The 224,619-nt window shown below is 68.7% G+C and carries 217 protein-coding genes, 2 tRNA genes and 1 pseudogene (1 of these 220 only partly in view); 141 read left to right on the forward strand and 79 right to left on the reverse strand.

Going from position 1 to position 224,619, the window contains the following annotated elements:
• From LZ199_RS29525 to LZ199_RS29555, 7 genes are all read right to left on the reverse strand, one after another.
• Positions 1-190 (reverse strand): DUF6444 domain-containing protein (locus tag LZ199_RS29525; protein WP_253997126.1); only part of this gene is annotated, 190 nt, incomplete at its 3' end.
• A 6-nt stretch (positions 191-196) separates the two neighbouring features.
• A complete protein-coding gene (locus LZ199_RS29530) occupies positions 197-601 on the reverse strand; it encodes a DUF3800 domain-containing protein (RefSeq protein ID WP_253997127.1) in 405 nt (134 codons plus the stop codon).
• A gap of 146 nt (positions 602-747) precedes the next feature.
• Positions 748-1,896: a hypothetical protein gene (locus tag LZ199_RS29535; protein WP_253997128.1), complete on the reverse strand. Its 1,149-nt coding sequence runs from the start codon at positions 1,894-1,896 to the stop codon at positions 748-750.
• Positions 1,893-2,387 (reverse strand): DUF4365 domain-containing protein, encoded by a 495-nt coding sequence (locus LZ199_RS29540; RefSeq protein ID WP_253997129.1) that lies wholly within the window; start codon positions 2,385-2,387, stop codon positions 1,893-1,895. The genes LZ199_RS29535 and LZ199_RS29540 overlap by 4 nt, the downstream gene beginning before the upstream one ends.
• A 627-nt stretch (positions 2,388-3,014) precedes the next feature.
• On the reverse strand, positions 3,015-3,371 hold the full coding sequence (locus LZ199_RS29545; protein ID WP_253997130.1) for a hypothetical protein: 357 nt from the start codon (positions 3,369-3,371) through the stop codon (positions 3,015-3,017).
• A 160-nt stretch (positions 3,372-3,531) separates the two neighbouring features.
• A tRNA-Glu gene (locus tag LZ199_RS29550) sits at positions 3,532-3,604 on the reverse strand.
• Positions 3,605-3,617: 13 nt separating this feature from the next.
• Positions 3,618-3,690, reverse strand: a tRNA-Lys gene (locus LZ199_RS29555).
• A gap of 192 nt (positions 3,691-3,882) precedes the next feature.
• Between LZ199_RS29555 and greB the strand changes: the two genes are divergently transcribed.
• The 5 genes from greB (at position 3,883) to LZ199_RS29580 (ending at position 8,045) form a co-directional block, all read left to right on the forward strand.
• The gene (gene greB, locus LZ199_RS29560; RefSeq protein ID WP_253997131.1) at positions 3,883-4,425 is read left to right on the forward strand and encodes a transcription elongation factor GreB; all 543 of its coding nucleotides are present in this window, start codon (positions 3,883-3,885) and stop codon (positions 4,423-4,425) included.
• A gap of 8 nt (positions 4,426-4,433) precedes the next feature.
• A complete protein-coding gene (locus LZ199_RS29565; protein WP_253997132.1) occupies positions 4,434-5,381 on the forward strand; it encodes a deacetylase in 948 nt (315 codons plus the stop codon).
• A gap of 157 nt (positions 5,382-5,538) precedes the next feature.
• Entirely contained in the window at positions 5,539-6,858 is a 1,320-nt protein-coding gene (locus LZ199_RS29570) for a PhoH family protein (RefSeq protein ID WP_253997133.1), read from the forward strand.
• Between the two features lie 33 nt (positions 6,859-6,891).
• Complete coding sequence (locus LZ199_RS29575) at positions 6,892-7,197, forward strand: HP0495 family protein (protein WP_253997134.1); 306 nt, start codon at positions 6,892-6,894, stop codon at positions 7,195-7,197.
• An 86-nt stretch (positions 7,198-7,283) separates the two neighbouring features.
• Entirely contained in the window at positions 7,284-8,045 is a 762-nt protein-coding gene (locus tag LZ199_RS29580) for an SAM-dependent methyltransferase (protein WP_253997135.1), read from the forward strand.
• 45 nt (positions 8,046-8,090) lie between these two features.
• Here LZ199_RS29580 and LZ199_RS29585 read toward each other — a convergent pair whose 3' ends face one another.
• Positions 8,091-9,185, reverse strand: a complete 1,095-nt coding sequence (locus LZ199_RS29585; protein WP_253997136.1) for a diacylglycerol/lipid kinase family protein — start codon at positions 9,183-9,185, stop codon at positions 8,091-8,093.
• Between the two features lie 397 nt (positions 9,186-9,582).
• Between LZ199_RS29585 and dnaK the strand changes: the two genes are divergently transcribed.
• From dnaK to LZ199_RS29615, 6 genes are all read left to right on the forward strand, one after another.
• On the forward strand, positions 9,583-11,484 hold the full coding sequence (gene dnaK, locus LZ199_RS29590) for a molecular chaperone DnaK (RefSeq protein WP_253997137.1): 1,902 nt from the start codon (positions 9,583-9,585) through the stop codon (positions 11,482-11,484).
• 337 nt (positions 11,485-11,821) lie between these two features.
• The gene (locus LZ199_RS29595) at positions 11,822-12,583 is read left to right on the forward strand and encodes an SRPBCC family protein (protein WP_253997138.1); all 762 of its coding nucleotides are present in this window, start codon (positions 11,822-11,824) and stop codon (positions 12,581-12,583) included.
• A gap of 28 nt (positions 12,584-12,611) precedes the next feature.
• Positions 12,612-13,016, forward strand: coding sequence for a thiol-disulfide oxidoreductase DCC family protein (locus LZ199_RS29600; protein ID WP_253997139.1), 405 nt, complete (start codon positions 12,612-12,614; stop codon positions 13,014-13,016).
• A 27-nt stretch (positions 13,017-13,043) separates the two neighbouring features.
• A complete protein-coding gene (locus LZ199_RS29605) occupies positions 13,044-15,575 on the forward strand; it encodes an AAA family ATPase (RefSeq protein ID WP_253997140.1) in 2,532 nt (843 codons plus the stop codon).
• A 40-nt stretch (positions 15,576-15,615) separates the two neighbouring features.
• Positions 15,616-17,895 (forward strand): vWA domain-containing protein, encoded by a 2,280-nt coding sequence (locus tag LZ199_RS29610; protein ID WP_253997141.1) that lies wholly within the window; start codon positions 15,616-15,618, stop codon positions 17,893-17,895.
• 16 nt (positions 17,896-17,911) lie between these two features.
• Entirely contained in the window at positions 17,912-18,478 is a 567-nt protein-coding gene (locus tag LZ199_RS29615) for a hypothetical protein (RefSeq protein WP_253997142.1), read from the forward strand.
• A 10-nt stretch (positions 18,479-18,488) separates the two neighbouring features.
• On the opposite strand, the gene LZ199_RS29620 is transcribed toward LZ199_RS29615, so the two are convergent.
• On the reverse strand, positions 18,489-19,370 hold the full coding sequence (locus LZ199_RS29620; protein WP_163869244.1) for a DNA integrity scanning protein DisA nucleotide-binding domain protein: 882 nt from the start codon (positions 19,368-19,370) through the stop codon (positions 18,489-18,491).
• Positions 19,371-19,496: 126 nt separating this feature from the next.
• On the opposite strand from LZ199_RS29620, the gene LZ199_RS29625 reads away from it, so the two are divergent.
• Positions 19,497-19,859, forward strand: coding sequence for a TraR/DksA family transcriptional regulator (locus tag LZ199_RS29625; RefSeq protein ID WP_163869243.1), 363 nt, complete (start codon positions 19,497-19,499; stop codon positions 19,857-19,859).
• Between the two features lie 72 nt (positions 19,860-19,931).
• Here LZ199_RS29625 and LZ199_RS29630 read toward each other — a convergent pair whose 3' ends face one another.
• Positions 19,932-20,699 carry an FHA domain-containing protein gene (locus tag LZ199_RS29630; RefSeq protein WP_253997143.1) on the reverse strand — a complete coding sequence of 256 codons (768 nt, stop codon included), beginning with the start codon at positions 20,697-20,699 and terminating at the stop codon, positions 19,932-19,934.
• A 113-nt stretch (positions 20,700-20,812) separates the two neighbouring features.
• On the opposite strand from LZ199_RS29630, the gene LZ199_RS29635 reads away from it, so the two are divergent.
• Positions 20,813-22,501, forward strand: coding sequence for a serine/threonine-protein kinase (locus LZ199_RS29635; protein ID WP_253997144.1), 1,689 nt, complete (start codon positions 20,813-20,815; stop codon positions 22,499-22,501).
• A gap of 42 nt (positions 22,502-22,543) precedes the next feature.
• Here the strand turns inward: LZ199_RS29635 and LZ199_RS29640 are convergent, their stop codons facing one another.
• The gene (locus LZ199_RS29640) at positions 22,544-23,710 is read right to left on the reverse strand and encodes an FHA domain-containing protein (protein ID WP_323389942.1); all 1,167 of its coding nucleotides are present in this window, start codon (positions 23,708-23,710) and stop codon (positions 22,544-22,546) included.
• Between the two features lie 148 nt (positions 23,711-23,858).
• On the opposite strand from LZ199_RS29640, the gene LZ199_RS29645 reads away from it, so the two are divergent.
• Together LZ199_RS29645 and LZ199_RS29650 are read left to right on the forward strand one after the other, a co-directional pair.
• Positions 23,859-26,072, forward strand: coding sequence for a RelA/SpoT family protein (locus tag LZ199_RS29645; protein WP_253997145.1), 2,214 nt, complete (start codon positions 23,859-23,861; stop codon positions 26,070-26,072).
• Positions 26,073-26,145: 73 nt separating this feature from the next.
• Complete coding sequence (locus LZ199_RS29650; RefSeq protein ID WP_253997321.1) at positions 26,146-26,541, forward strand: RidA family protein; 396 nt, start codon at positions 26,146-26,148, stop codon at positions 26,539-26,541.
• A gap of 99 nt (positions 26,542-26,640) precedes the next feature.
• Here LZ199_RS29650 and LZ199_RS29655 read toward each other — a convergent pair whose 3' ends face one another.
• The gene (locus tag LZ199_RS29655) at positions 26,641-28,605 is read right to left on the reverse strand and encodes a DsbA family protein (RefSeq protein WP_253997146.1); all 1,965 of its coding nucleotides are present in this window, start codon (positions 28,603-28,605) and stop codon (positions 26,641-26,643) included.
• A 225-nt stretch (positions 28,606-28,830) separates the two neighbouring features.
• Here LZ199_RS29655 and LZ199_RS29660 point away from each other — a divergent pair, with 225 nt between their 5' ends.
• Complete coding sequence (locus LZ199_RS29660) at positions 28,831-29,061, forward strand: sulfurtransferase TusA family protein (RefSeq protein ID WP_163870606.1); 231 nt, start codon at positions 28,831-28,833, stop codon at positions 29,059-29,061.
• Positions 29,062-29,071: 10 nt separating this feature from the next.
• On the opposite strand, the gene LZ199_RS29665 is transcribed toward LZ199_RS29660, so the two are convergent.
• On the reverse strand, positions 29,072-29,980 hold the full coding sequence (locus LZ199_RS29665; RefSeq protein ID WP_253997147.1) for an ABC transporter ATP-binding protein: 909 nt from the start codon (positions 29,978-29,980) through the stop codon (positions 29,072-29,074).
• Entirely contained in the window at positions 29,977-30,864 is an 888-nt protein-coding gene (locus tag LZ199_RS29670; RefSeq protein WP_253997148.1) for an ABC transporter permease, read from the reverse strand. The genes LZ199_RS29665 and LZ199_RS29670 overlap by 4 nt, the downstream gene beginning before the upstream one ends.
• A gap of 154 nt (positions 30,865-31,018) precedes the next feature.
• Between LZ199_RS29670 and LZ199_RS29675 the strand changes: the two genes are divergently transcribed.
• Positions 31,019-32,539, forward strand: coding sequence for a penicillin-binding transpeptidase domain-containing protein (locus LZ199_RS29675; protein WP_253997149.1), 1,521 nt, complete (start codon positions 31,019-31,021; stop codon positions 32,537-32,539).
• Positions 32,540-32,560: 21 nt separating this feature from the next.
• Here the strand turns inward: LZ199_RS29675 and LZ199_RS29680 are convergent, their stop codons facing one another.
• On the reverse strand, positions 32,561-33,721 hold the full coding sequence (locus tag LZ199_RS29680; protein ID WP_253997150.1) for a DUF4388 domain-containing protein: 1,161 nt from the start codon (positions 33,719-33,721) through the stop codon (positions 32,561-32,563).
• 21 nt (positions 33,722-33,742) lie between these two features.
• Between LZ199_RS29680 and LZ199_RS29685 the strand changes: the two genes are divergently transcribed.
• From LZ199_RS29685 to LZ199_RS29720, 8 genes are all read left to right on the forward strand, one after another.
• Complete coding sequence (locus LZ199_RS29685) at positions 33,743-34,021, forward strand: glutaredoxin family protein (protein WP_163870602.1); 279 nt, start codon at positions 33,743-33,745, stop codon at positions 34,019-34,021.
• A gap of 120 nt (positions 34,022-34,141) precedes the next feature.
• Positions 34,142-35,095 carry a GGDEF domain-containing protein gene (locus LZ199_RS29690; protein WP_253997322.1) on the forward strand — a complete coding sequence of 318 codons (954 nt, stop codon included), beginning with the start codon at positions 34,142-34,144 and terminating at the stop codon, positions 35,093-35,095.
• Positions 35,096-35,139: 44 nt separating this feature from the next.
• Positions 35,140-36,786 carry a sigma-54-dependent transcriptional regulator gene (locus tag LZ199_RS29695; RefSeq protein WP_253997151.1) on the forward strand — a complete coding sequence of 549 codons (1,647 nt, stop codon included), beginning with the start codon at positions 35,140-35,142 and terminating at the stop codon, positions 36,784-36,786.
• Positions 36,787-36,837: 51 nt separating this feature from the next.
• Entirely contained in the window at positions 36,838-38,151 is a 1,314-nt protein-coding gene (locus LZ199_RS29700; protein WP_253997152.1) for a GNAT family N-acetyltransferase, read from the forward strand.
• A gap of 186 nt (positions 38,152-38,337) precedes the next feature.
• Positions 38,338-39,153 carry an ActD protein gene (locus LZ199_RS29705; RefSeq protein ID WP_253997323.1) on the forward strand — a complete coding sequence of 272 codons (816 nt, stop codon included), beginning with the start codon at positions 38,338-38,340 and terminating at the stop codon, positions 39,151-39,153.
• Positions 39,153-41,390, forward strand: coding sequence for a caspase family protein (locus LZ199_RS29710; RefSeq protein WP_253997153.1), 2,238 nt, complete (start codon positions 39,153-39,155; stop codon positions 41,388-41,390). The genes LZ199_RS29705 and LZ199_RS29710 overlap by 1 nt, the downstream gene beginning before the upstream one ends.
• Positions 41,391-41,535: 145 nt before the next feature.
• Entirely contained in the window at positions 41,536-42,102 is a 567-nt protein-coding gene (locus tag LZ199_RS29715) for a tetratricopeptide repeat protein (protein WP_253997154.1), read from the forward strand.
• A gap of 171 nt (positions 42,103-42,273) precedes the next feature.
• The gene (locus LZ199_RS29720; RefSeq protein WP_253997155.1) at positions 42,274-43,392 is read left to right on the forward strand and encodes a 3-deoxy-7-phosphoheptulonate synthase; all 1,119 of its coding nucleotides are present in this window, start codon (positions 42,274-42,276) and stop codon (positions 43,390-43,392) included.
• 5 nt (positions 43,393-43,397) lie between these two features.
• Here LZ199_RS29720 and pheA read toward each other — a convergent pair whose 3' ends face one another.
• The 3 genes from pheA to LZ199_RS29735 are packed head-to-tail and all read right to left on the reverse strand — an operon-like array spanning position 43,398 to position 45,818.
• On the reverse strand, positions 43,398-44,228 hold the full coding sequence (pheA, locus tag LZ199_RS29725; RefSeq protein ID WP_253997156.1) for a prephenate dehydratase: 831 nt from the start codon (positions 44,226-44,228) through the stop codon (positions 43,398-43,400).
• The gene (locus LZ199_RS29730) at positions 44,221-45,360 is read right to left on the reverse strand and encodes a bifunctional chorismate mutase/prephenate dehydratase (RefSeq protein WP_253997157.1); all 1,140 of its coding nucleotides are present in this window, start codon (positions 45,358-45,360) and stop codon (positions 44,221-44,223) included. Before LZ199_RS29730 ends, pheA begins: the two co-directional genes overlap by 8 nt.
• Entirely contained in the window at positions 45,357-45,818 is a 462-nt protein-coding gene (locus tag LZ199_RS29735) for a GNAT family N-acetyltransferase (RefSeq protein WP_253997158.1), read from the reverse strand. Before LZ199_RS29735 ends, LZ199_RS29730 begins: the two co-directional genes overlap by 4 nt.
• Positions 45,819-45,890: 72 nt before the next feature.
• Between LZ199_RS29735 and LZ199_RS29740 the strand changes: the two genes are divergently transcribed.
• From LZ199_RS29740 to LZ199_RS29755, 4 genes are read left to right on the forward strand one after another with little or no spacing between them, the layout of a single operon-like run.
• Positions 45,891-46,445, forward strand: a complete 555-nt coding sequence (locus tag LZ199_RS29740; protein ID WP_253997159.1) for an RNA polymerase sigma factor — start codon at positions 45,891-45,893, stop codon at positions 46,443-46,445.
• A complete protein-coding gene (locus tag LZ199_RS29745) occupies positions 46,442-47,062 on the forward strand; it encodes a hypothetical protein (protein ID WP_253997160.1) in 621 nt (206 codons plus the stop codon). Before LZ199_RS29740 ends, LZ199_RS29745 begins: the two co-directional genes overlap by 4 nt.
• Positions 47,059-47,649 (forward strand): periplasmic heavy metal sensor, encoded by a 591-nt coding sequence (locus LZ199_RS29750; protein ID WP_253997161.1) that lies wholly within the window; start codon positions 47,059-47,061, stop codon positions 47,647-47,649. The genes LZ199_RS29745 and LZ199_RS29750 overlap by 4 nt, the downstream gene beginning before the upstream one ends.
• Before the next feature lie 51 nt (positions 47,650-47,700).
• Complete coding sequence (locus LZ199_RS29755; protein ID WP_253997162.1) at positions 47,701-49,206, forward strand: amino acid permease; 1,506 nt, start codon at positions 47,701-47,703, stop codon at positions 49,204-49,206.
• Here LZ199_RS29755 and LZ199_RS29760 read toward each other — a convergent pair.
• A complete protein-coding gene (locus tag LZ199_RS29760) occupies positions 49,169-49,597 on the reverse strand; it encodes an EVE domain-containing protein (RefSeq protein ID WP_253997163.1) in 429 nt (142 codons plus the stop codon). The two genes, LZ199_RS29755 and LZ199_RS29760, sit on opposite strands and share 38 nt — an antisense overlap.
• A 104-nt stretch (positions 49,598-49,701) precedes the next feature.
• Here LZ199_RS29760 and LZ199_RS29765 point away from each other — a divergent pair, with 104 nt between their 5' ends.
• Complete coding sequence (locus tag LZ199_RS29765; RefSeq protein ID WP_253997164.1) at positions 49,702-50,496, forward strand: SDR family NAD(P)-dependent oxidoreductase; 795 nt, start codon at positions 49,702-49,704, stop codon at positions 50,494-50,496.
• Between the two features lie 93 nt (positions 50,497-50,589).
• Here the strand turns inward: LZ199_RS29765 and LZ199_RS29770 are convergent, their stop codons facing one another.
• Entirely contained in the window at positions 50,590-50,787 is a 198-nt protein-coding gene (locus LZ199_RS29770) for a hypothetical protein (protein WP_253997165.1), read from the reverse strand.
• Positions 50,788-51,165: 378 nt separating this feature from the next.
• Between LZ199_RS29770 and LZ199_RS29775 the strand changes: the two genes are divergently transcribed.
• The 9 genes from LZ199_RS29775 (at position 51,166) to LZ199_RS29815 (ending at position 61,402) form a co-directional block, all read left to right on the forward strand.
• The gene (locus tag LZ199_RS29775; RefSeq protein ID WP_253997166.1) at positions 51,166-51,738 is read left to right on the forward strand and encodes a polysaccharide biosynthesis/export family protein; all 573 of its coding nucleotides are present in this window, start codon (positions 51,166-51,168) and stop codon (positions 51,736-51,738) included.
• Between the two features lie 65 nt (positions 51,739-51,803).
• Positions 51,804-52,955 (forward strand): hypothetical protein, encoded by a 1,152-nt coding sequence (locus tag LZ199_RS29780; RefSeq protein WP_253997167.1) that lies wholly within the window; start codon positions 51,804-51,806, stop codon positions 52,953-52,955.
• A gap of 33 nt (positions 52,956-52,988) precedes the next feature.
• Positions 52,989-54,398, forward strand: a complete 1,410-nt coding sequence (locus LZ199_RS29785) for a GumC family protein (protein WP_253997168.1) — start codon at positions 52,989-52,991, stop codon at positions 54,396-54,398.
• 28 nt (positions 54,399-54,426) lie between these two features.
• Positions 54,427-55,167 carry a CpsD/CapB family tyrosine-protein kinase gene (locus LZ199_RS29790; protein ID WP_163870585.1) on the forward strand — a complete coding sequence of 247 codons (741 nt, stop codon included), beginning with the start codon at positions 54,427-54,429 and terminating at the stop codon, positions 55,165-55,167.
• Positions 55,168-55,272: 105 nt separating this feature from the next.
• Positions 55,273-56,640 carry a polyisoprenyl-phosphate hexose-1-phosphate transferase ExoE gene (gene exoE, locus LZ199_RS29795; RefSeq protein WP_253997169.1) on the forward strand — a complete coding sequence of 456 codons (1,368 nt, stop codon included), beginning with the start codon at positions 55,273-55,275 and terminating at the stop codon, positions 56,638-56,640.
• Between the two features lie 95 nt (positions 56,641-56,735).
• Positions 56,736-57,827, forward strand: coding sequence for a gluconeogenesis factor YvcK family protein (locus LZ199_RS29800; RefSeq protein ID WP_163870584.1), 1,092 nt, complete (start codon positions 56,736-56,738; stop codon positions 57,825-57,827).
• A gap of 35 nt (positions 57,828-57,862) precedes the next feature.
• Positions 57,863-58,981 carry a GNAT family N-acetyltransferase gene (locus tag LZ199_RS29805; RefSeq protein ID WP_253997170.1) on the forward strand — a complete coding sequence of 373 codons (1,119 nt, stop codon included), beginning with the start codon at positions 57,863-57,865 and terminating at the stop codon, positions 58,979-58,981.
• Positions 58,969-60,147: a DegT/DnrJ/EryC1/StrS family aminotransferase gene (locus LZ199_RS29810; protein ID WP_407667256.1), complete on the forward strand. Its 1,179-nt coding sequence runs from the start codon at positions 58,969-58,971 to the stop codon at positions 60,145-60,147. The genes LZ199_RS29805 and LZ199_RS29810 overlap by 13 nt, the downstream gene beginning before the upstream one ends.
• A gap of 52 nt (positions 60,148-60,199) precedes the next feature.
• Positions 60,200-61,402 (forward strand): GNAT family N-acetyltransferase, encoded by a 1,203-nt coding sequence (locus LZ199_RS29815; protein ID WP_253997171.1) that lies wholly within the window; start codon positions 60,200-60,202, stop codon positions 61,400-61,402.
• An 84-nt stretch (positions 61,403-61,486) separates the two neighbouring features.
• Here LZ199_RS29815 and LZ199_RS29820 read toward each other — a convergent pair whose 3' ends face one another.
• Positions 61,487-63,190: a hypothetical protein gene (locus tag LZ199_RS29820; RefSeq protein WP_253997172.1), complete on the reverse strand. Its 1,704-nt coding sequence runs from the start codon at positions 63,188-63,190 to the stop codon at positions 61,487-61,489.
• Between the two features lie 187 nt (positions 63,191-63,377).
• On the opposite strand from LZ199_RS29820, the gene LZ199_RS29825 reads away from it, so the two are divergent.
• From LZ199_RS29825 to LZ199_RS29840, 4 genes are all read left to right on the forward strand, one after another.
• A complete protein-coding gene (locus LZ199_RS29825; RefSeq protein ID WP_253997173.1) occupies positions 63,378-64,826 on the forward strand; it encodes a hypothetical protein in 1,449 nt (482 codons plus the stop codon).
• Between the two features lie 283 nt (positions 64,827-65,109).
• Positions 65,110-67,014, forward strand: coding sequence for a hypothetical protein (locus LZ199_RS29830; RefSeq protein ID WP_323389948.1), 1,905 nt, complete (start codon positions 65,110-65,112; stop codon positions 67,012-67,014).
• A complete protein-coding gene (locus LZ199_RS29835) occupies positions 67,011-68,345 on the forward strand; it encodes a hypothetical protein (protein WP_253997175.1) in 1,335 nt (444 codons plus the stop codon). The genes LZ199_RS29830 and LZ199_RS29835 overlap by 4 nt, the downstream gene beginning before the upstream one ends.
• Positions 68,346-68,390: 45 nt before the next feature.
• Positions 68,391-68,963 carry a tRNA-uridine aminocarboxypropyltransferase gene (locus tag LZ199_RS29840; protein WP_253997176.1) on the forward strand — a complete coding sequence of 191 codons (573 nt, stop codon included), beginning with the start codon at positions 68,391-68,393 and terminating at the stop codon, positions 68,961-68,963.
• Positions 68,964-69,051: 88 nt separating this feature from the next.
• On the opposite strand, the gene LZ199_RS29845 is transcribed toward LZ199_RS29840, so the two are convergent.
• The 10 genes from LZ199_RS29845 to LZ199_RS29890 form a co-directional block, all read right to left on the reverse strand.
• A complete protein-coding gene (locus tag LZ199_RS29845) occupies positions 69,052-70,020 on the reverse strand; it encodes a tetratricopeptide repeat protein (protein ID WP_253997177.1) in 969 nt (322 codons plus the stop codon).
• Positions 70,021-70,023: 3 nt separating this feature from the next.
• Positions 70,024-70,539 carry a cytochrome c-type biogenesis protein gene (locus tag LZ199_RS29850; RefSeq protein ID WP_253997178.1) on the reverse strand — a complete coding sequence of 172 codons (516 nt, stop codon included), beginning with the start codon at positions 70,537-70,539 and terminating at the stop codon, positions 70,024-70,026.
• A gap of 116 nt (positions 70,540-70,655) precedes the next feature.
• Positions 70,656-72,242, reverse strand: a complete 1,587-nt coding sequence (locus tag LZ199_RS29855) for a hypothetical protein (RefSeq protein WP_253997179.1) — start codon at positions 72,240-72,242, stop codon at positions 70,656-70,658.
• Complete coding sequence (locus tag LZ199_RS29860) at positions 72,239-74,338, reverse strand: hypothetical protein (RefSeq protein ID WP_253997180.1); 2,100 nt, start codon at positions 74,336-74,338, stop codon at positions 72,239-72,241. The genes LZ199_RS29855 and LZ199_RS29860 overlap by 4 nt, the downstream gene beginning before the upstream one ends.
• A 9-nt stretch (positions 74,339-74,347) precedes the next feature.
• Positions 74,348-74,941 (reverse strand): peptidoglycan-binding domain-containing protein, encoded by a 594-nt coding sequence (locus LZ199_RS29865; protein WP_253997181.1) that lies wholly within the window; start codon positions 74,939-74,941, stop codon positions 74,348-74,350.
• Positions 74,942-75,187: 246 nt separating this feature from the next.
• Entirely contained in the window at positions 75,188-78,328 is a 3,141-nt protein-coding gene (locus tag LZ199_RS29870; RefSeq protein ID WP_253997182.1) for an efflux RND transporter permease subunit, read from the reverse strand.
• 5 nt (positions 78,329-78,333) lie between these two features.
• A complete protein-coding gene (locus tag LZ199_RS29875) occupies positions 78,334-79,896 on the reverse strand; it encodes an efflux RND transporter periplasmic adaptor subunit (protein ID WP_253997183.1) in 1,563 nt (520 codons plus the stop codon).
• On the reverse strand, positions 79,897-80,172 hold the full coding sequence (locus LZ199_RS29880) for a hypothetical protein (protein WP_253997184.1): 276 nt from the start codon (positions 80,170-80,172) through the stop codon (positions 79,897-79,899).
• Positions 80,173-80,329: 157 nt separating this feature from the next.
• Positions 80,330-80,632, reverse strand: coding sequence for a hypothetical protein (locus LZ199_RS29885; protein ID WP_253997185.1), 303 nt, complete (start codon positions 80,630-80,632; stop codon positions 80,330-80,332).
• A gap of 35 nt (positions 80,633-80,667) precedes the next feature.
• Positions 80,668-81,180, reverse strand: coding sequence for a TlpA family protein disulfide reductase (locus tag LZ199_RS29890; protein ID WP_253997186.1), 513 nt, complete (start codon positions 81,178-81,180; stop codon positions 80,668-80,670).
• Between the two features lie 145 nt (positions 81,181-81,325).
• On the opposite strand from LZ199_RS29890, the gene LZ199_RS29895 reads away from it, so the two are divergent.
• Positions 81,326-82,792, forward strand: a complete 1,467-nt coding sequence (locus LZ199_RS29895; protein ID WP_253997187.1) for a serine hydrolase — start codon at positions 81,326-81,328, stop codon at positions 82,790-82,792.
• Positions 82,793-82,851: 59 nt separating this feature from the next.
• Positions 82,852-83,133, forward strand: coding sequence for a hypothetical protein (locus LZ199_RS29900; protein ID WP_253997188.1), 282 nt, complete (start codon positions 82,852-82,854; stop codon positions 83,131-83,133).
• 117 nt (positions 83,134-83,250) lie between these two features.
• Here the strand turns inward: LZ199_RS29900 and LZ199_RS29905 are convergent, their stop codons facing one another.
• From LZ199_RS29905 to ccmA, 8 genes are all read right to left on the reverse strand, one after another.
• Positions 83,251-84,546: a zinc ribbon domain-containing protein gene (locus LZ199_RS29905; RefSeq protein WP_253997189.1), complete on the reverse strand. Its 1,296-nt coding sequence runs from the start codon at positions 84,544-84,546 to the stop codon at positions 83,251-83,253.
• A 175-nt stretch (positions 84,547-84,721) separates the two neighbouring features.
• Complete coding sequence (locus tag LZ199_RS29910; protein WP_253997190.1) at positions 84,722-85,282, reverse strand: TlpA family protein disulfide reductase; 561 nt, start codon at positions 85,280-85,282, stop codon at positions 84,722-84,724.
• Positions 85,282-87,300: a heme lyase CcmF/NrfE family subunit gene (locus LZ199_RS29915; RefSeq protein ID WP_253997191.1), complete on the reverse strand. Its 2,019-nt coding sequence runs from the start codon at positions 87,298-87,300 to the stop codon at positions 85,282-85,284. Before LZ199_RS29915 ends, LZ199_RS29910 begins: the two co-directional genes overlap by 1 nt.
• Positions 87,297-87,794 carry a cytochrome c maturation protein CcmE gene (locus LZ199_RS29920; protein WP_253997192.1) on the reverse strand — a complete coding sequence of 166 codons (498 nt, stop codon included), beginning with the start codon at positions 87,792-87,794 and terminating at the stop codon, positions 87,297-87,299. The genes LZ199_RS29915 and LZ199_RS29920 overlap by 4 nt, the downstream gene beginning before the upstream one ends.
• Positions 87,795-87,801: 7 nt before the next feature.
• Complete coding sequence (locus tag LZ199_RS29925; RefSeq protein WP_253997193.1) at positions 87,802-87,975, reverse strand: hypothetical protein; 174 nt, start codon at positions 87,973-87,975, stop codon at positions 87,802-87,804.
• 2 nt (positions 87,976-87,977) lie between these two features.
• The gene (gene ccsA / locus LZ199_RS29930) at positions 87,978-88,697 is read right to left on the reverse strand and encodes a cytochrome c biogenesis protein CcsA (RefSeq protein ID WP_253997194.1); all 720 of its coding nucleotides are present in this window, start codon (positions 88,695-88,697) and stop codon (positions 87,978-87,980) included.
• A 3-nt stretch (positions 88,698-88,700) separates the two neighbouring features.
• Positions 88,701-89,402 carry a heme exporter protein CcmB gene (locus LZ199_RS29935; RefSeq protein ID WP_253997195.1) on the reverse strand — a complete coding sequence of 234 codons (702 nt, stop codon included), beginning with the start codon at positions 89,400-89,402 and terminating at the stop codon, positions 88,701-88,703.
• Positions 89,399-90,049 (reverse strand): heme ABC exporter ATP-binding protein CcmA, encoded by a 651-nt coding sequence (ccmA, locus tag LZ199_RS29940; RefSeq protein WP_253997196.1) that lies wholly within the window; start codon positions 90,047-90,049, stop codon positions 89,399-89,401. Before ccmA ends, LZ199_RS29935 begins: the two co-directional genes overlap by 4 nt.
• 402 nt (positions 90,050-90,451) lie before the next feature.
• Here ccmA and exoL point away from each other — a divergent pair, with 402 nt between their 5' ends.
• The 5 genes from exoL to exoP all read left to right on the forward strand — a co-directional run bounded on the left by exoL (position 90,452) and on the right by exoP (position 96,017).
• Entirely contained in the window at positions 90,452-91,552 is a 1,101-nt protein-coding gene (exoL, locus tag LZ199_RS29945; protein ID WP_253997325.1) for a spore coat polysaccharide deacetylase ExoL, read from the forward strand.
• Complete coding sequence (exoM, locus tag LZ199_RS29950; protein WP_253997197.1) at positions 91,549-93,069, forward strand: spore coat polysaccharide flippase ExoM; 1,521 nt, start codon at positions 91,549-91,551, stop codon at positions 93,067-93,069. Before exoL ends, exoM begins: the two co-directional genes overlap by 4 nt.
• 93 nt (positions 93,070-93,162) lie before the next feature.
• Complete coding sequence (locus LZ199_RS29955) at positions 93,163-93,681, forward strand: serine O-acetyltransferase (protein WP_163870554.1); 519 nt, start codon at positions 93,163-93,165, stop codon at positions 93,679-93,681.
• Between the two features lie 8 nt (positions 93,682-93,689).
• Complete coding sequence (locus tag LZ199_RS29960; protein ID WP_253997198.1) at positions 93,690-94,751, forward strand: glycosyltransferase family 4 protein; 1,062 nt, start codon at positions 93,690-93,692, stop codon at positions 94,749-94,751.
• A gap of 63 nt (positions 94,752-94,814) precedes the next feature.
• Entirely contained in the window at positions 94,815-96,017 is a 1,203-nt protein-coding gene (exoP, locus tag LZ199_RS29965) for a spore coat polysaccharide biosynthesis glycosyltransferase ExoP (RefSeq protein ID WP_253997199.1), read from the forward strand.
• A 73-nt stretch (positions 96,018-96,090) separates the two neighbouring features.
• On the opposite strand, the gene LZ199_RS29970 is transcribed toward exoP, so the two are convergent.
• From LZ199_RS29970 to thiS, 6 genes are all read right to left on the reverse strand, one after another.
• Positions 96,091-97,275, reverse strand: a complete 1,185-nt coding sequence (locus tag LZ199_RS29970) for a DUF4350 domain-containing protein (RefSeq protein WP_253997200.1) — start codon at positions 97,273-97,275, stop codon at positions 96,091-96,093.
• 142 nt (positions 97,276-97,417) lie between these two features.
• Positions 97,418-98,314 carry a DUF4129 domain-containing protein gene (locus LZ199_RS29975; protein ID WP_253997201.1) on the reverse strand — a complete coding sequence of 299 codons (897 nt, stop codon included), beginning with the start codon at positions 98,312-98,314 and terminating at the stop codon, positions 97,418-97,420.
• A gap of 14 nt (positions 98,315-98,328) precedes the next feature.
• Entirely contained in the window at positions 98,329-99,357 is a 1,029-nt protein-coding gene (locus LZ199_RS29980) for a hypothetical protein (protein ID WP_253997202.1), read from the reverse strand.
• Positions 99,354-100,001 (reverse strand): thiamine phosphate synthase, encoded by a 648-nt coding sequence (locus LZ199_RS29985; RefSeq protein ID WP_253997203.1) that lies wholly within the window; start codon positions 99,999-100,001, stop codon positions 99,354-99,356. Before LZ199_RS29985 ends, LZ199_RS29980 begins: the two co-directional genes overlap by 4 nt.
• 4 nt (positions 100,002-100,005) lie before the next feature.
• The gene (locus tag LZ199_RS29990) at positions 100,006-100,788 is read right to left on the reverse strand and encodes a thiazole synthase (RefSeq protein ID WP_253997204.1); all 783 of its coding nucleotides are present in this window, start codon (positions 100,786-100,788) and stop codon (positions 100,006-100,008) included.
• Between the two features lie 13 nt (positions 100,789-100,801).
• Positions 100,802-101,002, reverse strand: coding sequence for a sulfur carrier protein ThiS (gene thiS / locus LZ199_RS29995; protein WP_163870546.1), 201 nt, complete (start codon positions 101,000-101,002; stop codon positions 100,802-100,804).
• 121 nt (positions 101,003-101,123) lie between these two features.
• Between thiS and LZ199_RS30000 the strand changes: the two genes are divergently transcribed.
• From LZ199_RS30000 to LZ199_RS30040, 9 genes are all read left to right on the forward strand, one after another.
• On the forward strand, positions 101,124-101,513 hold the full coding sequence (locus LZ199_RS30000) for a hypothetical protein (RefSeq protein WP_253997205.1): 390 nt from the start codon (positions 101,124-101,126) through the stop codon (positions 101,511-101,513).
• Between the two features lie 11 nt (positions 101,514-101,524).
• Positions 101,525-102,055 carry a hypothetical protein gene (locus LZ199_RS30005; RefSeq protein WP_253997206.1) on the forward strand — a complete coding sequence of 177 codons (531 nt, stop codon included), beginning with the start codon at positions 101,525-101,527 and terminating at the stop codon, positions 102,053-102,055.
• A gap of 56 nt (positions 102,056-102,111) precedes the next feature.
• Positions 102,112-102,702: a hypothetical protein gene (locus LZ199_RS30010; protein WP_253997207.1), complete on the forward strand. Its 591-nt coding sequence runs from the start codon at positions 102,112-102,114 to the stop codon at positions 102,700-102,702.
• 286 nt (positions 102,703-102,988) lie between these two features.
• Positions 102,989-103,537, forward strand: a complete 549-nt coding sequence (locus LZ199_RS30015) for a hypothetical protein (protein ID WP_253997208.1) — start codon at positions 102,989-102,991, stop codon at positions 103,535-103,537.
• 207 nt (positions 103,538-103,744) lie between these two features.
• On the forward strand, positions 103,745-104,878 hold the full coding sequence (locus LZ199_RS30020) for a serine/threonine-protein kinase (RefSeq protein ID WP_253997209.1): 1,134 nt from the start codon (positions 103,745-103,747) through the stop codon (positions 104,876-104,878).
• A 75-nt stretch (positions 104,879-104,953) separates the two neighbouring features.
• The gene (locus LZ199_RS30025; protein WP_253997210.1) at positions 104,954-105,958 is read left to right on the forward strand and encodes a dipeptidase; all 1,005 of its coding nucleotides are present in this window, start codon (positions 104,954-104,956) and stop codon (positions 105,956-105,958) included.
• A gap of 37 nt (positions 105,959-105,995) precedes the next feature.
• The gene (locus tag LZ199_RS30030) at positions 105,996-106,379 is read left to right on the forward strand and encodes a hypothetical protein (RefSeq protein WP_253997211.1); all 384 of its coding nucleotides are present in this window, start codon (positions 105,996-105,998) and stop codon (positions 106,377-106,379) included.
• A 174-nt stretch (positions 106,380-106,553) separates the two neighbouring features.
• Positions 106,554-108,059: a hypothetical protein gene (locus tag LZ199_RS30035; RefSeq protein WP_253997212.1), complete on the forward strand. Its 1,506-nt coding sequence runs from the start codon at positions 106,554-106,556 to the stop codon at positions 108,057-108,059.
• Positions 108,056-109,234 carry an ARPP-2 domain-containing protein gene (locus tag LZ199_RS30040; RefSeq protein ID WP_253997213.1) on the forward strand — a complete coding sequence of 393 codons (1,179 nt, stop codon included), beginning with the start codon at positions 108,056-108,058 and terminating at the stop codon, positions 109,232-109,234. Before LZ199_RS30035 ends, LZ199_RS30040 begins: the two co-directional genes overlap by 4 nt.
• A 3-nt stretch (positions 109,235-109,237) precedes the next feature.
• Here LZ199_RS30040 and LZ199_RS30045 read toward each other — a convergent pair whose 3' ends face one another.
• Together LZ199_RS30045 and corA are read right to left on the reverse strand one after the other, a co-directional pair.
• Positions 109,238-110,023: an alpha/beta fold hydrolase gene (locus LZ199_RS30045; protein ID WP_253997214.1), complete on the reverse strand. Its 786-nt coding sequence runs from the start codon at positions 110,021-110,023 to the stop codon at positions 109,238-109,240.
• A 19-nt stretch (positions 110,024-110,042) separates the two neighbouring features.
• Positions 110,043-110,984 (reverse strand): magnesium/cobalt transporter CorA, encoded by a 942-nt coding sequence (gene corA / locus LZ199_RS30050; protein ID WP_253997215.1) that lies wholly within the window; start codon positions 110,982-110,984, stop codon positions 110,043-110,045.
• Between the two features lie 80 nt (positions 110,985-111,064).
• On the opposite strand from corA, the gene LZ199_RS30055 reads away from it, so the two are divergent.
• From LZ199_RS30055 to LZ199_RS30065, 3 genes are read left to right on the forward strand one after another with little or no spacing between them, the layout of a single operon-like run.
• Positions 111,065-112,234, forward strand: a complete 1,170-nt coding sequence (locus tag LZ199_RS30055) for a hypothetical protein (protein WP_253997216.1) — start codon at positions 111,065-111,067, stop codon at positions 112,232-112,234.
• Entirely contained in the window at positions 112,234-113,055 is an 822-nt protein-coding gene (locus LZ199_RS30060) for an HAD-IIB family hydrolase (protein WP_253997217.1), read from the forward strand. Before LZ199_RS30055 ends, LZ199_RS30060 begins: the two co-directional genes overlap by 1 nt.
• 4 nt (positions 113,056-113,059) lie before the next feature.
• Complete coding sequence (locus LZ199_RS30065; protein ID WP_253997218.1) at positions 113,060-114,256, forward strand: class I SAM-dependent rRNA methyltransferase; 1,197 nt, start codon at positions 113,060-113,062, stop codon at positions 114,254-114,256.
• A 73-nt stretch (positions 114,257-114,329) separates the two neighbouring features.
• Here the strand turns inward: LZ199_RS30065 and LZ199_RS30070 are convergent, their stop codons facing one another.
• Genes LZ199_RS30070 through LZ199_RS30080 form a run of 3 tightly spaced genes read right to left on the reverse strand, consistent with a single transcriptional unit; the run spans position 114,330 to position 116,241 of the window.
• Complete coding sequence (locus LZ199_RS30070) at positions 114,330-114,836, reverse strand: hypothetical protein (protein WP_407667259.1); 507 nt, start codon at positions 114,834-114,836, stop codon at positions 114,330-114,332.
• 1 nt (position 114,837) lies between these two features.
• The gene (locus tag LZ199_RS30075) at positions 114,838-115,269 is read right to left on the reverse strand and encodes a hypothetical protein (RefSeq protein ID WP_253997219.1); all 432 of its coding nucleotides are present in this window, start codon (positions 115,267-115,269) and stop codon (positions 114,838-114,840) included.
• A 33-nt stretch (positions 115,270-115,302) separates the two neighbouring features.
• Positions 115,303-116,241 carry a hypothetical protein gene (locus LZ199_RS30080; RefSeq protein ID WP_253997220.1) on the reverse strand — a complete coding sequence of 313 codons (939 nt, stop codon included), beginning with the start codon at positions 116,239-116,241 and terminating at the stop codon, positions 115,303-115,305.
• Between the two features lie 187 nt (positions 116,242-116,428).
• Here LZ199_RS30080 and LZ199_RS30085 point away from each other — a divergent pair, with 187 nt between their 5' ends.
• The 3 genes from LZ199_RS30085 (at position 116,429) to LZ199_RS30095 (ending at position 119,244) form a co-directional block, all read left to right on the forward strand.
• Positions 116,429-117,061 carry a serine aminopeptidase domain-containing protein gene (locus tag LZ199_RS30085; protein ID WP_253997221.1) on the forward strand — a complete coding sequence of 211 codons (633 nt, stop codon included), beginning with the start codon at positions 116,429-116,431 and terminating at the stop codon, positions 117,059-117,061.
• 162 nt (positions 117,062-117,223) lie between these two features.
• Entirely contained in the window at positions 117,224-119,032 is a 1,809-nt protein-coding gene (locus tag LZ199_RS30090) for a S8 family serine peptidase (protein WP_253997222.1), read from the forward strand.
• Entirely contained in the window at positions 119,029-119,244 is a 216-nt protein-coding gene (locus tag LZ199_RS30095; RefSeq protein WP_253997223.1) for a DUF5818 domain-containing protein, read from the forward strand. The genes LZ199_RS30090 and LZ199_RS30095 overlap by 4 nt, the downstream gene beginning before the upstream one ends.
• Positions 119,245-119,274: 30 nt before the next feature.
• On the opposite strand, the gene LZ199_RS30100 is transcribed toward LZ199_RS30095, so the two are convergent.
• Complete coding sequence (locus tag LZ199_RS30100; protein WP_253997224.1) at positions 119,275-120,471, reverse strand: type II CAAX endopeptidase family protein; 1,197 nt, start codon at positions 120,469-120,471, stop codon at positions 119,275-119,277.
• A gap of 66 nt (positions 120,472-120,537) precedes the next feature.
• On the opposite strand from LZ199_RS30100, the gene LZ199_RS30105 reads away from it, so the two are divergent.
• Genes LZ199_RS30105 through LZ199_RS30115 form a run of 3 tightly spaced genes read left to right on the forward strand, consistent with a single transcriptional unit; the run spans position 120,538 to position 123,635 of the window.
• The gene (locus tag LZ199_RS30105; protein ID WP_253997225.1) at positions 120,538-121,983 is read left to right on the forward strand and encodes a hypothetical protein; all 1,446 of its coding nucleotides are present in this window, start codon (positions 120,538-120,540) and stop codon (positions 121,981-121,983) included.
• A complete protein-coding gene (locus tag LZ199_RS30110; protein ID WP_253997226.1) occupies positions 121,984-123,171 on the forward strand; it encodes a cytochrome c3 family protein in 1,188 nt (395 codons plus the stop codon).
• Positions 123,171-123,635, forward strand: a complete 465-nt coding sequence (locus LZ199_RS30115) for an Ig-like domain-containing protein (protein ID WP_253997227.1) — start codon at positions 123,171-123,173, stop codon at positions 123,633-123,635. The genes LZ199_RS30110 and LZ199_RS30115 overlap by 1 nt, the downstream gene beginning before the upstream one ends.
• A 15-nt stretch (positions 123,636-123,650) precedes the next feature.
• Here LZ199_RS30115 and LZ199_RS30120 read toward each other — a convergent pair whose 3' ends face one another.
• From LZ199_RS30120 to LZ199_RS30145, 6 genes are all read right to left on the reverse strand, one after another.
• Complete coding sequence (locus LZ199_RS30120) at positions 123,651-124,154, reverse strand: DUF6265 family protein (RefSeq protein WP_253997228.1); 504 nt, start codon at positions 124,152-124,154, stop codon at positions 123,651-123,653.
• 77 nt (positions 124,155-124,231) lie between these two features.
• The gene (locus tag LZ199_RS30125; protein WP_253997229.1) at positions 124,232-126,784 is read right to left on the reverse strand and encodes a 1-acyl-sn-glycerol-3-phosphate acyltransferase; all 2,553 of its coding nucleotides are present in this window, start codon (positions 126,782-126,784) and stop codon (positions 124,232-124,234) included.
• A gap of 14 nt (positions 126,785-126,798) precedes the next feature.
• Positions 126,799-128,520, reverse strand: a complete 1,722-nt coding sequence (gene argS, locus LZ199_RS30130; protein ID WP_253997230.1) for an arginine--tRNA ligase — start codon at positions 128,518-128,520, stop codon at positions 126,799-126,801.
• Positions 128,521-128,595: 75 nt separating this feature from the next.
• A complete protein-coding gene (locus tag LZ199_RS30135) occupies positions 128,596-130,287 on the reverse strand; it encodes an ATP-binding response regulator (RefSeq protein ID WP_253997231.1) in 1,692 nt (563 codons plus the stop codon).
• Between the two features lie 104 nt (positions 130,288-130,391).
• On the reverse strand, positions 130,392-131,123 hold the full coding sequence (locus LZ199_RS30140; RefSeq protein ID WP_253997232.1) for a HEAT repeat domain-containing protein: 732 nt from the start codon (positions 131,121-131,123) through the stop codon (positions 130,392-130,394).
• Between the two features lie 92 nt (positions 131,124-131,215).
• A complete protein-coding gene (locus LZ199_RS30145) occupies positions 131,216-132,238 on the reverse strand; it encodes a DnaJ C-terminal domain-containing protein (protein ID WP_253997233.1) in 1,023 nt (340 codons plus the stop codon).
• A 112-nt stretch (positions 132,239-132,350) separates the two neighbouring features.
• Between LZ199_RS30145 and LZ199_RS30150 the strand changes: the two genes are divergently transcribed.
• From LZ199_RS30150 to rplQ, 36 genes are all read left to right on the forward strand, one after another.
• Positions 132,351-133,046, forward strand: coding sequence for a hypothetical protein (locus tag LZ199_RS30150; RefSeq protein WP_253997234.1), 696 nt, complete (start codon positions 132,351-132,353; stop codon positions 133,044-133,046).
• Entirely contained in the window at positions 133,043-133,537 is a 495-nt protein-coding gene (rimI, locus tag LZ199_RS30155) for a ribosomal protein S18-alanine N-acetyltransferase (protein ID WP_253997235.1), read from the forward strand. The genes LZ199_RS30150 and rimI overlap by 4 nt, the downstream gene beginning before the upstream one ends.
• Before the next feature lie 212 nt (positions 133,538-133,749).
• On the forward strand, positions 133,750-134,121 hold the full coding sequence (rpsL, locus tag LZ199_RS30160) for a 30S ribosomal protein S12 (RefSeq protein WP_043408969.1): 372 nt from the start codon (positions 133,750-133,752) through the stop codon (positions 134,119-134,121).
• 145 nt (positions 134,122-134,266) lie between these two features.
• Positions 134,267-134,737 carry a 30S ribosomal protein S7 gene (gene rpsG / locus LZ199_RS30165; RefSeq protein ID WP_011553340.1) on the forward strand — a complete coding sequence of 157 codons (471 nt, stop codon included), beginning with the start codon at positions 134,267-134,269 and terminating at the stop codon, positions 134,735-134,737.
• Positions 134,738-134,884: 147 nt separating this feature from the next.
• Positions 134,885-136,963: an elongation factor G gene (gene fusA, locus LZ199_RS30170; protein ID WP_253997236.1), complete on the forward strand. Its 2,079-nt coding sequence runs from the start codon at positions 134,885-134,887 to the stop codon at positions 136,961-136,963.
• Between the two features lie 142 nt (positions 136,964-137,105).
• Positions 137,106-138,296 (forward strand): elongation factor Tu, encoded by a 1,191-nt coding sequence (gene tuf / locus LZ199_RS30175; RefSeq protein ID WP_253991999.1) that lies wholly within the window; start codon positions 137,106-137,108, stop codon positions 138,294-138,296.
• Positions 138,297-138,497: 201 nt separating this feature from the next.
• Positions 138,498-138,806: a 30S ribosomal protein S10 gene (rpsJ, locus tag LZ199_RS30180; RefSeq protein ID WP_002633608.1), complete on the forward strand. Its 309-nt coding sequence runs from the start codon at positions 138,498-138,500 to the stop codon at positions 138,804-138,806.
• Between the two features lie 53 nt (positions 138,807-138,859).
• Entirely contained in the window at positions 138,860-139,483 is a 624-nt protein-coding gene (rplD, locus tag LZ199_RS30185) for a 50S ribosomal protein L4 (RefSeq protein WP_141643991.1), read from the forward strand.
• Complete coding sequence (locus tag LZ199_RS30190; RefSeq protein WP_141643992.1) at positions 139,480-139,773, forward strand: 50S ribosomal protein L23; 294 nt, start codon at positions 139,480-139,482, stop codon at positions 139,771-139,773. Before rplD ends, LZ199_RS30190 begins: the two co-directional genes overlap by 4 nt.
• A gap of 35 nt (positions 139,774-139,808) precedes the next feature.
• Complete coding sequence (gene rplB / locus LZ199_RS30195; protein WP_253997237.1) at positions 139,809-140,654, forward strand: 50S ribosomal protein L2; 846 nt, start codon at positions 139,809-139,811, stop codon at positions 140,652-140,654.
• A 15-nt stretch (positions 140,655-140,669) separates the two neighbouring features.
• Positions 140,670-140,957 (forward strand): 30S ribosomal protein S19, encoded by a 288-nt coding sequence (gene rpsS, locus LZ199_RS30200; protein ID WP_046714300.1) that lies wholly within the window; start codon positions 140,670-140,672, stop codon positions 140,955-140,957.
• Between the two features lie 35 nt (positions 140,958-140,992).
• Entirely contained in the window at positions 140,993-141,337 is a 345-nt protein-coding gene (gene rplV, locus LZ199_RS30205; protein ID WP_141643994.1) for a 50S ribosomal protein L22, read from the forward strand.
• Positions 141,338-141,377: 40 nt separating this feature from the next.
• Positions 141,378-142,040 carry a 30S ribosomal protein S3 gene (gene rpsC, locus LZ199_RS30210; RefSeq protein WP_163870399.1) on the forward strand — a complete coding sequence of 221 codons (663 nt, stop codon included), beginning with the start codon at positions 141,378-141,380 and terminating at the stop codon, positions 142,038-142,040.
• Positions 142,041-142,106: 66 nt separating this feature from the next.
• Entirely contained in the window at positions 142,107-142,526 is a 420-nt protein-coding gene (gene rplP / locus LZ199_RS30215; RefSeq protein WP_141643995.1) for a 50S ribosomal protein L16, read from the forward strand.
• A 43-nt stretch (positions 142,527-142,569) separates the two neighbouring features.
• Positions 142,570-142,785, forward strand: a complete 216-nt coding sequence (gene rpmC / locus LZ199_RS30220) for a 50S ribosomal protein L29 (RefSeq protein WP_174459337.1) — start codon at positions 142,570-142,572, stop codon at positions 142,783-142,785.
• A 92-nt stretch (positions 142,786-142,877) separates the two neighbouring features.
• On the forward strand, positions 142,878-143,204 hold the full coding sequence (rpsQ, locus tag LZ199_RS30225; protein ID WP_253997238.1) for a 30S ribosomal protein S17: 327 nt from the start codon (positions 142,878-142,880) through the stop codon (positions 143,202-143,204).
• Between the two features lie 66 nt (positions 143,205-143,270).
• Positions 143,271-143,639 carry a 50S ribosomal protein L14 gene (rplN, locus tag LZ199_RS30230; protein WP_163870400.1) on the forward strand — a complete coding sequence of 123 codons (369 nt, stop codon included), beginning with the start codon at positions 143,271-143,273 and terminating at the stop codon, positions 143,637-143,639.
• Between the two features lie 46 nt (positions 143,640-143,685).
• On the forward strand, positions 143,686-144,015 hold the full coding sequence (rplX, locus tag LZ199_RS30235; RefSeq protein WP_163870401.1) for a 50S ribosomal protein L24: 330 nt from the start codon (positions 143,686-143,688) through the stop codon (positions 144,013-144,015).
• A gap of 303 nt (positions 144,016-144,318) precedes the next feature.
• The gene (rplE, locus tag LZ199_RS30240) at positions 144,319-144,849 is read left to right on the forward strand and encodes a 50S ribosomal protein L5 (protein ID WP_253997327.1); all 531 of its coding nucleotides are present in this window, start codon (positions 144,319-144,321) and stop codon (positions 144,847-144,849) included.
• A gap of 26 nt (positions 144,850-144,875) precedes the next feature.
• Positions 144,876-145,061, forward strand: a complete 186-nt coding sequence (locus LZ199_RS30245; protein WP_015350175.1) for a type Z 30S ribosomal protein S14 — start codon at positions 144,876-144,878, stop codon at positions 145,059-145,061.
• 191 nt (positions 145,062-145,252) lie between these two features.
• The gene (gene rpsH / locus LZ199_RS30250; RefSeq protein ID WP_141644000.1) at positions 145,253-145,657 is read left to right on the forward strand and encodes a 30S ribosomal protein S8; all 405 of its coding nucleotides are present in this window, start codon (positions 145,253-145,255) and stop codon (positions 145,655-145,657) included.
• A 64-nt stretch (positions 145,658-145,721) separates the two neighbouring features.
• Positions 145,722-146,288, forward strand: coding sequence for a 50S ribosomal protein L6 (gene rplF / locus LZ199_RS30255; protein WP_253997239.1), 567 nt, complete (start codon positions 145,722-145,724; stop codon positions 146,286-146,288).
• A 108-nt stretch (positions 146,289-146,396) separates the two neighbouring features.
• Positions 146,397-146,753 carry a 50S ribosomal protein L18 gene (gene rplR, locus LZ199_RS30260; protein ID WP_141644002.1) on the forward strand — a complete coding sequence of 119 codons (357 nt, stop codon included), beginning with the start codon at positions 146,397-146,399 and terminating at the stop codon, positions 146,751-146,753.
• 19 nt (positions 146,754-146,772) lie between these two features.
• Complete coding sequence (rpsE, locus tag LZ199_RS30265) at positions 146,773-147,294, forward strand: 30S ribosomal protein S5 (RefSeq protein WP_046714290.1); 522 nt, start codon at positions 146,773-146,775, stop codon at positions 147,292-147,294.
• A 2-nt stretch (positions 147,295-147,296) separates the two neighbouring features.
• On the forward strand, positions 147,297-147,566 hold the full coding sequence (rpmD, locus tag LZ199_RS30270; RefSeq protein WP_253997240.1) for a 50S ribosomal protein L30: 270 nt from the start codon (positions 147,297-147,299) through the stop codon (positions 147,564-147,566).
• A 19-nt stretch (positions 147,567-147,585) separates the two neighbouring features.
• Positions 147,586-148,113, forward strand: a complete 528-nt coding sequence (gene rplO / locus LZ199_RS30275) for a 50S ribosomal protein L15 (protein ID WP_253997241.1) — start codon at positions 147,586-147,588, stop codon at positions 148,111-148,113.
• 134 nt (positions 148,114-148,247) lie between these two features.
• Positions 148,248-149,594 (forward strand): preprotein translocase subunit SecY, encoded by a 1,347-nt coding sequence (secY, locus tag LZ199_RS30280; protein WP_253997242.1) that lies wholly within the window; start codon positions 148,248-148,250, stop codon positions 149,592-149,594.
• A 162-nt stretch (positions 149,595-149,756) separates the two neighbouring features.
• Positions 149,757-150,410, forward strand: a complete 654-nt coding sequence (locus tag LZ199_RS30285) for an adenylate kinase (protein WP_253997243.1) — start codon at positions 149,757-149,759, stop codon at positions 150,408-150,410.
• 97 nt (positions 150,411-150,507) lie between these two features.
• Positions 150,508-151,266 carry a type I methionyl aminopeptidase gene (gene map / locus LZ199_RS30290; protein WP_253997244.1) on the forward strand — a complete coding sequence of 253 codons (759 nt, stop codon included), beginning with the start codon at positions 150,508-150,510 and terminating at the stop codon, positions 151,264-151,266.
• A gap of 152 nt (positions 151,267-151,418) precedes the next feature.
• Complete coding sequence (gene infA, locus LZ199_RS30295; RefSeq protein ID WP_002614803.1) at positions 151,419-151,637, forward strand: translation initiation factor IF-1; 219 nt, start codon at positions 151,419-151,421, stop codon at positions 151,635-151,637.
• Positions 151,638-151,712: 75 nt separating this feature from the next.
• Complete coding sequence (rpmJ, locus tag LZ199_RS30300) at positions 151,713-151,829, forward strand: 50S ribosomal protein L36 (protein WP_002633586.1); 117 nt, start codon at positions 151,713-151,715, stop codon at positions 151,827-151,829.
• A gap of 54 nt (positions 151,830-151,883) precedes the next feature.
• Positions 151,884-152,267 carry a 30S ribosomal protein S13 gene (gene rpsM, locus LZ199_RS30305; RefSeq protein WP_141644008.1) on the forward strand — a complete coding sequence of 128 codons (384 nt, stop codon included), beginning with the start codon at positions 151,884-151,886 and terminating at the stop codon, positions 152,265-152,267.
• 62 nt (positions 152,268-152,329) lie between these two features.
• Positions 152,330-152,770, forward strand: coding sequence for a 30S ribosomal protein S11 (gene rpsK, locus LZ199_RS30310; protein WP_163870410.1), 441 nt, complete (start codon positions 152,330-152,332; stop codon positions 152,768-152,770).
• A 72-nt stretch (positions 152,771-152,842) separates the two neighbouring features.
• The gene (gene rpsD, locus LZ199_RS30315) at positions 152,843-153,469 is read left to right on the forward strand and encodes a 30S ribosomal protein S4 (RefSeq protein WP_253997245.1); all 627 of its coding nucleotides are present in this window, start codon (positions 152,843-152,845) and stop codon (positions 153,467-153,469) included.
• A gap of 160 nt (positions 153,470-153,629) precedes the next feature.
• Positions 153,630-154,652 carry a DNA-directed RNA polymerase subunit alpha gene (locus tag LZ199_RS30320; RefSeq protein ID WP_163870411.1) on the forward strand — a complete coding sequence of 341 codons (1,023 nt, stop codon included), beginning with the start codon at positions 153,630-153,632 and terminating at the stop codon, positions 154,650-154,652.
• Between the two features lie 181 nt (positions 154,653-154,833).
• On the forward strand, positions 154,834-155,247 hold the full coding sequence (gene rplQ, locus LZ199_RS30325; RefSeq protein WP_163870412.1) for a 50S ribosomal protein L17: 414 nt from the start codon (positions 154,834-154,836) through the stop codon (positions 155,245-155,247).
• A gap of 108 nt (positions 155,248-155,355) precedes the next feature.
• Here rplQ and LZ199_RS30330 read toward each other — a convergent pair whose 3' ends face one another.
• The 3 genes from LZ199_RS30330 to LZ199_RS30340 form a co-directional block, all read right to left on the reverse strand.
• Complete coding sequence (locus LZ199_RS30330) at positions 155,356-155,940, reverse strand: hypothetical protein (RefSeq protein WP_253997246.1); 585 nt, start codon at positions 155,938-155,940, stop codon at positions 155,356-155,358.
• 111 nt (positions 155,941-156,051) lie between these two features.
• Entirely contained in the window at positions 156,052-157,440 is a 1,389-nt protein-coding gene (locus LZ199_RS30335; RefSeq protein WP_253997247.1) for a tetratricopeptide repeat protein, read from the reverse strand.
• 11 nt (positions 157,441-157,451) lie between these two features.
• Positions 157,452-158,240, reverse strand: a complete 789-nt coding sequence (locus LZ199_RS30340; protein WP_253997328.1) for a lysophospholipid acyltransferase family protein — start codon at positions 158,238-158,240, stop codon at positions 157,452-157,454.
• Between the two features lie 243 nt (positions 158,241-158,483).
• Between LZ199_RS30340 and LZ199_RS30345 the strand changes: the two genes are divergently transcribed.
• Genes LZ199_RS30345 through LZ199_RS30355 form a run of 3 tightly spaced genes read left to right on the forward strand, consistent with a single transcriptional unit; the run spans position 158,484 to position 162,038 of the window.
• Positions 158,484-159,098, forward strand: a complete 615-nt coding sequence (locus tag LZ199_RS30345; protein ID WP_174459327.1) for a deoxynucleoside kinase — start codon at positions 158,484-158,486, stop codon at positions 159,096-159,098.
• Positions 159,098-160,270: a DUF2314 domain-containing protein gene (locus LZ199_RS30350; protein WP_253997248.1), complete on the forward strand. Its 1,173-nt coding sequence runs from the start codon at positions 159,098-159,100 to the stop codon at positions 160,268-160,270. The genes LZ199_RS30345 and LZ199_RS30350 overlap by 1 nt, the downstream gene beginning before the upstream one ends.
• A gap of 52 nt (positions 160,271-160,322) precedes the next feature.
• The gene (locus LZ199_RS30355) at positions 160,323-162,038 is read left to right on the forward strand and encodes an FHA domain-containing protein (protein WP_253997249.1); all 1,716 of its coding nucleotides are present in this window, start codon (positions 160,323-160,325) and stop codon (positions 162,036-162,038) included.
• A 207-nt stretch (positions 162,039-162,245) separates the two neighbouring features.
• Here LZ199_RS30355 and LZ199_RS30360 read toward each other — a convergent pair whose 3' ends face one another.
• Positions 162,246-163,088: a DMT family transporter gene (locus LZ199_RS30360; RefSeq protein WP_253997329.1), complete on the reverse strand. Its 843-nt coding sequence runs from the start codon at positions 163,086-163,088 to the stop codon at positions 162,246-162,248.
• 165 nt (positions 163,089-163,253) lie between these two features.
• Here LZ199_RS30360 and LZ199_RS30365 point away from each other — a divergent pair, with 165 nt between their 5' ends.
• Positions 163,254-164,165: a pseudouridine-5'-phosphate glycosidase gene (locus LZ199_RS30365; protein ID WP_253997250.1), complete on the forward strand. Its 912-nt coding sequence runs from the start codon at positions 163,254-163,256 to the stop codon at positions 164,163-164,165.
• A 65-nt stretch (positions 164,166-164,230) separates the two neighbouring features.
• Here LZ199_RS30365 and LZ199_RS30370 read toward each other — a convergent pair whose 3' ends face one another.
• On the reverse strand, positions 164,231-164,716 hold the full coding sequence (locus LZ199_RS30370; RefSeq protein WP_253997251.1) for a GAF domain-containing protein: 486 nt from the start codon (positions 164,714-164,716) through the stop codon (positions 164,231-164,233).
• A 105-nt stretch (positions 164,717-164,821) separates the two neighbouring features.
• Between LZ199_RS30370 and LZ199_RS30375 the strand changes: the two genes are divergently transcribed.
• Entirely contained in the window at positions 164,822-165,565 is a 744-nt protein-coding gene (locus tag LZ199_RS30375; protein ID WP_253997252.1) for an SIR2 family NAD-dependent protein deacylase, read from the forward strand.
• A 45-nt stretch (positions 165,566-165,610) separates the two neighbouring features.
• Here LZ199_RS30375 and LZ199_RS30380 read toward each other — a convergent pair whose 3' ends face one another.
• Positions 165,611-167,314: a serine/threonine protein kinase gene (locus LZ199_RS30380; RefSeq protein WP_256569528.1), complete on the reverse strand. Its 1,704-nt coding sequence runs from the start codon at positions 167,312-167,314 to the stop codon at positions 165,611-165,613.
• 123 nt (positions 167,315-167,437) lie between these two features.
• Between LZ199_RS30380 and abc-f the strand changes: the two genes are divergently transcribed.
• Positions 167,438-169,402 (forward strand): ribosomal protection-like ABC-F family protein, encoded by a 1,965-nt coding sequence (gene abc-f / locus LZ199_RS30385; RefSeq protein WP_253997253.1) that lies wholly within the window; start codon positions 167,438-167,440, stop codon positions 169,400-169,402.
• Positions 169,403-169,478: 76 nt separating this feature from the next.
• Here the strand turns inward: abc-f and LZ199_RS30390 are convergent, their stop codons facing one another.
• Both LZ199_RS30390 and LZ199_RS30395 read right to left on the reverse strand, forming a co-directional pair.
• Positions 169,479-170,159: a zf-TFIIB domain-containing protein gene (locus tag LZ199_RS30390; protein WP_253997254.1), complete on the reverse strand. Its 681-nt coding sequence runs from the start codon at positions 170,157-170,159 to the stop codon at positions 169,479-169,481.
• A 27-nt stretch (positions 170,160-170,186) separates the two neighbouring features.
• Positions 170,187-172,430, reverse strand: a complete 2,244-nt coding sequence (locus LZ199_RS30395) for an ATP-binding protein (protein ID WP_253997255.1) — start codon at positions 172,428-172,430, stop codon at positions 170,187-170,189.
• Positions 172,431-172,537: 107 nt separating this feature from the next.
• On the opposite strand from LZ199_RS30395, the gene LZ199_RS30400 reads away from it, so the two are divergent.
• Positions 172,538-174,964 (forward strand): lytic transglycosylase domain-containing protein, encoded by a 2,427-nt coding sequence (locus LZ199_RS30400; protein WP_253997256.1) that lies wholly within the window; start codon positions 172,538-172,540, stop codon positions 174,962-174,964.
• Positions 174,965-175,032: 68 nt separating this feature from the next.
• Here the strand turns inward: LZ199_RS30400 and LZ199_RS30405 are convergent, their stop codons facing one another.
• The 3 genes and pseudogenes from LZ199_RS30405 to LZ199_RS30415 all read right to left on the reverse strand — a co-directional run bounded on the left by LZ199_RS30405 (position 175,033) and on the right by LZ199_RS30415 (position 177,095).
• A complete protein-coding gene (locus LZ199_RS30405; RefSeq protein ID WP_253997331.1) occupies positions 175,033-175,239 on the reverse strand; it encodes a cold-shock protein in 207 nt (68 codons plus the stop codon).
• Between the two features lie 279 nt (positions 175,240-175,518).
• Positions 175,519-176,634, reverse strand: a pseudogene (locus LZ199_RS30410) (Ig-like domain-containing protein); the annotation flags it as partial.
• Positions 176,635-176,891: 257 nt separating this feature from the next.
• Positions 176,892-177,095: a cold-shock protein gene (locus LZ199_RS30415; RefSeq protein ID WP_253997257.1), complete on the reverse strand. Its 204-nt coding sequence runs from the start codon at positions 177,093-177,095 to the stop codon at positions 176,892-176,894.
• Positions 177,096-177,364: 269 nt separating this feature from the next.
• Here LZ199_RS30415 and LZ199_RS30420 point away from each other — a divergent pair, with 269 nt between their 5' ends.
• Genes LZ199_RS30420 through LZ199_RS30435 form a run of 4 tightly spaced genes read left to right on the forward strand, consistent with a single transcriptional unit; the run spans position 177,365 to position 180,605 of the window.
• Entirely contained in the window at positions 177,365-177,844 is a 480-nt protein-coding gene (locus tag LZ199_RS30420) for a VOC family protein (RefSeq protein WP_253997258.1), read from the forward strand.
• Between the two features lie 55 nt (positions 177,845-177,899).
• Entirely contained in the window at positions 177,900-178,550 is a 651-nt protein-coding gene (locus tag LZ199_RS30425; protein WP_253997259.1) for a response regulator transcription factor, read from the forward strand.
• Between the two features lie 9 nt (positions 178,551-178,559).
• Entirely contained in the window at positions 178,560-178,925 is a 366-nt protein-coding gene (locus tag LZ199_RS30430; protein ID WP_253997260.1) for a response regulator transcription factor, read from the forward strand.
• 57 nt (positions 178,926-178,982) lie between these two features.
• Entirely contained in the window at positions 178,983-180,605 is a 1,623-nt protein-coding gene (locus LZ199_RS30435) for a PAS domain-containing sensor histidine kinase (protein ID WP_253997261.1), read from the forward strand.
• Here the strand turns inward: LZ199_RS30435 and LZ199_RS30440 are convergent.
• The gene (locus LZ199_RS30440; RefSeq protein ID WP_253997262.1) at positions 180,595-181,449 is read right to left on the reverse strand and encodes an alpha/beta fold hydrolase; all 855 of its coding nucleotides are present in this window, start codon (positions 181,447-181,449) and stop codon (positions 180,595-180,597) included. The genes LZ199_RS30435 and LZ199_RS30440 overlap by 11 nt on opposite strands.
• Before the next feature lie 158 nt (positions 181,450-181,607).
• Between LZ199_RS30440 and mltG the strand changes: the two genes are divergently transcribed.
• The 4 genes from mltG to LZ199_RS30460 all read left to right on the forward strand — a co-directional run bounded on the left by mltG (position 181,608) and on the right by LZ199_RS30460 (position 189,543).
• Positions 181,608-182,624, forward strand: coding sequence for an endolytic transglycosylase MltG (mltG, locus tag LZ199_RS30445; protein WP_253997263.1), 1,017 nt, complete (start codon positions 181,608-181,610; stop codon positions 182,622-182,624).
• 199 nt (positions 182,625-182,823) lie between these two features.
• A complete protein-coding gene (locus LZ199_RS30450; protein WP_253997264.1) occupies positions 182,824-185,739 on the forward strand; it encodes a CBM96 family carbohydrate-binding protein in 2,916 nt (971 codons plus the stop codon).
• 172 nt (positions 185,740-185,911) lie between these two features.
• Positions 185,912-188,899, forward strand: a complete 2,988-nt coding sequence (locus LZ199_RS30455; protein ID WP_253997265.1) for a CBM96 family carbohydrate-binding protein — start codon at positions 185,912-185,914, stop codon at positions 188,897-188,899.
• Between the two features lie 104 nt (positions 188,900-189,003).
• Positions 189,004-189,543, forward strand: coding sequence for a hypothetical protein (locus LZ199_RS30460; protein ID WP_253997266.1), 540 nt, complete (start codon positions 189,004-189,006; stop codon positions 189,541-189,543).
• Positions 189,544-189,598: 55 nt separating this feature from the next.
• On the opposite strand, the gene LZ199_RS30465 is transcribed toward LZ199_RS30460, so the two are convergent.
• Positions 189,599-189,937 carry a tellurite resistance TerB family protein gene (locus LZ199_RS30465; RefSeq protein WP_253997267.1) on the reverse strand — a complete coding sequence of 113 codons (339 nt, stop codon included), beginning with the start codon at positions 189,935-189,937 and terminating at the stop codon, positions 189,599-189,601.
• A gap of 93 nt (positions 189,938-190,030) precedes the next feature.
• Between LZ199_RS30465 and LZ199_RS30470 the strand changes: the two genes are divergently transcribed.
• The 7 genes from LZ199_RS30470 (at position 190,031) to LZ199_RS30500 (ending at position 196,851) form a co-directional block, all read left to right on the forward strand.
• Positions 190,031-190,540, forward strand: a complete 510-nt coding sequence (locus LZ199_RS30470; protein WP_253997268.1) for a GNAT family N-acetyltransferase — start codon at positions 190,031-190,033, stop codon at positions 190,538-190,540.
• A 107-nt stretch (positions 190,541-190,647) separates the two neighbouring features.
• Positions 190,648-192,045, forward strand: a complete 1,398-nt coding sequence (gene selA, locus LZ199_RS30475) for an L-seryl-tRNA(Sec) selenium transferase (protein ID WP_253997269.1) — start codon at positions 190,648-190,650, stop codon at positions 192,043-192,045.
• Positions 192,042-192,635, forward strand: a complete 594-nt coding sequence (locus tag LZ199_RS30480; RefSeq protein ID WP_163870439.1) for an HNH endonuclease — start codon at positions 192,042-192,044, stop codon at positions 192,633-192,635. The genes selA and LZ199_RS30480 overlap by 4 nt, the downstream gene beginning before the upstream one ends.
• Positions 192,636-192,858: 223 nt before the next feature.
• Positions 192,859-193,812: a P-loop NTPase gene (locus LZ199_RS30485; protein WP_323389968.1), complete on the forward strand. Its 954-nt coding sequence runs from the start codon at positions 192,859-192,861 to the stop codon at positions 193,810-193,812.
• Positions 193,809-195,398 carry a helix-turn-helix domain-containing protein gene (locus LZ199_RS30490; RefSeq protein ID WP_253997271.1) on the forward strand — a complete coding sequence of 530 codons (1,590 nt, stop codon included), beginning with the start codon at positions 193,809-193,811 and terminating at the stop codon, positions 195,396-195,398. The genes LZ199_RS30485 and LZ199_RS30490 overlap by 4 nt, the downstream gene beginning before the upstream one ends.
• An 84-nt stretch (positions 195,399-195,482) precedes the next feature.
• Complete coding sequence (locus LZ199_RS30495; RefSeq protein WP_141647231.1) at positions 195,483-195,746, forward strand: hypothetical protein; 264 nt, start codon at positions 195,483-195,485, stop codon at positions 195,744-195,746.
• 10 nt (positions 195,747-195,756) lie between these two features.
• On the forward strand, positions 195,757-196,851 hold the full coding sequence (locus LZ199_RS30500; protein WP_253997272.1) for an RluA family pseudouridine synthase: 1,095 nt from the start codon (positions 195,757-195,759) through the stop codon (positions 196,849-196,851).
• Here LZ199_RS30500 and LZ199_RS30505 read toward each other — a convergent pair.
• Positions 196,832-198,142: an HD-GYP domain-containing protein gene (locus tag LZ199_RS30505; protein WP_253997273.1), complete on the reverse strand. Its 1,311-nt coding sequence runs from the start codon at positions 198,140-198,142 to the stop codon at positions 196,832-196,834. The genes LZ199_RS30500 and LZ199_RS30505 overlap by 20 nt on opposite strands.
• 4 nt (positions 198,143-198,146) lie before the next feature.
• Positions 198,147-199,910, reverse strand: a complete 1,764-nt coding sequence (locus LZ199_RS30510) for a HEAT repeat domain-containing protein (RefSeq protein ID WP_253997274.1) — start codon at positions 199,908-199,910, stop codon at positions 198,147-198,149.
• A gap of 178 nt (positions 199,911-200,088) precedes the next feature.
• Here LZ199_RS30510 and LZ199_RS30515 point away from each other — a divergent pair, with 178 nt between their 5' ends.
• From LZ199_RS30515 to LZ199_RS30530, 4 genes are all read left to right on the forward strand, one after another.
• The gene (locus tag LZ199_RS30515) at positions 200,089-200,427 is read left to right on the forward strand and encodes a hypothetical protein (protein ID WP_253997275.1); all 339 of its coding nucleotides are present in this window, start codon (positions 200,089-200,091) and stop codon (positions 200,425-200,427) included.
• Positions 200,428-200,505: 78 nt separating this feature from the next.
• Positions 200,506-200,904 (forward strand): hypothetical protein, encoded by a 399-nt coding sequence (locus LZ199_RS30520; protein ID WP_253997276.1) that lies wholly within the window; start codon positions 200,506-200,508, stop codon positions 200,902-200,904.
• A 68-nt stretch (positions 200,905-200,972) separates the two neighbouring features.
• Entirely contained in the window at positions 200,973-201,476 is a 504-nt protein-coding gene (locus LZ199_RS30525; protein ID WP_253997277.1) for a hypothetical protein, read from the forward strand.
• A gap of 51 nt (positions 201,477-201,527) precedes the next feature.
• Positions 201,528-201,953, forward strand: a complete 426-nt coding sequence (locus tag LZ199_RS30530) for a hypothetical protein (RefSeq protein WP_253997278.1) — start codon at positions 201,528-201,530, stop codon at positions 201,951-201,953.
• 78 nt (positions 201,954-202,031) lie between these two features.
• Here the strand turns inward: LZ199_RS30530 and LZ199_RS30535 are convergent, their stop codons facing one another.
• The 7 genes from LZ199_RS30535 to LZ199_RS30565 all read right to left on the reverse strand — a co-directional run bounded on the left by LZ199_RS30535 (position 202,032) and on the right by LZ199_RS30565 (position 211,379).
• A complete protein-coding gene (locus LZ199_RS30535) occupies positions 202,032-204,494 on the reverse strand; it encodes an OPT family oligopeptide transporter (RefSeq protein ID WP_253997279.1) in 2,463 nt (820 codons plus the stop codon).
• 164 nt (positions 204,495-204,658) lie between these two features.
• A complete protein-coding gene (locus tag LZ199_RS30540; protein WP_163870450.1) occupies positions 204,659-205,546 on the reverse strand; it encodes an RNA polymerase factor sigma-32 in 888 nt (295 codons plus the stop codon).
• A gap of 456 nt (positions 205,547-206,002) precedes the next feature.
• A complete protein-coding gene (locus tag LZ199_RS30545; protein ID WP_253997280.1) occupies positions 206,003-208,063 on the reverse strand; it encodes a transglutaminase TgpA family protein in 2,061 nt (686 codons plus the stop codon).
• Complete coding sequence (locus LZ199_RS30550; protein ID WP_253997281.1) at positions 208,060-209,031, reverse strand: DUF58 domain-containing protein; 972 nt, start codon at positions 209,029-209,031, stop codon at positions 208,060-208,062. The genes LZ199_RS30545 and LZ199_RS30550 overlap by 4 nt, the downstream gene beginning before the upstream one ends.
• A complete protein-coding gene (locus LZ199_RS30555; RefSeq protein ID WP_253997282.1) occupies positions 209,028-210,011 on the reverse strand; it encodes an AAA family ATPase in 984 nt (327 codons plus the stop codon). The genes LZ199_RS30550 and LZ199_RS30555 overlap by 4 nt, the downstream gene beginning before the upstream one ends.
• Before the next feature lie 85 nt (positions 210,012-210,096).
• Complete coding sequence (locus tag LZ199_RS30560) at positions 210,097-210,417, reverse strand: STAS domain-containing protein (RefSeq protein WP_253997283.1); 321 nt, start codon at positions 210,415-210,417, stop codon at positions 210,097-210,099.
• Between the two features lie 224 nt (positions 210,418-210,641).
• Positions 210,642-211,379 (reverse strand): lytic transglycosylase domain-containing protein, encoded by a 738-nt coding sequence (locus LZ199_RS30565; protein ID WP_253997284.1) that lies wholly within the window; start codon positions 211,377-211,379, stop codon positions 210,642-210,644.
• A gap of 263 nt (positions 211,380-211,642) precedes the next feature.
• Between LZ199_RS30565 and LZ199_RS30570 the strand changes: the two genes are divergently transcribed.
• The 11 genes from LZ199_RS30570 to LZ199_RS30620 form a co-directional block, all read left to right on the forward strand.
• Positions 211,643-211,801, forward strand: coding sequence for a lmo0937 family membrane protein (locus LZ199_RS30570; RefSeq protein WP_253997285.1), 159 nt, complete (start codon positions 211,643-211,645; stop codon positions 211,799-211,801).
• On the forward strand, positions 211,798-212,364 hold the full coding sequence (locus LZ199_RS30575; RefSeq protein WP_253997286.1) for a hypothetical protein: 567 nt from the start codon (positions 211,798-211,800) through the stop codon (positions 212,362-212,364). The genes LZ199_RS30570 and LZ199_RS30575 overlap by 4 nt, the downstream gene beginning before the upstream one ends.
• A 49-nt stretch (positions 212,365-212,413) precedes the next feature.
• Entirely contained in the window at positions 212,414-213,490 is a 1,077-nt protein-coding gene (locus LZ199_RS30580) for a HupE/UreJ family protein (RefSeq protein ID WP_253997287.1), read from the forward strand.
• 58 nt (positions 213,491-213,548) lie between these two features.
• Complete coding sequence (locus tag LZ199_RS30585; RefSeq protein ID WP_163870459.1) at positions 213,549-214,022, forward strand: hypothetical protein; 474 nt, start codon at positions 213,549-213,551, stop codon at positions 214,020-214,022.
• Positions 214,023-214,087: 65 nt separating this feature from the next.
• The gene (locus LZ199_RS30590) at positions 214,088-214,858 is read left to right on the forward strand and encodes a hypothetical protein (protein ID WP_253997288.1); all 771 of its coding nucleotides are present in this window, start codon (positions 214,088-214,090) and stop codon (positions 214,856-214,858) included.
• Between the two features lie 147 nt (positions 214,859-215,005).
• Complete coding sequence (gene rplC, locus LZ199_RS30595) at positions 215,006-215,680, forward strand: 50S ribosomal protein L3 (RefSeq protein ID WP_253997289.1); 675 nt, start codon at positions 215,006-215,008, stop codon at positions 215,678-215,680.
• 386 nt (positions 215,681-216,066) lie between these two features.
• Positions 216,067-216,888: an outer membrane beta-barrel domain-containing protein gene (locus tag LZ199_RS30600; protein WP_253997290.1), complete on the forward strand. Its 822-nt coding sequence runs from the start codon at positions 216,067-216,069 to the stop codon at positions 216,886-216,888.
• A gap of 15 nt (positions 216,889-216,903) precedes the next feature.
• The gene (locus LZ199_RS30605; protein ID WP_253997291.1) at positions 216,904-218,166 is read left to right on the forward strand and encodes an outer membrane beta-barrel domain-containing protein; all 1,263 of its coding nucleotides are present in this window, start codon (positions 216,904-216,906) and stop codon (positions 218,164-218,166) included.
• Between the two features lie 26 nt (positions 218,167-218,192).
• Positions 218,193-219,734, forward strand: a complete 1,542-nt coding sequence (locus tag LZ199_RS30610; RefSeq protein ID WP_253997292.1) for a tetratricopeptide repeat protein — start codon at positions 218,193-218,195, stop codon at positions 219,732-219,734.
• 225 nt (positions 219,735-219,959) lie between these two features.
• Positions 219,960-223,628, forward strand: a complete 3,669-nt coding sequence (locus tag LZ199_RS30615; RefSeq protein WP_253997293.1) for a tetratricopeptide repeat protein — start codon at positions 219,960-219,962, stop codon at positions 223,626-223,628.
• Positions 223,625-224,619 carry the 5' portion of a tetratricopeptide repeat protein gene (locus LZ199_RS30620; protein ID WP_253997294.1) on the forward strand. It continues 550 nt past the right edge of the window, so only the first 995 of its 1,545 coding nucleotides appear in the window; it begins with the start codon at positions 223,625-223,627; the stop codon falls past the right edge of the window. Before LZ199_RS30615 ends, LZ199_RS30620 begins: the two co-directional genes overlap by 4 nt.

Raw genomic sequence — 224,619 nt, forward strand, 5'->3', positions numbered from 1 at the left:
TGCGCCGCTCGGCCTTCTGCCCCGGTGTATCGCTCGACGGCGGCCGGTTCGAGTTGCCCGAGTTGCGCCGCAACTGCTCCCGCAACTCCCGCACCAGTCGAGTCAGCTCCTCGACCTGTCGCTCGAGCTCCGCGATGCGCGCATCCTTGGGGTCGACCTCTGCCACGACGTGTCGTGTCCCATGTCCCACGCCCCATCAGCGAGCGACAAGCCTCCCGCCGGCTGCTGGCCTGCTCCTTCTGCAGCCGCCCATCCCCCCCTGAACGCTTACGTGCTTCGGATCAAGGAACGTCTCGACCACCCTGAGCGCGGCACAGAACCGCTTCTCCCAGATGCTGAAAATGGGCAACGCGAACGAGCGAGCCTCTTTCAGCAGATGCAACATCTGCCGGCGGCCCTTGGTTGTCGTCAGCATTCGCCCGCCCTTGAGTTCGGGCATCTCCATAGCTTCGCGGACCTTCTCGACTACCCTCGCGAAGCCGACCATGTTCGGCTCGCGTACTAGCCACCCCGCAAGGACGTGAACAGGCTGTTGCGGGTCAAGGTAGTTGGCTCCAGTGTTCCCAGACTCATCGAGGAACGCGGTGAGGGAGTGAGTCATTATCAGGTGGCGTCCTAGATACGAGTTCCGCGATGCAAGGAACGAAAGGCAGGCGAGGAAAAGCGAAGGGCCGGGAATAGTTAATGGGAGCGGACACCCCACGTATCTTCAAGACGCACCATGCCCTGCGGGTGACAGATCACACTTCAACGCCGGTTGGCGAAGCGGAATTCCTTCACGGCGAGGAGCCGGTGCGTCGCGACCCCGACGTATAGCGACCCTATGCACGTGACCTCTTCCCCGGTTCGGTAGGCCTCGACTGCGACCTCGTGTGCAGGGCCCCGAAGATCCATGCTTACGCGTCGAATCGACGTTGCATCGATGAAGCCCTCGACAACGACCGTCCCTTCGTTGGCGATGTCGCTGCGGCGCCGCAGCTCTACGACGATACCCCGGAGTGGGAAGTTCTCCATGGGCCGAATCTCCTTCAGCCGAGCTGCGCCCTCTCGAACGGCCCCCATCATCTTCGAGTAGAAGACGATGCGGTCCGGGACCTCTGCTGGCCGGGGCAGTTCAGGCGCCCACCGAGGTATAAAGGTGACCTGCCGAAAGTGGCGGCTACTTCCCAGCTTCGCGACCGCACGGCATAGGTTCCAACTCACCCCGAGGCCGATCCGCGAGGCGAAGGCTTCCTCAGTGTCCTCCATAGCCGCTTGCCTCACTGCCTCTAGCGCCAGAGCTACACGTCGGAAGACGCGCCGCTGCATTGGCTCGTGGTTCGCTTCTTGCGAAGCGAAGGCGAGCAGTTCCTGCTGTGGCGGCATCTTTGAGACCACGTTGATGACATAGCTGCCCTCTCTCGTCTGAGAGAAGAAGGTGTGGCGGAGGGCTTCGCTTGCAGCCATCGACAGGGTCTTCGGCAGTACGGCGTGCGCTTCGTGCTCGGCAGCAGCAGCCGACCAGAAAATGTCCTTGGTGCCCTGGAATGCCTTCGACCCGGCTGTAATCGGGATGAGGCCCCGAATGATGTCATCCCGCTCAATGGATGCTTCAAACTCATCACTAAGATAAAGCGCAGCGTTGAGGGCGTTGAATATCTCGGAGGCTGGCCGCTGCTCTAAGTTTTCCACCACGCGCAGAACGTCCGCAACTCTCGCCGCGTAGTCGCCCAGTTCCTGGTCGAGAGGGACAACGACCCGGAGTCGCCTGCCGGTCCTGTCGTCATGCCGTTCCCAAAGTGCGGCGAAGTTGGGCTGGCGCCTGACTTCCATCCATCCAGTACGGCGCAGGTAGTCTTCGACCTTCGACGGGGCAACAGAAGTGAGCGAATCCTTGTCCGAGAGCACCGGCTTCATGAGAACAACCCTTGCGCACGGGCTTCCTGCATTAGCTTGTGCAGGGCTTCGATCGTGAACGGCTGCTTGCGGAGAACCTTTACCGAGGTGGTGTTCTCGTTGTTCGTGACCGGATACCCCTTCAAGCTCAAATAATAGGCACAGCGGAAGAGGATGAGCTTTTCGGGCCCTTGCTCCAGCCAAGGCTCTCCAACAGGAGGCATGGTGACAACGACCAGATATCGCGGGTTAATTACGCGACGCCTCAAGTCGAGGTAGTTCTTCTGCTTGAGAGGGTAGGAAAACTCCTCCCCGTCCTTGAAGTCAAAGGAGTACCCCTTGACCTGCAGTTCTATCCTCGGTGCCCCCTCGATTTCGTCGGCCTCGGAGGCAATCCCCAGGTCAACGCTGTCGAGATCTGGGGTGGGCCTGTACGTCATGTACCCTGCCGCAGCCGCGATTGCGGAGACGTAGGCGACCCCGAACTCTCCTTTTCGGTTGTGGTCGTCCATCCAGTGCGCAGCCTCTTGCCCGCCCAATGAGCGCGCCGTACCACTTGGTGCTGACAGCGCCGGACGACGAGCATAGGTGGAGAATTCGAGGCCTTTCAAGGAGGACGGAGTCCGTTAGCAGCTTGGCATCCCGCCGGGGCGCACCTTCTGCACGCGTACGCAGCATTGACCGGATAGGGCCGCGTGGATGTTGTGGGCGGCGGAATCGCAATTCAGGGAGAAGACCTCGGGTATAGCCAGGCGAGGGGATAGAGCCGCAGCCGTACGAGGCGAACCCGACACCTTGACAGCGGGAGTTCGGTGACGAAGAAGGATCCGAGACCACGACTGAATGGGCTCTGCACGCCTGCAGCGCAATCGGCTCTGGCGGAGTACCGTCCTGAAATCATCGGACGGGGCGGCGGATCCCGGTGATTCAGTGGTCTCGGAGGCCGGTGGTCACAGTAGTTCATCGCGAATGCACGAGGGCGGGAGCAGGGGGGCGCCGGAAAGCGCTGGTTGGCAAAGACTTCCTTGAAAGTCGGCGCCGGCTGTCCGGTAGTAGCCTTTGGCCCTGTTCAGTACGACTTCAGCTGCATGCTGACGGCGAACCGTGATGTCCGGGAAACAACGCAAGGCCGAACAGCTTCAGCCCCAGATCTTGAATCTCAGGAAGAGAAGCAGCGTTACAGAGACAGCTTCCCCTGCAATCTGCACCACATTCGCGGCGATTAGCCACCCTTCACCGGGCCGCCGTGGTCCGATGACGTTCACCACAACGGTCGAAGCAGTCACGAGCAGCACCTGAATGCCTTCGAGCGCAGTGAAAACGACCGCGATCCAGAAACCGACCTTCGCTCCAAAGGACCAGATCCCTGAAAGCCACAACAGACCGAGTGTGCCGACGCTAGCCACGATCGCGTTGCGGACGGTGTTGCTGGCGACGGCGTAGTAGGCTTGGTAGGGCGTGAGTTCGGCACGCCCCGTGGCTGAATCCGCGCTCATGGGGCCCAAGCATACCAACCCTGAACGTGTGCTGGTGCTGACGTCGCTTGGCGAGGTCCTGTACTTCCATGACAGGCGCTTACGCACTTCTAACGCGGACTGGGTGGGCGAAAACGAACGGGGCTGGACGGTTTGCACCGTCCAGCCCCGCGTTCCTGCTTGTCCCCGACGGGATTCGAACCCGTGTTACCGGCTTGAAAGGCCAGCGTCCTGGGCCTCTAGACGACGGGGACGTCGCCACCTACATGAGTCGCGGGGGGATCGAACCCCCGACCCTCGGCTTAAAAGGCCGGTGCTCTACCATCTGAGCTAGCGACTCGCACTATTCTTTTGTCCAAAATCCACGTGCGGCCCTCCCGGCCCTCGGAGGCAGGCGCTTCCTACCCGAACTCCTTCGCGCTTTCCACTGGCGAGCGCACGTCCCCCATCCTGACGACGACTCCACGACTCCCGGTGAACGCCTGGGCCCCGTCCCCACGCCGTCGTCAGGCATCGGCGGTATACAGAGGACATGGCCCACCAGGACCTCCCCCCTGAAGAACACGAAGACCTGGAGGCCGAGGACGGCGAAGAGAAGGCCCCGTTCCGCCGCTACCTCACCCGCTCGGGCGCCGAGCGGATGCACCGGGAGCTCATCCGCCTGCTCAACGTGGAGCGCCCCAAGGTGACCGCCGAGGTCTCCGCCGCCGCCGCCCAGGGAGACCGCTCCGAGAACGCCGAGTACATCTACGGAAAGAAGCGCCTGCGCGAAATCGACCGCCGCATCCGCTTCCTACAAAAGCGCCTGGACACCGCCACCATCGTCACGCCTTCTGAACAGAGTGACCGTGCACACGTTTACTTCGGCGCCACGGTCACCCTGGAGGACGAGGACGGAGCACGCACGACGTACCAGATTGTCGGGTCCGATGAGATTGATGCCGCCGGAGGTCGTATCAGCGTGGAGTCCCCCATCGGGCGCGCCCTCTTGCGCAAGGGCGTGGGCGACTCCGTCGAGGTGCACCGCCCCCGGGGCGAAATCGAGCTGACCGTCATCGACATCCGCTACGACTAGGAGGCCCCATGCCTCGGACGCTGCCCATCAACACCCGCTACCGCCGCATCTATCAGCACCTGAGCGGGGCGGACCTGGCCACGCCCGAGCCCGAGGAGCTCTCCCTCGAGGACCTGGGCCTGGGCGACTCCCAGAAGACCCGCGTGGGCCTCCTCTTCGGAACCTACAGCCACCAGGGCCTGGAGCGGGTGCTCCGCACCTACGGCCTGCTCCAGCGCGCCGAGGAGCGCGTGGGTCCCATCGAGCTGCGCATCCAGGGCGAGGATCCGTTCCGCCCCCGCGTCATCCTGTGGAGCCGCCGCTTCTACGCCCCCGTCGCCGACTTGTCCCTGCGCATGGCCACCGGCGCCGAGGTCGGCCTCGGTGACACGCTCGCCACCGCGCCCCTGCTCTATGTGGACGCGCTGCTGCTCCAGAACCCGGGCCGCTCCTTCGACTGGCACCGCCCGCCGCTGCCAGGGCAGAGCCACCCCGGGCTCGCGCTCTCCGCGCCCCTGCTGGAGCTCCTGATGCTCATGGCCCGGCGCATCGGCGCGGAGGCGCTGGCCCTCACGCCTTCGACCTTCGCCGCCGCGAGCGTCTATGACCGGCGCTTCCTCTTCGTGGACGGCGCGGCCCAGGGGAGATTCCTCGCGCTGCGCGGCGCCGGCGGAAAGATGCCCCGCTGGCTGCTCGCCTGGGCCGTGGAGCTGGGCTGCATGCGCGACGCCGACGGGCAGCACCTCCCCTTCACCCCCATGCCCATGTTGTCGCCGCTCAGCCGCCGGTTGATCCGCTCATTCGACGCCAAGGCCTGGGCCGAGGCCCGCGAGCAGACCGGCCGGCGGGTGCTGACGCTCGACGAGGAGGCGCTCCAGCAGCGCTTCCCCTGGGAACGCATGCCCCCGGGGCCGCCGCCCGAGCGACTGGCGGAGCTGCTGGGGTACGACCCGCTCGCCCCCGTGCTCGCGCACTGAGCGCCAAGGCGTGGGGTTTCGAACAGCCCGCACCTCCGACGCAGAGCAGGCTGCTTCCGTCGGAGCCGCTGTCTATATTGGAGGAGGCGTCAGACTCAGCCACGTCGCACGGTCCCCAGCGGTCGCACCCGAACCAATCAGGTCGCGCGAACCCACGATGCGAAAGAACTTCATCCTCGATACCAACGTCCTCCTTCATGATCCGCGCAGCATCTACGCGTTCGAGGACAACAACGTCATCATCCCCATCTACGTCATCGAGGAGATTGATCAGTTCAAGAGAGATCTCTCCGAGCTGGGGCGCAACGCCCGCATGGTGGCGCGCTACCTGGACACGTTCCGCGCGGAGGGCTCGCTGAAGGAAGGGGTGCCCATGCCCCGGGGCGGCCTCCTGCGGGTGTGCTTCACGGAGCGCGACCTGCCCCTGTCCATGGCGGACAGCAACCTGATGGACAACCGCATCCTCGCGGTGGCCATCGACCTGATGGAGCAGGAGCCGGACACCCAGGCCGTCTTCATCACCAAGGACACCAACCTGCGCATCCGCGCGGACGCCCTGGGCCTCATCGCCGAGGACTACGACACCGAGCGGGTGGAGATCACCGAGCTGTACACGGGCTTCACGGAGCGGCTGGTCCCCAAGGAGCTGGTGGACCAGATGTACAAGCCCGGCGCGGAGGTGGAGCTGCCGGACGTGGACACGCTCTTCCCCAACCAGTTGGTGCTGCTCAAGGACGAGACGAACCCGTCGCACACCGCCATGGGGCGACTGCACGGGCTCAAGAACCGGCTGGTGCCGCTGCTCCGCCAGAGCAAGGAGGGCACCTGGGGCATCCGCCCGCGCAACATGGAGCAGGCCTTCTGCCTGGACCTGCTGCTCAACGACGACATCAAGCTCGTCACCATCGTCGGCAAGGCGGGCACGGGCAAGACACTGCTGGCCATCGCCGCGGGACTCCAGAAGGTGACGGAGGAGAACCTCTACCAGAAGCTCCTGGTGAGCCGTCCCATCTTCCCCCTGGGGCGGGACATCGGGTATCTGCCCGGCAGCGTCGAGGAGAAGCTCAACCCCTGGATGCAGCCCATCTTCGACAACGTGGAGTTCCTGATGAACCTCAGCCGCGCGGACAAGAAGGCCGGCCGCGGCTATCACGAGCTCCTGGACCTGGGGCTGATGGAAATCGAGCCGCTCACGTACATCCGCGGCCGGAGCATCCCCAACCAGTTCATCATCGTGGACGAAGCGCAGAACCTCACGCCCCACGAGGTGAAGACCATCATCACCCGCGTGGGAGACAACACGAAGATCATCCTCACGGGGGACCCGTTCCAGATTGACAACCCCTACGTGGATTCGACCAACAACGGCCTGGTGCACGTGGTCAATCGCTTCAAGAGCGAGAAGATCGCCGCGCACATCACCATGGCCAAGGGCGAGCGCAGTGCCCTGGCCGAGCTCGCCGCCAACCTGCTCTAGGCACCCGCGGGTGCCTGCTCGAAGAGACGCGTCATGACGACCGACGGCCCTGGAGACACCCCTCCGGAAGACGGAGAGAAGAAGCCCCTCATCGAGTACCCCTCGGTCTACACCTTCAAGGTGATGGGCCTGCAGGGCCCCGGCTTCGCGGAGCACGTGAGGGACTTGTTCCGGAAGATGATGGGCACCGAAATCTCGCCGGACTCCATCCGCGAGCAGCCCAGCAGCAAGGGCAAGTACCTGTCCCTCAGCGTGTCGGTGTACCTGCTGTCCGAGGAGCAGCGGCGCTCCATCTATGAGCAGCTGAAAAAGGACCCACGCGTCGTCTACTACCTGTGACGCCGGACGCGCGCGGCCTCCTCCCCCGGGTGGGGGGCCCGCGCCGTCTCTGGAAGTCCGGGCGGGGTTGGGTATATGAGGAGCCCATGAGCCCGGCAGATTCCTTTCCGCTGTACCACCCCGCGGACGCCCGGCGCGCGTTCAGCTCGGACGACGTGACTCGGCGGTTCGCCAAGGTGGCCCAACTGGAGCCGGGCGCTCGGGTGCTGGTGCTCGGGTGTGGCGCGGATGGCGCCGCGGCGCTGCTGCTGGCCCGGGAGATGGGCTGCTCCGTCGTCGCCGCCGACATGGACGAGGCCCTGGTCTCCTCCTTCCGCGAGCGCGTGCGCAACCTGGGCCTCACGGACCGCATCGACGTGCGCGGCGTGGCCCTGGATTCGCTCGGCCTGCCGGATGGCGCCTTCGACGCCATCCTCGTCCAGGGCCGGGTGCTGTACACCCTGCGCGGGACGCTGTCGGCCCTGAGGCCGCTCCTGGCCAGGCGTGGACGGCTGGGGATGACCTTCCCCGCGAGGGTGGGGCGCTTCCTCCCCAAGGCCGCCGCCGAGCTGTGGGAGCGCCGCCTGGGCGCGCCCCTGTTGCTGCCGCGCGAGCTGCTCCAGTCGCTGGAGCTGGGCGGCTTCGAGCCGGAGTCGGCGGAGTCGCTGCACGACGTGGAGCTCGACGACTACTACCGCGAGGTGGAGGCCAGTCTGAGGCCCACGTCCGGCCCCCAGGCGTCCCCGCTGCGCGAGGAGCTGGCGCTGCACCGCGAGAGCAACGGCAAGGCCAGCGTCAGCTATGCCTTCCTGATTGGCCGCCGCAAGGAGCCGGGCGAGAAGCCTCCGGCGTCACGCGACAGGGGCTAGGCGGAAGCAGGGGAGGGCGGAGGGCCCATCCCCTCGTGGCGCGGGCTAGTTCAGCGCGCCGTTGAAGTCGACCAGCTCGATGGACTCGGGCGCCACCGACAGCGACACCTGATCCCGATACCCGGCCGCGTCGCCGCCCACCTGGAAGGGCATGGGGCGCGCGAAGCGGATGGTGGCCTCGCGGACGTGGAAGTCGTGCAGGCCCTGCGGGAACCAGCGGCCGTTCCACAGCCGGGGGAGGTTCGCCAGCACCTGCGTGGGCGTCACCTGGCCCAGCCGCAGCTGCATGAAGCCGCGCCGGCCACACGCGAAGGGGAACATCCGGAAGCCGTAGCCGTAGAAGGGCATGGTGCCCGCGGCGGCCATCATCAGCTTGCCCCGGAAGAGCAGCTCGCCAGGGGCCACCGGCTCACCCACGGGCTGGCCGTCCGCGCCCAGGCGGTACGCCTCGCCGGCCTGCCCGTTGACGACCTCGCACTCCACCCAGGTGGAGTTCGTCAGGTAGTGCGGCACCGTCTTGCAGGCCACCGCTGAGAAGTAGCCGCCGCTGCCGGACAGCACGCTCTTGAGGAGCCCCTTGCCCAGGTTCTCCTTCACCCAGATGTAGTCGTTGAGCACCTTGCCATCCACGCCCAGCCCCGCGAAGGGCGCGCGCTGGCCGTCCACCATCAGCAGGTCCATGGGGCGGAAGCCCGGGACTTCACCCGTGCGGGCGCGCAGCACGTCGTTGAGGATGCCGTCGCCCCGGGTTCCGGAGGCGTTGACGTGGGCGGCGATGCCGTTGCCCGTGCCCAGCTTGAGGATGCCGAAGCGCGGCGCCTGCTGACCGGCGAAGCGGCCTCGGGGGCCGACCTGCTGGAGGACCTCGTTGACGAAGCCCATGAAGGTCCCGTCGCCGCCGCCCGTGAAGACCATGGGATAGCCGCGCTCCAGCACCGTCTGGGCGATGCGCCGGCCGTCCAACTGCGAGCGGGAGAGGAACAGGTCCTGCTCCGGCACCACGTGCGACAGGGACTTCACCACCCGGGCATCCACCTTCCGGGCATTGGCGTTGAGGAGCACCGCGACCTTGGGTTCGACGGACACGTCCGCCGACGGGGAGCGGCGGAGGTCCGGAGAGCGCAGGGGCTGAACCAGCATGGGGACAGGCTCCAGGGTAGGTGCGGGTGGGGGAACCCGACATCGACGCGCTGCCGCAATGTGCACTTTCATTGCCAACGGGTGACGCGGGGCGTCAGCAGGCGGGCAGGCATGTCATTCCAAGGGGTTGCAGCGTTGGTTGCAGTGCGGAAGGTCGCCCGGTTGCTACCTGAGGGTGGCGGGGGTGTAGAGCGCGTTACGCACCCGTGTCGTGAAGGTGGCGATGACGTGACGCGGCAGCCAGCCTCGTGCGCACTGCGCTACGCACCCGGGAGCATCACCTTGTGTCAGAGGGCCCGACGTCGCCTCCGGTTTGACACAGGGGGGTGGGTGGTTACGTTGGGCGTACATCAGGAGCTTTCGCAGAAAACGCAGTTATTTCCGGAGGATACGAACCGTGGGCAAGATTATTGGGATCGACCTGGGCACCACGAACAGCGTGGTGGCGATCATGGAGGGTCGCGAGCCCAAGGTCATCGTCAACGAGGAAGGCAGCCGCATCACGCCCTCGGTCGTCGCGTTCACCAAGGACGGCGAGCGGCTGGTTGGTCAGGTGGCGAAGCGCCAGGCCATCACCAACCCGGAGCGCACCATCTACTCCAGCAAGCGCTTCATGGGCCGGCGGCATGACGAGGTGACCGAGGAGGCCAAGCTGGTCCCCTACAAGGTTGCTCGGGGGCCCAACGGCGACGCGCGCATCGAACTGGATGGCAAGCAGTACAGCGCCCCGGAGATCAGCGCGCAGATCCTGCTGAAGCTCAAGCGCGCGGCGGAGAACTACCTGGGTGAGAAGGTGACGGAGGCGGTCATCACCGTCCCGGCGTACTTCAACGACGCCCAGCGCCAGGCCACGAAGGACGCGGGGGAGATCGCGGGCCTCACGGTGCGGCGCATCGTGAACGAGCCGACCGCGGCGGCGCTCGCGTACGGCCTGGACAAGAAGAAGGACGAGAAGATCGCCGTCTACGACTTCGGCGGCGGCACGTTCGACATCTCCATCCTGGAGGTGGGCGAGAGCGTGGTCGACGTGCTCGCGACCAACGGCGACACGCACCTGGGCGGTGACAACATCGACCAGCGGATCATGGACTGGCTGATCTCTGAGTTCAAGAAGGACACGGGGCTGGACGTCAGCAAGGACAAGATGGTCCTCCAGCGCCTGAAGGAGGCGGCGGAGAAGGCGAAGATCGAGCTGTCGAGCGCGACGGAGACGGACATCAACCTGCCGTTCCTCACGGCGGACGCGTCCGGTCCGAAGCACCTCAACCTGAAGCTCACGCGCGCCAAGTTCGAGGCGATGATCGATGACCTCATCGAGCGTTCGCTGGAGCCGTGCCGCAAGTGCCTGAAGGACTCGGGCGTGGACCTCAAGGACCTCAACGAGGTCGTGCTCGTGGGTGGTACCACGCGCATCCCGAAGGTGCAGGAAGCGGTGAAGCGGCTGTTCGGCAAGGAGCCCAACCGCTCGGTGAATCCGGACGAGGTCGTCGCCGTGGGCGCGGCGGTGCAGGCCGGCGTGCTCTCCGGCGAGGTGAAGGACATCCTCCTGCTGGACGTGACGCCGCTGAGCCTGGGCGTGGAGACGCTGGGTGGGGTGATGACCAAGCTCATCGAGCGCAACACCACCATCCCCACGCGCAAGTCGGAGACGTTCTCCACTGCGGCGGATGGCCAGTCGCAGGTGGAGATCCACGTGCTCCAGGGTGAGCGCGAGATGGCGAACGACAACCGGAGCCTGGGTCGCTTCCACCTGACGGGTCTGCCGCCCGCGCCGCGTGGCGTGCCGCAGATCGAGGTGACGTTCGACCTGGACGCCAACGGCATCCTCAACGTCAACGCCAAGGACAAGGCGACGGGCAAGGAGCAGAAGGTCACCATCACCCACTCGTCCGGTCTCGCGAAGGACGAGGTGGAGAAGATGGTCGCCGACGCCCGCTCGAACGAGGCGGCCGACAAGGAGCGCCGCGAGCTGGTGGAGCTGAAGAACCAGGCGGAGGCCCAGTCCTACGCCGCGGAGAAGCTCGTCAAGGAGAACAAGGAGAAGCTCACTCCGGACGTGGCGAAGGCGCTCGAGGACAGCGTGGCGGAGCTGAACAAGGTCCGCGAGGGCCAGGACAAGGACGCCATCAAGTCCGCGCTCGAGAAGCTCCAGGCCGCCAGCTACAAGGCCGCCGAGGAGATGTACAAGGCCACGGGTGGGGCGCCGGGTGGCGAGCCTCCTCCGGGTGGCGCTGCTCCCGGGGCTCAGCCGGGCGCGAAGAAGGACGACGTGGTGGACGCCGAATTCCGCCAGTCATAGCCCCCAGGGCCCCTTGAGGCCTGGGTGGTGAAGCAGAGGGCCGGTGCTCCCGCCACACGCGGGGGGCCGGCCCTTCTGCGTTTCCAGGGCCCGAGGCTTCCGAGCCGCTGGATGGCCGTATGCGAGGCGGGACGCGGGGTGGGCGGCAAGGGGTTGAGGGGACTGGGATGCGCGTTGGTGATGGGGATGCAACGGGGCGGGGCTCCACGTCTTCGTGTGAGGTGCCCGCATGACTCGCGTCGCGTCCCCGCTGTCCTCCGCCTCGTCCCTGCCTGTCGAAGGCGAGGTCGGGGCGGCTTCCCTCGACTCCGCTCCCGCTCGTGGTGCTCCGCCTTCGATGAAGGACGCTTCGGCCAGCACGCTGGAGGTGTTCCAGGGCCTGTGGCCTGGAAGCGCGGGAGGCTTCCTGGGGCCAGGGCCTCGCTGCGGCCCGAGGACGGGCGGGTCGAATGGCTTCGACTTCGCGGTGGGCGGCTCGTTTCCTCCTCGGCCCATGGGGAGCGTGCGGGAGCAGCTGAAGCAGGGCGCCTTCACGCTGGCGCAATCGGAGGCGGCCACCGCGAGCCTGGTGATGAGGGGCGGGAGCGTGATGGATGCCTATGCGCGGGGGCACCTGCGGCTCCTGGAGCCCAGCCCTCCCATCCAGGGGGCGCCCACGTCCCTGACGGACTACACCAGCGCGCTTCCAGGTGTCCCGCCCGAGGTGGCCTGGGCCTACTTCGTGCGCAACCCCGGGCCCGTGTTCGAGTCCTCAGGCATCCGCCTCCAGCCGGCCACCGGAGCGCTGGCGGACGGGGCGAAGGTGTTCCTGGAGGAGAAGGGGCCTCCTCCGGTCTGGGCCCCCGTGGTGTTCCAGCTGGAGGCCAGGACGCATACCGTCCACATCACCACCCTGGACGGGCACCCGCTGCGGGGGACGAACCGCTTCGTGTTCGAGGAGGACGGGGCGGGTGGAACGCGACTGCGCCAGTACTCGGCCTTCCAGGGCAGCTCACCCGCGACGACGGTGGGCCTCAAGCTGATGGACCCGATTGAGCGGCAGCATGACATCTGGCGCGGCGTGCATGCGCATCTGCATGACACGCTCGTTTCCCGCTGACATAGAACCCAGGGTGGAGGTGACGCGGATGGTGCTGAAGACGACGCCGCCGGGGAACGATGTGATCCTCTACGACGGGCATTGCCGCATCTGCAGCGGCGCGGCCCGCGAGTTCCAGAGGATGCTGGGGGGCCGGGGGACGCAGCTTCGCTCGTTCCGGGATGAGGGCGTGCTGGAGGCCTTCCCGGGCATCAGCGCGGAGCGGTGCGAGAACGCCATGCAGCTCGTCCAGGCGGATGGGCGGGTGCTGGAAGGGGCGGAGGCCATCGTCAGGGCGCTGGGCAGGCACCCCTTGGGGCGGCTGCTGTACGTCTACTACGTCCCCGGGCTTCGCCAGCTCTCGGACGTGCTCTACCGGGTCCTCGCCCGCTACCGGTTCAAGATCGCCGGAAGGGCCTGTTCGGACGCGGGTTGCGCGGTCCACTTCAAATAGACAGAGGGCGGCGGGTAGCATGGGTTCGTGCAAGCCCATCCGCCGCCCTATCTCCAGGCCGCTCGCGCCTTTCGCCACTTCTTCAGCGAGCTGCGGGACGTCTACCTGGAGCGAGAGACGCTCTTCACGCAGCTCGAGCTGGCCCTCCTGAGTCGGGAGCACGTGCTGGTGATAGGGCCTCCCGGGACGGCGAAGAGCGCCATCGCCAGCGCGGTGCTGGGGCGCATCATCGACGAGCACACCGGCCAGCCCTCGCTGTTCTCCAAGCAGCTCGCCGAGTCCACCGTGCAGACGGACCTGCTGGGCCCCGTGGACTTCAAGGTCCTGACGGAGACGGGGCGCACCGAGTACCTCACCGACGAGGGCATGCTGGGCTCGCAGCACGCGTTCCTGGACGAGATCTTCGACGGCCGGGACATGCTGCTGCGCTCCATCCTCAACGTACTGTTCGAGCGCGAGCTGAAGCACGGCCGGCGGGTGACGGCGGGGCGCACCGAGTGCGTCATCATGACGAGCAACCGGTATCTCTCCGAGGTGCTGGCGCGCTCACCGGAGCTGCTGCTCGCCTTCGCCGACCGGCTGAGCTTCATCAGCTTCGTGCCCAAGTCCTTCGCCCGGAAGGAGAGCCGCGCGGCCATGCTGCAGCGCTTCGCGCAGGGTGCTCGGGCGGACCTGCGGGCCCCGCTCTCGTTGCAGCAGGTGGACCTGCTGCAGGACGCCGTGTCGAGGGTGAAGGTCCCCAGTGAGGTGCTGGAGGGCGTGGAGTTGCTGGCGGAGGCCCTGGAGCGGGCGCTGACGGCTCAGGTCTCCAAGCTGCCCGACTACGTGCCCACGAAGTACTTCTCCCAGCGCTCCGCCGTGAAGGCGCTGTGGGCGCTGAAGGCCGCGGTGGTGAGAGATCAGATCTACCGGCGGCCGGAGCGACCGCTGGAGGCCAGCGTGGAGGACCTGGACGCGCTGCGCTGGTTCTTCCTGCTCGGAGGGCCCCCGTCCGCCGAGACGGAGGCGCTGCTCAAGTCGGTGGTGGACCCCCGGGAGCGGGCGCAGCTCGAAATCGTCAGGCTGGAGCAGCGCACCTTCGATGAGGTCATCGCGAAGGTCCGACAGGAGCTGGGCGGGGGACAGGAGCGCGAGGCCCAGTCGCTGGGCGCGTCCGATGAGGCGTCGGCGGTGGAGGCCCTCTCACGCAACTGGCAGCCGTCCATGGCGTCCACCTCGGCGCGAGGCCTGCTGACGAAGCTGGTGCCCGGGCCCCGTCATCCGCAGAACCGCGCCCCGCTGCTGGTGTCCGCCCGGGCGCTGGTCGCGGCGATGGACCAGCGGCTCGCGCGAGGCATGGCGGGACAGGGCGAGGGGCGGGGAGGGCTGGCCCTGCTGACCTCGTTCCAGGACGTGCTGGAGCTGTGCCGCGTCATCCCCGAGCTGAAAGTCGGTCTGGCTCCGTTGAGCGAGTCCACGGCGCGCTTCCTGGAGGGGGCCCTGGAGATGATTGCCCTGACCGCGGAGAGCGCGGACTTCGAGGAGGGCCTCAAGCTGGAGGGGCTGGTGGGGCTGGCGGACAACCTGGAGGAGGAGCTGTCCAGGACCGCCGACCTGGTGGGCATCCTCGGTGAAGGTGCCCCCGTGGCGGTGGAGCGGCTGCGCCTGGCGGAGGCCGCCGCGCGCAAGCGGGTGGTGGGCGCGTTGCGGCGCCGGGCGACCGTCGCATTCCAGGGGACGTCCGTGCGGAGCCGCAAGGAGCCGCTGGAGACGCTGGCCGCGGACTCGCGACGCCTGTCCCAGTTGGAGCAGTCGCTGGTCGCGTTGGACCCGACGCAACGGAGCTTCAAGGAGGAGCTGCTGCTGCCCCTGGGCCTCGCGTATGCGCGCGAGGTGCTGGCCTCCACTCCGTTTGATCGCATCGAGCAGTATGGGCGCGCGGTGCAGGCCGTGGCGGAGAACCTCCGGCGCGAGGGCCTGCCTGTCGACGTGGTGATGGGGGAGTGCCAGGGCATCCTTGACGGGCGGCTCCGCGAGCACGCCCGCCACCTCACGCGCGAGGGGGCGGCCCCGGCTCCTGCGGCCGCCGCCGTCCTCAACGGCGATGCCTACGTCTTCTACCGGGGAGAGTTCTCCGCCAAGGCTCCGGATGGCGAGCTGGCGGCGTTGCTGGGCCTGGATGGACAGCTCGCGTTCACCCGGGGAGGCTCGGCTTCGGCCTTCTTCTCCGAGAGCGCCCGCGCGGCGGTGGCCCAGGCGGAGCTCACCTTCATCCACACTCGCGTGAAGTACCTGCGAAGCTGGCTCACCCAGCTCCTCACCGCGCTGCCGACACCTGAGTCCTTGACGGAGCGGCCCGAGGTGGAGCGCACGGTGGACCGGCTGGTGCGCAGTCGCTTCCCGTTGCTGGCCCTGAAGGAAGGGGAGCTGGTGCGCCTCAAGGGCGTGCTGTCGCTGCTCGCAGCCATTCCAGGCGAGGTGGGGGAGGGCGCTCAGCGGCTGGATGTCCAACTGCGAGGTATCGACGAGGACTTCGGACGCTACAGCCGCCAGGTGCTGGAGCGGCGGTCCGCCGCGTGAGCACGTCCCCGTCGGATAGGGCGCGGAGAGGCGGCTGAGCATGCTCTCCCGGCGGCTCACGGACCTGCGACGGCGCCTGGACGCGCTCCGCCACCCGGCGCCCCCCGGGGGTGGGCCGCGCTGGTGGACGTTCGGGCGCAAAGTCACCGGGCCCGGCGACCTGGCCCTTCCCGTGCTCGCGTTGCTGGACCGGGAGCTGGACAAGGTGGGCGTCCACACCTCCGCGGATGCGCAGCTGCTGCGCGAGCTGGGGGCTCGTCGAGGGCTGGCGGGGGCCTTGTCCCAGGGGCTCCAGTCACGCGCCGGCCAGGCCCTGCAGGAAATGGAGGCGTGCGTGGAGGGCGTGGAGCGCGCCTGGCGTGCGGGAGTGATGCCGCCAGGAACCGTCACGGTGCTCGAGCGAGCTTTCGTCCAGCTCGCGCGGGCCGTGAAGGTGGCCGACCTCTTCGCCCGTCCGCCGTCGGCGCCCGTCGATGACGACGAGGACTTCGTCGCCTTCGAGCGCCCGGCTTCCGCGAGGAAGCAGCGGCCGCCCAGCAGCTCCCGGATGGCCGTGGCCGAGTACTTCGCGCTGCGCGCCCAGGAGAACGTCGTCGACGTCGTGCAGAAGCGCAGGGACCTGGACCTGGCCCACGAGATGTTGCTGCGTCTGGGCGCGGACCATGACCGCGAGCGCGGCCTGCCGTTGCGCCGCGAGGTGGCCGAGGCCCGCGAGCGCACGCGCGCCGTTCCGGCCGTGCGCTCGCTGGAGGAGTTCCTGCGCCACGTGCGTCACGCGGCCCGACATGACCCGCAGGCCGCATATCGCTCGCTGCGGGGCCTCTACGAGCGCGCGCTGGAGGCGGGGGACCTGGAGCTGGCGGCGTCCGCCCGCTCGGCACTGGAGCCCCTGTTGCCCTCTCGCGCCCACCTGACGGACCTGGTGGAGCGCGCAGAGCGAGATGCGCTGGCCCACTGGTTCGGTGAGTCCGCGCCCAAGGAAGCGCGGCCGGAGACAGCCGCGCCGCGCCCGGACGAGCTGCTGGCGGACCTGGCCTTCTCGCTGCGGCCCGAGCAGCTCGCGACCTTCGAGCTGGCGGCGGGGTGTGCCCGCTACTTCGACGTGGAGGATGCGCTCTCGGAGGAGATCGTCCTGGCGGAGACCCAGGTGTCGCGGCCCGTGCCTCGGCGCGTTCCCTATCCCACCCAGACGATGACCTTCGAGGTGACGGGCGGCCTGCACGAGGTGCACAACTTCGTGCTGACCGACCCCCGGATGCTGCTCAGGGACCTCGCGGCCAACCGGCAGCTGGTGCGCGCCTATCTGGAAGACGCGCCGCCTCCCCAGTCGAAGAAGGTGAAGCGCACCGCCGTGCGCGTCTATGTCTGCGACGCCTCCGGCTCCATGCACGGCGCCAGGGCCCGCTTCCGGGACGCCCTCATCATCGCCGAGCTGAACAACCTGCGCGTCAAGGCTCGCCGGGGGGAGACGTTCGACCCGCTCTACTTCAGCTTCTTCAACGACGTGCCCACCGAGCTGGCCCGCGTGGACACCGCCACCGAGGCCACCCGCCAGATTGAGCGACTCTTCCGGGACTCACCGGCGGAGGGCCAGACGGATATCTCCCTCGCGCTGATGTCGGCCTTCGACTCCATCCGCGCCGCGCAGGGACGAGACCCGTACCTCGCCCGCGCCACCGTGGTTCTCGTCACGGACGGCGAGGACCGCGTGGACCTGGACCTCATCCGCCGCACTCGCGCGCCCATGGGCTCGCTGGACATCGCCCTGAGCTTCATCTCCCTGGGCGAGGAGAACCCGGACCTCCGCTCGCTCGTCCGCGAGCAGCGTGCCTCCGGCATCCGCGCCTTCTACCACCACCTCTCCGACGAGGAGATTCAGTGGGCTCGCACCGAGTTCGACACGCCCTGGCGCACGCTGCTGCCTCGGGACGTGCCCGCGACGCCGGATGCGCTGGACAAGCTCGCGCCCCATCTGGAGGCGCTGGAGCGCGTCGCCACCGGGCGCAACACCGTGGCCCCCGTCGCCGTGGAGGCCTCGTTCGAGGCCCTCTTCCCCGAAGCTCCGCCGCGCCCCGAGGGCGGACAGGTGCCCGGCCCCGACGTCGTGGGGCGCGTGGTGGACATCCTCGGCGCGCTCGTCGAGGCCGCCTCGCTGGCTCCCGCCGACAAGCGCGCCACGGAGAGCGTGGTTCTCCTCCAGCACCTGCTCGCGGTGTATGGGCTGACCCCGGCGCGCTACCTCGCCGCGCTGTCCGTGGGAGGACCGTCGGTGACGGACGCGCTCACGCGGGTGCGGCTGTTGTGCCGGCCCTTCGGCTAGGCTTGCGTCCAACGCCATGTTCTTCGGCCTCTGGAAACGGAAGAAGGAGCGCGCCCGCCCGGCCGACCCGCTCGTCGCCTTCGACGAGCTGCTGGAGAACCTTGACCGACAGGCCGCCGAGCTGCGCAAGTCCGCCGCCACGTTGCTCGCCCTGAAAGGGGACCTGGCTCGCGCGGTGGAGCGCTACTCGCGCCGCCTGGACGAGCTGGCCTCGCGCCAGGCCACCGCCGCGTCGCGAGGGGACTCGAAGGCCGTGGCGGTGCTCACGAAGGACCGCACGCAGGCGGAGGCCCTGCTGGCCACCACCCGCGAGTCGCTGGAGCGCGCGGACTCGGACGGCAAGCTGCTGCTGGAGGCCGCCGCGGAGCTGGGAGACAGGGTGGAGGAGCTGCGCCGCGAGCGGGAGAGCGCCTCCGCGCGCCTCACCCTGGGCGGCATCGTCACCGACGCGCTGAAGGAGCAGGTGGCCCGCTTCGAACATGCGCTGGTGGTGGACGCCGCCCGCGACGAGGTGGAGCGCGCGCACGCGCTGGCGGAGGTCTACCGCGAGGAGCGCCAGGACAAGGTGGACACCGCGGACTGAGCTTCGTGCTTCAGGTTCGGCGCGCCGTCTGGTGCAGCTCCAGGACGATGTTGCCGCCCTTGAAGAGGCGCACCGCGCCGGACGTCTGGCTCACCACCAGCGCGATGCAGGCCGTGGAGGAGGTGATTCCCGCAGCGGCCGCGTGCCGGGCACCCAGGCCGAGCGGAATCTTCACCAGCTCGTCCTGCGCGGACAGGTAGCGCCCGGCTGCCAGCACCACGCCGTCCTCGCGGATGATGAAGGCGCCGTCCAGCACCGAGAAATTCTTGATGGCCTCCCGAATCTTCGGGTCCAACACGTTCCGCTCGGCCTCGGACAGGCCCTGGAACGGGTTGATGGTCATCTGCCGGCTCTTCTCCAGCACCGTCGTGTGGTCGCCGATGGTGATGATGGTGCCGATGGGATGGCCCTCGAAGCCCTCCTGGCCAATCTGGAGCGCCAACTGGATGAGCGCGTCGACCACCTGGGAGTTAAACTCCTCGCCCAGTTTCACCCCTTCAATCGCGAGCCGATCATCCAGCGAGCCACCAATCCGCATCTGCATCAGCGTGTCAGGCGCGCGACCCACACGGCCCGTCATGCAGAGCACCAGGTCGCCTTCCTTGAACGCCCCCTGCGAGAGCGCGGAGACGAGCGCCACCTTCACCCGCTCGGTGCGCGAGTAGTCGTAGGCGGGGATGACGAGCGCACGGACCTTCCGAAGCAGGTGCTCCTGTGCCAGCTTGTCCAGCGTCACCGCATACACGAGCTTCTTGCGAGCAGGCCGGCCCCGAAGTTCCTCGGGAGGGATGGGCGTGTCACAGATGTAGAGGAAATGATCCACATCGCTCTTGGCGGCCAGCGAGAGGGCCGAGCGCAGGAACTCCCGATCAAACTTCGTGTTCTCGCTCAACCGCCCTCCCGTTCACCCGCAGTCGTGACTGGGTCAGCTTGACACCGACAGCTCCCTGAATAAAGCTTTCGGGCCCTTTTTTTGGGGGACAGGGCCCAAAAACCCTCGCGCACTGGAGCGAAGGCTGTGAACCAGAAAGATCTCAAGCGTTACAAGAAGATGCTCGAGGACAGCAAGACGAGCCTGCTCGAGAACGCCAAGAAGACCCTGCTGGAGGAGGCGAGTTTCGACACGGACGACCTCCCCGATGAGATTGACCTGGCCTCTTCGGAGTACGCCCAGTCGATGCAGTTCCGACTGCGGGACCGGGAGAAGTTCTTGCTCACGAAGATAGATCGGGCGCTGGCTCGCATCGAGGACGGCACGTTCGGCATCTGCGAGCGATGCGAGGAGGACATCTCCCCCAAGCGGTTGGAGGCGCGTCCGGTGACGACGCTCTGCATCCGCTGCAAGGAGGAGCAGGAGAAGAAAGAGAAGTCCTACGGCTGAGCGCCGTGGGGGCCCTGGGCCGCGCGGGAGTTCCCCGTGCGGCCCGGGCGCGAGTGCCGGGAGGGTGCCGCTTCAGGCCAGCGGCGCCTGGATTTCGACCCGGAGCAGCTGCCGGCCGATGAGGTAGTGGTCCCCGTTGTCCACGAAGGTGGGGCCGGCCAGCCGCATGAACGTGCCGTTGGACGAGCCGACGTCCCGCACCGTCAAGCGGTCCTGGCGGACCTGCAGCACCGCGTGTCGCCCGGAGACGAAGCCGTCGGTGGGGAAGATGAGGTCGCCCTGTTCGCGTCCGAGCAGGTTGTCGCCCTCGCGCAGCGGATAGGCCCCGCCCCGCAGCCCGCCCTCCAACAGCTGGATGAGCCGCAGGCGGTAGCCGGGATCCGGCGAGCCCCAGATCTGCGTTCCCCCAGGGCCTTGCGTCGCGGTGGGGATGGGCTCCAGCACCAGCCGCTGCCGGCCGAGGCGCAGCTCACCGCCCGGGGACAGCTCCCGCTCCTGGCGCAGCCGCACGAAGACGCCGTTGGCGCCGCCCACGTCCTCGACCGCCAGCCGGGAGCCGGAGAAGAAGAAGCGCATCTGGACGGGCATGATGAAGGGGTCGTCCGGGAGGGAGATCTCCCCCTGCTGGCCGCAGGTGAGGGTGTCTCGCTGCATGCGGACGACGGACTCGGGGCCGCCGTCGGCCCGCACCACGCGGATGGAGACCTGGGGGCGCGTGGACAGGCTGGCCACGGCCATGACCATCGTCCCGGAGCGCAGCGGAGAGCCGCACGCTCGGCAGACGGTGGCATCCCGGGGGTTTTCGGCGTCGCAACGGGGGCAGTATTCCATCGCTTCCATGAGGGCTCCGCGTTTCTACCAGGGGTCAAGCGTGGTTGCTCGTCTTGCGAGCGGCTTGCTCATGACCCGAGCGACGTGGTGAACTCCGGACCCCACCCTTCGGGGACGTTGACTTGCACTGCCCCTCCTGCGGCGCTGACGCCCAAGAATCCTCCCGTTTCTGCCCGGCCTGCGGCGCGACACTCGTGCGCGCGCCGGATGCTGACGACTACGTCGGCCTGACGATTGCCCAGAAATACCGGGTCGAGGCCCTCATTGGCGAGGGAGGCATGGGCCGCGTGTTCCGAGCCCGGCAGATCTCCCTCGACAAGGTGGTGGTGCTCAAGGTCCTCCGGCACACGCTGCTGTCGGACGAGCGCACCGTGGCGCGCTTCCAGCGCGAGGCCAAGGCCGCCAGCCGGCTGAACCACCGCAACTCCATCAGCGTGCTGGACTTCGGCCAGGCCGAGGACGGCGCGCTCTTCATCGCCATGGAGTACGTGGCGGGGCAGGACCTGCACCAGATCCTCAGCCGCGAGTGGCCCCTGGGCGAGGGGCGCGTGGTGCGCATCGTCAGCCAGGTGCTCGGCGCGCTCTCGGACGCGCACGGCGCGGGCGTCATCCACCGAGACCTCAAGCCCGAGAACATCATGGTGGAGCAGCGGCGCAACGAGCCGGACTTCGTCAAGGTGCTCGACTTCGGCATCGCGAAAATCACCGACTCCACCGATGACGGTCCCGCCCTCACGCGCGCGGGCTTCGTCTGCGGCACGCCCGAGTACATGTCCCCGGAGCAGGCGCGCGGCGCGACGCTGGACCACCGCTCGGACCTGTACGCCGTGGGCGTCATCCTCTACCAGCTCATGACGGGCCTGTTGCCGTTCGAGTCGGACTCGGCGGTGGGCTTCGCCACCAAGCACCTCACCGAGGAGCCGCCGCCTCCCACGCGGCGCCGGCCCGACGCGCGCATCTCCCCGGCCATGGAGCGGCTCATCCTGCGCACGCTCTCCAAGAGCCCGGATGACCGGCCCGCCAACGCGGAGGCGTTCCGCGCGGAGCTGATGGCGGTGGAGAAGGAGCGGCGTCGCACGGAGTCGCCCTCGCGGAGGCCCCAGCCGTCGGCGGTGCTCGCGCCGCTGCCGCGCAAGTCGTCCACCGGACGCAACGACGACGCCACGGCGCCGGAGTGGGGCAATGAGATGACGGTGGAGGCCACGGTCCGCGCGCTGCCGGACGTGCTCTCACCGCTGCCCTCCAACGCCAACGTCATGCCCGCGACGCGGGAGAAGACCGACTCCATCATCCCCACGCAGCCCGGGGTGAGCGGCGGAGGACTGGGCTTCTTCTTCAAGTCGCTCACCGTGCTGCTGGTGCTCGGCGCGGCCCTCTTCTTCACCTACTTCTATTACTTCAACGGCGGCGGGAAGACGGGCCCCATCTCCCCCTTCGCCGTCCCGCGCAACGCGCCCGTGCCCGGCAAGGTGAGCACGTCGGTGGGCGACGCCGAGCAGCCGCTGTACGAGCAGCAGATCCTCGCGACGAACCGCAACCTGGAGGAGTCCCGCATGCACGTGCAGGCGGGAGACCTCGCGCTGGAGCGTGGAGACGCGGGGCTCGCCATTGCCAAGTACCGTGAGGCCTTCGAGAAGAACCCGGACCCGGAGCTGGCCCTCAAACTGGGCGAACTCTACTGGCAGAAGGATCAGCTCGAGGAGGCGCGGGGTTGGTGGTCGCGGCACCTGCGCGAGGTGGCGGACTCGAAGGCCCGCCCGGTCATCGAGCAGCGCCTGGGTGGCGCCGTGGCCCGCCCGTCCAGCCCGTAGCGAGCGCGCCGGGCGAAGTGCCCATGCGCTCACGCTGACCGACTAGCCGAGCGTCTCCACCTGGAGCACGTGCTGCCCCAGGCGCACGCGGTCTCCCGGGCGCAGGGGACGCTCCTCGCCCGCGGGGATGCGCACGTAGGTGCCCAGGCCGCCGGACAAGTCGCGCAGCAGTGCTCCCGTGGGAGTGGGGGACAGCTCGCAGTGGCGACCGGCGAGGCCCTCGTCTCCCGGGAAGCTCAAGTCACAGTGCGCCTGGCCCAGCGTGAGCAGCGGGGCGGCCGTCACCACCGCGCGGCCTCCCCGGCCACCAAAGATGACCTCCTCGACGCCGTACACGGCCTGGCCGAGCGGCACCGGGGCGCCGTAGACGAGGGGACGACCGGGCACCGGCACGGGCGTCTCCAGCCGGCCCGTGAAGCGGAACAGCCGCTGGCCCGCGCTGAAGTGGGTGCGCGCGGTGATGGCCTCCGTGCCCGCCACCGTGACGAACACGCCCGAGGCGCTGGACTCGTCACGCACGAAGAGCGCGCCGTCCTTCACCAGGAAGGTGGCGTGAAGCGGGGACACGAAGCCGTCATCGGGGAAGAGGATGGCGCCGCGCTGGCGGCCGACGACGCAACCGGTGACGGGCAGCTTGTAGCGCTGGCCCCGCGTCGAGCCCGCGATGACCGCCAGGCCGAACCGCGACGCGGCGGGGGCGGGGCGGGGGGCCGCGACGGGAGGAGCCGTGGCGCCAGCTCGGCCGGGCAGGGCGGCATCCGGCACCGGAGGCGGCGGTCGGGTGTTGGCGGGCCCCGCGGGCGCCGAGCCCCGGGGGGCCAGGGAGGGCGGAGTCGCGGGCGCGGGCGGGCGCGTGCTGGCGGGCCGCTCCACCATCAACCCGGCGGCGGCCGTGGGCGGCGGCGTCCGGGCGGAGGGGCGCATACCGGGAGGAATGGCGCTGGGCGGAGGCGGAGTGACAGGGGGGCTGGCGGGCTCGCCCGTCTTGGAGGCGGGGCCGGGGAAGGAGGCCACGGCGGCGGGCCGACCTCCCTGAGGCGTCGCGGCGGGGGGCCGGGTGGTGGCGGCGGGCTTCGCGGCGGGAGGCCTGGCCGCGGGTGCGTCTCCCAGCGCCTGGCCGCAGAGCACGCAGGAGGCCGAGCGCGGCGGATTGAACCCGTCACAGGTCGGGCAAACCACGGAGAGAGACGACAACAAGAGCTGTGACATGGGCGTAGGCGAATCTACGGGCGCGTAAAACGTCGGGTCAACGAAAGCGAACGCGATGGGTGGGACACGTCTGGAAGAGAAATACGACAGGTTCCGTGGGGCAACGTTGCCCCCCCTCCGGCACGAAGTTACGATTCCCCCTGCTTCGATGATCCGCCTGAACGACATCCTCCAACGGGTTTCCTCGTACCACCCGGACCCCGACCTGGACATCATCAAGAAGGCCTACGTCTACTCGGCCAAGGTGCATCAAGGCCAACTGAGGAAGTCGGGCGAGCCCTATCTCGTCCACCCGCTGGAGGTGGCCGGCATCCTCGCGGACCTCAAGCTGGACGAGGCCTCCATCGTCACCGGTCTGCTCCACGATACCATCGAGGACACGCTCGCCACCGCGGAGGAGCTCACGGAGCTGTTCGGCGCGGAGGTGGCCCAGCTGGTGGACGGCGTCACCAAGCTGTCCAAGTTCTCCGCGTCCGCCACGCTCTCCCAGGAGGAGAAGCAGGCGGAGAACTTCCGGAAGATGATCATCGCGATGGCGCAGGACATCCGCGTCATCCTCGTGAAGCTGGCGGACCGCACGCACAACATGCGGACGCTGGACCACATGAACGAGGAGAAGCAGGCGCGCATCGCCCAGGAGACGCTGGACATCTACGCGCCCCTGGCGAACCGGCTCGGCATCTCCTGGATAAAGACGGAGCTGGAGGACCTGAGCTTCCGCTACGTGAAGCCGCAGGAGTTCTTCGGCCTCCAGGAGAAGCTCAACAAGCGCAAGAAGGAGCGGGAGAAGTACATCGAGGACACCTGCGACCTCATCCGCTCCAAGCTCGCGGAGCGCGGCCTGAAGGGCGAGGTCTCCGGCCGCTTCAAGCACGTCTACAGCATCTACAAGAAGATCAAGTCGCAGGGCATCGACTTCGATCAGATCCACGACATCATCGCCTTCCGCATCATCTCCCCCGCAGCTCCCGCCTGCTACGAGGCGCTGGGCCTGGTGCACGAGATGTGGAAGCCGGTGCCGGGGCGCTTCAAGGACTTCATCGCGATTCCGAAGCCCAACATGTACCAGTCGCTGCACACCACGGTGATTGGCCCGCTGAGCGAGCGCGTGGAGGTGCAGATCCGCACGGCGGAGATGCACAAGATCGCCGAGGAAGGCATCGCCGCCCACTGGAAGTACAAGGAGGGCAAGGCCGTCATCTCCAAGGATGACGAGAAGTTCGCCTGGCTGCGCCAGCTCATGGAGTGGCAGCAGGACCTGAAGGACCCGAAGGAGTTCCTCGAGACGGTGAAGGTGGACCTCTTCACCGACGAGGTCTTCGTCTTCACGCCCAAGGGCGACGTGCGCTCGCTGCCGCGCGGCGCGACGCCGGTGGACTTCGCGTACGCCATCCACTCGGACGTGGGCAACCGGTGCGTGGGCGCGAAGGTGAACGGCAAGATTGTTCCCCTGCGCTACAAGCTGAAGAACGGCGACACGGTGGAGGTGCTCACCAGCCCGCAGCAGCACCCGTCCAAGGACTGGCTCACCTTCGTCAAGACGAGCCGCGCGCAGCAGCGCATCCGCGGCTTCATCAAGCAGCAGCAGCGCGAGAAGAGCCTGCAGCTGGGCCGCGAGCTGACGGACCGCGAGTTCAAGCGCTTCCAGCTCAACTTCAACAAGCTGCTCAAGTCCGGCGAGGTGAAGAAGGTCGCCGAGGAGCTGGGCTTCCGAATCGAGGACGACCTGCTGGTGGCCATCGGCTACGGCAAGGTGACGCCGCAGCAGCTGGTGCATCGCCTGGTCCCCGAGGAGAAGCGCCACGAGGCGGAGGCCACGCCCCGGGGCGAGGGCTCCGGCAACGGCGCGCCCGCGGGCGCCAGCTCCATGCTGCCCGGCCTGTCCCGCGTGACGGACCTGGCCAAGCGCCTCGTCGGCCGCAGCAACCGCAGCGGCGTGCAGATTGGCGGCGTGGACGACGTGCTCGTGCGCTTCGGACGGTGTTGCAACCCCGTCCCTGGCGACCCCATCGCCGGCTTCATCACCCGGGGACGGGGAGTGACGGTGCACACGGTGGGCTGCGAGAAGGCGCTCGCGACGGACCCCGAGCGGCGCGTGGACGTGAGCTGGGATGTGAAGGGGGACTTCAAGCGCCCCGTCACCCTGCGCGTGCTGACGGCGGACCGCACGGGCCTGTTGGCCGACATCTCCAACATCTTCTCGAAGAAGGGCGTCAACATCTCCCAGGCCAACTGTCGGGCCACGGGCGATGACCGGGCGGTGAACACCTTCGAGGTCATCATCTCGGACCTGAAGCAGCTGACGGACCTGATGCGCACCATCGAGCGCTTGAGCGGCGTCTACTCCGTGGAGCGAATCTAATCCGCCGCCTTTCGTGCTAGAGCGCCCGGGAAATCCGGTGGCCCGTCTCTCGAGGGCCACCCCAACCCTCGAGGTGCGCTCCATGGCTCGGAAGACCCTTCACTCGGACCAGGCTCCCAAGGCCATTGGCCCGTACTCGCAGGCGGTGCAGGTGGACGCCGGGAAGCTGACCTTCCTGTCCGGGCAGATTCCCCTGGACCCCGCCACCATGGAGATGGTGCAGGGGGACGTCGTCGCCCAGGCGGAGCGGGTGATGCTCAACCTGCAGGCCGTGCTCGCCGCGGGCGGGCTGGACTTCAGCCACGTGGTGCGCTGCACCATCTTCCTCACGGACCTGGGTGATTTCGCCAAGGTGAATGAGGTGTACGGCCGCTACTTCACCGGAGCGCCCCCGGCCCGCGCCACCGTGCAGGTGTCCGCGCTGCCCCGCGGCTCCAAGGTGGAGATCGACGCCATCGCCGTCTCCTGAGGCGTCGTTCCCCGCTGTGCAAAGCAAGAGGCCGCCGGACCTTGTCGGTCCGACGGCCTCTGGTGCTTCAGGGCTTCGAAAGCAGCCCGGTGGAGCGGATTACTTCCCGTCCGCCGCGACGACGCCGACCTTCTTCAGCTCCTCATCGATGACGCGCTTGAAGGCGTCCAGCGGCTGGGCGCCCACGAGCGTCCGGCCGTTGATGAAGAACGTCGGCGTGCCGCTGGCGCCCAGGCGAGAGCCCTCGGCGGCGTCCGCGTCGATCTGCGCCGCGAACTTGTTCTCGTCCAGGGCGGCCTTGAACTTGCCGACGTTCAGGTTCAGCTCCTGCGCGTACTTCTCCAGGGACGCGCGATCCAACGCGCGCTGGTTGGCGAAGAGCTTGTCGTGCATCTCCCAGAACTTGCCCTGCTCGTGCGCGGCCAGCGCGGCGGCCGCGGCGGCCTTGGCGTTGGCGTGCATGGGCAGCGGCTGGTTCTTGAAGGCGACCTTCACCTTGCCGCCGTACTGGTCCTCGATCTGCTTGAGCGTCGGGACGACGCGGCTGCAGAAGGGGCACTCGAAGTCGGAGAAGGCGACGATGGTGACGGGCGCGTTCTTCGGGCCCTTCACCGGGGCGTTGCCGACGTCCACCTTCTGCACGGGCGGCTCGGCGGGGGCGGCGCCCGGGGCAGGGGCGGCCGGGGCCTCGGCGACGTTCTGCGCGTTCAGCTTCGCGTACAGCTCCTCGGCCTTGGTGCCGGAGGCCAGCAGCTTGTCGGCCTTGGTGATCTCCTCGTCGATGAGGCGCTTGAAGGAGTCGAAGGGCTGCGCGCCCACCAGCTCACGGCCGTTGACGAAGAACGTCGGGGTGCCACTGGCGCCCACGGCGGTACCGGCGGCGCTGTCCGCCTCCACCTTCGCCTTGAACTTGCCGCTGTCCAGCGCGGCCTTGAACTTGGCGGTGTTCAGCCCCAGCTCCTGCGCGTACTTCTCCAGGGAGGCCCGGTCCAGCGCCTTCTGGTTGGCGAAGAGCTTGTCGTGGAACTCCCAGAAGCGGCCCTGCTCGTGAGCGGCCTCGGAGGCCTCGGCGGCCAGCTTCGCGTTGGCGTGGAAGGGCAGCGGCTGGTGACGGAACACCACGCGCACGTCCTTCGGGTAGTCCTTCTTGATCTGCGCCAGCGTCGGGCCCGCGCGGCTGCAGAAGGGGCACTCGAAGTCGGACCACTCGACGATGGTCACCTTGGCGGTGGTGGGACCGAAGGCGGCCGCGTCGGCCGGCACGTCGATCTTCTTCACGGCCGCGGCCTGCTGCTGCGGGGCCGCCTTGGGCGCGGCGCGCTCGGCGCCCTTCTCGATGATCTTCGCGTAGACCTGGCTGGCGGGAACGCCGCCCTTCACCAGGGCCTCCGCCTTGCCCAGCTCCTCGTCGATGAGGGCCTTGAAGTTGTCGATGGGCTGCGCGCCGGAGAGGAAGCGGCCGTTGATGAAGAAGGCCGGGGTGCCGCTGGCGCCGAGCTGGCTGGCCAGGGCCTGGTCCTTCTGGATGGCGTCGGCCAGCTTGGGGCTGCCCATGTCCGCCTTCCATTTGTCCAGATCCAGACCAATCTCCTGCGCGAACTGCTGCAGGGACGCGTCGTCGAGCTTCTTCTGGTTGGCGAAGAGCTTGCCGTGCATCTCCCAATACTTGCCCTGCTCACCGGCCGCGAGGGCGGCGAGGGCCGCCGGCTTGGCGCGGGGGTGGAAGGACAGCGGGTTCTGGCGCATCACCACGCGCAGCTTCTTGCCGTAGTCCTCTTCCAGCTTCTCCACCGTCACGTTGGCGCGGCTGCAGAAGGGGCACTCGTAATCCGAGAACTCCACAATCGTGACAAGGGCATCGGCGCTACCCCGGGTGGGGGAGCCTTCGATGGGAACCTTGAACACGGTGGGGTCCACCGGACGGCGCGCGGCGGGGTTGGCCTGACCAGCAGCTTGCGCGGCGGGCTTGGCATCAGTCTTCGAGGACGGGCCGCTGTACACACGGCCGCCAACGAAACCAAGCACCAGGCCGACCAGCAGGGCCACGATGATATTGGGCTTCATGGGTGGGTTCTGCTCCTTCGCCATAGGTCCGACTCCGGCCCCGAGCGTGGATGTACGAGAAAGATTGAGAGGGCCGGGGTACTTAACAGAGGGATTTCCAGACACGCAAGCCGAGTGGAGGCGTGCTCCGCTCGTCAAACAGTCCCCTCAGGGGCCCGGAAACTGGGCGCTTCTCGGAAAAATTCCGCACGCTCGGATCTGCGTGGTGTCAGAGAGAACAAACCCATGGAGAACGCAGTGCGTGTGGACACCTCTGGGGCGTATTGCCCCATGCCCATCCTGGAGATCGCCAAGGTGATGCGGCGTCTGCCGGCGGGGGCCCTGGTGGAGCTCATCTCCACGGACCGGGGACTGGAGGCGGATCTGCCCGCCTGGTGCGAGGCCACGGGCCACGAACTCGTCCGCCTGGAGCGCCGGGGGACGAGCTACGTGGGCTGGGTGCGCAAGGCGGGCTGAGCGGCCCGCGCTAAAGCAGCTGGAGGACGCGGTCCTCGAGGCGACGGCCCCGACTGATGCCGAGGATGAGCACGCCACTCTGGAGCAGGTGCGCGACCACGCGGCTGATGACCACCTCTGGCTTCGCCTGACCGCCGAAGCGCACCACGAGGATGCTCTCGCCCTCCATGCGCGCGTCGGTGACGTCGGGCAGGGTGGTCAGCTCCGGGGGGATGACCGTGCCGCTGGCAATCTGCACGCGGAACTCAGCGCCCTGGCCCGTCAGCTCGGACATGGAGCCCGCCTGCGCCAGCGTGCCCTTGTCGAGGATGGCCGCCGCGTCGCACAGCTCCTCCAGCTCCTGGAGGTTGTGGCTGGAGACCACCACCGTCTGTCTGCCCTTCATGTCCTTGATGACCTGACGCACCTGCGCGGCGATGCGCGGGTCCAGGCCCGCGGTGGGCTCGTCCAGCAGCACGAGGGGAGGGCGGCCCATCAGCGCCTGCGCCATGGCCGTGCGCTTGGCCATGCCGTGGCTGAGCGCCTGCGTCTGGACCTTCCAGGCGTCCATCAGGCCCACCTGCTCCAGCGCCTCACGGGCCTCGTTCTCCGGCGTGGCCAGGCCCGACAGCTTCGCCCAGTACGTCAGGAGCGCGCCCACCTCCCAGCCCGGGGGCAGCACCGCGTCCTGCGGCAGCGCGCCCACGCGGCCCTTGAGGGCCCCGGGAGTGGAAGGGTCCACGTCCATGACCGTGAGCGTGCCCTCGGAAGGATAGAGATAGCCACACATCATGGAGAAGGTGGTGGTCTTGCCGGCGCCGTTGGGGCCGATGAGGCCATACACCGCGCCTCGGGGCACCGAGAAGCTGACGCCGCTGACGGCGACCTTGGGGCCGAAACGCTTGGTGATGCCGAACAACTCAATCGCCAGGTCGCTCACAGGTCCCTCGCGCGCAGGGCGCCGTAGGCCCCCAGGAGAAAGAGGGTGGCGAAGGCCGCGTAGGCCGCGCCGCTCACGCCGAACTCGGTGATTTTCGGGTGCAGCAGGTCCCCCGCGTAGTTGGAGGGAGACAGGTAGCGCAGGAAGCGCAGCGCGCCCGTCTCTCCCGAGGCCCGACCCACCGTGTCCATCAGCCAGAAGACGAACAGGAGGATGAAGTTGAAGACCAGGCTCACTCCGGGCGTGCGGAAGACGCTGGAGCACAGCGTCGTGAGGGCCACGTACGCCAGCGAGAAGACGATGGCGGCCAGCCAGAACTTGAGCAGGTTGAGGCTCAGCGCGGCGAAGCCGAAGTCCGGGTTGGCGATGCGCGCGTAGACGAAGATGGCCAGGTCGATGACGAGCACCAGCCCCACCAGCAGCGCCGCCTGCGTCAGGAACTTGCCCATCAACACCGAGGAGCGCCGCGCCCGCACCGTCAGGTAGCGCATGGAGCGGGGGGCCACCTCGCCGCTGATCTGGTCGAACCCCATCAGCGCGACATAGGCGGGCAGGAAGAAGAGGGTGACCTTGAAGACGAGCAGCACCTCGATGGGGACCTGCGCGAGCGCCTCCATCATCGAGGTGTCGTTGCTGGTGAGGAAGCCCAGCACGCCCTTGCGCGTCTCCTCCATCATCCTCGCGGCCGACTCCGCGTCGGCGCCGGCACCGGCCAGCCGCTCGTTCATCGTCGCGCGCAAGTCGCTGGTCAGCTTGCCGATCACCAGCAGCACCAGCGCGGAGAACATGCTGTAGAGCCCGAGCAACACCACCGCGCGACCACTGCGCACGGCCCGGCGGAACTCGGCGCCCCAGATGACCAGGGTTTCTTTCAGTCCGTCCAAAGTGTGGGTGACCCTATCGGACTTGCACACTCCACCGCCAAGTTTCTGACAGGAGCGGCAACCAGGCGGACGGGGAAGCGTCCGTGGACAGCGAGCTTCCAGTCGGTAGGATTCGCGTGCTCCTCCCGCCCCCTCAGCCCCCCTCGCGCCGCACATGACGATTCGCCGCCGCCTCCTGTCCGCCGCAGCGCTGCTTCCCCTCGCCCTGTTGCTGGGGGCCCAAGAACCGGTGGCGGGAGGCGCCTCCGCGGAGGCGTCGGCCGCCAGTGACTCCGGCGCCGTGGCTCCCGGGACGGTGCTCCCAGGGAAGGACTCCCTCGCGGTCGTCTCCAGGGCAGAAAGCGTCGCCGACGGGGGCGCGGACGCGGGCCAGGCGCCGGGGGCCCATGCCGGTGGTGGCGGCACCCTGGCCTCGCCTGCTTCCATGGGTGGGGAGGATGGGGGAACGCGCCCGGAGGCCGACGCGGTGGCGGCCGCGGCGGTGCAGGGTGGGACGGACGCGGGGCTGACCACGCTGGTGACGGTGCCGGGGCTGGTGCCTCCCGCGCCGGTGCCCTCGCGGCTGACGGCCCCGCCCATGGCGAAGCTCCAGACGATGCCTCGCGCCGCGGACCTGCTGGCCCGGGCGAAGCTGCAGGGCGAGCGGCTGGTGGTGAAGGAGAAGGACGGCCACACGCGCGCGCTCACCGTGGACCCGGTGCTCCAGGCCTCGCTGACGAAGATCCTCCGTGACTACGAGACGCCATATGGCGTCGCCGTGGTGCTGGAGCCCTCGACGGGGCGGGTGCTGGCGCTCGCGGAGCACTCGCAGGCGCAGCCGGAGCTGCGGGGGCTGCCCTATCGCGCGGTGTTCCCCGCCGCGAGCATCTTCAAGATCGTCACCGGCAGCGCGCTGCTGGAGGCCGGTGTCACCCCGACGATGGAGGAGTGCTTCCACGGCGGCAAGCGGCGGCTCACCGAGAAGCACCTGGAGGACAGTGAGCGAGATGGTGCCTGCTATTCGCTGGCGCTCGCGATGGGCAAGAGCGCGAACGTCATCTTCGCCAAGCTGACGCAGAAGCACCTGAGCGCGGACACCCTGCGTCGCATGGCCGCGCGCTTCCACTTCAACCGCGAGATTGACTTCGTGGTGCCCACGGACGTGTCGCTCGCCGCCGTGCCGGAGGATGGCTTCGCCCTGGCCAACACGGGCGCTGGCTTCGGGGATGTCTATATGTCGCCGCTCCACGGTGCGCTGGTGGCCGCGGTGGCCGCCAATGACGGGCGGTGGGTGGACCCCGTGCTGGTGGAGCCGGAGCAAGGCTCGCTCTTGCCTCCCGAGGGCGAGCGCGTGCTGACGCCCGAGGCGGCCAAGGCGTTGACGGACATGCTGGAGGCGACCGTCACGCACGGCACCGCGCGTGGCATCTTCCGGGAGCGCAACTTCCGCGTGGACAGCGCGGTGGGCAAGACGGGCACGCTCGCGGACCGCAATCCCTTTCGGGACTACTCGTGGTTTGTCGGCTTCGCGCCCCGGGACAACCCGCGCGTCGCCGTGGCGGCGCTCATCGTCAACGACCCGAAGTGGCGCATCCGTGGCACGTGGCTGGGCCGCGAGGCGCTGCGGCTCGGACTGGAGCGCGTGCCCGCGCCCGTGGAGCTGACCGCGCCGGCCTCGGCGGCGGGCAAGCACTGAGCGGCTTGGAGGCTCGCGCCACTACCGCGCGGTGAGCTTCACCAGTCCCATGTCCACGAAGCCGTGGAAGAACTTCAGCGCGTCCAGCTCCTGCAACGGCGACACGTTGACGATGGCGGCGATGTCGCGGCGACCGTCGACGCGTGAGAGCAGGTAGCGCTCGGGCGCGGTGAGCTGGAGCGTCTTCAGGTGCGAAGGCGCCACCTGGAGCGCCGGCACCTTCGAGGCATCCATCAGCTCCCGGCGCAGCTCCTTCAGCAGCTTCTCCTGCGCCGTCTTCAACAGCGCCGCCGAACGGGGCGACGGGGACATCTCATGCGCCTGTCGCGCCAGGGCCTCGCCGTCGCGCACGTTGCCCGCGTCGATGAAGAGCTGCGCCGCCTGAAGCACCTCGTCCGACGACGACTCCGAGCCGATGACGCCCGCGTCCTCCGGCTTCTCCTCCTCAATCACCGCCGACGTCACGGGCACCGGCGCCTCGTCCGACACCTTCACCGCGTCCAGCCTGTAGAGCGCGTACAGCCGCTGGTAGAGGAAGAAGTCCGTGGCGTGGAGCGCCCGGGCCAGCCCGTCGATGCTCAGTCCGTCCTGGATGAGCTGGACGATTCGCTCGTCCATGCTGCCGGGCTTGCGCTCGGGCAGCTTGCGTTCATCCACGGACAGCCGCACCTCGCCCGAGGGGAACACCGCGCGGATGGCCTCCCACGCCGTCTCCCGGAACTCGCCCTCGCGGTGGATGTCCATCAGGTCCACCTCGACGTCGAGGCCGGCGATCTCCGGGGCCGTGTCCGAGGCCTCGAAGGTGAACTCGCCTTCCCGCCAATGGAAGGCATCCAACATCATCTCCCGGAACTTGTGGCTCAGCGTCGAACGCGCCGTCGCCTCCTGCACCACCCCCATCGTCACCAGCACCTTGCCCAGGAAGACCCGCGTCTGGGCCTGCGTGCCGAACGCCTTCTCCAGCTGGGCCTCCGTCACGTGCCCCATGGTGATGAGGAATTGACCGAAGTACTCCCGATGCTGATTGGAGCTGGCGCAAATCACCTGGCCATCGCGGAGGACCCATTGCTTGCGGACCTCTCCACGCTCCACCTTCAGCGAGCCGGTGGCTCGACGGTTCCCGAGGTAGACGACGAGGTCCTTGAGGGGCATCGTCGGTAAGTCACCAGTCAGACCGCGCATCGACCGTCCATCCTGCCCGCCATGAGAGTCGAGATCTACTCGAAACCCAAATGCTCCCTCTGCGACAAGGCCGCCGACGTCGTGGACGCCGTCCGCGCTCGCATCCCCTTCGAGCTGAGGCTCATCTCCATCCTGGAGGACCCGGCGCTCTTCGAGCGGTGGCGCTACGACATCCCTGTGATCGTCATCAACGACGTGCCGGCTTTCAAACACCACGTCACGGAGGCCGAGCTGGAGGCCCGGTTGCGTGAGGTCCAAGGTGGCATGTCCATTGCTAAAACCGGTGCCCAAGATGGGTAGCCGAGTGCCCTTCCCTTGGAAATTCGGGGGGATGAAGAGAGCGGGGAGGGGCTGGGGACTGTAATTCCGGGCACGTGCCGGGGGAGTGGTGGAGAAAATTCTGGTGGGGAGGCTGACGTGGTGGGCGTGAGACGCAAGCGGGTGGGGAAGGCGGCGCAGCCGCCCACCGTGCTGCTCATCGAGCCGCGGGCGGACGACCTGGAGCGGACCCGGATGCTCCTCGGGGAGGCCGGCTTCCGGGTGGTGCCGGTGACGCGCTTCGACGCGGCGGTGCCGCTGTTCGAGGTCATCCGCCCGGACGCGGTGCTGCTGGCGGTGCAGGCGCCGGACTATGGCGCCGTGCAGGTGGCGAGGAGGCTGCGGCAGATCAGCCGGGGCACCGTGCCACTGCTCTACATGGTGGACCCGCAAGACGTGGGGGCCTACCAGCACTGTCTGGAGAAGGGGCAGTGCGTGGACGTGGTGCCACGCTCGGGCAGCGGGTCGGAGCTGGCGGTGAAGCTGCACGCGCAGCTGCGCCTGAAGGCGGCCGTCCTGAGGGCGGCTTCTGGTGAAGAAGAGGACACGGCACTGGCGCTGCATGACCCGGTGACGGGCCTGTACAACAAACCCTTCCTGCTCTCGTTGCTGGGGCTGGAGGTGCGCCGGTGCGAGCGGTATGGCGGGTCCTTCTCCGTGGTCTCCGCGGAGGTCGGAGGCTGGAGCGCGATGCGCAAGGAGTACGGGCGCGGCATGGCGGAGCGTCTGCTGGTGTACAGCGCGGTGGTGCTGGGGCAGACGGTGCGGGAAGCGGACGCGGTGGCCCGGGTGGGCGAATGCCAGTTCGCGTTGATGTTGCCGGGGACTCCGGCGGAGGCGGTGCCGGTGATGCTGTCGCGGGTGGCCGCGCGCTTCGAGTCGGCGCGTTTCCAGGTGGACGGTCGGGTGGTGCGGACCACGGTGGAGCTGGGGGCTGTGAGCTTCCCGGACACGGTGGGGACGCCTCAGCAGCTTTTGAACGCGGCGCAGCAGGACATGCGGCGCACGCGTGAGTTTCGTCGGATGACCGGGTCCATGGCCCGGCTCTCGGTGTGAGGATGGGCGGAGGTTCGATGCAGAGGGCGAGCGGAGGCGAGGGGATGGATCGGATCGCGGTGCTGGTGGTGGATGACGAGGAGTCGGTTCGCACCTTCATGTCCGAGTTGCTCGGCAGCGCGGGCTATCAAGTGCGCTCGGCGGGGAGTGGCGCGCAGGCGCTGGAGATGCTCGCGGGGGGCTCGTTCGACGCGGTGTTGCTCGATGTCGTGATGCCGGAAATGAGTGGCCTGGAGGTGCTGCGTCGCTACCGGGCCCAGGGGGGTAATGCCCCGGTCGTCGTCCTCAGCGGCCTGACGGGCGCGGATGACGCCGTGCGCGCCATGAAGATGGGCGCCACCGACTATCTGTCGAAGCCCCTGGGTAATGACGAGCTGCAGGATGCCCTGGCCCGTGCGCTCGGCACGCGCGTGCCGGACCGTCAGGTGGTGGCTCCGCCCCCGGCGCCGCGTCCGGCGGCGGACCCGGCGGGGGATGCCCGGGTGCTCATCTCCTCGTCTCCGTCCATGCGACGGGCACGGGCGCTGGTGGAGCGCATCGCGAACGAGAACGTCCCGGTGCTGCTGCTGGGCGAGTCCGGCACGGGCAAGGAGGTCATCGCGCGGGAGATCCACGCGCGCAGCCAGCGTCGCGGTCGGCCGTTCATCAAGGTGAACTGCGCGGCGCTTCCCGGCGAGCTCTTGGAGAGCGAGCTGTTCGGCCATGAGCGCGGCGCCTTCACGGGGGCCACGGCGGAGAAGCCCGGCAAGTTCGAGCTGGCGGACCAGGGCACCATCTTCCTGGATGAGATTGGCGAGATGGCCATCCGCCTCCAGGCCAAGCTGCTCCAGGTGCTCCAGGACGAGGAGTTCTTCCGCGTCGGCGGCAAGAAGAGCGTCCGCGTGGACAGCCGCGTCGTCGTGGCGACCAACCGCGACCTCGAGAAGGAGATCGCGCTCGGCAACTTCCGAGAGGACCTCTACTACCGCCTCAACGTGGTGGCCATCCGCCTGCCGCCCCTGCGCGAGCGGCGTGAGGACGTGGTGCCGCTGACGGACCACTTCCTCAAGAAGTACGGCCGCCAGTACATCTCCGGAATCTCGGAGCTGCCCACGGAGGTCCTCCAGGCCTTCGCGGACTACGACTGGCCGGGCAACGTGCGCGAGCTGGAGAACATGGTGCGCCGGCTGTGCGTGCTGAAGGACCCGACGCTCGTGCTCGACGAACTCAACGCGGCGGGCCGCTCTCCGGCGAGCGCGCCGTCCCTGCCCACGTCGTACGCCGGAGACGACAGCGGCTACAACCACCGCGCGGTGGAGGAGCACGTCCGCGCGCCCGCGTCCTCGTCCGTGCAGGTGCTGGAGATGCCCTCGCGCAGCGTGTCTTCCACGACGGCGGCGGCGCACACCCAGGCGCATGCGGCCGCGGTGATGGAGCCGATGAACTCGGTGATTCCGGCGCCGCGCTACATCAATCCGTTCGACGTGCCGCAGCCTCCGCCTCCGCCGCCTCCGGCCGGGGAGCCGTCGCTGAAGGACATCGGCAAGCGCGCGGCGATGCTGGCCGAGCGCGAGGCCATCCTCGCCATGCTCCAGCGCACCGCGTGGAACAAGCGTCGCGCGGCCGGCAAGCTGCGCATCAGCTACAAGGCGCTGCTCTACAAAATCAAGGAGTGTGGAATCATCGACCCGCGCTCCAGCGCGGAGCTGTAGCCCGACGTCACGGCTTGCCATCGCCCCCCGGCTTTCGCTATCGCGGGGGGCATGACAACACCGCTCGTCCTCCTGGGCTCTGGTTACACGCTGACGCGTCTCGCGGTGGCCCAGGCCCGGGCGGGGCGCGAAGTCCTCGCGTCGACGCGTGACACCGCCCGACGCGAGGAGCTGACCCGCGCGGGTGCCCGCGTCGCCTCGCTGGAAGATTCGCTCCTCCAGACGCAGGGCGCGCACGTGGTCGTCTCCGTTCCTCCCGAGGCGGGGCTCGATGGCGCCATCGCCAGCGCGCTCGTGGCCCGGCCTCCCGCGCGGCTCATCTACCTGTCCTCCACCGGCGTCTATGGCAGCGCCCGCGGCGAGGTGGACGAGGACACGCCGGTGGATGTCACCTGGCCTTCGTCGCTCCCCCGGCTGGAAGCGGAGTCGCGCTATCTGCCGCTCGGCGCCATGGTGCTGCGCATCGCGGGCATCTACGGCCCCGGGCGCGGCGCTCACTCGCGACTGCTGTCCGGCAACCTCCGCCTGCCGGAGAAGGGAGGGCGCATCTCCCGCGTGCACGTGGACGACCTGGGCGCGGCCATCCTCGCGGCGCTGGAGCACGGCGCCCCCGGAGCGCTGTACTGCGTGGCGGATGACCGGGCCGCTCCGCTGGAAGAGACGGTCACCTGGCTGGCGCATCGGCTGGCCATGTCTGTTCCGCCACGGGTGCCGCTGGAGACGCTGCACGAGTCCCTGCGAGGCGACCGCGCCATCTCCAACGCGCGGCTCAAGGAGCTGGGCTGGCTGCCTCGCTACCCGGACTTCACCGTGGGCTTCGCCGCGGTGCTGAAGGAAGAGGGCCGCACGAGCGGGGAGGGCGACATCGTCATCCGCCCCGTGTTTCCCGACGAAGCGGAGGCCTTCCGGGCGATGCGGCTGCGGGCGCTGACGGAGCACCCGGAGGCCTTCGGGTCCTCGTTCGAAGAGGAGTCCCAGTTCGCGCTGGAGGTGTTTCGCGGGCGGCTGGAGGCGACGGATTCGCAGCGGGTGCTGGGCGCCTACGACGGGACGCGACTGGTGGCCGTGGTGGGCGTGCGGCGGGAGCCTCGGCTCAAGACCGCGCACAAGGCCTTCGTCTGGGGCATGTACGTCGCCGAGGAGGCGCGCTCTCGCGGGGTCGGCCGACGACTGCTCTCCGCCATCCTGGCCGAGGGCCGCAAGCTCCCCGGCGTCGAGCAGCTCCTCCTGGCCGTCGTCTCCGGCAACGCCGCCGCCCACACCCTGTACCGGTCCGTCGGCTTCCAGACCTATGGCGTGGAGCCCCGCGCCTTGAAGATCGGCGGGGCCTACATCGACGAGGAGCTGATGGTCCTCACGCTCTGAGCCAGCCTCCAGGCGCACATCGTCTCACCCTGGCACGGCGCTTCGAGTCGAGCCCTGGACGTCCGGTTTGTTTGCGCCACCTGACACGGGCGGGTGACAGATCCACGACGCCCGGGTGTTCCAGGCAGCGGAGGACGCGTCGGTGGCCTGGGTGGCCGTGCCGACCGCGCTGGAGGCTTCGTGAGCATGGCCCTGTGCACCCCTGACTGGCAGCTGGAGCGAATCGCCCTGGGCGAGCTGCCCTCGGACGCGCTCCCCGCCGCCCGCGCCAAGCTGGAGCAGGAGCCGCATGGGCTCGCGCGGCTGGCCCGGCTGGAGACGGACTCGGCCGAGACGCTGGCCCGCCACCCGCCCGAGGCAGTCGCCCGGGAAGTGGCCCGTCGGCTGCGGACCTCCGCGCACATCGAAGCCCACGCGGCGCGGCAGCCGGAGCGCCAGGGCTGGCATGGGCTGTCCATGGGCATGCCGGTGGCCGCGTGCCTCGTGCTGCTGTTCCTGTCCACCCAGCAGGAGCTGGCCGTGGAGCCGCCCTCGCTGATGCCCGTGCGTGTCGAACTGCTGGAGACGGTGGGCATCAAGGGCGATGCGCGGCTCATGGTGTATCGCCAGGACGAAGGCGAGCCGGAGCTGCTGTCGGACCACTCGCCCGCACGGCGAGGCGACCTGCTCCAGCTCAGCTATATCTCTGGAGGCCGCCGCCACGGCGTGGTGGTCTCCGTGGACGGACGAGGCGCTGTGACGCTGCATCACCCCACCACCCTGGTGGGACCCACGAAGCTTCAGTCGGGAGACGCGGTGTCCTTGACGCATTCCTATGAGCTGGACGACGCCCCGGAGTTCGAGCGCTTCTTCCTCGTCACCGCGGATTCACCGCTGGATGTGAGCAGCGTGCTGGAGGCAGCGCGCCTGCTGGCCCGTCACCCCACCGAGGCAAGCACCCGGCCGCTCCCGCTTCCGGGTACCCTGGCCCAGACATCCTTCACGTTGGAGAAGGTGCCGTGATGCCGCGGTCACTCCTGTTCCTGTCCCTGCTTCTTCCCTCGCTGGCCCTGGCGGCTCCCGCCACGCCCGCGCCCGTCGCCGTGCGTCGCTTCGCGCTGCTGGTGGGCGTCAACGATGGCGGCCCCGGCCGCGCGCGGCTCCGCTACGCCGTCACCGACGCGAGCTCCTTCGGCAACGTGCTGGAGGAGCTGGGCGGAGTGTTGCCGCAAGACCGGCTGATGATGCTGGAGGGAGACCGCGCGGCGCTGGAGCAGGCGCTGGCGCGCTTCAAGGCCATGGTCGCCGCGGCGAAGTCGCCCGGCGCGCGCACCGAGGCGCTCATCTACTACTCGGGCCACTCGGACGAAGAGGGCCTGCTCCTGCACAAGGACCGCTTCGGCTACCGCGAGCTGCGCCAGGCGCTGGAGCAGCTCCCCGCCGATGTGCGCATCGCCATCCTCGACTCGTGCGCCTCCGGCACGCTGGCGCGGCAGAAGGGCGGCGTGCGCCGTCCCGCCTTCCTCGTCGACACGTCCTCGGCCGTGCGCGGCCACGCCATCCTCACGTCCTCCTCCGAGGACGAGGTGTCGCAGGAGTCCGACCGCATCGGCGGCTCGTTCTTCACGCACAACCTGGTGTCGGGCCTGCGCGGCGCCGCGGACTCCACGGGCGACGGCCGCGTCACGCTCCACGAGGCGTACCAGTTCGCCTTCCACGAGACGCTCGCGCGCACCGAGCGCACGCGCGCAGGCGCCCAGCACCCCGCCTATGACATCGAGCTGGCCGGCACGGGCGAACTGGTGATGACGGACCTGCGCACCACGTCCGCCGTGCTGGTGGTGGGCGAGGGCGTCGAAGGGCGCCTCTACGTCCGCGACGAGCCCGGGCGCCTCGTCGTGGAGCTGAACAAGCTGGCGGGCCGCGCCACGGAGCTGGGCTTGCAGCCCGGCCGCTACACGGTGATGCGCGAGTCGCGCGGCGCCTCCTCCCAGGCGGTGCTGATGGTGGGCGACGGCGCGCGCACGGTGCTGGCCGATGCCGCCTTCGTGCCGATGATGGGCGAGCTGACCGCGATGCGCGGCGGCGCTCCGCTCGCGGGCGCGGGCTCGCAGCCGATGGTGATGCCGATGGATGGCTCGGGGCACCGCTACCGCTTCCTGAACCTGGGGCTCGTTCCGAAGCTGCAGACCAACGACCTCTTCGGCCCGAACGGCCAGGTGGACAACACCCTCTCCGTGTCGCTGGGCGTGGCGAGCCTGGGGCGGCTGGATGGCTTCGCGATGGCGCTGGGGGGGAACTGGAACTCGGCCTCCATCCGCGGCGTGCAGATGGCCATCGGCGGCAACGTGGTGCGCGGCGCGGTGGATGGCATGCAGGTCGCCGTGGGCGGCAACTGGGCCAGCGGGCGGGTGGGTGGCATGCAGGCCGCGGTGGGCGTCAACGTCGCGCGACAGGGAGGAACGATGGGGCAGCTCGCGGTGGGCGCCAACGTGTCCAGCACGTCCATGTCCGGTCTGCAGATGGCGGTGGGCTCCAGCTGGGTGGACGGCGACTTCGACGGCTACCAGGCCGCGGTGGGCCTCAGCATGGTGCGCGGCAACATGTCAGGCGTGCAGATGGCCGTGGGCATGAACTGGGCTGACTCCACGCGCGGCGCGCAGCTCTCGCTCATCAACATGGGCGGTGACGTGGAGGGCATGCAGCTGGGCCTCATCAACATCGCCGGGAAGATGAACGGCCTGCAGCTGGGTCTCATCAACGTGGCGCAGAACATGGAGTCCGGCGTCCCGGTGGGCCTCTTGAACATCGTGAAGAACGGCCAGTTCCACGTCGAGGCGTACGGCAGCGACATCAACTTCGCCAACCTCTCGCTCAAGGTCGGCAGCCGCTACCTGTACACCACGCTCGTCGCAGGCGTAGGTTCCGTGACGGACTCGCGCGGCCCAAGCCACTGGACGATGGGCGTGGGCATCGGCGGGCATGTGCCGCTGACCGAGCGACTCTTCTTCGACGTGGACGTGGTGACGAACAGCATCCACGAGTGGGGCGGCTCGTTCGAGGACAACCGACTCTTGCACCAGGCCCGGTTGATGGCCGGCTTCCAGCTCGCCTCCCGCTTCGCCATCATCGCGGGTCCTACCTTCAACGTCATGCACACCACGGACGGTGAACCCGTCACCGCGCTGAGCCGGTTCTCCAAGACGACCGACCGGGACATCCTGTTCTGGCCCGGTGTCCAGGTGGGCCTGCGCCTCTGACGGGCCGCCCGGAGTGGAGCGGATGGCTCCCATCAGCCGGACGAACTCGTAGAACCCCAGAACGCCTTTCCACCGGGTGCTTCCCGGTGAGAGGCTGGCCGAACGGCCGTTGGCATGGCCGGGCAACCCTTGCCCTGGGGGCACGATGTCCAAGTTGCTGTTCGCGGCATTCAACGAGGGCGCCAAGCTCTCGATGACCGGCCAACATGAAGCCGCGATCTCCGCCTTCGACAAGGTCCTCGCCGTGGACCCGAAGCACTTCCCGGCCCTCACCGCCCGGGGCTCCTCGCTCGCCCTGCTGGGCCGCACCGAAGAGGCCCTGCGCTGCTTCGAGCGCGCCATCCAGGTGGACCCGTCCGCCGCGGACCCGCATCGCGACGCCGCCCTCTGTCAGCTGGAGCTGGGCGAGCCCGAGGCCGCCGCGGAGTTGATGGAGCGCGCCGTCCAGCTCAACGCGGACCCCGGCTACCGCGAGGCCTCCGCCATCGAAGTCTACGAGCGGGGCAACGCGCTGCTCACCCGAGGCCCTCGCCGCCCCGACAAGGCCCGCTACCGGCAGGCCCGCCACACCTTCGAGCTGGCGCTGGAGCTGTCCCCCGCCTACGTCGAGGCCGCCAAGGCCCTGGCAGACGTCTGGGAGCACCTGGGCGACACCGCCCAGAGAGACCACTACGCCCAGCTCGCCCTGCGGCTGCGCCCCGTGGCGGGCTGAGCAGACGGCGGGACGGGGGGACGCGCCCTCCGACGTGGCCACTCGTACGCCTTCGCGAGGATATCGCGCCTCGCGGACGCATCGCCGCGTTCCCGCTGTTACCCCTCCGCGCGGACGTTTCGCGCTATAATTCAAGATTAGTCCGACAACACCGCCCGGAGAACCCAGAAGATGATTGTCATGCTCGAGCCGGACTCCCCCGAGTCCGTGGTGTCCGCCGTCCTCCAAGTCGCCTCCCAGTACAAGGGCGTGACGCCCCGTCCCCACGTCATGGCGGGTGCTGAGTACACCGTGACGGAGGTCTACCTGCTGGGCCCCACGGCGCAGGTGCCGACGGAGGTCTTCGAGCAGATTCCGGGCGTGCGGCAGGTGGTGCGCGTGTCGCAGAAGTACCGCGTCATCGGCCGGCACAAGGGCCAGCGGGCGTCGACGGGCTTCGACTACAACGGCGTGACGTTCGACGAGAAGAGCGTGCAGTTGTTCGCCGGCCTGTGCGCGGTGGACACGAAGGAGAACGTGGAGTCGATGATGGCGGCGCTCGCGCGCTGCGACATCCGCACCACGCGCATGGGGGCGTACAAGCCGCGCACCAACCCGTACGAGTTCCAGGGCCTGGGCGCCGCGTGCCTCCCGTGGGTGTTCGAGTCCGCGGGCAAGCACGGCATCAAAGTGGTGGCCATGGAGGTGACGCACCCCCGGCACATCGACGAGATTCGCGACGCGCTGGAGCGCTCCGGCAACGCCACGGGCGTCATGCTCCAGGTGGGCACGCGCAACGCGCAGAACTTCGAGCTGCTCAAGTCCATTGGCCAGCAGCGCGTCTTCCCCGTGCTCTTCAAGCGCGGCATGGGAATCACGCTGGAGGAGTCCCTCAACGCGTGCGAGTACATCGCGAGCGAGGGCAACCCGAAGATTGTCTTCTGCCTTCGCGGCGTGAAGACGCACCTGGGCGACCCGCACCGCAACATGGTGGACTTCGCCCACGTGCCGGTGGTGCGCCGGCTCACCCGCATGCCCGTGTGCGTGGACCCGTCACATGCCATTGGCCGCGCGGACGCGCCGCCGGACGGCCTGCCGGACATCTTCCACTCCATTGGCCAGGGCCTCATCGCGGGCGCGTCCATGGTGCTGGTGGACTTCCACCCGCACCCGGAAGCGGCGCTGTGCGACGGCCCGCAGGCGCTGCGGCTGGAGCAGCTGGCGTCGCTCCAGCGCTACACGCAGATTGTCCGCGAGGCGTACCTGTCCGTCGTGAAGAACGGCGACGGCAGCCAGCCCACGCCGGCGTAGCCGCTTCAGGCCACGCCGTAGCTGCCGAGGACTCGCAGGGTGATGCAGGCCGCCTGGGCGGCCTCCACCGCCTCGCGCACCCGCGGGTCCTCCAGCGCGCCGTCCACGTCCAGGCACCACACGTACTCCCACGCGCGGCGCTGGGGGCGGGACTCCAGGCGCGACACCTCCAGCCCCCGTCCGGAGAAGGCCCCCAGCACGCGGTACAGCGCGCCGGGCTCGTTCTGGACGGTGAAGGCCAGCGCCGTCTTGCGCCGCCTCCACGCGCGCGGCGGCGCGGTGCCCACGGTGATGAAGCGCGTGTGGTTGTCCGGCGAGTCCTCCACGCCTTCCTCCAGGACGGTCAGCCCATACAGCTCCGCGGAGACGCGGCTGGCGATGGCGGCCGTGCGCGGCGGGGCCTCTTCGGCGACCTTGCGCGCGGCGATGGCCGTGTTGGCCTCCGCCACCGGTTGGATTCCACGCCGCCGCAGATAGCCCGCGCACTGCGCCAGCGCCTGGGGATGTGACAGGGCCCGCTCCACGTCCTCCAGCGCGAGGCCCGGCGGCGCCACGAGGCAGTGGTGGATGCGCAGCGACAGCTCGCTGGAGACCTCCAGGTCATGCTCCAGGAGCAGGTCCACGTTCTCCGTCACGGGTCCACCCAGCGAGCTCTCCACGGGGAGCACGCCCGCGTCGGCGCGGCCCTCGGCCACCGCCTCGAAGACGGCGCGGAAGGTGGGGTAGGGGACGGCCTCCACCGCCGGGCCGTAGAGCGCGCGCAGCGCCTCCTCGCCGTAGGCGCCGTGTTCTCCCTGGAACGCGACGCGGCGCCGCTGGGACGACGGCTCAGCCATGGCTCCCCTCGGCGCGGCCGTAGGTGCCCAGCACGCGCAGGAACGACGTCAGCGGACGGATGTCCTCCAGCGCGGCCGTCAGCGGAGCGGAGGCGGCGTGGCCCTCCACGTCCACGTAGAAGCGGTACTGCCAGGGGCTGCCCGGAATGGGGCGCGACTCCAGCTTGCTCAGGTTGACGCCGCGCAGGGTGAGGCGCTGGAGCATCTCCCCGAGCGTGCCGGGCTTGTGCTCCAGCACCATCAGCAGGGACGTCTTGCACGGCACGCCCGGGGCCAGCGGCGTGGGCTCGCGGCCCACCTCCACGAAGCGCGTGTAGTCGAACTCCGGCTGCAGCCCTCGCGCGAGCACCTCCAGGCCGAAGCGCTGCGCGGCCGTCTCGCTGGCGATGGCGGCGACGGTGACGTCATTGCGCTCGCGCACCTTCTGCGCCGCGCCGCCCGTGTCGGCGTCCGGCACCGCGCGCGCCCACGGCAGCTTCTCGCGCAGGAAGGCCTCGCACTGGGTCAGGGCCTGCGGATGCGAAATCACCTCGCGCAGCGCCTCCAGCTTCGCGCCCGGCAGGCCCAGGAGCCGGTGGTCCACCTGGCTCACCAGCTCCGCGGTGATGACCACGCCGCCCTCGGCGAGCAAGTCGTACGTCTCGTTCATGCTGCCGGCGGTGGTGTTTTCAATCGGCAGCAGCGCCAGGTCCATCTCCCCGCGACGCAGCGCCTCCACCAGCTCTCGCGAGTGGTCGAACCCGGTGAGCAGCACGCCCCCGGCGCGGCCCGTGTAGCGGTGGCGCGCGGCCAGGTGGCTGTAGGAGCCCTCCACGCCCGGATAGCCCACGCGCAGCGGCGTCGTGTCCAGGCGCGTGACGAGCGCCTGCTGCCGCGCGACGGACATGTCGATGACCAGCCGCCAGAAGCGCTCCACTTCATGCGGGTCCAGGCCGTGCTCGGCCGCGCGGGTGCGGATGCGGCGCAGGAGGAGGTCCTCGCGGCGTTGGTCCCTGAACGGCGCGGCCGTGGCCAGCTTGGAGCGGGCCACGTCATCCGCCAGGTCCATGCGGCGGCGGAGCGCGTCGAGGATCTCCTCGTCGATGTTCTCGATGGCGGTCCGCAGCGCGTCCAGGTCCAACGGCGACGTCATCGCGCGCTCTCCGCGAGCTCCCGGGACATGAGGTGATGCGCGCCGATTCCCGGCAGCTCGAACGGCTCCCCGTGCTGGACGAAGCCCAGCGAGCGGTAGAAGCCCGAGGCCGTCGACCGCGCGTTGCACCACAGCTGCGTGCCCCTCTGTGTCACGGCGTGCTCCATGCAGGCCTTCAGCAGGGCCGCGCCCAGGCCCTGGCCCTGTCGTCCCTGCTCCACGGCCATGCCCCGCAGGCGCCACGCGGTGATGGCCTTCAGCGCGTAAGGTGGCGGCTCCCGGTACAGGGAGGCCACTCCGAGCAGGCGGCCTTCCGCATACAGGCCCAGGTGGAGGGTGTCCTTGTCGTCATCCCCTGGATAGACGACGGCCTCGGGAGGCTGGTGGGGGCGAAGCACGGCGCGGCGCAGCCCGCGCGTCTCCGCGGCTGGAATCCGGCGGATTTCTGATGAGCTCACGAATTCGAGTATGCCGGTTTCCGACCTCGTGCGTCCTCATTCAGTGGAATCCGTCGAGGAGGCCTTTGCATCGTGAAGGGTACCGCCATCCTGGAGGAGTCTGGAAATCCCGCGCCCGCCGTGGCCGCGTGGGATTTCGACGCGCTCCTGGAGGCGGAGCAGGCCGTGCTGCTGCGGCTGGCGCGACGGTTGGTGTGGGACGGGGAGGAGGCAAGGGACCTGGTGCAGGCCGCCCTGGCTGATGCCTACGAGAAGCGCCATTCGCTGAAGGACGCGAAGGCGGGCCCCGCGTGGCTGCGGCGCATCCTGGTGTCCCGCGCCATGGGCCACCTCAGACGGCGGCGCGTGTGGAACGTGCTGCGCGAGGCGCTGGACTGGGGCACGCCGCTGGCGCTCTCCCCAGAAGAACAGTTCGTCGGCGCGGAGAAGTGGCGCGCCCTGGGCCAGGCGGTGCGGGCGCTCCCCGCGAAGCAGTCCACGGCCTTCACGCTGCGCTACCTGGAGGGTCTGGAGTTGGATTCCATCGCGGAGGCCATGGGCATCGGACGCGGCACCGTCCGCATCCACCTGTATCGCGCGCTCAAGAAGCTCAAGGCCGAGCAGGCCCTGGAAGGAGACACGCCATGAGGTGCCACGACGTGGCCACCGTCCTCCTGGAGTCCTCGCCGCCGTGGACTCCGGAGACTCGGGCCCACCTGGAAGGCTGTGAGGACTGTCGCGCGCTGGCCCAGGGACATGCCTCGGCGTCCGGGCTGCGCCTGCCCCAGCCTCCGCCCCTGGCCCTGGTTCCTCGCGAGGCCGTGCTGCGCGAGGTGCGCCGTCGCAAGGTGCGTCGCCGCGTCGTCGCGGGCGCCGTCGCCTCCTGCTGTGTCGGCTTGCTGACGTGGCTGTCGGGCCCCGGCGCTCCGTCGCCCGCGCCCCAGGAGTTCCAGGAAGAGCACGCCGAGGTGTTCGAGCCCGACACCGCGCCGCATCCCGAGCTGGGCCTGCGGCGCGCCGAGGGAGCGGACGACGTCGACCTGGGCTCCGTGGCCCGGCTCGTTCGCGAAGAGCGGGGCTCGCTGTCGTGGCTCGTCACGGAGGTGCGCGGCTACTCGCGCCGCGACGTGGTGGCCCGCGACGACACCTACAAACCCTTCGGGACGATGGCCGCCTGGCTGCGTCCCCCCGATTCCCGCGCGCTGGAAAACCCGCCGTTCCGAACGGCGGTCCTCTCATTCGATTCACAGGAGTCGTTGCCATGAAGAAGACACGCGTCACCGCGCTGCTCACGGCCGCGCTGGCCCCGCTGCTGCTGTCGTCCACGTCCGCCCTGGCCCAGCCGGAGGATGACTTCGTCCTCCACCGCGCGCCTCCCGGTGCCACCATGATTCGCGTCGGGCCTGGAGGAGACGCGCTCCCTCCCGGACAGTTCCCCGCCGCCGCCCACGGCATCCCCCCGCACCTGGTGGAGAAGCTCGGCGTGCCGCGCGAGCTGGCGAAGCAGGTGCAGGAGCTGACGTTCGACGCCAACGAGGCCATCATCCCGCTGGAGGCGGACCTGAAGCGGGCGCAGATCCAGCTCGAGCGGCTGCTGAGCGCGGACTCCACCGACGAGAACGCCGTGCTCAAGCAGGTGGAGGAGGTGGGCCGCGCGGAGACGGCGGTGCGCCGCAACCGCCTGGGGTTGATGGTCCGCATCAAGAAGCTGCTGGGCCCCGAGCTGTGGCGCAAGCTGGAGGCGGAGATGGGCTCGGTGCGCATCCAGAAGCGCATCGAGATTCGCAAGGGTCCTCCGGGAGACGATGGGCCCGGGACGCCTGCTCCGCCGCCTCCGCCGCGCAAGCCGTAGCGTTCCGGACAGACGCGGGCCCATTCGACTTGCCCCTCCAAGGTGTCGCGGATGGGCCCGCGTATCCTGGGCGCCATGGCCAACCCGCCGGACCATGAGCGTCAGCTGGAGGAGGATGCCGCCCAGCTTCAACGACTGGGCTACGCGCAGCAGCTCTTGCGTGGCATGGGCGGCTTCTCCAACTTCGCCGTCTCCTTCTCCATCATCTCCATCCTCACCGGAGCGGTGACGCTCTACGGCCACGGGCTGCGCTTCGGCGGCCCGCTGGTCATGGGCGTGGGCTGGCCGCTCGTCGCTGTGATGACATTGGCGGTGGCGGCGAGCCTCGCGCAGCTCGCGTCGTCCTTCCCCACCGCGGGCGCGCTCTACCACTGGGCCGCGATGCTCGGCGGCCCCCGGGTGGGCTTCTTCACCGCGTGGCTCAACACCCTGGGCCAGTTCGCCATCACCGCCGGCATCGACTACGGCCTGGCCGAGTTCCTCGCGGACATGCTCGGCTGGCCCCGCGAGCGCATGTCGGTGCTGCCCCTGTACGCGGCCATCCTCCTGTCCCACGCGGTGCTCAACCACGTGGGCGTGCGCGTCGTCGCGTGGCTCAATGACTTCTCCGCTTGGTACCACGTGGCGGGCGTGGCGGTGCTCATCGGCGCGCTCGCGCTGCTGGCTCCGAAGCAGGACGCAAGCTTCCTGCTCACGCGCTTCAGCTCGGAGACGCCCTGGTATGCCTATGGCTTCCTCATCGGCTTGTTGCAGGCGCAGTGGACCTTCACCGGCTACGACGCCAGCGCGCACATCTCCGAGGAGACGAGGGACCCCACGCGCAACGCACCCTGGGGCATCTTCCTGTCCGTGGCCGTCAGCGCCGTTGCGGGCTACCTGCTCCTGGGCGCGGTGACGCTGGCCATTCAAGACCTGCCGACGACGGCCGCCGCTGCCAATCCGTTCCTGTATGTGCTGACGCAGGCCCTGGGCCCCGCGCTCGGCGGCGCGCTGGTGTGGGTGGCCATCGGCGCCATGTGGTTCTGCGGCCTGTCCTCGGTGACGTCCAACTCGCGCATGCTGTTCGCCTTCGCCCGGGACAACGGACTGCCCGCGTCGAAGTGGCTGGCCCGGGTGTCGCCGCGCTTCCGGAGCCCCGCCGTGGCGGTCTGGGTGTCCGTGGCGGGCTCGGGCGTCGTCGCGCTGTGGGCGGAGGCGTACGCGGCCATGGTGGCCCTGAGCACCCTGGCGCTCTATGCGTCCTATGCCTTGCCCGTCTGGGTGGGCTTGCGCGCCCGCCGCGCCGGGACGTGGTCCCACCGGGGGCCCTGGGACTTGGGCCGCGCATCTCCATGGGTCAACGGCGTGGCGCTGGCGTGGAGCGCGGTGGTGATGGTGCTCTTCGTCCTGCCGCCCAACCAGCTCGCCGGCTACACCTTCGCCGGCGCGCTGGTGCTGCTGGGGCTCTACTGGGCGCTCGTCCAACGCCACACCTTCACGGGGCCGCAGGTGACGCTGCTGCGGCCTCCCGCGGCCACGGCTACCTCGGCAGCGCCGTCTTCCCCATCTTCAGGATGAGCTTGAAGTGCGCGGCGGTGACAGGCGCCACGCTGAGCCGGCTTCGGGTGACGAGCGGGAAGTCCTTCAGCGTGGCGGTGGCCTTCACGGTGGCCAGGTCCACCGCCTGCTTGAAGGGAGTCACTGCCGCCACCTTCACGGAGGCCCAGTCCTCTTCGGGAGCCGTGGAGTCGGGCGTCGCCGAGGTGAGGACCTTCGCCACGCCCACCACGGCCTTGTCTTCATTGGAGTGGTAGTAGAGGCAGAGGTCGCCGGGCTTCATGGCCCGCAGGTTGTTGCGCGCCTCGAAGCTGCGGATGCCCGTCCACTCCGTCTGCTGGTCCTTTTCGAGCTGCGCGTACGCGTAGACCGAAGGCTCGCTCTTGATGAGCCAGTACTGGGGGGTCGCCATGGCGGCGCACCATAGAGCACGACGGGGTGGGGTGGGGCACCGGAGAATCGTGCGGAAGCGCCCGGACTGCGTTACCAAGAAACGCCTATTTCGAGAGGGAACGGATGGACCTGGATTTGAAGAACAAGGTTGCGCTGGTGAGCGGCTCCACGGCGGGCATCGGCCTGGCCATCGTCGAGGCCCTGGCCCGCGAGGGCGCCGAGGTCATCGTCAACGGACGCACGAAGGAGCGCGTGGACGCGGCGCTCGCGGAGGTCCGCCGCAAGCTCCCCGACGCGAAGCTGCGCGGAATCCCGGGGGACCTGGGGACGAGCGAAGGCGCGGCCCAGATGGTCAAGGCCGTTCCCCACGTGGACATCCTGGTCAACAACCTGGGCGTCTTCGAGCCCAAGCCCTTCGAGGCCATCTCCGACGAGGACTGGCTGAAGACCTTCGACGTCAACGTCATGAGCGGCGTGCGGCTGTCCCGGCACTACCTCAAGGGCATGCGCGAGAAGAACTGGGGCCGCATCGTCTTCATCTCCAGTGAGTCGGGCGTGCAGATTCCGGTGGAGATGGTGCACTACGGCGTCACCAAGACGGCGCAGATCGCCGTGGCGCGCGGAATCGCGGAGGGGCTGTCGGGGACGAACATCACCTCGAACTCCATCCTCCCCGGCCCCACGCGCTCGGAGGGCGTGGAGGAGTTCCTCAAGAGCCTGTCGAAGCAGCAGGGCGTGGACGTGGCCACGGTGGAGCGCGAGTTCTTCAAGAGCGCCCGGCCGTCGTCCTTGCTCCAGCGCTTCGCGCGCGTGGACGAGGTCGCCTCGCTGGTGGCCTTCGTGTGCAGCCCGCAGGCGTCGGGCATCAACGGCTCCGCGCTGCGCGTGGATGGCGGCGTGGTGCGCGCCATTCCTTGAAGCCGTCCTCCCGCCAGGGTTGACGTCCAGAAGACAAAAGGCCCGATGTCCTCGCGGGCATCGGGCCTTCTACTGACATCTCGAGTCGAAGCGTCAGGTCTGGTTCGCCATGCCCCGCGTCGCTTCCTCAGCCGTCTTGCCGCTCAACAGCGCGCTGCTCGCGTAGAGGGCCAGCCCCATCACCCCCAGCGCCGCCGCTTCCGTCTGGGTCGCGAAGGCGACGCCCATCCACGTCATCACTCCGGTTCCCATCGCGAACGCCGCCGCCACCGCCCCCGCTGCCTTCCTCATCCGCTCGCTCCCTGTCTGCCGGGCCTGGGCCCGTTGTGGAACCAAAACTCCTCTCCCTCAACAATCTTCAATTCGCGTGCCGCGCACACCCCGTGCGGAAAGGGAAGTCAGGCGCCCCGCAGTGGGAAAATGTCTTCCATCAACGGGCGGGAGACTGTCGAAAACACCAGTCCACCCCCCCGGCCGATGCCAGTAATTCTTCCCGGAGCGGGCGAGGTTGATCCGCTGGGCATTTCGTAACCCACGGAGAACCATGGGTTTTCCCTCCCAGGGTTGGATGGCACACCCGCTGCTATGGCAACCGCGCCGAGTAGGACGTGAACGGGCCCCGCGAGTGTGGGCGCCCGAAAGACATCCGCAGCGACGAGGGAGAGGACGATGGGCAAGACGAGCGCGGGGTTCTGGACGGTGTTGGGGGTGATGCTCCTGGGCGGGTGTGCGCACCAGCCGGCGGTGAAGGTGGATAACTCCGAGCAGCCCTACCGCATTGGACGGGAGGACGTGCTGGACGTGGCGGTGTGGCGCGACGCGGAGCTGTCTCGCACGCTGCCGGTTCGTCCTGACGGCTACATCTCCATGCCGATGGTGGGCGAGGTGCTGGCGGCGGGCAAGACGCCGACGGAGCTGGCCGAGGCACTCAAGACGAGCTTTCAGCCGTATGTGCAGGAGCCGCGCGTGACGGTGATTGTCCGCGAGGTCAACAGCAGCCGCGTGTTCGTCACCGGCGAAGTCACGCACCCCGGCGCCTATCCGCTGCGCGGTCGCGTGTCGCTCATCCAGGCCATCGCCCTGGCGGGCGGCTTCACCGACTTCGCCAACTCCGACGGCATCGTGGTGATTCGCAGCGACGGCAACGGCGGGCAGATTCCGGTGCGCTACAGCGACCTCATCTCTCCCGACGGTGGCCAGGACGTCATCCTGCGGCCCGGTGACACCATCGTCGTGCCGTGAAGCAGCGACTGAGGCTGGGTGAAGAGTCCATGGACGGTGGGTGGCGTAGGCGAGGGAGGACGACGGTGAAGGGCACCTGGAAGAAGTGGCTGCTGACAGGCCTCATGCTCACCGCGCCGGCCGTTTCGGCGGCGACCGTGTGGGAGCCTCGGCTGCGCATCTCCGCCGAGGAACGCTACGACGACGACCTGCGCCTGGGCGCGGGCGCCACGGGCGGCCAGCTGATGACGAAGCTGTCGCCGCGCTTGGGAGTGGAAGGCAAGGACGAGCGGCTCAACCTCAACAGCTACTACGCCGCGGACGTGCTGATGCGGCACGGCTCCGGCAAGGTGACGCTGGACCACCGAGGGGGGCTGGAGCTGCGACACCTCTTGTCGCGGCGGCTCCGGGTGGACACGAACGTGCGCGTCTTCCGCGTCACGGACCCCACCTCGCTGCCTCGCGACGGTCTGGCCCGCTCCACCTCGCCCACGTTCTTCACGCAGGCCCGGCTGGGGCTCACGGCCCGGGCGTCGGAGCGGGTGGACGTGCGCGTGGGCTACGGAATGGAAGTGGTGCGCATCCTCGAGAACGGTCAGGAGCCGGGCTATGCCCACACGCCGTCGCTGGAGGTGATGTACCGCACCACGCGCAGGCTGACCCTGGGGATGGAGTACCGCTACCAGGGCTTCTATTACGACAACACGCTGTCCCAGGCGCATGGCGCGGCGGCCACGCTGCGCTACCGCCTGACGCGGCCCACCACGCTCATCATGCGCGGTGGTCCGGTGCGCTACCTGGCCCCGGATGGTCAGGAGGGCGGATGGGTGCCTCGCGTGAATCTGGAGCTGGCGCGCGAGGGTGAGCTGTTCGATTTGGGCGTCGCCGTGGGGCACGACCTGGTGGGCGCCAGCGGCTTCGCCACGGCGCTGTGGGCGGACTACGCGACGCTGATGCTGGCGCGCAGGTTCGACCACCAGTTCTCGGCGTTCGGCGCGGCCAGCTTCTTCCGCAACGGGCGAGCGCCCTCGCGGGACTGGACGACGTTTGGCAGCACCCCCCTGGTCTCCCAGGGGTACGCAGTCGGTGCAGGGGTGGAGTACCGCTTCAACCGCCGGGTGGCGGCGCAGGGAGCGGTGGACAGGATTGCCCAGGTGGGCGTGGCGGAGTCGGCGGGCGCTGCGGGAGATCTGACGCGCAACGTATTCGCTGTCCGTCTCATCGTGACGGCGTGGTGACAACACGTGAGTGGGTTGGTGGAGGAGCGGATCATGGAGCGTGGGATGACGGCGGACCAGCTGTTGGCCTCTCTCTGGCGCCGCAAGGCGCTGGTTGGAGCCATCACAGCAGCGGTATTCGCGGTGGGAGCGGCCATCGTGATGACGCGGCCGAGCATGTACGAGGCGTCGGCGGTGGTCCGCGTGGAGCCGCAGCGGCCAGGTGAGGAGATGGTGCAGCGCACGGTGAGCGAGCTCATCGAGCAGCGACTGCTCACGGTGCGCCAGGAGCTCATGGCACGGCCCGTGCTGCAGAAGGCCATCGAGGAAATGAACCTCTATCCGGACATCGTGTCCGAGAAGGGCATGGAGTCGGCTGTCGCGCAGATGCGCAAGGATTTGCAAGTGCGCGTGGAGGGTGAGACGGCGTTCGAAATCACCTACGCCAACCGCGACCCGCAGGTGGCCGCGCAGGTGGCCAACCGGTTGCCCACCATCTTCTCCGAGGAGACGCTGAAGCTGCGTCAGGCGCAGGCGGCGCGCGCCACGGACCTCTTCAACGAGGAGATGGTCAACATGGGCAAGGCGGTCTCCAGCTGGGAGCGCAAGATTGCCCAGTTCAAGGTGGACCACCTGGGTGAGCTGCCCGAGCAGATGGAGATGAACATGCGAGGGCTCGAGCGGGTGTCGCACGAGCTGCAGACGAAGTCGGAGGAGCTGCGCGTGGCGGAAGCGCGTCGCTCGGACCTGGCGCGGGCTCGCAACGCGGTGGACAGCGAGGCCGGTCGCCTGGAGTCCGCGGAGAGCGGCCTGACGCGGGCCCTGGTGAATGCCAAGACGCAGTGGACGGATGACCACCCGGAGGTCAAGCGCATGCAGTCCGAGCTGGAGGGCATGACGACGCGCCGCAAGGAGGCGGAAGGGCGCCTGTGGGCGGAGCGTGCCGAGCGCGGCCGGGTGGCGTCGCTCATCGAGGGAATCCAGAAGGACATCGTCGACCTGCAGGGCAAGGCGGAGGCGTACCAGTCCCGGCTGAACAACACGCCGAAGTGGGCGCATGAGCTGGGTGTCATGAACCGCGATTACGAAATCGCGCGCACCAAGTACCAGAGCGTGGTGAGCCGCAAGGTGGAGGCGGAGATCGCCCAGGAGCTGGAGGCCAAGAGCTCCAAGAGTCTGTTCAACGTCATCTCCCCCGCGGGTGTGCCGGTGACGGCGGCCCGGCCGGACCGGATGTCGGGGCTGGCGATTGCACTGCTGGTGGCGCTGGGGTTGGGCGTCCTCACCGGGGCGATGCTGGAGATGCGCGACGACAGCCTGCGGGATGGCACGGAGGTCCGTCAGCGCCTGACGCTGCCGGTGCTCGCGGTGGTGCCGGACATGCAGGGCAAGACGGAGCGGCGCGTGCTGATGCCGTCACAGGGAGGGCGCAACAACGTGTCTTCCCCCACCTCGCTGAACTGACACCCACAGGAAAGGACGGAAACCGAACATGGACCAGACGATGGAGCGGGCGGGCAACTTCCTCCCCCGCGTGGATGAGAACGCGACGAACCCGAACGCGGTGGACCGGCGGGTGGTGACGCTCACGGCCCCGGCCTCGGCGGCGGCGGAGCAGTACCGCAGCCTGTATTACCGGCTGGAGCGGATGCGGGAGCTGCGCCCGATGAAGGTGGTGGCGCTGACGTCGGCGATGCCCGGCGAGGGCAAGACGGTGACGAGCGTCAACCTGGCGATGGCGGCGGCCCGGGCGAATCCGGACCGGCGCATCCTCCTGGTGGACGCGGACCTGCGGCGAGGCGGTGTGGCGGCCACGCTGGGGGTGCGCAACAAGACGGGCCTGGCGGAGCTGTTGTCGGGTGAAGTCGAGGTGCGGGACGTGGTGCGTCGCTTCGCCGCCACGCGCCTGGCCCTCATCCCCGCCGGCGCCACGCCGGAGGACCCCTCGCAGGTGCTGGCGAGCCCGCGGATGAAGCAGTTCCTCAAGGCGGTGCGCGAGGGCTTCGACGAGGTGTACATCGACCTGCCGCCGACGCTGCCGTTCGCGGACGCGGCCATCCTGGGTCACCAGGTGGACGGGGTGCTGATGGTCATCCGCGCCAACGTCACGCCGGGCAAGACGGTGCACCAGGCGGTGGAGCAGCTGGCTGGCGCGCCCGTGCTGGGGTGCGTGCTCAATGGCGCGGAGGTGCACGCGACGCCGTACCTGAAGAACTACGAGAAGCAGAAGTAGCCAGAGGGCGGTGACCTCCGCCCCTCCTTCCCGGAAACGGGAGTGGGGCGGAGGTGAGGATTCCAGGGGGCGGTCGTGAGTCGGGCGGGTGGGTTGGAGGGGCATGTGCTCCGGGTTTTTCACCATTATTTTTCTGCCAAGAAGCTGACGTTCTTCCTCGCCGAGAGCTCGGCGATCGCACTGGCCTGCGTGATGGGCGCGGCGGCCTGTGCGGCACTCTTCGCGCCTGCTGGGACGCGGCCGCCGCTGGCGGCACTGTGGCCCACGCTGCTGGGGCTGGGCGCGGCCTTCGTCGTCACGTTCCAGTTCACGCTGTACTTGTTGGACCTGTATGACTTGCGCGTCGCCGCGGAGGACAGGGCGCGGGGCTACCGCTTCCTGAAGGCCGCGGGTGTCACGGCGATGGTGACGGGCGGGGTGATGCTGGTGGCCCCGCTGGTGTTGCCCGTCGCGCTGCCTCCGGGTGCGCTGCTCGGTGGGGCCATGGGCGCGCTGGCTGGCACCCTCGTCGTCCGGGTGTCGATTCGCGCGCTGGTGGGGGCGCCGCACGCGGTCCTCATCGTCGGCGACGGCCTCAAGGCCCGCGCGGTGGCGACCGCCATCGAAGCGGGCGGCGAGGGCAGCTACCGCGTCGTCGCGCTGGTGGACCCTCGCAACACGAAGGAGCCCCTGGAGCACATGGCGGCCCGGATGGGCGCGGCATATGTCGTGCAAGCTGCTGACGACATGCGCGGGGCCAACTGGGTGGACTCACTGCTGAGCTGTCGGCTGCAAGGCCGCCGCGTGTATGACGCGACGGGCTTCTGCGAGCGGGTGCTGCGGCGGATTCCGGTGCAGTTCCTCCGCGCGAGCGACTTCGCCTTCGCGGACGAGCTGACGGTGTCTCCCTTGCGGCGGGCCTTCAAGCGGGCCTTCGACCTGGCGGTGGCGTCGCTGCTGCTCGCGCTGTCGGCACCGTTCCTGCTTCTGGTGGCGGTGGCCATCAAGCTGGACTCGAAGGGGCCCGTCTTCTACCGGCAGGAGCGCACGGGCCTGGGCGGGGTGACGTACTACTTGTGGAAGTTCCGCAGCATGCGGACGGACGCGGAGAAGAACGGCGCGGTGTGGGCTCGTGCGAACGATGACCGTGTCACGCGGGTGGGCAAGTTCATCCGCCGCACGCGAATCGACGAGATTCCCCAGGTGTTCAACGTGTTGATGGGGGAGATGAGCTTCGTGGGTCCGCGTCCGGAGCGGCCCGTGTTCGTCGAGCAGTTGAAGCAGCAGATTCCCTTCTACGGGCTGCGTGAGGCGGTGAAGCCGGGCCTGACGGGCTGGGCCCAGATTCGCTACCCCTACGGAGCCTCCGTGGAGGACGCGCGCAACAAGCTGGAGTTCGACCTGTACTACGTGAAGAACGGCTCGCTGTTCCTGGACGTGGGCATCATTTTCCACACCGTGAGGCATGTTTTGCTCGGGCGTGGAGCTCGGTAGGCACACCTCCCGTCGGCCTTCCCTCGAAGGGGGGAAGGCCGGGCGGGGACTCGCCAGGGGTGGCGGGTTTGGGCGTCGTGGATGGGGGTTGGGTCATGGTGGGCATGGACATGGATTCGCCGCTCCCGGAGTCTTGGGACGAAGCACGCGCCCGTCGGGAGCGTGAGCAGGAACGGGAGAGGGACCGCAACGAGCTGCTGCAGCCGCACCTGGAGCGGCCCACGCGCATCGTCGCCATCGGCGGCGGCACGGGGCTCCCCATGGTGCTGCGAGGGCTGGCGAAGCGCGCGCAGCCCAAGCCGGGCGACCCGGGCGTGGACATCACCGCGGTGGTGGCGATGAGCGACGACGGGGGCAGCTCCGGCCGCCTGCGTCGCCTGCACGGCGCGCTGCCTCCGGGTGACATCCGCAACTGCCTGGTCGCGCTGGCCGGCGGGCGCAGCGCCCTGAAGGAAGTTTTTCAGTTCCGCTTCGGGGGAGCCCGGGGCCTGGCCGGCCACGCGGTGGGCAACCTGCTCATCGCCGCGCTGGCGGAGCTCAAGGGCGACTTCATGGAGGCGGTGCGCATGTCCGGCGAGCTCCTGGGCGCGCGCGGCACGGTGCTGCCGTCCACGCTGGCCTCCGTGCAGCTGGTGGCGCAGATGCACGACGACACGGAAGTCGTGGGCGAGCGCAACATCTGCAAGGCGCAGGGGCGCGTGCGCAAGGTGTCGCTGAGCCCGCGTTCGCCGCCGCCGGTGGAGGGCCTGCTGGAGGCCATCTACACCGCGGACCTGGTGGCGATTGGGCCCGGCTCGCTGTACTCGAGCCTCCTGCCGAATCTCTTGGTGGACGGCGTGGCCCAGGCGCTGAAGGAGACGCGCGCGCTGAAGGTCATGGTGTCCAACCTCATGACGCAGCCGGGTGAGACGGACGGCATGTCGTGCCTGGACCACGTGCAGGCGGTGAGGGACCACGTGGGCCCGGTCCTGGACGCGGTGCTGGTGAACGGCACGCTGCCGACGCCGGATGCGATGCGGCGGTATGGCCGGCGGGGCTCGTTCCCCGTTGACGTGGACACGCGCGAGCTGATCGCCGCGGGTGTGGTGCCGGTGCGGGCCGACCTCCTCAAGGAGGGGTCGAGAATCCGACATGACAGCCGCAAGGTCGCCGCCTGCCTGCTGAAGATGGCTCGCAGCGGCTTGTAGCCACGCCTCCCCATCACCACCTTGGGCGCCCGAACATGGAAGCAACCCTGAGCAGCCCCGGGCCGCAGGTCGTCGAAGTCGGCGACCGCGCGGCCTTCATGGCCCTGGAGTCGGAGTGGAACGCGCTGGTGGAGGCCACCTCCAACGAGGTGTTCTACCGGCACGAGTTCCTGCGAATCTGGCTGGACAACTTCGCCCCCGGCTCGCGCCTGCGCGTGCTGACGCTGCGGGACGAGGACGGCCAGCTGAGCGCGGCGCTGCCGCTGTGGGAGGAGCGCACCACGCTGTACGGCGTGCCGGTGCGTCAGCTCTCCGGCGCGGCCAACGCGCACTCCTGTCGTTTCGACCTGCTGGCCCGTGAGCCGGACGTGGCCGCGGCCCTGTTCCTGGCGCACCTGCGCATGCAGGGCGGGTGGGACGTGCTGCGACTGACGGACGTGCCGGACGGCGGCGCGGCGTGGCGGCTGCACGGCGCCGCGCGCAGCGCGGACATGCCCGTGGGGGCGTGGGAGTCGCTCCAGTCGCCGTACATCCCGCTGCCCGCCACGCGAGAGAAGTACCAGGCGTCGCTCCAGGCGAAGTTCAAGGCGAACTGCCGGCGGCGGCGTCGCAAGCTGGAGGAGAAGGGCCGCGTCACCTTCGAGCGGGTGGACGGCGGGCTGGACTTGGAAGGCGCGCTGGAGGAGGGCTTCCTGCTGGAGCAGAGCGGCTGGAAGGGCGAGCGCGGAACGGCCATGGCGCAGGACGCGGCGACGCGAGGCTTCTACACGGAGCTGGCGCGCGACGCGGGCTACCGCAAGAAGCTGGCGCTGTACTTCCTGCGGCTGGACGGCAGGCCGGTGGCCTTCCACTTCGGGCTGGAGGATGGCGGGCGCTACTTCCTCCTGAAGCCCGGCTACGACGAGCAGCTTCGCGAGTGCAGCCCGGGCCAGCTCCTCATGGAGGAGGTGGTGGGGGCCTGCATCGACCGGGGCCTGCGCGAGTTCGATTTCCTGGGGCCCGACATGGTGTGGAAGCGCGACTGGACGGACCAGGTCCGGCGCCACACGTGGCTCTACATCTTCAATGACTCCGCCTTCGGCCGAGCGCTGTGCGCGGCCAAGTTCCGGTGGAGCCCGGCGGTGAAAGAGGTGGTGGCGAAATGGAAGCGATGACTCCCCCGGGCAAGATGTTCGTGCCGTCCCTGCCCACGCTGTGGCCTGGCATGTTGCTGTCCAAGCCCCGGCCCGGAGCACTGCCGCCGTTCTCCTCGCCCAACGTCCGCTACTTCTACTTCGCCCGCAACGCCGTGTGGCTCACGGTGAAGATGCTGGGGTTGGACAAGGGTGAAGTCCTGATGCCGTCGTACCACCACGGCGTGGAGGTGGAGGCGCTGGTGGACGCAGGCGCAACCCCGCGCTTCTACCGGGTGGGCAGCCGCTGGGACGTGGACCTGGAGGACGTGGCGCGGCGCATCGGTCCGAAGACGAAGGCGCTGTACCTGACGCACTACGCGGGCTTCCCGGGCCCGGCGGAGGAGATGCGCAAGCTGGCGGACCAGCACGGGCTGGTGCTGATTGAGGACTGCGCGCTGTCGCTCTTGTCGTCGGATGGCTCGGTGCCGCTGGGGACGACGGGCGACGTGGGCATCTTCTGCCTCTACAAGACGCTGCCCGTGCCCAATGGCGGCGCGCTGGTGGTGAACGGGCCGCGCTCCTACAGCCTGCCGGAGCCGCCGTCGCCGCCGTCCGCGTCGACCTTCAGCCACACGGTGTCCGCGCTGCTGCAGAACCTGGAGCTGCGCGGTGGGGCGGCGGGGCGCGCGCTGCGCGGCATGGTCCGCACGCTGGGGCATGGCACGGTGAAGGCGGCGAGCATCGAGCGCGTGGCCACGGGCACGCAGCACTTCGACCGCAAGCACGTGGACCTGGGCATGAGCCCGCTGACCAAGAAGATCGCCCTGGCGCAGGACCTGGAGTCCATCGTCGAGAAGCGGCGTCGCAACTACTTCTACCTGCTGGGCCGGCTGCGGGACGTGGTGCCGCCGCTGTTCAACCAGCTTCCGCCGGGGGCGTGTCCGCTCTTCTTCCCCATGGTGGTGCAGGAGAAGGCGGAGGTGCTGGCGCGGCTGAGGGCGAAGGGCATTGACGCCATCGACTTCTGGAAGCGCTTCCATCCGGCGTGTGACGCGGGGGCGTTCCCCGAGGTGGCGCAGTTGCGGCGCAGCATCGTCGAGATTCCGTGTCACCAGGACCTGACGCCGGAGGTGATGGCGGACGTGGCGCTGGTGGTGCGCGACGCGGTGCGCGCGGAGAAGCGGACGAAGAAGCGCGCGGGATGAGTGGGACGGTGGCGGTGGGAGGGGCGACGTTCCCCTCCGAGGAGGTGGGACGGTGATTCGCGAAGACGAGCTGAGGCAGGGGCCGCGTGCCGCGCAGCGGCTGGACGTGAGCGCCGTGGGCAGTCTGTCCGCGCTGGCGGGGATGCGCGCGGAGTGGAACGCGCTGATGGACTCGAGCCACGCGGGGCCCTTCAATGCGTGGGAGTGGCTGTACCCGTGGTGCCGGCGGATTGAGCCGGGCCGCAGGCCGCTGGTCCTCACCGCGCGCGACGCGGCGGGGACGCTGGTGGGGCTGTTGCCGCTGGGGTTGGAGACGCGGCGGGTGACGGGAATGCCGGTGCGGCGCCTGGGCTTCCTGGGCGAGACGCACGTGGGCAGCGACTACCTGGACGTCGTGGCCCGGCGGGGCCTGGAGCGCGAGGTGGCGGGGGCCTTCGCGCGGATGCTGGTGGCGCTGCGCGAGGAGTGGGATGTGCTGGACTTGACGGACCTGCGCGAGGACTCCGTCACGGTGGACGTGCTGCGGGAGGTCTTCTCCGGACAGGACGTGCGGCTGTCGGAGCGGTACGTGTGTCCGTATGACGTGTTGGACCCGCGCGAGCCGTTCGATGCGTTCCTCAAGCGCACGGGCCGGCGCGACAACTACCTGCGGCGGCGCAAGTGGTTGGAGAAGCAGGAGGGCTACCGCATCGAGCGCACGGAGGCGCCGGGTGAGCTGGCCGGGCCGATGACGGACTTCTTCCGGCTGCACTCCGCGCGGTGGGCGGAGGACGGTGGCTCGCAGGGCATCAAGGGCACGGGTGTGGAGTCGTTCCACCGGGACGCGACGCAGCTGCTCGCGGAGCGGGGACGGCTGCGGATGTACACGATGAAGGTGGGTGGGCAGGCCGTCGCATCGGTATACGGCATCGTCCACGGCGACCGCTTCGTGTACTTCCAGTCGGGGTATGACCCGGCGTGGCGCAACCGCAGCGTGGGCCTGGTGCTGGTGGGCGAGACGTTCAAGGACGCGATGGATGCCGGGCTCACGGAGTACGACTTCCTGCGCGGCACCGAGACGTACAAGTCCGACTGGGTGTCGAAGCAGCGGCGCACGGTGTCCGTGCGCGTGCACAGCGGGACTCGCGCGGGGGACTGGTTCACCCGGGCGGAGGAGCTGGCGCGCAAGGGGCGCAACGCGGCGAAGCAGTTGATGCCGGGCACGTGGGTGGAGAAGGTGCGCCGGTTCCGTCGTCGCCGCGCCGCGGTGAACTGAGGCTTTGTTCTCGAAGGGGGAGGGCCCTGGAAAGTCGCCCGGACGGGTTCTGGACGACGACCGTGGGCCCTCCACCCGGGAGCTTCAGGGGGCGCTGCTCACGTCGGGCGGCATCGCGGCGACGTAGGTGAAGCCCGTCTCACTGGGGCTCTGCCACGCCGCCTTGAAGTCCGCCCACGAGTAGACCTCCTCGCGGTTCTGATAGGGATTGTAGACGCGCACGTACGTCTGTCCCTGGGCGTTCTCGCTGATGTCGACCACGCTCGCCCAGTGGGTGATGTCGCGCTCCGACGTCGTCACCGACTCCAGCATTCCGTCATCGGCGCCGTCGATATTGACGAGGACCATCAGCGAGCCGCCGTCATCGAGAATGCGTTGCACGGCCTCGGGCGTGGGGTTCTGAGCGTGGTTGTTGTTGTACGTGTTGGTGGCGCTGAAGTTTCCGTCCAGGTCCTTCATGGTCGGGTCGTTCTCGGCGCCCTCCTGCTGACCGACGATTCTCCAGCCCTGGCTGGCGAGGAAGGTCTCCAGGTCGGTGGAGTTCGTCAGCATCTCGCCGTTGCCCAGGATGCCGCGATAGTTGGAGCCGAGCTCGGCGAAGCGGGTGAGTCCGTCCACGAGTCCGAGTCCCATGACGGAGAGGGCGGTCAGCTCTCCGCACAGGTTGCCATGGGTGTAGTTCTGGCCCTCGCCGTTGAGGATGGCGCCGACGTTCAGGTACTGGGCGATGGGGTCCTGTCCCGCGGCGTGGTTCGCGCTCCACTCGCCGACGCTGCCTTCGCCCCAGGGCCACCCGCGTGAGGTGCCGATGAGCGGAGTCTCCGCCGCCACGCCTGACTCAGGCAGGGGCCCGAAGTAGAGGGACATCTCTTCCTGGACCAGCGTGTCCCAGTGGCTTTCGGCCGTCGCGCGTTGCTGCTCGGGCGTGAGCTGGCTCCAGTTCTCCGTCAGCGGTGGCGGTGACAGGGACGGGTCGCGAATCCACGCGGGGGCCATGTCCTCGACGTGCTGGCTCCAATTCTCGCGGATTCCGTTCAGGACGCTCGCCTGGGCCGTCGCGTCCATATGGTGCCAGGCCAACCCCAGCCACGGTGGGGAGTCGCCCTGTTCGAGCCACTTGGGGACGGGGAGCGAGGCCCCTGAGTCCGCCACCACCATGTTCGCGATGTCCGGCGGGAGGTTTGCCTTCGCCAGCGCGGCCTGCCGCTCCGGGCCTGGGGGCGCGGAGAGAATCGTGTTCACCGTGCTGCCCGGCACGGAGCCCGCGATGGAGTATTCGGGATGCTGCTTCAGGTACGTCTCCGACGCGGTCCACTCGCGCGTCGTCGGGTCGTAGATGTTGTTGCCCTGGCGGATGACGACGTGGCCGGTGGTGCCCTCGGCGCCGGGACGGCTGTCCTTCAGGAAGAGGACCTCCGAGCGCGCGCGGATGACCGCGGGCGCCAGCGACAGGAAGTCCGCGATGGCGTCCAGGCAGTTCACCCGGCCGTCCTTCGCGTTCTCGTTCGCAAGCGTGGTTCCGGGTGCGGAGGTCCCATCCGTCGCGAGGTCCGGACCTCGTGTCTGGGGTTGGGCGGTCTTGAAGGTATCGGGCTTCTGGGTGGCCAGGCTCGCGGCCTGGGCGGCGAGCCGCGCCAGCTCTTCCAGCATGCGACGGGCGGCTTCTTCCGCGGCGCGTCTCGCGGCTTCTTCCGCGGCGCGTCTCGCGGCTTCCTCCGCGGCACGACGGGCCTGCTCCGCCGAAGCACTCGCGACGGGCGCTGCGTCCTTCGAGATACGAGTCGACATGTCTCCCCCTCTTCAGTCCCGGTGCTGCACTGCGGTCGCGATGTAACACTGTGACAGGGCGCGAAATCAACGTCGTCCCAGTGCCAATCACTTCCATCCAAGCGCCAGTGGCCCGACGTCGTGTCGGACCGAGCTGGGACTCTCTGCGCCTCTCCATCCCCAATCGGGGCCTTCACAGGAGGCGTCGATGTTCTCGCGTCGGAGCTGGGCCGTCGTGTTGCCGCTGCTGTTCCCGGGTGCGGGATGGGCGGAGGAGCGTGTCGCCCCTCGGCGATGGGAAGAAGTGGAAGCCGCCATTCGCGAGCTGGAAGAGGCCGTGACGCCTGAGTCCGCCAGCGAGGGCGAGGCGGCACAACCCGAGGAGGAGGCTTCGCCACCTGCCACGTCCGAATCGACGTCACCGTGGCCGAACGTGCTGAGCATGGAGGCCATGGCCTGGACGCTGCTGCCGCGAAGGGGCGCGGGTGGCGGCGAAGGCTTCATGCAGGTGGAGCCCAGGGTGGCCTGGGACCAGGGCGAGCCGTTTCGCCTCGACCTTGGGGCGCCGGTGCGGCTGCGGTTATGGGGCGGCGGCGATGGGGCCGGCTTCGTGAGGAAGGAGGACTGGGACACGCTGTCCGATTGGGGCCAGTTGGTGCGCCTCTTCACGGTGGGCGGTGACGCGCCTGATTCGGTGTGGGTGGGGATGATGGACGGGTACACCCTGCTGTCCGGGCACCTGGTGCGGCGCTACAGCAACCGAGCCAACCCCGACTACCACCCGGCCGGAGTGGTGGGGACGGGGACGCTGGGGCCGGTATACGCGGAGGGTTTCGTCTCGGACCTGCTGGGTGCTCGCCTGATGGGTGCGGAAGTCGCGTTGGACGTGCAGCACGTGCTCTTCGGCCGCCCTCCTGTTTCCGGCCGCTACACGCTGGCGCTGTCGGCGGTGCATGACTGGGGGAAGGCGGGAGGTACTTCGATGCCCATGACGCTGGCGCACCTGGACGGTACCGCCGTGGTGCTGCGGCGTCGGAGCAAGGACAAGGGCCTCGAGCTGCATGTGCTGGGAGGGTGGGGCGGACGCCCTGGTGAGGGTGGTGCGTGGGGCGCGGTGGCGGGTCTGGGAGTGGAGGCCGTGTCGCCGACGTTGGAGGTGCGAGCGCGCCTGGAGGGCCGCCTGCAACGCGGAGGATTCCGGCAGGGCGCTTTCGGACCGGACTACGAGCTGTCGCGCTTCCAGGTGGCGGGCCCGTCCGCGGTGCCGCTGGCGGAGGCGATTTTTCCCGAGGGAGCCTCGGCTTACGGGGAGGTGATTCTCGGTTGGGACGCGGTGCTCCTGAATGGCATGCGGCAGCGACTCCTCTTCCTCTCCTTGGGCGTGGAGACCTTCACCTGGGGCCGGGTCGACGTCGATGGGCGCGTGGAGACGCGAGTCCTCCGTCAGGACTTGAGTCTGGGACTGAGGGGACAGGCGACAGGCATGGGACAGGCGGGAGCGCGCTACCTCGTCTCGGGTGAGGCGCGGTGGCGATTCCTCGGAGGGCGGCTGTACGCGATGGGGCAGGGCGGCACGTTGTTGTTTCCCACGACGGAAGGGACGCTGCGGCCGGGGGCGTTCGCGGCCGTGGGAATGGGGGTGGACAATGCGCGCTGATCGGCTGCCGTGGCGCGGAGTCGGCCTGTCGCTGGCCATGGCGCTCCTCACCGCGGGGTGTGCCTCGCGGCCCGCTCGGAATGGGCCGGGGGCAACGCTCTCGTCCCTCTCGTCCCGAACGCCCATGTCGGCGCTGGGGAACAGCGCTGTCGCGAGCCTTCCAGCAGACGATGCGCCCGAGGACGTCTCCTTCGTGGAGGCCGAAGTCGGGCCGTTGTTGCACCGCCGTCGAGCCCCGTCAGTTGTTCCGGGAGTGGTTCGCAGTGGAGGCGAAACGTCGGCCTTGCCCGTCGTCGACGTCAGGTCTGTCGCCTGTGGAGAGGTGCCCTCTGGCTGGCCGCTCCTGTCCACGGACGAGGAGGTGCTGGCGCCCTTCCTGGGGTGCACCACGCCCGCGGCCTTCCTGGCCTTGCAGCGCACGGCGGACATGCCCCAACTGGTGGCGTCCCTCTCGGATTGGAATGCGGTCCGGCTGGGCGCGCTGGGCCCGTTGGAAGTGGAGGCAGCCAACGTCCTCCTCAAGAAGCGCGTCGTCTTCCTCGCCACCGCCGCCGAGAAGTACGGCCCGGGCCAGGCGGAAGTCCTCGCTCTCTTCGTCCTCCACACGGCCTTCGACGACGAGGTGCGGGATGTGCTGCGCCTGCTGGCCGAGGACAAGCTGCTGAAGCGTGCCCTGGGGGGCATGGAGGGCGTCCACGCGGAGCTGCAGTGGAGGGGCCTGGGCTTGGAGGCCTTCCCGGAGAGGGACTTCCGCGCCAGCGACCTCGCGCGGGGGCTGGGGAATGCAGCGGATGACGTCGCCTCGTCCATTCCTCTCGTGGGTGGAAGTCGAAGCGTGGATGCCTCCTCGTTGCATCGGCAGCTGCCGCCGCCGTACCGCGAGGCGTACTGGGCGGTGGAGAAGGCGCAGTACCTGGGGGCCTTCGCGCCAGGCAACGTGGCCTTGGCGTCCTTCGACCACCTCACCTTCGGTGTGCCGCTGGGCTTCTACTCGCTGGCGGCCGGGACGGCGCAAGGCGGGGCTTCAGTCGCGAAGGGAGAGTACGAGGCGGCCACGCGGCAGTTGGCACCGGCGGCCCTCATGGTCGGCTTGTACGCGGGAGGAACGGGCGCGCGCGCCTTCCGTGAAGCCGGCTTCGCTAGGAGGGAGGGGGCACGGCTCCAGGCGACAGTGTCTCGCGTGGAAGCGCTGAAGACCGTGCTCGACAGGTTGGAGGCGCAGGCGGGCGGGAGTGCAGTGAGCGAATTGGCCCGTCACGTCCAGCAAAGCCGGGAGGCGGCGCTCCTGGTGGCGGAGTGGGGCGAGGCTGGCGCGCTGGCCCTCCACGAGGCACGAGGCAATCCGGCTCAAGCGCAGGCCACTCTGGCCGTGAGGCACGGCGAGCCCGCGAGGGCCACTCCAACAAGGGGCGGAGGAGGGAAGAGCGGCGGCGGGCCATCGCTGGCACCCGAATCGGCTGGCATCCCCGCTGAGGTGGCGGAGGCGAAGTTCCGGCAGGTGGAGGCCGAGGCCGGAGGGGCACGCCTGTCGATGGACCTGGCTGCCCTGAAGAAGCATCGCGAGGCGCTCCTGAAAACCGCGCCACCTGCTGCCGAGGTGCATCCACTCTGGTCGGACTACTTGTCCTATCTGGAGAAGCGGGCCGCCGAAATCGAGCAGGGCACGGCGTCCAAGGGACCGCTGCCATGGTCCGGCTACCAGCTCGTGCGGGACCTGTTTGCGCGGGGCCTGACCTTTGAGCGAGACATGGTCGTCCTCCTGGAGGCAGATGCGGCCCTGCCGCGGGCGCAGCGGCGCTGGTTCAAGGACTTCGAGAAGCCCCGTATCGAAACGCACGTGGGAGTGGCGAAGGCGGACCTGCGCTTCTCGGACGTGCTCGTCATCGAGGAGCTTCGTCCCGCTGTCAAATCACCCCGCGTGGAGACGTTCAGCCTCAAGAGTCGGGACCTGCGAACACTGAGAGAGGACCCCCTGACGGCGCAGATTGTTGCGGACGCGAAGGCGGCTCTGGCCTACTACGGGGAGACACTCAGCATCCGCCGGCCCGGGCTGGAGATGGAGGTGCAGGTTGGGAGGGTTCGCCTCGTCTACGAAGCCACGCTCAGGCCTGAGAACCCAAAAACAGCGAAGGCCGCTGTCGACGCCGCTCGGGAAGTCGTCCCAGAAGTAGAGGTGCTTTTCCAATGACGGTTCTGGAGTTTCAAGACTTGCCTCGGGAGGATCGCCTCCTGTTCACGTTCGACGGAGGGTTTGACCAGCAGGCTCAAACCGAGCGTGAGTTGGAGCCTCTCGTCGCTGCGCTCGAGGCTTATGCCTGCGACTGGATGCCGGATGTCGTCAATGGCAAGCGCCAACGTCGATATTCCCGGGCGGCCGTCTGGAGCGCGTTGGCGGAGCGACGCGAGGCGAGGACCTCTGCAATCGGACTCTATCGTACGTCGTGGCCTGCGTTGGATATGACGCTGAGGCTCAGGTATCCGCCGCTTCCATCGAAGCTGCACGTCTGGATCAACATCCAGCCCATTTTCTTCTTCGCCGATGCGGAACGCTGTCGCGGATTTGTCGACATGGTTCGTGTCTGGGCCACCAGATACCCCGCGACTCATGCGACGGCGCATGGCATGGCCGATGATGAATTGTCGGGTTCACCCAATTTCGGTCGTGACGATGAGACCGAACGGCGAGATGGATTCGACAAGATCTACGAGCTGTATTGGCTCAATGTCTTCGGCCCGAGTTTGGTGGAGACGGTAGGTCGCGAGAGGATGCTTTCGACTCCCGCGCACCTCGTGGAAGAACTTCCGAACGGCTCCGTCCTCTTGGTGCTGTGGCCCACCGCCGCCGACTTCGCCAGTGACGAGGCCCGCGCGGTCCAGGCCCGCGCGCACGTCCACCTGAGACCGGACCTCGACTTCGACACGGTGCTGCGCACCCTGAAAGAGCGCAGCGCCACGCTGGCTCCAGTGGAACCTCGCTATCATGCGGATCTGGCCCCGCTCCTTTCGCGACTGCCCGACACGGTCGCCATCAGCGAACGGCAGCGGAAGATCGCTGAACTCAATGCCTTCAGGCCGCCCGTGCCGGAGGAGTGGCTCCCGGCCGTGCTTCCACCCGACGTGGAAGATCTGGAGCGCGTCCTCGGTGACTACGGTGACCTGTCTGAAAGCCTCGTGGCGGCGTTGCACACCCAGGTGCCTGGCATCTTCGACGCGACGCCCGAGTCCCTCACGGACCTCGACTTCTTCTTCTGGAAGGAGAACTTCCCGGAGCGCTACGCGCGAGACCTCCTCGACGAGCACACCGTGCCGGCCTTGGGAGCCTATCTGGGCGGCATCCTGGTACGGCGGCTGAGCGGAACATGGGTGCCGCGCCAGAAGCTCGAGGAGTCCCAGGTCCGCGTCGGCACGCGCGTCTGGTTGCCCTTCCTCCGAGCTCGTCGATACATGCAGTCACACAAGACACTGCTGGACTACTCGCTCACCCAGTTCTTCCGCGAGGCGGAAAGACACCGGGGCTGAACGAGCGCTTCTCTTCGTCCTGCCCACGGAACAGGATGCGGGAGGATGTCTGTCCCCGTCTTTCGTCGGCCTCGTTGTGACCGCTGCAACCTCTCGCAGCACCTGTGCCTCTGCGCCCAGATTCCCCGCGTGGAGACGCGCACCCGCATCGTCCTGCTCCAGCACGTCGTGGAGACGTGGAAGAAGAGCAACACCGGGCGCGTCGCCGCGCTGGCCCTGTCGAACGCGAAGCTGCTCACCTACGGCGCCCAGGACGAGTCCTTCGACACCTCCGTCCTCTCCGAGCCGGGCACCTGGATGCTCTTCCCAGATGGCCCGCCGGCACCGCCAGATGCTCCCGCGCCCCGACAGCTCGTCGTGCTGGACGGGAGCTGGTCCCAGGCCCGTCGGATGTCTCAGCGCATCCCCGAGCTCCGGATGCTGCCCAGGCTGGTCCTCCCCGCGCCGGAGTCCGGAATGCTCATGCTCCGCGAGCCCACGCACCCGTCCGGGATGTCCACCCTGGACGCGATTGCCCGCGCGGTGGCGATGCTGGAAGGGCCCGAGGCCGCGGCGGAGCTGGAGCGACTGGCCGCGCTGCGGGTGCAGCGCATCGCCGAGTGCGGCACGCTCAACTGACTCCGTCGCATAGAGCCCGTCCACTCACGGGCCCGAATCCACCGCGACTTGAACCCCGCGGGCTTCCCATGAGGAAGCCCCTTGTCCTTCACGGAACCGCGGCGATCTCGGAGCGCAGCTGCGCGATGGCGGCCCCGAGCTGCGGAGGCTGCATGTTGCGCGGCACCTCGACGGAGAAGCGCTCGAAGTGCTCCAGCGCCTTGGGCTTGTCGTCGCGGCGCAGCGCCAGGCTGCCCAGGAAGATGAGCGCCTCCTGCGCGTCGGGCCACGTGTTGACCAGCTCGGTCAGCTCGGCCTCGGCGCCCTCCAGGTCTCCGCGCGTGGCGCGCAGCACGCCGCGGTGCACGCGCAGCTCGACGTGGAACGGGTCCACCGCCAGGGCCTTGGCCGTCACCGTCGCGGCCTCGTCGAACTGCTGGCGGCGGATCAACTCGTGGCTGAGCATGGACGCGGCGTCCAGGTCGAACGGGTTCGTCTCCAGCCGCGCGCGGGCCTCGGCCATCTCCGCGCCTTCCTGCTGCGCGCCCATCGTCCCGCCCTGCTGCGCCTGCGCGGGAGCCCCTGGGGGCATGCGGCCCGTGGCCTCCTGGCCATCGGTGCGCGCCTGCTGCTCGGAGACGAGCAGGTAGCCCAGCCCGCCGAAGAACAGGACGATTCCGGCGCCCCACAGCGCGCCCGACAGCTGCGGATTGCGCGCCGACCAGCCCGTGGGCGCGGGCGCCTGGTGCGTCCGGGCCTTGGGCTCACCACCGCTGGTCGCCTTGCGCTTGAGGTGCTCGTCCTTGGCGCGGAAGGCCGCGGCGGCCTCGTGCTCCAGGCGGGACTTCTCCGTGGCGTACTGCTCGGCGGCCAGGTTGTGCTTGTCGGCCTCCAGCGTGCGGAGCTGGTCGATGAGCGACTGCGCGCGCTGGCTCAGGTCATCGAGCACGCCATCCTTGGGCTCGGGCGTGGAGAGCGCGCCCTTGCGGCGCATGAAGAGCAGCCACGCGGCGGCGGCGATGAAGGCCACGGCGAGGACGATGATACCGGGCAACCAGTTGGTCGGCTGTTGCTGCATGGCTTAGCGCTCCAGCTCCCGGCGCACGGCCTGGAGGTAGGGGTCGGCGTCATCCGCCGCGGTAGAAGTGCCCGGCGTGGGCGCGGAAGGCGTGGCGGGCGTGGCCGTGGTGGCGGCCACCTGCTCGGGCGGCCCTTGCTGGACCTGTCGCCAGATGACGAACCCACCCACCATCAGGAGCGCGACGGGGCCCAGCCAGACGAACCAGTTGAAGCCCTCGGCCTTGGGCTCCAGGAGCACCCACTCGCCGTAGCGGGACACGAAGAACTCGATGACCTCCTGGTCGCTCTTCCCCTCGGAGACCAGCTCGCGGACCATGTCGAGCTGGGCGCGCGCCATGGAGGAGGGGCTGTCGGAGACGGAGAGGCCCTGGCAGACCGCGCAGCGCAGCGTCTTGCCGAGCTTCTGGACGCGGACCTCGAGTTCGGGCGCAAGGGGTTCGCTCGCTCCCTGCTGGGGCGCGAACTGGCCGGTGATGAGGCCGAATGCAAGGGTCAGGGACAGCAGGGCGGCGGTCATCGGAACTCCCGGGAGCCGTCTCTACCTAGCGCTACCGGGCCTGTGTTGGACAGCGAAACCTGAGCGCCGGACGCCCGCCCCGCCGCCTGGGCTGTAGGTGGGCATCCGTCACGGCGTCAGCGCAGCTGCTCGAAGGCCGGTCCCAGCACCGGGTCCACCGTGAGCACATACGTGTCCCGGGCCGGGTACAGCTCGAGCGGCAGGGCCACCGGATGCCGGGGCGTCATGGGCCGCTCCTGCTTCGGGCTGGAAGGACTCAGCAGGCGTCCGTCCTCCAGCAGGATGGCCCAGAACAACGTCCCCTGGCGGAGGTCCTCCGGGTGGAACCGGGCGATGGCCGCGCGAGCAGGCGCGGGGAGCTCCGCCACGGACTTCACCCGAGGTGGCGACTCCAGTCTTCCATCCGGCCGGTAGCGCACCTGCGCGAGCATGGCCCTGCGCGGATGTTTCAACGACAGGGCGAGCAGCGCGACGTTGAGCCGCCCCGCCGAGTCAATCCAGAGGCCCGGCTCCGAGCTGGGCAGCGCGCTCAACCCAGGCAGGCGGGTGCTGGCCACGCGGGTAAGCCCGCCACCGGCTCGGGTGCGCACGTGGTGCAGGTCCAACCCCTCGGAGGTGTCATCGACGAGCACCACGCTGATGGCATCACCCAGGGAGTCGGGCTGGATGGTGGCGCGCGAGGCGACGGGGCGGGCCGGAAGTCGCACGCGTCCGACTTCGCGCCCGGGCGTGACTTCCGTCGCATCCACCATGGAGTGGAAGCGCAGCAGGCGAAGCTCGCGCCCGCCCGCGGCGATGACAGGGATGAAGAGCGCTCCCGAGGCCGTCTGGAGTGGTGGCCGCACCAGGTGCTCGGGGGGCGCCTCCAGGTCGATGCGGAACGGATGCTCGGTGGTGGCGGGTGAGGCCAGCGCCATGACAGAGGCGCCGTTGCGCCAGACCACCCAGTCGACACACGGCGCGCCCTGCGTGTTGTTGGACCACGGAGCCAGGGCGTCGCTGGAGCCGGGCTCGACGGGGCCGAGGATGGTGGCAGGGCGCCACCGCACACCCCACTCGCTGTCGTCTGTCGCGTCCGCGTAGACGCCTGCCACGAGCATCGGCCGACCCTCGATGTCCTGGATCCACGTGGCCATGACGCTGCTGTGATATCCGGCGGCCACGTCGCAGCCCAGCGACGCGGGGCCCGGCGTGGACGCGACGATGTCGAACTCAACGGGCGTGGACTTCACCGTGAGGGATGGCTGCTCCAGCCGCGCCTCCAGGCGATAGCGGCCAGGGCGCGTGACGGGGAGCCACTCGTGAAGCTCCAGCACGGACTCGAGCGCCTGTCCCACGCCGAGTCGCACGCGCGGGGCGGCCTCGGGCCCGACGGCGTTGTCTGGGTTTCGCAGGGTGACTTCGCGTCCGTTGGCGCTGCGGCCCTGGGGATACTCGGGGCCTGTCAGCGTGTATGTGAGCGTGGCATCGGAGTTGCGGAAGGGGTCCGCCAGCTCCACCGGCGCGGTGCCTTCGTTGCGCAGGGTGAGGCGCAGGCTGCGGTCCTCGATGGCGGTGAAGCGCTCCTTGGACAGCTTGAACTGGATGCGCACGGAGGAACCTCCGGAGGGAGTGCTCGGCGTGCCCGCGGCGGGGCGGGGCGGTGTGCTCGTGAGCGTCATCGACACGAGGACCATGTGGCAGGAAAGGAGAATCGGGCTCATGGCCGGGCGTTCCGACTTCCGATGCTGCTCAGCGCTTGTTTGTTCCAGCCCCGCAGTCGTAGCAGGCACATGCCACAGAACCTTCGCTCCACTGAAAAGTCGTAGCCCATCAGACAGTCAGTCCCGTCCTGGTCATGTTGTTCCACCATGGCGCCCGTGGGCACGCGGTGGATGGGGAAGGGGGCATGGGGCAGGAAGAGTTGATGGCCGACCTCATGGGCAATGGTCTGCACGAGCGAGTTGGCCCCGCCGCTGTAGTTCCTCGCGGTACCGCACTGCACGACGGCGCAGCGGGCGCGGTCCTGCGAGGGAAACTCCTGGGAGAATCCATTGACTCGGCTGCCCCCGGGTTCTGTCTCCAGGTTGTAGAGGCCGTCGAACTGCAAGAGCACGATGCCAGGCGTGTCACCGGTGGGCTCGTCGAAGGCCATGACCAGGATGCTCTTCGCCCAGTCCTTACAGAGACGATGGTACGCGTGTTCCTTGTTGTCCGTGCTCGCGATTGCGCCGGGCAGCAGCCAACGAGACACCAGCGTGCGACTTCCGCCGCGCTGCCGCTTCACTTCGTCGAGAAAGTTCGGGTACGTGCGAAATGTGAGGGCATGCGGACCCGCGGCGTATTGGTCCACGGTGGGGTCGATGGCGGCGCGGACCTCCGGCGACATGGCGGCGACGGCCCGGGCGATTCGTGCGTTGTAGGTGAGTGCGTCCATCGCGGTGACGCCACCGCTGCGGTCTTCCAGTCGGAGGAAGGCCCGGGCGAAGCGCTGTTGGACATCGCTCAAGCTGACGCCTGCGACACTCGGGTGTTTGCGCAGGACACGGGCGATGTGGACCTCGCGCCAGGACTCGAAGACACCGGTGCGGGCTCGCACGGCGGCGGGGAGGGGCGCGTCGTCCTCCACGTCCAGGACGACACCGCCATCCTTCCGCTTGTCGTAGGCAAGCTGCACCGTCACGCGCCACGCATCTCCGGCGATGCGCGAGGGCTGGAACAGCACGCCCGTGCGTCCCGCGAAGGCGCCGCTCGTCCACGGCAGGCTGTACGCCGCCCACTTGCGCTTCGTGCACGGGACGACGCGGAAGGGGAACTCGCCGTCCTGGGGCTCGGGGCGGGGTGTGTAACCGGTCTGCCTTGGAAACACCGTGGCGCTGGGTTGGCCTCGCTTGCCGCCGACGTCGCGGTGCGCGTTGTCGCCCTTGGGGCGCGATGTCTGGCATTGGCGCGCCAGCGCGTGCTCCAGGTAGGCGCGGGCCAGGGGCGAGTGCGAGGTGAGGTCCTCGGCCTCATCTTCCCAGTCCCAGAGGAAGCGCACCTTTCCGAGCGCGCGGGGGGCATCGACGCGACGGTTCTGTGAATCCTTGAGCCATGCGCGCGCGAAGATGGGGACGTCGGGCCCCATGCCCCAGGCGCGGCGGTACTGCTGGAAGTCGGTGTCGTCTCCCATCTCCGCGCTGCGCGTCTTGAAGAGGTTGCTGACGAGGCGTATCTCGGCGCGCTCCGCTTCGGCGGGAAGCCGTCCGAGCGCGGTGGCCACGTCGCGGTCTCTCTTGCGTGAGAGCACGCGGGAGTCGCCCAGCTCCAGCTCAATCCCATCCACCAGGACATGGAAGTACGTCCAGGCGACGGGGCACTCCGCGAGGCCCGAGCCCTGGAGCGTCAGCTTGAGCTTGTAGGGCGAGTGCTCCACGGTGACGACGCCGTCGGGAAAGGCCTCGCACGCGGTGACGGTGCCGTCCCAGGGCAGGCGGTGCTCGCCGCCCGTGAGCTCCTCGGCGGACAAGTCCCGGGTCCACAGGGACTTCTTCGCGTGGCGGGTGAACAACTCCAGTCGACCGACGCGCACGAGGTTGGCGTCGTTGGAGAGCTGGTACGTCAGCTCCGCGGGCTCTACTTCGGGCACGAAGTGGAAGTCATCTTCGGGAGCCTCGGAGGTGTTCGAAGGAAGCCCCGGGCGGTGGAAGCGCGACGTCGCGCCACCGGGGATGGAGAGCCGGAAGTCCGTGACGCTGAAGCTGGCGAGACGAAGCCGGTTGCGATTGCGTCCACTGGGAGGCGTGAGCGCGACATGGGCCGAGAGTGCGAGGCGTGCCATGGCGGGGGCTCAGGTGTCGTGGCGGCGAATCAGCTCGCGTTGCACGTCTGCGAGCTGCCCTGTCTCTGTCAGTCCATGGTGGCGCTGGAAGGCGCGCACCGCGGCGCGAGTGCGGGGGCCGGGAGCGCCGCGCTCGCCTTCGATGAGGAAGCCCAGGTTGTGCAAGCGCTCCTGGGCCGCCGTCATCGCATCCGCGTCGAACGTCGCGGGGGACTCCAGGTGCAGCGCCCAACTCAGCAGGTCGGGCGGGGACTCCGCTGGGGAGTGCGTGTCCATGAAGTCACTCGCGTGGATGGACGGGGGATAGCGCGGGGGCTGGCCGGGCCGGGTCGCCGCCGGAGTTGGTGGCTCATCGGGGCCAGGGGCAGGTGGAGGCAGGTGCAACAGCAGCTCGCCGGCGGCGAGCCCGGGGACCTCGTGCGAGATCGAGCCGTCGGGCGCAGTCGTGCCGCAGTGCTCGGTGCGTCCCACCCGGAGGACGTATTCGCGTCCCGCGTAGGGCCTCTCCCTCGGGTCCAACAGGATGATGTGCAGGCGCCGTTGCTTCAGCGTGAAGGTGCTCGTGTTGCCTGTCCGGATCGGTGCCGTCCTCGGACTGACCATGCCGCGTCCCCCGTGCTTCGACTCGCCCAGGTGCCGTCACCGTGATGCCGTTGTCGCCAAAATAAGCGCAGTGCACCTGAACCCGGAATCACGTGAGACTGAGGAATCCACAATTCTGTCGGTTGGGTGAAACCCGCCGTACCTGGCAGGTCATGGAGGTGACGTGCCCATGGCCCGGTGGGTAGGGCGAGTGATCGCTGTTCGACGGGATGGCTGCCCGGAGGAGGACGTGCCCGAGCAGGTAGGTCAGCTCGCCGCTGCCTTGCTGGCGGTGGAAGGCGCCGCGTCGGTTGGGGGGAGCGCTTCTTCTTGAGGCCGAGGGGGCTGTTGCCGTCCAGCGCCAAACACGGCGTAGAGGACAGGGAGGACGACGAGGGTGAGGAGGGTGGAGGAGAGGATGCCGCCGATGACCACGGTGGCGAGAGGGCGTTGGACTTCCGCGCCCACACCCGTGTTGAGCGCCATGGGCAGGAACCCGATGGCGGCCACGGCGGCCGTCATCAATACGGGCCGCAGGCGGGAGAGGGCCGCTTCCCGGAGGGCCTCTGTCAGCGCGTGGCCTTCCGCGAGCAATGCCCGCACGCGCGAGACGAGCACCATGTCTCCCAGCACCGAGACACCGGACAGGGCGATGAAGCCCACGGCGGCGGAGATGGAGAAGGGCATGCCCCGCAGCAGGAGCGCGAGCACGCCGCCCACCATCGCGAACGGCACGCCCGCGAAGATGCGCACCGCATCCAGGACGCGCCGATATGTGAGGTAGAGCAGGAAGAAGATGAGGGCCAGCGCCATTGGCACGACGATGAGCAGCCGCGCCTGGGCGCGCTCCAGGTGCTCGAACTGTCCGCCGAAGCGCACGTAGTAGCCGGAGGGGAGCTCCAGCTTTTCATCCAGGGTCCGGCGCAGCTCCCCGACGAAGCCGCCGAGGTCCCTATCGCGCACGTTGGCCTGGACGACGATGCGACGCTTGCCCCCCTCACGCTGGAGCGTGGTGGGACCGGACACCTCGCGGATGCGGGCCAGCTGGCCCAGCGGCACGCGGGCTCCACTGGGAGCCGTCACCGGTATCGTGGCCAGCATCGCCGGGTCGCTCCGATACTCCTCGGAGAGCCGCACGGCCAGGTCGAAGCGCCGCTCGCCCTCGCGCACCTCGCCCACGGTGCGGGTGCCCACCGCCTCCACCACGTCGAGCACCGCGCGAGCGGAGATGCCGTGACGAGCCACCGCCTCCCGGTCCACCGTCACCTCCAGCACGGGCTGCCCGGTGAGCTGCTCCACGGTGACTTCGGTGGCACCTGGGAGCGCCTTGACCAGGCCCTCCAGTTCACGGGCCTTGGCCTTCAAGATGTCCAGGTCGTCTCCGAAGAGCTTGATGCCCACGTCGCCGCGCACGCCGGCGATCATCTCGTTGACGCGCATCTCAATGGGCTGGAGGAAGGCCATTCGCATGCCGGGCAGGTCCGCCAGCTCCGCGCGCATCTCGGCCACCAGCTCGTCCTGCGACGTGGCGCGCTTCCAACGCTCTCGTGGCGTCAGGGTGATGAAGACGTCGGACAGCTCGATGCCCATCGGGTCGGTGGCCACCTCCGCCGTGCCGGTGCGCGTCCACACACGGCGCACCTCGTCGGGGAAGCGGGTGAGGAGCACCTTCTCAATCTGGGTGCCGTAGCGGACGGACTCGGTGAGTGACACCTCGGCCAGCCGCACGGTGTTGATGACGAGCGCGCCTTCGGACAGCCGTGGCACGAACTCGCTGCCAAGCCGCGTCGCCGCGGTGAGCGCTCCGACGACGAGCACGCCCGCGCCGATGAGGACCGCCCGGGGATGCGCCAGGGCCCGGTCCAGGACGGGGCGGTAGCAGCGCTTGAGGAAGGAGACGAGGCGCGGCTCGCGGGCGTGCCCTCCACCGCGCTTCAGCGCGAAGGACGCGAGCACCGGCATCAGCGTCAGGGAGAGCAGCGCGCTGCCCAAGAGGGCGAAGATGACGGTGAGCGCCATGGGGCGGAACAGCTTGCCCTCCACGCCCTCCAGCGCGAGCAGGGGCAGGTACACCACCAGGATGATGAGCTCACCGAAGAGGGTGGGGCCGCGCACCTCGACGGCGGCGTCGCGTACCACTTCGAGGAGGGAACGGCTCCGCTTGGCCTCGGCGAGTCTCCGCTCCGCGTTCTCCACGAGGATGACGGACGAGTCGACGACGAGCCCGAAGTCGATGGCGCCCAGGGACATGAGGGTGCCGGCGATGCCGAAGCTCAGCATCGCGTTGAAGGCGAACATCAGGGACAGCGGAATGGCCGCCGCGACGATGAGCCCCGCGCGCCAGTTGCCCAGGAAGCAGAAGAGCACGGCGATGACGAGCAGCGCGCCCTCCATGAGGTTCGTGCGCACGGTGCGCAGCACGTGGTCCACCAGCTCGGTGCGCTCGTAGACGGGCTCCACGGAGACGTCCTGGGGCAGGGAGCGCTTCACCTCTTCGAGCCGCCGCGCCAACGCCTGCGTCACCGTGTGGGAGTTCTCACCCACGAGCATGAAGCCCAGGCCCAGGACGGCCTCGCCTTCACCATCGGCGGTGGTGGCACCCCGACGGATTTCGTGGCCCACCTCCACGCGAGCGACATCCCGGATGCGCACCGGCACACCCTCACGCGCGGCGACGACGACATCCTCCACGCCCTTGCCGCTCTCCAGGATTCCAACGCCGAGGACGAGGCTCGCCGAGCCCCCGCGCTCCACCACACCGCCACCCACGTTCGCGTTGTTCTCCTCCAACGCCCGGTAGACGTCCTGGAGCGAGAGGTTGAACTGTCGCAGGCGACGCGGCTCCACCACGACGTGCCACTGCTTCTCCTCGCCGCCCCAGGCGTTCACCTCTGCGACGCCGGGCACGCCGCGCAGCCGGGGCGCGATGACCGCGTCGTGCAGCGTGCGCAGCTCCTCCAGGCTCTTCGTGCGGCTCTTGACCAGGTAGTGGAAGACCTCGCCCAGGCCCGTGGCCACGGGGCCCAGCGTGGGGCGCTCGATGCCCGGGGGAATCTCCACCCGGCCAAGCCGCTCGGCGACCTGTTGTCGGGCGAACCACAAGTCGGTGCCGTCGTTGAACTGGAGCGTCACCTGGGACAGGCCGAACTTGGAGATGGAGCGCAGCTCCCCGAGGCGCGGCAGGCCCGCGAGGGATTGTTCGATGGGGATGGTGAGCTGCCGCTCCACCTCGATGGGCGTGAGCGCCGGAGCCACGGTGTTCACCTGCACCTGCGTGGGCGTCGTGTCTGGGATTGCGTCGATGGGCAGCGCGCGGAAGGACAAGAGCCCCGAGACGACGAGCACCAGGGTGCCGATGAGGACGGCCCCGCGGTGCGCCAGTGACCAGTCGATGACTCGCGTCAGCATGGTGGCTACTGGCCCTCGGAACTCTCGCAGCAGCCCGCGCCGATGGACCCCTTGAGAATCTCCGTCTTGAGGAGGAAGGCGCCCGTGGTGACGATCTCCTGGCCCTCGGAGAGTCCCTTCACCACCTCCACCAGCTCGAGCGTCCTGGCGCCCAGCTCCACCGCGACGGGCTCATAGAGGCCCGCGCCCTTCTTCACGAAGACGAGCGTGCGGCCCTCCGCGCGCTGGATGGCCTCGCGAGGCACGAGCAACGCCGGGTGCTCGGCGGCCACCTGCACCCGGGCTCGGAGGAAGAGCCCCGCCTTGAGGGCGCCCCCGGGATTGGGCAGCTCCACGCGGGCGCGCACCGTGCGCGTGGCCGGGTCCACGGAGGCGCCCACGCGGGTGAGGGTGGCCTGGCGTGTCTGTCCTGGCATGCTCTCGAAGGAGAGGGTGACGGGCTGGCCCGCGCGCACCTGGCTGGCGTCCGCCTCGGGCACCTCCAACAAGGCCCACAGGGTGCTCAGGTCGGCGACCTCGAGGAGCGTCTGGCCCGCGCCCACCAGTCGTCCAGGGACGGCATCGCGGCTCACCACGGTGCCGGCGAACGGCGCGTTCAGCACGTGGATGCCTTCCTGCCCACGGGGGGAGGCTCCTGAAGCGACGAGAGAGACGGCGGCCGCGGCGCTTTCGGTCTCGGCGGCGACGAGGTCCGCCCGGGCCTGCTCCAGGTGCTTGCGCGCACTGATGCCGTCTGTGACGAGCGCCTGCTGGCGCATGAGCGCGGCCCTCGCGGCCTGGATCCGTGCTTGGGCGGAGACGAGCCGCCCCTGGTTCTCGGCCACCTCGCCGGACGTCACCACCACGAGCGGCTGCCCGGCCTCCACCTCGTCGCCGACGTCCGCTCGGACTTCGGCGATGCGTGCGTCGCCGCGAGTCGAGAGCTGGGCCCGTCGGTTGTTGTTGAAGTCGAGCTTTCCGACGACCTCCAGCGTGGGCGCGAAGGGCCGCTTCTCCACGCGACGGGTCTGGATGCCCGCCTCTCGCGCGGTCTCGTCCGAGGCGAGGCGAACGCGCGTGCCCGGCTCGGGAAAGACGGGAGGCGCCGCGCCCGCGGCCTTCACCAGGTCCGGGTGGCAATACGGACAGACGGACTCAGGGACGCCGTGCTCCCGGCAGTAGTCACCGGCCTCGATGAACTTCGCGACGAGGGTTGGATTGCACTTCGTGCACTTCGACTCGGGGACCGCGTGCTCCTTGCACCAGTCCTTCGGCGCGGCGGCCTGAGCGGTGAAAGTGAGGTTCGGGTTGCATTGGAAGCACTGTGACTCCGGCACTCCGTGTGCCGAGCACCAGTCGTCTTGCGACTTGAAGACGTCGATGAGGTCCGGGTTGCACCGGGTGCACAGCTCGGCGGGCACCTTGTGTTCACACAGGGGGACGTGCCGGACGGGCGTGGAAGCGCCTCCCGCGACGGTCCGCGCCGGGGAGGGCTGCTCCGCCACGACGGGTGGGGACTCCTTCGAGCAGCTCGCCGTGCTCGCGCAGAGCAGGGCGCACAGCAGCGGACCGACGCGGGAGGTGGACATCTACTTGACGCCCTTCTTGGCGAGGTCGGGGTGGCAGAGGGAGCACTGGGACTCGGGGCGCTCGTGCTCCGCGCACCAGTCGCCCTTGGCCTTGAAGACAGCGGCGAGCTTCGGGTTGCAGCGCGTGCACAGGGACTTCTGCACGCCGTGCTCACACCGGGGCTTCTCGGCCTCGGCGGTTTGCGACTTCTCGGGGGCCTTGGGGGCTTCTTCGGCCAGGGCAGGGGAGACGGTGAGCAGCGCGACGAGCACGAACAGGGGGTGCATTGAACGCATGAAAAGGCTCCAGCCGGGGCGTTCGCCCACGGCGCGGTGTTCCCGAGCGATTGAGCGCGGGAGGGATGGACGGACAGGGCTTCAGCCGACGAGCACGCGCGTGTGGCCGCGCGCCCTGAGGCATGCGGAGGGCACACGTCTCCCGTGAAGGGAGGCGTCAGGCTCTGGGCGGCTGGAAGATGTCGGCGGCCAGCCCGGAGAGGACCGGCTCGTCCACGCGGCCAGGAACGGGGAGCGGAGCGGGCACGGCGGCGAGGTCCTGCATGAAGGGAACCGGCGCCGGAGTGGCCCTCAGCGGACAGCATGGACACAGGACGCAACTGGGAGCGCAGTCGGTGCACTCGTCGTCCTCTTCCTCCGCGCAGTCGGCGTGCGTGTCCGAGGCGAAGGCCAGCGTCTGAAAGACGCCGCCCGTCATCAGGACCAGGAGCACGGCCAGGAATCGCAGGAGGAACCGCATCCACCCGCTGGCTTAGCCAGGACGGAGGGTCTGAGTCAATTCGCCGAGCCGGAGGCACGGCCCTCGGGAGGGAGCATCAGCTTCTCCAGGAGGCGCCGCATGGCCCGGGAGTCCCAGTCACGAGGGCCCGGGAAGCGGGCGACCAGCCGGCCTTCGACGATGAGGAGGCTGGTCGGGAGCAGCTCCACCCCGAATGAATGGGCGACCTGCTTGCCTGGGTCCAGCCGCACGCGCAGCTCGGGAGGCGGAGGGCCCTCGAAGAACGACTCCACGGCGGCGAGGTCCGTGTCGTGGCTGAAGACGACGACCTGGAGTCCCTTGGGAGGTGCCTCGGCCAGGGCTTGGAGCTGCGGTGTCTCCCTGCGGCAGGGCGGGCACCAGGACGCCCAGAACACCACCAGCAGTGCCCGTGCGTCCGGTGCGTCCTCGAGGGCCGGCGCGGCGCCTTCGACGCGGACGTAGCTGGGAGGTGGCTCGCTCCGGCAGGCCCAGGCCATCATGGCGAGCACACAGAGCGCCAGCGCCTGCCAGGGGGGATGGTTGCGCATCACGACGGAAGGTAGCGCGGGCCTGGGGCCCATGCCACGTCGGCACGCAATTGAAGTCGTCCCTGTTCGTGCCTGGGGGTGGATGTGGGTCTGGACCGACCAGTCCGGTCGGTGCTGGCGGTTCGAGTTTTCGAGGGAGCCCTGAATGAAGCGTGGATGGATGGATGTTGGAGTCGTCGCGGGACTGGCGCTGTTGCTCGCGGTGTCGTCGGCGGGGGCGGCGAGTCGGAAGGACTCGATTGATCGCCTGGCGGCGAAGTACACCGAGCTGAAGCAGTTCAACGGAGCGCTGCTGGTCGCCGACGAGAAGGGCATCATCCTCAAGAAGGGGTATGGCCAGGCGAACTTCGAGTGGCAGATACCGGTGACGCCGGACACGAAGTTCCGCATCGGCTCCGTCACCAAGCAGTTCACCGCCGTCCTCATCCTGAAGCTCGTGGAAGAGGGCAAGGTGGGGCTCGAGGACCCGATCACGAAGCACCTGCCGGACTACCGCAAGGACACGGGCGCGCGCATCACGGTGACGCACCTGCTGAACCACACGTCGGGCATCCCCAGCTACACGTCGCGGCCGGACTTCGGTGAGAAGGTCTCCCGCAATCCGTACAAGGTGGCGGACTTCGTGAAGCAGTTCGCCAGTGGCGACCTGGAGTTCGAGCCGGGGTCCAAGTACGAGTACAACAACTCGGGTTACTTCCTCCTGGGCGCCATCATCGAGAAGGTGACGGGCAAGACCTACGCGCAGGTGCTGCGCGAGCGCATCTTCGAGCCGCTGGGGATGAAGAACACGGGCTACGACGTGTCGGAGACGCTGCTGGCGAAGCGCGCGAGCGGCTACGAGCGCAACCCGGATGGGTTCGTGAATGCGGCGTACCTGGACATGGGCCTGCCGTACGCGGCCGGGTCGATGTACTCGACGGTGGAGGACCTCTACCTGTGGGACCGCGCGCTCCACGGGGACAAGGTGCTGCCGGCGGCGCTGAAGCAGAAGATGTTCACCCCGGGGCTGGGCGACTACGGCTTCGGTTGGAACCTGGAGCCGACCCAGCTGGATGACGGGAAGACGAAGGTCGCGACCACGAGCCACGGCGGCGGCATCAACGGCTTCAGCGCGTTTCTGATGCGCGTGCCGGAGAAGAAGGAGGTCGTCATCGTCCTGAGCAACGTGGGGCGCGGAGTGCGGGCGCGCAGCCTGGCCGCGGGAGTCCTGAGCGTCCTGCACGGTGTCACGCCCCAGACGCCGCTGAAGCCGATTGGCGAGGTGGTGTGGGAGTCGCTCTCCAAGGGAACCGCCACGGACGCCATCACCCAGTACAAGGCGGTCAAGGCGAAGAAGCCCACCGAGTACTTCTTCGGTGCGGGAGAGCTCAACAGCGTCGGCTATCGACTGATGCAGGGGGGGCGTCTGCCGGAGGCCATTGAGATCTTCAAGTTCAACGTGGAGCTGTTCCCGCAGGATGGGAACGTCCATGACAGCCTGGGCGAGGCGTATCTGGCCCACGGCGACAAGGTCCAGGCCGTGACGAGCTATCGCCGCTCGCTGGAGCTGGACCCCACGAACACGAACGCGGAGAAGGTGCTCAAGCAGCTCGAGCAGCCCGCGGCGAAGTAGCGCTGACGCAGAGACTCCCGCAGGGCCTGGTGGGCTCCGCGGGAGTAGGCTTCGTGTCCATGAGCGACTCGGTGCTGTACCGGCCCTTCGACATCGTCCGACGCCTCAGGACTGAAGTGGCCGTCATCTACCGCTGTGTCGAGGTGCTTCCCGGACGTGGCTTCATGGTCCAGAGCGCTGACAGGGTCTATTTGCCCGTGGACCGAGAGCTTCTCCGACGTCACGAGCAGCAATTCTGGGAGCTGTTTTGCGAAGAGGCGCCAGAGGTGAGGAGCGGGCTGTTCGCGACCGTTGAGCAGGCAATCGCTTCGTTCGATGCCGACTTCAACATCGAACACTGAGCGGTCGCCCAGGCGTCATGCGCGAGGATGAAGCGGAGGCGCGGGTGACGCTCCCTCGGGTTCAACGAGGTGATGAAGCTCGCTCGCGCGCGACGGAAGCCTGCTCGAACGACAAGCTCACCGCCTGCGCGGCTTCACTTCCTCTACCTCGTCGTCTGGCCCCATGTCGTCCGGGTCCGGCTCCGGCTCGTCGTCCGGGCGCGTGGCGTATGAGCCCGGCTCGTCGTCCGGCCCCATGGCATCCGGATCCGGCTCGTCGTCCATGCGCTCCGTCTCGTCCAGGCCGTCGTCATACGCGGGCACCGGGGCCGCGTGCGCCTGCAACTGCGCCTCACGCAGCTGCCGGAACGCCTGCACCCCCACCGCGCCCAGGCCGATGACGAAGATGATGGGCCCCGGCGACAGCCGGATGTGCAGCAGCGCCCAGAGCAGGCTCACCCCCACCACACCGGCGGGAGCGAAGCGTGTCCACGCGGGCCGAAACACCTCCGGCCGCAGCGCGAGCAACCCCAGGAGAGACAGCAACAGCAACTCCACCACCACGGAGCCGGACAAGTCCCACCCGGACAGCGTGGTGATGCCGGCGCCCGCCGTGTAGAGCACGTCGTCCGCGGCGCGCTGCGAGGGGATGACGTGCAACTCCGGAGGGCCCGCGGGCACCGGCGCATCCGCCACCACGGGCATCGTGCTCACCGTCGCCCATGGCGCGAAGAGCGTCAGCAGGCACAGCGCCACGCCTCCCAGCGCCACCACCTCCGGAACGACCAGCAACTGCCTTCCGTCGAAGTAGCGCGCCAGCACGCCTTCCGGGCCCGCAATCACCTTGCGGTACTGGTCATGGACGATGAGGCCCGCGCCCAGCAGCCACAGCACCGGCGTGAAGCCCAGCCCCAGCATCCGCACCGCCAGCGCCGTCAGCAGCGCCGCATACGCCGCCGGCACCTCGGCTCGATAGAGCACCGCGGGCAGGAGCTTCGTGAAGCCCGAGGCCTCGCCCGCCAGACGCAGCTCGCGCGCGAGCAGCACCACTCCGCCCACCAGGGCCAGCACCGTGCCCACCACGCCCACGCCGTCGAAGGCGGGGAGGATGGAGAGCGCCAGCGCGAAGGCCAGCACCGCCAGCCCCACCACGCTCTGCGAGTGCGCCGGCACGCTCGCCAACCACCGGGGACCGTCGTACCTGGGCCCCGTCTGTCCCGGGTCCGTGTCCTCCGCCGTGTCGGCCGCCGCCGTCGCTGTCACCTTCGACTTCGACTTCGACTTCGCCGCAGGCGCCGGCGGCACATAGTCGACGCCCAGGCTGTGGGCCTCCGCCTCGTCGATGATATCCGACGCGTAGGACGGCTCCTCCATCGAGCGCTTGACCCGAAGCGTGGGACGAGAGCCCGTGACGCCCGGGGGAGGCTCGGGCATCTTCGCGCCGCAGTTCTCGCAATACCTCAGCCGACTGTTCGAGGCTTCGCCGCACTCCGGGCACCGCATGAACCCACCTTGCTGTGCGGAGGGCGGGGGGAGGCCCTCTCGGTCCAGCGCAAGCCAAGCGATGATACGTCGATTCCACCGGAAGCGAGAGGCCTCCGGTGAAGCGTTACGGCCGGGCCGCTTCGGCGGGGGACGGAGCCTCCGCGGTGGCCGTCAGCTCGCGGATGCGCCGGGTCAGCGTCTCCGGGTCGATGGGCCCCACATGCTTGCCCTGGATGGTGCCCGCCGGGCTGATGAAGTACGTCTCCGGCACACCCGCCACGCCATAGCTCACCGCCATGCGAGAGCGGGGGTCCACCAGCTGCGGGAAGCTGTATCCCTGGCGCCGCAGGAACGCGCGCGCATTGTCCTCGGAGTCCTCGAAGACGACGCCCAGGAACACCGCCTGCGAGCCGTACTCCCGCTGCCCCCACTCCAGCACCGGGTGCTCGTACTGGCAGGGCCCACACCACGACGCCCAGAAGTTGATGACCACCGGGCGGCCCTTCAGGTCCGCCAGGCTCACCTTCTCACCGGTGTCCAGCGAGCGCAGCACGAAGTCAGGCGCCGGCTTGCCCGCGAGCATGAAGGGCACCTCGTGCGGATTGCGCCCGAAGCCCTTGGCCAGCACCACCAGCAGGCCCACGCAGAGGACGGCGAAGCCCAGCGTATAGCGCCACCGACGCATCAGGCAGCCCCCCGCTCCGCGTCACCACCCGGCAGGGGTGAAGCCCCCACTTCCGAGCTGGCCATCGCCACCGCCGCCCGCCGACGCGGCCACAACGCGATGAGCGTGCCCAGCACGAAGAGCGGGATGCACCACCAGATCCACCCCACCAGCGGGAAGACCCAGACATTGAAGCTCGCGTTGCCCGCCTGCTCGGAGAAGGCCATCAGGGAGATGTAGAGGTCCTCACCCGCCGTCTCGCGCACCGCGGGCGTGCCGATGGGGTCCGTGCTCCGCTCGTAGTAGTTCAGGCGGGGCTTCATTTCCTCCACCTTGCCGCCCGGCGTCGTCACCTCCACGCGCGCCGCGACGAAGGTGCGGTGCGGCTCCTCGCCGCTCATCAGCCCCTGATACTTGAGCTGGTAGCCGTCCAGCATCATCGTCTGGCCCTTCTTCAGCGTGCCGGACGTGTGCTTCACATACGAGGACGACGCGGACACCGCGACGATGAGCATCACGATGCCCAGGTGCACCACGTAGCCGCCGAAGCGCCGCTGCGCCTTGGTGGCGCTCGTGAGCACCGCGGTGAGCAGGCCCTCCTTGCGCTCCGTCATGCGGACCCGGATGGGCGACGCCAGCTCCCGCAGCGTGACGACGGTGACGAAGCCCGCCAGCCCGAAGGTGAGCAGCGGATACACGCCGCGCAGCCCCACCGCGAAGCAGATGGCCGTGACGAGCAGGCCCACCGCCGCGGGGATGAGGAACTGCCGCCGGAGCGTGGCCTTGTCCGGCGTACCCCACGGCAGCACCGGCCCCACGCCCATCAGGAAGAGCACCGCGATGCCACCCGGCACCGCCATCTTGTTGAAGTACGGCTCACCCACGCTGACGCGCACGCCGCGCACCGCCTCGGACACCAGCGGGTAGAGCGTGCCCAGCAACACCGTGAAGGTGATCGCCACGAACACCAGGTTGTTCAGCAGGATGCTCGCCTCGCGCGACGCCAGCGAGCTCAGCCGTCCTTCGGGCACCAGCAGCGGACCGCGCACCGCCAGCAGGCCCACGCACACCACCAGCAGCACGCCCAGGAACACCAGGAACGTGGGGCCGATGTCCGACTGGGTGAAGGAGTGGACCGAGTTGAAGATGCCCGAGCGCGTCATGAACGTGCCCAGGATCGTCAGCACGAAGGACGCGAGCGCGAGCGACAGCGTCCACAGCTTCAGCATCCGCTTGCGCTCCTGCACCATCGTCGAGTGCATGAACGCCGTCGCCGTCAGCCAGGGCAGGAAGCTGGCGTTCTCCACCGGATCCCACGCCCAGTAGCCGCCCCAGCCGAGGACGGCATATGCCCACCAGGCGCCGAGGATGATGCCAATCGACAGGAACAGCCACGCCACCAGCGTCCAGCGACGCAGCGGCGCCATCCACGCCTCGCCAATCTCGCCGCGCAGCAGGCCCGCCACCGCGACGCCGAACGGCACCGTCATGCCCACGTAGCCCAGGTAGAGGAAGGGCGGGTGGATGACCATCAGGATGTGGTTCTGGAGCAGGGGATTGGGGCCGGGGCCGTCCGCCGGAACGGGCGACACGGCGCCCCAGGGGTTGGCGGGGCCCGCGATGAGGAACGCGAAGAACACGCCCACCGCCAGCATGGTGCCCAGCGCCAGCTGCATGTAGCGCGCGTGCTCGCGGCGGTGCATCCACGCGAAGGCGGCGATGTACGCGCCCATGATGAGGCCCCAGAAGAGGATGGACCCCTCCAGCGCGCTCCACAGCGACACCACCGTGTACAACAGCGGCGTGTCCCGACTGCCCACCTGCGCCACGTACTTCACGCTGAAGTCATGCGTGATGAGCGCGTAGACCATGACGAGGTTGGCGGCCACCATGCAGCCGGCGAAGCCCCACACCGCGCGCATCACCCAGGGGAAGCCCGCTTCACTGCGGCGCAGCCCGGTGACCAAACCCACCAGCGCGCCGAAGGTCGCGAACGCGAGCCCTCCGAGCACCAGCCCGTATCCAATCGACCCGTTCACCGCGCCTCCGCGCCCGTCCCCGTGCTGGCCGTCGTCGTGCCCTCGGAGAGCGTCTCACGCCACTTGTTCGGATCCTCGCCCTCCTTGGGAGCGCGGTACTCGTTCGAGTGGTTCACCATCAGCCGGTTGGAGCTGAACACGCCGGACGCGTCGTAGGTGCCCTCCACCACGACGCCAATCTTGTCGCGGAACATCTGCGGCGGCGTCTCCGTGGAGCGCACCAGCACGCTGGCGGTGCCCTCGTTGGCGTCGTTGGCCACCCGGAAGTGCAGGGTGGTGTGCTCCGCGTTCCACTGGATGCTGCCCGGCTGCACCACGCCACCCAGGCGGATGGTGGCCGAGTACGCCTTCTCCCCCTGGGCCAGCATCTCCGAGGGGCTCCAGTAGTAGACGAGGTTCTCTCCGATGTTGCCGAAGGCCACGAAGCCCAGGCCAGCGCCCGCGACGAGCAGGGCTCCCAGGGCGAACAGTCGATTGCGAGCGACAGGCGTCATGACAGGCTCACTCCTTCGCGGCCTGGGGCCGGCGCAGCCAGAGAGACAGCGAGTAAAGCACGAGCGCCACCACGGTGATGCCGTAGCAGGCCCAGACGTAGCCCCACCCACCCTGGATGCGGCCACTTCCCACCTGGCCCGCGGCCTGGGCGAGGACTCCCAGCGTCGTCAAAGTCATCATGTTCAGGCCACCTTCGGGGTGTCGCGGACGGACGCCGCGGGGCCATGGCCGGGCAGCGCTTCCGGGAGGGCCACCTCCGCCTGGCGCTCGGCCATGGCGATGCGGTAGCGGTGAATCAGCATGGCGATGGTCAGCAGCAACAGACCGATGGCCGACACTCGCAGGCACAGCACCATCTGCGGATCCACCGTCTTGGGGCTCGACTGCACCTGGTGGAGGCTGCGCCACCAGCGCACGGAGAACCAGACGATGGGCAGGTTGATGGCGCCCAGGATCGCCACCACCGCGCTCCACGTCGCGCGCTTGTCCGGGTCCTCCACGAAGCGCCGCAGCACCAGGTAGCCAGTGTAGGTCACCAGCATGATGGCCTCCGACGTCAGGCGCGGATCCCACGACCAGTAGACGCCCCAGGTGGGACGTCCCCAGATGGCCCCCGTCACCATGCCCAGCGCGCCCAGCACCAGTCCGACCTCGGCCGCCGCCTCCGCCGTCGAGTCCAGCTTCCAGCTCGCCGTGGAGCGCACCAGGTACGTCACCGCCGCCACGAAGTTCAGGAACATGGCCAGCATGGCCATCCACTGAAGGGGGACGTGCACATACATGATGCGCTGTACGTCACCCATCTCCCGGTCCGGCGGTGCCCACGCCAGCCCCAGCCACCATCCGGCGGCGAGCACGCCCAGCCCCACCACCGGCAGGCCCCACTTGATGAGCTTGTTCATCCGTCAGTCCTCGATGATGCGCGGGAACAGCACGAAGCCTACGCCCCAGTAAATCAGATTGAAGCCCAGCAAAAGCCCCAGCCATGAGCCCAACTGATTCATGGGGTCGCCCTGGAGAACGAGCGAGGTCGCCTTGGCCAGGGAAAGCAGGGCAGGGATGACCAGCGGGAACAATAGCAGAGGGAGGAGGACATCCCTCGCGCGGGCGTTGCTGGAAATCGCGGCGTACACCGTCCCCGGCGCGCTGAGGGCCAGGCTGCCGAGCAGCAGGACGGTTCCCAGGTCCACGAAGCCGGTGGCGACCTTGACCCCGTAGAGGGCCACCATGACGGGGAGCAGCACGATGCCCAGGGCGATCAGCAGGAGGGCGTTGCCCAGGGCCTTGGACAGGTAGATGGCGCGCGCGTCCGCGGGGGCCAGTCGGATGCCGTCCAGGCAGGCGTTCTCGGACTCGACGCGGAAGGACTCGCCCATGGCCAGCACGCTGGCGAAGAGGATGGCGAGCCAGAAGTAGCCGCCCGCGTTCTTCTCCAGCTGGCGCGTGTCAGGCCCCAGCGCGAAGGAGAACATCAGGAGCGTGGCCAGCGCGAAGAAGATGATGGCGTTGAGGCGCGCGCGGGTGCGCCACTCGATGAGCAGGTCCTTGCGCAGGAGCGCCAGCGTGGCGCCGATGAGGCCGATGGGCCGCGGACGGGACGTGCTCACGCGTCCACCGCCCGACCGTCCTGGAGGTGCAGGCGCTCCTCGCACAGCGTCATGCCCTGCTCCACCAGGTGCGTGGCCAGCACCACCGTGACGCCGCCCGCCTTCAGCTCCGAGATGAAGCCTTCCATGTCGCGGATGCCGGCGGGGTCCAGCTCACCGAAGGGCTCGTCCAGGAGCGCCAGGTTGGGGGCCTTGAGCAGGAGCCGGGCGATGGCCAGGCGCTTGCGCATGCCCGCGCTGAAGCCACGCACGGGGTTGTCGGAGCGCTTCTCCAGCCCCACGCGCGTGAGCAGCGCGCTGGCGCCGTCCTTGGGCGAGGGGTGGCCCAGCAGGCGCGCCAGCACGGTGAGGTTCTGGTGCGCGGTGAGGTCCTCATAGAGGAAGCTCGCGTGGGACAGGAGCGCCACATCGCGCCGCACCGAGTCCCGGTCCGCCACGGCGTCGCGCCCCAGCACCTCCACCCGTCCGGCGGTGGGGCTCAGCGCGGTGGCCAACAGGCGCAGCAGGGTCGTCTTGCCGGAGCCGTTGTGGCCGGTGAGCAGCAGCGAGCGCCCGGGGGGGAGCGCGTAGGTCAGTCGCGCCAGCGCCCAGCGGCGCCCGTAACGCTTGCTGACGTCGTGCAACGCGAGCGCGGGGAGGGAAGGCATCGGGAAGCCGGTTCGTAGCCGGAATCCCGACTGTCATCCAGTGAAACCCGGGTGGCTGGCCGGGCAGGGACGGAGCGGGCCTGAAGAGGGGAAAGTTTTACCAATGGGTGGGGCATCGTATGCCCGTGGGGGCCGTCGATTTTCCACCGCGCGTCGTGTTTACCGGTGGCCACGCGCCCCGTACCGCCGGGCTCCCCCTCTGAAAAGACGGTTTCGGCCAGGATCCAGGTGTGGCATCCCGCCTGCAATACCCCTCGCGCGAATTGGGGAGTTCCCGTTGAGGAATGTGGGCCAGAGGAAGCTTTTCCGCGGAGGGGCGTGATGGCGACGGCGAGGGTCTTGCGGAGGGCGGTCAAGGCGGCGGCCGCTGGCGTGCTGCACTACAGTGGAATGCGCAGGGCGATGGCGGCTTATCGGAGGGTGCAGTCGGGGGGCCGGCGCATCCTCATCGTGAGCTACCACCGGGTGGTGAGCGACTTCACGGGGGAGCTCCAGCGCTCCATTCCCGGGTTGCTCATCAGCCAGGAGACGTTCCGGCGACATCTCGAGGAGGCCTCGGCGGCCGGCTTCGAGCTGGCGTCGATTGGCGACGCGGTGGATGTGATGTCGGGGCGGAGGGTGGCGAAGAAGGACCTGTGCGTCATCACCTTCGACGACGGCTACCGGGACGTGTACCGGTACGCGTATCCCATCCTGAAGCAGATGGGAGTCCCGGCCATCACCTACCTGCCGACGGCGTTCATCGGCACGAAGCGGCGGTTCAATCATGACCGCCTGTTCCACCTGCTGCGCCGGGCGCAGGAGCGGCACTACCACCCGGTGTACGCGGCGCTGCCGGAGGCGTCGATGGAGCTGCTCGGCCCCATCCTCTCCGGACAGAAGACGGTGTCGGCCGCGCTCGACGACTTCATCGGCGAGCACCCCACGCGGGTGCTGACGTCCATCATCGACGCGCTGGAGCAGCAGCTGGGGGGCGGGCAGGACCTGGTGCCGGAGCAGGGCGACGTCATGAACTGGGACGAGGTGCGCCGCATGGCGCGCGACGGCTTCGAGTTCGGCGCGCACACGCTGGGGCACACGGTGCTGACGCTGGAGCCGCAGGAGGTCGTGGAGCAGGAGATCCTCGAGTCCAAGCGGACCATCGAAGCGGAGGTCGGCATCCAGGTGCGCGACTTCGCGTACTGCAACGGGTGGTACTCGGACGAGGTCATCCGCGTGCTGGCGTCGCACGGCTTCCGCTCGGGTGTCACGACGGAGGACCTGCCCAACCGGATTGGGGGAGACCCGTTCACCCTCAAGCGCAAGGTGCTGTGGGAGAACTTCAGCCTGGGCATGTTGGGGGACTACTCGTCGCCGCTCACCGGATGCCAGTTGGATGACTGCTTCGGACTGCTCGGCATGAGCCACCCGGTGCCGGGCAGGAGGACCCACTCTTTTCGTGAGGGCCTGTTGGGCAACGTGCTGGTGACGCCAACGGGGGCGCCCTTGAAGGAGGCTCCGTGAGCGGAGGTGCCTCGTCGGCTGCGTCCGGGAGCTCATTCCTCGGACGCGCCGGCCCCCTGGTGTTGGCCCGGCTGTTCACCGCCGGGCTGACGCTGTCCATTCCACTCGTGCTTGCCCGGGTGCTGCACCTGGACGAGTACGGTACGTATTACCAGCTCTTCCTCATCGCCACGACGCTGTACTACGTGCTGCCTTTTGGCGTGGTGCAGAGCCTGTATTACTTCCTGCCCCGCACCAGCGAGAAGCGGCCGTACCTGGGACAGACGCTGTTGTTCATGTCCGGGGCGGGCCTGGTCGGCGCGTTGCTTGTGTATGTCCTGCTGGGCCCGGTGGCGGCGTGGTTCTCCAACCCGGCGCTGCTCGAGTACCGGGTGTCGCTCGCGGCGTATACGGCATTCCTCCTGGGCAGCTTCCCGCTGGAGGTGTCGCTCACGGCGCAGGGGCGCACGCGCGCGTCGGCGGGCGTGTATCTGATTTCGGACGCGGTGCGCGCGGCGGTGATGGTGGTGCCGCCGCTCCTGGGCGCCTCGCTGCACGGGATGATGGTGGCGGTGGCGGTCTTCGCGGCGCTGCGGTTCGTGGCGACGTGGGTCGTCTCGCTGCGCGGAGTCACCGGGCCGCTGGCGTCCGGGCCGCTCTTCCGCGCGCAGCTCGCCTACGCGGCGCCGTTCGGCGCGGCCATGCTGCTGGCCATTCCTCAACAGAACGCTCACCTGTACGCGGTGGCGGGCGCGGTGGCGCCAGCTTTGTATGCGTTGTACCGGGTGGGGTGCTTCCAGCTTCCGGTGGTGGATCTGCTCTACACGCCCACCAGCGAGGTGCTGATGGTGCGCCTGGGGGAGCTGGAGCGCGAGGGTCGCCTGGAGGAGGGCGTGGAGGCGTTCCGCGAGGCGGCCGGGAAGCTGGCGTATGTCTTTCTTCCGTTCGCGGCCTTCCTCTTCGCGGCGGCGCCGGAGTTCATCGGGGCGATGTTCGGCGAGAAGTTCCTGCCAGCGGTGCCGGTCTTCCGCGTCAGCGTGCTGGGCGTGGTGCTCTCCATCCTCCCCATGGACGGGACGCTGCGCGCGCGCGGGCTGACCCGGGCCATCTTCGTCTCCTATGCGGTGAAGGCGGCGGTGACGGTGCCGCTGGTCATCCTGGGGGTGAAGCACCTGGGGTTGATGGGAGGCATTGGCTCCTGGGCGGTGGCGGAGGTCGTGGGCAAGGCGATGTTGCTGGTGCGCGTGCCCGCGGCGCTGTCCACGCCTCGACGTCAGCTGCGGCTGGTGGACATCATCCCGTGGCAGGCGCTGGGGCGCTCCTCGGTGGCGGCGGTGGCGGCGGGCCTGGCGGTCTTCCTCTTGAGGGCGGGCGCGCAGGGGGCCTGGATGCAATTGCCCACGGGCTTCTTCTGGCGGGTGCTGCCGCTGGCGGTGGCTGGGGTGCTGTTCGTCGTGGGCTACGTGGGGGTGCTGTACGCCGCGGGCGTCCGGCCGCTCACCGTGCTCGCGGGGCTGCGGCCCCGCAGGACTGTCTGAAGAAATAAGGGGGGCACCCGAGGGCCTACTTCCCACTTGGGGGGGCGGTACCTAGGTTCCTCCCCGTCGCGCGGTTGGGTCAGGGAGGCGTGGATGGGTGTCGATGCGATGACGTTGTACCGGGTGGCTCGCGGCCTGCGGCTCAAGGGAGTTCCCTTGCTCCCGGCCTTGCTTCGGAAGGCCATCTACTACCTCCACAGCTCGTACGTTCCGGACGAGGCAGACATTGGCGAGGGGACGCAGTTGGGGTACGGCGGCATCGGCGTCGTCATCCACAAGGCGGCGAAGATTGGCCGGCACTGCCTCATCTCCCAGCAGGTGACGATTGGCGGGCGCTCGGGACTCGAGGGTGCTCCCATGATTGGTGACTACGTGCGGGTGGGCGCGGGCGCCAAGATTCTCGGCAACATCCAGATTGGCGACTTCGCCGTCATCGGGGCCAATGCCGTGGTGCTGAAGGACGTGGCGCCGGGCACTGTCGTCGCTGGCATTCCGGCGCGGGTCATCCGGCAGGATCCTGATCCGCTCACCACGTATCAGCGGGAGATGGGGCTGCTACCCCGGCGCTCCTCGCTGACGGCGGTGCCTCCCTCGGCGTCCGTACCGCGATAGGGCTTGTCATGCGCGTGCTCCTGGTTGGCGACCATCCGCCGCCTTTCGGTGGCGTGGCGATTCACGTTCAACAACTTCACCGCTTCCTGCGCAGCCGTGGGGTCGAAGCGAAGGTGCTCGATATCGGAAAGGGTGGCCGGCCGGTTCCGGACGTCCTTCCGATGCGAAGCCCCGCGCACTTCGGCCTCAGGCTGACCGGGTTTCTCGTCTCGGGGTGGACGGTGCATGTCCACACCAGCGGGAACAACCCCAAGGCCTGGCTGCTCGCGGCGGCGGTGGGCAGTCTGCCGGGGGCGCGTGCCCCCCGCTTCATCACCCTGCACTCCGGGCTGTTGCCGGACTACCTCGCGGCGGCGCCTTCACGGCGGGCCTTCGCGCGGGTGGCGCTGGCGGGCTACTCGCGCATCATCGCGGTGTCCGTGGCGGTGCGCGACGCGCTCGTGTCGTGCGGGATTCCCGAGGAGAGAATCCTCGTCCACCCGGCCTTCTGCGCCTCGCAGGTGCAGGCGGGCCCGGTGCCCGTGCGAGTCGAGGCCGCGCGCGCCCGACGCCGTCCGTTGGTGGTGATGGCGCACCATCCGTCACCGGTGTACGGGCGCAAGCTCGCGTTCCGGGCGGTGCGTCTGTTGTTGGAGTCCCGGCCCGGCGTGGGCCTGGCGTTGTTCGGTCCCGGCACGGACTCCGAGGACTTCATCCGCGACGCGCGTGAGCTGGGCGTGGCGGGTTCGCTGGAGCCGCTGGGCGAGCTGGAGCACTCGGCCGCGCTGGGGCTCATCGCCCGGAGCGACGTCTTCCTGCGTCCCACCACGCATGACGGAGACTCCATCTCCGTGCGCGAGGCGCTGGCGCTGGGGGTTCCCTGCGTGGCCAGCGACGTGTGTGAGCGGCCGGAGGGGACGCGGCTGTTCTCCGCGGGAGATGCGGCGGCGCTCGCCGCGAGCATTCGCGACGCGGTGGAGGCGGGGCCCGCGCGCGTGGCCTCTCCGGATGTGGGGCCCGTGCTGATGGACCTCTACGAGTCCTTGTCACCCCGTCGGCCTTCGCCGGCCCAGCCGGTGCCGGCGGCGTGAGCTTCGTTCCAAACCTTGCTCGCGGGGACACCGCGAGGTTGTTCGACACAGGAGAGAAGAGAGATGCGGCGCAGTGATGACATGGATTTGACGCGCCGGGCACTCCGGGGGCGCGACCTGGTGGTGTTCTCCAACGACTGGGATGGGGACCCGCTGTCGAAGGTCCACATCATGCGGATCCTCTCCCGGGACAACCGCATCCTCTGGGTGAACAGCATCGGCAACCGCGCGCCGAAGGTGAACGCGCACGACGTGAAGCGCATCTTCGGCAAGCTGGAGCGCTTCACGAAGGGCCTGCGCGAGGTGGAGCCCAACCTCCACGTCCTGTCGCCGCTGGCGATTCCGTTCTATGGCAATGAGATGGTGCGCGGGGCGAACCGGGAGCTGCTGCGGCTTCAAGTCCGCCGGGCGATGAAGCAGCTGGGCTTCCAGCGTCCCATCTCCTGGAGCTTCCTGCCCGCGTCCGCGCCCGTGTCGGGCACGCTGGGTGAGGAGTTCGTCGTCTACCACTGCGTGGACGAGTTCTCCGCCTTCGCCGACACCAACGGCCGTCACATCGCGGAGCTGGAGGATCGGCTGCTGCGTCGCGCGGACATCTGCATCACCTCCGCGGAGCGCCTGCGGGAGAACAAGTCCCGCGTCAACCCGCGCACGGTGCTGGTGCGGCACGGCACGGACTTCCGTCACTTCGTGAAGGCGTGCGACGCCACCACGCGCATCCCCGACGACATCGCGAGCCTGCCCAAGCCCGTCATCGGCTTCTTCGGGCTGGTGGCGGACTGGGTGGACCAGGAAGCCATCATCGCCACCGCGCGGGCGCATCCGGAAGGCTCGGTGGTCATCATCGGCAAGACGACGCCGGACTGCGATGACTCGAAGCTGCGGGCCGAGCCCAACATCCACATGCTGGGCCGCAAGTCCTACGCGGACCTGCCGGGCTACAGCCGGGCCTTCGACGTGGCGCTGATGCCGTTCAAGATCAGCGAGCTGACGCTGAACGCCAACCCGCTCAAGGTGCGCGAGTACCTGGCCTCCGGGCTGCCGGTGGTGTCCACGGACCTGCCGGAGGTTCGCAAGGTGGGGCTGTGCAAGATCGCCACCTCGACGGAGGACTTCGTGAAGAAGGTCGACGAGTGCCTCGCGGAGGGCCCTGGGCCCAACCGCGAGCGCGCCGAGAAGATCTTCAACGAGAGCTGGGATGCGCGGGTGGAGGAGATTCGCCACCACGTGGGCTCGGCGATGCTGGCCGCGGGCAAGACGCTCTAGGGTCGAGGGATTCGAAGCACGCGGCGGTGAGGGGCTCGGTATGGGGTCCGTCATCGCCGCGCGTGCGTGTGCCTCAAGCGCGGACGACGGACTCCCGGCCTGTCACGGCGCGCTCCAGGTGCGCGTAGAGACGGGCCACGCGCGCGTAGTCCGCTGGACGGACGGTGGCCTGCGCGAGCAGTCGGGTCAGCTCAGCCTTCGCCTCCAGGTAGTGGGAAGCGGGGATGCCGCCGCTCTCCTCGAGCTGCCGCGCGGCTTCCGCGTCGTCCAGGGCCGGGGAGATTCCCAGTCGCTCCTGCAGCCGCTGACGAAGCGCTCTGTCCAGCTCTGGAAGCAGGTCCTTCTCCACCTTCGAGCGACGCATGAGCCAGCCCATGCTGCGCACGTACTCCAGGGCGGAGCGGTGTTTCTCCACCAGCACCGGCCTGGGGGCGCCAAAGCGCGTGCCACGGGAGAGGGTGTAGACGCCTCCCACGGCCAGCACCTGCGCGACGAAGACCCAGATGCCTTGGGACAGGGGCGGCGGGGGCGCGAGCTGGTGGTGGTACTCGTCGATGACGAGCGGCCCGCGCGCGGCGAGGGCATTCCACAGGCGCGCGTTGTCCAGCAGCTCCAGGCGACGATTCTCCAGCAGGTCCGCGCCGGCGAGGACGTAGACCTCGCCCTTGCCGAGCGCGCGCCGCCACACGGCCACCGCGCCGCCGAGTCCCGCGAGGGGAATCGCGTCCGGGTGGTCCATGAGCAGTCCGCGGTCCTGGGCTGCTCGCAGGGCCGTCAGTCCCCGGAAGGGGCCCGCGCCCAGCCAGATGTCCAGCGTGGTGCCGCCCGCGTCCGCGAGGTCCGTGGCCAGTCCGCGCTCACTCGCGGGCAGCAGCGGCCCTTCCTCGAGCCGAAGCCACGTCTCCAGCGCGGCCTGGTGCATGCCCAGCTCGCGCGTGGACAGGTACACCAGGGTGCCGCCCTCCTGGACGAAGCGCTCGACGGCGTCCACTTCCTCCTGGGACACGGGCCGGCCCGTGGGCGCCGCGAGCACCAGCGTGCGCGTCCCGGAGGCGAGCGATTCCAGCGAGGTGAGCTGCGCGCTCACGGCGCGGCCGCCCTCGCGGAGGAACAGGTAGAGCGCGCGTGCGCCCTGAGGGCCCGGGTTGTCCACGGAAGGGACGGGCGAGTCGGGGGCCTCCTGGCGCGTGGACAGCCCCATCGCCAGCGCGAGCGCGATCAGCAGGCCGAAGACGGCGACGGTTCGCGTGTTCTTCATGACGCGAGTTCCTGGGGCTTTGGGACGCTGTCCATGACAGCGCGACGCAGCGCGCGCTTCGTGGCGCGATCTGCGTGCCTGGTGTCGCGTAGGGGTGTTGTCGAGGAGGCGCTTTCGGTGAAGCCCCGAGGTCGTGCGCGCTTCATGCCGCGACCTCTGTTCCCAGCGTTCCGTGGAGTCGCTCCACCGCCTCGACGAACCGCGTGGCCTCTGCCTCCGGCACGGGAGTCAGCGAGTAGAATGCCTGGTCGTACCAGGACATCAGTCGTTCGACCTCGCGAGTGACAGAGGCCGGGGCTCCGCGCGATGGCAGCTCCGCCGCAAGCTCGCGGTTGGTCTTCACCCGGTCTGGACGCGCCAGCCGTTGCTCCTCCAGCGAGGACAGCAGGCCCAGCAGGGCCTCGCGAATCGCCTCGCGCGCGTCCGAGGCCAGCGCCGTCCGAGCGCGCTTCAGGTGCTCCGGCGGAGCGTCCAACACCAGCGGCGCGCCAGCGTCGGAGGCTCCTGGGGCCACGGTGTTTCCGCGCAGGCGCAGGGAGCGCAGCTTCAACGCCCCCCACAGCACCAGCGCTATCGCGCACCCCAGCATCACCGCGCGCGTCGCCACCGCGAAGCCCTGGGCCTCACGCGACTCGAACAGTCCCTCCAGCCAGGCCTCCAGCTTGCGAAGCAGTTGTTTCACGACGTCGCCGTGGCGCTGCCGGGCGCGGGAGAACTCGGGCCTGTCGAGCACGTCCGTGAGGCGCTCACGCTCCTCTCCGGACAGCTCCTCCACGGCTTCCTTCGACGCGGCCTCCTGTTGCTCCAGCGCGCAGGCCTTCTCCAGGAAGTCCGCCACCTGTCGGGCGCGCTCGGGCGGTTTGGCGTCCGGCCACGCCGGCGGAAGCGGCATGCCGCCCATGCGCCGTCCCAGCTCCGCCACGGCTGGGGCCAGCTCTTCAGGACGCGCCTGCGCGGTCTCTTCCAACGCGCGCGTGGTGGCCTCGCGCTCGTCGCAGGGCAGGGTGGCCAGCAGCAGCAACAGGGGCAGGCTTGTCACGAAGAGGCTCGACGTCAGGCGGCGAGAGGCGACGACGGCTCCGCGCCCAACTTCTGCTCCAAATCCAGGGCTTCCCGGCGCACGCGCAGGTCCAGGTAGAAGAACGAGCAGACGACGAAGTTGACGGGGGAGAAGAAGGCCTGCGCCGCCACCTGGAGGATCTCCACGGGCACCAGAAGAAGCTGCGGCGTGCGCGCCATGGTGTCCGCCGCGAAGGGGTTGCCATAGGGCATCATCACCAGCCACGAGGGGATGCCGAAGAGCAGGTGCACCGAGAAGAGGATGAGGCTCACCACCGTGAAGAGAATCATCCCGCGCACCATCACCCGCCCCAGGAAGCCCGGCTCCACTCGCCCCGACAGCATCGCGCCCGAGCGCTTGAAGGCGCCCCATGCCCCCAGGTCCTCCATGGCCAGCGCGGGAGGCAGCAGCAGGAAGCGCAGGAAGTACCAGAGCACGGACCCGAGCAGTCCCAGCGTCAGCAGCAGCCCGCCCACCCCCAGCAGCACGATGCCCAGCACCTTCGAGTCCATCGCCGTGGCGACGCCACCTGCCGCCATCAGCACGGTGCCGGGGATGCTCGCCACCAGCGTCACCAGCGTCGACCACCCGAGCGACAGGAGGAAGGCCCCCGTCACCGCGCCGACCTTGGACAGACTCCGGCGCAGGCTGTCCGCCGGGCTCACGGGCGTGCCGAGCTGCGCGGACAGCACGTAGCGGGCGCTCGCCACCATGGCCAGCCAGTAGCTCCAGATGAGGAACGTGAACAGCCCGCACCAGAGCATCAGCGACAGGCCCGCCTGTCCCATCATCTCCAGCGGCGCCTCCTTGGAGACGGCGTCCTTGTCCGTCACGTAGAGCATGGGCGTCAGCCAGCGCGTCAGCTGGAGCGTCGCCTTGGTCGCGATGTAGTTGACCAGGGCGTAGCCGAGGCTCAGCACGAAGAGGGGCTTGAGGTGGCCGCGCCAGAAGGTGACGGAGCGGTCAATCAGCTCGCCCAGGGCGAGGGGGCGCAGCTCGGGGACAGAGGGAGTCGGAGTCACGGGACGCGCAGCATAGCCCGGGGCGCGCATGCGGCCAGCAGTGCTCGCGCCGCTTGGGCCGGGTCCGCCGCCTCCAGCACGGCGGAGATGACGGCGAAGCCCGCCGCGCCGGTGAGCCTGCTCGCCCTCTCCGCGGTGATTCCTCCGAGCGCGAACGCGGGGCAGGGCAGGTGCGAGGCGAGCACGCCGAAGCCCTCGGGGCCGAGCGTCGTCCGGGTGTCCCCGGGCTTGGAGCCGGGAGCGAACACAGGGCTCACCAGGGCCAGGTCCGCGCCGCGCGCCGCCTGGGCCTCGCGGGTGTCATGGACCGCCACGCTGACGAGCCGGCCAGCGGGCAGGTGAGGGCGGACGTCCTCGGCCGTGGGCCCTTGCGAGGGCAGGTGCAGGTGCGCGCCCACGAGGAGGGCGACGTCCAGCCGGCCATTGACGAACAGCGGATTGCCTCGGGCCTGGCAGAGCGCGGCGAGGACCCGCGCATCCTCGAGGAAGCGGCGGCCGGTGGCCTCCGGATGGCGATGCTGGACGGCGACGTCGGGCCCCGCCTGGAGCGCGCGGGAGAGCGCGCCGAGGAGTTGCTCGCGGGGCAGGCGCCAGTCGGTGATGACGACGAGCCGGGGAAGGGCGGGCGTCACCGGAAGGGACATGGGCCTACTGGACGATGCCTTCGAGCGGGCTGGACGCGGAGCCGTAGGCCTTCCGGGGGATGCGGCCGGCGAGGTACGCGTCCCGGCCCGCCTCCACGGCCTTCTTCATGGCGACGGCCATGCGCACGGGGTCCTGCGCGCCGGCGATGGCGGTGTTCATCAGCACGGCGTCCACGCCCAGCTCCATGGCGATGGCCGCGTCGGACGCGGTTCCCACGCCCGCGTCGACGATGACGGGCACCTTCACCGTCTCCAGGATGAGGCGCAGGTTGTGCGGGTTGCGGATGCCCAGGCCACTGCCGATGGGCGCTCCCAGCGGCATCACCGCCGCGCAGCCCGCGTCCTCCAGCTTGCGCGCGGTGATGGGGTCATCGCTGGTGTAGGGCAGCACGGTGAAGCCCTCCTTCACCAGGATGCGGGCCGCCTTCACCGTCTCCTCGACGTCTGGATAGAGCGTCTTCTCGTCGCCGAGGACCTCCAGCTTGACCCACTTGCTCATGCCCAGCTCCTCCGCGAGCCGGCAGGTGCGCACCGCGTCGTCGGCCGTGTAGCAGAGGGCGGTGTTGGGCAAGAGGCGCAGCCGCTCGCGGTCAATCCAGCGCATGAGCGAGGCCTCGCCCGTGGCCTTCAAGTCCAGCCGGCGCACGGCCACGGTGACCATCTCCGTGCCGGAGGACTCGTGGCAGCGCTTCATCACGTCGTGGCTGGGGTACTTCCCCGTCCCGAGGATGAGGCGGGAGGTGAAGGTCACCCCCGCGATGGTGAAGGGCTTGTCCTGGATGCTCATGGCCATCTCCTCGCTACCCGCCGCCGACGAAGGTGACGATCTCCACGCGGTCCCCGGGCTGGAGGTGATGCTCGGGGTGGCGGGCGCGGCGCACCACCTCGGCGTTCACTTCCACGGCCACGCCCGGACCGCCGACTCGCAGCGATTCCAGCAGCGCCGAGAGGGTGATGGCCTCCGGCACCTCGCGCGTTTCTCCGTTGACCCAGACCTGCACGGCGTCACGGCTCCTTGCGATGGGGACTTGGGGGACGCACTACAGGGCGCCCTACCGTGCTGTCAACGCACACTCCGGCAGTACGTTCGCCATCGTCACCGGTATACTCGACGCCATGCTCATGGCTCCCAGCAGGCTTGTCTCCATCGCGCTCATCGTCGCGCTCGGGCTGCCCCTCACCGCGCTGGCGGACGAACCGGTCGCCACGCTGGACGCTCCGGTCCGCGCGCCCACGCCCGTGCTCCACGGCCACCGGTATGCGTTCGTCGCCGGCGGTGTGCTCGCCCTGGGGGGACTGGGGCTGGGCTTCTTCGCGCAGGGCGAGGCCAAGCGCGCGCAGAGCCTGTCGTCGGCGCGGGATGCCAGTGAGACGTTGGACCGGGCCCGCTCGGCTTCCACCGCCGCGAACTTGATGTACGCCGCCGCGGGCGCCGCGGTGCTGTACGGTCTGGTGCTGGAGCTGCTGCCCGACGAGGCCGCCGACAAGGCGAGCCTCACCTACCACTTCTGAACGAGCCCCCCGTGGCCCTCCGCTCTCCTGTCCCCCTCCTGGCCTGCGGCGCCGTGCTCGCCGCCGTGGCCTGCTCCCTCAACGTGGATGACCTCGCCGGCAGGGCCTGCACGGACAACTCCGAGTGTCCCGCCGCCTATGCCTGCACGGCGCTGGGTGCCGACGGCCAGCGCACGTGCGAGGTCATCTACCCGCCGTACTACACACAGGCCGACGGCGGCGGCGCCGACGCGGGCCCGGTGCCCACGTACTGCAAGGACATCCAGCCCATCCTCGCCGCCACGTGTGTGAGCTCCTGCCATGGCGAGGACACCAGCGGGAGCAGTCAGCCTTCGTTCCGGCTGGACTACTTCGAGCCGACGGGCAACGGCCTCCCCGGCGCGCGAGCCAAGGCGCTGCGCATCCGGGTGCGCGCGTCGGACCTGAAGGACATGCCTCCCGCCGGAAGCCCGGCCCCCACCGCGGAAGAGCGCGCGCTGATTGCACGCTGGGTCGTCGGGGGCGCTCCGCTCTGCGACGCTCCGGCCGACGCCGGGCCCTGAAGTCCCTCGCCGTACCCCCTCGCTTTCAGGTTCCAGGTTCCAGGACGAGCCCCATCATGAAGAAACTCCTCGCGAGCGCGGCCGGCGTCGTTGCGTTCACCGTGGCCTGCACCATCGACGTGGCGGACTTCACCGGCAAGACGTGCGAGACGGCCAGCGACTGTCCCGACACGCACACCTGTGTCGCGGTGCGACAGGGTCAGGGCCGGACGTGCGAGGTGCTGGGGCTGCCCGGTATTCCCGACGCGGGGGATGTCGACGCGGGGCCGGTGCCCACGTACTGCGACGACGTGCAGCCCATCCTCGCCGCCAGCTGCGTGAGCAAGTGCCACGGCGCGGATACCAGCGACAGCGCGCAGACCTCGTTCCGGTTGGACTACTACGCGCCCGCGGATGGTGGCGCGGACGGCGGGGGCCTGCCGGGTGCTTTCGCGAAGGCCTCGCGAATTCGCGTGCGCACCTCCGTGTTGCAGGACATGCCGCCCGAGGTCAGCGTCGTCCCGCAACCCACCGCCGCCCAGCGCGCCATCATCGCGCGATGGGTGGAGGGGGGAGCGCCCTTCTGCGGTGACGCGGGCAGCGAGGCGTCGGATGGTGGCACCGCCGATGGTGGCCGCGGGGATGGCGGAGCCGACGCCGGGCCGTGATCCGCGCGAGGTGGGAATGAAGCGTGCCTGCCTGGGTACCTTCGTTCCCCGCGCGGGGTAGTACCGGGGATTGTTCCCACGGAGAGCGGCCGGGCGACCGGGGCCCTCGTGCGTAGATCGATGCCCCTGTGTCCTCCAAACGCCCTGCGCAAGCCCTGTGCAAGTGCGAGAGGAGCGCTCACTTTCTGCCCAACACCGGGAGACAGGCTCTCCCCAAAGCCTACCGAAAGGGGCGGAACAAATGCGCAAGCTCATGATGGCGGTCGGTGCGGTTGCGGCTCTGGCGATGGTTTCCGGTTGCAGCAAGCGCGACAACGTCGCGGAACAGCGCCAGGACGTCGCGGAAGCGCAGACGGAGGCCCGCCAGGAGACGGCGGAAGCCCGTCAGGAGGAGCAGCGTGACATCGCGGATACGCAGCGAAACGCGCAGGAAGAGATCGCGGAGACGCATCGCGAGGCGAATGAGGAGATCGCCAGCGCCCAGGAGGACGTCCGCGACGAGCAGAAGGACTTGAACGAGGCGCAGCGCGACCTCAATGAGGACCTGGCCACGGGCGGCTCCGGCGCGGCGGGGGCCACCATGGCCGCCACCAGCGTGCAGGGCCGCGTGCTTTCCACCAGTGGTGACTCGCTGACCCTGGTGGACACCACCAACAATCGTCAGCTCAAGCTGAAGACGAATGACCAGAGCCGCATCCTCCAGGACAACCGCGCCGTGAAGGTGAAGGACATCAAGGAGGGTGACCAGGTCCGCGCCTCGTACGTGCAGGACGGCAAGGACATGGTGGTCCGCGAGCTGAGCGTCACCAAGGCCGTGACGCCCACCAACCAGTAGTCCGCCATACGCGGTCGGTTCGTCTCTCATAGTGGATGGACCCGGGGCGGCTCCCACTTCGGTGGGGGCCGTTCCCTTTTTTCCCTGAATCCATTCCGAGGGGTTGGAAGGGTGTGTCGGACCTGGGTGGTAGGAAGGACGCGTGGGGTTTCCTCACGCCTTCCCAACCTTGGGGAGGACCTTCATACCCGGGAGCAGTCATTCGAAATGGGCACCCACCACCCTGCACAACCCCCTGCCAGGCCCTTCATCCTCTTCACCACCGGCGCCACGGCGTACGAACTCATCCGGTACCTGGGCGCGCGCGGCTCGGGAGAGCTGCTCATCGCGCGCAGGCACTACCTGGACACGCCCGGAGACCTGGTGCTCATCAAGCGCTTGCAAGACGCGGGCGACGAACTGGGACGGGCGCGGCTTCGCGAGGAGGTCAAACTGTTGATGCGGCTGTCCCATCCGGCCATCGCCCAGGTGTTCCTGGTGCGGGTGCATGAGGGGCTGCCCCACCTCGTGATGGAGTACGTGGAGGGGCAGAGCCTGGAGACGCTGGTCAGCTTCGCGGCGCTGCGGCGGCGGCCGCTCTCGGAGGCGTTCGCCGCCTACGTGGGCGCGGAGGTGGCGGACGCGCTCCACCACGCTCACACGCTGGAAGATGATCGCGGCCGGCCGCTGGGACTCGTCCACCGCGACGTCAGTCCCCGCACGCTGCGCCTGGATGTGAGAGGCCACGTGAAGCTGGCGGACTTCGCCCTGGCCTGGGCCCGGCTGCCAGGGCGCGTGGCCACCGAGGCCCACGTCGTCCGGGGAGACCTGGCGTATGCCTCGCCGGAGGCACTGCTGCGCCAGCCTCTGGATGGGCGCTCGGACCTGTTCTCGCTGGGCGTGGTGCTGCTGGAGCTGCTCACGGGGTTGCATCTGCTGGACCTGGAGGCGGTGGAGCGCGCGGCGCTGGCGGCCGGTCCGGCTCCGGACGCGGAGACCCTCCAGGCGGAGAACCCGAGCTGGCTGTCCGCGCCCCAGATGGCGGCGCGCATGGCGTGCTTCGCGCCGGAGCATGTGGACCACGCCACGCGCTCCGTGTCCTCACCCCTGCGGGCCATCCTCGCGCGGCTCTTGCGCCGTGAGCCGGAGGAGCGCTTCCAGACGGCGCTGGAGCTGCGGGACTCCCTGCGCGCGGTGCTGGGCGGGCGGGGCTACGCCTACGGGCCTTCGGAGGCCGCCCGTGAGGCGACCCAGGTGCGTCAGGACGCGCGCTCCCGCAGGCGCTCCGCGGACGTGTTGTCCTCGGACGAGGGGCTTCCCACGGCGTCGGGGCTCGGTGGCGCGTCCATGGCCGGGACGTGAGCGGAGTGTTGGCGGGGCGCGGGGCGTGGGAAGGGTGCTTGTCTGGCGCGCGCGGACAGGCAGACTGATGCGCCTATGGGCGACGTGAACGAACTTCACCAGCGCTGGTGCATCGCGGACGGGCACGCGGACTCCCTCATGTGGAACCGGGACTTGTGCGCGCGCTCGGACGAGGGGCACGTGGACTTTCCCCGGCTGCGGGAGGCGGGGGTGAAGCTTCAATGCTTCACCATCGTCACCCGGGGCTTTCCCTTCATCGGGGGCTTCCCGGTGTTCGCCGCGTGGCGCGGCTGGCCCCGGGAGGCGCGCGCGAGCGAGTGGACTCGCGCCCTCTGGCAGATTGAGCGCATGGAGGAGTTCTGCCGTCGCTCCGAGGATGCGGCGCGCATCACCACGACGGCGTCCATCCTGGAGGAGAACCTGGCCCGGGGGCGGCTGTCCGCGGTGCTGGGCGTGGAAGGCGGGCATGCGATTGAAGGACAGGTGGAGCGACTGGCGGAGCTGCACCGCAGGGGCGTGCGCTTCATGGGGCTCACGCACCTGTCGAACAATGACCTGGGAGGCTCCTCCTTCCCGATGATGGGCAACCGGGGCCTGACGTCCCTGGGGCATCAGGTGATGGAGGAGATGGCCCGGCTGGGGCTGAGCGTGGACGTGGCGCACGCCTCCGAGCGCACGCTGGAGAATCTCTTCACCCACCCCACGGTGCGGTTCTTCTGTTCGCACACGGGCGTGCGCGCCGCGGGGGGAGGGTGGCGCAACCTGAGCGACGCCTCGCTGCGCTTCATCGCGGACCGGGGTGGGGTGGTGGGCATCATCTTCGCCCCCGTCTATCTGGGGGGGGACGCGGTGGATGACGTGGTCCGCCACATCGAACACGCGGTGGACGTCATGGGCGAGGAGGGCGTGGGCTTGGGTTCGGATTACGACGGAATGGTGCCCCTGCCACGGGGGATGAAGGACGTCACCGACTTGCACCTGCTCACCACGGCACTGCTGCGCCGACATCCAGAGTCCTGGGTGGAACGAGTCATGGGAGGAAATTTCCGGCGTTTCTTCCAGTCGACACTGGGTGGTTGACCGGCGGCGGTCCGCTCGAAATATTGGCCGCAAGCTCATGAACCGCTCTCTCTTCGTCCTTGTGTCCGTCGTTGGCTCCCTCCTTCTCTCCGGCTGCGGTGGCGCCAGCGCGGGAGACGATTGTGATGAAGCGGGCAGCTTCGTCTGTCAGGAGAATGTCCTCGCGCTGGAGTGCCGCTCCGGGACGTGGCGGGAGGTCCCCTGTCGGGGGCCGCTCGGCTGCCGCGAGTCCGATGAGGCCGTGCGGTGCGACACCTCCGGGAATGCCGCGGGGGATGCCTGCTCCTCCAGCTCCGAGGGCCGCGGGTTGTGCCGCCAGGACGGCAAGGCCGTGCTGGAGTGCCGCCAGGGGACCCTGGTGGAGACGGCGACGTGTGCCTCCTGCGAGGTCGACAACTCCGAGGTGACGTGCCAGCCGTGACGCGCTGAAGGCGGGCGTCAGGACTCTTCGGGACGGGACGTGTGGTAGCGTCGGAGCCGCCGCTCGCGGGACTCCGATGCGACTTCCGATTCAAGCCTTTGGAGCCTGACACGCTGGTCGTTTCACTTCTCCCCGAGCGGCGCTCCTCTCTCCTGTCCGGAGGCAGTGCGCGCGATGGCCGTGGCCGCCGAAGTCCGCATCGAACAGGTCGCCCGCGAGGACCTGGTGATGTTCGTCAACGCGTGTTTCTCCTGCACGGGGCAGCGGGAGTTCTACGGTGACGCACGGGGGCAATCGGTCTCCATCGAGTTCCTGCACCAGTACATCCTCGGCAACTACCGGCGCCTGTACCGGCGCACGCTCGCCGCGGGCATCAACCACTTCAATCAGGCGCAGATCATCCTCAACCTGCTCGCCGTCGGCAGCCCGGCGGACCCGGTGGAGCGTCAGGAAGAAGGCGCGCTCATCGCCGCGGCGCTGCGCGGCCTGCCGACCCAGCGCGCCTTCCGGGTGCTGGAGTCCTTGCGCTCGCGGCACATCAACAACCGCCGGGCCCGGGCCATCGCCCGCGAGTACCTGGCGGGGCGCTCGAACCTGCCCTTCGACGCGGTGAAGTACCGCGCCAAGCTGCGCGCGGCGGTGGTGCATGGCCACCTGAAGCTGGACGGTGAGCTGGGCCCGTTCCTCTTCCGCGGCTGGAAGAAGCGCGTCTACACGCAGCCGTTGCTGGAGACGTTCCGCAAGGCCCACTTCGCCCAGGAGGCGCTCTACGAGCTGCCCTACACCGTGGCGGAGGGGCTGGCCCAGAAGCACGGCGTCCCCCGCGACGTGTTCCTCCAGCGAATCGAGCCCCGGCTCACCCAGGCGGAGCGACTGCGCCTCCAGGAGTCCGCCGCGCGAGAGGGCGCCGTGGAGCCTCAGGTGGACCTGTCGCGCGCTCCGCTGACGAAGCTGGCGCTCTATGTCCTGTCGATGAAGGAGGAGGTCCGCAAGGCGCGCCGGGACGAGCTGCACACCGCGCTGGAGCGTGCGTCGGCGCGGGTGCTGGCGCGGGCACCGGCCACGCTCGGGCGCGTGGCGGCGGTGCTGGACAACAGCTACTCCTCGTCGGGCTCGTTGCAGAAGCGGCGGCGTCCCCTGGGCGTGGCCCTGGCGTCGCACTATCTGCTGTCCGCCTCCGCTCGCGAGTACCGCGCCTTCTGGACGTGCCCCGTGGAGGAGCCATTGCTCGTCACCGCACGGGGGCAGACGGACCTCGCCACGCCGCTCCTGGATGCGCTGGCCTGGGGCGCGGAGCTGGTGGTCATCGTCTCCGACGGCTACGACAATGATCCGCCCAAGGCCGTGGCGGAGCTGACGCGGGTGTTCCGCGAGCGGTTGGACCCGGGACGCCGCACGGCGCTGGTGCACGTCAACCCCGTCTTCGATGCGGAGGAGTACTCGCCGCGCTCGTTCGGTGGCGCGGTGGCCACGGTGGGCGTGAGGGACGCAGAGGACGTGCCCACGGTGCTGGGTTTCGCGCGCTTCGCGGAGGGCACCGCGTCGCTGGCGGAGCTGGAGCGCTATCTCTCCGCGCGGGTGGCGTCCTGGCTGGAGCGTGACGCACGCAGGAACGCCAGTGCGGAGGCCAGCGTGGCACCGGGAGTGCCCGTCGTAGGAGTGGAGGAGGGCGAGGCATGACGGACACGCGACTCATTCAACGCCTGGATCCGAAGGGCCTGAGGCTGGCGCCGTCGCAAGTCTTCGGGCGCATCCGTCTGGTGCCGGTGCTGCGGGACGAGGTGAAGGGAGACCTTCGCTTCGCGCGGAGGGACTACTCGGACGCGCCGCTGTCGGTGGTGGCCCTGGAGGGTGCGCCGACGAGCCGCGGGCTCAAGTACGTCTCCTATATTCCGCACGGTATGGTGGTGAGCTGGGGCAACCGGCAGGCGGAGGCCGTCTACGGCACGCGCTTGCAGGCGCCCGAGGGCAAGAAGGTGAAGGTGGGCCCGTTCTCCGTGCGGTTGCTGCACCGGATGGTGCACCGCGAGGACCGCAACCAGCTGCGCATGCTGCCGCTGCACCTGGCCATGGAGGGCTTCCTGGCGCTGCACTTCGGCGGGCCGGATATCGCCTGGGCGGAGTACTCGCGGGAGGCCCTGTCCCACGGGCTGAGCCCCCGCGTGGAAGGCGTGGTGCCCGGGTGGGCCAGCTCCGCGCTGGACGGCGCGTTGCGCACCTTCGAGGTCCACGAGCAGCAAGTGGGACTGCTGCTGTTCAACGCGGACGAGCTGCTCTCCGCGTTCATCGTCGCGCACCCGGACGACTACCGCCTGCTGCACCGCACGCTGCTCGAGGACTTCTACGGGGACCTGCTGCTCCAGTACGGATATCTCCTGGAGGCGCCGGAGCTGGGCCTGTCCCTGGACGCGAAGCGCGTGTCCAGCATGGAGGACCTGCGCACGGAGGTGGCGCGCATGCGCGCGGACTGGGCGGCCTTCCACGGCTTCATGGCGGGCGGGCTGTTCGGCGTGGAGGTGACGTCCCGGAAGGTCTACGAGGCCGGGCCCTTCCTGCTCCAGCACTTCCACACCAGTCTGGTCCCCTCGGAGGAGAACCACCTGGGCGAGGCCATCATCGGCCCCGATGGAACCCTGGAGTACCTCAAGACCTACCGGCTCTCCTCGGCACAGACGCGCAGGGCGTATCTGCTGCAACAGCTGGCGGCCTCCTCGTGGAACCTGGAGGACACCGCGGAGGAGCTGGGCTCCACCAAACAGGAGCTGCTCCTCCGTCTCCACAACGCGGGCTTCGGCTATCTGCTCAAGGACCACGTGCTGGAGGAAGCCCGGCGCTCGAAGGCGCGGGGCTCCTGAGCCTCAGCGCAGCGTCGAGAGGAACGCGTCGAGCGCCGCGTTGACCTTGTCCGGCTGCTCCATGTTGGACAGGTGCGCGGCGCCGGGGATGACCTCCAGCTTCGCTCCGGAGATGAGGTCCACCAGCTGCTTCGCCTTCTCCAGCGGGGTGATGGCGTCGTGCTCGCCCACCACCACCAGCGCGGGCCCGGCATAGCGCGCCAGGATGTCCTTGCTGTCCGGGCGCAGTGCCATGCCTCGCTGGGCCGCGGCGATGCCCTCTCGCGAGGCCGTGCGAATCTGCGCCTCCACCGCGCGCCCTACCGTCGAATCCGGAGGCGAGGCGATGAGCTTGGGCATCAGGGCCTGGATGACGGCGTCGTGGCCCTTCTCCAGGGCCTCCTTCGCGGAGGCCTCCCGCTTCGCCTTGCCCGCGTCGTCATCGGCGGTGCACTGCGTGTCCATCAACACCAGGCCCGCCACCCGGCCCGCGTCCTCGCGCAGCAGGGCCATGGCCGCGTAGCCACCCATGGACACGCCGCCCACCACGGCCCGGTCGATGTTCAGCGCATCCAGCAGCCCCAGCGCGTCACTCGCGATGCGGGACATCTCGGTAGGGCCTTCACCGAGCTTGCTCTGACCGAAGCCTCGGATGTCCGGGACGATGAAGCGGTAGCGCCCGGACAGGGCCTTCACCTGGGCGTCGAACGCGTCCCCGTTGAGAGGGAAGGCGTGCAGCAACAGCACGGCCAGGCCCTGGCCCACGTCGCGGTAGTGCAGCGGGATTCCATCCACGGTGACGGTCAGCATGCGTCCTCCAAGCGGGCTCTCAGAGCCACTGCTTGCTCTTGAACCAGAAGAACAGGGCCACGGGCAGGGCGACAATCATCACCCACATGGCGATGTACGAGCCCCGACCCGACAGCGCATCGAAGTTCTGCCCGAAGAATCCGACGATGAACGACAGCGGCAGGAAGATGGTGGCGAAGATGGTGAGCTGCTTGGTGATGTCGTTCGTCTTGTTGGCCACCATGGACAGGTAGCCGTCCATGACGTTGCCCAGGATGTCGCGCCCGGCATCAATCTGCTCGTACAGGCGCACCAGGTGGTCATACACGTCGCGGAAGTAGAGCGTGGAGCGCTCGTCGACGTGGGGGATGCCTCGCCGCGCCATCAGCCCCACCACGTCCCGCTGCGGTGACAGCACCCGCCGCAGCTGCACCAGCATCCGCTTCATCTCGAAGATGCGCTGCAGGTGGGACTTCTCCGCCCGCTCGAAGATGGACACCTCCAGGTCCTCCAGCTCGTCACTGAACGTGTCGAGGATGGGGAACTGCGCATCCACCAGTCCATCCGCCAGCAGGTAGAGGACGAAGTCCGTGCCGCGGCCGAGCGTCGAGTTCGGATCCGCGCGGATGCGCTGCTGGACGCCGTCCAGTCCCGCGAAGGGCAGCTCGTGCACGGTGATGATCCACTCCTTCGCGAGGAAGAAGTGGTGCTCATGCAGCGTCAGCTCGCACACGTCCTTCCCGGCGGTGAACCCCTGGAGGACGATGAAGACATGGTTCGGGTATTCTTCCAGCTTGGGCCGTTGGTCCAGGTGGAGGCAGTCCTCGACGGCCAGCTTGTGGAGCCCGAAGCGCTCGGCCAGTCGCCCCATCACCGCCTCGTCGGGGTGGAGGACGTCAATCCACTTCCGGCCCTCCTCACCGAGCAGTTCCTCACCCCCGGTGAAGAGGGTTCCGTCCTTCAGCAGACAGACCTGAATCATCCCGTAGCGCTCCCGGGCCTTGCGGCGCGGCCCCGGTCCGAGTGCTAGAACTCCCCCGCGCGGAAGTCGAGCGCTAGAGTGTGCCTCCCGTGTCCGCTGACGCCGATAACCCGCAGACCTCCCTGACCCCAAGGCTCGAGGAAATCCTTCAGGCCCACCCCGACCGCGCCTTCGCGGGCCGGCTGCGCAAGGTGTACGCCGCCGCCGCCCAGGCCATTGGCCGGCTGAGTGACATGGACCTGGTGAAGTACGAGACGCCGGTGGTGGACTCCAGCCCGGACCTCTCGCTCTGGGAGGAGATGGCGCCCGTCATCCGAGACACGGTGATGGACGTCAACGCCCTCTTGAACGTCATCCGCGAGCAGTTCCCCGCCCAGTCCTCGGAGGGACTCGCGGACCTGATGAGGGAGATGGACGGCGCGCCCTCCAAGGACCCGGCCACGCTGCTCCGGGAGGCGATGTCGCAGCTCGCCCAGGGGGTCACCCAGCTCGGCGAGGCGATGCGCAACCCGTCCGTGGTGAGCGACAGGTGGACGCTGCTGGCTGAAATCCAGCGCTTCCGGGCGCGCTTCCGCGAGGAGATCAGCAACCTGGTCTTCGAGACGGCGAGCACCTTCGGCGAGGTGACGCGGGCGCAGGTGGTACCGGGGCACGAGGCGGAGGTGAAGGCGGCGGTGACGGTGCGCGCCATCACCGCGGACCTGGGCCGCATCCTCACGGCGCGGCACAACAAGGTCCGCGAGGCCGAGCCCGAGGACGTGCAGTGGAACGCCCAGCAGCTCCAGACGGAGATGGACGCCTTCGGCCGCACGGCCGCGTACCGGAACCTGCGCGCGCAGGACAAGCGCCACATCGTGGAGATGCGCGCGGAGGTGGGGCGGCTGGCGATTCTGCCCAACCCCTCCCGTGAGGAACTCATCAAGGTGGTGAGCGAGCTGGACGCGTTCGTCCGGGGCCTGTCCGCCGTGAATCAGCGCCAGGTGCTCATCATCCATGACCGCGAGGTGTGGGCCTCCTGCGGCGTGAAGCTGGAGCGGGCCTCGTCGTTGGCGGACTCGGACGCGCCCGTCTCCGCCCGGCTCCTGGCCGAGGCCGCCGCCAGCGCCCAGTCTCTCTACGGGCGGGCCTCCGACCTGGACGCGTTCCTGCGCAAGGTCCGCAAGCAGCCCCTGGTGCAGCTCGCGGGCCCGGAGCTGAGCGCCACCATCGAGGTCTTCCAGGGACTGTTGGCCCAACTGGACGTGATGTGATGGCGGCGTCCAGCAAGGTGGAACCGCGCCCGCTGCGCGAGGCGGACCTGTCCCGTGTCGAGGGTGTCTTCACGGACGTGGATGGCACCCTCACCACCGGCCACCGGCTGCGCGCGGACACCGTGCGAGCGCTGGAACGGCTGTCCGCGGCCGGTCTGCGCGTGGTGCTGGTGAGCGGAAGGCCCGCGGGGTGGGGTGAGGCGTGGGCGCGGCAGCTCCCGGTGGATGGCGTCATCGTGGAGAACGGCGGCCTGTTCTTCCTGCGAGGCAAGCGAGGGCTGCGCAAGGTGTACCTGGAGGCGCCAGCCGAGCGCGTGGCGAACCGGCGTCGGCTCGAGAAGGAAGTCGGGCGGGTGCTGAAGCAGGTCCCCGGGGCGCGGCTGTCGGTGGACAGTGCGTACACGGAGGTGGACCTGGCCGTGGACTACAACGAGGAAGCCCGCCTGGGTGAGGCGGGAGCGTCGCGCATCGAGGCGCTGCTGCATGCGCGCGGGGTGACGGCGGTGCGCTCGTCCGTGCACGTCAACTGCTGGCTCGGTCGCTTCGACAAGCTGACGGCGACGCGGCGCTTCGCGCGGGTGGCGTGGGGCGAGCGGCTGGAGCCTCGGGACGGCCGTTACGTGTATGTAGGGGATTCTTTCAACGACGCCCCGATGTTCCAGGCTTTCGAGCTGGGCGTGGGCGTGGCCAACGTGCGCGCGGTGTTGGACCGCATTGAAGCGCCGCCGGCTTTCATTACCCGGGCAGCCGAGGGGAAGGGTTTCGAGGAGCTGGCTCGGGCCCTCCTCGCTCGGCGGGGCCGTGGGGCTCGTGAGGAGTGACACCGTGAATGTCGTGAAGCTGGAGCTGGCGCGGGGACTGGGGCGCCACCTGCGCGCGGGACACCCGTGGGTGTTTCGCAAGGCGCTGGAGCACATCCCGAGGATTCCCGCCGGCAGCGTGGTGGACCTGACGGAGAACGGGAAGTTCGTCGCGCGGGGGTACTACGACCCTCACTCCGCCATCGCGGTGCGGGTGCTGACGCGTGACTCGCGGGACACGGTGGACTCGGGCTTCATCACCCGACGCGTGCGGCGCGCGCTGGCCGAGCGCCTGTCCCTCATCGACCTGACGGACACGGACAGCTACCGCCTGATTCATGGCGAGGGTGACGGGCTGCCCGGCGTGGTGGTGGACCTCTATGCCGGCTGGGCCGTGATGAAGCTGTACTCGGCGGGCCTGACTCCGTATCGCCCGCTCATCGTCGAAGCGCTCAAGGCGGGCATCCCCGGCCTCAAGGGCATCGTCGGTCGCGATGAAGTGGCGCGCGACGATGTGGAGGAGGACGAGGGACGCGGCTCGGGGCGCATGCTGTACGGGCCTGACGCGCCGGAGCAGATCGCCATCCGCGAGCGCGGCGTCACCTTCATGGTGGACGTGTGGCGCGGCCAGAAGACGGGATTTTTCCTGGACCAGCGGGAGAACCGTCACCTCATCCGGCGGCTGGCCAAGGGCCGGGACGTGCTCAACTGCTTCAGCTTCAGCGGCGGCTTCTCCGTCAACGCGGCGCTGGGCGGGGCGAACACGGTGTTCTCGGTGGACATCGACCCGGAGGCCATCGCCCTGGCGCGAGAGAACTTCACGCGCAACGGACTGCCCGCGGAGAAGCATGACTTCCTCGCGGCGGACGTGTTCACGGTCATCCAGTCCTTCAAGGAAGAGGGCCGCACCTTCGACCTCATCATCCTGGACCCTCCGGCCTTCGCGAAGAGCCAGCGCGCGGTGCAGGCGGCCCTGGATGGCTACGCGTCACTCAACCGTCAGGCGCTGGGACTGCTGCGGCCGGGAGGCCTGCTGGCCACGGCGTCATGCTCGGCGCGTGTGACTCCCGAAGACTTCATCGGCGCGGTGCGCGAGGCGGGCTTCAAGGCTGGCGTGGACCTGGCACTCGTCGAGGAGCGCTACCAGCCGCCGGACCACCCGGTGCGGTTGCAGTTCCCCGAGGGCAAGTACCTCAAGTTCTACGTGCTTCAGGCGGTGTAGCGCCGCCGCTCTCGTGGGCCCGGGATTTCCGCCCGGGCCCGCGTGCGAGACAGGCGCCCGTCAGGTTCCGCTGTCAGGTTCCGAAGACGCGCGAGGCCACGCGGTCCAACACCGTGGTGCCCCAGTCGAGGCTGGCCTTCATCAGCCGCTCCATCTCCTTCGTGAACTCGGCGCCCGAGGGCATCTGGGCGTAGTTCCGGCTCAGGAAGAGGCTCTTGTTCTCCGTCTCGAAGTCCACCGTGCCGCCGCCCGCGTCGGTGCCCTCCTGGGCCTCCTTGCGGAAGCCGTCGATGACACCGGGCTTGGGGTCTTCACGGAAGCGGTAGACGAGCGCGCTGCACTCCAGCACCTGCGTGTCCGCGTGGTGCTCGAAGTAGAGCTGCGCGCTGCCCACCATGGCGCCGCCCAGGCCGTTCTCGTTGAGGCCCTCGCTCATCCCGGCACCCTGCGTCTGCAGGTACCAGCGGACCAGCGCTCTCGCGGCCTCGCGAGTCATGGGGCCGCCCGGAGGCGGTGGGGGCTTGGCGAGGCCGATGGTGGCCAGCAGCCACTGGAGATGGCGGGAGAACGCGAGGGCCATGTCAGCGGGACGGAGTCGGGATGACCTTCGAGGCGACGCGCTCGAACACGGTGTCACCCCAGACGAGGCTCGCCGCCATCAGCTTGCTCAGCTCGGAGGCGAACACCAGGTCGATGGGGCGCGTCGTGTACGTGCGACTGAGGAAGAGGCTCTTGCTCTCCGACTCGAAGTCCACCGTGCCACCGCCCGTGTCCGTGCCGGCCTTCTGCTCGTCGCGGAAGCCGTCGAGGACGCCGGGGCGGGGCGCGTCGCGGAAGCGGTAGATGAGGGCGCTGCACTTCAGCTCGCCCGTGTCGGTCGAGTGCTCGAAGTACAGCTGCGCCTCGCCGACAACGACTCCGCCGAGCCCCTTCTGATTGAGACCGGGGCTCAGGGGCGCGCCCTGAGCCGTCAGGTACGACTGCACCAGTTGAGTTGCCTCGTCACGCGTCATGGTTGTCTATCTACCACGACTGACGGGAGGCTCTCAGAACTGGCCGGCCCGGGCCTGCTCGAAGGGCACGCGGTGGTTGAGGTACGTGTCCGTCAGCGAGTGGGCACCGGAGAAGACGGTGTCCTCGGAGAAGTAGTGCACCTGCGCGCCCTTGCCCGCGTGGCGGAGCAGGTCGCCGGGCGTCCAACCCTTGCTGCCCAGACCGAAGAGGGTGGGGACCGCGTCGCGGTTGTTGACGTAGTGCACGTAGTTGGGGCCGTCCGGGTAGGTGCCCGCCGCCGCGCCGAACGTCTCCACGTTCAGCTTGCTCATCGTCTGCTGGACCTGCGCGGGGGACATCCCATCTTCGATGCGCAGCCGGCGCGCCACGTCGGACAGCGCGCGCGAGGTGATGAGGCCGCCCTGGCTGTAGCCCACCAGGTGCACATCCCGGCCCGCCTTCAGCTCGCCGTAGATGGTGTCCGCCAGAGTGTCCACGGCGGGGTTCGTGCCCTTGTCCATCTTGTCCTTCACGCACTGAAGGATGTCGGAGATGGTGCCCTCGGTGGCGTTGTGGATGCCGATGGCGCGCATGCCCGTCCGGTCCGCCAGCGCCTGCAGCTCCCCGCCCTGCTTGTCCTTATCCGTGCGGATGCCGTTGGTGTAGATGACCGTGGCCGTCGCGTTCGGGTTGTTGCGCGGCGTGACGGCGGGGATGTCGCTCAGCGGCGTGCCGGGCTCGAACGTCTGGCCGTTCGCACCCACCAGCTTGCCGTCATAGACCTTGTCCTTCGAGCCGGCCGGAGCCGTGAACACCTTCGCGACAGACGCGGTGTTCGCCGCCTTGTTGTCGAAGCCGTCCACCACCGCGTTCGTGCGCTGCGCCGTCGGCTGCACAGCGGGCGTCGCCACCGTGTTCGTTTCAGCCGTGCGCGCGACGTTCGTCCGAGGGGTGGTGCCGACGAGGGTACGGCCGCGCTCGATGGTGCTCATGGTGGGGAGGCTCCAGCGGTCAAAATTGGGGGATGGAAGAAAAGTCCTTGCCCCATTGTCCCAGGAACCCACCTGAAGTTGCGCACAAACGCGGTAATTCGCTCCAAACGCTGAATTCCGACGCACTGTGTCAAAGCTCTCCGAAGAGGTATCGGCTCGGCGCGAGCCCTCTTAAGGTGTGGGAGACATGGTCCAGAAAGGTCAGTTCCTGGAGCGCTCCACCCTGGTTCCGGTGGGGTCGGTGGTGATGGAGGGCACGGCGCATCGCGGCAAGCGCGCGCCCCCGTTGCTCATCCTCCCGCCGAGGCCGGACGAGGGGGGAGGCATGGATCACGTCGTCGCGGCGGAGCTGGCCTGGGCTGCGGCCAGCGCGGGCTTCCCCACGCTGCGCTTCAACCACCGGGGCGTGGGCGCGAGTCAGGGGCAAAGGGGCAAGGACCTGGCGCTGCTCGAGGACGCCGAGGCCGCCATGCGGGTGCTGCTGGAGACCGCTGGGACGAGCGCCTTGGCGGTGGCGGCGCTGCACGGAGGCGCCCAGGTGGCGCTGGCGCTCCAGGCGCGGTTCCCAGCGGTGGGCGGGCTGTGCCTCGTGGCGCCGGCGGATGTGGACGCCTCGGTGCTGGGGCGGGTGACGTGCCCCTTGTTGGTGGTCCAAGGGGAAGAGGACCAGCTGATGCCCCGGGCGGCGGTATCAGCGGCGGTGGCGCGGGCCGGTGGGGACTTCGAGGTCATCGACGACGCCGGGGCGACGTTCCAGCGCAACCTTCCGCAGGTGGGTCGGGCGGTGTCCGCCTGGCTCCAGCGGCTCTCCGGCGGATGACCGATGCGGTGCAACCCAGCGGACTCCTTCACATTTCTTCAGCCTCCCGCACTTGCACGCCGGGAGAGCGGACGTACAGACTGTCTGTGCAGACCCAATCGTTTCGCCGTTCGTTCGTAGGGTCTTCCGGAAGCGTGCCTCGTTCCTCAAGGAGTAAGCCCGATGCGGATGGTGCGATGGACCCTTGGCGGCGCCGCGCTGGCCCTGGCCGTGACGGTAGCCCCTGCGTGCAAGTCCGCGGAGAGCGAGGCCGAGCGTCCGCCGGCGCCTCCCGCCTCGCTCGACAACCTGGCTGACGACGTGGACGTGGTTCCCCACGCCATCCTCGTGGACTTCAAGGACGGCACCACGCAGGCCGAGTTCGACGCCTGGGAGGCCGACTGGGGCGTGGACCTGGAGCTCAACTCCGTGGAGAGCGCCGACGAGGCCCTCACCCTGGCGGTGGGCGTGGACGACGTGCAGGGCGTGCTGGAGCGAATCCGCCAGCACCCCAGCGTCGAGGCCGCCGAGCCGCTGATGGAGGTCCGCGCCAGCTACACTCCGAATGATCCGGAGTACACGCGGCAGTGGAACCTGAAGATGATCGACATGCCCAAGGCGTGGGAGCGCAGCCGGGGCAAGGGCGTGGTGGTGGCGGTGCTCGACACCGGCATCGCGTATGAGGACCACGACGACTTCAAGCAGGTGCCGGACCTGAAGGGCGTGAAGTTCGTTCCCGGCTATGACTTCGTGAACGACGACGAGCACGCCAACGACGACCACGGGCACGGCACGCACGTGGCGGGCACCATCGCCCAGGCCACCAACAACGGTGAAGGTGTCGCGGGCGTGGCCTTCGAGGCGACGCTGATGCCGGTGAAGGTGCTCAACCACTTCGGTGGCGGCACCACGGCGGACATCGCGGACGCCATCCGCTTCGCGGCGGACAAGGGCGCCAACGTCATCAACATGTCGCTGGGCGGTGGCGGCTACTCGCAGGTGATGGCCAACGCGGTGGAGTACGCGCGCAAGAAGGGCGTCACCGTGGTGGCCGCGGCCGGCAACGGTGGTCGCGCTCGCGTGGAGTTCCCCGCGGCCTATCCCGGCGCGGTGGCGGTGTCGGCGGTGGGGCCCGAGGGCTCACTCGCGCCGTACTCGTCCTATGGCAAGGAGCTGGATATCGCGGCGCCCGGCGGTGACAAGCGCAAGGGCGACGAGGGCGGCATCCTCCAGAACACCATCGACCCGAGGGACCCGTCCCGCTCTGTCTACGCCTCGTACCAGGGCACCAGCATGGCCACGCCGCACGTGGCCGCGGTGGCCGCCATGCTGTACGCGGCGGGCGCGAAGACTCCGGACGCGGTGGAGAAGGCGCTGTATGCCGGCGCGGCGAAGGTCGCGGACCAGGCGTGGACCGAGCAGTACGGCCACGGTCTGCTCAACGCGGAGGCGTCGCTCGCGTCGCTGGGCGGCGGGATGTCGCGCTGGCCGCCGCTGTACTGGGCGCTGGGCCTCTTGGCCTTCGTGCTGTTGACGCTGCGCGGCCGTGAGCGCCCGGGCTACCTCAACGCGCTGCTGCGTCCGGCGTTCCTGGTGCCGCTGCTCCTGTCCACCGTGGGCGTGTACTTCGTGCGCACGTGGTTCGTGAGCTCCTCGGACGTGGCGGGGAACGTGGTGGAGATGGCGTCGCTGCCCATCCCCGACTGGGAGCGCATCATCTTTGGCCGGGGCCGCACGGTGAGCCCGCTGTTCTACAGCGCGCTCATCCCCGTGCTGCTGTCGCTGCCGGCCATCGGCTGGAAGGGCTTGCGTCCCGCGGTGGGCGGACTCGCGCTGGGCTTCGCGGGCTTCCTGGCGTACTCGGCCTGGGCCGGCGCGCCCGCCCTGTCGTGGATGCCCTTCACCTTCCTGGCGAAGCCGTGGCTGGGCTTCAACACCGTCCTCTGCATCGTCGTCGCCCGGGCCATGTTGAAGAAGGAAGACGCGCCTTGAAGCTCTCCGGGCGCGTGGTCTTTCGGGATGTGGAGACAGGCGTCTGGGTGCTGGAGGGTGATGACGGCACCACCTACCAGCTCGCCGGCGGCGACCGGAAGCTCAAGAAGGACGGCCAGCGCATCGAGGCCGAGGGCGACGTGGACCGCGACGTGCTCACCAGCTCCATGGTGGGCCCCGTGTTCAACGTCAGCTCGTATCGCTTCGTCTGAGGCTGGAAGGGGAGCGGCCCCACGCGCCCGTCAGGGCTGCTTGGGGCCCCCCGCCGCCTTGTGGGCGCTGACCTGACGCAGCCGCTCCTCGTGGTACGCCTCCATGGGGGCGTCGCCCCGGCGAGCGGCGGTCCGCAGCTCCTCCAGTGCCTTTCGCTCCGCTTGCAGCCCAGGCTCCGCGTCCTTCTTGAGCGGAGTCAGGGGATGGGCCACGTCGAAGAGGTTGAGGGAGATGCCGCGCCTGTCCACGACGCCCAGGAGGACCAGGGACACCGTGGCCGCCGTCACCCAGGGCAACATCAGCTTCGGCAGGGACGGCACGGGCCGCGTCTCCCGCGCGCGCTCGTCGCTGTGGGGCCCGCCCGCGCCCCACACGGAGGCATGGTGGCGCGCGAAGGTCATCAGCCCGAGCAGCACCACCCAGCCCAGTCCCGCCATCGCGAACACGGCGAGGGGCGAGGTGTCCGTGTCCGTCGCCTCCTGGCCCATCGACTTGGCCGCGAGGAACAGCACGGAGGACACCAGGTTGTTGGCCGCGTGCGCGCCAATGCCGGGCCACAGCGAGCCGGTGCGCAGGTAGAGCCAGCCGAACAGCAGGCCCAGCTCCACGCGCGCGACGAAGCCCACCGGGTCCAGGTGGAACGCGCTGAACACGACGGCTGAAATCACCAGGGCCTTCGTCGGTGACGTCGGAGGACGCGGCGTCAGGCCCCGCTGGAAGACGCCTCGGAAGAACAGCTCCTCACAGAAGGGCGCGGCCACCGTCACGCCCGCGAGGATGACGGCCAGCTCCACCGGCGTCTGCTGGTCGAAGAGGCGCGAGCCGTCGAACATCTCCGTCAGCCACTCGGGCGCGAGCTTTTGCGCGACGAACTGGATGGGCACCACGAGCGCGAAGAAGTTGGCCACGCCCAGAAGGAAGCCGAAGAGGGTGGGCAGTCCCGGCAGGGGCGTCAGCCCGGTGTAGAGCGCGGGCTTCCAACCGCTCATGCGCGGCAGCAACCAGCCCAGGGCGAGGAAGATGAACAGCTCGGTGAACCAGATGCCGAAGGCCGCGTTGAGGAACTGGACCGAGCCCCCCACCAGGATGAACAGCACCAGCGCCAACGCCGCCCCCGCCAGCGCGAGCCTCCGCGGGCTCCCCGGCTCGGGAGGCCCTGGAGGTGGTGGCTCGGACGGCCCTGTCGGCTCATGAGGCCGGGCGTCGCTGGGAGCGGAATCTTCCAATTTGACGTCTCCTTGGCGCGAAAAGCTGAACTGTCCGCACTTCGACTTCTCTATACTGGATGGACCTTGACGTCCTTCATCCTGGCTCGAACGGCGCAGCGGACGTGGTGGAAGCTCGCACAACCCCTGGGTGTGTTGTGCGCCCTGGGCGTGGGGCTGGGAGCGTCGACGTCGCACGCGTCGGCGTTCTTGGTGGAAGCGCGAACCGAGGCGCAGGCGTACCAGATTCGTGCGTGGCGTGGCAGCACACCGGATGACCCGGTGCTGCTTCCTCGACGGCGAATCGTCCAATACCTGGGACTCAACGCCTTCGAGCTCGCCACCGGGCAGGACCTGGGCTTCGAGTCCAACCTGCGCATCTGGGCGGACTTCGGATTGCCCAAGGGCGAGGCCGAGCGTGTCGACGGCCTGAAGTCCGAAGACGCAGAGCTGTTGCATGCGTACGTGCGCTACGCGAAGGGCGGCTTCGAGGGGCGACTGGGCCGGCAGCTCTACACCGACGTCTCGGACATCCTCGCGTTCGATGGCGTGCGCGCGCGCTACATGACCCGCCTGGGATTGGGCGCGGAGGTGTACGGCGGGCTGTGGGTGAAGGGCACCAGCTTCCTGGGCTCGTCCGTGTATCAGCTGGAGGGGACGCGGGAGAGCGATGAGCGGCGCCTGAGGGAGGGCGTGGTGGGCGCGGACCCGACGCTCGATGGGATGGAGCCCCTCATCGGCGCGAAGCTGTTGATGGAGGACGTGAAGGGCTTCAACGCGGCGGTGGGCTACCGCAAGGCGTTGTCGGACGGGAAGACGAACCTGGAGCGCGCCACGGTGGAGGCGCGCTATGGCCGGGGGCTGGGGCTGAACGCGCTTGCGGGCGTGGACTACGACGTGCTGCAGGGCAAGGTGGCCCAGGTGCGCACGCAGCTGCGCTGGGACGACACGCGCTTCTCGGCGACGGCGGAGGTGATGCGGCTGTCGCCCGTGCTGTCCGCGGACTCCATCTGGTACTACTTCGCGTGGGCGCCCCGGGACGAGGCGCGGCTGCGGGTGGACCTGTTCACCCCCGGCGCGCTGCGCTTCTACGTGCAGGGCCTGGGCAGCAAGTACAACGAGAACGTCAACCCGGACCTCGCGATTTCCGCCTTCGTGGACGGCGAGGGCGCTCCCGAGTCCACCAGCGTCGGCGGCTCCGCGGGCGCGGCGTATCGCTCGGGGGCCTTCCGCTCGGCGCTGGATGTGACGTACCGCACGGGCTTCGGTGGAGATCAACTCTGGGGGGACCTCACGGGCGGCTACACGTTCGACCGGGACCGGTTCACCCTGGACGCACGGGTGTCCTTCGCGCGCATCTTCGACAGCTTCAACGCGCGCCTGGGGGGCAACTTCTATGGCGCCCAGGTGTGGGCCAGTCGAGCGCTGACGCGCGCGACGCGGCTCTCGCTGGTGGTGGAGCAGAACTTCAACCCGTTCACCGACTCGGACACGAAGGGCTTCCTGCTCTTCGACCTGAAGGCGAGCCTGTAGATGCTGCCGCACCGCCAGAACCGAAACGCGCTGCTCGCCCTGGCCGCGCTCGCCACCATGGTGGGCGCCGGCGTCGCCTGGGCTGCCACGGCCCGTGAGCGCAGCCTCGCCGTGTATCCCGCGCAGCACGTGCCCCTGCGCTTCGACCACGCGCAGCACCTGGAGGCCGGCGCCGAGTGCGCCACGTGCCACGACGCGGCCCGCGCCAGTCAGTCTCCCAAGGACGTCAACCTCCCCGGGCACGAGGAGTGCGAGACGTGCCACGACATCGAGGCGGGGCGGAAGGGCAAGCCCACGGACCCGAAGTCGAGCTGCAACACCTGTCACCCAGGCTTCGACGCCACGGTGCGCAAGGAGCCCGCGAAGCTGTCCATGCCCGCCGCCAACCTCCACTTCAGCCACCAGCAGCACGTGGACAAGAAGGTGGAGTGCTCGGTGTGCCACGGCGAGATGACGGACGTGAAGCTCGCCACGCGCAATCAGCTCCCGAAGATGGCCACGTGCTTCAAGTGCCACGACGGCAACGTGGCCTCCAACACCTGCGCCACGTGTCACCCCACGGAGCCCACGGGGCGGCTGAAGCTCGTGTTCGACTCGGGCCTGCTGCGCCCCATGCAGGGCAACCCGCTGGGCCTGGACCACGGGCCGCGCTTCGAGTTCAACCACGGCGCCCGCGCGTCGTCGGACCGGATGACGTGCATGCAGTGCCACAGCGAGAGCTACTGCCAGACGTGCCACGACGGCATGCAGAAGCCGCTCTCCATCCACCCGAACGACTACATCACGCTGCACCCGGTGCAGGCGCGCGCGGGCTCTCCCCGCTGCGAGAGCTGTCACCGCGCGCAGTCCTTCTGCGCCGCGTGCCACGAGCGGGTGGGCGTGGGCATGGACGCGGACAAGTCGCTGCGTCCGCGCAACCAGAAGGTGCACCCGGACTACGCGGCGTGGGTGGAGCTGCCGGGTCCGCAGCACCACGGCATCGCCGCCTCGCGTGACTTGACGAGCTGCATCTCCTGCCACCGCGAGGAGTCCTGCACGAGCTGCCACTCCGAGCTTTCGACGCGGCGGCAGATCAACCCGCACCCGGCGGGCTTCGCGCAGTCGTGCAAGAAGCTGGCGTCCGCGAATGACCGGGCCTGCCTCAAGTGCCACTCGTCGGAGAGCCTGGCGCAGAAGGGGTGCCGGTGATGCGCGCGCGACGGTCCTTCGTGAAAGGCACGCTGCTGACGGCCCTGGCCGCGACGTCCCTGTCTGGGTGCCTGGAGCCGGGAGACGCCATCTACGACCGGCGCGACACGGTGCCGCCCAGGGTCATCTCCACCGACCCGGGTGGGGGCGGAGTGCTGGCGACGGGGGGGACGCTGCGCATCACCTTCTCGGAGGGGATGGACGTGCGCAGCCTGCGCCCCGGCATCGCCGTGTTCGCCGGGCGCGATGAAGTCCCGCTCACCGTCCTCGCACCGGAGATACCGGAACTGGAGCAGAACGTGGGGCGGGGCGACATCGAGTACACCGTGGAGGCCATGGTCGCCCAGGGCTCCACGCTGTCGCCGAACACGCAGTACACGCTGGTGCTGCGCGACGTCCTCACCGACTTCGAGGGCAATCCGCTGGCCACCGAGGTGCGGGTGGTCTTCCGCACCGCGCCGTGAGCCGACAGGGCCCGGCTACATCCGCGTGAAGTCGAAGTCCTGGGCCACGGCCTTGCCGTTCTCCTCGCCTTCGATTCGCGCGGTGAGGCGGTCCGCGGAGGGGCGCTGGTAGAAGATGCGCTTGGGGTGGTCGTTCTGGGGGTTCTCGAAGAGCGCGCCGCTGCTGTTGCAGCGCACCAGCTTGAAGTCCGTGCCCGGGCGACCCATGGGCTGGGCCACGTAGAAGAGCCCGTCGGCGCGCGCTTCGATGCGCATGTACTCGAAGAACACCGTCTTGTTGCGGACGATGGAGCGGCTCACGCCGAAGAGGGTGCCGCCGGCCGCGTGTGTCCAGTGCTCCTCCAACGCGGTGCCGGGCTTGTCCTGACGCCAGCTTCCGGACATCCAGGCGAGGTCGTGGATGGAGTCCCCGCAGGTGCGCGAGGGCGTGTCGCGCTCGGCTGGGGACGACTTGCAGCCGAGGCCGAGGAGCGGGGCGCCACAGAGGGCGAGGACGAGGAGGGAAGGGCGGACGAGCATGCCCTCCATCCTCACACGCCTCGCTGACAGGCCGCACCGTCGATGGCGACAGTGCGGCCCGTGGGCAGCGCGGGGCTTCAGCGCTTGAGGTACTCGCGGATGCTGTCGGCGAGCTGCCGACGAGCCTCCGCGTCCGTGGCCTGCGGCCCCAGCTTGAGCTTCTTGTCCTCTTCGACGAGGAGCTTCTGGTCCTGCAGGTACGTCACCGCGTTCTCCAGCGTCACCTTGGCCAGGGACTCGGCGGCGGTGATGCGGCCGGCGTGGTACTCCGCGCGGCCCGTCTCCAGGGCCAGACGGATGAAGGCCTTGCGGTCCTCGGCGACGCCGGTGGCCACGTCGTTGAGCGTCAGCGCCGCCAGGAGGTACGCCTCCAGGTAGTCGCGCAGCAGGTCGGCCAGGAACTCCAGCTCCGGCTGGGCGTGGGGCTCCGGGGCGACGCGCAGGGCCCCGCCCTCGTTGATGACCAGGCCCATGCGGACCAGTCGCTCCACCGTCTCCGCGAAGATGGTGTCGAACGTCGTGTTCACCCGGTAGATGAACTCGACCTTGAAGAGGCGCGACAGGAACAGGGCGCGGGCCTTCACCGCGTCGTAGGGCGCGGACGAGCCGGCGGCCAGGATGGCGTTGGCCACGAGGCTCCGCGCGGAGACCAGGTTCATCAGCGTGTTCTTGTAGAAGGACATCTCCGGGCGGCGGTTGTCCTCCACCTGGTAGATGACGTCGCCCTTCGCCTCCTGCGTGCGCACCATCTCGTCGTCGATGAAGGTGCGCATCGCGTCCTGGATGGGGCCCATCGTCTCCGGGTTGCTGGGGGCATTGCCCAGCTCGCGAGACTGGGGCGCGCCGTCCTCCTGGGCGATGCGACGCAGGATGCTGATGCGGTCCGCCAGCTCCCGCTGCGTCAGGCCCCGGCGGCGATGCGCCAGCAGGGACGTGCTCACCAGGGCATGCGGCGTCACGGTGGACACCTTGCTGATGCCGTACATGACGCGGTTGCCGAGCGCGCGGACCAGGCCCTTCTTCTGCTCATCCGTCACGGGCTCGTCGGGGTTGAGGCCGCGCTCCTTCATGAACTCCATGAGGGAGATGGGCTCATCGAAGCCCAGGTGGATGCGGCCGTAGCGCGCCGCGAGCACCTTGGGCGTGCTCAACAGGGCCTTGAGGTCCTCGGGCTTCTTCTCTCCGCCCGCCAGCTCCTTCGAGTAGCTGCCGGACTCGACGACCTTCTCGTAGTCAATGGCCACGGGCACGAAGAGCAAGTCGTTGCGCGCGCCCTCGAGCACGGACTCCACCTGCCAGGTGAACATGCCCAGCTTGGGCGCCAGCAATTTGCCGGTGCGTGAGCGGCCACCCTCGGGGAAGAACTCCTGGTGGATGCCGTCGTGCACCAGCTTGCGCACGTACGCCTTGAAGGACGCGGCGTAGACCTTGTCGCCCTTGAACGAGCGTCGCAGGAAGAAGGCGCCGCAGCGGCGGAAGATGCTGCCCAGGGGCCAGAAGGACAGGTTGGCGCCCGCGGCGACCAGGGGCACCGCGTAGCCACGGTTCCAGAGCACCCAGCTCATCACCAGGTAGTCCACGTGGCTCTTGTGGCTGGGGCACAGGACGATGGGCGCGCGCGTCGCGGCCTTGAGCGCGCGGTGCAGGCCCGCCTCGTCCACGTGCATGCCGTCGTAGATGCGATTGAACACCCACTCCAGCACGGGCGCGACGAAGGCCAGCGTCGTGGGGCTGGGCTTCGCGGCGATGGCCTCCAGGTTGCGGCGGGCCTCGCGCAGCACGCTCTCCGGCTTGCGGTTGGACTCGGCGGCCTGCTCGTCCACCACCTTGCGGAGCTGCCTGTCGCGCAGCGTCTCGTCGATGACGCGCTCGTGGGGCTTGGCCGGGGGGCCGAACACCGCGCGAGTCTCGCGCGACAGGTGCACGTGCAGCGTGCTGCGCACCTTGCGCGCGAGCACCTCGACGGAGTCCTTCGGGTTCTGCTCGGCGAAGGCCCTCAGGTCGATGGGCTCTCCCACGCGGAACTGGGCGCGCTTGTAGTTGCGGAAGAACGCCAGCATCGAGTGCAGGAAGCCCGGCGCCTCGGGGCTGCCGAACACCATGTCCACCCAGTTGGGCTTGAGCCGGGCGCTGCGCTTCTCCCAGACGAACAGCTCCGGCACCAGGTACACAGGCCGGTCCGACTTGCGCGCCAGCTCCACCAGCGCGGGGAAGGGGTCCTCGTGGGTCTCCTTCCCTGACGCGTGCAGGAGCGCGGTGCGGCGCAGGAAGACCAGGCCGCTGCCCCCGTTCTGCTGCGCGTACTCGAAGCGCTCGTGGAACGCGCCGGACTGCTTCGTCTGGCGCCACGGCTTGGTGAACCACGGGCGCAGGTTGGACACCGCGCGGATGGGCGGCAGCGTCCTGCGCACCATGGCCCAGGTCAGATAGAGGAAGTTCACCCAGGCCGTGGAGCGCATGACGTGCACCACGAAACCCTTGGCGTGCAGGTTGCGCAGCTCATCCTCGGCCTCGGGCGGGAAGTGCACGCTCTCCAGGTAGCGTGCACCCAATGCCCGGCCCATCGGGCCGAACTCGGCCTTCAGCAAGGACTCTCCCTGATTCGCAGACGGCGACAGCGCGGTTTCCAAGGCAGCCCCCGGGGCTACATGTTCTCGGGCGTCGGAATGCCCAGAAGTGTCAGACCCGCGGCGAGAGTAACCCGGGCCGCGTCCGTGAGGGCGAGTCGTGCTGAACGCAGTGCGTCATCGTTCTCGACGAGGATGCGCTTGTCCCGCTCCTGATTGCCCAGCGTGTAGTAGCGGCTGAGGGCCGCGGCCACGTCGAGCAGCAGGCGCGCCACGAGGCTCGGCTCGTACTGCTCGGCCGCGTCCTTGACGACCTCGGGCAGCCGCATGATCTCGCGCACCAGGGCCTGCTCCTCGGGGAGCGTCAGCAGGCTCGCGTCGTAGCTCGCCGGCGCGCCTCCGCCCTTGCGCAGCACGTTGACGACGCGTGCGTGGGCGAACTGTACGTAGGGTCCGGTGTGGCCCTCGAAGCTGAGCACCTCGTCCCAGTCGAAGGTGTAGTCGCTGGCGCGCTTGTGCTTGAGGTCGCCGAAAGCGATGGCGCCCAGGCCGATCTGCTCGGAGAGCTGGTCCGGGTCGTTCGTCTGGAGCCTGCCGGCCTCCTGGTTCTCCTTCACCTTGACGGAGGCGCGCTCCTTGGCCTCGTCCAGCACGTTGTTGAGCTGCACCACCAGGCCCTTGCGCGTGCTCATGCCGTGGATGCGGCCGAAGGGAACGTGCACGCAGCGGTCCGCCCACGGCTGGCCCATCTCGCTCAGCGTGCGGAACACCTGGCGGAAGTGCAGCGCCTGGTCCTGCGCGACGACGTAGAGCGACTTGTCGAAGTGGAACCGCTCGTAGCGGTCCTCGGCGGCGGCAAGGTCTCGCGTGGCGTAGAGCGTGCTCCCATCGTTCTTCTTGAGGAGGATGGGCGGCTCGTTCTCCGCGTAGGGCAGGTCGACGATGAGCGCGCCCTGCGACTCCTTCACGCCGGGCTTTTTGGCAATCTGCTCGATGACCGCGTCCATCTTCCCCTGGTAGCGGCTCTCGCCTTCGATGTGCTCGAACTCGATGCCCATCCGCGCGTAGACGGCCTTGAAGCCGCGGATGCTGGTCTCGCGGAACTGGTGCCAAAGCTTGAGGGCCTCGGCGTCACTGGCCTCCATGCGGCGGAAGAAGTCGCGAGCCTTCGCGTCGAACTCGGGCTCTTTTTCGGCGCGCGTGTTCGACTTGACGTAGACCTCCACCAGGTGGTCCATGTCGTCGATGCGGGCGGGGTCTCCGTACTCCTGGAAGCCCACGGCGACGAGGCCGAACTGCTTGCCCCAGTCGCCCAGGTAGTTGATGCCCTCCACCCGCCAGCCGAGCGCCCGGTAGATGTTGGCGATGCAGTGGCCCAGGAACGTGGTGCGGATGTGGTGGAAGGCAATCGGCTTGGCGATGTTCGGTGACGAGTAGTCGATGGTCACCGTCTTGCCGCGCCCCGCGTCCGCGTCACCGCCGTACTTCAGGCCCGCCGAGCGCGCGCTGTCGAGCACCTCCGCGGTGAAGGGCATGAGGGCGAAGCGGGCATTCACGTAGGGGCCCACCGCCTTGATTTCGAGCCCCGGCACGCTGAGCGTCTGGGCGAGTCCGGCGGCGATGGCGGGAGGCGCCTTCTTCTGGGCCTTGGCGAGAGGGAAGGTGGCGAAGCTCAGGTCGCCATGCGCCGCTTCCGCGGGCTTGACCTGGGGTTCGATGTCTGCGGCCGGCACGCCCAGGGCGCTGGCAAGGGCCTGGGCGAATGCGGCGCGGTGGCGGGAATAGACGGAAGAGCTCATGGGACGGCGCGGATACTAGCCAAGCAGAGGTGGCTTACGGCCACCTCTTGTTCGTTCCGCGGTCCATTCTTCCCGCTAGGGGACAGCCGGAGCCCGGCGGCTGGGCCGCACCACCGCCGCCACCGTGTCCAGGAGCTTGGGCAACTGGAGCGGCTTCTCGAAGAAGCCGTCGATTCGCTCCAGACCCTGTCCCGACGTGAGGGAGGCCACCTCGCTGGCACCCGAGATGATGTACACGACGATGTCCGCCAGCGACTCGTTGCCTCGGATGAAGCGGAGCACCGACTGCCCGTCCTCTTCGCTCAGCCGCAAGTCGAGCAGCACCATGGCCGGCCGGATGTGCGAGAGGATGGAGCGCGCCTCGGAAGCCCCCGAGGTGGCCATCACCCGGTAGCCCTCCTGCTCCAGCACCTGCTGCAGCACCTCGCGGCAGTCCGCGTCGTCCTCCACGAGCAGGATGCCGCCCGCCTTGGGGGCCGCCTGGTTCAGGTCCGGCGAGCTCACCGCCCCGGCGAACATGGGCAGCACCATCTCGAAGGTGCTCCCTTCGCCCAGCACGCTCTTGGCCTCCACCCGGCCGCCGTGCAGCGCGACAATCTTCCCCACCAGGGGGATGCCGAGCCCCGCGCCCGGAGGCCGAGGAACGCCCGGCTGTGCCCGGTAGAAGGCATCGAACACGTGCTCCAGCGCCTCGGCGGACATGCCCGGGCCGCTGTCCTTCACGGTGAGCGTGGCGAGTCCATCCTCGGTGGAGACGCTGACCTCGACGGAGTCGTCCGCCTCGCTGTGGTGGATGCCGTTCTCCACGAGGTTGTGGATGGCCTCGGCGATGCGCTCGCGGTCTCCTCGGACGAAGACCTCGGGGCAGGGCGGAATGGTGACCTGGACCTTGCCGTGCTCGGCGAGGACGCCCAGCGAGCGGACCACTTCCTCGGCCACGGCCTTGAGGCCGAAGGGGCGCTGGTTGAGCTGCATCTTCCCGGACTGGAGGCGGGACATGAGCAGCAGGTCATTCACCATGCGCAGCATGCGGTCGGAGTTCCGGTCGCAGATCTGCACCGCGCGGCGCTGGGAGTCGGTGAGAGGCCCCAGCTTCTCGCGCCCCATCATCGCCAGGTAGGACTTGATGGTGGTGAGCGGGTTCTTCAGGTCATGCGAGACGTTGCCGAGCAACTCCTCGCGGTTCTGCTCCAGGCTCTTGAGGCCCGCGATGGCCGTCTGGAGGTCCTTGTTCCTGCGGGCGCTGTCGTCGCGCAGGCGGGCCACCTCGTACGCGGCGGCGAGCTGCGCGGCCAGGGACTGGATGACGGTGTCCGAGACGGTGCGGCGAGCGCCCAGGACGACGAGGACACCGGTGACGCCGTGGGGGCTCTCGAGCGGGACGGCGAGCGTGTCCGCCTCGTGAAGCAGCTTCTTCTCGGAGAAGGCGCGTCCCACCACGCCCTCGCCCGGGACTGCGGCGACGACGCGGCTGTCGTAGCGCCCGCGCACGTGCTCGACGTGGAGCTGCTCCCGGGAGGGGAAGTAGCGGGCCACGTAGCAGACCTTGGGTTTGAGCAGCGTGTGGAGCGTCTGGAGGTGGGACCGCAACGCCTCGGTGGGGCCGGCGTTGTCGGTGAGGTGCCGCGCCATCTCCAGCAGGGCGCGCGCTGTGGCGTCGGAGTCCGCGGGAGGCGGCGGCTTCACGGCGCGACGGTTGGACTTCTTCGAGGTGTTGGGGCGCAGCGGCACGACTTCTGCCAGGGCCCCTTTCTTCTTCGAGCGCACGGTGGGAATCCTGCTTCAAGTTCCGAGCGCCTGGGAACGGCCCTGGTGTGCAGGGCCATCCGGAGGACAGTGGCCGTGTCGGCTGCCCGACAGGACAGCCCGGCTCAGGTCTTGCGCTGGATGCGGCCGTCCTTGTCCAGGACGAACGGCTCCACCAGCAGGGGCTCCACCTGGGTGCGGTGGCTCGCCACGCTGAAGCCCGCGTCCGCCAGGGCGGCAATCGCGGAGGTCTGCACCCGGCGGGCCGTCTCTTCGGCCGTCAGGAGCTTGAGCATGGGCTCGCGCGCCGGCTCGTACTTGAAGGAGGCGAGCGCCTTGAGGGCGGCGATCTTCACGTCGTCCGACATGTCCTCGAGGAAGGGGAGCACGGCGGGAGGCACGCGCGCGTCCTCGCGGCCGGTGATGTGGTGCAGGAGGACGACCTTCTTCTCCGGGTTCTTCGTGTACGTGGCGGACAGGTGCTGGAGCGCGTTGACGCAGGCGCCGGTGACTTCCTCCTCACTGAGCAGCTCGCCCAGCAGTCGCAGGGCCCAGGACGTGGCCTGCTCCGTCTTGCTGAGGAACTCGACGATGGGCGGGACGGCGGCGTCCTTGCCGAAGGCCTTCACCAGCTCGAAGGTGTGCTCCTTCTCATCCGCGTCCGTGGTGAGCGGGTCCACGGTGATGGTGAAGCGTGCGAGCAGGACGGAGACGGCCTCGGGGAACTTCATCTCCCCCAGCTCCTGGATGGCCTTCTGCCGTGTTGCCGGATCCCCGTACTTCTGGGTGACCTTGGGCTTGAGCTTGAGGGCTTTCTCGGGCCCCGAACCGCCCGTGAAGATGTCGAAGAGGCCCATGTGCGCGTGTGCTCCGTTTCCTGCGGCGACGTGTGAAGAAGGTAGAGGGGCCGTCTATGACGGGGCGGCGCCCAGGACAAGAGCCAACACCATCACAGCGTCAGCTCGCGACGTACATCCTCGCGGTAGGCCTTGGACAGGGTCTCCGCGGCGGCCCGCGTCTCCGGGGTGTCGACATCCGGCACCTTGACCTGGAGATGGAGGTACAAATCCCCGGGCGCTCCGCCCTTGAGGGACGGCACCCCACGCCCCTTGAGGCGCATCTGCCGACCTGTCTGGGAGCCCGCGGGAACCTTGACGGTGACCTCGCCCTGGAAGGTGGGGACGCGCACCTCCGCGCCGAACATCGCCTCGGCGACCGTCACGGGCAGGTCCACGTGCAGGTCGTCCCCCTCTCGGCGGACCAGGGGGTGCTCCAGCACTTCCGTCTCGATGAAGAGGTCACCGGGAGGGCCGCCGCGCAGGCCGGGAGCTCCCTGGCCCGCCAGCCGCACCTTGGAGCCCGTCTGCACGCCGGCGGGAATCTTCACCGTCAGGCGGCTCGTCTCGTCCGCTCCCGTGCCGCCGCGATTCGGCCGGGTCACGGACAGGGCGCGCTCGGCGCCGGTGACGGCTTCTCCCAGCGTGACGCGAACCTGGGTGGACAAGTCGTTGCCCCGCTCGGGGCCCATGGGGGGACGGCGACGACCCCGACCGCCGAACACCTCGCTCGGGTCGAAGCCTCCAGGGCCCGCTCCAGCGCCCGCGCCTCCCCGGCGTCCTCCGAAGAGGTCGTTGAAGAGGTCACCCAGGTCGAAGTCCTCGCCCCCGTAGGGGATGCCCCCCGCGCCTCCCCGAGAGGCTGCGGCGCGGTACTGGCGATAGGCCTCCGCCTTCTTCTCGTCGAAGCCGATCTTCTCCGCGTCCTCGCCGAACTCGTCGTAGAGCTTGCGCTTCTTCGGGTCCGACAGCACTTCGAAGGCGTTGCCGAGCTGCTTGAACTTCTCCTCGGAGGCCTTGTTGTTGGGGTTGACGTCGGGGTGGTACTTGCGAGCCAGCTTCCGGTACGACTTCTTGATGGCCTCCTCCGAGGCCGTCCGGTCAACGCCGAGGATCTGGTAGTAGTCGTCCGCCATTTGTTCCCGCCGGGGTGTACGCAACTGAAAGTAACCAGTCGGTGGGAGTGCGCCAGCAAGGACTGTTCGGCTGGTCTGGGATGTATAAAGTCGCCGAAAGATGAGGGAGGCCATGGCAGCGCCGCGCCGAGCGGGAACCTTGTGGTTGGCGGGCTGGCTCCTGGTGCTGCCGGTGTCCCAGTCGTGGGCCCAGGGCGCTCCCACGGAGGCCTCCAGGCGGGTGGTTGACCGGGTGGTCGCCATCATCGAGGGCCGGGTCCTGTCGTTGAGCGAGCTGGAATTCGAGGCCCGGGTGGCCCTCGTCCAGCGGGGCGGCATCCAGGCGCTCGGGGCGCCCCTCGACGAGGAGACCCTCCGAGGGGCCTTGGAGCTGGTCATCAACCAGCGGGTCCAGGTGCTCAATGCCGACCGGCTCCAGGCCTTCCCCGCGGAGCCCTCCGAGGTCGAGGCGAGGTTGGAGGCGTTCCGTGCCCGGATTGGCGGCCCCGCCCCCCTGGAGCGGTTCCTGGCGCGCAATGACGTGTCGTTGGAGGGGCTCAAGGCCATCCTGGCGCGGGGACTGCGGGCCGAGCGGGTCCTGGACAGCCGCATCCGGCTGAGGGCGCAGGTGGGCGAGACGGAGATCCGCCGCTTCTACGAGCAGCACGCGGCGGACTACCCCACGGACTACGAGACGGTGCGAGACGTCATCCGCGAGAAGCTCTTCCGCGAGCGCTATGCGGCGCTGGCGGTGGAGGAGCTGGCGCAGGTGCGGGCCTCGGCGCAGGTGCGGCGGGTGGCGCCATTCACGCGGGAGGCGAAGCGATGAGGCGGTTGAGGGAGGATGGAGAGCCGCGCGCGCCCCATGGCTTCCTGATCCGCCAGATGACGGTGGAGGACCTGGCCGCGGTGATGGCGCTGGAACAGGCGGCCTTCAAGAATCCGTGGTCCCAGGAGCTGCTCAAGCGCGAGCTCCAGCACGAGTGGTCCACCATCCTGCTGGTGGAGGAGGCCCAGGAATCAGGGCCGCCGCTGCTGCTGGGGCTGGCCATCTTCTGGATCGTCCACGACGAGGTGCACGTCCTCAACGTGGCCACCGCGCCCCAGCATCGTCGGCGGGGCGTGGCGCGGGCGGTGATGGAGGAGGTGCTGGAGCGGGGGAGGGGACGGCGGTGCAGCCTGGCCACGCTGGAGGTTCGCAAGAGCAACGAGGCGGCCATCCAGCTCTACCGCGACTTCGGCTTCAGGCCGGTGGGCATCCGGCCGAACTACTACGCGGACGAGGGCGAGGACGCCGTGGTGATGGTCCTCGACTTCTGAGTGCACGCGGAGTAGAGGAGCGACCTGTTGTACCCTGGGTTGTCGAGTCTCTGGGAGTGACCTCGCTGGCGCTGACCCGTTTGGGTCCGCGTCATGCCGTGCTTGACACGGTGGGGTCGGTCCCTATACTCGCGGCCCTTTTCAGTAGTCTGTAGGTAGATATGCGCCGCCCCGTGTCGTTGGGGGGAGGCCAACCCGAGGAAGAGGTATCAGTGCCGACCATTAGCCAGCTGGTCCGCAAGGGCCGCGAGAAGCTGAACATCAAGGGCAAGAGCCCCGCGCTCAAGGAGTGCCCCCAGAAGCGCGGAGTTTGCACCCGCGTGTACACCACGACTCCGAAGAAGCCGAACTCGGCCCTCCGCAAGGTGGCGCGTGTTCGTCTGACCAACGGAATCGAAGTGACGTCCTACATCCCCGGCGTGGGCCATAACCTCCAGGAGCACTCGGTGGTGATGATCCGCGGCGGTCGTGTGAAGGACCTCCCGGGTGTGCGCTACCACATCGTTCGTGGAACGCTCGACTCCGTGGGCGTGGCGGGCCGCAAGCAGAGCCGCTCCAAGTACGGCGCGAAGCGCCCGAGCTGAGAGCAGACCACCTTCGTTGTTCAAGAGTTTGGACGTTGAGCCCCGCACCCTGGGGAGCGTCCTGGTTGTTTTCCTTCAGCAGTTCAAGAAGCCCCGGTTTCATCAGCTCTCCATGGAGAGTGGGGCGTAAGGGAAGAGAGAAGAGATGCCTCGCCGTCGCGTAGTCGCCAAGCGCAAGATTCTTCCGGACCCGAAGTTCCAGGACCGGCTCGTCACCAAGTTCGTCAACGACCTGATGCGGAAGGGCAAGAAGTCCATCGCGGAAGGCGTTTGCTACGGAGCCTTCGCCCTCATCGAAGAGCGCGCGAAGGAGGACCCCCTCAAGACGTTCAAGAAGGCCCTCGACAACGTCAAGCCGGTGCTGGAGGTGAAGAGCCGCCGCGTCGGTGGCGCCACCTACCAGGTGCCCGTCGAGGTCCGTCAGGACCGTCGCGTCGCCCTCGGAATGCGTTGGATCATCACGTACTCCAAGGCGCGTGGCGAGAAGACCATGCAGGAGAAGTTGGCCGGCGAGATCATGGACGCCGCCAACAACCGCGGCAACGCGGTGAAGAAGCGTGAGGACACGCACAAGATGGCGGAGGCCAACAAGGCCTTCGCGCACTACCGCTGGTAGGTCTTTCGGCCTCGCGGTATCCCGCCCGGATGCAGAGTCTGCATCCGGGCGGTTTCTTTAGATGAAGCAGGTTCTCTGAAATCGTCCGGGTGGGTACGTGAGACGGGGCCCAGTGCCCTCCCGCCCTCATGGAGAGGTACCGACGCAATGGCTCGCGAGCATCCCCTGGAGCGCTACCGCAACATCGGCATCATGGCGCACATCGATGCCGGCAAGACGACCACGACCGAGCGGATCCTCTTCTACACCGGCGCCATCCACAGGATGGGCGAGGTGCACGAGGGGAACACCACCACGGACTGGATGGTCCAGGAGCGCGAGCGCGGCATCACGATCACCTCGGCCGCCATCACCGCCTTCTGGAATCGCGGTGAGCATCGCTACCGCGTGAACATCATCGACACCCCGGGGCACGTGGACTTCACCATCGAGGTGGAGCGCTCGCTGCGCGTGCTGGATGGCGCCATCACCGTGTTCGACGCGGTGAACGGCGTGGAGCCGCAGTCGGAGACGGTCTGGCGTCAGGCGGACAAGTACAAGGTCCCCCGCATCTGCTTCATCAACAAGATGGACCGCGTGGGCGCGGACTTCGAGATGTCCGTGGGCACCATCCGCGAGAAGCTGGGCGCGCGAGCGGTGCGGATGCAGCTGCCGCTGGGCGCCGAGGACAAGCACCGCGGCGTCATCGACCTGCTGACGATGAAGGCGCTGGTGTTCGTCGACTCGGAGCAGGGCAGCCGCTACGACGTGACGGAGATTCCGGAGGAGTACCAGGCGCAGGCGGAGGCGGCGCGCGCGGAGCTGCTTGAGGCCGCGGCGGAGCAGGACGATGCGCTGACGGAGAAGTTCCTGGAGGGTCAGGAGCTGACCGAGCAGGAGGTCCGCTCGGCCATCCGCAAGGGCTGTGTGGCGCTGAAGCTGTTCCCGGTCTTCTGCGGTTCGGCGTTCCGCCACAAGGGCGTGCAGCCGCTGCTGGACGCCGTCATCGACTACCTGCCGAGCCCGCTGGACATCCCGCCGGTGCACGGGAAGACGCCCAAGGGCGAGGACACCATCCGCGAGACGCGGGACGACGCGCCGTTCAGCGCGCTGGCGTTCAAGCTCATGAACGACCCGGCGTTCCCGTCGCAGACGCTGACCTTCCTTCGCGTGTACTCCGGGAAGCTGGAGGCGGGGACGGCGGTGTGGAACTCGGTGAAGGGCAAGCGCGAGCGCGTCAGCCGCCTGGTGCAGATGCGCGCGGACAAGAAGGACGAGCTGACCGAGTGCTACGCCGGTGACATCTGCGCGGTGGTGGGCCTGAAGCTGGCGAGCACGGGCGACACGCTCTGCGACGACAAGCAGCCCGTCATCCTGGAGCGGATGGAGTTCCCCGAGCCGGTCATCGACATCGCGATCGAGCCGAAGTCCACGGTGGACCAGGACAAGATCATCCAGTCGCTGCAGCGACTGGCGATGGAAGACCCGTCGTTCCGAGTGAAGACGAACGAGGAGACGGGGCAGACCATCATCGCCGGCATGGGCGAGCTGCACCTGGAGATCATCGTCGACAGGCTCCTGCGCGAGTTCAAGGTCGACGCGAACATCGGCAAGCCGCAGGTGGCGTACCGGGAGACCATCACCACCCAGACGGAGTCCGAGGGGAAGTTCATCCGTCAGACGGGCGGGCGGGGCCAGTACGGCCACATCTGGCTGCGGGTGATGCCCAACGAGCCTGGCAAGGGCTTCGCCTTCGAGAACAAGGTGACGGGCGGCGCGGTGACCAAGGAGTTCGTGGACGCGGTCCGCGACGGCGTCGCGGAGGCCCTGCAGAACGGCCCGGTGGCGGGCTACCCCATGGTGGACGTGAAGGTGGAGGCCTACGACGGCTCCATGCACGACGTGGACTCCAGCGAGATGGCGTTCAAGATCGCCGGCTCCCTGGCCTTCAAGGACGCGGTGCGCGCGGCCAACCCGGTGCTGCTCGAGCCCATCATGAGCTGTGAAATCGTCACGCCCGACGACTTCATGGGCGACGTGATTGGGGACCTCAACGGCCGTCGCGGCAAGGTGATGGGCATGGAGCCCCGCCCTGGCAGGCTGCAGGCCATCCAGGCGCAGGTCCCCCTGGCCGCCATGTTCGGGTACTCAACGGACCTGCGCAGCCGCAGCCAGGGAAGGGCGACCTACACGATGCAGTTCAGTCATTACGCGCCGGCGCCCAAGACGGCGCTGAACCGGTACTGACGGGGCACCCGGCAGCCCTGCGGGCGATTTCAGTTGACGTTGTGGCGGGTTTGGAGCAGGACGCAGCACCTTCGCAGTGAGTTTTGCGGGATTCGAGACGCGCCGGGTGGTTGACCGGCTCAGCCCCGGTTGAGGAGTTGTCATGGCCAAGGAAAAGTTCGAGCGTAACAAGCCCCACGTGAACATCGGCACGATCGGACACGTGGACCACGGCAAGACGTCGCTGACGGCGGCCATCACGAAGGTGCTGGCCAAGACCGGCGGCGCCACGTTCCTGGCGTACGACCAGATCGACAAGGCGCCGGAAGAGCGTGAGCGCGGCATCACCATCTCCACGGCGCACGTGGAGTACCAGACGAAGAACCGTCACTACGCGCACGTGGATTGCCCGGGTCACGCCGACTACGTGAAGAACATGATCACGGGCGCGGCGCAGATGGACGGCGCGATTCTCGTCGTCTCGGCCGCGGACGGCCCGATGCCCCAGACGCGTGAGCACATCCTGCTGGCGCGCCAGGTCGGTGTCCCGTATATCGTGGTCTTCCTGAACAAGGTCGACCTGCTGGACGACCCCGAGCTGCGCGAGCTCGTGGAGATGGAAGTCCGGGACCTGCTGAAGAAGTACGACTTCCCGGGCGACTCGATTCCCATCGTCCCTGGCTCCGCGATGAAGGCGCTCGAGGGCGACACGAGCGAAATCGGCGAGGGCGCCATCCTGAAGCTGATGGAGGCGGTGGACGCGTACATCCCGACGCCGGAGCGCGCGACGGACAAGCCGTTCCTGATGCCGGTGGAGGACGTGTTCTCCATCGCCGGCCGTGGAACGGTGGCGACGGGCCGCGTCGAGCGCGGAGTCATCAAGGTCGGTGAGGAAATCGAAGTCGTCGGTCTGCGTCCGACGCAGAAGACCGTCGTCACGGGCGTGGAGATGTTCCGCAAGCTGCTGGATGAGGGCCGGGCGGGTGACAACATCGGCGCGCTGGTGCGTGGTCTGAAGCGCGAGGACATGGAGCGCGGTCAGGTGCTGGCGAAGCCGGGCAGCATCAAGCCGCACACCAAGTTCAAGGCGCAGATCTACGTGCTGTCGAAGGAGGAGGGTGGTCGTCACACCCCGTTCTTCAAGGGCTACCGTCCCCAGTTCTACTTCCGTACGACGGACGTGACGGGAACGGTGAAGCTGCCCGACAACGTGGAAATGGTGATGCCGGGCGACAACATCGCGATCGAGGTGGAGCTCATCACCCCGGTGGCGATGGACAAGGAGCTGCGCTTCGCTGTTCGCGAAGGTGGCCGCACGGTGGGCGCCGGCGTTGTGGCGGAAGTGATCGAGTAGCAGGCCTCCTCCCGGCTCCCATGGACATCCCCTCGGGGAATTTCCAGGGAGCCGGAGGAAATCCAGTTGCATACACCGGGGCGGGATGGTAATCACCGCGCCCCTTCGTTCTGAAGAAACGGCTCTGTGACAACCAGGGGACGTCGGTCGTAGCGCCTCCCGGGGCGTTGGCACAAAGTTCGTTCTAAGAGGTTCTTGCGAATGGCGACACAGAAGATCCGCATCCGGCTGAAGGCATACGACTCGAAGCTCCTGGACCAGAGCGCGGGTGAGATCGTCGAGACGGCCAAGCGCACGGGCGCGAAGGTGGCCGGTCCGATCCCCCTTCCTACGCGCATCAACAAGTTCACGGTGCTGCGTTCGCCGCACGTGGACAAGAAGAGCCGCGAGCAGTTCGAGATCCGCACGCACAAGCGCCTGCTCGATATTCTCGAGCCCACGCAGCAGACGCTGGATGCGCTCATGAAGCTGGATCTGTCGGCCGGCGTTGACGTCGAGATCAAGTCCTAGGAAGCGGGTGGGCGTCCGAGTGGTTTCACTCCGACCCCCGCGAGGAAAGTGCCATGGCGAAGTTTGACGTTGTCGACCTCGATTTGAAGAAGGTGTCGGAGATTGAGCTCTCCGACGACATCTTCGGCGCTGAGCCGAACGCGCACCTCTTTTACGAGGTCGCGAAGATGCAGCAGATCAACCGGCGTCGCGGCACGGTGGGGGTGAAGAACACCTCGCTGGTCAGCGGCGGCGGCAAGAAGCCCTGGAAGCAGAAGGGCACCGGCCGCGCCCGCCAGGGCTCCATCCGCGCTTCCCACTGGGTGGGCGGCGGCAAGGCGATGGCCCCCAAGGCTCGCGACTACTTCTACCGCCCGCCCCGCAAGGTGCGTCGCGGCGCGCTGAAGTCGGCGCTGTCCCTGCGCGCCAAGGAGAAGACGCTCATCATCCTGAGCGGGTTCTCCCTGGACGCCCCCAAGAGCAAGCAGGCCTTCGAGGCGCTCACCAAGCGCCTGAAGCTGCAGAACGCCCTGGTGGTGGACGAGAAGAGCAACACCAACCTGCACCGCAGCGTGCGGAACCTGGCGAAGTTCGACGTGCTTCCTCCCGAGGGTCTCAACCTCGAGGCCGTTCTGAAGCACTCGCACCTCGTGCTCACCTCCGCGGCCGCGAAGACCCTCGAGGGGGCGCTCTCATGAATCTCAGCGACGTCATCAAGGGCCCGCTCATCACCGAGAAGCTCGACAAGGCCCGCGAGAAGTTCCGTCAGTACTCGTTCATCGTCGACCGCAAGGCCACCAAGCATGACGTGGCTCGCGCGGTGGAGACGTTGTTCAAGGTCACCGTCGAGGGCGTCAACACGAACGTCGTTCGCGGCAAGATCAAGCGCGTGGGTCGGAGCATCGGCAAGCGGCCCAACTTCAAGAAGGCGGTCGTCACCCTCAAGGAAGGCGACTCGATCGAACTCTTCGAGGGAGGGGCGGCCTGACGCTACGGCGTTGAGGTCAGCCTGAGGAACACACCATGGGCATCAAGAAGTACAAGCCGACAAGCGCCGCCCGCCGTCACATGACGGTGTCCGATTTCGCGGACATCACCAAGGACGCGCCCGAGAAGAAGCTGACCGAGCCGCTCCGGCGCTCGGGTGGCCGCAACGTGCACGGACACATCACCCGGCGTCACCAGGGTGGTGGTCACAAGCGCCGCTACCGCGTCATCGACTTCAAGCGTCGTGACAAGGACGGCGTGCCGGCCAAGGTCACCGCGGTGGAGTACGACCCGAACCGCACCGCCAACATCGCCCTGCTGACGTACGCGGACGGTGAGAAGCGCTACATCCTGGCCCCGGTGGGCCTGAATGTGGGCGACACGGTGTTCGCCGGCGAGACCGCCGACATCCGTCCGGGCAACTCCCTGCCGCTGCAGAACATCCCGGTGGGTACCGTCATCCACAACGTGGAGCTGAAGCCGGGCCGTGGCGCCCAGGTCATCCGCTCCGCGGGAACCTCCGGACAGCTGATGGCGAAGGAGGGCCGCTACGCGCAGGTGCGCATGCCTTCCGGAACCGTCCGCATGGTCCTCATCGAGTGCCGCGCCACCGTGGGCCAGGTGGGCAACATCGAGCACGAGATCATCCGCGTTGGCAAGGCGGGTAAGAGCCGCTGGCTGGGCATCCGCCCGACGGTTCGTGGTCTCGCGATGAACCCCGTGGATCACCCGCACGGTGGTGGTGAGGGTAAGTCCGGACAGGGTAACCCGCACCCGGTGTCGCCGTGGGGCAAGAAGACCAAGGGTCTCACCACGCGCACCAACAAGCGTACCGACAAGTTCATCGTGAGCGGCCGCCGCCAGGGCGCGCGCAGCCAGTAAGAGGATTCGCAAGCCATGGCTCGTTCGATCAAGAAGGGTCCGTTCGTCGACGACTTCCTCGTCAAGAAGATCGAGGACATGATCAAGACGAACAAGAAGACTGTCGTGAAGACGTGGTCCCGCCGCTCCACCATCCTTCCGGAGTTCGTGGGTCACACCTTCGCGGTGCACAACGGGAAGAAGTTCATCCCGGTGTTCGTCACGGAGAACATGGTGGGCCACAAGCTCGGCGAGTTCGCCCCGACGCGTACGTTCGGTGGACACTCGGCGGAGAAGAAGGTCGCCAAGGCCCCGGGCAAGTAGCCTGGCGCATTGCCTGAGAGCCTGAGGAGATGACCATGGAGTCGACTGCACATCTGCGTTTCCTGCGCATGAGCCCCCGCAAGCTGTCCGTCGTTGCGGCGCTCATCCGGGGCAAGCCCGTTGAGGCTGCCCTCAACATCCTGAAGTTCACCAAGCGCGCCGCGGCCCTGCCGGTGGAGAAGCTCATCAAGAGCGCCGTGGCCAACGCGACGGACCTGTCCAAGGGGCAGGTCGACGTGGACACGCTCTACGTCAAGACCATCTCGGTGGACCAGGGTCCTACCCAGCGCCGGTTCATGCCGCGCGCCATGGGTCGGGCCACCCCGATCAAGAAGAAGACCGCCCACGTCCATGTGGTGCTGGCCGAGGCCAAGAAGTAGGACCCGTCGGGCCCCGCCCGGACGTTCAAGGAGATTCACGTTGGGACAGAAAGTTCATCCGATCGGGTTCCGGCTTGGCGTCATCAAGACCTGGGACTCCAAGTGGTTCGAGCACAAGAACTACGCGCAGTGGCTCCATGAAGACATCCGCATCCGCGAGTTCGTGAAGAAGTCGCTGAACCACGCGGGCGTGTCCAAGGTGGAGATCGAGCGCGCAGCCAACAAGGTGAAGGTCAACGTCCACACCGCGCGTCCGGGTATCGTCATCGGCAAGCGCGGCGCGGGCATCGAGACGGTGAAGAAGGACCTCCAGCAGTTCACGAAGAACGAGGTCTTCCTCAACATCGTCGAGGTCCGCAAGGCGGAGACCGACGCGCAGCTGGTGGCGGAGAACATCGCCACGCAGCTCGAGCGTCGCATCGCGTTCCGTCGCGCCATGAAGAAGGCGCTTCAGACGGCGATGAAGTTCGGAGCCAAGGGCATCCGCGTGGCCTGCTCGGGCCGCCTGGGTGGCGCCGAGATGGCTCGCTACGAGTGGTACCGCGAGGGCCGCGTGCCCCTGCACACCCTCCGCGCGGACATCGACTATGGCTTCGCCGAGGCCAAGACGACCTACGGCAAGATCGGCTGCAAGGTCTGGGTCTGCAAGGGCGAGGTTCTCCCGGGCAAGGGCGGCGCGGCCCCCATGCCTTCCAACCGCTAAGAGCCCTCCCGCTTTGGGCGCTCTCGAGAGAGGGCGCCCGGGGCAGGGCAGTGAAGGACAGCGACGATGCTTCAGCCTGCACGTACGAAGTACCGCAAGATGCACAAGGGCCGCACGCCTGGCGCCGCGCACCGTGGCAGTGACTTGACCTACGGTGAGTTCGGCCTCATGAGCCTGCAGCCGGGGTGGATTACGTCCCGGCAGATCGAGGCGGCTCGTATCGCGATGACCCGCCACGTGAAGCGCGGCGGCAAGATCTGGATCCGAATCTTCCCGGACAAGCCCATCACCAAGAAGCCCGCCGAGACCCGAATGGGTACCGGTAAGGGTGGCGTGGAGTACTACGTCGCGGTGGTGAAGCCCGGCCGCATCCTCTACGAGATGGAGGGGATGACGACCGAGGTGGCCACGGGGGCGCTGAAGCTGGCGCAGGCGAAGCTGCCGGTGCTCACGCGTATCGTGACGCGCACGGACCTGAGCCTCTAGGCACCGCGGCGGGAGCCGCCCTCGGGTGGGCTCCCGCACGCATGTGGAGATAGCAATGGCGACTGCGAAGGAACTGAGGGAGCTGTCGGCGGACGACCTGCAGCGGCGGGCGACGGAACTGCGTGAGACGCTGTTCCAGGACCAGCTCAAGCGGCGGACCGGCTCGCTGGACAGCCCGGCGGAGCGGACCCTGCACCGGCGTGACCTGGCCCGTGTGCTGGCGGTTCTCGGCGAGAAGAAGAAGGCGGCGAAGGCCTGAGGGCCTGAGTCGCGATTCCTCCAAGCGCGCTCGCTCACGGCGGGTGCGTACGGCCATCCGGGAAGCGAGAGCGCCCGGGTGCATGAGAGACAGTGAGAACGAAGATGGCTGAAACGACTGAAGCGCCCAAGGCAGAGACCTCCACCCGCGGCCGTCCGAAGACGCGCGTGGGTATCGTCACCTCCAACAAGATGCAGAAGACGGTCGTGGTCACCGTCCAGCGCCGGGCTCCCCACCCGAAGTACGGGAAGATCATGAGCCTGCGCGAGAAGTACAAGGCGCACGTGGAGGACCACGACTATCCGAAGAAGATCACCATCAACGAGGGTGATCGGGTCCGGATCGCCGAGACCAAGCCCGCCTCGAAGGACAAGCGCTGGCGTGTGGTCGAGGTGCTGGAGAAGAGCAAGAACGTCTAGCACGCACCTCCACCTGCGCGGCCGTGAGGCGGTGTGGTGGAGTCACCGGCGATAGGAGATTCCCAGATGATTCAGATGACGAGCGTGCTCGACGTGGCGGACAACTCGGGCGCGAAGAAGGTGTTCTGCATCAAGGTGCTCGGCGGTTCGAAGCGCAAGTACGCGTCCATCGGCGACGTCATCGTCGTGTCGATCCGCGAGGCGCTGCCCAACTCGAAGGTGAAGAAGGGTGACGTGGCCAAGGCCGTCATCGTCCGCACCAAGCGCGAGGTGGGTCGGGCCGACGGCAGCTTCATCAAGTTCGATGGCAACTCCGCGGTCCTCATCAACAAGGACATGGAGCCCATTGGTACGCGCATCTTCGGGCCGGTGGCCCGTGAGCTCCGCGCCCGCAAGTTCATGAAGATCATCTCGCTGGCGCCCGAAGTCCTCTGAGAGGACCGCAGGCCGGACGGCGAGCAGCCAGAGAGACGAGGAAGCCATGCAGAAGATGAAAGTGGGAGACACGGTCCAGGTCATGGCCGGGGCCGAAGCCTCCGAGAAGAACCCCGCGACGAAGCGCGGCAAGGTGCTGAAGATCGACCGGGAGGCCGGCCGCGTGACCGTGGAAGGTCTGCGCCTGGTCAAGCGTCATCAGAAGAAGACGCCCCAGAACCCCGAGGGCGGCATTGTCGAGAAGCCCGGCACCATCGCCCTGGCGAATGTCCAGGTCGTTTGCGCCAAGTGCGACAAGCCGACCCGCGTGGGAGTCAAGACCGAGGGCGAGAAGCTCCAGCGGTTCTGCAAGAACTGCGACGCGCTGATTGACTAGGAGTCCCTGTTGGGGCATGTATGCGCGCCCTTCTGTCCGCCCTGGTGGGCGGGTAGGGGGGCGTGCAGGCAACGAGGGCCTGGGTAGTTCCAGGGCCCTCGCGGTGTTTTCAGTTTCCAGATGAAGGACTGATCGGACGCGCTGGGTTCACAACGGCGCCCCGAAGCAGAGGATACGACGATGGCTGACGAGAAGAAGCCGGACCAGAAGGAAAAGAAGGCGAAGCGGGGCAAGAAGGAAGAGGCCAAGAAGGTCGGCTTCGCGGCGAACATCGAGGAAGGCCTCGAGAGCAAGCCGGCCCGCATGAAGGAGCGCTTCCGCAAGGAAGGGGTGCCCGCCCTGATGAAGGAGCTGGGCCTCAAGAACCCGATGGAGGTTCCGCGTCTCCAGAAGATCGTCGTCAACATGGGTCTGGGCGAGGCGCTCGCCAACAACAAGATCCTGGAGTCGGCGGTGGACCAGCTCGCGGCGATCACGGGCCAGAAGCCCATCGTCACGCGCGCCCGCAAGTCCATCGCGAACTTCAAGCTGCGCCAGGGCCAGGCCATCGGTGCCGCCGTGACGCTGCGTGGCACTCGCATGTACGAGTTCATGGACCGCCTCATCACCGTGGCGCTGCCGCGCGTGCGTGACTTCAAGGGCGTGTCCCCGAAGGCTTTCGATGGGAAGGGCAACTACACGCTCGGCGTCCGCGAGCAGATCATCTTCCCTGAGATCAACTACGACCAGATCGAGAAGGTGAAGGGGCTCAACATCAGCTTCGTCACCACCGCCGCGAACGACGAGCAGGGGCTGGCGCTGTTGCGTCACTTCGGCATGCCGTTCCGTCAGTAAGCCCTCGAGCCAAGGACCTCAAGACAATGGCCAAGCTCTCCAAGATCGCCCAGGCGAAGCGCAAGCCGAAGTTCGCCGTGCGCCAGTACAACCGCTGCCCGCTGTGCGGTCGGCCTCGTGCCTTCCTGCGCAAGTTCAAGATGTGCCGCATCTGCCTGCGCAACCGTGCGCTGCGCGGTGAGATCACCGGCGTCACCAAGTCGTCCTGGTAGCCGGAAGGGCAGGGTGCTGAGGGGCTCGAATGGGCTCATCGGCACCCTGGGCGCGCTCCGGGAGGAGTTCGCTCAAGCGAAGTTTCAACCTCAGCAGTGGCGGTCGGCGCGAACCCCCGGGATGGGCCCGGCAGGCGCGGCGGCCGCGAACGCGAGATGCTCGATGAGGGCTCTTGCTTGGAAGGTAGCTCATGCCGGTCAATGATCCAGTTGGCGACATGCTGACCCGCCTGCGCAATGCTTCGCGCGCGCGTCACGACAAGGTCGTCATTCCCCACTCGAAGCTCAAGCTCGAGATCATCAAAGTCCTCAAGGATGAGGGCTACATCGGGGAGTTCGCCGTCGCCACCCCCGAGGGCTCGCCGCAGAGCGAGATCACCGTGCAGCTCAAGTACGGTCCCGACCGCAGCCCCGCCATCACCGGCATCCGCCGCGTGTCCAAGCCGGGCCTCCGTCGCTACTGCGGCGTGAGCGACATCCCGCAGGTGCTGGGTGGAATGGGTATCTCCATCCTCTCCACTTCGCGCGGCATCCTGGTGGACTCCGAGGCCCGCAAGCAGAAGGCGGGCGGCGAGCTGCTCTGCACCGTCTACTAGCCAGCTGCCAGGTGGCCGCGCCTCGCGAGAGTGCGCGCCCCGGGCATACAGGACCGAGGCAACCATGAGTCGGATTGGAAAACTGGCGATCAAGCTCGGCGACAAGACGAAGGCCATCGTCGCCGGCCAGCAGGTGAATTTCGAGGGCCCCAAGGGCAAGCTGTCCGTGAAGCTGCCCGCCCGGGTCAAGGTGGAGATCAAGGACGGTCAGGTCAGCGTGCAGCGCGAGGATGACTCTCGCGAAGCGCGCAGCCTGCACGGCCTGACCCGCACCATCCTCGCGAACGCGGCGAAGGGCGTGTCCACCGGCTTCGAGCGGAAGCTGGACATCCGCGGCGTTGGTTTCCGCGCCGAGGTGAAGGGCAAGGCCATCCACTTCGCGCTGGGCTACTCCCACCCGGTGGTGTTCAACCTGCCGGAGGGCGTGACGGCCGAAGTGGACAAGGCGGCCCGCACCGAGGACAGCCTCCCCACCGTGGGACTGACGCTCCGCTCGGCGGACAAGGAAGTGCTTGGCGCGACGGCGGTGAACATCCGCTCGCTGCGTCCTCCCGAGCCCTACAAGGGCAAGGGAATCAAGTACTCCGAGGAGCGCATCCGTCGTAAGGAGGGCAAGACCGGAACGACCTAGTCGTTTCGTCTGTCCTGAAGGTTCCCAATCCCGTCGGGCCCATGGGGTCCGACGGCATCATCCGGCGGTGGAAGTCCGCATCACCGCCGGAAGGACAAGGAAGCAGCCATGCCGACGAAGATCGATTCGCGTCTCAAGAGGAAGAACCGCATCCGCAAGAAGCTCTCGGGCACCACCGAGCGGCCGCGGCTTTCCGTTTACAAGAGCCTCAAGCACATCTACGCGCAGGTGGTGGACGACACCACTGGCAAGACCCTCGCGTTTGCCTCGTCGCTGTCCAAGGATCTGAAGGGCCAGGACGAAGGCGACAAGAAGGCGGACGCGAAGCGGGTCGGCGCCCTGATCGCGCAGAAGTGCAAGGCTGCCAACGTCGAGGCGGTGGTGTTCGACCGCAACGGCTTCCCCTATCACGGGCGCATCGCCGCCGTGGCTGACGCCGCGCGCGAGGCCGGGCTGAAGTTCTAGCTTTCGAAAGGATTTCCAAGTGGCAACTCCGATCAATCCGAACGATCTGGACCTCACCGACCGCGTGGTGAACATCAACCGCGTGGCCAAGGTCGTGAAGGGCGGCCGCCGGTTCTCGTTCGCCGCCCTGGTGGTGGTGGGCGACGGCGCGGGACACGTGGGCGTCGGCCTGGGCAAGGCCAACGAGGTCCCTGAAGCCATCCGCAAGGGTGGCGAGAACGCGAAGAAGAACCTGTTCCGCGTTCCGCTCATGGGTCACACGATTCCGCACGAGGTGCTCGGGCACTTTGGCGCCGGCTGGGTGCTGTTGAAGCCGGCCAGCGAAGGTACGGGCGTCATCGCCGGTGGCGCGGTGCGCGCGGTTCTTGAGGCGGCGGGCATCCGCAACATCCTGACGAAGAGCCAGGGTTCGCGGAATCCGCACAACGTGCTGAAGGCCACGGTTGCTGGCCTGAAGCTGCTGCGCAGCGCGGCTCAGGTGTCGCGGCTGCGTGGCAAGGACGTCGAGTCGGCGAAGCTCGCCGGGGAGCAGAGGGGCTAGCCATGGCGCTCAAGGTGAAGCTGACGAAGAGCTACGCGGGCGCTTCCGAGGACATGCTGGCCACCATCCGTGGCCTGGGTCTGAAGAAGTTCGGTCAAGAGCGCCTGCTCAAGGACACCCCTGCCATCCGTGGGATGGCGTTCAAGGTGAAGCACCTGGTCTCCCTGGAGACGGTGACCACCGAGGCGCCGGCGCCGAAGCGCCGCAAGCCGCGCAAGATCGCCCTGCGGGATCGCGCGCGCGCCTACCAGGCCAAGCAGACCAAGGCCTGAGCACGAGAGGACTGAGACAATGAGCACTCTGCACGATTTGAAGCGTCCCTCGCGCTCGTGGCACCGCAAGAAGCGGGTGGGTCGCGGCCAGGGTTCTGGCCTGGGCAAGACGGCCGGCCGTGGTGGCAAGGGTCAGAAGGCCCGTTCCGGCAACATGCGGTTCGAGGGCTTCGAGGGCGGTCAGAGCCCCCTGCAGCGCCGCCTTCCGAAGTTTGGCTTCAACTCCCCCAACCGCACGGTGTACGCGGTGGTGAACCTGTCGGATGTGGACACCCACTTCGACGCGGGCGCCACGGTGGATGAGGCCTCCTTGAAGAAGGCCGGTCTGGTCAAGGGTCGCTACCACGGCGTGAAGCTGCTGGGGCACGGCACGCTGACCAAGAAGGTCACCATCGTGGTCCACAAGGCCTCCGAGGCCGCGAAGTCGGCGGTCGAGAAGGCGGGCGGCGCGGTGGATGTCCTTCCGCTGATGGCCCACAAGCCCGAAGCGGCCGCGAAGGCCCATGCTGGCAAGGGCGTCAAGGCCCCTCGGCAGCCCAAGGCTTGAGCATGTTCGGCGCGCATCACTTGTCGGTGGTGCGCGCCATTTCGCTTGTGTAGGCTTCTGCGCCCCTTTCCCGTCCGTGGAACAGGGGCGTTTTGTCGTCCTGGCAGAACCCTCACGAAGAGGATGGCTACCCCGTGGCTCTCAATGCCTTCGCCAACGTCTTCCGCATCGCGGAGCTGCGCAGCCGGCTCGCGTACACGCTAGCCCTGCTGGCCGTGTACCGCATCGGCATCTTCATCAATACGCCAGGCGTGGACCGGGCTGCGATGAACGCCTTCATGGACGCCCAGAAGCAGTCGGGCGGACTGGTGTCGCTGTTCAACCTCTTCTCCGGCGGCGCGCTGGAGCAGATGTCCATCTTCGGATTGGGCATCATGCCTTACGTCAGCGCCTCCATCATCATGCAGCTGCTGGCGGTGGTCATCCCCAGCCTGGAGCGACTGCAGAAGGAGGGCGCGGCGGGGCGGCAGAAGATCAACCAGTACACCCGCTACGGCACCATCGTCCTCTCCGTCATCCAGGGTATCGGCATCTCCCGGTGGCTGGCGTCCCTGGGGCGCTCGGACGCGGGGCAGAGCGGCTTCAACCAGGTGGTGGTGCCGGACGACAGCGTCTGGTTCACCTTCATGACGGTCATCAGCCTGACGGCCGGTACGGCCTTCATCATGTGGCTGGGTGAGCGCATCACCGAGCGCGGCATCGGCAACGGCATCTCGCTCATCATCTTCGCGGGCATCGTCGCCGGTGTGCTCCCGGGCGCCAAGACGCTGCTGGACCTGACGCGGCAGGAAGTCATCGCGGTGGCCGAGGTCCTGGCGCTGCTGTTCTTCATGCTCCTCATCATCGCGGTGGTGGTCTACGTGGAGCGCGGCATGCGCCGCATCCCCATCCAGTACGCCAAGCGCATGGCGGGGCGCCGGATGTTCGCGGGCCAGGCCACGTACTTCCCGATGAAGGTCAACACCGCGGGCGTCATCCCGCCCATTTTCGCGGGCGCGGTGCTGTCGTTCCCGGCCACGCTGGGCACGTGGTTCCCGTTCCTTCAGGACGTGCAGCGCGCCATTGAAGGCAACCTGTGGATCTACAACGGCCTGTTCGTGCTGATGGTCATCTTCTTCGCCTACTTCTACACGGCGCTGACCTTCCGGCCGGATGACGTGGCGGACAACATCAAGAAGCAGGGTGGCTACATCCCCGGCATCCGCCCGGGTCGTCAGACGGCGGAGTTCATCGAGCGAGTGCTGAACCGGCTCACGTTCGGTGGCGCGCTGTACCTGGCGGTCATCTGCGTGATCCCCTCCGTCATCAGCGGCCTGCTCAACGTGCGCTTCACCTTCGGCGGCACCGCGCTGCTGATCGTGGTGGGCGTGGCGCTGGACACGGTGCAGCAGATCGAGGGTCACCTCATCAGCCGCAACTACGAGGGCTTCGCCGGGCCTCGTGGCCCGCGCATCCGCGGCCGGGTGCGCGTGGCGGCCTGAGTCACGACGTTCACGTCCCGGGCGCCTCTCCCCGTCGTGGGGAGGGGCGCCTCGTCGTTCCGGGCTGAAGTCATTCAAGATATTCGGTGGTGCACATGGGGGGCGCTTGGAAGCTTCGTGGCCGACGACTTCCGTGCCTTCCTTGGGAGCTGAGAGGAGCACATGAACCTGATCCTGTTGGGACCGCCGAACGCGGGGAAGGGTACCCAGGCGAAGAAGCTCTTCGCCGACTTCCACATCCCGCAGATCTCCACCGGTGACATTCTCCGCAAGGCAGTGGCGGAGGGGACAGAGCTGGGGAAGGTCGCGGGTCCGTTGATGGCGGCGGGCCAGTACGTGCCGGACGAAGTCGTCATCGGTATCGTCGAGGAGCGCTTGAAGCAGTCGGACGTGGCCCGGGGCTTCGTGCTGGATGGTTTCCCGCGCACGCCAGGCCAGGCTGACGCGCTGGACAGGATGCTGGGGCGGCTGGGCAAGCAGCTCGATGCGGTCGTCTCGCTCGAGGTGCCGCACAAGACGCTGGTGGAGCGTGGCTCCGGCCGGCGGGTGTGCCCCACGGATGGCAGCGTCTACCACGTCGACCAGAGCCCCCCGAAGCGCGCGGGGTACTGCGACAAGTGCGGCACGGGGCTCGTGCAGCGGCCGGACGACATGCCGGACGTCATCGAGAAGCGTCTGCAGAAGTACGACGCTGAGACGGCGCCCCTGAAGGCCTTCTACGCGAAGAAGGGTGTGCTCACGAGCGTGGACGGCGTGGGCTCCCCGGATGGAATCTACGAGGAGATCAAGAGCGCCGCGGGCAAGGGCAAGGCTTGATGACCGGACGTGCTGGCGAGCGGACGCGAGGCGCTTGCGGCGCCCGCGGAGGCTTGCCACCCGTTCTCCGTGCGCTGGTGGAGCGCATGGACCGCCCATGAGTCAGGTGGAGATCAAGTCCCGGGAAGAAATCGCCCTCATGCGCCAGGCCGGGCGCATCGTCGCTGACGTTCTGGACGCGCTGGAGAAGGCCGTCGTCCCGGGTGTCACCACCTGGGAACTGGACGCGCTGGCGGAGAAGCTGACGGCGGAGCGGGGTGCCAGGCCGGCGTTCAAGGGCTACCTCGGCTTCCCGTGTGTGTTGTGCGCCTCCATCAACGACGAGGTGGTGCACGGCATCCCCAGCAAGCGGCGGAAACTGGCCGAGGGCGACCTGATGAAGCTCGACTTCGGTGTGTCCTACAAGGGGTGGTTCGGGGACGCGGCGAGGACGGTTCCGGTGGGGAAGGTGTCCGCCGAGGCCCGATCGCTACTGGAAACGACCCGGGAATCGCTCCAGAAGGCCATCCAGGCGATGAAGCCGGGCAACCGGCTGGGCGATATAGGGCATGCTGTCCAGCGGCACGTGGAGGCCAGGGGGTACGCCGTGGTCCGGGATTTCACCGGCCATGGGATTGGCCGGAAGCTCCACGAGCAGCCCCACGTGCCCAACCACGGGCAGGCGGGGGCGGGGATGAAGCTCCGGGCGGGGATGGTCCTCGCGGTGGAGCCCATGGTCAACCAGGGCACCCACGAGGTGGAGATCCTGGACGACGACTGGACGGCGGTGACGGCGGACCGGAAGTTGTCCGCCCATTTCGAGCACACCATCCTCATCACGGACGGTGGCGCCGAAGTGCTCACCCGAGGGGCGTGAAGGCGGGCGGGACGGCGGGTGAAATGCGAAGATGTTACGGTGGGTTGGTAGGAATCCGAGTTTTCCCGCGCGGGACGCTTGCCACTTGCGGACCAAAGTGCTATCCCGCCGCGCTTCCAAGAGGTTCGTGGTCCGGGAAGAGGGTTTGACGCTTGCCGAAGGATGATTCCATTGAAGTAGAGGGGACGGTGATGGAGCCCCTCCCCAACGCGATGTTCCGCGTGGTGCTGGATAATGGCCACAAGGTGCTCGCGCACATCTCGGGCAAGATGAGGATGCACTTCATCCGCATCCTCCCGGGAGACAAGGTGAAGGTCGAGCTGTCTCCGTACGACCTGACGCGCGGACGGATCACGTACCGGGCGAAGTAGAAAAGGGCGCCACTCTGGGACTAGGGTGGCGGCCCTCATGACTTTTCATCTGTTCGAAGGAAGGAAGTTCGCTCCATGAAGGTTCGGGCGTCCGTCAAGAAGATCTGCGACAAGTGCAAGGTTGTTCGCCGCAAGGGCATCGTGCGCGTGATTTGCGCTTCCAACCCCCGGCACAAGCAGCGCCAGGGCTAACGGCCGGCAGGCCGTTGGCTTCAGACCAACTCCATTCAAGAAGGAAGACCGAAGATGGCTCGTATCGCCGGCATCGACCTGCCGCCCAACAAGCGCGCCGTGATCTCGCTCCAGTACATCTACGGGATCGGCAACAAGTCCGCGCAAGACATCATCGAGGCGGCGGGCATCGATCCCACCACCCGGACCAAGGACCTCACCGAGGACCAGGCTCGCAAGATCCGTGAGATCATCGAGGCCAGCTACAAGGTCGAGGGTGACCTCCGGCGTGAAGTGACGATGAACATCAAGCGTCTGATGGATCTGGGCTGCTACCGGGGCCTCCGTCACCGCAAGGGCCTGCCTGTCCGTGGCCAGCGCACCCATACCAACGCGCGTACCCGCAAGGGTCCGAAGCGTGGCATCGTCCGGGCGAAGCCTGCCGCTCCGGCTCGGTAAACCGCAGCGCCGGCCCGTGAGGTGCCGGCGTCGATCACCTCCTCTCAGGAGCAGCAACTCACATGGCTGACGAGATCAATACTTCGGCTGCGGCGCCTACGGGCACCGAGGGCGAGGCCCCTGCCGCGAAGAAGGCCAAGCGCAAGGGCAAGAAGAGCATTCTCAATGGCGTGGTCCACATCCAGTCCACGTTCAACAACACCATCATCACGATCACGGACGTGTCCGGGAACGTGATCTCCTGGTCCTCGGCCGGGGCGCGTGGCTTCAAGGGAAGCCGCAAGTCCACCCCGTTCGCCGCCCAGGTGGCCGCCGGCGATGCCGCGGCGAAGGCGATGGAGCACGGACTGAAGAACGTGTCCGTGTTCGTGAAGGGTCCGGGCGCGGGCCGTGAGTCGGCGCTGCGCGCGCTGGCCGCCGCCGGTCTGAAGATCAACCTCATCCGCGACGTGACGCCCATCCCGCACAACGGGTGCCGTCAGGCCAAGCGCCGCCGCGTCTAACCCCTTCGTCCGGGCCGCCCTTCGCGCTCGCGAGCGTGGGGGCGGCTCCAGATCACCTTTAAGGAGAAGTCTGTGGCCCGTTACACCGCGAGCGCTTGCCGTATCTGCCGGCGCGAAAACCTCAAGATGTACCTGAAGGGCGACCGCTGCTACACGGACAAGTGTGCCATCGAGCGCCGCCCGTATCCCCCCGGCCAGCACGGCCAGGGCCGCGTGAAGTTCTCTGGTTACGGCGTGCAGCTGCGCGAGAAGCAGAAGGTCAAGCGCATGTACGGCCTGCTGGAGAACCAGTTCCGCGGCTACTACCACCGCGCGTCCGCCGCCAAGGGCAAGACGGGTGAGAACCTCCTGCAGCAGCTGGAGCTCCGCCTGGACAACGTGGTGTTCCGCATGGGCTTCGCGGATACCCGTAACGAGGCGCGCCAGCTGGTTCGCCACGGCCACTTCCAGGTGAACGGCCGCAAGGTCAACATCCCCTCGTTCTCCATCAAGCCCGGCACGTCCGTCGAGGTGGTGGAGAAGAGCCGCAAGGTGCTGCGCATCTCCGAGGCGCTGGAGACCGTGGACCGCCGTGGCATTCCGCAGTGGATCGACCTGGACAAGAAGTCGTTCAAGGGCACGGTTCGCACGGTCCCCAACCGCGAGGACCTGACCATGCCGATCCAGGAGCAGCTCATCGTGGAGCTCTACTCCAAGTAGCCCCCGCGCCAGGCTGCAGCTGGCGCCTGGACGAGTTACTCAACGCCCTGGCCGACGAGGCCGGGGCGTCGTGCTTTATCCGCAGTCCCCTACGTGGCCATCCTCCCGCCGTCCCGGTGGGTAAGTCGGTGGTGGCGCACGTCTCGAGGAGTCGTACACCATGGCTGATACGTACATTGCGAAGAACTGGCGTGACCTCATCAAGCCGCGCCGCATGGAGGTGGATCAGGACAGCCTGACCCCCACCTACGGGAAGTTCATCGCGGAGCCGCTGGAGCGTGGCTTCGGCACCACCCTGGGCAACTCGCTGCGCCGGGTGCTCCTGTCGTCGCTGCAGGGCGCGGCCATCACCTCGGTGAAGATCGAGGGCGTGGACCACGAGTTCACCACCATCCCCGAGGTGTCCGAGGACGTCACGGACGTGGTGCTGAACCTGAAGGAAGTCCTCCTTCGGATGCACACGAACGAGCCGAAGACGCTGCGCATCGAGGCGGAAGGGCCCAAGGAAGTGAAGGCGGGTGACCTCATCACCGACGCCGACGTGGAGATCCTCAACCCGGGTCACCACATCTGCACCATCTCCGAGGGTGGCAAGCTCCGCATGGAGCTGCAGTGCCGCCGCGGCCGTGGCTACGTGCCGGCCAACTCGAACAAGGTGGTGGGTGCGCCCATCGGCACCATCCCCATCGACTCGCTGTTCTCGCCCACCCGCAAGGTGAACTACCAGGTCACCAACGCGCGCGTCGGTCAGGTCACCGACTTCGACAAGCTGTCGCTCGAGGTCTGGACGGACGGCTCGGTGTCCCCGCAGGACGCGGTGGCGTACGCGGCGAAGATCATCAAGGAGCAGCTCACCGTCTTCGTGAACTTCGACGAGACGGAGGAGCCGGTCATCGCCGAGGCGCCGAAGGAAGAGGCGAAGCTGAACGAGAACCTGTTCCGCTCGGTGGACGAGCTGGAGCTGTCGGTGCGTTCCGCGAACTGCCTGCAGCAGGCGAACATCAAGACCATCGGCGACCTGGTGCAGCGCACCGAGGCCGAGATGCTCAAGACGAAGAACTTCGGCCGCAAGTCGCTGAAGGAGATCAAGGAGATCCTCGCGGAGATGGGCCTGTCGCTCGGCATGAAGCTCGAGAACTGGCCCCCGAAGCAGGCTCCGGCCCCGGCGGCGCCGAAGGCGTAGAGTCTTCGTGGTACTTTCCTCCGCGCCCGCGACATGGCGGTACGCGGCGCGGAGGGAAGGGGTCCAGGGCGGTTGACCGGACCCGACCAGCAGTGGCGAGCCCCGTGTCGGGCTCACCCTTCCCACCCGGTACCTGATACGGCCGGAGTGGTGGCCCCTGACGGGGACCCGGAGCACGACGATGCGTCACAAGGTCGGACAACGAAAGCTGCACCGCACCACGAGCCACCGGCTCGCGATGCTCAACAACATGGTCACCTCGCTGCTCGAGCACCAGGCCATCCGCACCACCGTTCCCAAGGCCAAGGAGGCCCGGAAGATGGCGGAGCGCATCATCACGCTGGGCAAGCGTGGTGGGCTCTCCAACGTGCGTCTGGCGGCTCGGATCGTGAAGGACCGCGACGTGCTGCAGAAGGTCTTCAGCGAGTACAAGGACCGCTACGCCAACCGTCCCGGTGGCTACACCCGCATCATCCGCCTCGGCTTCCGCCGGGGTGATGCCGCGGAGATGGCCCTCCTGGAGCTGGTGGACCGGCCCGAGAAGAAGGCCGCTGCCGCCGAGGCTCCTGCCGCCGAAGAGACCAAGGCCGAGTAAGGCCGTCATCCGCACGCCCCTTCGCGAGGAGGGACGGGTGGAAACGCAGAGGGCGCTCTTCCCAACCGGAAGGGCGCCCTTCGTGTTTGCGGGGCTTCGAGGGGCTCGCTACTTCGGGCCGAGGAGGCGCTTCCACTCGTTGCGCAGATCCTCGGTGAGGTTCGCGCTGTCGTCGCTGCTGCGCATCTCCAGCGTGTCGAAGCGCAGGTCCGCGGGCGCGGCGCCACCCGTCCCCATGAGCTGCTTGGGCGTAATGGTGATGAACTCCCCGGCGCCCACGGAAGGCACGGCCGCGCGGTACTGGCCGTTGACGATGAGCGTGACGTCCTTCCACGCCTCCTTGCTCTCGTTCCAGATGGTGATGGAGGGCCGGTCCAGCTTGTCGCTGAGCACCAGCCGCGCGTCCATGTCACCCGTCTGCATGGAGCTGCCAGGGCAGGCGATGACGAAGCTCGCCACCGTCAGCGCCAGCCACCCGGCGATGATGGAGGCCTTGTACTTGAAGAAGCGGTCCCGCTGCCGGAAGTCCCCCGCGAACTCCTTCAAGATGGAGAGCGCGTTGAGGGCCTGGTTGGAGGCCTCGCCCGCGAGCCGCTTGCCCAGGGCACCGTCCTGCTTGCCCTTCTGGAGCGGGGCCGTGCGCGCGGCCGACATCACCCGCAGCGTCCCCGGGTCCGTCGGCGTGCGAGGCATGCCTGGACTGCTCGGCGTCCGGGGCTGAGTGCCGGGATTGGTTACCGTGCGCGGAGACTTGCGGCCATCACTCATCGGGCGCGAAGTGTAGAGGGCACGAGCCGGTGGTGGCTACTGGCCCTTGAGGGATTGCAGCGCGCGCGAGGCCACCGCGTTCTCCGGCTGCGCCTCCAGCACCTTGGAGAGCCAGCGCTCGGCTTCCTCGGCCGCCGACTTCCTCACCTGCGGGCGTGTGGACTTCATCGACTGCTCGGTGAAGAGCAGCCCCAGCCGCAGCGAGAACTCCACGTTCTCCGGGTCCTTTTCGACCACGTAGCGCAGCTCGCGCTCCGCGGCGGGATAGTCGGCCTCGAGCTGGTACACGAGCGCCAGCTTGCCCCGTGCGGGGATGGAGTCGGGCGACAGGGACACCGCCACGGTGAAGGCCTCGCGGGCCGCGACCAAATCTCTCCGCTCCAGGTGCAGATCTCCCAGCCGGAACCAGGCCGCGTCGAGCAACGGATGCAGCGAGACGGCCTTCTCGAACGACGCACGCGCCGCGTCCGGACGTTGCCGGGAGGCGTACAGCTCGCCCAGGTAGAGGTGGTTCTTCCCGTCGCGCGGAGCGCTTTCGATGGCCTGCTTGAACTCGTCCACCGCGCGGCCCGCGTCGTCCAGGCGCTGGTAGGCGAGGCCCAAGAGCGAGTGCAGCACCGCCAGGTCCGGGTAGTCGTGCAGCACCTCCTCGAAGGCGAGGATGGCGTGCTGGGGCGCATCCAGGTCATTCAGGTAGCGCAGGCCTTCTTCCAGCTTGGCCTCGGCCGCCTTGGGGATGCCGCCGAAGGGGTCGCTGACCTGCTCCATCAACGCGCGCGCGGTGGCCACGTCGGCGGGGGTGGGGCGGCCTCGGACGACGACACCCAGCGCCTCGACAGCGCCCGCGGAGTCACCGGTGCGGTGCAGCGCCTTGGCCAGGGGCAGGCGCCAGGCGGTGCGCTCGGGGGCGAGGGCCGCCGCGCGACGCAGGGGCTCCACGGCGGCGGCGTACTGCTCGGACTCCAGGCGGGCGACGCCCAGGCGGTGGTGATACTCGGCGGTGTCCGGGGAGAGGGTGATGGCGCGCTCGAAGGCCGTCACCGCCGGCGCGCCGGCGTCCTTGGCTCGCGAGAAGAGGGCGAGCCCGAGCATGTACTGGTCCACCGCGCGCTCGCTCGTGGCGATGCGCCCCTGGAGCTCTTCAATCCACGCGTCCGTGCGGCCCGCCTTCACCTGGGCCTCCGTCAGCGTCCGGGCCACGTCCAGGTCCTCGGGCGTCTTGGCGTGCAGCTCCTTCAGGAGGCCGAGCGCCTTCTGCGGCTGGTTCTCCTCCAGGTACGCCCGCGCCCGGGAGCGCTCGTCGGTCGGGCGGGGCGCGCCCGTGGTGGCCGAGGTGGTGTGGCCGCAGCCGGCGGCGAGCAGACCCAGGCCGAGTACGGCGGCGCGGACCCAGGGGCGAAAGCGGAAGGCGGGAGTCGTCGTCACGGGAGAACGTCTCAATTCGTGGAGGTGGCGCGGGCGGCGCTGATGCCTTCGAGGCCCGCGGCGGCGACGGAGTCCTCGGGGTCGCCACCCTTGCCGCCCAGCAAGAGGCTGTCGGCGATGATGACCTCCCGCACGGCGCGGGCGAGGCCCTCCCGGTCATTCTCCGCGAAGCCCGTGGTGTCGATGGGCTTGCCGATCTTCACGCGGATGGGGCCGGGGGTGATGTTCCAGCTGTCCTTGGGCATCAGGTCGCCAGAGCCCTCGATGGTGACGGGGCAGATGGGGACGCGGGCCTTGAGCGCAAGCGCGAAGGGGCCCTTCTTGAAGGGCAGGATGCGGCCGTCCGGTGAGCGGGTGCCTTCGGGGTACAGGAAGATGCTCGTCCCGGCGCGAATCTTCGCCGCGGCCACGTCCAGCGAGGCGATGGCCTTGGAGCGGTTGCTCCGGTTGACGAAGACATGGCCGGCGAGCGCGAGATACCAGCCGATGAACGGCACCCACTTGAGCTGGCTCTTGGCCACGTAACGGAAGGACACCGGCACGGCCATGAAGTGCGCGGGGATGTCGATGGTGGACTGGTGGTTGGCCACGTAGATGGTGGCCCGGTTGGGGTCCACGTTCTCCTGGCCCAGGACCTCCAGCTTCGCGCCACCGGCCCAGAGCAACACTGGAGACCAGATCTTGCGAGCCACCCAGACGGAGTTGGCCGGCCTCAACGTCAGCACCATCGCCAGGATGGCCAGCACGAAGCTGATGGGGGACCACACGCCCGCCGTCACGACACAGAAGAGCTTACGCATCATCCCTCAGCCCCCTCCTCGGGGCCGGTTCGTCGGGCGGGCGGAAGGCGCGGCCCGAGGGCAGCCCCACTGCGAGATGTCCTGTCTCGGACGGCCGGACAGGCGGCCGCACCCCGGAAGGTGGCGACGCCCAGGGGGGCGTGGCGAGAGGGACGGCACGGGGGCATGCACTTCTTCTACCACGAGCCTTCCTTACCTTGTTGCTGGTGCGCGCAGCTTGGCGGGGTTACAAGCAGGGGTGGCGTGGCCAGGAAAAAGTTTATCGCCATCGCGGGCAACATCGGCGCCGGGAAGACGGAGCTCACGTCCTTCCTATGCCGGAAGTACGGGTTGACCCCGTCCTTCGAGCCCAATGACCAAAACCCCTATCTCGCGGACTTCTACAAGGACATGAAGACGTGGGCCTTCCGCTCACAGCTCTTCTTCCTGACGCACAAGTTCCGCCTCCACCGGGAGTTGGAGCGCACGCCCGGTACCGTGTTGCAAGACCGCACCCTCTACGAGGACGCGGAGATCTTCGCCAAGAACCTCCACCGCCAGCGGCTCATCGACAAGCGGGACTGGAAGACGTACTGCGAGCTCTACGAGACCATCTCCGAGTCGCTGCGTCCGCCCGACCTGATGATCTACCTGCGCTGCCCCGTGCAGACGCTGAAGGAGCGCATCGCCCTGCGCGGCCGCTCCATGGAGAAGGACATCCCCACCCGCTACCTCCAGCGCCTCAATGCCCTGTATGAGGAATGGTTCGGTGCCTACCGGTTGTCTCCAGTCCTGGTGCTGGCCACCGACAAGCTCGACTACCTGACCGACCTGGTGGACCGCGTGGACCTCTTTCAGCAAATCGAGAAGCACCTGTGATGGAGGTCTACCTCCTGGCGACCGAGCAGGAAGGGCCCGCGCCGCTGGATGCCCTGCGTGCCTCGTTCGCGACGGACGAGGTGGAGTTCACCCCGGACGAGGACGGCCAGGGCTTCGTGCTCCGGGCGGACAGCTCGGAGGTCCATGTCCGGCTGACGGTGGGGCCCGACGGCCTGCCCAAGTTCAACAAGGCCGCGTACAGCGGCAGCCCGGAGGCCTTCTTGCGCCTGGGCAAGGCGAAGGCCTACTACCACCTGTCGCTGGAGCCGGGCGGCGCGCAGCCCACGTTGCCCGTGTTCGAGGCGCTGTGGGCCGTGCGCACCCTGCTGGAGCATGTGCCCGGGGTGCTGGTGGACCTGGCGGCCTTCAAGCTCCACGAGCCCGAGGACGTGGTGGAAATCACGGAGCTGGACTTCGACATCCGGGACCACGTCCACCTTCACGCGGTGGAGGTGACGGAGGGCGACACGCCGCTGTGGGTGCACTCGCACGGCATGGAGAAGTTCGGCGCGCGGGACTTGGAGATCTTCCACCTGGCGGAGCAGGACCTGCTGCCGGCGGAGAGCTTCCTGCACGAGCTGTGCACCGACCTGGCCTTCGGTCAGGGGCCCGCGCTGCGCTCGCAGGTGGGCACCAGTGAGGGGCAGCCGTTCATGGTGCTGCCTTCCGAGGAGGCTCGCGCCAACCTGCTCGGCGTGCCGCTGGAGACCTTCGAGGGACACGAGGGCCTCTTCCTCACGGTGGTGTCCCCCCTGGGGCGACACAACACGTCACAGCTCCTGGCGCCGTACCGGGAGCGCTTCACCCAGGAGCCGGAGGAGCAGACGGAGTCGATGCGCCGCGAGGCCCAGTCGCTCCTGCCCTCCTTCCTGGCGCGCTTCCAACGCCGGGGGCTGATGGAGCCGCTGACCTTCCTGGTGCGGGCTCCCTTCGACACCCATCCGGATGGGAACACCGTGGTGGAGAACCTCTGGCTGGAGCTGATGGCCCGGGACGACGGCACCCTCGTGGGCAAGCTGGTGGATGGCGCGGTGCACACCACCGAGTGGCGCAAGGGCGCCCACGTCGAGGTCGAGGAGACCCAGGTCAACGCGCTGGCGCTCAGCCGTGAGGGGAGAGCCCTGGATGAAGGGGAAATCCGGGCCCTGCTCAACGCAGAACGACCGATGTAGGGCGACGGGCGGCGCTTGCCCGTGTCCTCCGGGACGCTAGGCTCCGCGCCCCATGCCCGCACTCCTGCTGCTCACTGGCCCGTCCGCGGGGCGCCGATACGAGGTGCTCTCGGACATGGCCATTGGCCGCAGCCCCTCGTGTGAAATCCCCCTGCGGGATGACCAGGTCTCCCGCAAGCACGCGCAGCTGACGGTCCACGAGGGAGAGGTCCGGTTGACGGACCTGGGCTCGCGCAACGGGACGCTGCTCAACGGCGTGCGCATCAGCGGCGAGGTGGTGCTGCAGCCCGGAGACCGCGTCCGGTTGGGCCTGACGATGGCCGTCTTCGAGCCGCCCCCGGTGACGCTGGTGGAGGGGGGCCCCACGTCGCCGGGCCATGTGCCGATTGAAGAGGTGCTGCCTCACGTGGGCGCGGCGGCGGCGCTGTACTCGGCGGGCACGGCGCTGCTGGGGGCCACCAGCGAGGCCATGGTGCTGCGGCGTCTGGCGGACGAGGTTGCTCGGGCGCTGAGCGCGGACCGCGCCGCCGCGCTCCTGGGGAGCAACACCGGGCTGCTCACCGCGGCGGTGTCGGGCGCCGAGTCCATGTCCGTGCCCCGCTCGCTGGCGCAGGTGGCGCTGGAGCGCAAGGAGCTGGTCCAGGCGGAGACGGAGATGTGCGTGCCGCTCGTGGCCTCCGGAGGCATGCCCTTCGGCGTGCTCTACGCGACGCGCGCGGATTCGGCGTTCACCGGGGGCGAGGGACAGCTTCTCGCTGCGCTCGGGCGGCTCGGCGGCGAGGCGTATACGGCGGTGCGCTCGCGGATGGAGGCGGAGTCTCCCGCGCCCGTGCTGCTCGGGACGTCCAGGCCGCTGCGCGCGTTGGTGGATGGGGCGCGCCGGGCCGCGAACAGCGCCGCGCCCGTGGTGCTGTATGGCGAGCCGGGGACGGGCAAGACGCTGCTGGCCCGGGTCGTCCATGCGCGCTCGCCCCGGGCGCTGGAGCCGCTGGTGGTGGTGGACTGCCGGCAGCCCGCGGAGGTTGTCGAGGAGGTCCTCTTTGGCCGTGCCAGTGCGCCGGGGAATCCGCCTGGAGCCTCCGCGCTGCTGCGCGCGGACCGGGGCTCGTTGCTGCTCCAGCACGTCGATGCGCTGCCTCGGAACCTGGCCGAGCGGCTGGCTCGATTGCTGGCCCGGCGCGTGGCTCCGGCCCGGCAGGGCGGCGAGGAGCCCGTGGATGTGCGGTTGCTCGTCACGGCCTCGGTTCCGGTGGCCCTGTTGGGGACTCGGGGCGAGGTGGATGCCGCGCTCGCGCGGACGCTGATGGGCTTCGAGCTGGAAGTGCCTCCGTTGCGAGAGCGCCGGGCGGATGTGCTCACGCTGTTCGATGGGTTCCTGTCGCGCGCGGCGCGGCGGGTGCGAAAAGAGCCTCCCGCGCTGGGCGTGGATGCCCGGCGCCTGCTGGCGGACTACCCGTGGCCGCACAACGTTCGGGAACTGGAGCTCGTGGGGGAGCGGCTGGGGTTGCTCTATGCCGGAGGCCGGGTGGGGGCGCTGCAGCTTCCGCCGGAGGTCCAGCAAGGTGGCCCGGCCAGTGACAGTCAGACGCTCCAGTCCCGCGTGGGCCGGCTGGAGCGCGACGCCATCGCGGAGGCGCTGCGGGAAGCCGGCGGGAAGAAGGTCCGTGCCGCCGCGCTACTGGGCATCAGCCGCCCCACGCTCGACAAGAAGATAGAGGAGTACGGCCTCGCGGTGGAGCGAGGGCGGCGGGGGGAAGACGGGCGCTGATTCAGTGCGGCCCGCGTGGCCCTGCAACACACCTCGTGGTGGATTGATGGCTCGTCGCGGTGGACCGCCTCGCGTCTCGCAGAGGGATTTCCACGGAGCAGGCCTGGGACGGCGTCATGCCTCGCGGCGAGACAGGCGCCGACACGACTCGGGCTGGTTTTCGTGCCCGTCGAGCGGTGGTCAACACGGCTCAGCCGTAGCCCGGCGTCACTTCCTGCGACTGAGCAGCACGCCGGCGAGGATGAGCGCGGCGCCGAGGGCCTGCAGCAGCGTGGGCTTCTCTCCCCGCACTCCCCAGGCGGTGAGCGCCGCCACGACAGGCACTCCCGTGTTGTAGAGCGAGGCGCGCGCGCTGCCCACCTTCTGCACCGTGCGCCCCCAGATGAAGTAGCTGAGCACCAGTGGAATCAGCGCCGAGTACACCACGCCCGCCCATGCCCCCGCGCCGATGCTCCCCACGTCCAGCGCGAGCACCGACGGCACTCCCGCCAGCACCACCCCCGGCGCTCCCGTCAGCATGGTGATGGCGGTGATGCGCAGCGCCGACACCTCGTTGCCCAGCGAGCGGATGCCCACGGTGTAGAGGGCCCAGCAGACACAGGCCACCAGGATGAGCCCGTCTCCCAGCCTCGTGTCCGTACCCAGCGAGGGGCCTCGCGCCGCCACCACCAGCAGCATTCCCACCACCGCCAGCGACATGCCCATCACCAGCGGCCGGTTGAGCCGCTCGACTCCCAGCGCCGCGCCCAGGGCCGCCACCAGCACCGGCGTCACTGCCACCAGCATCCCGCTGTTGGCCGCCGTCGTGTTCGACAGCCCCAGGATGAAGCAGAGCTGGTACGCCGTGTTGCCCACCAGCCCGAGCACCGCGAGCTTGAGGAACACCGGCCTCGACAGCGGCTTCCAGCCCTCCACCGCCAGCAGCAACCCCGCCATGGCCACCGAGGCCACCGCGAAACGCACCGACATGAAGGCCAGGGGCGGAATCGTCCCCAGGGCCTCCTTCACCACCGTGTAGTTGGTGCCCCAGACAATCACGACACCGAGGATGGCCAGGTCGGACGCCGAGAAGGCGCGGGGCGGCGCAGCGGGGACACTGGCGGCGGTATTGGACACGGCGCGCGAGGGAATAAGGCCCGGCGACTCTTCGTGCAAGCCGACGTTTCCCCGCCGCTCGGCTTGTCCCCATGCCGCGCCGTGGCTTAAACGCGCGCCATGGACCTACGCTTTTCGGACGAGGTGCGTCGTGCCCTCGACTCGCGGCAGCCCGTCGTCGCCCTGGAGACGAGTGTGGTGGCCCAGGGGCTTCCCTACCCGGACAACCTCGCCGCCGCTCGCGCCTGCGAGGAGGCCATCCGCCGCGCCGGCGCCGTGCCCGCCGCCACCGCCGTGGTGGACGGTGTCGTCTGCATCGGCCTGGAGGACTCGGAGCTGCGCCGGCTCGCGGAGGGCAAGGAGCCCCTGCTGAAGCTCGGCTCTCGCGACCTGGCCATCGCCGTGGCCACCCGTGCCTCCGGCGGCACCACCGTCAGCGCCACGTGTGAGCTGGCCGCCGCGGCCGGCATCCGCGTCTTCTCCACGGGCGGCATCGGCGGCGTGCACCGAGGAGCGTCGGAGCACTGGGACATCTCCCAGGATATCGCCGCGCTGGCCCGCTTCCCCGTGGCCGTCGTGTGCGCGGGCGCGAAGTCCGTGCTCGACCTTCCCAAGACGATGGAACTCCTGGAGACCGCGGGCGTTCCCGTCATCGGCGTGGGCACGCGCGAGCTGCCGTCCTTCCACAGCCGTGACTCCGGCATCACCCTGGAGCACAGCGTCAACGACGTGGCCACCGCCGCCCGCATCGCCCGCGCCCGCTTCGAGACGCTGGGGCAGGGCGGCGTGCTCTACACCGTGCCGCCGCCGGAGGAGACCGCGCTGCCTCGCCATGAGGTGGAGCTGCAGATTGCCTCCGCCCTCGCCGAAGCGGAGCGACAGGGCATCAAGGGCAAGGACGTCACGCCCTTCCTGCTGCGTGAACTCGGCCAGCGCACGGGCGGCAAGACGCTCAAGGCGAACCTCGCGCTCCTCGTGAACAACGCCCGCTTCGCCGGACAGCTCGCCGTGGCCTACGCGCGCGGCGACTGACGAAAGTCATCCCTGGGACGCGGGCGGCTCGTGCCTCCCGCGCCCTTGGGGCTTTCGACACCGCGTTACTGTTGAAACCAGCGCATCATCGACTCGAGCTGCTGACGGTCCAGCTCGTCGAAGGCGCTCTTGCTCGCGGAGTCGATGTCCAGCACCGCGATGAGTTCGCGGTTCTTCCCGTACACCGGCACCACGATTTCAGACGCGGAGCGCGCGTCACAGGCGATGTGCCCGGGGAAGGCATGCACGTCCGCCACGACCTGCGTCTCACCCTTCGCGGCGGCGGTGCCGCAGACGCCCTGGCCGAACTTGATCTCCAGGCACCCCAGCGTGCCCTGGTAGGGGCCCACTCGGAGCAGCTTCCCCGGAGTCACCACCCGGTAGAAGCCCGTCCACAGGTGGCCGAAGGCGTGGTGGATGAGGCAGCTCATCGTCGCCATGCCGGCGATGGGGTCGTCCATGCCGGCGAGCGCCGCCTGCACGTGCTGCTGGAGTTCCTCGTAGGCCTGCGCCTTGGGGGCCGCGCGCAGGTCCAGGGTGATTTCAGCCATGATGGGGTCCTCGAGTCAGGTCTCCGCACCCACCCGTCAGGGCCCGGCGCGGTCATCGTCGTCCCACGCTTCATATCCTGAATCCCACGCCGCACAGGAGGCACCGTGGAAACGCTCCTTCTCGATTCGAATACCTGGCTGCTCGTCCTCACCGGCGCGGGAGTCTCCGCCGAGAGCGGAGTGCCGACCTTCCGAGGAATGAACGGGCTCTGGGAGGACCAGCCCGTGGAACAGGTGGCCTCGCCCGAGGGCTTCGCGAAGGATCCGCTGCGGGTGTGGCGCTTCTACTCCCAGCGGCGGGCAGGGGCCGCTGGCGTCTCGCCCAACCCCGGCCATGACGCGCTGGTGGCCTGGGAACGGCACCTGGGCGACCGCTTCCTCCTGGCCACGCAGAACGTGGACGGCCTGCACTCGCGCGCGGGCAGCCAGCGCGTGGTGGAGATGCACGGCAACCTCTTCAAGACGCGTTGTAGCAACGACGAGTGCAAGCGCGCGCCCTTCGAGGACACCACCGTGTACGCGGAGGGCACCGTGCCCGGGTGCAAGGACTGCGGCAGCCTGCTGCGCCCGCACATCGTCTGGTTCGGCGAGTACCTGGACCCCACGGACCTGGAGCGCATCCAGGACTTCTCGCTGCGCGCGGCCAGCTCCGGCGGGCGCTTCGTCTTCCTGGCGGCGGGGACCTCGGGCGCCGTCTACCCGGCGGCCGGCATGGTCGACCAGGTGCGCGGCGCGGGCGGGGAGACGTGGCTCGTCAACCTGGACCCTGCGGAGAACTCGCGGCGCTTCCAGCACTCCGTGCAGGGCAAGAGCGGTGAAGTGCTCCCGAAGCTGGGGCGACTCGTCTGAGGGCGGGGAAGGGCGGCTCCCGAGTGGATGGGAGCCGCCGAGCGCCTACTCGAAGACGCTGATGTCCTGGCCGGAGTTGGTGGGCCGGGGCGGCTTGGGCTTGGGCGGCCCCGCGACGCGGATGGGCTCCAGCGTCACGTCCACCGTCTGGCTGTCTCCAGCGACGCGGCTGAAGTTGAGCGAGCGCTCCTCGGACTTGTGGTTCGCGAGCCGGAAGCTGAGCTGGTGGGACTTGTCTCGCGGGAGCATCAGCTCAATCGGCGTGGTGCCGATCTGCTCGTCGCCCTCGTAGATGGCGGCCCCGGACGGCGTCGAGTTGAACTTCACCCGAAGCGCCTGAGGCGCGGCTTCGGTCGGATTCGAGGGCACAGTCGTCCCCGCCGGATTCGCCGGCCTGTCCCGAGGGACCTCGACGACCTGGGTGGCAGGCTGCTTGGAACCGCCCTGGCCTCCTCCTCCCAACACCACCGCCGCGCCGATGCCGAGCAGCACCAGCGGCACCGCGACGAACGCGATCTTCTTGCCGGTGGACATGCCCTCCGGCTCGGGAGGGGGAGGCGGAGGAGTGGGCGCGGCCCGGCCAGGAGGCGGACGGACGCGGCTGGGGGACGAGCCACTTCCTCCCGGTGCTCCCGCCTGACTGCGCGCGATGACGACGTTGGACGGCGTGGAACCTCGGCCCGGGGACGGGCTGGCGCGCGAGGAGCGCACGCCACTGCCGCTGCCTGCTCCCGGACGTCCCGCGCGACTGCCCGCGCGACTGCCGCTGCCACGGTCGCTGACGCCGGAGCTGGAGCCTCCGCTGGGCATCGCGTCGAACTGCTCGGCGCTGACGTCCGCGACCGACTCTATCATCGCGTCGATGAGCTCCTGCGCGGTCTGGTACCGGTCCTCCTTCTCGGGGGACAGCGCCTTGCGGAAGAAGGCGTCCAGCTCGGCGGGGACGGGGGCGCCCTGGCGCTTGGAGTTGACGGCCGGCACCTGCTGCGTGAGCGACGCGGTGAGCGCCTTGCGCACGGTGTTCGCGCCAAACGGCGAGCTGCCCGTGAGGCAGAAGTAGAGCACGCCCGCCATGGAGTACAGGTCGGAGCGCTGGTCCACCGCCTCGCCGCCGGCCTGCTCCGGAGGCATGTACTGCGGCGTGCCGAGCACCTGGCCCGTGGAGGTGAGCTGCTCCTCCTCCTCGGCCTCGAGCGCCTTGACGAGGCCGAAGTCCAGCACCTTGACGAAGTCCCGGCCGCCCAGGTCCTGCACCATGATGTTGTGCGGCTTGAGGTCTCGGTGGACGCAGCCCTCCTGGTGCGCGTGCGCGAGCCCTTGCGTGGCCTGCTCGATGAGGCTGGTGGCGCGGCGCAGGGACATGGGCCCCTCGCGCTTCACGACCTCCTTGAGGCTTTCGCCCTGGAGCAGCTCCATCACGTAGTAGCAGGTGCCGTCGGGCGCGCGGCCGAAGTCGAAGATGGTGATGACGTTCGGGTGGCGCAGGCGGCTGGCGATCTCCGCCTCGCGGCGGAAGCGCTCGAAGAACTGGGGCGCGGCGGCGAGCGACGGGTTGAGCGTCTTCACCGCGACGGGGCGCTGCACCGAGGTCTGCGTGGCGCGGAACACCATGCCCATGCCGCCCTGGCCGAGCACGCTCTCAATCTTGTAGCGGCCATCGAGCACCTGGCCGATGAGCTGGAGGCTCTGGCCTGAGCAGAGGTGGTCGACGCCGTCGGTGCTTCCGCAATGGGGACAGGGGGCAGCCATGTGGGGCCGGAGTATAGGCAGGCCCCGGCCGGGTCCGGAAAGGGGACGTTGGCCCCCAAGGTCTCCAGGCAGGCATCTGAGCCATTTCCCGAGGGCCCCAGGGCTGTTACATCCCCGCCCGCCATGAGCCTCGTCATCGCCCAGGACCTCAGCCTCTCCTATGGAAAGAAGGTCCTCTTCGACAGCGACAGCTTCACCCTCGGCCCCAAGGACCGTGTAGGCCTCGTCGGGGCCAACGGGACGGGGAAGAGCACCCTGATGAAGATCCTGGCCGGCGTCGCCCAGCCGGACTCGGGGACCTTGACCTACCGGCGGCGGGCCCGATGGGGGTACCTGCCCCAGGAGATCGCCGGGCTGCCGGAGGGCACGGTGGTGGAGGCGGTGATGAGCACCGTCCCGGGGCGCGACACCCTGGAGTCCCGGCTCAAGGAGACCGAGGAGGCCCTGGCGGCGGCCACCGACGAGGAAGACCTGCTCGAGTTGGCCCAGTCCCTGGCGGACCTGCACGCGGAGCTGGACGACTTCGAGAACCGCTTCGGCCGGCACCACGCCGAGCGCATCCTCAAGGGCCTGGGCTTCAAGGACAACGACCTGGCGAAGCCCACCTCGGCCCTCTCGGGCGGCTGGCGGATGCGCGCGGCCCTGGCGGGTCTGCTGCTCCAGGACCCTGACTTGTTGCTCCTCGACGAGCCCACCAACCACCTGGACGTGCCCACGCTGGCATGGTTCGACGGCTTCCTGCGGCGCTCCAACAAGGCCCTGGTGCTCATCTCGCACGACAGGGACTTCCTCAACCGGCAGATCAACCGCGTGGTGTCGCTGGAGCTGGAGGGCGTGCGCGAGTACGCCGGCAACTACGACGACTACAAGCGGCTGCGCGCCGAGGAGAAGGTGCTGCTCCAGGCCCGGGCGGAGAAGGTGGAGAACCGGCGCGCGGAGCTGCAGGGCTTCATCGACCGCTTCGGCGCGAAGGCCACCAAGGCGAAGCAGGCGCAGAGCCGCGCGAAGATGTTGGAGAAGCTGGAGAAGGTGCAGGTCCTGGAGGAGCGCTCCACGATGAAGTTCCGCTTCCCGGAAGTGGAGCGGAGCGGGCGCGACGTGGTGTCGCTGGAGCGCATCACCAAGCGCTACGGCGCGCAGACGGTGTACGACGGACTCACGGGCCGGGTGGAGCGCGGCCAGCGCATCGCCGTGGTGGGCGCCAACGGCGCGGGCAAGACGACGCTCCTGCGAATGGTGGCGGGGGAGCTGGTGCCGGACTCCGGCACGGTGACCATCGGCCACAACGTGGTGGTGGGCTATTACGCGCAGCACCACGCGGACAAGCTGGACCGGCAGAACACCATCATCGAAGAGGTGCGCCCGCTCGCGGCGGACAAGCCGGAGAGCTACGTGCGCGGCGTGCTCGGCGCCTTCCTCTTCAGCGGCGACGACGTGGAGAAGCCCATTGGCGTGCTCAGCGGTGGTGAGCGCGCCCGCGTGGCATTGGCCAAGCTGCTGCTGGTGCCCTCCAACTTCCTGCTGATGGACGAGCCCACCAACCACCTGGACCTGGACTCGGCGGAGATGTTGATTGAAGCGCTGAAGCTGTATGGCGGCACGCTGCTGTTCGTCAGCCACAGCCGCAGCTTCATCAACGGGCTGTGCACCCAGGTGTGGGAGGTGGCGGACGGGAAGCTGACGCCGCACCCGGGCAACCTGGACGACTACCTGTACCACCAGGAGCAGCAGCGACTGAAGGCGGAGGCCGCGGCGGGTGGCGTGGCCCGGGCCGACAATGCGTCCTCCGTTGCGTTGACGGAGAAGGACCGCAAGCGGCAGGAGGCCGAGGCGCGCCAGCGGCGCAGCGTGGTGGAGGGTCCGCTCAAGAAGGAGATCTCCAAGCTGGAGGAGCAGATCGCCAAGGTGGAGACCGCGCAGAAGGAGCGCGAGGCGCAGCTCGCCGACCCGGTCCTCTACAACGACTTCGCTCGGGCCAAGCCGCTGATGGAGGCGCACCGCGAGGGCAAGGACACGCTGGAAGACCTCTATGCCCGGTGGGAAGCCGCGCAGGAGAAGCTGGCTCAGGCGACCGCGACGTTGAACTGAGTTGGACGCCAGGTCCCTGCTCGCATGACCGCGCGAGCCGTGGGCTTCGCGTGGCCTCGGCGTGCTTCAGCTCAGCTCACTGTCCGAACACGCGCTTGAACAGCCACATCAGCGCGGAGCCGGTGGCGTCGCCCGTGTATTGCGCCGTCATCGCCCCGGTGTAGCCAGAGGCATGCGGGGTATCCAGCTCGGAGGAGGGGGCCGCCTTCGTCAGCTCCTCCGTGAAGGGCGCGGAGCCCTCGGGCGCGCAGCTTCCGCAGTACAGCGCCTCTTCATAGACGAAGCCGTAGCGGGGCTTCACCTCGCGCTTGCACTCCGTGCAGGACGTCGTGCGCCCCATCTTGAGCTTGGGGCGCACGTCCAGGGGCTCGTTGCGGTGCTGCTCCGCCGCCTGCTGGAGCTGCTGCAGCTCACCCGGGTCCAAAGCCACGCCCGCGCAGTCCGAGCACACCTCCACCGTGACACCCAGCACCTGCACCACGGGCAGCGGGGCCTGGCCGCACCGGGGACAGCTGGGCGCGGCGGTTCCGCAGCTCGGACACTCCGGGACGTACTGGAGCTTCGCCTGACAGCCCTTGCACATGCCCGCGTGTCCCTTCGCGCGGCGCATCAACGCATCGGAGATTGAACCGCCCATCACCTTCGCCAGCGCCTCGCCCTCGAACCAGACGGAGCCGCAGTGGCCACACTCCTCGCGGGGCAATCCTCCCAGGAAGGTGGGCCGCATCGTCTTGTGGCAGAAGGGGCAGGCGCTCATGGGCAGACAGCCTAGCGCCAATCCCACTCAGCTTGCTCGTCGCCGCCGCTCGCGCTTGGGCTTGGGCTCGGGGGCCGACGGGGCAGGGGGCTCGCGCAGCTCCTCCGGCACGGGGAACGACTGGGAGATGCGCGTCGCGGGCGGCGGTGTGCCCGTGCCCTCCGCGAGGAGCCCCTCCGCGGGCTTCTCCGCCGGCAGCGCCGGCAGGCGGATGATGAACGTGGTGCCCTCGCTCGCCTTGCTCTGCACGGAGATGCTGCCGCCATGGTTCTTCACGATGCGCTGACAGATGGCGAGGCCCAGCCCCGTGCCCTTCTGCTTCGTCGTGAAGAAGGGCACGAAGATGTGCGGCTGCTGGTCCGTAGGGATGCCCGGCCCGTTGTCGGAGACTCGCACCTCCAGCACCTCGCCCCCCGCGTTGCGGAACTCACCGAAGCGCTCCGGCTTCTCCGTGCGCACGGTGATTCGGCCCTCGCGCGTGTCCAGCGCCTGCACCGCGTTCTGCACCAGGTTGATGAGCACCTGCTTGAGCTGCTCGGCGTCTCCATCCGCGCGGGGCAGCAGCAGGTCCAGCTCCACCGCGAGCTGGACGTTGGCGGGCACGTCGTTCTGGATGAGGCGCATGGTCCGCGTCACCACCTCGTTCAGGTCCGTGGGCCCGAAGCTCTGCTTCATCGGCCGCGCGTAGTCGAGGAACGCCGTCACCACGCCGTTGAGGCGGTTGACCTCCTCGACGATGACCTCCAGGAACTCGCCGTCCTCGCCCGGCAGCCGCCTGGGGTCCAGGCACTGCGCCGCGCCCTTGATGGCTCCTAGCGGGTTGCGAATCTCGTGCGCGAGGCCCGCCGCCATCTCACCCAGCGCCGCCAGTCGGTCTCTCTCTCGAATCTTCTCGTAGAGCTTCGAGTTCTCCAGCACCGTCGCCAGCTTCTCCGCCACCTCCAGGATGAGGGCGATTTCGTCGGACGCGTATGCCTCCGGCACCCGCTCGTCCCAGAGGTTCAGGAAGCCGATGACCCGGTCATTGCCCACCATCGGCACCGTGATTCCGGCCTTCATCTGCACCAGCGCGGCGCGCGTGTCGTTCAGCCGCTTCAGCTCGTCGCGGTAGCGCCGTCCCTCCACGGACTGCAGCCGCATCGTCGCGCCGCGCCGCTCCACGTTCTCCAGCAGCACCGCCTTCTGTCCGCTGGCCACCGCGAACAACAGGCCGCGCGCCGCCGCCGTGTCCAGGAACGACGCCGGCAACGGCCCCCGCGAGTCCAGCAGCCGATACCCCGGCCGGTCCTCCGCGAGCAGGTACACCGACGCGTGCGTCACCCGGCCCGTCTCGTGGAGCGTGTCCAACACCAGCCGCGCCAGCTCCGAGATGTCGATGACGTTCGCCATCCTCGCGCGCAGCATCCCCAACGCGTCGAGCAGCGCGAAGCGCTCGCGGAAGAAGATGCGCACCACCATCTCCTCCACCTTCGCGCGCAGCGGGTCCAACAGGATGAGGATGACGAAGGCCGCCACCACCGTGTTGAAGACGAACAGCCCCGTGTCCTCGTCCACCCACGCCGTCAGCACCGTGAAGACGGCGGCGAGGATGACCGCGAGCACCGTCTGCGAGGCAATCTTCCCCAGCAGCTCGTGCAGGTCCATCAGCCGCAGCCGCAAGAGCGTCTGCGCGAGGAAGAACAGGTACAGCGTGGTGAAGACGGGCCCGAGCGTCGGCAGCGGGATGACGGTGCCCAGGAAGTCGAGCGCCGAGAAGAGGATGCCCGCGCCCGCGCCGATGGCCAGGTACATCAGCCTCAGCTGCTCGATGCGGGACTCGTTCGTCCTGACCCGGTGGAGCAGCAACGACACCGAAGCGAGCAGGGAGCCGAGCACCCAGACGCCCATGGCCACGCGAGCCCACACCTTGTCGGCCAGGGGGGTGACGGCCACGGCCAGGCCCAGGAAGACCGACAGGAGGGCGAGCCGGCGGCCGACCTGGTGTGTTCCCTTGCTGACATCCAAGAACTCGAGGAAGAAGCCCACGGCCGCGCCCGGTACGAGGGAGGCGACGAGCACGGTGATGCCCAGGGTGATGCGCGCTGCCCAGGGGTAGGTCGCCGCGGGAAAGAGGCTGTGGAAGAAGAACGAGAGGTAGTACCCGGCCACCGTCAGGGCGAAGACGGAGTACAGGGTGAGGACCTTCGGCCGGGCCGGGCGCAACAACATGGACACGCCCAGCGCCAGGCCGATGATGGATGCCAGCAGAGCGCTCTGAGTCCGGATGTCCATGGGCTTGCGGACAGTCTAACCTGTGTCCATCTCCGGAAATTTTCCATGCACTCCCGGTTGTCATGGGGCGAGCCCGCGCCCACCTCCCAGGGTCCCCAGCCCCGCGTATGAAGCCCTTCCTGCCCAAGCTCGCCGTCGTCGCCTCCGCGCTCCTGTTGTCCGCGCAGGCTCCCGCACCCCAGGTCCCCACGCCCACCGCGACGGAGGCCCCCGCCGTGACGGAGACGCCCGCCGTGACGGAGGCGCCCTCGTCCCATACGGAGAACGCCCCTTCCGAGGCCCAGCTCTCGCCGCGTCCTGACGCGGAGAAGACGCAGCAGCCCGAGGGGTTCGTGGAGGTCCTCAATCCGGCCTTCCCCAACGCCGCGCCGCCCGCGCCCGTCGTCCACCGGGGCCGTCGCTACGCGCTGGAGGACCTGGCGCCGTACTTCGGCGAGGGCAAGAAGAAGGAGGCCCGGGCGGCCTTCGACAAGGGCCACTACAGCCGGGCCCGCGAGCTCTTGAAGGACGAGGGCGACAGCCCGCCGGTGCGCTACCTGCGCGCGCTGGCCGCGGTGCGCTCCGGGGATGACGAGACGGCCGCGAAGGAGCTGGCCGCGCTGGCGCCGGACTACCCCGCGCTGCAAGACAGGTGTCTGACGCACGCGGGCGTGGCCCTGGAGGGGCTGCGCCGCTTCGATGAGGCCGCGGTGCTGCTGGCGCAGGTGTCGCCGGAGTCGCGGCTGTACGTGGACGCGCGGCTGGCGCTGTCGCGCGTGCTGCGCAAGAAGAAGGACGCCGCTGGCGCCATGGCCGCGCTGGAGCCGCTCACGTCACGCGCCGCGCCCAGCTGGGGACGCAACGTGGGCGCCGAGGCGCTGATGGCCATCGCGGACATCGCCGCCGAGAAGAAGGACAAGGCCGCCGAGCGCGCCGCGCTGTGGCGCCTGTGGGGCGCGCATCCGCTGTCCGCGCTGGCGACGCAGGCGGAGAAGCGCCTCAAGGGACAGACAGCGCCCCTGGAGGCGAAGGTCGCTCGCGGCGAGGCGCTGGTGGAGCTGCACCGCAACAAGCAGGGCCTGACGCAGCTGGAGCCGATGCTGGCGCAGCTGAAGCTGCCGGAGCCGCTCGCGTGCCGCGCGCACTTCGCCTACGGCAAGGGCCTGCGCAAGGAGCGCGAGCACACGCGCGCCATCCAGATTCTCTCGCAGGTGGCGGAGAAGTGTGAGGACCGCGACCTGCTCGCGCGGGCGCTGTACGTGCTGGGCTCGTCGCGCTCGATTGTCGACTCGGCGCGCGGGACGGACACGTACGAGCGGCTGGCGCGCGAGTTCCCGGACCACAGCTTCGCGGACGACGCGCTGTTCTACGCGGCGGACCTGTACGTGAAGACGGGCCGCCCCAAGGAGGCGATGGCCCGGCTGGACGAGCTGTCGAAGCTGTACCCGCAGGGCGACTTCCTGGGCGAGGCGCTCTTCAAGGCGTACTGGATTGCTCGCACGAGCAAGGCGGAGGACGCGGGCCTGTCCTTCCTGGACCGAATCGAACAGCGCTTCGCGCAGGCGGACGAGAGCTACGATGTGGAGCGCGCGCGGTACTGGCGGGCGCGGACGTTCCAGGAACAGGGCAACATCCAGGGCGCGGCGGAGCTGTTCGAGAAGGTCGCCGTGGAGCACCCCGCGACGTACTACGGGCTGATGGCGCGCTCGCAGTTGACGACGGTGGACCCGGCGCGGCTGGAGCGCATCTCCCCGGACATCTTCGCGGTGCCCGAAGCCGCCAGCCCGTGGCCGCTGTTCGCGGGGCCGGTGGGCGACGACCCGCATTTCCGCGCGGGCATCGAGCTCTTGCGGCTCGGCTTCCCGGAGGCGGTGTCGTCGGAGCTGCTCGCGGTGAACCGGACGAACCAGCCCGCGGAGGCCGTGCGCCTGCTGGTGCTGGTGCTGCACGAGGCCGGTGACGAGCGCGCGGCCCACGCCGTGGCCCGGCTGGTGCTGCGCAAGGACTTGAGTGGCCGCATCACCCGCGAGACGCGCGTGGTGTGGGAAGTGGCCTATCCCAACGCGTTCCGAGACCTCATCGAGAAGCACACGGCCGTGTCGGGCGTGGAGGCGGACCTGCTCCAGGCGCTGATGCGCGAGGAGAGCGCGTTGGACCCGAAGGCGCTGTCCTGGGCCGGAGCGCTGGGCCTCACCCAGCTCATGCCCTCCACCGCGAAGGGCGTGGCCCGGGAGCTGAAGCTCAAGCGCTTCACGGTGGACCAGCTGCTCCAGCCGGACCTCAACATCCGCTTCGGGGCGCACTACCTGGGTGGGCTCTTGAAGAAGTTCGGCGGACACACACCGTACGCGGTGGGCAGCTACAACGCGGGCCCGGGCGCGGTGAATCGCTGGCGCGCGGACAAGCCGGACCTGCCGCTGGACGCGTGGGTGGAGGAGATCCCCATCTCCGAGACGCGCGGCTACATCAAGCGCGTGCTGCGCTCGTACAACACCTACCAGCTGCTCTATGGCCGGGCGCCCAAGCTGCCCGTCATCAAGAGCGCCGCGCGTTAGGGGACGGAGCAGCCGAGGGCAGGACTGTTTCTCCCGCCCGCGGCGCTGCCTCGTTCGTTGCGGGCTGCCTAGGAGAGCGGCCGGATGTTCTGCGCGTTCAGCCCCTTGGGCCCCTTCGTGACTTCGAATTCGACCCGCTGGTTCTCCGCGAGCGACCTGAAGCCGTCCGCGTTGATGGCGGAGTGATGGGCGAAGACATCCTCGCCTCCGTCATCCGGAGTGATGAAGCCAAAGCCCTTTGCGTCGTTGAACCACTTCACGATTCCCGTCTTCATGCTGCTGTCCTTGTGACCACGCCTGGGGACATCCAGGTCGGTGGTAGTGAAGCTAGGAACGGTGGAGGTAAAGCCATCCTGGCCTGGAGCGGAGCGTTCCCTGGACCGCATGCCCTGCTGGGGGCGGAGCAGGGTGGCCTTCGAACAAGCGAGATGCGGTGAGCGTCGTGCAAGCAAGCACAGCGCCACGAGCATCATGAGCAGCGGCGTCACGGAGCCCGGAGCGGCGCCGCAGTGGAAAGCTCCAATCTGGAGCCCGGGGGCGCTGACCGGCATGTCTGCTTTCTCGACCTGGATGCTCACGGTGCCTGTTGAAGTCAGCCCCGTGACGTCGGTGACGGTGAAGGTGAATGACACCTCACCCTCGAAGTCTGGCTCCGCCTGGTAGGTCAGTGCGGGCGCCTCGCCGGACAGCTCGCCCGAGCGGGGGCGGGTGCTCACCGCGTAGGCCAGTGCGTCCAGGTTCGCGTCCCGGGCGTCGAGTACGAAGGAGCGGCGCTCGCCCGCCTTCATCTTGAGCCGCGTGTCGCGTGCGATGGGCGCATGCTTCACGGGCAGGATGTTCAACGTCACCGTCGCGCAGGTGGTGTGCTCGCCATCGCTCACCGCGAACGTGAAGGAGTCCTCGCGTGAGGCGCCTGCTCGCGGCTGGTACTCGACGTGGGGCCCTTGAAGGTTGAGTGTTCCTTGCGAGGGGCCCTCGAGCAGCTCGAAGGTGAGGGTGTCTTCCTCCACGTCCCTGCCTTCCAGCTCCAGTTTGAGCACTGCCCCCTCGGACACGTCGGCCTCGCGAGACATGGCCACGGGGGCATCGTTGACCGGCCTCACCGTGAGGAGCACCGCGGCGGAGTTCGACTCTGTCTCCCCATCACTCACGCGAAAGGTGAAGTGGTCCTCACCGTGAAAGTCGGGGTGGGGCGTGTAGACGAGAAAGGGGGCCGTGCCCGAGAGCCGGCCATGGCGAGGCAGCTCCACCAGGGAGTACTTCAGCGTGCCGGCCTCCGCGCTCGTGCTCTCCAGCTGAAGCTCGCACGAGCCGTCCTCCTCGAGCACTTCGATGCGATCAATCGCCATGAGCTCGTTCAGTTCCAGGGCGAGCCCGCACGTCGCGTAGACGTAGCCCTCCTCTCCGTGGAGATCCTGCACGCTGAAGTCATGTCCCGTGTCTTCCTGGAGGGAGAGCGACCTGTCGAAGTCCATGCTCGAGTCCGCCCAGGCGGGACTCACACCCATGAGGCCAAGAGTCAGGGCGAGCCAGGCGAGGCCTCGTGTATCCATTCGAGGAAACGACATGATGACCTCTTGGAGAGGGGAGTCCGGTCCGGTGGGCCGCCAGGGACGCGCGGCTCCGCAGCGGACTGGGACAGAAGACTCCGTGAGGCGTTGTCGCCGCATCACGGAGTCATCACGGCTTCCTCATCCCTGGCGCATTCGCACTCGCGTTCGCAGCACCAGCACGAGGAAGGAGGCCCACCAGGAGCGGCGCCGAGTCGCCCGGTGAAGTCGAACAGCCTCCCTTCGGGCGCTCCTCGGGAGGGTGGGTTCCTCAGAATCCTCATGCCCTGCTCTTGGTGCGGAGCACGACGGCCTCCGAGGGCCGAGGGTGGGGTTTCCCTCGGCCGCGGAACTGCTCCTGCGAAGGGCGACACCGCCTAGATGTGCCTGACGTTCGCCTCCATCTTGCCCTTCCGCTCCGTCTTCACCTCGAACTCGACCTTGTCGTTCTCACGGAGCGTTCCGTTCGTGGGCGGGTCGAGGCCGGAGACGTGCACGAACACATCCGAGCCTCCTTCATCCGGCGTGATGAAGCCGAACCCCTTGGTCTCGTTGTAGAACTTCACGGTTCCAGTCTGCATGCCGTTGGCCTCCTGTGCCTCGCCTGGGGTATCCAGGTCGGTGGTAGTGAATGAATGGAGATGGGCGCGGAGGGGTGCACAGTGCGCCACCCATCCTCGGAGTGGGGCGGAGCGGGCTCGCATGTCCTGCGGGGGGCGGTTCAGGCCGGCCTCCAGAAAACAGGTGTCACATCAAATCGGTGTCACATCGCCTGGTGCATTTCTTCCAATCCCCGGGCACGCACCATGGGCAGACTGCGGGTATCCACGCTTGAACCAGGAGGTTCGTGATGAAGCCAGACCCCACGGCAGCCAAGAAGCAGGACGTGTCCCCTCAGCCTCGGCTGGGCATTCAGTTGGTGATGAAGAACGCGACCGCCGCGCTCACGTTCTATTCGCAGGTCTTCGGCGCGGAGGAGCGGATGCGGCTGGTGGAGCCCTCCGGACGCCTGGGCCATGCCGAGCTGCTCCTGGGCGGAGTGGTGCTGTCCATCGCGGACGAGTATCCCGAGTACGGAATCGTCGGTCCTCAGAGCCGGGGAGGGGCGACCAGCCTGCTCAACCTCTCGGTCGACGACGTGGACGGGATGGCCCAACGCGCCATCGCCGCCGGGGCCGTGCTGGAGCGTCCCATCACCGACGAGTTCTACGGAGACCGCGTGGCCCACATCCAGGACCCGTTCGGCCACCGCTGGTCGCTCTCCAAGCGCATCGAGGAGGTGTCTCCGGAGGAGATGCAGCGGCGCTTCCTGAAGATGGTGGGAGGCTGAGCCCTATACTCACGTATGATTGCGGCTCCGTTCGCCGCCATGACAAGTTCCTCCCATGGGCGAGGACGCCGTCATCCACATCATCGACGACGACACCTCCCTGCGGACGGCGTTGCAGTCGCTGTTCCGCTCGGTCGGGATGAAGGCCCAGGCCCATGACGCGGTCCGCGCGTTCCTGGACGCGAAGCGGGAAGATGCTCCCGGATGTCTGCTGCTCGATGTCCGGCTGCCGGGGATGAGCGGCCTCGTGTTCCAGGACCAGCTCGAGTCGTTGGGCATCGACCTGCCGGTCATCATGATGACCGGCCACGGGGACATCCCCATGTCGGTGCGGGCGATGAAGGCGGGAGCCGTGGACTTCCTGCCCAAGCCCTTCCGCGAGCAGGACCTGCTGGATGCCGTGGCGTTGGCGGTGGAGCGTCACCGCCGGCAGCGCGCCCAGCGCGAGGACCTGGCGGACGTGAGGAGGTGCTTCGCGAGCCTGACTCCGCGTGAGCAACAGGTGATGACGCTGGTGACGGCCGGACTGCTCAACAAGCAGGTGGCCGGCGAGCTGAACCTGCGGGAAATCACCGTCAAGATCCACCGGGGCTCCGCGATGCGGAAGATGAAGGCGGACTCGCTGGCGGACCTGGTGCGCATGGCCGAGGCGCTGAAGCTGCCCAGGACGCCGCCTCCCCCCGCACCTCAGGCGCGGAAGCCCTAGGCCCGAGCCATGTCGCCCGACTCCCTCATCTCCGTCGTCGACGACGACGCATCGGTGCGCACCGCGGTGGTCAGCCTGCTGCGCTCCTGTGGCTGGAAGGCGCTGGCGTTCGACAGCGCGGAGGCCTTCCTGGAGTCAGGTGAGCTGGCGCGCACGCACCTCATCATCACCGACATCCAGATGCAGGGAATGAGCGGCATCGACCTCAAGCGGGAGCTCGACGCGCGAGGCTCCTCGGTGCCCGTCATCATCATCACCGCGAAGACGGACGCATCGGTGATGGAGCGCGCGAAGGCCTGCAATCCGGCCTGTCTCCTGCGCAAACCGTTTGACAGTGAGGACTTCATCGCCTGCGTCGAACGCGCGCTTGCGTGAGCCGCGCCTCGAAGGTCTGCTGCGGAGCTCTCCCTGGACCCAGGTCGGAGCGCGCGGATGCCCGAAGCGAACAAGTCGCAGGCCACCGAGGCGTGGAGGGGCTCGCCAGGGCTCCTCGAGGAACTGCTCGAGGGCGTCTCCGAGAGCGTCATCGTCCGTGACGTGAGCGGCAAGGTCCTCCTGTGGAACAAGGCCTCCGAGGCGCTCTATGGCTACTCGCGCGAGGCCATGGTGGGCAGGGACCTCCACGAGCACCTGGGCAGCCACCATCCGACGATGCGGGCGAGCCTGGAGCGGCACCTGCTGGAGCAGGGACACTGGGAAGGGGAGTTGAAGCGGACCACGGCTTCTGGCGAGATCCGGCGCATCGAGGTCCGCTGGAAGGTGCAGCCCGCTCCGGACGGGAAGCCCGTCTCGATTGTCGAATATGGCCGCGATATCACCCGCCTGAGCGACATCGAGCTGGAGTCCCGGCTCCAGGCGCACCGCTACCGCAACCTGTTCCAGGCCATGGCGGCGTCGTTCTGGGAGCTCGACTTCTCGGTCGTGCGCGGGATGCTGGCGGAGCTGGCGCAGCAGGGCGTCGAGGACTTCCGTGGCTACTTCGAGTCCCATCCCGAGTTCATCGACGCCGCCATCGACGTGACTCGGGTGGTCGACGTCAATGACAAGACGGTCTCCCTGTTCGGCGCGAAGAGTCGCGAGGAGTTGGTGGGCGGCACGGTGGCCGCGTTCTGGCCCCGGGAGAGTCGCGTTGTCTACGCGGAGAGCCTGCTGGCCGCGGTGCGGCGCCTGCCGGGACTGTCGCGGGAGACGCGCCTGAGCACGCTCGACGGGAAGCTCTTCGAGGCGCTGTTCACCGTCTGCTGGCCGCCCGGGCACCATGGCCGTGGCCCGGTCCTCGTGGGCGTCATCGACTTCTCGGCCCGGGTGGCGGCCGAGCGGGAGGTGCGGGCCCTGCAGAGCGAGTTCGCGCACGCGTCACGCCTGTCGGTGCTGGGCGAGCTGACGGCGTCCATTGCCCACGAGGTGAACCAGCCGTTGGCGGCAATCGCAACCAATGGAGCGGCGGGCCTGCGCTGGTTGTCGCGGCCCGTGCCGGACCTGGACGAGGTGCGCGCCATCCACGCGAACATGGTGAGTGACGCGAAGCGCGCCGCCGACATCATCGCCCGCATTCGCTCAATGGCCTCGAACAGGGGCTCGGAGGCGCGCCGGTTGTCGCCCAACCAGGTCGTCGAGGAGGCTGTCCAGTTCCTCCGCCATGAGCTGTCGGCGCATGACGTGGACCTGCGCTTCGAGCTGGGCGAGGGCCTGCCGGACATCGAAGCGGACCGCGTGCAGCTCCAGCAGATCATCGTCAACCTGGCGCTCAATGCCATGCAGGAGATGACGCGCGCGGGGTGCCCTGGGCCCACGATTCACCTGCGCACGTTCGCGAGGGAAGGGGAGCTGCGCTTCGAACTCGAGGACTCGGGGCCGGGCATCCCCGTGGAGCACCACGAGCGACTCTTCCAGAGCTTCTTCACCACCAAGGCGAACGGGCTGGGGATGGGATTGGCCATCTGCCGCAACATCGTGGAGGCCCATGGCGGACGCATCTGGGCGGAGAACGCAGCGTCCGGCGGGGCGCGCTTCTGCTTCGCGCTGCCCCTGGAGACGCCCGCGGCTAGCCCTTGATGAAGAGCAGCAGGTCCTCGTTGATGACGTCCTTGTGCGTCGAGCACATGCCGTGGGGGAAGCCCTTGTAGACCTTCAGCTGCGCGCCCTTCACGAGCGTGGCCGTGAGCTTCCCTCCGCCTTCGAAGGGGACGATCTGGTCGTCATCGCCGTGCATCACCAGCGTGGGCACGTCGAACTTCGCCAGGTCCGCTCGGAAGTCCGTCTCCGAGAAGGCCTTGATGGTGTCGTACTCGGACTTCAGGGAGCCCAGCAGGCCCTGGAGGCGGAAGCTCTCCCTCAAGCCTTCGGAGACCTTCGCGCCCGGCCGGTTGAAGCCGTAGAACGCCATGCTCAGGTCCTTGTAGTAGGTCGAGCGGTCGGAGCGCACGCCGGCACGGATGTCGTCGAAGACCTTCATCGGCAGCCCGTTCGGGTGCCAGTCCGTCTTGAGCATGATGGGAGGCACGGCGCTGATGAGCACGGCCTTGGCGACGCGCGAAGTCCCGTGGCGGCCGATGTACCGGGCCACCTCGCCGCCGCCCGTGGAGTGGCCGACGTGCACGGCCTTGCGCAGGTCGAGCGCGGCGGTCAGCTCCGCGAGGTCATCCGCGAAGTGGTCCATGTCGTGGCCTTCCCAGGGCTGTGACGAGCGCCCGTTGCCACGACGGTCATGCGCGATGGTGCGCAGGCCCCGCTCGGACAGGAACATCATCTGGTCTTCCCAGGCGTCGGCCGAGAGGGGCCAGCCGTGGGAGAAGACGATGGGCTGTCCGTCCTTGGGACCCCAATCCTTGAAGTAGATCTGGGTTCCGTCGCGAGTCGTGAGGTAGCTGCCCTGGAGCTTGCTGGCTTGAGTGGCCATACGGGGTCGTCCTCGGGTCAAGGGTGGGATTCACTGGCTGCGAATATGTGCCTTGTGGCCCCGTGTCGCCCGGCTGGCGGCCGGGCCAGCGCTCGGGAGATGACATCCGGTGACTCGAATGGATGCACGGCCAGGCGACGGTGCTACCCTGCGCCGCGATGAAGAAACTCCTCGTGGGTCTGGCAGTCGTCTTCGTGCTGTTGGCGGTCGCGGGTGCGGGCGCGTTCTGGTGGGTGGAGCAGGCGGCGCATCAAGCCGTCGCGGCCCCCGGCGCGGCTTCCGTTGAGTTCACCGTCCCCAAGGGCACCTCCGGAAGAGGCCTGGGCGCGTTGCTCGCCAACCAGGGCCTCATCCAGGATGCGCGAATCTGGCGCTGGCACCTCTTTCGTCGCGGCGCGTTCTCGCCCAAGGCGGGACGGCACCCGGTGAGCCCGTCCATGACGGTGGCGGAGCTGGCCACGGCGCTGGAGGGCAACCCGCTCCCCGACGACATCCCGTTCCTGGTGGTGGAGGGCTGGCGCCTGCGGGACACCGACGCGGCGCTCACGGCGGCGGGCTTCATCACCGCAGGCGCGTACATCACCGCGGCCAGCAATCCCAGTCGCTTCACCGCGCCGTTCCCCCTGCCCACCACCACGCTGGAGGGCTACCTGTATCCGGAGTCCTACGGCGTGATTCCGGGGAAGTTCGACGTCGAGGACTTCATCCAGCGCCAGTTGAATGCCTTCGCGGAGCGCTTCTACACGCCCAACCGGGAGGTCATCGCCAAGAGCGGGCGGACGCTCCACGAGGTGGTGGTGATGGCCTCCATGCTGGAGCGCGAGGAGCCCGTGCCGGCCCAGCGCCCGCTGGTGGCGGGCATCCTCTGGAAGCGCGTGGACAAGGGCTTCCCTCTCGGCGTGGACGCGACGTCGCGGTATGTGCTGGCGCAGTGGAATGACCGCAAGGCCTTCCTCCAGCGCCTGCGAGACCCCGAGGACCCGTACAACACGCGTCACCGCAAGGGCCTGCCTCCGGGCCCCATCGGCGCGCCCACGGTGGAGTCGCTCCAGGCCGCCATGGCGCCGACGCAGAGCGAGTTCTGGTACTACCTGCACGACGCGCAGAAGACGCTGCGCCCCTCGCGCAACGCCGAGGAGCACGAAGCGCTGCGCAAGAAGTACAACGTGTACTGACGAACGCTCCCAGTGCTCGCTCCCTCGCCCCCTGTGCGGCAGGGGGAGCGCGCCGACCGGGATGGCGTGACTGTTGCTCATCCATCGCACCCTCTGGTCACAAGGGAGCGGTGGCGTGAGGCGGACGACGGTCGGGGCAGGGTGGTGGGGCTGGGGTGTGGCGCTCGCGCTCCTGAGTGGGTGCGGGGCTTCCCAGGGTGTGCAATCCAGTTCCACCCCGGAGGTGGTCGCCACTCCGGAGGCGCGGAACGAGAACCTCACCACGCGCACGGTGACCTTCGCGGCGGCGGCGGACACGCACGTCGTGGCCACCTCTCCGACGACGAGCTTCGGCTCCTCGGAGACGCTGGTGCTTGGCCGCTCGCCCGACGCGGAGGCGTACCTCAAGTTCCTCATCCAGCCCTTCGAGGGGACGATGACGGCCGCGCGGCTGCGTCTGTACGTGCTGGAGGGCACGGCGGACGGGCCCACCGTCTATGACCCGCCGGGAGTCCGGACCTGGAGCGAGCAGACGACGTGGGACACGCGTCCTCAGTGGGGTGGGTACTGGGCGCTCGTCAGCGCGGGCCCCGTCGCCAGCGGGACGTGGATGGAGCTGGACGTCAGTGACTTGAACGTCTCCCGGAGCAGCTATCTCGACATCTTCATGGGGGGGGACAGCACGGATGGGGTGACGCTCGCGTCCAGCGAGCATCCGGACCCCGCGCTGCGTCCCCAGCTGGTCCTCACCGTCGAGTCCGCGAAGGACCATCCGCCACCGCGCCCCGAGCCCATCCCCGTTTCGGGGACGCCCGTGGCCTTCGCGCCGAGCGCCGACACGTTCGTCTCCGCCGATGCGCCGGCGTCCTCGGCCGGTGGCGTGTCGGAGTCGCTTCGCATTGGAAGCACGCCCGAGAAGGAGGCCCATCTGCGCTTCTCCGTGCAGGGGCTGACGGAGACGGTGCAGCGCGCGGTGCTGCGCCTGCGAGTGACGGAGGACGGCACGGAGGGCGGGCCCTCGGTCTTCGCGACGCAAGGCGCCTGGAGCGAGTCGAGCGTCACCTGGAACACCCGCCCGTCGAAGGTGGGCGGCACGTTGGACCGTGTGCCGTTCCTCGCGTCGTCAGGCTTCGCGGACTACGACGTGACGGACCGGGTGCGAGGCAATGGAGACGTCACCTTCGGCCTGTATGCCAATTCCAGCGATGAGGTGTCATTCCACTCGCGCGAGGTGTCCTCGCTCGAACCCCAGTTGCTCGTCTGGACGGGCACGCCCCGGACGCCTCCGACGGATGAGTGCCTGACGCGCCAGGAGCTCCTCGCCACGACGGTCCTCGCGTCGCAGGACACCTTCGTCACGCCGGAGAGTCCCACGCTGTTGCATCACCGGGAGGCGTCGCTGCGTGTGGATGCTTCACCACGCGCGGAGAGCTACCTGGAGTTCGACGTCCAGCTCGGGACGGCGCCGGTCCGCCGCGTGTTGCTGCGCCTGTATGCGCTGGATGCCTCGGGGAACGGGCCCCGGCTGTTCAAGGCCGAGCCGTTCGATGAGGCGACGACGGACTGGTACAGCAAGCCGGCCATCATGGGCGGCGTGGTGGGGGACCTGGGGGCGCTGAAGAAGGACCAGTGGGTGGAACTGGACGTGACGGACGTGGTGACGACGTCGGGGCGCCACGCCTTCGCGTTGCTCGAAGGCTCCGAGGATGGGATGCGCTTCGCTTCGTCGGAGATGGAGGAGCGAGGGCTGCTCTCCGTGGCGCCGCGACTCGTCGTCATCACCGACAGCGAGCCGTTCTGTTCCTACCAGGGCACGCCGCCGTCGGGGACGACGGCCTGGGTGACGCAGTCGAGTGACGCGGCGGCGGAGCTCTCGACGCACACGGCGCCCGCGCCCGACGGCGGCTTCGCCGTCCTCAGCAGGGTGGAGCCGCCTCAGGCCAGTCCTCCGTCGGCCGAGCGGACGGATGTCGTCACCCTCCACCGCGCGGACGGGAGCGTCGCGTGGAGCCGCTCGTTCTCCCAGCCTCAGGTGTACTTCGAGCGGGTGGTGGTGACGAAGCAGGGCAACGTCCTGGTGGCGGGGGGCTACATGGGCGCTCCGGACCTGGGCACGGGCGCGCTGCCACGGGGGCGGGGCATGTTCGTGATGAAGCTCACGCCGACGGGCGCGGTGGACTGGACGCGCGGCTTCAAGGCGTGGTTCCAGAATGCGAACGAGACCCTCGACAACCCGATGCAGGTGTTCGACCTGGCGACGGACGCGCATGGCAGCGTGCTCGTGGTGGGGACCTTCTGGGGCTACACGGACTTCGGCGCGGGGCCTGTCTATTCCGGCAAGCCCTTCCCATATGACGACACGTATCCGAACTCCTTCGTCCTGAAGCTCCAGTGGGATGGCGCCTATCAGTGGGCGCGCACGCTGACGTCGGACCTGCTCCGGGGCGCACAGGCGACGAGCGTCGCCGTGGACGCGGAGGAGAACGTCACCGTCGGCGGCTGGGCGGGAAAGGGCACGGACTTCGGAAGTGGTGCCATCACCCAGAGCGGCGCCTTCGTGACGCGCTGGGATGCGAGCGGGGCACCGCGCTGGTCCCGAGTCATCCCGGTCTACTTCAGCGTGTTGTCCACGCTGGCGTTGCTGCCCGACGGTGGCGTCGTCTTCACGGGGGACTTCGGAGGCCGCTTCACCTTCGCCGGGCAGGAGTACGCCAGCCGCGGGCCGGATGAGTACGACGGAGGGCTTCGCGACACGATGCTGGGGCGCTTGAGCGCGACGGGTGCCGAGGTGACGCTGCGGCAGCTTCGGGACGTGTCCTTCGCTGACCTGGTGGTGGACGCCTCGGGGAACATCGTGACGTCGCAGCTCGGAGGCGGAAGCCGCCTGGGGCTCGGGGACGTCGGCCCGACGGAGGAGGGTGCGGCGCTGCGCCCGACGGTGGCGGGCTTCGGCGTCGACCTGGAGACGCGCTGGGTCCGCGTGTTCGACCCGCTCCAGTCGCAGCTCCTCCTGTCCCCCGTGGGTGATGGCCTCGTGGTGACCGCGGATCTCAAGACGCCCTTCGAGCTGGAGGGCCACTGGTACACGCCCCGCGAGCGTCGCTCGGACCTGCTGCACTTCAAGCTCCGTCCGTGAGCGGGGCGGGCTCGTGTGGTGACCGCTCGAATACTGTCCGAGCGGTCACCACGCGACACACCGACACTCTCACGGGTTGGCGCACCTGTTGCTCACGCATCGTCCTGGCTGGACCTGAAGGAGAGATGACGTGAGACACGTGACAGGCGGAGTGGTGGGTTGGAGTCTGGGTATGGCGCTCGCACTCCTGAGTGGGTGCGGGTGTGCCCAGGATGAAGTGTCTGCTTCCACGCGGGAGGAGGCCCCGGAGGGCCAGCGGCGTGACGAGCTGGTGACGCAGACCGTCACCCTCATCGCGGCGGCGGACACGCACGTGGTGGCGACATCACCGACGACGAGCTTCGGCTCGTCACCGACGATGGAGGTGGACCGGTCGCCGGAGTCGGAGGCGTACCTGCGCTTCCTCATCACTCCGTTCGAAGGACGGCTGACCACGGCGCGGCTGCGGGTGTACGCGCTGGATGGTTCCTCGGATGGGCCCACCGCGCATGACCCCCGGATTGAAGGACGCAACTGGAACGAGCTGACGACGTGGAACACACGTCCGACCCAGGCCAACAACATCCTCGCCAGCGCCGGAGCCGTGACGAGTGGCACCTGGATTGAGCTGGATATCTCCGACCTGGCCATCTCCCAGAATGCCTATACCGACGTCCACCTGCGGCCGGACAGCACGGACGGGGTGACGATTGCGTCGAGCGAGCATCCCAACGCCGCGCTGCGCCCGCAGCTCGTCCTCACCGTCGAGTCCGCCGAGGACCATCCTCCGCACCGCCCCGCGCCGCTCCCGGTGTCGGGTCCGCCCACGCTCTTCAACGCGAGCGCTGACACGTATGTCTCCGAGGCCGCGCCGGGCTCCTCCGCCGGAGGCACGGCGCAGAAGCTTTGGGTGGACAATGGCCAGAAGCGAGAGGCGTACCTGCGCTTCTCGGTGCAAGGCCTGACGGAGACGGTGCAGCGCGCGGTGCTGCGCTTAAATGTCTCCGACGAAGGCACGGCGGGCGGCCCCTCCGTGTATGCGATTCAAGGGGCCTGGAGTGAGTCGAGCGTCACCTGGAACACGCGCCCGCAGCGGGTGGGCGGCGTGCTGTCCTACGTGCCGTTCCTCTCGCCCCTCGGCACCGTGGAATACGACGTGACGGACCTGGTGCGCGGCAATGGTGACGTCTCGTTCGGGTTGTATGGAAACTCGAGCACCCCGGTGACGTTCGTCTCCAGGGAGGCCTCCACCTCCGGCCTCAGGCCCCAGCTCCTCGTCTGGACGGGGGCGTCCAGGGGCGCGCCGGGGGATGCCTGCCTGACGCGTCGGGAGATTGTCTCGACGACCGTCTACCCGCTGCACGACACCTATATCGACCAGTACCGTCCTGACTCGACGTTCCACCGCGAGGCGTCGCTGAAGGTGGACACGCAGCCGGGGTTCTACAGCTACCTCGACTTCGACATGCAGTTGCCGGCCGGACAGGTGGTCCGCCGCGTGTTGCTCCAGTTGTACGCGCTGGAGGCCTCTGACCGTGCGCCCCGGCTCTTGAAGTCCCATCCGTTCGACCCCACGCAGACCACCTGGTCTCATCCGCCGCCCTACGTGAATGAGGTCATCGCAGACGCGTGGGCGGTGAAGAAGGACGAGTGGGTGGAGTACGACGTGACGGCCGCCGTCACCACCTCGGGCCGGCACGCCTTCCACCTGTATCCCTACTCGAACGACGGGCTGAGCTTCGCGTCGGTGGACGCGGCGCGAGAGGGCATCCTGGACGCCGCGCCCCGGCTGGTCATCGTCACGGAGAGCGCGCCGTTCTGCTCGTACCGGGGCACGCAGCCCGCGGGGACGACGGCGTGGGTGAAGCAGTCGACCAGCGCCGCCACGGAGCGCTCCCGTCACACGGCCCCCGCGCCGGACGGTGGCTTCGCCGTGCTCAGCGCGGTGGAGCAGACGCAGGATGGGCCTTACTGGGGGGAGCAGACCGACGTCGTCGCGCTCCACCGCGCGGACGGGAGCGTCGCGTGGACGCGTGAGTTCCCCCAAACGCAGGTGGAGTTCAGGCGCGTGGCGGTCACCAGCCTGGGCAACGTGCTCGTCGCGGGCGAGTACGCTGGAGCGCCGGACCTGGGCAAGGGCGCCCTGCCGCAGGGGCGGGGCATGTTCCTGATGAAGCTCACGCCCGCCGGCGCGGTGGACTGGACGCGGGGCTACCGCTCCTGGAGCCAGGGGCCGGATGGGCCCGAGGACAACCTCATCCCCGTGTACGACCTGGCGACGGACGCCCATGGCAGCGCCGTGGTGACGGGCGGGTTCTGGGGGTATGCCGACTTCGGAGCCGGGCCTGTCTACTCCGGCAAGCCGCGTCCCTATGACGACGAGGGCCCCAACTCCTTCGTCCTGAAGGTCCAGTGGGATGGGGCCTACCAGTGGGCTCGGGTGCTGGCCGGCCAGGCGCTGCGTGGCACCGAGGCGCTGAGTGTGGCCGTGGACGCGCAGGAGAACGTCACCGTCGGCGGCTGGGCGGCCCCGGGCACCGACTTCGGCGCGGGCGCCATCACCGACCGGGGCCCCTTCGTGGCCCGATGGAGCCCGAGTGGCGCGCCGCTCTGGTCGTGGCTCCTGCCCGCGCCCTACGGCCACTATGCGGACGTGTACGACGTGGGGGTCCTTCCGGACGGGGGCGTGGCCTTCTCGGGGTCCTTCGACGGACGGTTCACCTTCGCGGGCACGTCCTACGCGAGCCTGGAGCCGGACGACTCCTATGACGGACAGCGGGATGCGATGTTGGGCCGGCTGAGCGCCACGGGCACGGAGGTGGCGCTGCGGCAGTTCCAGGACGACCTGGGGCGCAGCCTGAGCCTGGGCTCGCTCGTCGTGGACGCCTCGGGCAACATCACCACGGCCCAGTCCGGGTGGGGGCGCCTGTTGGGGCTCGGCCCCGTCGGCCTGCCCGAGGACGTGGCTCCCGACCGACCCACGGTGGCGAGCTTCGCGCCCAGCCTGGCGACGCGGTGGGTGAGGGTGCTGGACCCGCTCCAGTCGCGCCTCCTCCTGGCTCCCGTGGGGGATGGGGTCGTGGTGACGGGGGACCTGGCCGCGCCCTTCGAGGTGGAGGGGACCTGGTACACGCCCCGCTTGCGCCGCTCGGACCTGCTCCACCTCAAGCTCCGGCCCTAGGAGGCGGGTCGCACGCTCAGGGAGCGGGATTCGTACCGGGGGCCACACTCGCGGTCGATGGTGGCTTCCCCGGGACCGGATCTGGGGTATTCACGGCAATAGACATGACTCAGCTCCCCAAGAAGCTCCAGGACCACGCCGATGCACTCGCGGCCGCCGACGAGAGGCTGACCGCGCTGGACGAGGACGCGCTGCTCGCGGCCCCCGTCGATATCTCCGCGATGCTGCGAACCGGCATCGAGCTGCATGACGAGTTGACGGACCAGTCGCGCACGCTGGAGTCGCGCGACTGCGTCGTCGTCATCGGTGACATGGACGTGGAGAAGTTGGTGGTGAAGGGCCCCGGTGGGCTGCTCGTCCTCGGAGACCTGAAGGTCGGCTCGGCGGAGCTGCACTCCACGGTGCTCGTGCTGGGCAACTGCGAAATCGTCGACCAGATTGTCGGCGAGGGCGAGCCGAACACGTTGACCGTCCTGGGTGAAATCCAGGGCGGACGCTGTGAGATGCGCAAGCAGTTCATCATGCAGTTCCTCGGCGGCGGCAAGCTCACCTCGCTGAAGGACAGCGAGGGCGGCGCGGCGGAGCTGCTGGAGCTGCTCAGTGGCGCGGGCAGCGAGCTGGAAGTCGACGAAGTCGACGCGTAGTCACAGCGCGGACACGGTGCCGGGAGCGCTCCTCCCGGCCCTGTGCCCCGTTCCCTCAGCTGGCGACACCGAGCATCTCGCGAATCTGCCGCAGCATCTCGATTTCACTCGGGTGGATGTGGCCGTCGCTGGAGATGAGGGCGTGGGTCGCCTCGATGACCGCCTTGGGATTGGAGCGGAGGACGCCCAGGTTGGGCGCGGGCAGCGGGACGCCGTTCTGGAGGCACTTCGCCAGCTCGGCCAGCTCCGGCAGCGGCACGCTCATGCCTCGCGCGGCGTCCATGATGTGGTCGATCTCCGCGCGGCTCACGCCTTCGTCGCCACTGGCGACCTGGAGCAGGAGCTTGAGGACTTCAATCTGGAACCGGGAGTCGGGGCTCGAGGGGGTGGACATCCGTGGTACATCCTCCAACAAGGTGGCTCGAAGGCTGACGTGGCCGGACACTTCCGTCCGGGGTTGCCTCGGGCTTTGCCGGGAGAGCTTCGCATGAAAGTCCTGGAGACGGAGCGGCTCATCCTGCGTCGGGTGACGCGGGAGGATGCGCCCTTCATCCTGGTGTTGGTGAATGAGCCGGCGTGGCTGCGCTTCATTGGCGACCGGGGTGTGAAGACACTCGAGGACGCATGGGGCTACGTCACCAATGGCCCCCTCGCGAGCTACGAGCGCCATGGCTTCGGCCTGTACCTGGTGGAGCGCAAGTCGGACGGCGCGCCGCTGGGGATGTGTGGCCTGCTCAAGCGCGACTCGTTGGAGCACGTGGACATCGGCTATGCGCTGCTGCCCGCGTACTGGGGACAGGGCTATGCCCAGGAGGCGGTCTCCGCCACGCTCGCCTACGCGCTGAAGGACCTCGGCTTGAAGCGCATCGCCGCCATCGTGTCGAAGGACAACGCCAGCTCCATCAAGGTGCTGGAGCGAATGGGGCTGCGGTTCGAGAAGTACTTCCGGCTGCCGGGAGCCGCCGAGGAAATCAGCCTGTACCTGACGCCTGCCTGAGTCGAGCGCGGAGCACCGCGTTGCACTCGGGCGCGAGCGAGCCGTCACCTGCATGACACCTCCCCGTCGTTTGGAGATTGGGTGCCACGTCTCCTAGACTCGGAGGCGTGGGACCCCCGTCGAACAACGTAGACGGCGGGAAGAACGCGCTGTTGCGCGCACTCCCCTCCATCGAGCAGCTCCTGCGGCGTCCCTCGCTGGAGCCACTGCTTGCGGGTGTTCCCAGGGCCCGGGCCGTGTCCGCGCTGAGGCTCGCGGTGGAGCGGGCCCGAACCCGGCTGCTGCAAGGCGAGTCGCGCGCCTTCGACGACGCGGACGTGGGCGAGGCCTTGAGCACGTTGTCCACGCCGGGCCTGCGTCCCGTGCTGAACGCGACGGGGGTGGTGCTGCACACCAACCTGGGGCGCGCGCCGTTGGCGCCGGAGGCGGTGGCGCGGGTGGCGGAGGTGGCGCGGGGGTACTCGAACCTCGAATATGACTTGGACGAAGGCGAGCGCGGCAGCCGGTATGCGCCCGTGGTGGGGCTGTTGCGCCAGCTCACCGGCGCGGAGGACGCGCTCGTCGTCAACAACTGCGCGGGAGCGGTGCTGCTGGTGCTGGCCGCGCTGGCGGGTGGCCGCGAGTGTGTCGTGTCGCGCGGGGAGCTGGTGGAGATTGGCGGCGGCTTCCGGGTGCCGGACGTCATGCGCCAGTCCGGGGCGAAGCTGGTGGAGGTGGGCACCACCAACCGCACGCGCCTGGCGGACTACGCGAGCGTGGTGGGCGCGGAGACGGGCCTGTTGTTGAAGGTGCACCGCTCCAACTTCGCGGTGGTGGGCTTCACGGAGGAGGCGAGCGTGGCGGAGCTGGCCGGGCTCGGCCGGCAGCGCGGGGTGCCCGTGTTCCAGGACCTGGGCTCCGGGGCGCTGGTGCCCATGGTGGGAGAGGGTTTGAGCCAGGAGCCCACGGTGCCCCAGGTCGTGGCCGCGGGGGCGGACATCGTCGCGTTCTCCGGGGACAAGCTGCTGGGCGGGCCGCAGGCGGGCGTGGTGGTGGGACGCTCGGCGCTGGTGTCGCGCATCAAGGCGCATCCGCTCACGCGGGCGTTGCGTGTGGACAAGCTGACGGTGGCGGCGCTGGAGGCCACGTTGGAGCTGTACCGGGATGGCAGGCCGGAGGCCGTCCCCACGTACAGGCTGCTTGCTCAACCGGCCGAGGAGCTGCGTGCCCGCGCGCTGCGGCTCCAGGCCTTGCTGGCCGAGCGAGGTGTGAGTGCACGGGTGGACGGGGTGGTGGGACAAGTGGGCGGGGGCGCCATGCCGCTGGCCCGCTTGCCTTCCTTCGCTTGCAGCCTCACCGTAGGTGCACCGGAATCATTCCTCGAACGCCTGCGCGGCGGCGGAGTGCCGGTTATTGGCAGGGTGGCGGATGGCGAGGTGGTCCTCGACGTCCGCTGTCTCGCGAAGGAGGAACTCGCGTCGGTCGCTGAAAGCGTGGCGACCGCAAGTCCCGGGAAACCACCATGATCAACAGCGCCGTCCTCGTACTCAACCGGTACTACCAACCGGTGCACGTCACGTCGGTGAAGCGGGCGTTCTCGCTGCTGTATCAGGGCGTCGCCAAGGCCATTGACCAGCAGTACCGACTCTACGAGTTCGCTGATTGGGCGGCATTGAGTGCCACCAACGATTGCATCACCACCATCAACCGGACCATCCGCGTTCCCCGGGTGCTGGTGCTCAGCGCGTATGACCATCTTCCTCGCGGGAGGGTGCGCTTCTCCCGGCTCAACATCTACGCGCGCGACGCGGACACCTGTCAGTACTGTGGAAAGAACCTCCCTCGCAGCGAGCTGAACCTGGACCACGTCATGCCTCGCACGCAGGGGGGCAAGACGACGTGGGAGAACGTGGTGTGCTCATGCGTGCCGTGCAACCTGAAGAAGGGGGGCCGCACGCCGGAGCAGGCCGACATGAGACTGCTCAAGAAGCCGGTGCGCCCGCGCTGGACGCCCCTGTTCCGCGGTGCCTCGCGCAAGGTGACGTATCAGGAGTGGCTGCCCTTCCTGCACCTCGCGGACGCGTCGTACTGGAATGTGGAGCTGCTGGACGAGTAGGGCGGCACGCTCGCCTGGCTGTTCACTGGTCAGCCATGCGAGCCCTGTAATTCTGGGGGTCGTCTCCTCTGACGGGTGTGGGGGTTGATCCACGAAATGGCCGGGGATTGGCGGGGAGTCGACTCGGGCGGTAGGACGGGCTTTGATGCGACTGCCCATGTCCAAACCTTCGCGAGCACCCCAGGCCGATGCCCGTGCCCTGGGGTCCCCGTCCTCCGAGCCGGTGCATGCGGGACCGCCGGGATTGGGACGTCGTGAGCGGCCCCGTCGCATCATCGCGGTAGGTGGCGGCAAGGGCGGCATCGGCAAGTCGATGGTGTCCGCCAACCTGGGCGTGGCGCTGGCGCAGTCCGGGCTCAACGTGCTGCTGGTGGACGCGGACCTGGGCGGGGCGAACCTGCACACGTGTCTGGGGGTAGGGCAGCCGGAGGCGACGCTGTCCGACTTCCTGCGGCGCAACAAGGCGCGGCTGGAGGACGTCATCGTCCCCACGGGCGTGCCCCGGCTGTCGCTGATCGCCGGCGCGCAGGACGCGCTGGATGCGGCCAACCTCAAGTACGCGCAGAAGCAGAAGCTGTTGAAGACGCTCCTGGGGGCGCAGGCGGACTACCTCATCCTGGACCTGGGCGCGGGCACGAGCTTCAACACCATCGACTTCTTCATCATGGCGGACCATGGGTTGCTGGTGGTGCTGCCGGAGCCCACGTCGGTGGAGAACGCGTACCGCTTCGCGAAGGCGGCCTTCTTCCGGCGACTGCAGCAGATGGAGGCGCAGTATGGCATCCAGGACCTGGTGGACAGCGCGCTCACGACGCGGGAGGGCTCGCTCAGGACGCTGCATGACGTGCTCGAGCAGGTGAGGCGGAAGGACCCGGTGGGTGCGGAGCGACTGGAGCGGGAGCTGGCGGCCTTCCGCATCCGGCTGGTGGTGAACCAGGCGCGGACGGACGCGGACCTGAACGTGGGAACAGCCGTGGCCTCGGCGTGGAAGAAGTTCTTTGGGATCGACATGGATGACCTGGGGGCCATCCGGTATGACGATGAGGCGTGGCGCGCGGTGCGAAAGCGGCGCCCCGTTCTCATCGAGCGGCCGGATTCCCCGGCGGCTCTGGCCATTCAACGCATCGCCTCGCGCTTGCTCGCAATCGACGGAACCCCCATTCCCGCCACGCCATGAAGCCCTTCGCGCAGCAGACCTATTACGAGCTCCTGGAGGTCCCCGTCACCGCGCAGATGGAGGAGATCCACGCCGCCTATTCGCGGTTGATGGAACTCTACGCGCCGGACTCCATCGCGGTGTATGCGCTCGTGGACGCGGATCAGGTGGACGCGCTCCGAGCCCGGATGACCGAGGCGATGGAGATCCTCACGGACGCGGACCTGCGCGTCGAGTACGACAAGGACCTGGGCCTGCCGGCGAGGAAGGTGGCGGAGGCCGTGACGGCGCCCGCGCCCGTGCCCGAGGTCGGGCCCACGCAGCGCGCGGCGGAGGCGCTCGCGAGCGCGGTGGAGGCGTCGGCCTCGACCTCGCCTGTCGCGACCGCGGAGGCGGCAGGGAAGGGGACGGAGGAGCCGGAGCCCGAGCTGAGCGGTCCGGCGGCGTTCCGGGCCAGCTTCGTCAGTGGATATTCGCTGTCCTACGTGACGAGCTCCCTGCAGACCGCGCCGTTCGGCGGTGGGTTCGTGGGCATGCCCGCGGCGGGCAGGATGGATGGGGGCGCGGCGAGCTCCGCCGCCGAGTCGGGTTCGAGCGCGGCTCCCATGGCCTCGGACTCCACGTCGGTGGAGGCGGGCACGGAGTCGAACGCCGCTGCCGTGACGGTCGCTGCTCCGGCCAGTGTCGTCGCCGAAGCCCCGAGCCCCGCTGCTCCGAGCAGTGAGAGCCCCGTTGCGGCCCCGGTAGCATCGAGCCCCACTGCTCCGAGCAGTGAGAGTCTCGCCGCGGCCCCGGTGGTGTCGGGCACCGCCACTCCGAGCAACGGGAGCCCCGTGGTTGCCGCTGTGGCGACGACGGTTCAGCTGGAAGCATCGAGCATCACTGCGCCGAGCAGCGAGAGCCCCAGTGCGGCCCTGTCGCCCTCGGACACGGCCAGTCCCAGCACTGCGGACGCGAGCGCGGAGGCGCAGGTCGCCCAGAGTCCCGTCGCCACCGAGCCGGAGCCCTCCGTCCCCGAGGAGCCCGTCGTCGCGCAGGTCCCGCCCGCTCCGAGCCCCGTCGAGGACACTCCCGTTCCGTCGGTGGCCGCCCAGCCGCCCGTCACCGAGCCGGAGCCCCCCGCACCGCCGTCCACGTCCATCGTCGTCTCCCCAACGCCGAGCCGTTCGACGGGCACCTCCCGTCCGACATCCCCGGCGGGGGCGTCCGCGCAGACCCGGGGCCCGGGGCGCCAGCTGGGCGACGCGCAGGTGCTCGCCCAGGACGCGGCCATCGCCACGGCGGAGGCCGCCATGGCCCAGGTCTCCGCCCGCGTGCGCGAGGTCCGTCCGCGCCTCCCGGACATCCCCGCCGATGCCGAGTTCAACGGTGAGCTGCTGCGCAGGGTCCGGGAGACTCGGGGCTTCACGCTCCATCAGGTGGCGGATCGCACCCGCATCTCCTTGCGTCATCTGGAGAACGTGGAGGCGGACCGCTACACCTTGCTGCCCCCGCCCGTATACCTGCGCGGAATCCTCATGAACCTCGCTCGCGAGCTGGGGTTGGATCCGCTCCGGGTGTCCAGGAGCTACCTGGGCTTGGCTTCTGAGAAGTCGGGCAAGAAGTGATGCTGACCCGGGGAGCTGCCAACCGGCGCTCGAACCACAAGGAAAGTTGACTCCCCTCTGAGCGGTGCCTATGTAGGGAGGACGATGACGGACGAGGAAAAGATCAAGGCGATGCGGCTCGCCCGTGCGATTGCCTCGGATATCTCGCTCTACAACGAGCAGAAGATCATCAAGGGTATCGAGCAGGACAACCTCTTCGAGGTCCTCAAGGAGGAACTGGAAGAGGGACGTGAGCTCTACAAGAGCCGCGTCAGCCAGGATGTCTACACGAACGCGAACTTCTTCGAGCGCGCCATCAACGACATCGTGTTGCGCTCCAAGGCGCACGTGAAGTCGAAGATCTGGTAGTCCGCTCCTCGTGGCAGCGCCAGACACCCGAGAGCATCGCTCCCCGCCCGAGGCACGCGGAGAGCGCATCGACCAGTTCCTCGCCACCGTCTTCACCGACCTGACGCGCTCCCGCATCCGGGGCCTCATCGACGACGGGCATGTGCTCGTCGACGGCAGGCCCGTGAAGGCGGCGATGCGCCTGCGCGGCGGCGAGCTCCTCAGTCTCCACGTTCCCGCCCCCGTCGCCGCGTCCCCTCAGGCCGAAGAGCTTCCGCTCACCGTGCTCCACGAGGACAAGGACCTGGTCGTCGTGGACAAGGCCGCGGGCATGGTGGTGCACCCGGGCGCGGGACATGCCTCGGGAACGCTGGTCAACGCGCTGCTCCACCGCGTGAAGGACCTGGCCGGCGTCGGCGGCGAGCTGCGCCCGGGCATCGTCCACCGCCTGGACAAGGACACCACGGGCTGCCTCGTCGTCGCGAAGAACGAGCAGGCCCTCGTCGCCCTCCAGAAGTCCTTCAAGGGTCGCGAAGTCACCAAGACGTACCTGGCCCTGGTGCACGGCGTGCCGCCGGCGGAAGGGCGCATCGAGACGCTCTACGGCCGCCACCCCGTCAATCGCCAGCGCTTCACCGGCAAGGTGCGAGAGGGCAAGCCCGCCATCACCGTGTACCGCGTGCTGGAGGTCTTCGACGGCGCCGCGCTGGTGGAGGTGGATCTGCTCACCGGGCGCACGCACCAGATTCGCGTGCACCTGACGGAGGCGGGCCACCCGCTGCTCGGTGACACGCTCTATGGCGCCGGGCGCAAGCCGAAGGGCGAGGCCGGGACGGCACAGGAGCGGATGGGGCGTCAGGCCCTCCACGCGTGGAAGCTGGCCTTCGCGCACCCGCGCACGGGCAAGGCACTCTCGCTGGAAGCGGCGCTCCCCGAGGACTTCACCGCCGCGCTCACGCTGCTGCGGGGACCCCAGGCTCCCGAGCCCGAGCCCGCGTCGAAGGCAAAGGCGAAGGCGAAGAAGGCCCCGGCGCGGAAGAAGGCCGCCGCGCCGAAGAAGGCCCCGGCGCGGAAGAAGGCTGCGCCCAAGAAGCGCGCCGCGGCGACTACAAGCCGGAAACGCTGAGCGACTGCTGGCGCTTGGACAGCACCTTCACGGGCTGGATGGCCATGACGCGCATGAAGACCTCGAGCAGCTCCGGGTCGAACTTGTTGCGCATCTCCGTCCACATCAGCATCAGCGCGACTTCCGGGCCGTAGGCGTCGCGGTACGGGCGCTTGGAGGTGAGCGCGTCGTACGCGTCGCAGATGGCGATGATCTTCGCGTAGGCCCCGAGGTTCGTCTTCGGGATGATCATCTGGATGTTGCCGCGCGAGTCGCGCACCGCGGTACCGAAGTCCGTCTTGTGCTCGAAGGTCGTCACCACGCGCAGCAGGGTGGAGCGGCTGAAGCCCTTCTCCATCAGGATGTTGCGCACGGAGATGAGTGGCGCGCGCTGCACCGCCACGCGCTCCTCCGGAGTCAGTGCCCCGCGCTTGGTGGCCAGCTCCTCCGGCAGCGTCGTCATGCCCGCGTCGTGGAAGAGCGCGATGTAGCCCAAGTCCCGCAGCTGCGGCTTCGTGAGCCCCAGCTCCGCGCCGAAGACGATGCAGCTCAGGCACACGTTGACCTGGTGGTACACGAGGTAGTCGTCCTCGCGCCGCATCGTCGTCATGCCCAGGAAGTGGGTCTTCTGCTCGTAGCTGATGTCGACGAAGTCCTGCACCAGCCGCAGCGCCTTGGAGGCGTTGATGGGTTTGCCCGCGCGAACGGACTCCAGGTACTTGGTGAGGAAGAACACGGAGCGGGCATAGACGGTCATCGCGTACTTCTTGCGATCGACCTTCTGGTCGCCCACGTTGTTCATGTCCTTGTCGAGCTTCTCCTTGAGCTTGGAGAACTTGGCCACCCGCATGTTGAGCAGCTTGCGGCCCGCGAGTCCGTCCTCCTCGGAGGTGCTCGACTGCTCCTTGCTGAAGATCCAGATGAAGTTCTTCAGCTCCGGCACCGTCACCGGCTTGGTGAGCGTGAAGCCGCCCACGTCCTTGGCGCGCATCTCCGTCAGGAGGTATCGCTGGTTCTCGATGGAGTTCAGGTCCACCTTCACCAGCATGCTGTTCAGGTAGAAGGAGTCCTTGACGCCCGCCAGCTCCAGCCGGCCTTCCTTGCCGATGATTTGATTGATGATGTCCTGGAGCTGATGCAGCGGCTTCTGGAAGACGCCGTTCTCCGGGTCATACATCTTCACCGAGCGCACCAGCATGTAGAGGCCGGCGACCATGGAGCGGGAGAGGGCCTGGAGCTTCTCGTTGTGCTCGCGGCCGAACTCGTTGGTGCTCTCGTCCTGGTTCTGGGTGATTTTGAGGTTCTCAGCCATGGACCTATGCCTCCTCTGGGAGCGCCGAGTCACCGAACAGCGTCTTGCGGGTCTGGTACATCGCCTTGCGCGCCGCGGTGAGCAGCTCCACCGGCAGGGTGCGGTCCTCGACGAGGGCCTGCAGCATCTTGTAGCTCTGGATGGAGCAGGCGCCCTGGAGGCCGGCGATGGCCAGCATCTTGTCTTCCAATACGCGCTTCTTGTTGAGCAGCGAGGGCTTCACGGAGAGCAGTTGCTGCATGTGCGAGAGCGCGCCCGGCGTGCCCGTGGCGCCGACGGCCATGTAGAAGGCGGTGCGCTCGTCGGGCGTCTTCTTGTCGAACGCGGGCTCGCGAATCAGGCGCATCAAGTCGGAGAACGCCTTGTCCCGGTCGAACTCCGGCAGCATCCGGGCCGCCACCATGCGCACCTGGGAGACGGGGTCCGCGAGCGCCTCGAAGATGAGGCGGCGTGCCTCGCCGGTGCGGCCGCGGCCGATGATGTTGAGCACCTCCAGCTTCACCACCAGGTTGGGGCTCTTGAGCACCTGGCCGAACATCTTGATGCGCTCGGGGTGGTTGCTCTTCTCCAGGACGTACACCATGTCGCGCACCGTCTGCGGACGGTCTGAAATCAGCCGCGCCACGAAGGGCTCCGGCAGCTCCCGGGCGACGACGGCCAGCGCGTCGCACAACAGCGCGCGGTTCTCCTGGATCTCCAGCGTCTCCAGCACGGTGAGCAGGGGGATGACGGAGTCGCGGCCCAGCGCCTGGAGGTAGCGCGTCACGTCCGCGGGGTGCTTGGGGCGTGCGCCCTTGAGCGACTCGCCCAGGCGCATCAACCGCTGCTCCTCGCCCATCTTGTGCAGGAAGGACTCGAGCAGCTTCTCGAGCGGCGCGCCGCCTTCCTTCTGCGACAGCGCGCGCAGCTTGAGGACAATCTGGTTGATGGTGCCGAAGTCGTCCTGGAGCAGCAGCATGTCCAGCAGCTGCACGAAGATCTCCTCGAGCAGCGCGCCGTCCTCGACACCGCCTTCCACCACCTGGAACACGGCGCTCACCAGCTTGGGGAACAGCCGCGCGCCTTCCTCTTCCGACACCTCGCGCTGGAGCTTCGCCTTCAGCTCATCCGACGCATGCCGGCCGCCGATGACGAGGCCGCGAATCTGCTCCACGCCGTCCAGCTTCGCGTCCAGGTCCTCCGCGGACACGCGGGCGAAGCGCAGGTAGTCGTCCGAGTTCGTCTGGAGGCGCGCGTAGAGGTAGCCCACCACCTTGTCCACCTCGACCTGCACCTCCTCCTCGCTGGCGTTCTCCATGGAGAAGCCTTCCACCACGACGTACTCGACGTGCTCCATGCCCGCGCGCCACAGCTGGGCCAGCACGTCCTCGGCGCCGCGCTCCGGCTCCGACAGGGCAATCATCGTGAAGGTGACCAGCTCCTCCACCGCCAGCCCGGGCCGGAAGATGAGCTGGCGGATGCCGTCGCGGAAGAACTTGTACGGGAGCGGCGTGTCCTCGGTGAAGAGCGAGTCGTTGTGCAGCGTCAGGTTCTGCTGCTCGACCTTGAGGGACAGCGGCCCGTACTTCTCCGTGTACTGGGTGATGGACTCCAGGGCCTTGGCGAGGAACTCCGGGAAGCGCGCATCATTGTGGCGGTACATGCCAATCTGCTTGATGCCCTTGAGCAGGTGGAACGCGAACGTGCGCGCCAGCTCCACCTTCTCGCGGATCTCCGGAGTCTGCTCGGGCTCCGTGCTCGCTTCCTGGGTCTTTTGGGGATGGGCCATGCGTTTGCAACTCTCCGCTCGGGCGGTAGCACCAGCCTACCGCGAAATCCGCTGGGGCCCCAGCCGGCGGCGGTTGGAAGTTCGCGGACTTGGATGACATGGGTCTACCTCGACGCCTTCGCACGGGAATTACCGGGTATCGTGCGCCCGCCGCCGTACCGTGAGGAGTGTCGAGCGCATGCTGCGAGTCATGGCCTGTGGGGTGTTTCTGCTGGGGCTGCCGGGGTGCTTCCGGATGAGCGTGCGGACGGGCGCCCCACGGGATGGGCTCCCCGAGGCGCGCACGGGGGTGAGCCTGGTGTACGGGTTGTCGACGGCCAACGTGTCGGCGTCGGAGTGTCGCCACGGGGTGTCGCGCGTGGACGTGTATTGGCCCTGGTGGGGCGCGCTCGTCTACGTGGGCACGGTGGGCTTCGTCACGCCGCTGCGCACGGAGTACGTCTGCGCGGAGGGCACCACGTCCACGCAGGCGGCGCCCGAGCGGGAACAGGTGCCGGACTCCATCGCGCCACTTTGACGTGAGATGTCAGACGCCCTCTCTATGGTTCATTTCAAGGGGCCGGAAGACCTGGCCTCTATTTGGAGAGGAATTCACATGAACCATGTCTTGAAACACGCAGCTTCGGCGGGTTGTCTCGTGACGCTGCTGGCCGCCCCCGCGGTCTTCGCTGGTTTCCAGACCGAATCCGCGAACTGCTACAGGAACGCGGATGGCTCTGGTCGGTGCCACGGCAGCCTCCTTGGCTTCCGCAACCACGCCGGCGCCAACACCGTGGCGTCCTTCACGCGGGTCAGCAACGGCGCGCCGTACTTCTCCGCGAACCTCACCTCGGGCGCGACGACGACGTACTACAACTGCCTGGCCGACGCGGCGACGGAGGCGCAGTGGAGCAAGGCCATGAACCACGAGGGCTTCTTCTCCATCTACTGGTCGGCCTCGGGTGAGTGCTATTCGCTGTTCCTGATCAACGGCAGCCAGTACTCGCATTTCTGAACCCCTCCATGACAACCCAGGTCTTGCGTGGCTGGCTTCCAAGTCTGACCACATCCGTGGGGTGCGCCGTGGGGTGCTGGCTCGCGGTGAGCCAGGCTCAGCAATCCCAGACGCAGCGAATGGAGCAGCTCACCGACGAAGTGGGTTCGCTGCGCCAGGCGCTGGAGTCCAGCTCCCGTGCGACTGGGGCGAGCCCGGTGGGTACCGCCACCCTCCTGGCACCGCGGGAGAGTCGTCTCTCCGTCGAGGACCAGGAGGCCATGGCCTTGCGGGTGGCCACCTTGCTGAAGGAGTCGGGAGGGCCCGTCGTGGGCTCTTCCGCGCCGGAGGCTCCCGTTCCCACCGCGCCAGAGCCGTCTTCGGAGCAGCGCGAGGCCGTGGTGCGTGCGGGCACGATGGTGGACCGGGTGGTCTCCAGCGGGCGCATGACAGCCGAGGACGTTCTCGAGATTCGACGTGAACTCGTCCACCTTCGAGGTCGCCCCGAGGCGGACGCGCTCCGCAAGCAACTCGTCGTCGCCATCAACCAGGACCGGCTCATCCCCGCGCCGGGTTTCGATGGCTTGCCGTAGGTCTCACTTCCCTTTGAGCAGTCGAACGTCGCACGGCTCAGGAGTCACAACATGAAACAATTCACTTTGTCCAAGCCCCTTCTCCGCGGGGTTCTGTTCCCTGGGGTGGCGCTCGCTGTCCTGGGGCTCGCTCCCGTCGCGTGGGGAGGACTCCAATCACAGACAGTCTTCTGCCAGAAGAACGCGGATGGCTCGGGGCTCTGCTACGGCAACTTCATCGGTTTTCGTGAGGACGCGACGTCGACCTCTTCCGCGTCCTTCCGTGATGACCTGGCCGGCACGCGCAGCTTCGACGCGCGGACCACTCCCCCGGGTGGCACCAGCCCGGTCCTCTACACCTGCATCCCCAACGCCGCCGTCTCCGCGCTCTGGGAGCAGGCCCTGAGCTCCCGGGGCTTCTTCCGGGTGAGCTGGGACGCGAGCGGCACCTGCGACTACCTCAGGCTCGTCAACAGCTCGCAGAACACGAACTTCTAAGGTCGCGAGCCGCTTCGGAGTTCAACGGTGACCGGAGGGACGGCGCTCCCAGCAGGGGAGCGCCGTCACCTCACGGGCCTACTTGCCGGGCGGTGGTGACACCGCGGCGCTGGGGCCCTTGAGGGCGGAGCGCAGCAGGAACAACGTCAGGCCGCCGAAGAAGAGCAGGCCCCAGAGGTTGGACCAGAGGGGGTGCGCCAGCTCGCTCTCGCCCACCGCGTTGAGGAAGCCACCGAAGGCGCCCTCGTGGCCGAACACGGCCGGCAGGTTGATGGCGCGCGAGCCCGCGCCGTCCGTGGCGATTTCGAGGAAGGCGATGAGCACGCCGGCAATCGAGCCACCGGCGATGTAGCCGGAGGAGAGCAGGGTGCCCGGTGAGAAGTCGGACTCGCTGCCACCGCGCAGGCGGTCCACCAGGTAGCGCACCATGCCGCCGACGAAGAGCGGCGCGCTGCTGCTGATGGGCAGGTACACGCCCACCGCGAAGGGCAGCGAGGACACGCCGCACAGCTCCAGCATCAGCGCGATGAACACGCCCAGCAGCACCAGGTCCCACGGCAGCCGCTGCGTGAGGATGCCGTCGATGATGAGCGCGAAGAGCTGCGCCTTGGGCGCGGCGTAGCGGGTGAGGGCCTGGCCCTCGTAGCTGCTGATGCGTCCGCCGATGCCCGGGTCCACCACGTACTGGATGCTGCCGCTGTCATCCACCAGGTACTTGCCCGCGGGCACCGGGGTGTCCGCGCCGCGCACGTAGCCTTCCTTGAAGGTGCGCTGGGGGCCCTCGGTGATGGCGCCCAGCTCGGACACCTTCACCTGCGAGCCGCCCGTGGGGCTCAACGTCACGCCGCTCACGCCCTGCGCGCTCACCTGCCGCCAGCTGTGCAGCACCAGCGCGCCATCCTGGGAAGCCAGGTCATAGCCCTGCGCCCAGGCCGCCTTGCGCAGCGCGGCCTCGTCCAGCCCGCGCGACGTCAGCGCCTGTGCGGACACGGCCCACGGGAAGGTGTACTGGGTGCGCGTCTCCTGGGTCATCTCGGTGACTTGCACGCCGGGGTGCGGCTCCGGAATCGTCACGGTGGCGCCCTTGTTCAGCGTCACCAGCACCAGGCCGATGAACATCGCGCTGGTGAGCACGCCGACGAAGAGGGCGATCTGCTGCTTCTTGGGCGTGCCGCCGACGAGGAAGGCCGTCTTCAAGTCCTGCGCGGTGGTGCCGCCGTTGGAGGCGGCGATTCCGACGATGGCCGCCGTGGTGAGGGCCATGAAGCGGTCCTGCGAGCTGGTCCACCCTGCCAGGAGATACACGAGGCAGGTGACGAGCAGCGTGGCCACCACCATGCCGGAGATGGGATTGGAGGAGCTGCCAATCTCACCGGTGATTCGCGCGCTCACCGTCACGAAGAAGAAGCCGAAGATGATGATGAGGACGGCGGAGATGAAGTTCACCTCCAGCGGCGGCGCCAGCCAGATGGCGAGCACCAGGGCCGCGCTGCCCACCAGGACGACGGTGATGGGGAGGTCCTGGTCCGTGCGGAGCAGCTGCGGCCCGCCGCCGTGCCCGCGCGAGGCCTTGAGCGACTCCACGCCGCGCTTGAACGCGCCGATGATGGTCGGCAGCGAGCGGATGAGGCTGATGAGTCCGCCCGTCGCGACGGCGCCCGCGCCGATGTAGAGCACGTACGCGTTGCGAATCTGGTCCGGGGACATGTCCCGGATGAGCTGCCCGTTGTGCACCAGCAGCGGCTGCTCCAACCCCGCGCCGAAGAAGGAGATGGCGGGGATGAGGATGAGGTAGCTCAGCACGCCACCGGCGAAGGTGATGGCCGCCACGCGCGGGCCGATGATGTAGCCCACGCCGAGCAGCTCCGGGCTGACCTCGGTGGACAGCGTGGCGCTCTTGAGTCCCTTGAGGGGCGTGCTCAGCACCTCGCGGAACAGCTTCATTCCGGAGTAGGCGAACTTGTAGATGCCGCCCACCAGGAAGCCGATGATGACCGTGCGCGCGTTGGTGCCGCCCTGCTCACCGACGATGAGCACGTCCGCGCTGGCCGTCCCTTCCGGGTAGGGCAGCTTGCCGTGCTCCTGGACGATGAGGCCCTGGCGCAGCGGAATCATCATCAACACGCCGAGCACGCCGCCCAGCGCCGCCACGAGGAAGGCGTGCGTCAGGCTGATGTCGTAGCCCAGCAGCAGCAGCGCGGGGAGCGCCGCGGCCACGCCGAAGGCCAGCGATTCGCCCGCCGAGCCCGTCGTCTGGACGATGGTGTTCTCCAGGATGTTCGACTTGCCCACCGCCCGGAAGATGGCGATGGAGAGCACCGCCACCGGAATCGACGCGGACACCGTGAGGCCGACCTTGATGGCCAGGTACACGGACGAGGCGGCGAACACGATGCCCAGGAACGAGCCGAGCACCAGGGCTCGAATCGTCATCTCCGTGGGCGACTGCTCGGGTGGGACGTAGGGCGTGTGCTGGTGGAGCGACTGCATTTGCGCGATCGGGACGCGCTCGTCGACGACCGGCGGGGTACCGTGGGCCAAGCGAAAGGCTCCTTACGAGGGAATCGGGCCCCTTCTAGCAGGGCCCCGCCCGCGACGCGAAGTGATGCCCCGCAAATGACAAGCGCCCCCACCCCGAGTGGGTGGAGGCGCCTGGCGAGCTCTCGTTCCAGCGGGCCCGACCCGCCGCGTCAGTCCGGCGGGGGCTACTGCTGCATCGCCGCGGCGTCCGGATCCACCTCGGCCATCAGCGCCGCCAGCTCGGTCTTCAGCTTGTCCTTGGCGCGGATCTCCAGCTGACGGGCGCGCTCGCGGGAGAACCCGAAGTGCTCGCCCAGCTCCTTGAGCGTCATGGGGCGCTCGTTCATCACCCGCTGTTCGATGATGAAGCGCTCGCGCGGATCCAACCGCATCAGCGCGGTGCGGACGCGGGCGTTGATGAGGCCCGCCTCTTCCTTGTCGGCGAACTCGTCATCCTGCGGCGCCGCGGCGCTGACCACGAAGTCCACGTGGCTGTTGCCGCCGTCCTCGCCCATGGGCGCGTCCAGGGACAAGTCCCGGCCGCCCATGCGCTGCTCCATCTCCCGGACCTCGCCCGGCTTGACGTGCAGGCGGCGGGCAATCTCCTCCACGTTCACCACGGCCTCGCCGTTGCCAAACTTCTCCAGCTCGCGGCGCGTGCGCGCCAGGCTGAAGAACAGCTTCCGCTGCGCCTGCGTGGTGCCGAGCTTCACCAGCGACCAGCTCTTGAGGATGTAGTTCTGGATGTACGCGCGAATCCACCAGACGGCGTAGGAGATGAGGCGGATGCCCTTGTCCGGGTCGAACTTCTGCACGGCCTTCATCAGGCCGATGTTCCCCTCCTGGATGAGGTCCGACATCTTGATGCCGTAGGAGCGGTACTCGTAGGCGACCTTCACCACGAAGCGCAGGTTGGAGGTGACCAACCGGTGACCCGCCGCCAGCTCACCGCGGATGAAGCTGCGCGCGAGCGCCTGCTCCTCCTCCACGGTGAGGAGGTTGTAGTGGTTGATCTCCGAGAGGTACATCGCCAGGGAGCCGGAGTTGGACGACTGCTCGGTGGACGCCTGCATGGATGGTTTCTCCCGACGTGGGGCCTCGCTGACGAGGCCGCTAGGTTTTCGGACCGCTTGACGACTGAACGAAGGCTGTCAGAGCAACCGCGGTGCCAGCGCGATGTCCCACACCTTCCCCAATGTCTGCGGGGGGTTGGCGGATGCGGAGCTCATGTACAAAGACAAAGGGCTGTAACGGTTACGGCCGACCAGGGAACTCGCCGCGACTTCACGGCTGTAGAATGTGCCCCTCTGTGCACGACATGCCTCCCGCGAGGAGCGTCCGGGTTCTTCACCCGGGACGCGAAGCGAGCATGGGGCCCCCAGCAGCCAGGCAAGGGAGCCCCTGGCGACAGGGCCGCATGGGCCGCTGTCGTCTTCCCGTGAAGAACGGCTAACGACGGCGGGGGATGCTGTCCGGGAGCATTTTCCGCGCGAGCAGGGACGCCCGAGGGGCATCCGGACACGCGAGCTTCAGGACGCGCGAGCCCGGGGCTCCGCCGCCGCCGCGCGAGCTCGCTGGGCCTCGAGCCGCACGTGCGCCGTGACGGCGCGCTGGAGCGCGCGAATCAGCTGCTCCGCTTCGCCCTGGCGCAGGGGACGCCCACCGAAGCGGGCTTCCAGGTAGCGCCGGGTGGCGGGGGCCAGCGCGGGCGCCAGCGGATGGCCCTCGCGCGCCAGCCGCGCGTCCAGGTCCTCGAGCGTCTCGCCCTCGGCCCGGAACAGCCGCGCCGGGAGGAGCACCGCTTCCACCAGGTCGACGAAGCGCGTGGCCTCATGCGGGCGAGGGCGCCCCACCAGCCGCGTCACCAGGCGCCACGCGGCGTAGACGACCATGCCCGCCAGCAGGGCGGCGCCCCAGGCGCGCGGAGGAGGCAGGCGGCTTCGCTCCGTGCTCTCGGAGCCCTTCGGCGGACGCACCAGCGCGCGCGCCACGTCCACCTGGTCCCGGAAGGAGTAGTCGACGACGGAGTTGCGCCACCGCGACTCCAGCGCTTCGTACAAGCCCAGCAGCCGCTGGAGCAGCCGCGAGCCCTGGCTGGGGCGGTGGGCCGGAGGCGTCGCGTCCACGGTGACGAAGCCGCGCTCGGGCACCAGCACGTGCGTCCACGCGTGCGCGTCGCCGGCCCGCAGGACGTAGCCGTCATTGACGCGCTCGCCGCCGAAGAAGCCCGTGGCCAGCCGCGCGCGGATGCCCTGGGTGCGCAGCATCAGCGTGAGCGCGGTGGCGAAGTGCTCGCAGTGGCCGGCCTTCCGCTCGAAGAGGAAGTCCGCCAGCGGGTCCTCGCGCTCGCCGCTCAGCTCCAGCGTGTACGCGTGCTCGCGCTGGAGCCAGGCGGCCAGCTTCTGCGCCGCGGCCAGGGGCTCGCGCTCGCCGTTGAGCACGCGCGCCGCCGTCTGGGAGACGCGAGGGTCCAACGCCTCCGGCAGCGCGAGCAGCGCGTCCTGCTCCACCGAGGGCAGGCGCCGGAAGGTGTCGCCGCTGCCGCCCGGCGGAAGGCTGTAGGCCTCGTAGGAGTAGGAGAGGCCCGCCTCCAGGAAGCGCGCCTCGCCGCCTGCCAGCTCCTGGAGGAAGGTCCGCCGGCTGCCGGTGCTGCCGTTGGCCACCGCGTTGCCCAGCCGCGACGGCGTCTCCAGGGCGATGAGCGTGCGGCCGCCATATGCGGGCAGCAACTCCACGCGCTGGTGGATGAGGTTGTCGCCGCCCGGGCGCAGCGTGAGGAGCGGCTCGCGCTCGCGGCGCACGCCGCCCGCGTTGGTCCACTCCAGCCCGTCGAAGATGTCGTAGGTGCGGCCCACCCAGTAGGCGTTGAGCGCGTCCCCCCCGGGGTCCGGGCTCAGCGTCGCGCGCAGGACGATGCGAGGGTTGTCCTTGATGGTCCCCGCGCCGCCCAGCCGCACGGTGTTGGAGAAGCCCGTCGTCGCAGGCCCCAATCCCGGCGCGGCGCGCGGGCCCGTCATGTTCCAGTTCAGGCGGGGGAAGAGGATGAAGAAGGCCATGGCCCCGGCCACCGCGAAGGTGACGCCCGTCGCCAGGGGACGCAGCACCGCGCGCACCGGCACGGGCTCGCCCTCCGGCACCGCGGCCTCCACCACGCCCAGCGCCATGGACACGCTGGACAGCACGCTGAAGGCGACGAGGAACAGGCCGTAGACGAGCTCGCCCGACAGGGCCGCGCCACCCGCCACCATCAGCAGGCCAGACAGGTGCACCTGTCCATCCGTGGCGGCGTCCGGCGCGGACAGGAGCCGGTGCGCGGAGATGAGGCCCGCGAAGGCACACGCGGCGACCACGAGGTTGAGGGCGCCGGACGTGACATTCACCGCCAGCACCGCCGCCACGCCCAGGAGCAGCAGCGCCGTGAGCTTCGCGCGTCTGGCGAACAGGCGCTTGCCCGCGAGCGCCGCCACCAGCGCGACGCCATAGAGGCCCAGCGTCCACAACGGAAGCTGACCGGACACGGCCATCGACGCGAAGGCGCAGCCGGAGGCCACGTCCCGCAGCACCAGGCGCAGCCGCGAGCCCTTCGTCATGCCGCCTCCTCTTCTTCCTCGCGAGCGCCCTCGAAGCCCAGCCACGCCAGGGCCCGGAGGATGCGCTTCTCCTGCGCGGAGCCCGCCCCGGAGCGCAGCCGTCGGTCGGTGGTGTTGAGCCCCACCTCATGGCCCTCGTCGAGCAGCCGGTGCGCCAGCGCCGCCACCTCCTCGCACCGCCGCTCCAGCGCGTCGCCCGCGAGCCCCGCCTCCACGGTGAGCACCCACGTGCGGCGCTCCTCGCGCTCGCGCTCCACGCGCAGGAGCTTCCCCGTCGACGCGCTCTTGAGCCAGTGGATGCGGCGCGCGTCCTCGCCCTCGGCCAGCTCCCTGAGGCCCGTCACGTCGCCGCTGCCGTCGTTGCGGCGGGGGTTGCCCGAGTCGCCCACCGGTCCGCGCTCCGCGTCCCCGGGCTCCTGACACGCATAGGTGCGCTTGGGATAGACGAGCAGCAGGCCCTCCAGGGGCAGCACGCGCGTCTTGGCGAACAGGCCCAGGGGCCACGTCGTGGTGACGCGCACGCCTGTCATCCGCAAGGGCCCCCGGCGTGGCGCGGTGAGATTGGCCCGCACCACGTGCTCCACGTTCGCCGGCAGGTAGCCCACGCCGCCCCCGCCCAGCAGCGGAGAGTCCGCCTCCGAGAAGGTGAGGGCGAAGGCATGGCCCTGCTTGCGGGACACGGCCCAGCGGAAGGCGAAGGGCTCCCCGGCGAAGGCCGCGTCCGTGCCCACGCGCCGCACGGAGATGTCCCGGATGCACCGCTCCGACAGTACGCCGGACACCACCACCATGCTCAAGAGCAGGCCCAGCAGCAGGTACAGCAGGTTGTTGCCGGTGTTGAGCGCGCCCAGGCCCACGCCGAACGTCACCACCAGATACGTGCGGCCAATGCGCGTCACCTTGAGGGTGCGCGGCGGCCGCAGCCAGGCGCGGAGGCGCGCCCGACGTTGCTTCAGGCGGAGGTTCACCGCGGCGCCGGCACCTTTCGCGTCAGCTCCTCCAAGAGGTGCGCCGCCTCGTCGCGCGCGGCCACGCCCTGCACGGCGCTGCGTAGGAGCACGCGGTGCGCCCAGCACGGCACCAGCACCGCCCGCACATCCCCGGGCGTCACGAAGTCACGCGCCTCCCACAAGGCCTGCGTCCGGGCCGCGGCGCCCAGCGCCAGCACCGCGCGCGTGGAGGCGCCTCGCTCGATGTCACCGTGCTCGCGTGTCGCCCGCGCCAGCCGCACGACGTAGTCGGCCACCGTGCCGTCCAGCCGCAGCTCCGAGGCGAGCGTCCGCAGCATGTCCACCTCCTCGGGGCTGGACACCGTCTGCACCGCATCCAGCGGCGGCGCGCGTCCCCGGGTGGCCAGGAGCTTCGCCTCCACGTCCGGGGCGGGGTGCCCCAGGGACAGACGCAGCATGAAGCGGTCCAGCTGCGAGTCGGGGAGGGGATAGGTGCCGGAGAAGTCCACCGGGTTCTGGGTGGCCACCACGGTGAAGGGCGAGGGCAGCGCGTGCGTGCTCCCGTCCAGTGACACCTGTCCCTGCGCCATGGCCTCCAGCAGCGCGGACTGCGTGCGGGGCGGGGCGCGGTTCAGCTCGTCCGCGAGCACCAGCTGACGGAAGAGGGGACCGGGGCGGAACTGGAAGGTGGCCGTCTGGGCGTGGAATATCTGGGCGCCGAGGATGTCGGCCGGCATCAGGTCCGCGGTGAACTGGACGCGCGCGAAGCTCAGCCCGCACGCCCGGGCCAGGGCCTCCGCCAGTGTCGTCTTCCCGACACCTGGCACGTCCTCCAGCAACAGATGCCCGCCGGAGACCAGGCACGTCGTCACCAGTCGGGCCTGGGCTTCCTTGCCCTGGACGGCCCGGCCCAGCTCGGCGGAGATGCGCTCCATCGCCGTGCGCGCGGTTGCGGGAGAAGGTGCGGCGGCGGCGAGAACGCGGGCGGGCTGGTTCATCTGCCCGCCACTCTAGCCGACTCCCCCGGGGGCCGGCACGCCAGTCTCCAGGGCGTCCTCCGGGGACGCCCGCTCCCTCGTCACCTCAGAGGGAGAGCACATCCTCGGGCGTGTAGTAGGGCCGGTGGGCGACGACGCTGGCGCCCACCCCGAAGTAGCGAAACATCCGCTCGTGATGCGTGGCCAGCCCTTGCAGCTTCACCGAATTCGCCATGTTCCGCGTCAGCACTCCCACCGCGCTGTCCTTGAACTCGCGCAGATGGGTGAAGTCCAGCACCACCTCACAGCCCTTCAAGGAGTCCAACGACAGCTGGACCTCATGGGCCGTCTTTCCGTCCAGAACCCCTTCCAAACGCAGGGTGATGTGACCTGCGACGTCCTCGCGGTGGATCTGCAAACCCGCCATTGCTGTGCTCTCCCGTGGATGGTGTGTGCGCGCCGTGCCAAAGTCTTGGGCACGGCGGCAGGAGCACATTCCGGGCCAATGTCTCACCCGGAAAACCCATGGAAAATCCATGGGGTGCACTGCCCGGCGCGAACACTGCCTCGGATGAGGAAGGAATTTCAGCCCCGGATTCGTAACAATGACGCGACTGTCAGGTGCCGGGCGCCCTGGGTGTCGCCTGGCGATCAACCCTGGCGGTCAACCGTCTTCTGCTGATCGGCCAGGGTGAGCTGACGCTCCTGGTAGGCCTTCAGCTTGCGGAACTCCTTCACCACCTTGGTGGGGTAGCCCGCCATGAACTTCGTGCGCGACTCCTTCTTCGCCAGGATGCGCCGGGCCAGCCCGGGGCCCGCGTTGTAGGCGACCAGGGCCTTCTCCACGGAGCCGAAGCGCTCGATGAGGTCCGCCAGGTAGGCCGTGCCCAGGGCCACGTTCGTCTCGGCGTCGAACAGGTTGGTGCTGCGGCCCAGCCGGAAGCCGGCCTTGTCCGCCAGCCACGTGCCCGTGTCCGGCATCACCTGCATCAGCCCCATGGCGCCCACGTGGGACACCGCGTAGTTGTTGAAGGAGCTCTCGCACTTGATGACCGCCACCACCAGCAGCGGGTCCACGTTGTTGCGCTGAGCCTCGCGGACGATGGCCACCGACAGCCGACGCTGCTGGTGCACCGGCAGGCCCGACGCCTTCACCAGCTCCACCACGCCCAGCCGCTCCGCCTCCGCGTGCAGCGCCTCGTCCTCGTACACCTGCAGCTTCGCCAGCGCCGCCCTCAGCTCCAGCTCCCGCTGCTCCAGCTGGGTGCGCAGCTGCGTCACCTCCGCCGGCTCACCCTGGGGGCCCGAGGGCACCTGCACCGGAAACGCCTGAGCACCCGCTCCCACCAGCATCGCAGCCGTCGTCACCGCCACCGTCCAGCCCCTCATCCCGCCCTCCCCAGTTCGTTCGACTCCGACGGGGAGACACCCAAGCAGGCGCCGTGCCAGAGCCCTATGCGGGGGTTGCTTCCCTCTATCTCCTTTAGATCTCTTGGAACTCCGACGGATTCATGAGGCGCGCGGTCTCTCACGGGTCGGAAAAAATGCCCGGAGAGGGAACTTTGCTTCCTGTGAAAAGCACATGGGTTGCCTGGGGGCCCGCGCGTTCCTAGCTTGCGCCGGTCCGGCTAGGGGACGAGGGGAGGTGTCGCGTGTACTGGACGATAGGGATGATCCTGATGGTGCTGTGGGGACTGGGCCTGACGGCGGGCTCCACCGAGGGGTACTGGGTGCACCTGTTCCTGGTCTTCGCGCTGGTGGCCTTCGTGATGGGCGTGGTGTCGCGGGGCCGGCGGACGGCGCTGTCATGAGTGGCCCGGGCCTGGAGGCGGAGGGCGTGGAGCTGCCTCGGGACACCGCGGGCTTCACGCGCCGCGAGTGTCCCAGCTGCATGCGCCCCTTCAAGACGCGACCAGGCCCGCACGACGCCCGCGCGCTCTTGCACAAGCTCCAGGCCTTCTTCGCGCTGGAGAACGCGCACGAAGGCGAGGAGGGGCTGCCCGTGTGGCGCTGCCCCTACTGCGGCAATCGCGCGGAGGCGGACGGCTTCCTCACCCCCGCGCAGCAGACGCATCTGGAGTCGGTGGCGCGCGCGTGGGCCAACCACGTCCGCTACGAGCAGCTCGCGCATGTCTCGCGCACGCTGTCGCTCAACCCCCGTCCCACCTTCGTCGCGGTGGCGCCGGAGGCGCTGCCGGGGCCCATGGAGCCGGAGCCGGATGAGCTGCTGCGCGTGATTCCCATGCTGTGCTGTGGTGAGGACGTGAAGCTGCTCTGGGAGTGGGATCAGCTCATCTTCTGTCCCCGCTGTGGCGCCCGGCATGGGGGCTTGAGCGGTCGGCAGCAGATCCAGCTGGAGGTCATCCCGGAATAGCCCCAGGGCCGGTGGACGCGGGCCGCCCGGGACGGCAGGCTCGCGCGCCATGACGAAGTTCCCCTGGAGAGGGCTGCTCGCGGGTCTGTGGCTGCTGTCGAGCGCCGCCTCCGCCCACGACGCCGACATCCTCTACACGCAGGTGCGCCGCGCCGGGCCCGCCGAGCCCGAGGTGCGCCAGGTCATCACGCTCACCGCCGGCACGCTGGCCCTGCTCGTCCCCGCGGACGCGGACGGAGATGGGACGGTGTCCCAGGCGGATCTCGACGCCCGCCGGACCGCGCTCGAGGTCGGCGTGTGGGACGCGATGCCGCTCACCGCCGGAGGCCAGCCCTGCGCGCGCGCCTCCCACACAGCGCTGCTCCGCCAGACGTTCGTGGAGCTGTCCGCCACCTTCACCTGTCCGGAGGGGCCGCTCCAGCAGCGCTACACCGTGCTGTCGGTGCTGCCCGCCGGCTATCGCGTCATCCTGGGCAGCGCGGTGGACGGGGAGCTGCCCGGGGCGCTCTTCGCGGACGCCACCCAGCCCTCGCTCGCCATTCCCGGAGCAGGGCAGGGGACCTCGTCGGCCGTCAGCGGCTTCTTCGGCTGGGTGGGGCTGGGCCTGCGCCACATCTTCGAGGGCGTGGATCATCTCGCCTTCCTGCTGGCGGTGCTGCTGGTGGGGGGCGGGCTCAAGCGGGTGCTGCTCCTGGTGACGTCCTTCACGGTGGCGCACTCGCTGACGCTGGGGGCCACCGCGCTCGGCTGGATAGTCCTCGACGAGGGCCGGGTGCGCTGGGTGGAGGCCGCCATCGCCGCGTCCATCATCTATGTGGCGGTGGAGAACCTGGTGCTGAAGGAGCACCGCCACCGCGCGCTCATCACCTTCCTCTTCGGGCTGGTGCACGGCTTCGGCTTCGCGAGCGTGCTGGCGGGCTATGGCCTGGGAGACTCGGTCGTGAAGTCGCTGGTGGGCTTCAACCTGGGCGTGGAGCTGGGGCAGGCGATGGTCGTCGTGGTGCTGCTGCCGCCGCTGCGCATGCTCCAGCGCAGGCCCGGGCTGCACCGGGGGGCGGTGCGAGTGTTGTCCGTGTGCATCCTCGCCGCTGGTGGTTACTGGATGGTCGAGCGCGCACTCGGTTGAATCCGGAGACACCCATCCCTACGTTGGGCTCGAAGTGGGTAGGGATCGGGGGACGTAGATGGGTGCGAGGCATACCCGGCTGGCCGCGGCACTGGCGGCCGCGTGGGAGGCGGAGGTCGTCTCCGCCCGGCGGATGACGATGCTCGCCGAGCGGATCATGGACGCAAGGGTCCGCGCGAGGCTGATGGTGCTCGCCGCCTTCTGCCGAGCGCACGCCTCGCGGCTGCTCGCGCGACTGGCGGCGCTGGGACGGGGGCCCCTGCCGGTGCCCCCCGAGGAGATCGAGCTGGATGCGGACACGCTCAAGGAGCTGCGGCGGGAGGGCGCCTTCGCCCGAGCGTCCGCCGCGCGCTACGAGACGACCGCGGAGCTGGCCCGGCAGCAGGCGGACCTGTCCTCCGCGTGGGTCTGCGAGCTCAACCGCACCGAGGAGCAGGACCGCGCCCGGGAGCTGCTCGCCCTGGCCGAGGGACCCCTGGCCGCGACCACCATGGCCAGCTCCACCGCCGCCGCCGCGCCCGCCGACTCCTGAAAACGAGCGTCGGGCGCTCGCTCTCCCGGTGACAGTCCCCGCTTTTTGGGCGTAGAAATCCGCCCATGGCGAAGGAGAGCTACGACGATCTCATCTTTCAGCTCGGCGACCTCGCCCGGGACAGACTCCCGGGCAAGCCGAACTGCCCCCGCTCCATGGACCGCGTCTACAAGGCGGAGGAGGCGGTGGTGGCGCGCCGTGACGAGCTGGCGGCGTTCGAGCAGGAGATGAACGACGAGGACGCCGCCTATCAGGCGTTCCTCGACGAGCAGGAAGCGGAGAAGGTCGGCCTCCAGGCCACCGTCCGCAAATGGAAGAAGGCCGTGGATGCCATCGACGGCAAGGTGAAGGACCTGCGCAAGACGCTCGCCACCAAGCGCGCGGAGCTGCGCTACGCCGCCGACGGCCTCATCAAGCTGGAGGCAAAGATCGCCGACATGGAGCTGACGCGGCAGGATGTCTCCCGCATCGACGTCGCTCGCACCAACCTCAAGAAGAACCGCCTCACCCAGATGCGGCTCGGCCGGGAGGTCGAGGACCTGGACGAGCGGCTGTCCACCGCCCTCACGCCCGAGCCCGGTCAGCCCGGCTCGGCCGGCATCCTGGCCCACAAGCGCCTGCTGGAGATGGAGGACGAGGCCGAGGTCCGACTGGCCGAGCACGAGCGGCGCATGGCGGAAGTGGATCAATCCATCGCCACGTTGGAGGAACAGGTGAAGGCCGCCGAGGATTATCTGGATCAAGCGCTGTTCCTGTTGGGCGAGGACGTGTACGCTCAACGAATCGCTGATGCGCAGCTCGCGGCCTTCTACCCAAGGCTTGATCGCGCTCAGTGAGGCGCTCCCCCGCCCGTAGTGCTTGACGTAGGGGGTATGTCTGCTACATTGCGCCGCTTCCTGGGGACCGCAGTCTAGTTCGCGGGCCAGATCATTGATTTTATTGGGTTTTTCCGCGCCTACGCGCGCTGGCAGTGTGAGGACGACGTGAAGGGTCTGATTGGCAAGAAAATCGGGATGACCCAGGTGTTCAATGACGAGGGCAACCTCGTTCCCGTGACGGTCATCGACGTGAGCACCTGCCAGGTCGTGGGCAAGCGTACCCCGGAGAAGGATCAGTACTCCGCGGTCACCCTGGGCTTTGGTGAGATTCGCGAGAAGATTCTGAACAAGTGCGAGCGGGGCTTCTTCAAGAAGGCCAACGTCCCGTACCGCCGCCACGTGAAGGAGTTCCGCGTCACGGTGGAGGAGGCCACCTCCTTCAACGTCGGCGACGCCATCAAGGCGGACCTCTTCTCCAAGGGCCAGCTCGTGGACGTCACGGGCGTGACCAAGGGTCGTGGCTTCTCCGGCGTCATGCGCCGCTGGAGCTTCAAGGGTTCGCAGACCAAGACGCACGGTACGCACGAGTATCAGCGTCACCCGGGCGCCATCGGTCAACGTAAGACGCCGGGCCGCGTCTACCCCAACAAGAAGATGCCGGGTCACTACGGCGTGGAGCAGGTCACCACGCAGAACCTGACCGTCGTCGAAGTGGACCTGGAGAAGGGCCTCGTGCTGGTCAAGGGCGCCGTCCCCGGCCACAACAACGCCATCGTCTTCCTGCGCCCCAGCATCAAGGTGGCGATGCGCGAGCAGCACAAGGCCGCGCGCCGCGGTTGATCCGCTGCTGAGCGTCTTCTCCTGAAGCGCTCCTGACGCCCCGCATCCGGGCCCGATTCGTCGGGCATCCGGGCGGGGCGTTTCCTTTTGCGGGCTTCGCTGCGGCCGGAGTGGGCACGGGTGTGTCCCCGGTGGGAAGCCGTGGCCCGTGTCGTGCCCGGACGTGGGCGTTTCCCGGCCCTGAAACGTTGACCGGTGGGCGGCGCGGGTGCCCGAGGGTGAAAATAATTCCGCCTCGTGGCCCGAATGCCTTGTCGTGAGTGGAAGCCGTGCGCACATGGATGCGCCACGAAGGGACCTGGCGTCGGGTGACGCAGGCTCCCTGGATGGGGGAGGCTTTGAACTCCCGCACACGGCGGCCCATCCCCTTGGGCCGGGCAGGAACCATGAACGCACGCATGCTCCGCGTCTTCGCTGCACTGCTGGTCTGGCTGGCGGCCACTGGGGCCGCCGCGCAGGACGACGAGGCTGTCCTCGACAACGTCGTTGTCCGCAATCGGCTGTACGAGCCCGGTGGCCACCTGGAGGTGTCGCTGGGGGTGGGGCTGCCCGTCCAGTCGCACCTGACGGCGCACTACTTCTTCACCGGTGGTGTCGCCTACAACCTCTTCAACACCTTCGCCATCGAGGCGCGCGCGGGCTATGCGGCCAGCCGCCACACGGGCCTGGCGCGCTCCATCTCCGAGAGCTTCCTGGCGCGCGAGGACAAGCGCGTCACGGACGAGCTGGAGGACCTCTGGGAGATGAACTTCCACGGGGTGGCCGGCATCCGCTGGGCGCCCATCTACGGAAAGCTGAGCCTCGTGTCGGACCTGCCGGCGCACTTCCAGGCGTACGTCTGGGCCGGGGGCGGCGTGGGCAGCTTCCAGCGCAACTCCGTCATCCAGTGCTCGCAGGTGGTGGACCGCCAGCTGGGCGTCTGTGACAACCGCACCTCGCTGGAGGACCGCGGCTCCGCGTCGGAGAACTACTGGGTGCGCGAGACGCGCATGGCGCCGGTGGTGTCCGCGGCGGTGGGCTTCCGCTTCTTCATCCTCGACAAGCACGGCGTGCGGCTGGAGCTGCGCGACTGGGTGTTCCGCGACAACTACCGCGTCAACCTGGTGCGCGACGACTGGGAGGCGGGGCGGGTGACGGGTGACGTCGCCTCCAGTCCCGGCCTCACGCACCTGGTGCAGTTCGACCTCGGCTACACCTTTTCCTTCTAGGGACTCCTGAAAACCATGCGACCGATTCTGTCCCTCGCGCTCCTCGTCGCGGCGGCGGCCCAGGCCGCCCCACCGCGCTTCCCGCCGTCCGCCGTCGTGCTCGCCCAGGCGGAGGAGGCTCCGTCCGTGCCCGGGCCGGGCGCGGAGACGTCCGTGCCTCCACCGCCCGCGCAGCCCCCGGAGCCGAAGCCGGAGGTGCCTCGCGCGCCGACTGCGCGTCCGGAACCCACCGTCCCCTCGGAGGCCGCCAAGGCGCCGAAGGTGGAGCCCGCGCTCGCGCCCATGGACGACGACGCGCAGGACGAGCAGCCCGTGGTGTCCGAGCCCGAGTCGGTGCCCGAGCGCGACGTGGACGCGCCGGTGACGCCGGACGACGCGCCGGTGCTGGCCTCGTCGGACGAGGCGCCGCGCACCACGGACGCGCGGGAGCAGCGGCTGGTGAATGGCGCGCCGCTCTACAACCCGAACGTGTCGCTGCACATCGTCCAGAAGAAGCGCTTCGCTGACGAGAGCAAGCACGAGCTGGCGCTGTACCCGGCCGTCGTCCAGGTGAACGGCAAGTACACCAACCACGCGGGCACGGCGCTGCACTACATCTACCACCTGCAGGAGAACTTCGGCCTCCAGGTGACGGGCCAGTACAACTGGCACACCAACGAGAGCGACTTCAACCTGGAGCTCATCGACAAGGTGCGCGAGCAGGCGCAGGCGGCCTCGTCGCTGCTGCTCGTCTGGGGCGCGCAGGCGGGCGTGGAGGTGACGCCGCTGTACGGGAAGTTCGCGTTCCTCGACGACAAGCTGGCGCAGTTCAGCTTGGTGCTGAGCGGCGGCGCGGGCGTGGGCTCCACGCGGCACCTCATCCGTCCCGAAGTCTCCAACGAGGTCGACGGGCAGCGCTTCAACGTCCCGGCGCGCTTCGGTGACACCGGCACCAAGTTCCTGGGCTCGGTGGGCGGCGGGTTCCGCCTCCAGTTCGGTGAGTCGTATGCGCTGCGCCTGGAGGTGAGGGACCTCATCTACACGGCGCGCGTGGACAAGGTGGACGGCTGCAACCTGGCGGACTTCGAGCAGTTGGAGGCCGCGCGCGCCAGCGGCCAGGAGTTCGGCTCGCTGCCGCTGAGTGGCGGCTGCAAGTACGAGAAGTTCGACGGCGTGGACCCGAAGACGAAGAAGAACTACCGCGAGGACATCATCCTCGGCCGGGATCTGGTGGCCGAGCCGTCCTCCGACGTCCTCAACAACATCAGCTTCTACGCAGGCTTCTCGTTCCTCTTCTGATTGCGCCCATGAAGGCACGACTCGCCATGAAACGACTGCTCCACATCCTCGTCGTCCTGGCGCCGTTCGCGGTGGCCGCCCAGCAGGACTCGGGTGGCTACAACCGCGCGCTGGCCGCCTTCAACGCGGGGGACTACGACACCGCCGCGCCGCTCTTCTTCCAGGCCTCGGAGTCCGGCGGTGACGCGGACACGCAGGGCAAGGCGGAGTTCTTCCTCGCGCAGTCGCTGGCGAAGAAGGGCCTGCCCGTCTCCGCCTTCATCTCCTACGCGGCCATCGTCAACGCCGGGCCCTCGCACCCCTCGTACCTCAAGGCGGTGGAGGGGCTGGTGGACATGCAGCAGCAGCTGGACGAGCAGAACCTCATCCCCAGCATCCTCAACCAGGCGTACTCGGAGGAGGTGCGGGACAAGTGGGTGACGCTGCCCAAGGAGGTGCTCGCCCGCATCAACTACCTGGTGGGCACGGTGAGCCAGCGCCGCATGCGCTTCGAGGAGGCGCGCTCGCTGCTGGAGGCGGTGCCCAAGGACAGCCGAGTCTACGCGAAGGCGCGCTACCTGCTGGGCGTGGTGCTCGCGGACCCGCGCTTCCCGGGGCGTCCCGGCGAGGGCGAGGCGCTGGACAAGGAGGCGCTGGCCGCCTTCAACGCGTCGCTGTCGTCCAAGGAGCCGCAGGTGGAGCTGAAGGCGACGCAGCACCTGGCCCTCATCGGCCTGGGCCGGCTGCACTACCGCCGGGGCGAGTACGCCGACGCCACCGTCGCCTACGAGCGCGTGCCTCGCTACACGCGCTACTGGGACCAGGCCCTCTTCGAGAACGGCTTCGCGCGCTTCCAGAACGAGGACTTCGGTGGGTCGCTCGGCAGCCTCCAGGCGCTGCACGCGCCGCAGTTCGCCGGGGCCTTCCAGCCGGAGTCTTGGATCCTCAAGTCGACCGTCTATTACTACTCGTGCCTCTACGACGAGGTGAAGACGACGCTGGCGGCCTTCGACGAGCTGTATGGCCCCATGGCGAAGCAGTTGGAGCCCTTCACCGCCGAGGACGGCGACCTGGTGCAGGCCTACAACCTGGTGGCCGCGGAGAACCGCCGGCTGCCGCGCCCCGTGTACCTGTGGCTGCGCAACAACGAGCGCATCCGCGAGGTGATGCGCGTGCTGGCGAAGCTGGACGAGGAGAAGAAGGACCTGAGCGGCGGTGCGTGGCGCGGCACGCCGTTGGCGACGCAGACGGTGGCCTCGCTGGAGGACGTGCGCGGCACGCTGCTCCAGGTGGGCGGCACGCTGGCTCGCAGCCGCATCCGCGAGGCGGCGGACAACCTGCGGACCTTCTCCGACCAGGCCGAAATCATCCGCGTGCAGACGGCGCTGGACGAGAAGGACCTGCTGCAGGCGGGCGTGGACCAGAAGGCGCTGCTGACGCGCCAGTCGCTCTACCGGCCGAAGATGCCAGGCGCGGCGTGGAACTACTGGAAGTTCCAGGGCGAGTTCTGGATCGACGAGATTGGGTACTACCAGTACACGCTGAAGCGCGGCTGCCCGGCGAAGACAGCCGAGCAACAACAGCCGTGACGCCATGGGCCGCGGCTGCCCTGACATCGTCCACGAGGGGACCTCCTTGGCGCACATCAGGTGCCGGGGTGGTCCCCTTCGTCGTTGTCGGGTGCGTCCACTCCGTCGCAAGAGGCGTTCCACACCACTTCTCATTCGTGGAGTGCGCGTCTACTTTCGTTCGTCCCTCGTGCCCGGGCGAACGGCTGCTCGGTGGTCGGGGCGGCTTCACAGTCGGGAGCTCGCATGAAGGTGGTGCTTCGTTTCGGTGCGCTGGCGGTGGGCGTTGCGCTCGCTACTGGCGGCGGGGTGGGAGAGGCGGCGGAAGCGCCAGCGCGCAAGGCGGCGAAGAAGCCCGCTGCGACGTCGGCGTCGAAGACCTCCGGTGCGGCGGAGAAGGGCGGCGGCAAGAAGGGCGCCCAGGCGAAGAAGGCGGAGGCGGCGAAGGAGGCCCCACCGCCCGGTGTCGCGCCGGAGGACGTGCGGCGCGGCCCGGCGCGCGTGAAGCCCGCCACCGCGAAGTTCGCCGACATCCCCCGCATCGCGGACTCGCGGAAGAACGCGCTGGCGGACAAGAAGCGCGACGAGGCGATTGAGGCCTTCAAGCGCCTCATCCCCAAGCTCCAGGACGGCAACCCGCAGAAGGCGGAGATGCTCTACCGCCTGTCGGAGCTGTACTGGGAGAAGTCCAAGTACCTCTACCAGCTGGAGATGGACCGCTTCCTCGCGGAGGAGAAGAAGTTCGACGCGGCGCAGGCGCGGGGCGAGAAGGGCGAGGCCCCCAAGCAGGACCATCGCGAGAGCGAGCGCTACCGCACGGAGACGATGGGCATCTACGAGGACATCCTCCGCGGCTATCCGCAGTACCCGCAGCGCGACGAGGTCCTCTTCTCCATGGGCTACAACCTCTACGAGCTGGGCCGGCGCGACGATGCCGTGGCCCGCTACGAGGAGCTCATCAAGGACTTCCCCCGCTCGCAGTTCGTGCCGGACGCGTACATCCAGCTCGGCAACCACTACTTCGAGTCGAACAAGCTCATCCCCGCCAAGGCCAACTATGAGAAGGCCCGCGACTCCGGGGTGCCCAAGATCTACGGCTACGCCGTCTACAAGCTGTCCTGGTGCGACTACAACACCGGTGACTACGACGCGGGCCTGAAGAAGCTGCACGAGGTGGTGGACTACGCCTCGAAGCAGCCGGAGCTGGGCGACCTGCGCACCGAGGCGCTCAACGACCTGACGGTCTTCTACGTCCAGTTGGATCAGCCCAAGCAGGCCATCTCCTACTTCCGCGAGAAGGCGCCGGCGAAGCGCCAGGGCCGCCTCATCGCGAAGACGGCGGCGGGCCTGGTGGACGCGGGCCACTTCGACAGCGCGATTCTGCTCTACCGCACGCTCGTCGACGACGAGCCCATGAGCGTCAGCGCGCCCGAATACCAGCAGGCCGTCGTCCGCGCCTTCGAGGGGCTCCGCCAGCGGCAGCAGGTCCGCAAGGAGATGAAGCGGATGGTGGACCTCTACAGCCCGGGTGGCGAGTGGTGGAAGGCCAACGAGGGCAAGGCCCCCGTGCTGCGCAACGCCTTCAACGTCACGGAAGAGGCGATGCGCGTCATGGTGACGGAGTACCACCAGGAGGCGCAGAAGACGCGCCAGGTGGAGACGTACCGGCTCGCGCGCGACATCTACAAGCAGTACGTGGACGCCTTCGCCTCCAGCTCCAACCCGGAGTACGTGGCGGACTCCGCCTTCAACCTCCGCTTCTTCTACGCGGAGATTCTCTGGGCGCTCGAGGAGTGGCAGGCCGCCGCCGCCGAGTACGACGCGGTGGTGGCGTTCAAGATTCCGGACCGCGACTCCGCGCGCGAGGTCTCCAGCGAGAGCTACCGCAAGAGCGCCGCGTTCAACGCCATCCTCGCCTACGACAAGCTGGTGAAGATCGAGCGCGGCCAGCTGGCCAAGAGCGACCTGAAGGACGGCCAGAAGGTCGACGAGAAGAAGGACAAGGGCGACGTCGCGCGGCAGAAGATCGTCAAGCGCGACGCGAAGGAGAAGGAAGAGGAGTCGCTCACGAAGTTCGAGGAGCGGCTGGTCTCCGCGTGCGACACGTACGTGAAGCTCTACCCGGACACGCAGGACGAAATCGACCTGCGCTACCAGGCGGCCGTCATCCTCTACGACCGCAGCCACTTCGTGGACGCGGCGCGGCGCTTCGGCGAAATCATCGAGAAGTTCCCCGAGGAGCGGCGCTCGCGTGACGCGGCGGACCTCACCATGTACGTGCTGGAGAGCCGTCAGGAGTGGCTGGAGCTGGCCACGCTGTCGCGCAAGTTCCTCGACAACAAGAAGCTGTCCAAGCCCGGCTCCGACTTCGCCGCCCGCGTGGGCCGCGTGGTGGAGGGCAGCCACTACAAGTGGGTGGACGAGGTCGTCTACAAGCAGGAGAAGAACCCGAAGAAGGCCGCCGAGGAGTTCCTCAAGTTCGTCAAGGAGTTCCCCAAGTCGGAGAACGCCGACCGCGCGCTCGTCTACGCCATGTCCATCGCCCAGGAAGCCGGCGAGCTGGACCGCGGCATCGAAGCGGGTGAGCGCGTGCTGGCCGAGTACCCGCGCAGCCCCTTCGAGCTGAAGGCGCGCTACACGCTGGCCGGCCTCTACGAGAAGGTCGCCGACTACCGCAAGGCCGCCACGCTGGCCGAGTCCTTCGTCGCCGAGTACGACGCCGCGCTCAAGGCCGGTGAGCCCGAGGGCAAGAAGGCGAAGGACGCCCGCGCGAAGCCGACGGCGAAGAAGGGCGACACGCCGGGAGGAGAAGAGGACGCGGACTCGCGTCGTACGCAGAAGGCCGCCGAGCGCAAGGCGCTGGTGGCCGAGGCGGGGGCCTGGGTGGCGGATGCCCAGTTCAACGCGGGCGTGTGGTGGGAGGGCGCTGGCGAGGCCCAGAAGGCCGTGTCCGCCTACAACGCGTACGTGGCGCGCTTCAAGGAGCGCAAGGACGTGCCGCAGGTGGCCTACTCGGCCGCGCTCGTCTGGGAGAAGGAGCGCAAGTGGAGCGATGCGGCCCGGGCCTTCGGCGCCTTCGCGGACGGCTACAGCCGCGACTCACGTGCGACGCCCACGCAGCTCTACCTGGCGCGCTACCACGAGCTGCTCGCGTGGCAGCAGCTCAAGAACGCGCGGGAGCAGGAGCGCGTGCAGGCGGAGCTGGTGCGCGCGTACGCCAAGCTGCCCGAGGCGGTGCGCAAGGAGGACGCGACGCTCAACGCGTATGCCCACGCGCGCTTCCTGGCGCTGGAGCCCTCGTGGAAGCGCTACTCGGACATCCGCTTCACGCGGGTGAGCACCATCCGCCGGGATTTGACGGCCAAGCAGCGCGAAATCCAGCGCCTGGAGAAGGAGTACCTCGCGGTGCTGTCCACCGGCTCGGGTGAGTGGGGCATCGCCTCGCTGACGCGCATCGGCCTGGCGTACGCGGACTTCGCGCGCAACATCATGGACTCGCCGGACCCGACGGGGCTCGACGAGGACCAGCTCGGCATGTACCGCTCGGAGCTGGAGAACCTGGCGCTGCCGCTGGAGGACAAGGCCAACGAGGCGCTGGAGAAGGCGCTGGAGAAGTCCTACGAGCTGGGCCTCTACGGCCCGTGGACGCTGGCCGCGCAGGACCAGGTGAACCGCTTCCACCCGGGCGCCTACGCGCAGGTGAAGCAGGTGGGCTACCGCGGCGGCGACTCGCTCGTGGCGGCCGAGCTCGCCAAGGAGCCGGGAGGTCCCGCGGGCGCCACCGCCACGCCGGCGACGAGCCCGGAGCAGCCCGCCGCTCCCGCCGAGCCCCAGGAGGACGGCGCTCCGAAGCCGCCCGCCTCGGACGATAGAACGCAGGCACCCACGGCCGCGGTGCTGGAGGTGCGGCCATGACTTTCGACACTTCGAAGATCTCCACGGGAAAGATGCCGATGAAATGGTTCCGCTCGCTTGTCGTCGGCTCGCTGGCCTTCACCGCCGGCTGCGCGACGGGTCCTCAGCAGAAGCCCTCCGCCATGCCGGAGACGCAGGCGCCCTCCGCGCCCGTGGCCTCGGCGACGCCCTCCAAGCCCGCGCCGACGGAGGCCAACGCCACTGACACGTTCGCGCAGGCCATCCAGGCCTACGAGGCTGGAGACCTGGACACCGCTCGTCAGGGCTTCGAGAAGGTGCTGGCGAAGTCGCCGCAGAGCCTCAACTCGCAGTTCAACCTGGGCGTCATCGCCGAGCGCCAGGGCCGCGTGGACGACGCGCGCACCGCCTACGAGAAGGTGCTGCTCTTGGAGCCGGCGCACACGCCCTCGGTGGTGAACCTGGCCAACGTGTACCGCGCGCAGGAGCGGGGCGATGACGCGATTGCCCTCTTCGAGAAGGCGCTGAAGGCGCCGGGCCGCGCGCATGACGCCGCGCTGCTCAACGGCCTGTCCGCGACGTACCGCCACCTGGGCAAGCTGGACGAGTCGGAGGCCACCGCGCGCAAGGTGCTGGAGCGCAACAAGGACCACCCGGGTGCGTACAAGAACCTGGCCTACGTGGCCTATGCGCGAGAGAAGTACCGCCAGGCGGAGCTGCTGGTGGGCACCGCGCGCAAGCACGCGGAGAAGGACCCGGCCCTCTACAACCTGCTGGGCATGGTCTACCTGAAGCTCGATGAGCGGCCGCGCGCGCTCGCGCAGTTCCAGAAGGCCGTGGCGCTCGACGAGAAGTACGCGCCGGGCTACCTCAACCTCGGTGCGCTGGCGCTCAGCTACCGCGACTACGCCGGCGCCGAGAAGGCCTTCGCCCGCGCGCTCGAGCTGGAGCCTGACTCCACCGAGGCGCACCTGTCGCTGGCCTGGGCGCTGGATGGGCAGAAGGGCCGCGACTCCAAGAAGGGCATCGCCGC

Origin of the sequence: Myxococcus qinghaiensis, assembly GCF_024198215.1 — a bacterium.
Lineage (GTDB): Bacteria > Myxococcota > Myxococcia > Myxococcales > Myxococcaceae > Myxococcus > Myxococcus qinghaiensis.

Bases quoted from the DNA above. Each gene is read 5' to 3' on its own strand.
- LZ199_RS30010 (WP_253997207.1), top strand. From the start codon at position 102,112: ATGAAGAAACTCCTCGCGAGCGCGGCCGGCGTCGTTGCGTTCACCGTG.
- rpmJ (WP_002633586.1), top strand. From the start codon at position 151,713: ATGAAGGTTCGGGCGTCCGTCAAGAAGATCTGCGACAAGTGCAAGGTT.
- LZ199_RS30035 (WP_253997212.1), top strand. From the start codon at position 106,554: ATGGCCGTGGCCGCCGAAGTCCGCATCGAACAGGTCGCCCGCGAGGAC.
- fusA (WP_253997236.1), top strand. From the start codon at position 134,885: ATGGCTCGCGAGCATCCCCTGGAGCGCTACCGCAACATCGGCATCATG.
- LZ199_RS29920 (WP_253997192.1), bottom strand. From the start codon at position 87,794: ATGACGCCTGTCGCTCGCAATCGACTGTTCGCCCTGGGAGCCCTGCTC.
- LZ199_RS30030 (WP_253997211.1), top strand. From the start codon at position 105,996: ATGAACCGCTCTCTCTTCGTCCTTGTGTCCGTCGTTGGCTCCCTCCTT.
- LZ199_RS29885 (WP_253997185.1), bottom strand. From the start codon at position 80,632: ATGCGGTTCCTCCTGCGATTCCTGGCCGTGCTCCTGGTCCTGATGACG.
- LZ199_RS30515 (WP_253997275.1), top strand. From the start codon at position 200,089: ATGCTGCGAGTCATGGCCTGTGGGGTGTTTCTGCTGGGGCTGCCGGGG.
- rpsM (WP_141644008.1), top strand. From the start codon at position 151,884: ATGGCTCGTATCGCCGGCATCGACCTGCCGCCCAACAAGCGCGCCGTG.
- LZ199_RS30350 (WP_253997248.1), top strand. From the start codon at position 159,098: ATGGAGGTCTACCTCCTGGCGACCGAGCAGGAAGGGCCCGCGCCGCTG.
- LZ199_RS29855 (WP_253997179.1), bottom strand. From the start codon at position 72,242: ATGAGCCCGATTCTCCTTTCCTGCCACATGGTCCTCGTGTCGATGACG.
- LZ199_RS30070 (WP_407667259.1), bottom strand. From the start codon at position 114,836: ATGGCCCTCGCGTTCTCCCGCCATCTCCAGTGGCTGCTGGCCACCATC.
- rpsJ (WP_002633608.1), top strand. From the start codon at position 138,498: ATGGCGACACAGAAGATCCGCATCCGGCTGAAGGCATACGACTCGAAG.
- LZ199_RS30610 (WP_253997292.1), top strand. From the start codon at position 218,193: ATGAAACGACTGCTCCACATCCTCGTCGTCCTGGCGCCGTTCGCGGTG.
- LZ199_RS29835 (WP_253997175.1), top strand. From the start codon at position 67,011: ATGACGGTTCTGGAGTTTCAAGACTTGCCTCGGGAGGATCGCCTCCTG.
- LZ199_RS30435 (WP_253997261.1), top strand. From the start codon at position 178,983: ATGCCCGAAGCGAACAAGTCGCAGGCCACCGAGGCGTGGAGGGGCTCG.
- LZ199_RS30605 (WP_253997291.1), top strand. From the start codon at position 216,904: ATGCGACCGATTCTGTCCCTCGCGCTCCTCGTCGCGGCGGCGGCCCAG.
- LZ199_RS30340 (WP_253997328.1), bottom strand. From the start codon at position 158,240: ATGCGTAAGCTCTTCTGTGTCGTGACGGCGGGCGTGTGGTCCCCCATC.
- rplR (WP_141644002.1), top strand. From the start codon at position 146,397: ATGCCGACGAAGATCGATTCGCGTCTCAAGAGGAAGAACCGCATCCGC.
- rplQ (WP_163870412.1), top strand. From the start codon at position 154,834: ATGCGTCACAAGGTCGGACAACGAAAGCTGCACCGCACCACGAGCCAC.
- LZ199_RS29875 (WP_253997183.1), bottom strand. From the start codon at position 79,896: ATGTCCACCTCCCGCGTCGGTCCGCTGCTGTGCGCCCTGCTCTGCGCG.
- LZ199_RS30510 (WP_253997274.1), bottom strand. From the start codon at position 199,910: ATGGCCCATCCCCAAAAGACCCAGGAAGCGAGCACGGAGCCCGAGCAG.
- LZ199_RS29585 (WP_253997136.1), bottom strand. From the start codon at position 9,185: ATGCTGGTTCAGCCCCTGCGCTCTCCGGACCTCCGCCGCTCCCCGTCG.
- LZ199_RS30540 (WP_163870450.1), bottom strand. From the start codon at position 205,546: ATGCAGGCGTCCACCGAGCAGTCGTCCAACTCCGGCTCCCTGGCGATG.
- LZ199_RS29695 (WP_253997151.1), top strand. From the start codon at position 35,140: ATGGATCGGATCGCGGTGCTGGTGGTGGATGACGAGGAGTCGGTTCGC.
- LZ199_RS29535 (WP_253997128.1), bottom strand. From the start codon at position 1,896: ATGAAGCCGGTGCTCTCGGACAAGGATTCGCTCACTTCTGTTGCCCCG.
- LZ199_RS29820 (WP_253997172.1), bottom strand. From the start codon at position 63,190: ATGTCGACTCGTATCTCGAAGGACGCAGCGCCCGTCGCGAGTGCTTCG.
- LZ199_RS29730 (WP_253997157.1), bottom strand. From the start codon at position 45,360: ATGACGTCGCCGTTGGACCTGGACGCGCTGCGGACCGCCATCGAGAAC.
- LZ199_RS30080 (WP_253997220.1), bottom strand. From the start codon at position 116,241: ATGAGCACCATCGAGCGCGGCCGTACCCTCGTCGGCACCACCCCTCGG.
- LZ199_RS29675 (WP_253997149.1), top strand. From the start codon at position 31,019: ATGACGATTCGCCGCCGCCTCCTGTCCGCCGCAGCGCTGCTTCCCCTC.
- LZ199_RS29700 (WP_253997152.1), top strand. From the start codon at position 36,838: ATGACAACACCGCTCGTCCTCCTGGGCTCTGGTTACACGCTGACGCGT.
- LZ199_RS29705 (WP_253997323.1), top strand. From the start codon at position 38,338: ATGGCCCTGTGCACCCCTGACTGGCAGCTGGAGCGAATCGCCCTGGGC.
- LZ199_RS30460 (WP_253997266.1), top strand. From the start codon at position 189,004: ATGACTCAGCTCCCCAAGAAGCTCCAGGACCACGCCGATGCACTCGCG.
- LZ199_RS29660 (WP_163870606.1), top strand. From the start codon at position 28,831: ATGGAGAACGCAGTGCGTGTGGACACCTCTGGGGCGTATTGCCCCATG.
- LZ199_RS29785 (WP_253997168.1), top strand. From the start codon at position 52,989: ATGGAGCGTGGGATGACGGCGGACCAGCTGTTGGCCTCTCTCTGGCGC.
- argS (WP_253997230.1), bottom strand. From the start codon at position 128,520: ATGAGCTCTTCCGTCTATTCCCGCCACCGCGCCGCATTCGCCCAGGCC.
- LZ199_RS29630 (WP_253997143.1), bottom strand. From the start codon at position 20,699: ATGGAAGCGATGGAATACTGCCCCCGTTGCGACGCCGAAAACCCCCGG.
- LZ199_RS30520 (WP_253997276.1), top strand. From the start codon at position 200,506: ATGAACCATGTCTTGAAACACGCAGCTTCGGCGGGTTGTCTCGTGACG.
- ccmA (WP_253997196.1), bottom strand. From the start codon at position 90,049: ATGCCTTCCCTCCCCGCGCTCGCGTTGCACGACGTCAGCAAGCGTTAC.
- LZ199_RS30115 (WP_253997227.1), top strand. From the start codon at position 123,171: ATGCGCGCGCGACGGTCCTTCGTGAAAGGCACGCTGCTGACGGCCCTG.
- rplO (WP_253997241.1), top strand. From the start codon at position 147,586: ATGAGCACTCTGCACGATTTGAAGCGTCCCTCGCGCTCGTGGCACCGC.
- LZ199_RS29860 (WP_253997180.1), bottom strand. From the start codon at position 74,338: ATGGCACGCCTCGCACTCTCGGCCCATGTCGCGCTCACGCCTCCCAGT.
- LZ199_RS30555 (WP_253997282.1), bottom strand. From the start codon at position 210,011: ATGAACCAGCCCGCCCGCGTTCTCGCCGCCGCCGCACCTTCTCCCGCA.
- LZ199_RS30085 (WP_253997221.1), top strand. From the start codon at position 116,429: ATGGTCCAGAAAGGTCAGTTCCTGGAGCGCTCCACCCTGGTTCCGGTG.
- LZ199_RS30365 (WP_253997250.1), top strand. From the start codon at position 163,254: ATGGACCTACGCTTTTCGGACGAGGTGCGTCGTGCCCTCGACTCGCGG.
- LZ199_RS30545 (WP_253997280.1), bottom strand. From the start codon at position 208,063: ATGACGAAGGGCTCGCGGCTGCGCCTGGTGCTGCGGGACGTGGCCTCC.
- LZ199_RS30120 (WP_253997228.1), bottom strand. From the start codon at position 124,154: ATGCTCGTCCGCCCTTCCCTCCTCGTCCTCGCCCTCTGTGGCGCCCCG.
- LZ199_RS29925 (WP_253997193.1), bottom strand. From the start codon at position 87,975: ATGATGACTTTGACGACGCTGGGAGTCCTCGCCCAGGCCGCGGGCCAG.
- LZ199_RS29800 (WP_163870584.1), top strand. From the start codon at position 56,736: ATGGTGGGCATGGACATGGATTCGCCGCTCCCGGAGTCTTGGGACGAA.
- LZ199_RS30040 (WP_253997213.1), top strand. From the start codon at position 108,056: ATGACGGACACGCGACTCATTCAACGCCTGGATCCGAAGGGCCTGAGG.
- LZ199_RS29960 (WP_253997198.1), top strand. From the start codon at position 93,690: ATGCGCGTGCTCCTGGTTGGCGACCATCCGCCGCCTTTCGGTGGCGTG.
- LZ199_RS29845 (WP_253997177.1), bottom strand. From the start codon at position 70,020: ATGCAGCAACAGCCGACCAACTGGTTGCCCGGTATCATCGTCCTCGCC.
- LZ199_RS30075 (WP_253997219.1), bottom strand. From the start codon at position 115,269: ATGACGCGTGACGAGGCAACTCAACTGGTGCAGTCGTACCTGACGGCT.
- rplD (WP_141643991.1), top strand. From the start codon at position 138,860: ATGGCGAAGTTTGACGTTGTCGACCTCGATTTGAAGAAGGTGTCGGAG.
- tuf (WP_253991999.1), top strand. From the start codon at position 137,106: ATGGCCAAGGAAAAGTTCGAGCGTAACAAGCCCCACGTGAACATCGGC.
- LZ199_RS29645 (WP_253997145.1), top strand. From the start codon at position 23,859: ATGATCCGCCTGAACGACATCCTCCAACGGGTTTCCTCGTACCACCCG.
- LZ199_RS30415 (WP_253997257.1), bottom strand. From the start codon at position 177,095: ATGCAGACTGGAACCGTGAAGTTCTACAACGAGACCAAGGGGTTCGGC.
- exoL (WP_253997325.1), top strand. From the start codon at position 90,452: ATGGCGGCTTATCGGAGGGTGCAGTCGGGGGGCCGGCGCATCCTCATC.
- LZ199_RS29990 (WP_253997204.1), bottom strand. From the start codon at position 100,788: ATGAGCATCCAGGACAAGCCCTTCACCATCGCGGGGGTGACCTTCACC.
- LZ199_RS29810 (WP_407667256.1), top strand. From the start codon at position 58,969: ATGGAAGCGATGACTCCCCCGGGCAAGATGTTCGTGCCGTCCCTGCCC.
- LZ199_RS30045 (WP_253997214.1), bottom strand. From the start codon at position 110,023: ATGCTGACCGTCACCGTGGATGGAATCCCGCTGCACTACCGCGACGTG.
- LZ199_RS29765 (WP_253997164.1), top strand. From the start codon at position 49,702: ATGGACCTGGATTTGAAGAACAAGGTTGCGCTGGTGAGCGGCTCCACG.
- LZ199_RS29595 (WP_253997138.1), top strand. From the start codon at position 11,822: ATGAAGGACGCTTCGGCCAGCACGCTGGAGGTGTTCCAGGGCCTGTGG.
- LZ199_RS30320 (WP_163870411.1), top strand. From the start codon at position 153,630: ATGGCTGATACGTACATTGCGAAGAACTGGCGTGACCTCATCAAGCCG.
- exoP (WP_253997199.1), top strand. From the start codon at position 94,815: ATGCGGCGCAGTGATGACATGGATTTGACGCGCCGGGCACTCCGGGGG.
- rpsK (WP_163870410.1), top strand. From the start codon at position 152,330: ATGGCTGACGAGATCAATACTTCGGCTGCGGCGCCTACGGGCACCGAG.
- LZ199_RS29755 (WP_253997162.1), top strand. From the start codon at position 47,701: ATGGGCCCGCGTATCCTGGGCGCCATGGCCAACCCGCCGGACCATGAG.
- LZ199_RS29870 (WP_253997182.1), bottom strand. From the start codon at position 78,328: ATGCTGACGCGAGTCATCGACTGGTCACTGGCGCACCGCGGGGCCGTC.
- LZ199_RS30470 (WP_253997268.1), top strand. From the start codon at position 190,031: ATGAAAGTCCTGGAGACGGAGCGGCTCATCCTGCGTCGGGTGACGCGG.
- LZ199_RS29580 (WP_253997135.1), top strand. From the start codon at position 7,284: ATGAGCCCGGCAGATTCCTTTCCGCTGTACCACCCCGCGGACGCCCGG.
- LZ199_RS29680 (WP_253997150.1), bottom strand. From the start codon at position 33,721: ATGCGCGGTCTGACTGGTGACTTACCGACGATGCCCCTCAAGGACCTC.
- LZ199_RS29610 (WP_253997141.1), top strand. From the start codon at position 15,616: ATGCTCTCCCGGCGGCTCACGGACCTGCGACGGCGCCTGGACGCGCTC.
- LZ199_RS30430 (WP_253997260.1), top strand. From the start codon at position 178,560: ATGTCGCCCGACTCCCTCATCTCCGTCGTCGACGACGACGCATCGGTG.
- ccsA (WP_253997194.1), bottom strand. From the start codon at position 88,697: ATGAACAAGCTCATCAAGTGGGGCCTGCCGGTGGTGGGGCTGGGCGTG.
- LZ199_RS30530 (WP_253997278.1), top strand. From the start codon at position 201,528: ATGAAACAATTCACTTTGTCCAAGCCCCTTCTCCGCGGGGTTCTGTTC.
- LZ199_RS30455 (WP_253997265.1), top strand. From the start codon at position 185,912: ATGGCGCTCGCACTCCTGAGTGGGTGCGGGTGTGCCCAGGATGAAGTG.
- LZ199_RS30420 (WP_253997258.1), top strand. From the start codon at position 177,365: ATGAAGCCAGACCCCACGGCAGCCAAGAAGCAGGACGTGTCCCCTCAG.
- LZ199_RS30440 (WP_253997262.1), bottom strand. From the start codon at position 181,449: ATGGCCACTCAAGCCAGCAAGCTCCAGGGCAGCTACCTCACGACTCGC.
- LZ199_RS30110 (WP_253997226.1), top strand. From the start codon at position 121,984: ATGCTGCCGCACCGCCAGAACCGAAACGCGCTGCTCGCCCTGGCCGCG.
- LZ199_RS29530 (WP_253997127.1), bottom strand. From the start codon at position 601: ATGACTCACTCCCTCACCGCGTTCCTCGATGAGTCTGGGAACACTGGA.
- LZ199_RS29865 (WP_253997181.1), bottom strand. From the start codon at position 74,941: ATGGTCAGTCCGAGGACGGCACCGATCCGGACAGGCAACACGAGCACC.
- LZ199_RS30140 (WP_253997232.1), bottom strand. From the start codon at position 131,123: ATGGGCCTCTTCGACATCTTCACGGGCGGTTCGGGGCCCGAGAAAGCC.
- rpsS (WP_046714300.1), top strand. From the start codon at position 140,670: ATGGCTCGTTCGATCAAGAAGGGTCCGTTCGTCGACGACTTCCTCGTC.
- LZ199_RS29570 (WP_253997133.1), top strand. From the start codon at position 5,539: ATGCGAAAGAACTTCATCCTCGATACCAACGTCCTCCTTCATGATCCG.
- LZ199_RS30505 (WP_253997273.1), bottom strand. From the start codon at position 198,142: ATGGCTGAGAACCTCAAAATCACCCAGAACCAGGACGAGAGCACCAAC.
- LZ199_RS30355 (WP_253997249.1), top strand. From the start codon at position 160,323: ATGCCCGCACTCCTGCTGCTCACTGGCCCGTCCGCGGGGCGCCGATAC.
- LZ199_RS30560 (WP_253997283.1), bottom strand. From the start codon at position 210,417: ATGGCGGGTTTGCAGATCCACCGCGAGGACGTCGCAGGTCACATCACC.
- LZ199_RS30585 (WP_163870459.1), top strand. From the start codon at position 213,549: ATGGGTGCGAGGCATACCCGGCTGGCCGCGGCACTGGCGGCCGCGTGG.
- LZ199_RS30615 (WP_253997293.1), top strand. From the start codon at position 219,960: ATGAAGGTGGTGCTTCGTTTCGGTGCGCTGGCGGTGGGCGTTGCGCTC.
- LZ199_RS30190 (WP_141643992.1), top strand. From the start codon at position 139,480: ATGAATCTCAGCGACGTCATCAAGGGCCCGCTCATCACCGAGAAGCTC.
- LZ199_RS29640 (WP_323389942.1), bottom strand. From the start codon at position 23,710: ATGTCACAGCTCTTGTTGTCGTCTCTCTCCGTGGTTTGCCCGACCTGT.
- LZ199_RS30025 (WP_253997210.1), top strand. From the start codon at position 104,954: ATGGGCGACGTGAACGAACTTCACCAGCGCTGGTGCATCGCGGACGGG.
- rplN (WP_163870400.1), top strand. From the start codon at position 143,271: ATGATTCAGATGACGAGCGTGCTCGACGTGGCGGACAACTCGGGCGCG.
- LZ199_RS30380 (WP_256569528.1), bottom strand. From the start codon at position 167,314: ATGGCTGCCCCCTGTCCCCATTGCGGAAGCACCGACGGCGTCGACCAC.
- LZ199_RS29790 (WP_163870585.1), top strand. From the start codon at position 54,427: ATGGACCAGACGATGGAGCGGGCGGGCAACTTCCTCCCCCGCGTGGAT.
- LZ199_RS30060 (WP_253997217.1), top strand. From the start codon at position 112,234: ATGGCGGCGTCCAGCAAGGTGGAACCGCGCCCGCTGCGCGAGGCGGAC.
- LZ199_RS29775 (WP_253997166.1), top strand. From the start codon at position 51,166: ATGGGCAAGACGAGCGCGGGGTTCTGGACGGTGTTGGGGGTGATGCTC.
- rpmD (WP_253997240.1), top strand. From the start codon at position 147,297: ATGGCGCTCAAGGTGAAGCTGACGAAGAGCTACGCGGGCGCTTCCGAG.
- rplE (WP_253997327.1), top strand. From the start codon at position 144,319: ATGAAGGAGCGCTTCCGCAAGGAAGGGGTGCCCGCCCTGATGAAGGAG.
- LZ199_RS30285 (WP_253997243.1), top strand. From the start codon at position 149,757: ATGAACCTGATCCTGTTGGGACCGCCGAACGCGGGGAAGGGTACCCAG.
- LZ199_RS30145 (WP_253997233.1), bottom strand. From the start codon at position 132,238: ATGGCGGACGACTACTACCAGATCCTCGGCGTTGACCGGACGGCCTCG.
- LZ199_RS29720 (WP_253997155.1), top strand. From the start codon at position 42,274: ATGATTGTCATGCTCGAGCCGGACTCCCCCGAGTCCGTGGTGTCCGCC.
- LZ199_RS29825 (WP_253997173.1), top strand. From the start codon at position 63,378: ATGTTCTCGCGTCGGAGCTGGGCCGTCGTGTTGCCGCTGCTGTTCCCG.
- rplP (WP_141643995.1), top strand. From the start codon at position 142,107: ATGCTTCAGCCTGCACGTACGAAGTACCGCAAGATGCACAAGGGCCGC.
- LZ199_RS30150 (WP_253997234.1), top strand. From the start codon at position 132,351: ATGGCAGCGCCGCGCCGAGCGGGAACCTTGTGGTTGGCGGGCTGGCTC.
- LZ199_RS30000 (WP_253997205.1), top strand. From the start codon at position 101,124: ATGGCTCCCAGCAGGCTTGTCTCCATCGCGCTCATCGTCGCGCTCGGG.
- LZ199_RS29710 (WP_253997153.1), top strand. From the start codon at position 39,153: ATGCCGCGGTCACTCCTGTTCCTGTCCCTGCTTCTTCCCTCGCTGGCC.
- LZ199_RS29890 (WP_253997186.1), bottom strand. From the start codon at position 81,180: ATGCGCAACCATCCCCCCTGGCAGGCGCTGGCGCTCTGTGTGCTCGCC.
- rplF (WP_253997239.1), top strand. From the start codon at position 145,722: ATGAGTCGGATTGGAAAACTGGCGATCAAGCTCGGCGACAAGACGAAG.
- abc-f (WP_253997253.1), top strand. From the start codon at position 167,438: ATGAGCCTCGTCATCGCCCAGGACCTCAGCCTCTCCTATGGAAAGAAG.
- LZ199_RS29905 (WP_253997189.1), bottom strand. From the start codon at position 84,546: ATGCCCGAGCCTCCCCCGGGCGTCACGGGCTCTCGTCCCACGCTTCGG.
- greB (WP_253997131.1), top strand. From the start codon at position 3,883: ATGGCCCACCAGGACCTCCCCCCTGAAGAACACGAAGACCTGGAGGCC.
- rplX (WP_163870401.1), top strand. From the start codon at position 143,686: ATGCAGAAGATGAAAGTGGGAGACACGGTCCAGGTCATGGCCGGGGCC.
- LZ199_RS30395 (WP_253997255.1), bottom strand. From the start codon at position 172,430: ATGGACATCCGGACTCAGAGCGCTCTGCTGGCATCCATCATCGGCCTG.
- map (WP_253997244.1), top strand. From the start codon at position 150,508: ATGAGTCAGGTGGAGATCAAGTCCCGGGAAGAAATCGCCCTCATGCGC.
- LZ199_RS29565 (WP_253997132.1), top strand. From the start codon at position 4,434: ATGCCTCGGACGCTGCCCATCAACACCCGCTACCGCCGCATCTATCAG.
- rplB (WP_253997237.1), top strand. From the start codon at position 139,809: ATGGGCATCAAGAAGTACAAGCCGACAAGCGCCGCCCGCCGTCACATG.
- LZ199_RS29750 (WP_253997161.1), top strand. From the start codon at position 47,059: ATGAAGAAGACACGCGTCACCGCGCTGCTCACGGCCGCGCTGGCCCCG.
- LZ199_RS29985 (WP_253997203.1), bottom strand. From the start codon at position 100,001: ATGTCCCTTCCGGTGACGCCCGCCCTTCCCCGGCTCGTCGTCATCACC.
- corA (WP_253997215.1), bottom strand. From the start codon at position 110,984: ATGATTCAGGTCTGTCTGCTGAAGGACGGAACCCTCTTCACCGGGGGT.
- LZ199_RS29540 (WP_253997129.1), bottom strand. From the start codon at position 2,387: ATGGACGACCACAACCGAAAAGGAGAGTTCGGGGTCGCCTACGTCTCC.
- LZ199_RS30400 (WP_253997256.1), top strand. From the start codon at position 172,538: ATGAAGCCCTTCCTGCCCAAGCTCGCCGTCGTCGCCTCCGCGCTCCTG.
- rpsH (WP_141644000.1), top strand. From the start codon at position 145,253: ATGCCGGTCAATGATCCAGTTGGCGACATGCTGACCCGCCTGCGCAAT.
- LZ199_RS29895 (WP_253997187.1), top strand. From the start codon at position 81,326: ATGAAGCGTGGATGGATGGATGTTGGAGTCGTCGCGGGACTGGCGCTG.
- LZ199_RS29615 (WP_253997142.1), top strand. From the start codon at position 17,912: ATGTTCTTCGGCCTCTGGAAACGGAAGAAGGAGCGCGCCCGCCCGGCC.
- LZ199_RS30390 (WP_253997254.1), bottom strand. From the start codon at position 170,159: ATGAGCGCCTGCCCCTTCTGCCACAAGACGATGCGGCCCACCTTCCTG.
- LZ199_RS30015 (WP_253997208.1), top strand. From the start codon at position 102,989: ATGGTTTCCGGTTGCAGCAAGCGCGACAACGTCGCGGAACAGCGCCAG.
- LZ199_RS29600 (WP_253997139.1), top strand. From the start codon at position 12,612: ATGGTGCTGAAGACGACGCCGCCGGGGAACGATGTGATCCTCTACGAC.
- LZ199_RS30600 (WP_253997290.1), top strand. From the start codon at position 216,067: ATGAACGCACGCATGCTCCGCGTCTTCGCTGCACTGCTGGTCTGGCTG.
- LZ199_RS30405 (WP_253997331.1), bottom strand. From the start codon at position 175,239: ATGAAGACGGGAATCGTGAAGTGGTTCAACGACGCAAAGGGCTTTGGC.
- LZ199_RS30580 (WP_253997287.1), top strand. From the start codon at position 212,414: ATGACGAAGTTCCCCTGGAGAGGGCTGCTCGCGGGTCTGTGGCTGCTG.
- LZ199_RS29745 (WP_253997160.1), top strand. From the start codon at position 46,442: ATGAGGTGCCACGACGTGGCCACCGTCCTCCTGGAGTCCTCGCCGCCG.
- LZ199_RS30480 (WP_163870439.1), top strand. From the start codon at position 192,042: ATGATCAACAGCGCCGTCCTCGTACTCAACCGGTACTACCAACCGGTG.
- rimI (WP_253997235.1), top strand. From the start codon at position 133,043: ATGAGGCGGTTGAGGGAGGATGGAGAGCCGCGCGCGCCCCATGGCTTC.
- LZ199_RS29655 (WP_253997146.1), bottom strand. From the start codon at position 28,605: ATGAAGCCCAATATCATCGTGGCCCTGCTGGTCGGCCTGGTGCTTGGT.
- LZ199_RS29970 (WP_253997200.1), bottom strand. From the start codon at position 97,275: ATGAAGAACACGCGAACCGTCGCCGTCTTCGGCCTGCTGATCGCGCTC.
- LZ199_RS29715 (WP_253997154.1), top strand. From the start codon at position 41,536: ATGTCCAAGTTGCTGTTCGCGGCATTCAACGAGGGCGCCAAGCTCTCG.
- LZ199_RS29880 (WP_253997184.1), bottom strand. From the start codon at position 80,172: ATGCGTTCAATGCACCCCCTGTTCGTGCTCGTCGCGCTGCTCACCGTC.
- LZ199_RS29545 (WP_253997130.1), bottom strand. From the start codon at position 3,371: ATGAGCGCGGATTCAGCCACGGGGCGTGCCGAACTCACGCCCTACCAA.
- LZ199_RS30330 (WP_253997246.1), bottom strand. From the start codon at position 155,940: ATGCCTCGCACGCCGACGGACCCGGGGACGCTGCGGGTGATGTCGGCC.
- rplV (WP_141643994.1), top strand. From the start codon at position 140,993: ATGGAGTCGACTGCACATCTGCGTTTCCTGCGCATGAGCCCCCGCAAG.
- LZ199_RS29805 (WP_253997170.1), top strand. From the start codon at position 57,863: ATGGAAGCAACCCTGAGCAGCCCCGGGCCGCAGGTCGTCGAAGTCGGC.
- LZ199_RS30490 (WP_253997271.1), top strand. From the start codon at position 193,809: ATGAAGCCCTTCGCGCAGCAGACCTATTACGAGCTCCTGGAGGTCCCC.
- LZ199_RS29575 (WP_253997134.1), top strand. From the start codon at position 6,892: ATGACGACCGACGGCCCTGGAGACACCCCTCCGGAAGACGGAGAGAAG.
- LZ199_RS30575 (WP_253997286.1), top strand. From the start codon at position 211,798: ATGAGTGGCCCGGGCCTGGAGGCGGAGGGCGTGGAGCTGCCTCGGGAC.
- LZ199_RS29760 (WP_253997163.1), bottom strand. From the start codon at position 49,597: ATGGCGACCCCCCAGTACTGGCTCATCAAGAGCGAGCCTTCGGTCTAC.
- LZ199_RS30565 (WP_253997284.1), bottom strand. From the start codon at position 211,379: ATGAGGGGCTGGACGGTGGCGGTGACGACGGCTGCGATGCTGGTGGGA.
- LZ199_RS30020 (WP_253997209.1), top strand. From the start codon at position 103,745: ATGGGCACCCACCACCCTGCACAACCCCCTGCCAGGCCCTTCATCCTC.
- LZ199_RS30495 (WP_141647231.1), top strand. From the start codon at position 195,483: ATGACGGACGAGGAAAAGATCAAGGCGATGCGGCTCGCCCGTGCGATT.
- pheA (WP_253997156.1), bottom strand. From the start codon at position 44,228: ATGGCTGAGCCGTCGTCCCAGCGGCGCCGCGTCGCGTTCCAGGGAGAA.
- LZ199_RS29770 (WP_253997165.1), bottom strand. From the start codon at position 50,787: ATGAGGAAGGCAGCGGGGGCGGTGGCGGCGGCGTTCGCGATGGGAACC.
- LZ199_RS30590 (WP_253997288.1), top strand. From the start codon at position 214,088: ATGGCGAAGGAGAGCTACGACGATCTCATCTTTCAGCTCGGCGACCTC.
- LZ199_RS29685 (WP_163870602.1), top strand. From the start codon at position 33,743: ATGAGAGTCGAGATCTACTCGAAACCCAAATGCTCCCTCTGCGACAAG.
- rpsG (WP_011553340.1), top strand. From the start codon at position 134,267: ATGCCTCGCCGTCGCGTAGTCGCCAAGCGCAAGATTCTTCCGGACCCG.
- LZ199_RS29840 (WP_253997176.1), top strand. From the start codon at position 68,391: ATGTCTGTCCCCGTCTTTCGTCGGCCTCGTTGTGACCGCTGCAACCTC.
- LZ199_RS29900 (WP_253997188.1), top strand. From the start codon at position 82,852: ATGAGCGACTCGGTGCTGTACCGGCCCTTCGACATCGTCCGACGCCTC.
- mltG (WP_253997263.1), top strand. From the start codon at position 181,608: ATGAAGAAACTCCTCGTGGGTCTGGCAGTCGTCTTCGTGCTGTTGGCG.
- LZ199_RS29850 (WP_253997178.1), bottom strand. From the start codon at position 70,539: ATGACCGCCGCCCTGCTGTCCCTGACCCTTGCATTCGGCCTCATCACC.
- LZ199_RS30425 (WP_253997259.1), top strand. From the start codon at position 177,900: ATGGGCGAGGACGCCGTCATCCACATCATCGACGACGACACCTCCCTG.
- LZ199_RS29910 (WP_253997190.1), bottom strand. From the start codon at position 85,282: ATGCGTCGGTGGCGCTATACGCTGGGCTTCGCCGTCCTCTGCGTGGGC.
- LZ199_RS29955 (WP_163870554.1), top strand. From the start codon at position 93,163: ATGGGTGTCGATGCGATGACGTTGTACCGGGTGGCTCGCGGCCTGCGG.
- LZ199_RS30245 (WP_015350175.1), top strand. From the start codon at position 144,876: ATGGCCAAGCTCTCCAAGATCGCCCAGGCGAAGCGCAAGCCGAAGTTC.
- LZ199_RS30370 (WP_253997251.1), bottom strand. From the start codon at position 164,716: ATGGCTGAAATCACCCTGGACCTGCGCGCGGCCCCCAAGGCGCAGGCC.
- LZ199_RS30465 (WP_253997267.1), bottom strand. From the start codon at position 189,937: ATGTCCACCCCCTCGAGCCCCGACTCCCGGTTCCAGATTGAAGTCCTC.
- LZ199_RS30090 (WP_253997222.1), top strand. From the start codon at position 117,224: ATGCGGATGGTGCGATGGACCCTTGGCGGCGCCGCGCTGGCCCTGGCC.